The organism is Thermosynechococcus sp. PKX95 (assembly GCF_031583295.1).
Classification (GTDB): Bacteria; Cyanobacteriota; Cyanobacteriia; order Thermosynechococcales; family Thermosynechococcaceae; genus Thermosynechococcus.
Genome location: NZ_CP134171.1, coordinates 2,216,486 through 2,446,635 on the forward strand (window position 1 = coordinate 2,216,486; position 230,150 = coordinate 2,446,635).

At 53.6% G+C, this 230,150-nt stretch carries 216 protein-coding genes, 4 tRNA genes and 1 pseudogene (1 of these 221 cut by a window edge); 132 read left to right on the forward strand and 89 right to left on the reverse strand.

What is annotated here, in order from left to right:
* From RHH81_RS10875 to RHH81_RS10905, 7 genes are all read left to right on the forward strand, one after another.
* Window positions 1–503 carry the 3' portion of a hypothetical protein gene (locus RHH81_RS10875; RefSeq protein ID WP_310743052.1) on the forward strand. Its footprint begins 1,219 nt before the window's first position, so 503 of the gene's 1,722 nt are visible here — the last part of the coding sequence; its start codon lies off the left edge, out of view; it ends in the stop codon at window positions 501–503.
* 17 nt (window positions 504–520) lie between these two features.
* A complete protein-coding gene (locus RHH81_RS10880) occupies window positions 521–1,312 on the forward strand; it encodes a prepilin-type N-terminal cleavage/methylation domain-containing protein (RefSeq protein WP_310743053.1) in 792 nt (263 codons plus the stop codon).
* A complete protein-coding gene (locus RHH81_RS10885) occupies window positions 1,290–1,796 on the forward strand; it encodes a GspH/FimT family pseudopilin (RefSeq protein WP_310743054.1) in 507 nt (168 codons plus the stop codon). The genes RHH81_RS10880 and RHH81_RS10885 overlap by 23 nt, the downstream gene beginning before the upstream one ends.
* Before the next feature lie 12 nt (window positions 1,797–1,808).
* The gene (locus RHH81_RS10890; protein ID WP_206200187.1) at window positions 1,809–2,456 is read left to right on the forward strand and encodes a type II secretion system protein J; all 648 of its coding nucleotides are present in this window, start codon (window positions 1,809–1,811) and stop codon (window positions 2,454–2,456) included.
* 186 nt (window positions 2,457–2,642) lie between these two features.
* On the forward strand, window positions 2,643–3,149 hold the full coding sequence (locus RHH81_RS10895) for a DUF6790 family protein (protein WP_149819398.1): 507 nt from the start codon (window positions 2,643–2,645) through the stop codon (window positions 3,147–3,149).
* A gap of 120 nt (window positions 3,150–3,269) precedes the next feature.
* Window positions 3,270–6,572, forward strand: coding sequence for a carbamoyl-phosphate synthase large subunit (gene carB, locus RHH81_RS10900; protein WP_206200188.1), 3,303 nt, complete (start codon window positions 3,270–3,272; stop codon window positions 6,570–6,572).
* Window positions 6,566–6,799 carry a DUF370 domain-containing protein gene (locus tag RHH81_RS10905; protein ID WP_149819402.1) on the forward strand — a complete coding sequence of 78 codons (234 nt, stop codon included), beginning with the start codon at window positions 6,566–6,568 and terminating at the stop codon, window positions 6,797–6,799. Before carB ends, RHH81_RS10905 begins: the two co-directional genes overlap by 7 nt.
* A 14-nt stretch (window positions 6,800–6,813) precedes the next feature.
* Here the strand turns inward: RHH81_RS10905 and RHH81_RS10910 are convergent, their stop codons facing one another.
* The 5 genes from RHH81_RS10910 to RHH81_RS10930 form a co-directional block, all read right to left on the reverse strand.
* Window positions 6,814–7,305 carry a spore coat U domain-containing protein gene (locus RHH81_RS10910; protein WP_310453506.1) on the reverse strand — a complete coding sequence of 164 codons (492 nt, stop codon included), beginning with the start codon at window positions 7,303–7,305 and terminating at the stop codon, window positions 6,814–6,816.
* A complete protein-coding gene (locus RHH81_RS10915; RefSeq protein ID WP_310453507.1) occupies window positions 7,278–9,542 on the reverse strand; it encodes a fimbria/pilus outer membrane usher protein in 2,265 nt (754 codons plus the stop codon). Before RHH81_RS10915 ends, RHH81_RS10910 begins: the two co-directional genes overlap by 28 nt.
* Before the next feature lie 10 nt (window positions 9,543–9,552).
* A complete protein-coding gene (locus tag RHH81_RS10920) occupies window positions 9,553–10,323 on the reverse strand; it encodes a molecular chaperone (RefSeq protein ID WP_206200191.1) in 771 nt (256 codons plus the stop codon).
* Between the two features lies 1 nt (window position 10,324).
* Complete coding sequence (locus tag RHH81_RS10925; protein ID WP_206200192.1) at window positions 10,325–10,900, reverse strand: spore coat U domain-containing protein; 576 nt, start codon at window positions 10,898–10,900, stop codon at window positions 10,325–10,327.
* Window positions 10,901–11,082: 182 nt separating this feature from the next.
* Entirely contained in the window at window positions 11,083–11,622 is a 540-nt protein-coding gene (locus RHH81_RS10930; protein ID WP_206200193.1) for a spore coat U domain-containing protein, read from the reverse strand.
* 439 nt (window positions 11,623–12,061) lie between these two features.
* Here RHH81_RS10930 and RHH81_RS10935 point away from each other — a divergent pair, with 439 nt between their 5' ends.
* The 6 genes from RHH81_RS10935 to RHH81_RS10960 all read left to right on the forward strand — a co-directional run bounded on the left by RHH81_RS10935 (window position 12,062) and on the right by RHH81_RS10960 (window position 15,281).
* Entirely contained in the window at window positions 12,062–12,457 is a 396-nt protein-coding gene (locus RHH81_RS10935; RefSeq protein WP_310744295.1) for a hypothetical protein, read from the forward strand.
* A 116-nt stretch (window positions 12,458–12,573) separates the two neighbouring features.
* Complete coding sequence (locus RHH81_RS10940) at window positions 12,574–12,840, forward strand: IS630 transposase-related protein (RefSeq protein WP_399379001.1); 267 nt, start codon at window positions 12,574–12,576, stop codon at window positions 12,838–12,840.
* 362 nt (window positions 12,841–13,202) lie between these two features.
* A complete protein-coding gene (locus RHH81_RS10945) occupies window positions 13,203–14,213 on the forward strand; it encodes a sulfate/molybdate ABC transporter ATP-binding protein (protein ID WP_206200194.1) in 1,011 nt (336 codons plus the stop codon).
* 70 nt (window positions 14,214–14,283) lie between these two features.
* Window positions 14,284–14,355: transfer RNA gene (locus RHH81_RS10950), tRNA-Gln, on the forward strand.
* Between the two features lie 17 nt (window positions 14,356–14,372).
* Window positions 14,373–15,155, forward strand: coding sequence for an HAD family hydrolase (locus tag RHH81_RS10955; protein WP_302678313.1), 783 nt, complete (start codon window positions 14,373–14,375; stop codon window positions 15,153–15,155).
* A 54-nt stretch (window positions 15,156–15,209) separates the two neighbouring features.
* Window positions 15,210–15,281 (forward strand) — tRNA-Lys (locus RHH81_RS10960).
* Between the two features lie 6 nt (window positions 15,282–15,287).
* On the opposite strand, the gene RHH81_RS10965 is transcribed toward RHH81_RS10960, so the two are convergent.
* The 5 genes from RHH81_RS10965 to RHH81_RS10985 are packed head-to-tail and all read right to left on the reverse strand — an operon-like array spanning window position 15,288 to window position 19,500.
* Entirely contained in the window at window positions 15,288–16,133 is an 846-nt protein-coding gene (locus RHH81_RS10965) for a PspA/IM30 family protein (RefSeq protein ID WP_310743056.1), read from the reverse strand.
* A 51-nt stretch (window positions 16,134–16,184) separates the two neighbouring features.
* Window positions 16,185–16,964, reverse strand: a complete 780-nt coding sequence (fabI, locus tag RHH81_RS10970; RefSeq protein ID WP_206200197.1) for an enoyl-ACP reductase FabI — start codon at window positions 16,962–16,964, stop codon at window positions 16,185–16,187.
* Window positions 16,965–17,021: 57 nt separating this feature from the next.
* On the reverse strand, window positions 17,022–18,092 hold the full coding sequence (locus tag RHH81_RS10975; protein ID WP_206200198.1) for an aromatic ring-hydroxylating dioxygenase subunit alpha: 1,071 nt from the start codon (window positions 18,090–18,092) through the stop codon (window positions 17,022–17,024).
* Window positions 18,093–18,131: 39 nt separating this feature from the next.
* Complete coding sequence (locus RHH81_RS10980; RefSeq protein WP_255521456.1) at window positions 18,132–19,139, reverse strand: photosynthesis system II assembly factor Ycf48; 1,008 nt, start codon at window positions 19,137–19,139, stop codon at window positions 18,132–18,134.
* A 25-nt stretch (window positions 19,140–19,164) separates the two neighbouring features.
* Complete coding sequence (locus RHH81_RS10985; RefSeq protein ID WP_149819429.1) at window positions 19,165–19,500, reverse strand: rubredoxin; 336 nt, start codon at window positions 19,498–19,500, stop codon at window positions 19,165–19,167.
* Window positions 19,501–19,846: 346 nt separating this feature from the next.
* On the opposite strand from RHH81_RS10985, the gene sfsA reads away from it, so the two are divergent.
* Window positions 19,847–20,572, forward strand: coding sequence for a DNA/RNA nuclease SfsA (gene sfsA, locus RHH81_RS10990; protein WP_206200200.1), 726 nt, complete (start codon window positions 19,847–19,849; stop codon window positions 20,570–20,572).
* Here sfsA and RHH81_RS10995 read toward each other — a convergent pair.
* Together RHH81_RS10995 and RHH81_RS11000 are read right to left on the reverse strand one after the other, a co-directional pair.
* The gene (locus RHH81_RS10995) at window positions 20,569–20,922 is read right to left on the reverse strand and encodes a VOC family protein (protein WP_206200201.1); all 354 of its coding nucleotides are present in this window, start codon (window positions 20,920–20,922) and stop codon (window positions 20,569–20,571) included. The genes sfsA and RHH81_RS10995 overlap by 4 nt on opposite strands.
* Window positions 20,922–21,458, reverse strand: coding sequence for a phycobiliprotein lyase (locus tag RHH81_RS11000; RefSeq protein WP_206200202.1), 537 nt, complete (start codon window positions 21,456–21,458; stop codon window positions 20,922–20,924). Before RHH81_RS11000 ends, RHH81_RS10995 begins: the two co-directional genes overlap by 1 nt.
* Window positions 21,459–21,642: 184 nt before the next feature.
* Here RHH81_RS11000 and RHH81_RS11005 point away from each other — a divergent pair, with 184 nt between their 5' ends.
* From RHH81_RS11005 to RHH81_RS11015, 3 genes are read left to right on the forward strand one after another with little or no spacing between them, the layout of a single operon-like run.
* A complete protein-coding gene (locus tag RHH81_RS11005; RefSeq protein WP_286625093.1) occupies window positions 21,643–21,966 on the forward strand; it encodes a DUF2605 domain-containing protein in 324 nt (107 codons plus the stop codon).
* Between the two features lie 36 nt (window positions 21,967–22,002).
* Window positions 22,003–22,284, forward strand: a complete 282-nt coding sequence (locus RHH81_RS11010; protein ID WP_149819439.1) for a DUF2973 domain-containing protein — start codon at window positions 22,003–22,005, stop codon at window positions 22,282–22,284.
* Window positions 22,253–23,461, forward strand: a complete 1,209-nt coding sequence (locus RHH81_RS11015; RefSeq protein ID WP_225901573.1) for a GTPase family protein — start codon at window positions 22,253–22,255, stop codon at window positions 23,459–23,461. Before RHH81_RS11010 ends, RHH81_RS11015 begins: the two co-directional genes overlap by 32 nt.
* Here RHH81_RS11015 and RHH81_RS11020 read toward each other — a convergent pair.
* From RHH81_RS11020 to RHH81_RS11040, 5 genes are all read right to left on the reverse strand, one after another.
* The gene (locus RHH81_RS11020; protein WP_310743057.1) at window positions 23,458–25,734 is read right to left on the reverse strand and encodes a ComEC/Rec2 family competence protein; all 2,277 of its coding nucleotides are present in this window, start codon (window positions 25,732–25,734) and stop codon (window positions 23,458–23,460) included. The two genes, RHH81_RS11015 and RHH81_RS11020, sit on opposite strands and share 4 nt — an antisense overlap.
* Before the next feature lie 110 nt (window positions 25,735–25,844).
* Complete coding sequence (locus RHH81_RS11025; protein ID WP_206200206.1) at window positions 25,845–26,135, reverse strand: DUF1816 domain-containing protein; 291 nt, start codon at window positions 26,133–26,135, stop codon at window positions 25,845–25,847.
* Window positions 26,136–26,314: 179 nt separating this feature from the next.
* Complete coding sequence (rsmG, locus tag RHH81_RS11030) at window positions 26,315–26,995, reverse strand: 16S rRNA (guanine(527)-N(7))-methyltransferase RsmG (protein WP_255521457.1); 681 nt, start codon at window positions 26,993–26,995, stop codon at window positions 26,315–26,317.
* Window positions 26,982–27,290, reverse strand: a complete 309-nt coding sequence (locus tag RHH81_RS11035) for a hypothetical protein (protein WP_206200207.1) — start codon at window positions 27,288–27,290, stop codon at window positions 26,982–26,984. Before RHH81_RS11035 ends, rsmG begins: the two co-directional genes overlap by 14 nt.
* A 163-nt stretch (window positions 27,291–27,453) precedes the next feature.
* Window positions 27,454–29,205: an iron uptake porin gene (locus tag RHH81_RS11040; RefSeq protein WP_310743058.1), complete on the reverse strand. Its 1,752-nt coding sequence runs from the start codon at window positions 29,203–29,205 to the stop codon at window positions 27,454–27,456.
* Window positions 29,206–29,513: 308 nt separating this feature from the next.
* Between RHH81_RS11040 and radC the strand changes: the two genes are divergently transcribed.
* Entirely contained in the window at window positions 29,514–30,263 is a 750-nt protein-coding gene (radC, locus tag RHH81_RS11045; RefSeq protein WP_302677555.1) for a DNA repair protein RadC, read from the forward strand.
* A gap of 43 nt (window positions 30,264–30,306) precedes the next feature.
* Here radC and RHH81_RS11050 read toward each other — a convergent pair whose 3' ends face one another.
* Window positions 30,307–31,212, reverse strand: a complete 906-nt coding sequence (locus tag RHH81_RS11050) for a polyphosphate kinase 2 family protein (RefSeq protein WP_206200209.1) — start codon at window positions 31,210–31,212, stop codon at window positions 30,307–30,309.
* 203 nt (window positions 31,213–31,415) lie between these two features.
* Between RHH81_RS11050 and RHH81_RS11055 the strand changes: the two genes are divergently transcribed.
* Both RHH81_RS11055 and RHH81_RS11060 read left to right on the forward strand, forming a co-directional pair.
* On the forward strand, window positions 31,416–31,835 hold the full coding sequence (locus RHH81_RS11055) for a hypothetical protein (RefSeq protein ID WP_286625107.1): 420 nt from the start codon (window positions 31,416–31,418) through the stop codon (window positions 31,833–31,835).
* Window positions 31,836–31,848: 13 nt separating this feature from the next.
* On the forward strand, window positions 31,849–33,024 hold the full coding sequence (locus RHH81_RS11060; RefSeq protein WP_310438495.1) for a hypothetical protein: 1,176 nt from the start codon (window positions 31,849–31,851) through the stop codon (window positions 33,022–33,024).
* A 7-nt stretch (window positions 33,025–33,031) separates the two neighbouring features.
* Here RHH81_RS11060 and RHH81_RS11065 read toward each other — a convergent pair whose 3' ends face one another.
* The 7 genes from RHH81_RS11065 to RHH81_RS11095 all read right to left on the reverse strand — a co-directional run bounded on the left by RHH81_RS11065 (window position 33,032) and on the right by RHH81_RS11095 (window position 40,922).
* The gene (locus RHH81_RS11065) at window positions 33,032–33,613 is read right to left on the reverse strand and encodes a DUF1997 domain-containing protein (RefSeq protein ID WP_206200212.1); all 582 of its coding nucleotides are present in this window, start codon (window positions 33,611–33,613) and stop codon (window positions 33,032–33,034) included.
* Between the two features lie 72 nt (window positions 33,614–33,685).
* Entirely contained in the window at window positions 33,686–35,329 is a 1,644-nt protein-coding gene (locus RHH81_RS11070; RefSeq protein WP_302677552.1) for an iron ABC transporter permease, read from the reverse strand.
* Between the two features lie 53 nt (window positions 35,330–35,382).
* A complete protein-coding gene (gene nadC, locus RHH81_RS11075) occupies window positions 35,383–36,249 on the reverse strand; it encodes a carboxylating nicotinate-nucleotide diphosphorylase (protein WP_206200214.1) in 867 nt (288 codons plus the stop codon).
* Window positions 36,239–37,258: an anthranilate phosphoribosyltransferase gene (trpD, locus tag RHH81_RS11080; protein ID WP_302678320.1), complete on the reverse strand. Its 1,020-nt coding sequence runs from the start codon at window positions 37,256–37,258 to the stop codon at window positions 36,239–36,241. Before trpD ends, nadC begins: the two co-directional genes overlap by 11 nt.
* 38 nt (window positions 37,259–37,296) lie before the next feature.
* Window positions 37,297–37,650, reverse strand: a complete 354-nt coding sequence (locus RHH81_RS11085) for a hypothetical protein (RefSeq protein WP_310438496.1) — start codon at window positions 37,648–37,650, stop codon at window positions 37,297–37,299.
* A gap of 96 nt (window positions 37,651–37,746) precedes the next feature.
* Window positions 37,747–39,228 carry a cobyric acid synthase gene (locus RHH81_RS11090; RefSeq protein WP_310453527.1) on the reverse strand — a complete coding sequence of 494 codons (1,482 nt, stop codon included), beginning with the start codon at window positions 39,226–39,228 and terminating at the stop codon, window positions 37,747–37,749.
* 14 nt (window positions 39,229–39,242) lie between these two features.
* Complete coding sequence (locus RHH81_RS11095; protein ID WP_206200218.1) at window positions 39,243–40,922, reverse strand: alpha/beta hydrolase; 1,680 nt, start codon at window positions 40,920–40,922, stop codon at window positions 39,243–39,245.
* Window positions 40,923–41,292: 370 nt separating this feature from the next.
* Between RHH81_RS11095 and RHH81_RS11100 the strand changes: the two genes are divergently transcribed.
* A complete protein-coding gene (locus RHH81_RS11100; protein ID WP_206200219.1) occupies window positions 41,293–42,042 on the forward strand; it encodes a DUF928 domain-containing protein in 750 nt (249 codons plus the stop codon).
* On the opposite strand, the gene RHH81_RS11105 is transcribed toward RHH81_RS11100, so the two are convergent.
* The 3 genes from RHH81_RS11105 to RHH81_RS11115 form a co-directional block, all read right to left on the reverse strand.
* A complete protein-coding gene (locus RHH81_RS11105) occupies window positions 42,034–42,882 on the reverse strand; it encodes a fatty acid desaturase (protein ID WP_310453514.1) in 849 nt (282 codons plus the stop codon). The two genes, RHH81_RS11100 and RHH81_RS11105, sit on opposite strands and share 9 nt — an antisense overlap.
* A gap of 107 nt (window positions 42,883–42,989) precedes the next feature.
* Window positions 42,990–44,372: an oxygen-independent coproporphyrinogen III oxidase gene (gene hemN / locus RHH81_RS11110; RefSeq protein WP_302678321.1), complete on the reverse strand. Its 1,383-nt coding sequence runs from the start codon at window positions 44,370–44,372 to the stop codon at window positions 42,990–42,992.
* A gap of 38 nt (window positions 44,373–44,410) precedes the next feature.
* Entirely contained in the window at window positions 44,411–45,139 is a 729-nt protein-coding gene (locus RHH81_RS11115) for a biliverdin-producing heme oxygenase (RefSeq protein ID WP_310453515.1), read from the reverse strand.
* Window positions 45,140–45,413: 274 nt separating this feature from the next.
* On the opposite strand from RHH81_RS11115, the gene acsF reads away from it, so the two are divergent.
* The gene (acsF, locus tag RHH81_RS11120; RefSeq protein WP_302677543.1) at window positions 45,414–46,478 is read left to right on the forward strand and encodes a magnesium-protoporphyrin IX monomethyl ester (oxidative) cyclase; all 1,065 of its coding nucleotides are present in this window, start codon (window positions 45,414–45,416) and stop codon (window positions 46,476–46,478) included.
* 2 nt (window positions 46,479–46,480) lie between these two features.
* Here acsF and RHH81_RS11125 read toward each other — a convergent pair whose 3' ends face one another.
* Window positions 46,481–46,783: a DUF3181 family protein gene (locus RHH81_RS11125; RefSeq protein ID WP_206200224.1), complete on the reverse strand. Its 303-nt coding sequence runs from the start codon at window positions 46,781–46,783 to the stop codon at window positions 46,481–46,483.
* 328 nt (window positions 46,784–47,111) lie between these two features.
* On the opposite strand from RHH81_RS11125, the gene RHH81_RS11130 reads away from it, so the two are divergent.
* The 4 genes from RHH81_RS11130 (at window position 47,112) to RHH81_RS11145 (ending at window position 53,297) form a co-directional block, all read left to right on the forward strand.
* Entirely contained in the window at window positions 47,112–49,520 is a 2,409-nt protein-coding gene (locus RHH81_RS11130; RefSeq protein WP_310743059.1) for a dynamin family protein, read from the forward strand.
* A gap of 87 nt (window positions 49,521–49,607) precedes the next feature.
* On the forward strand, window positions 49,608–51,104 hold the full coding sequence (locus RHH81_RS11135; protein WP_310743060.1) for a dynamin family protein: 1,497 nt from the start codon (window positions 49,608–49,610) through the stop codon (window positions 51,102–51,104).
* Between the two features lie 160 nt (window positions 51,105–51,264).
* Entirely contained in the window at window positions 51,265–52,206 is a 942-nt protein-coding gene (locus RHH81_RS11140) for a diguanylate cyclase regulator RdcB family protein (RefSeq protein ID WP_302678327.1), read from the forward strand.
* A gap of 2 nt (window positions 52,207–52,208) precedes the next feature.
* Entirely contained in the window at window positions 52,209–53,297 is a 1,089-nt protein-coding gene (locus RHH81_RS11145; RefSeq protein WP_206200228.1) for a patatin-like phospholipase family protein, read from the forward strand.
* A 30-nt stretch (window positions 53,298–53,327) separates the two neighbouring features.
* On the opposite strand, the gene RHH81_RS11150 is transcribed toward RHH81_RS11145, so the two are convergent.
* Window positions 53,328–53,747: a photosystem I reaction center subunit II PsaD gene (locus tag RHH81_RS11150; RefSeq protein ID WP_149819488.1), complete on the reverse strand. Its 420-nt coding sequence runs from the start codon at window positions 53,745–53,747 to the stop codon at window positions 53,328–53,330.
* Window positions 53,748–54,127: 380 nt separating this feature from the next.
* Here RHH81_RS11150 and RHH81_RS11155 point away from each other — a divergent pair, with 380 nt between their 5' ends.
* Complete coding sequence (locus tag RHH81_RS11155; RefSeq protein WP_310438501.1) at window positions 54,128–54,763, forward strand: YqiA/YcfP family alpha/beta fold hydrolase; 636 nt, start codon at window positions 54,128–54,130, stop codon at window positions 54,761–54,763.
* On the opposite strand, the gene RHH81_RS11160 is transcribed toward RHH81_RS11155, so the two are convergent.
* Window positions 54,748–55,734, reverse strand: coding sequence for a methyltransferase domain-containing protein (locus tag RHH81_RS11160; RefSeq protein WP_310743061.1), 987 nt, complete (start codon window positions 55,732–55,734; stop codon window positions 54,748–54,750). The two genes, RHH81_RS11155 and RHH81_RS11160, sit on opposite strands and share 16 nt — an antisense overlap.
* A 232-nt stretch (window positions 55,735–55,966) precedes the next feature.
* On the opposite strand from RHH81_RS11160, the gene ribBA reads away from it, so the two are divergent.
* A complete protein-coding gene (ribBA, locus tag RHH81_RS11165) occupies window positions 55,967–57,610 on the forward strand; it encodes a bifunctional 3,4-dihydroxy-2-butanone-4-phosphate synthase/GTP cyclohydrolase II (protein WP_225901720.1) in 1,644 nt (547 codons plus the stop codon).
* Window positions 57,611–57,664: 54 nt separating this feature from the next.
* Here the strand turns inward: ribBA and RHH81_RS11170 are convergent, their stop codons facing one another.
* The 3 genes from RHH81_RS11170 to RHH81_RS11180 are packed head-to-tail and all read right to left on the reverse strand — an operon-like array spanning window position 57,665 to window position 59,786.
* A complete protein-coding gene (locus RHH81_RS11170) occupies window positions 57,665–58,243 on the reverse strand; it encodes a 4'-phosphopantetheinyl transferase superfamily protein (RefSeq protein ID WP_302678331.1) in 579 nt (192 codons plus the stop codon).
* 10 nt (window positions 58,244–58,253) lie between these two features.
* The gene (locus RHH81_RS11175; protein WP_225901575.1) at window positions 58,254–58,691 is read right to left on the reverse strand and encodes a hypothetical protein; all 438 of its coding nucleotides are present in this window, start codon (window positions 58,689–58,691) and stop codon (window positions 58,254–58,256) included.
* Between the two features lie 60 nt (window positions 58,692–58,751).
* Window positions 58,752–59,786: a Gfo/Idh/MocA family protein gene (locus RHH81_RS11180; protein ID WP_149819497.1), complete on the reverse strand. Its 1,035-nt coding sequence runs from the start codon at window positions 59,784–59,786 to the stop codon at window positions 58,752–58,754.
* A gap of 143 nt (window positions 59,787–59,929) precedes the next feature.
* Here RHH81_RS11180 and queC point away from each other — a divergent pair, with 143 nt between their 5' ends.
* From queC to RHH81_RS11205, 5 genes are all read left to right on the forward strand, one after another.
* Window positions 59,930–60,631, forward strand: a complete 702-nt coding sequence (gene queC / locus RHH81_RS11185; protein ID WP_206200233.1) for a 7-cyano-7-deazaguanine synthase QueC — start codon at window positions 59,930–59,932, stop codon at window positions 60,629–60,631.
* Between the two features lie 125 nt (window positions 60,632–60,756).
* Complete coding sequence (gene dnaK / locus RHH81_RS11190) at window positions 60,757–62,673, forward strand: molecular chaperone DnaK (protein ID WP_206200234.1); 1,917 nt, start codon at window positions 60,757–60,759, stop codon at window positions 62,671–62,673.
* Window positions 62,674–62,878: 205 nt separating this feature from the next.
* Window positions 62,879–63,043: a hypothetical protein gene (locus RHH81_RS11195; protein WP_011057571.1), complete on the forward strand. Its 165-nt coding sequence runs from the start codon at window positions 62,879–62,881 to the stop codon at window positions 63,041–63,043.
* 10 nt (window positions 63,044–63,053) lie between these two features.
* Entirely contained in the window at window positions 63,054–63,353 is a 300-nt protein-coding gene (locus tag RHH81_RS11200; protein ID WP_206200235.1) for a TMEM165/GDT1 family protein, read from the forward strand.
* A gap of 125 nt (window positions 63,354–63,478) precedes the next feature.
* On the forward strand, window positions 63,479–64,906 hold the full coding sequence (locus RHH81_RS11205; protein ID WP_206200236.1) for a mechanosensitive ion channel domain-containing protein: 1,428 nt from the start codon (window positions 63,479–63,481) through the stop codon (window positions 64,904–64,906).
* A gap of 5 nt (window positions 64,907–64,911) precedes the next feature.
* Here RHH81_RS11205 and RHH81_RS11210 read toward each other — a convergent pair whose 3' ends face one another.
* The 4 genes from RHH81_RS11210 to RHH81_RS11225 form a co-directional block, all read right to left on the reverse strand.
* Window positions 64,912–65,286: a YraN family protein gene (locus tag RHH81_RS11210; RefSeq protein WP_206200237.1), complete on the reverse strand. Its 375-nt coding sequence runs from the start codon at window positions 65,284–65,286 to the stop codon at window positions 64,912–64,914.
* 5 nt (window positions 65,287–65,291) lie between these two features.
* The gene (locus RHH81_RS11215) at window positions 65,292–66,572 is read right to left on the reverse strand and encodes a glutamyl-tRNA reductase (RefSeq protein WP_206200238.1); all 1,281 of its coding nucleotides are present in this window, start codon (window positions 66,570–66,572) and stop codon (window positions 65,292–65,294) included.
* Between the two features lie 103 nt (window positions 66,573–66,675).
* The gene (locus RHH81_RS11220; protein ID WP_310743062.1) at window positions 66,676–67,617 is read right to left on the reverse strand and encodes an Rpn family recombination-promoting nuclease/putative transposase; all 942 of its coding nucleotides are present in this window, start codon (window positions 67,615–67,617) and stop codon (window positions 66,676–66,678) included.
* Window positions 67,618–67,653: 36 nt separating this feature from the next.
* Window positions 67,654–68,955, reverse strand: a complete 1,302-nt coding sequence (locus tag RHH81_RS11225; protein ID WP_206200242.1) for a valine--pyruvate transaminase — start codon at window positions 68,953–68,955, stop codon at window positions 67,654–67,656.
* A gap of 145 nt (window positions 68,956–69,100) precedes the next feature.
* Between RHH81_RS11225 and RHH81_RS11230 the strand changes: the two genes are divergently transcribed.
* The 12 genes from RHH81_RS11230 (at window position 69,101) to uvrC (ending at window position 82,468) form a co-directional block, all read left to right on the forward strand.
* Complete coding sequence (locus RHH81_RS11230; protein ID WP_206200243.1) at window positions 69,101–70,387, forward strand: efflux RND transporter periplasmic adaptor subunit; 1,287 nt, start codon at window positions 69,101–69,103, stop codon at window positions 70,385–70,387.
* Between the two features lie 9 nt (window positions 70,388–70,396).
* A complete protein-coding gene (locus RHH81_RS11235) occupies window positions 70,397–70,816 on the forward strand; it encodes a VOC family protein (RefSeq protein WP_206201696.1) in 420 nt (139 codons plus the stop codon).
* A gap of 55 nt (window positions 70,817–70,871) precedes the next feature.
* The gene (locus tag RHH81_RS11240; RefSeq protein WP_206200244.1) at window positions 70,872–72,365 is read left to right on the forward strand and encodes a leucyl aminopeptidase; all 1,494 of its coding nucleotides are present in this window, start codon (window positions 70,872–70,874) and stop codon (window positions 72,363–72,365) included.
* Window positions 72,347–73,189, forward strand: coding sequence for a methyltransferase domain-containing protein (locus tag RHH81_RS11245; RefSeq protein ID WP_206200245.1), 843 nt, complete (start codon window positions 72,347–72,349; stop codon window positions 73,187–73,189). The genes RHH81_RS11240 and RHH81_RS11245 overlap by 19 nt, the downstream gene beginning before the upstream one ends.
* A 24-nt stretch (window positions 73,190–73,213) precedes the next feature.
* Window positions 73,214–73,948 (forward strand): 16S rRNA (uracil(1498)-N(3))-methyltransferase, encoded by a 735-nt coding sequence (locus RHH81_RS11250; RefSeq protein ID WP_206200246.1) that lies wholly within the window; start codon window positions 73,214–73,216, stop codon window positions 73,946–73,948.
* A gap of 56 nt (window positions 73,949–74,004) precedes the next feature.
* Window positions 74,005–74,409, forward strand: coding sequence for a 30S ribosomal protein S12 (gene rpsL / locus RHH81_RS11255; RefSeq protein ID WP_149819523.1), 405 nt, complete (start codon window positions 74,005–74,007; stop codon window positions 74,407–74,409).
* A 71-nt stretch (window positions 74,410–74,480) separates the two neighbouring features.
* Window positions 74,481–74,951 (forward strand): 30S ribosomal protein S7, encoded by a 471-nt coding sequence (gene rpsG / locus RHH81_RS11260; protein ID WP_149819525.1) that lies wholly within the window; start codon window positions 74,481–74,483, stop codon window positions 74,949–74,951.
* A gap of 74 nt (window positions 74,952–75,025) precedes the next feature.
* Window positions 75,026–77,101, forward strand: coding sequence for an elongation factor G (gene fusA / locus RHH81_RS11265; protein WP_206200247.1), 2,076 nt, complete (start codon window positions 75,026–75,028; stop codon window positions 77,099–77,101).
* A 17-nt stretch (window positions 77,102–77,118) separates the two neighbouring features.
* A complete protein-coding gene (tuf, locus tag RHH81_RS11270; protein WP_149819529.1) occupies window positions 77,119–78,348 on the forward strand; it encodes an elongation factor Tu in 1,230 nt (409 codons plus the stop codon).
* Between the two features lie 99 nt (window positions 78,349–78,447).
* Window positions 78,448–78,762 carry a 30S ribosomal protein S10 gene (gene rpsJ / locus RHH81_RS11275; RefSeq protein WP_149819531.1) on the forward strand — a complete coding sequence of 105 codons (315 nt, stop codon included), beginning with the start codon at window positions 78,448–78,450 and terminating at the stop codon, window positions 78,760–78,762.
* A gap of 30 nt (window positions 78,763–78,792) precedes the next feature.
* Entirely contained in the window at window positions 78,793–80,568 is a 1,776-nt protein-coding gene (locus RHH81_RS11280; protein ID WP_310743063.1) for a PDZ domain-containing protein, read from the forward strand.
* A 13-nt stretch (window positions 80,569–80,581) separates the two neighbouring features.
* On the forward strand, window positions 80,582–82,468 hold the full coding sequence (gene uvrC / locus RHH81_RS11285; RefSeq protein ID WP_310743064.1) for an excinuclease ABC subunit UvrC: 1,887 nt from the start codon (window positions 80,582–80,584) through the stop codon (window positions 82,466–82,468).
* 52 nt (window positions 82,469–82,520) lie between these two features.
* Here the strand turns inward: uvrC and RHH81_RS11290 are convergent.
* The 4 genes from RHH81_RS11290 to RHH81_RS11305 all read right to left on the reverse strand — a co-directional run bounded on the left by RHH81_RS11290 (window position 82,521) and on the right by RHH81_RS11305 (window position 84,737).
* Window positions 82,521–82,592: transfer RNA gene (locus RHH81_RS11290), tRNA-Gly, on the reverse strand.
* A 53-nt stretch (window positions 82,593–82,645) separates the two neighbouring features.
* A complete protein-coding gene (locus RHH81_RS11295; protein ID WP_181494899.1) occupies window positions 82,646–82,978 on the reverse strand; it encodes a P-II family nitrogen regulator in 333 nt (110 codons plus the stop codon).
* 40 nt (window positions 82,979–83,018) lie between these two features.
* Window positions 83,019–84,143 (reverse strand): sodium-dependent bicarbonate transport family permease, encoded by a 1,125-nt coding sequence (locus RHH81_RS11300; RefSeq protein ID WP_310743065.1) that lies wholly within the window; start codon window positions 84,141–84,143, stop codon window positions 83,019–83,021.
* A 261-nt stretch (window positions 84,144–84,404) separates the two neighbouring features.
* On the reverse strand, window positions 84,405–84,737 hold the full coding sequence (locus RHH81_RS11305; protein WP_315863381.1) for a YnfA family protein: 333 nt from the start codon (window positions 84,735–84,737) through the stop codon (window positions 84,405–84,407).
* 54 nt (window positions 84,738–84,791) lie between these two features.
* On the opposite strand from RHH81_RS11305, the gene RHH81_RS11310 reads away from it, so the two are divergent.
* The 5 genes from RHH81_RS11310 (at window position 84,792) to RHH81_RS11330 (ending at window position 89,692) form a co-directional block, all read left to right on the forward strand.
* Entirely contained in the window at window positions 84,792–85,781 is a 990-nt protein-coding gene (locus tag RHH81_RS11310; protein ID WP_310743067.1) for a succinate dehydrogenase/fumarate reductase iron-sulfur subunit, read from the forward strand.
* 57 nt (window positions 85,782–85,838) lie between these two features.
* Window positions 85,839–85,997 (forward strand): chlorophyll a/b-binding protein, encoded by a 159-nt coding sequence (locus tag RHH81_RS11315; RefSeq protein ID WP_206200252.1) that lies wholly within the window; start codon window positions 85,839–85,841, stop codon window positions 85,995–85,997.
* A gap of 3 nt (window positions 85,998–86,000) precedes the next feature.
* Window positions 86,001–87,074, forward strand: coding sequence for an ATP-binding cassette domain-containing protein (locus RHH81_RS11320; protein WP_310743068.1), 1,074 nt, complete (start codon window positions 86,001–86,003; stop codon window positions 87,072–87,074).
* A 94-nt stretch (window positions 87,075–87,168) separates the two neighbouring features.
* Complete coding sequence (sds, locus tag RHH81_RS11325) at window positions 87,169–88,140, forward strand: solanesyl diphosphate synthase (protein ID WP_011057594.1); 972 nt, start codon at window positions 87,169–87,171, stop codon at window positions 88,138–88,140.
* A gap of 190 nt (window positions 88,141–88,330) precedes the next feature.
* A complete protein-coding gene (locus RHH81_RS11330) occupies window positions 88,331–89,692 on the forward strand; it encodes an LCP family protein (RefSeq protein ID WP_206200255.1) in 1,362 nt (453 codons plus the stop codon).
* Here RHH81_RS11330 and RHH81_RS11335 read toward each other — a convergent pair.
* Entirely contained in the window at window positions 89,689–90,345 is a 657-nt protein-coding gene (locus RHH81_RS11335; protein WP_206200256.1) for an ATP-dependent Clp protease proteolytic subunit, read from the reverse strand. The two genes, RHH81_RS11330 and RHH81_RS11335, sit on opposite strands and share 4 nt — an antisense overlap.
* Window positions 90,346–90,451: 106 nt before the next feature.
* Between RHH81_RS11335 and RHH81_RS11340 the strand changes: the two genes are divergently transcribed.
* From RHH81_RS11340 to RHH81_RS11370, 7 genes are all read left to right on the forward strand, one after another.
* Window positions 90,452–91,291, forward strand: coding sequence for a prohibitin family protein (locus RHH81_RS11340; protein WP_206200257.1), 840 nt, complete (start codon window positions 90,452–90,454; stop codon window positions 91,289–91,291).
* Between the two features lie 133 nt (window positions 91,292–91,424).
* Window positions 91,425–92,777, forward strand: a complete 1,353-nt coding sequence (gene lysA, locus RHH81_RS11345; protein WP_206200258.1) for a diaminopimelate decarboxylase — start codon at window positions 91,425–91,427, stop codon at window positions 92,775–92,777.
* Between the two features lie 20 nt (window positions 92,778–92,797).
* Window positions 92,798–93,676, forward strand: a complete 879-nt coding sequence (gene cdaA, locus RHH81_RS11350; RefSeq protein WP_206200259.1) for a diadenylate cyclase CdaA — start codon at window positions 92,798–92,800, stop codon at window positions 93,674–93,676.
* Between the two features lie 22 nt (window positions 93,677–93,698).
* Window positions 93,699–94,448 carry a polyprenyl diphosphate synthase gene (gene uppS, locus RHH81_RS11355; RefSeq protein ID WP_310453608.1) on the forward strand — a complete coding sequence of 250 codons (750 nt, stop codon included), beginning with the start codon at window positions 93,699–93,701 and terminating at the stop codon, window positions 94,446–94,448.
* A gap of 58 nt (window positions 94,449–94,506) precedes the next feature.
* Window positions 94,507–95,169 carry a uracil phosphoribosyltransferase gene (upp, locus tag RHH81_RS11360; RefSeq protein WP_149819559.1) on the forward strand — a complete coding sequence of 221 codons (663 nt, stop codon included), beginning with the start codon at window positions 94,507–94,509 and terminating at the stop codon, window positions 95,167–95,169.
* Window positions 95,170–95,172: 3 nt separating this feature from the next.
* Window positions 95,173–96,078, forward strand: a complete 906-nt coding sequence (gene thrB / locus RHH81_RS11365; RefSeq protein ID WP_310743069.1) for a homoserine kinase — start codon at window positions 95,173–95,175, stop codon at window positions 96,076–96,078.
* Window positions 96,079–96,130: 52 nt separating this feature from the next.
* Window positions 96,131–97,201: a RuBisCO accumulation factor 1 gene (locus tag RHH81_RS11370; RefSeq protein WP_310453609.1), complete on the forward strand. Its 1,071-nt coding sequence runs from the start codon at window positions 96,131–96,133 to the stop codon at window positions 97,199–97,201.
* 7 nt (window positions 97,202–97,208) lie between these two features.
* Here RHH81_RS11370 and RHH81_RS11375 read toward each other — a convergent pair whose 3' ends face one another.
* Both RHH81_RS11375 and RHH81_RS11380 read right to left on the reverse strand, forming a co-directional pair.
* A complete protein-coding gene (locus RHH81_RS11375) occupies window positions 97,209–99,437 on the reverse strand; it encodes an AAA family ATPase (RefSeq protein ID WP_310743070.1) in 2,229 nt (742 codons plus the stop codon).
* Window positions 99,438–99,453: 16 nt separating this feature from the next.
* A complete protein-coding gene (locus RHH81_RS11380) occupies window positions 99,454–100,575 on the reverse strand; it encodes a polysaccharide biosynthesis/export family protein (protein WP_302678347.1) in 1,122 nt (373 codons plus the stop codon).
* Window positions 100,576–100,686: 111 nt separating this feature from the next.
* On the opposite strand from RHH81_RS11380, the gene RHH81_RS11385 reads away from it, so the two are divergent.
* Both RHH81_RS11385 and RHH81_RS11390 read left to right on the forward strand, forming a co-directional pair.
* Entirely contained in the window at window positions 100,687–101,409 is a 723-nt protein-coding gene (locus tag RHH81_RS11385) for an ABC transporter ATP-binding protein (protein ID WP_206200265.1), read from the forward strand.
* Between the two features lie 27 nt (window positions 101,410–101,436).
* Window positions 101,437–101,721 (forward strand): DUF427 domain-containing protein, encoded by a 285-nt coding sequence (locus RHH81_RS11390; protein WP_206200266.1) that lies wholly within the window; start codon window positions 101,437–101,439, stop codon window positions 101,719–101,721.
* Here the strand turns inward: RHH81_RS11390 and RHH81_RS11395 are convergent.
* Together RHH81_RS11395 and glmM are read right to left on the reverse strand one after the other, a co-directional pair.
* Complete coding sequence (locus RHH81_RS11395) at window positions 101,675–102,607, reverse strand: methylenetetrahydrofolate reductase (RefSeq protein ID WP_206200267.1); 933 nt, start codon at window positions 102,605–102,607, stop codon at window positions 101,675–101,677. The two genes, RHH81_RS11390 and RHH81_RS11395, sit on opposite strands and share 47 nt — an antisense overlap.
* A gap of 55 nt (window positions 102,608–102,662) precedes the next feature.
* Window positions 102,663–104,033, reverse strand: a complete 1,371-nt coding sequence (glmM, locus tag RHH81_RS11400; protein ID WP_206200268.1) for a phosphoglucosamine mutase — start codon at window positions 104,031–104,033, stop codon at window positions 102,663–102,665.
* A gap of 183 nt (window positions 104,034–104,216) precedes the next feature.
* On the opposite strand from glmM, the gene rfaE1 reads away from it, so the two are divergent.
* Window positions 104,217–105,239 (forward strand): D-glycero-beta-D-manno-heptose-7-phosphate kinase, encoded by a 1,023-nt coding sequence (gene rfaE1, locus RHH81_RS11405; protein ID WP_302677510.1) that lies wholly within the window; start codon window positions 104,217–104,219, stop codon window positions 105,237–105,239.
* On the opposite strand, the gene RHH81_RS11410 is transcribed toward rfaE1, so the two are convergent.
* Window positions 105,236–106,921 carry an N-acetylmuramoyl-L-alanine amidase gene (locus RHH81_RS11410; protein WP_310743071.1) on the reverse strand — a complete coding sequence of 562 codons (1,686 nt, stop codon included), beginning with the start codon at window positions 106,919–106,921 and terminating at the stop codon, window positions 105,236–105,238. The genes rfaE1 and RHH81_RS11410 overlap by 4 nt on opposite strands.
* Window positions 106,922–107,472: 551 nt before the next feature.
* Between RHH81_RS11410 and RHH81_RS11415 the strand changes: the two genes are divergently transcribed.
* Both RHH81_RS11415 and RHH81_RS11420 read left to right on the forward strand, forming a co-directional pair.
* Window positions 107,473–107,697, forward strand: coding sequence for a replication restart DNA helicase PriA (locus tag RHH81_RS11415; protein WP_149819579.1), 225 nt, complete (start codon window positions 107,473–107,475; stop codon window positions 107,695–107,697).
* A gap of 68 nt (window positions 107,698–107,765) precedes the next feature.
* A complete protein-coding gene (locus RHH81_RS11420; RefSeq protein WP_206200271.1) occupies window positions 107,766–108,044 on the forward strand; it encodes a hypothetical protein in 279 nt (92 codons plus the stop codon).
* Here RHH81_RS11420 and RHH81_RS11425 read toward each other — a convergent pair.
* Both RHH81_RS11425 and RHH81_RS11430 read right to left on the reverse strand, forming a co-directional pair.
* Window positions 108,041–109,243: an anion transporter gene (locus RHH81_RS11425; RefSeq protein WP_206200272.1), complete on the reverse strand. Its 1,203-nt coding sequence runs from the start codon at window positions 109,241–109,243 to the stop codon at window positions 108,041–108,043. The genes RHH81_RS11420 and RHH81_RS11425 overlap by 4 nt on opposite strands.
* On the reverse strand, window positions 109,244–109,417 hold the full coding sequence (locus RHH81_RS11430; RefSeq protein ID WP_206200273.1) for a hypothetical protein: 174 nt from the start codon (window positions 109,415–109,417) through the stop codon (window positions 109,244–109,246).
* Window positions 109,418–109,690: 273 nt separating this feature from the next.
* On the opposite strand from RHH81_RS11430, the gene RHH81_RS11435 reads away from it, so the two are divergent.
* Window positions 109,691–109,996 carry a DUF3155 domain-containing protein gene (locus RHH81_RS11435; RefSeq protein ID WP_149819587.1) on the forward strand — a complete coding sequence of 102 codons (306 nt, stop codon included), beginning with the start codon at window positions 109,691–109,693 and terminating at the stop codon, window positions 109,994–109,996.
* A gap of 245 nt (window positions 109,997–110,241) precedes the next feature.
* On the forward strand, window positions 110,242–111,087 hold the full coding sequence (locus RHH81_RS11440) for a transglutaminase family protein (RefSeq protein WP_206200274.1): 846 nt from the start codon (window positions 110,242–110,244) through the stop codon (window positions 111,085–111,087).
* Here the strand turns inward: RHH81_RS11440 and cax are convergent.
* Both cax and RHH81_RS11450 read right to left on the reverse strand, forming a co-directional pair.
* Complete coding sequence (cax, locus tag RHH81_RS11445) at window positions 111,084–112,151, reverse strand: calcium/proton exchanger (protein ID WP_206200275.1); 1,068 nt, start codon at window positions 112,149–112,151, stop codon at window positions 111,084–111,086. The two genes, RHH81_RS11440 and cax, sit on opposite strands and share 4 nt — an antisense overlap.
* 97 nt (window positions 112,152–112,248) lie before the next feature.
* Window positions 112,249–113,688, reverse strand: a complete 1,440-nt coding sequence (locus RHH81_RS11450) for a DUF3084 domain-containing protein (protein WP_206200276.1) — start codon at window positions 113,686–113,688, stop codon at window positions 112,249–112,251.
* 102 nt (window positions 113,689–113,790) lie between these two features.
* On the opposite strand from RHH81_RS11450, the gene xth reads away from it, so the two are divergent.
* Window positions 113,791–114,576, forward strand: coding sequence for an exodeoxyribonuclease III (xth, locus tag RHH81_RS11455; protein ID WP_310743072.1), 786 nt, complete (start codon window positions 113,791–113,793; stop codon window positions 114,574–114,576).
* Here xth and surE read toward each other — a convergent pair.
* On the reverse strand, window positions 114,562–115,365 hold the full coding sequence (gene surE, locus RHH81_RS11460) for a 5'/3'-nucleotidase SurE (protein ID WP_310743073.1): 804 nt from the start codon (window positions 115,363–115,365) through the stop codon (window positions 114,562–114,564). The two genes, xth and surE, sit on opposite strands and share 15 nt — an antisense overlap.
* A 173-nt stretch (window positions 115,366–115,538) precedes the next feature.
* Here surE and RHH81_RS11465 point away from each other — a divergent pair, with 173 nt between their 5' ends.
* The 11 genes from RHH81_RS11465 (at window position 115,539) to RHH81_RS11515 (ending at window position 127,998) form a co-directional block, all read left to right on the forward strand.
* Window positions 115,539–115,775, forward strand: a complete 237-nt coding sequence (locus RHH81_RS11465) for a hypothetical protein (protein WP_225901576.1) — start codon at window positions 115,539–115,541, stop codon at window positions 115,773–115,775.
* Between the two features lie 182 nt (window positions 115,776–115,957).
* Window positions 115,958–116,539, forward strand: a complete 582-nt coding sequence (locus RHH81_RS11470; protein WP_206200279.1) for a thioredoxin family protein — start codon at window positions 115,958–115,960, stop codon at window positions 116,537–116,539.
* Window positions 116,540–116,656: 117 nt separating this feature from the next.
* Entirely contained in the window at window positions 116,657–118,690 is a 2,034-nt protein-coding gene (locus tag RHH81_RS11475) for a BamA/TamA family outer membrane protein (protein ID WP_310743074.1), read from the forward strand.
* Window positions 118,691–118,701: 11 nt separating this feature from the next.
* Window positions 118,702–119,559 (forward strand): UDP-3-O-acyl-N-acetylglucosamine deacetylase, encoded by an 858-nt coding sequence (lpxC, locus tag RHH81_RS11480; protein WP_206200281.1) that lies wholly within the window; start codon window positions 118,702–118,704, stop codon window positions 119,557–119,559.
* Between the two features lie 62 nt (window positions 119,560–119,621).
* The gene (fabZ, locus tag RHH81_RS11485) at window positions 119,622–120,083 is read left to right on the forward strand and encodes a 3-hydroxyacyl-ACP dehydratase FabZ (protein WP_310744296.1); all 462 of its coding nucleotides are present in this window, start codon (window positions 119,622–119,624) and stop codon (window positions 120,081–120,083) included.
* A 12-nt stretch (window positions 120,084–120,095) separates the two neighbouring features.
* A complete protein-coding gene (gene lpxA / locus RHH81_RS11490; protein ID WP_315862932.1) occupies window positions 120,096–120,902 on the forward strand; it encodes an acyl-ACP--UDP-N-acetylglucosamine O-acyltransferase in 807 nt (268 codons plus the stop codon).
* Between the two features lie 27 nt (window positions 120,903–120,929).
* Window positions 120,930–121,391: a tRNA (cytidine(34)-2'-O)-methyltransferase gene (locus RHH81_RS11495; protein ID WP_149819613.1), complete on the forward strand. Its 462-nt coding sequence runs from the start codon at window positions 120,930–120,932 to the stop codon at window positions 121,389–121,391.
* On the forward strand, window positions 121,391–121,891 hold the full coding sequence (locus RHH81_RS11500) for a gamma-glutamylcyclotransferase family protein (protein ID WP_206200283.1): 501 nt from the start codon (window positions 121,391–121,393) through the stop codon (window positions 121,889–121,891). Before RHH81_RS11495 ends, RHH81_RS11500 begins: the two co-directional genes overlap by 1 nt.
* Window positions 121,888–123,141, forward strand: a complete 1,254-nt coding sequence (locus RHH81_RS11505; protein ID WP_310438555.1) for an HlyD family efflux transporter periplasmic adaptor subunit — start codon at window positions 121,888–121,890, stop codon at window positions 123,139–123,141. The genes RHH81_RS11500 and RHH81_RS11505 overlap by 4 nt, the downstream gene beginning before the upstream one ends.
* Window positions 123,142–123,144: 3 nt before the next feature.
* Window positions 123,145–125,352 (forward strand): glycosyltransferase, encoded by a 2,208-nt coding sequence (locus RHH81_RS11510; protein ID WP_310743075.1) that lies wholly within the window; start codon window positions 123,145–123,147, stop codon window positions 125,350–125,352.
* Window positions 125,353–125,754: 402 nt separating this feature from the next.
* Complete coding sequence (locus RHH81_RS11515) at window positions 125,755–127,998, forward strand: glycosyltransferase family 2 protein (RefSeq protein ID WP_310743076.1); 2,244 nt, start codon at window positions 125,755–125,757, stop codon at window positions 127,996–127,998.
* On the opposite strand, the gene RHH81_RS11520 is transcribed toward RHH81_RS11515, so the two are convergent.
* From RHH81_RS11520 to RHH81_RS11530, 3 genes are all read right to left on the reverse strand, one after another.
* The gene (locus RHH81_RS11520) at window positions 127,995–129,188 is read right to left on the reverse strand and encodes a hypothetical protein (RefSeq protein WP_310744297.1); all 1,194 of its coding nucleotides are present in this window, start codon (window positions 129,186–129,188) and stop codon (window positions 127,995–127,997) included. The genes RHH81_RS11515 and RHH81_RS11520 overlap by 4 nt on opposite strands.
* Window positions 129,189–129,466: 278 nt before the next feature.
* The gene (rdgB, locus tag RHH81_RS11525; RefSeq protein ID WP_310743077.1) at window positions 129,467–130,051 is read right to left on the reverse strand and encodes an RdgB/HAM1 family non-canonical purine NTP pyrophosphatase; all 585 of its coding nucleotides are present in this window, start codon (window positions 130,049–130,051) and stop codon (window positions 129,467–129,469) included.
* Between the two features lie 3 nt (window positions 130,052–130,054).
* Window positions 130,055–130,708, reverse strand: coding sequence for a TIGR02281 family clan AA aspartic protease (locus RHH81_RS11530; protein ID WP_206200289.1), 654 nt, complete (start codon window positions 130,706–130,708; stop codon window positions 130,055–130,057).
* A gap of 62 nt (window positions 130,709–130,770) precedes the next feature.
* Here RHH81_RS11530 and RHH81_RS11535 point away from each other — a divergent pair, with 62 nt between their 5' ends.
* Complete coding sequence (locus tag RHH81_RS11535) at window positions 130,771–131,352, forward strand: Uma2 family endonuclease (protein ID WP_206200290.1); 582 nt, start codon at window positions 130,771–130,773, stop codon at window positions 131,350–131,352.
* A gap of 1 nt (window position 131,353) precedes the next feature.
* On the opposite strand, the gene RHH81_RS11540 is transcribed toward RHH81_RS11535, so the two are convergent.
* The 8 genes from RHH81_RS11540 to speA form a co-directional block, all read right to left on the reverse strand.
* Window positions 131,354–131,758, reverse strand: a complete 405-nt coding sequence (locus RHH81_RS11540) for an NIL domain-containing protein (protein WP_206200291.1) — start codon at window positions 131,756–131,758, stop codon at window positions 131,354–131,356.
* A 1,130-nt stretch (window positions 131,759–132,888) separates the two neighbouring features.
* Entirely contained in the window at window positions 132,889–134,406 is a 1,518-nt protein-coding gene (locus tag RHH81_RS11545) for a CapA family protein (RefSeq protein WP_206200293.1), read from the reverse strand.
* Window positions 134,407–134,502: 96 nt separating this feature from the next.
* A complete protein-coding gene (locus tag RHH81_RS11550) occupies window positions 134,503–134,973 on the reverse strand; it encodes a CBS domain-containing protein (RefSeq protein WP_206200294.1) in 471 nt (156 codons plus the stop codon).
* 2 nt (window positions 134,974–134,975) lie between these two features.
* Window positions 134,976–135,407, reverse strand: a complete 432-nt coding sequence (gene aroH, locus RHH81_RS11555) for a chorismate mutase (RefSeq protein ID WP_149819637.1) — start codon at window positions 135,405–135,407, stop codon at window positions 134,976–134,978.
* A 30-nt stretch (window positions 135,408–135,437) separates the two neighbouring features.
* A complete protein-coding gene (gene sppA, locus RHH81_RS11560; protein WP_149819639.1) occupies window positions 135,438–136,262 on the reverse strand; it encodes a signal peptide peptidase SppA in 825 nt (274 codons plus the stop codon).
* 60 nt (window positions 136,263–136,322) lie between these two features.
* A complete protein-coding gene (locus tag RHH81_RS11565; RefSeq protein ID WP_310743078.1) occupies window positions 136,323–137,441 on the reverse strand; it encodes an S-layer homology domain-containing protein in 1,119 nt (372 codons plus the stop codon).
* Between the two features lie 49 nt (window positions 137,442–137,490).
* Window positions 137,491–137,877: a hypothetical protein gene (locus RHH81_RS11570; RefSeq protein ID WP_302678360.1), complete on the reverse strand. Its 387-nt coding sequence runs from the start codon at window positions 137,875–137,877 to the stop codon at window positions 137,491–137,493.
* An 8-nt stretch (window positions 137,878–137,885) separates the two neighbouring features.
* Window positions 137,886–139,799, reverse strand: coding sequence for a biosynthetic arginine decarboxylase (speA, locus tag RHH81_RS11575; protein ID WP_206201700.1), 1,914 nt, complete (start codon window positions 139,797–139,799; stop codon window positions 137,886–137,888).
* Between the two features lie 156 nt (window positions 139,800–139,955).
* Between speA and accC the strand changes: the two genes are divergently transcribed.
* From accC to RHH81_RS11605, 6 genes are all read left to right on the forward strand, one after another.
* Window positions 139,956–141,317: an acetyl-CoA carboxylase biotin carboxylase subunit gene (gene accC, locus RHH81_RS11580; RefSeq protein WP_206200298.1), complete on the forward strand. Its 1,362-nt coding sequence runs from the start codon at window positions 139,956–139,958 to the stop codon at window positions 141,315–141,317.
* Window positions 141,317–142,387: an undecaprenyldiphospho-muramoylpentapeptide beta-N-acetylglucosaminyltransferase gene (gene murG, locus RHH81_RS11585; protein ID WP_206200299.1), complete on the forward strand. Its 1,071-nt coding sequence runs from the start codon at window positions 141,317–141,319 to the stop codon at window positions 142,385–142,387. Before accC ends, murG begins: the two co-directional genes overlap by 1 nt.
* Window positions 142,388–142,397: 10 nt before the next feature.
* Window positions 142,398–142,892, forward strand: a complete 495-nt coding sequence (locus RHH81_RS11590; RefSeq protein WP_310743079.1) for a low molecular weight protein-tyrosine-phosphatase — start codon at window positions 142,398–142,400, stop codon at window positions 142,890–142,892.
* On the forward strand, window positions 142,892–143,917 hold the full coding sequence (gene purM / locus RHH81_RS11595; protein ID WP_310743080.1) for a phosphoribosylformylglycinamidine cyclo-ligase: 1,026 nt from the start codon (window positions 142,892–142,894) through the stop codon (window positions 143,915–143,917). The genes RHH81_RS11590 and purM overlap by 1 nt, the downstream gene beginning before the upstream one ends.
* A gap of 79 nt (window positions 143,918–143,996) precedes the next feature.
* Window positions 143,997–144,653 (forward strand): Uma2 family endonuclease, encoded by a 657-nt coding sequence (locus RHH81_RS11600; protein WP_302678363.1) that lies wholly within the window; start codon window positions 143,997–143,999, stop codon window positions 144,651–144,653.
* A 3-nt stretch (window positions 144,654–144,656) separates the two neighbouring features.
* Window positions 144,657–144,845 (forward strand): nucleotidyltransferase substrate binding protein, encoded by a 189-nt coding sequence (locus RHH81_RS11605; RefSeq protein WP_302678364.1) that lies wholly within the window; start codon window positions 144,657–144,659, stop codon window positions 144,843–144,845.
* A gap of 114 nt (window positions 144,846–144,959) precedes the next feature.
* Here the strand turns inward: RHH81_RS11605 and RHH81_RS11610 are convergent, their stop codons facing one another.
* On the reverse strand, window positions 144,960–146,027 hold the full coding sequence (locus RHH81_RS11610) for an AI-2E family transporter (RefSeq protein ID WP_310438563.1): 1,068 nt from the start codon (window positions 146,025–146,027) through the stop codon (window positions 144,960–144,962).
* Between the two features lie 175 nt (window positions 146,028–146,202).
* Between RHH81_RS11610 and RHH81_RS11615 the strand changes: the two genes are divergently transcribed.
* Both RHH81_RS11615 and RHH81_RS11620 read left to right on the forward strand, forming a co-directional pair.
* On the forward strand, window positions 146,203–146,883 hold the full coding sequence (locus RHH81_RS11615) for an NnrU family protein (protein ID WP_399379003.1): 681 nt from the start codon (window positions 146,203–146,205) through the stop codon (window positions 146,881–146,883).
* A gap of 73 nt (window positions 146,884–146,956) precedes the next feature.
* A complete protein-coding gene (locus RHH81_RS11620) occupies window positions 146,957–148,843 on the forward strand; it encodes a chloride channel protein (protein ID WP_310743082.1) in 1,887 nt (628 codons plus the stop codon).
* Here the strand turns inward: RHH81_RS11620 and cobA are convergent.
* From cobA to RHH81_RS11635, 3 genes are all read right to left on the reverse strand, one after another.
* Window positions 148,817–149,584 (reverse strand): uroporphyrinogen-III C-methyltransferase, encoded by a 768-nt coding sequence (gene cobA / locus RHH81_RS11625; protein ID WP_206200306.1) that lies wholly within the window; start codon window positions 149,582–149,584, stop codon window positions 148,817–148,819. The two genes, RHH81_RS11620 and cobA, sit on opposite strands and share 27 nt — an antisense overlap.
* Before the next feature lie 53 nt (window positions 149,585–149,637).
* On the reverse strand, window positions 149,638–150,279 hold the full coding sequence (locus tag RHH81_RS11630) for an L-threonylcarbamoyladenylate synthase (protein WP_310743083.1): 642 nt from the start codon (window positions 150,277–150,279) through the stop codon (window positions 149,638–149,640).
* A 103-nt stretch (window positions 150,280–150,382) separates the two neighbouring features.
* Window positions 150,383–150,823 (reverse strand): DUF29 domain-containing protein, encoded by a 441-nt coding sequence (locus RHH81_RS11635; protein ID WP_206200308.1) that lies wholly within the window; start codon window positions 150,821–150,823, stop codon window positions 150,383–150,385.
* Window positions 150,824–150,962: 139 nt separating this feature from the next.
* Between RHH81_RS11635 and RHH81_RS11640 the strand changes: the two genes are divergently transcribed.
* A complete protein-coding gene (locus RHH81_RS11640) occupies window positions 150,963–151,367 on the forward strand; it encodes a hypothetical protein (protein ID WP_149819669.1) in 405 nt (134 codons plus the stop codon).
* A gap of 296 nt (window positions 151,368–151,663) precedes the next feature.
* The gene (locus tag RHH81_RS11645) at window positions 151,664–152,914 is read left to right on the forward strand and encodes a hypothetical protein (RefSeq protein WP_302678368.1); all 1,251 of its coding nucleotides are present in this window, start codon (window positions 151,664–151,666) and stop codon (window positions 152,912–152,914) included.
* A gap of 6 nt (window positions 152,915–152,920) precedes the next feature.
* Here RHH81_RS11645 and RHH81_RS11650 read toward each other — a convergent pair whose 3' ends face one another.
* Window positions 152,921–154,324, reverse strand: a complete 1,404-nt coding sequence (locus RHH81_RS11650) for a BCD family MFS transporter (protein ID WP_206200310.1) — start codon at window positions 154,322–154,324, stop codon at window positions 152,921–152,923.
* 309 nt (window positions 154,325–154,633) lie between these two features.
* Between RHH81_RS11650 and RHH81_RS11655 the strand changes: the two genes are divergently transcribed.
* A complete protein-coding gene (locus RHH81_RS11655; RefSeq protein WP_206200311.1) occupies window positions 154,634–155,845 on the forward strand; it encodes an MFS transporter in 1,212 nt (403 codons plus the stop codon).
* A 78-nt stretch (window positions 155,846–155,923) separates the two neighbouring features.
* A complete protein-coding gene (locus RHH81_RS11660; RefSeq protein WP_206200312.1) occupies window positions 155,924–156,460 on the forward strand; it encodes a DUF2062 domain-containing protein in 537 nt (178 codons plus the stop codon).
* Here RHH81_RS11660 and RHH81_RS11665 read toward each other — a convergent pair.
* Together RHH81_RS11665 and RHH81_RS11670 are read right to left on the reverse strand one after the other, a co-directional pair.
* Window positions 156,420–157,151, reverse strand: coding sequence for a peptidylprolyl isomerase (locus tag RHH81_RS11665; RefSeq protein ID WP_206200313.1), 732 nt, complete (start codon window positions 157,149–157,151; stop codon window positions 156,420–156,422). The genes RHH81_RS11660 and RHH81_RS11665 overlap by 41 nt on opposite strands.
* 49 nt (window positions 157,152–157,200) lie before the next feature.
* On the reverse strand, window positions 157,201–158,115 hold the full coding sequence (locus RHH81_RS11670; RefSeq protein ID WP_225901580.1) for a cell division protein FtsQ/DivIB: 915 nt from the start codon (window positions 158,113–158,115) through the stop codon (window positions 157,201–157,203).
* A 127-nt stretch (window positions 158,116–158,242) separates the two neighbouring features.
* Here RHH81_RS11670 and RHH81_RS11675 point away from each other — a divergent pair, with 127 nt between their 5' ends.
* Both RHH81_RS11675 and hisB read left to right on the forward strand, forming a co-directional pair.
* The gene (locus RHH81_RS11675) at window positions 158,243–158,863 is read left to right on the forward strand and encodes a hypothetical protein (protein ID WP_206200315.1); all 621 of its coding nucleotides are present in this window, start codon (window positions 158,243–158,245) and stop codon (window positions 158,861–158,863) included.
* Window positions 158,864–158,869: 6 nt separating this feature from the next.
* Window positions 158,870–159,502: an imidazoleglycerol-phosphate dehydratase HisB gene (gene hisB, locus RHH81_RS11680; protein ID WP_302678370.1), complete on the forward strand. Its 633-nt coding sequence runs from the start codon at window positions 158,870–158,872 to the stop codon at window positions 159,500–159,502.
* Here the strand turns inward: hisB and RHH81_RS11685 are convergent.
* Window positions 159,499–160,326, reverse strand: a complete 828-nt coding sequence (locus tag RHH81_RS11685; protein ID WP_206200317.1) for a pentapeptide repeat-containing protein — start codon at window positions 160,324–160,326, stop codon at window positions 159,499–159,501. The genes hisB and RHH81_RS11685 overlap by 4 nt on opposite strands.
* A gap of 110 nt (window positions 160,327–160,436) precedes the next feature.
* On the opposite strand from RHH81_RS11685, the gene ftsH3 reads away from it, so the two are divergent.
* The 3 genes from ftsH3 (at window position 160,437) to menD (ending at window position 164,252) form a co-directional block, all read left to right on the forward strand.
* Window positions 160,437–162,275 (forward strand): ATP-dependent zinc metalloprotease FtsH3, encoded by a 1,839-nt coding sequence (gene ftsH3, locus RHH81_RS11690; RefSeq protein WP_206200318.1) that lies wholly within the window; start codon window positions 160,437–160,439, stop codon window positions 162,273–162,275.
* 55 nt (window positions 162,276–162,330) lie between these two features.
* Window positions 162,331–162,401, forward strand: a tRNA-Gly gene (locus RHH81_RS11695).
* 162 nt (window positions 162,402–162,563) lie between these two features.
* Window positions 162,564–164,252, forward strand: a complete 1,689-nt coding sequence (gene menD, locus RHH81_RS11700; protein WP_310743084.1) for a 2-succinyl-5-enolpyruvyl-6-hydroxy-3-cyclohexene-1-carboxylic-acid synthase — start codon at window positions 162,564–162,566, stop codon at window positions 164,250–164,252.
* An 11-nt stretch (window positions 164,253–164,263) separates the two neighbouring features.
* On the opposite strand, the gene RHH81_RS11705 is transcribed toward menD, so the two are convergent.
* Window positions 164,264–164,623 (reverse strand): hypothetical protein, encoded by a 360-nt coding sequence (locus tag RHH81_RS11705; RefSeq protein WP_206200320.1) that lies wholly within the window; start codon window positions 164,621–164,623, stop codon window positions 164,264–164,266.
* 437 nt (window positions 164,624–165,060) lie between these two features.
* On the opposite strand from RHH81_RS11705, the gene RHH81_RS11710 reads away from it, so the two are divergent.
* Window positions 165,061–167,823, forward strand: a complete 2,763-nt coding sequence (locus RHH81_RS11710; protein ID WP_310743085.1) for an SMC family ATPase — start codon at window positions 165,061–165,063, stop codon at window positions 167,821–167,823.
* Here the strand turns inward: RHH81_RS11710 and RHH81_RS11715 are convergent.
* Window positions 167,820–167,957, reverse strand: a complete 138-nt coding sequence (locus RHH81_RS11715) for a hypothetical protein (protein ID WP_024125599.1) — start codon at window positions 167,955–167,957, stop codon at window positions 167,820–167,822. The genes RHH81_RS11710 and RHH81_RS11715 overlap by 4 nt on opposite strands.
* Window positions 167,958–168,272: 315 nt before the next feature.
* On the opposite strand from RHH81_RS11715, the gene RHH81_RS11720 reads away from it, so the two are divergent.
* Complete coding sequence (locus tag RHH81_RS11720; RefSeq protein WP_310438568.1) at window positions 168,273–169,013, forward strand: FHA domain-containing protein; 741 nt, start codon at window positions 168,273–168,275, stop codon at window positions 169,011–169,013.
* 207 nt (window positions 169,014–169,220) lie between these two features.
* Entirely contained in the window at window positions 169,221–169,547 is a 327-nt protein-coding gene (locus tag RHH81_RS11725; RefSeq protein WP_206200323.1) for a 2Fe-2S iron-sulfur cluster-binding protein, read from the forward strand.
* 132 nt (window positions 169,548–169,679) lie between these two features.
* On the opposite strand, the gene glmS is transcribed toward RHH81_RS11725, so the two are convergent.
* Both glmS and RHH81_RS11735 read right to left on the reverse strand, forming a co-directional pair.
* Entirely contained in the window at window positions 169,680–171,560 is a 1,881-nt protein-coding gene (glmS, locus tag RHH81_RS11730; protein ID WP_302678373.1) for a glutamine--fructose-6-phosphate transaminase (isomerizing), read from the reverse strand.
* A 39-nt stretch (window positions 171,561–171,599) separates the two neighbouring features.
* Window positions 171,600–171,905, reverse strand: a complete 306-nt coding sequence (locus RHH81_RS11735) for a hypothetical protein (RefSeq protein WP_206200325.1) — start codon at window positions 171,903–171,905, stop codon at window positions 171,600–171,602.
* A 347-nt stretch (window positions 171,906–172,252) separates the two neighbouring features.
* On the opposite strand from RHH81_RS11735, the gene RHH81_RS11740 reads away from it, so the two are divergent.
* On the forward strand, window positions 172,253–173,746 hold the full coding sequence (locus tag RHH81_RS11740; protein WP_310743086.1) for a UDP-N-acetylmuramoyl-L-alanyl-D-glutamate--2,6-diaminopimelate ligase: 1,494 nt from the start codon (window positions 172,253–172,255) through the stop codon (window positions 173,744–173,746).
* Window positions 173,747–173,787: 41 nt separating this feature from the next.
* Complete coding sequence (locus RHH81_RS11745) at window positions 173,788–175,260, forward strand: helicase C-terminal domain-containing protein (RefSeq protein WP_310743087.1); 1,473 nt, start codon at window positions 173,788–173,790, stop codon at window positions 175,258–175,260.
* Here the strand turns inward: RHH81_RS11745 and larE are convergent.
* Entirely contained in the window at window positions 175,232–176,044 is an 813-nt protein-coding gene (larE, locus tag RHH81_RS11750) for an ATP-dependent sacrificial sulfur transferase LarE (RefSeq protein WP_206201702.1), read from the reverse strand. The genes RHH81_RS11745 and larE overlap by 29 nt on opposite strands.
* A 153-nt stretch (window positions 176,045–176,197) precedes the next feature.
* On the opposite strand from larE, the gene psb30 reads away from it, so the two are divergent.
* Window positions 176,198–176,338, forward strand: coding sequence for a photosystem II reaction center protein Ycf12/Psb30 (psb30, locus tag RHH81_RS11755; protein ID WP_149819710.1), 141 nt, complete (start codon window positions 176,198–176,200; stop codon window positions 176,336–176,338).
* Window positions 176,339–176,357: 19 nt separating this feature from the next.
* On the opposite strand, the gene recJ is transcribed toward psb30, so the two are convergent.
* Window positions 176,358–178,646, reverse strand: a complete 2,289-nt coding sequence (recJ, locus tag RHH81_RS11760; RefSeq protein ID WP_310743088.1) for a single-stranded-DNA-specific exonuclease RecJ — start codon at window positions 178,644–178,646, stop codon at window positions 176,358–176,360.
* A 136-nt stretch (window positions 178,647–178,782) separates the two neighbouring features.
* Here recJ and RHH81_RS11765 point away from each other — a divergent pair, with 136 nt between their 5' ends.
* Window positions 178,783–180,372, forward strand: coding sequence for an iron uptake porin (locus tag RHH81_RS11765; protein WP_206200328.1), 1,590 nt, complete (start codon window positions 178,783–178,785; stop codon window positions 180,370–180,372).
* On the opposite strand, the gene RHH81_RS11770 is transcribed toward RHH81_RS11765, so the two are convergent.
* Window positions 180,369–181,313 carry a GTP-binding protein gene (locus RHH81_RS11770; RefSeq protein ID WP_206200329.1) on the reverse strand — a complete coding sequence of 315 codons (945 nt, stop codon included), beginning with the start codon at window positions 181,311–181,313 and terminating at the stop codon, window positions 180,369–180,371. The genes RHH81_RS11765 and RHH81_RS11770 overlap by 4 nt on opposite strands.
* Before the next feature lie 109 nt (window positions 181,314–181,422).
* On the opposite strand from RHH81_RS11770, the gene RHH81_RS11775 reads away from it, so the two are divergent.
* Window positions 181,423–182,163: a DUF561 domain-containing protein gene (locus RHH81_RS11775; protein ID WP_206200330.1), complete on the forward strand. Its 741-nt coding sequence runs from the start codon at window positions 181,423–181,425 to the stop codon at window positions 182,161–182,163.
* Window positions 182,141–183,145: an RsmB/NOP family class I SAM-dependent RNA methyltransferase gene (locus RHH81_RS11780; protein WP_310743089.1), complete on the forward strand. Its 1,005-nt coding sequence runs from the start codon at window positions 182,141–182,143 to the stop codon at window positions 183,143–183,145. The genes RHH81_RS11775 and RHH81_RS11780 overlap by 23 nt, the downstream gene beginning before the upstream one ends.
* Here the strand turns inward: RHH81_RS11780 and RHH81_RS11785 are convergent.
* Window positions 183,049–184,176: a hypothetical protein gene (locus tag RHH81_RS11785; protein ID WP_310743090.1), complete on the reverse strand. Its 1,128-nt coding sequence runs from the start codon at window positions 184,174–184,176 to the stop codon at window positions 183,049–183,051. The two genes, RHH81_RS11780 and RHH81_RS11785, sit on opposite strands and share 97 nt — an antisense overlap.
* Before the next feature lie 38 nt (window positions 184,177–184,214).
* On the opposite strand from RHH81_RS11785, the gene glgP reads away from it, so the two are divergent.
* The 19 genes and pseudogenes from glgP to RHH81_RS11880 all read left to right on the forward strand — a co-directional run bounded on the left by glgP (window position 184,215) and on the right by RHH81_RS11880 (window position 207,855).
* A complete protein-coding gene (gene glgP / locus RHH81_RS11790; protein ID WP_310743091.1) occupies window positions 184,215–186,806 on the forward strand; it encodes an alpha-glucan family phosphorylase in 2,592 nt (863 codons plus the stop codon).
* Window positions 186,807–186,818: 12 nt separating this feature from the next.
* The gene (locus tag RHH81_RS11795; protein ID WP_206200334.1) at window positions 186,819–187,124 is read left to right on the forward strand and encodes a nucleotidyltransferase domain-containing protein; all 306 of its coding nucleotides are present in this window, start codon (window positions 186,819–186,821) and stop codon (window positions 187,122–187,124) included.
* The gene (locus RHH81_RS11800) at window positions 187,118–187,600 is read left to right on the forward strand and encodes a hypothetical protein (RefSeq protein WP_206200335.1); all 483 of its coding nucleotides are present in this window, start codon (window positions 187,118–187,120) and stop codon (window positions 187,598–187,600) included. The genes RHH81_RS11795 and RHH81_RS11800 overlap by 7 nt, the downstream gene beginning before the upstream one ends.
* Before the next feature lie 70 nt (window positions 187,601–187,670).
* Window positions 187,671–188,543 (forward strand): annotated as a pseudogene (locus tag RHH81_RS11805) (efflux RND transporter permease subunit); the annotation flags it as partial.
* A 98-nt stretch (window positions 188,544–188,641) separates the two neighbouring features.
* The gene (locus RHH81_RS11810; RefSeq protein ID WP_310744298.1) at window positions 188,642–188,800 is read left to right on the forward strand and encodes a hypothetical protein; all 159 of its coding nucleotides are present in this window, start codon (window positions 188,642–188,644) and stop codon (window positions 188,798–188,800) included.
* A complete protein-coding gene (locus RHH81_RS11815) occupies window positions 188,797–189,651 on the forward strand; it encodes a hypothetical protein (RefSeq protein WP_206200338.1) in 855 nt (284 codons plus the stop codon). The genes RHH81_RS11810 and RHH81_RS11815 overlap by 4 nt, the downstream gene beginning before the upstream one ends.
* Window positions 189,652–189,663: 12 nt before the next feature.
* Complete coding sequence (gene rppA, locus RHH81_RS11820) at window positions 189,664–190,350, forward strand: two-component system response regulator RppA (protein WP_149819732.1); 687 nt, start codon at window positions 189,664–189,666, stop codon at window positions 190,348–190,350.
* Entirely contained in the window at window positions 190,343–191,695 is a 1,353-nt protein-coding gene (gene rppB, locus RHH81_RS11825; protein WP_310743093.1) for a two-component system sensor histidine kinase RppB, read from the forward strand. The genes rppA and rppB overlap by 8 nt, the downstream gene beginning before the upstream one ends.
* A 52-nt stretch (window positions 191,696–191,747) precedes the next feature.
* Window positions 191,748–192,074: a hypothetical protein gene (locus RHH81_RS11830; protein WP_310743094.1), complete on the forward strand. Its 327-nt coding sequence runs from the start codon at window positions 191,748–191,750 to the stop codon at window positions 192,072–192,074.
* 69 nt (window positions 192,075–192,143) lie between these two features.
* On the forward strand, window positions 192,144–193,274 hold the full coding sequence (locus tag RHH81_RS11835; protein WP_310743095.1) for an efflux RND transporter periplasmic adaptor subunit: 1,131 nt from the start codon (window positions 192,144–192,146) through the stop codon (window positions 193,272–193,274).
* Window positions 193,275–193,398: 124 nt separating this feature from the next.
* Window positions 193,399–195,864 carry an ATP-binding cassette domain-containing protein gene (locus RHH81_RS11840; RefSeq protein WP_310743096.1) on the forward strand — a complete coding sequence of 822 codons (2,466 nt, stop codon included), beginning with the start codon at window positions 193,399–193,401 and terminating at the stop codon, window positions 195,862–195,864.
* A gap of 160 nt (window positions 195,865–196,024) precedes the next feature.
* Complete coding sequence (locus RHH81_RS11845; protein WP_206200341.1) at window positions 196,025–198,211, forward strand: amylo-alpha-1,6-glucosidase; 2,187 nt, start codon at window positions 196,025–196,027, stop codon at window positions 198,209–198,211.
* A 78-nt stretch (window positions 198,212–198,289) separates the two neighbouring features.
* Complete coding sequence (locus RHH81_RS11850) at window positions 198,290–201,007, forward strand: bifunctional acetate--CoA ligase family protein/GNAT family N-acetyltransferase (RefSeq protein ID WP_310743097.1); 2,718 nt, start codon at window positions 198,290–198,292, stop codon at window positions 201,005–201,007.
* Between the two features lie 72 nt (window positions 201,008–201,079).
* Window positions 201,080–202,216, forward strand: a complete 1,137-nt coding sequence (locus RHH81_RS11855; protein ID WP_302678390.1) for a 5-(carboxyamino)imidazole ribonucleotide synthase — start codon at window positions 201,080–201,082, stop codon at window positions 202,214–202,216.
* A gap of 12 nt (window positions 202,217–202,228) precedes the next feature.
* Window positions 202,229–203,764 carry a hypothetical protein gene (locus RHH81_RS11860; protein WP_310743098.1) on the forward strand — a complete coding sequence of 512 codons (1,536 nt, stop codon included), beginning with the start codon at window positions 202,229–202,231 and terminating at the stop codon, window positions 203,762–203,764.
* Between the two features lies 1 nt (window position 203,765).
* Window positions 203,766–204,059, forward strand: coding sequence for a DUF2103 domain-containing protein (locus RHH81_RS11865; RefSeq protein ID WP_206200345.1), 294 nt, complete (start codon window positions 203,766–203,768; stop codon window positions 204,057–204,059).
* A gap of 3 nt (window positions 204,060–204,062) precedes the next feature.
* Complete coding sequence (locus tag RHH81_RS11870) at window positions 204,063–205,070, forward strand: ABC transporter permease (protein ID WP_206200346.1); 1,008 nt, start codon at window positions 204,063–204,065, stop codon at window positions 205,068–205,070.
* Window positions 205,071–205,203: 133 nt separating this feature from the next.
* Window positions 205,204–205,566, forward strand: coding sequence for a single-stranded DNA-binding protein (locus RHH81_RS11875; protein WP_206200347.1), 363 nt, complete (start codon window positions 205,204–205,206; stop codon window positions 205,564–205,566).
* A 54-nt stretch (window positions 205,567–205,620) separates the two neighbouring features.
* Entirely contained in the window at window positions 205,621–207,855 is a 2,235-nt protein-coding gene (locus tag RHH81_RS11880) for a transglycosylase domain-containing protein (RefSeq protein ID WP_310743099.1), read from the forward strand.
* Here the strand turns inward: RHH81_RS11880 and RHH81_RS11885 are convergent.
* Window positions 207,852–208,922, reverse strand: coding sequence for an ABC transporter ATP-binding protein (locus RHH81_RS11885; protein ID WP_206200349.1), 1,071 nt, complete (start codon window positions 208,920–208,922; stop codon window positions 207,852–207,854). The two genes, RHH81_RS11880 and RHH81_RS11885, sit on opposite strands and share 4 nt — an antisense overlap.
* A gap of 267 nt (window positions 208,923–209,189) precedes the next feature.
* Window positions 209,190–209,657: a DUF4079 domain-containing protein gene (locus tag RHH81_RS11890; protein WP_206200350.1), complete on the reverse strand. Its 468-nt coding sequence runs from the start codon at window positions 209,655–209,657 to the stop codon at window positions 209,190–209,192.
* A gap of 251 nt (window positions 209,658–209,908) precedes the next feature.
* On the opposite strand from RHH81_RS11890, the gene RHH81_RS11895 reads away from it, so the two are divergent.
* Complete coding sequence (locus tag RHH81_RS11895) at window positions 209,909–210,844, forward strand: DUF1517 domain-containing protein (RefSeq protein ID WP_310453637.1); 936 nt, start codon at window positions 209,909–209,911, stop codon at window positions 210,842–210,844.
* 3 nt (window positions 210,845–210,847) lie between these two features.
* Here RHH81_RS11895 and RHH81_RS11900 read toward each other — a convergent pair whose 3' ends face one another.
* Window positions 210,848–211,831, reverse strand: coding sequence for a glucokinase (locus RHH81_RS11900; protein WP_206200352.1), 984 nt, complete (start codon window positions 211,829–211,831; stop codon window positions 210,848–210,850).
* A 13-nt stretch (window positions 211,832–211,844) separates the two neighbouring features.
* Window positions 211,845–212,576 (reverse strand): phosphoribosylaminoimidazolesuccinocarboxamide synthase, encoded by a 732-nt coding sequence (gene purC, locus RHH81_RS11905; RefSeq protein ID WP_302677432.1) that lies wholly within the window; start codon window positions 212,574–212,576, stop codon window positions 211,845–211,847.
* Window positions 212,577–212,716: 140 nt separating this feature from the next.
* Between purC and RHH81_RS11910 the strand changes: the two genes are divergently transcribed.
* Window positions 212,717–213,523: a helix-turn-helix domain-containing protein gene (locus tag RHH81_RS11910; protein WP_302677431.1), complete on the forward strand. Its 807-nt coding sequence runs from the start codon at window positions 212,717–212,719 to the stop codon at window positions 213,521–213,523.
* Window positions 213,524–213,533: 10 nt separating this feature from the next.
* The gene (locus RHH81_RS11915) at window positions 213,534–217,025 is read left to right on the forward strand and encodes an AAA-like domain-containing protein (protein ID WP_206200355.1); all 3,492 of its coding nucleotides are present in this window, start codon (window positions 213,534–213,536) and stop codon (window positions 217,023–217,025) included.
* On the opposite strand, the gene RHH81_RS11920 is transcribed toward RHH81_RS11915, so the two are convergent.
* Entirely contained in the window at window positions 217,022–217,342 is a 321-nt protein-coding gene (locus RHH81_RS11920; RefSeq protein WP_011057339.1) for an MgPME-cyclase complex family protein, read from the reverse strand. The genes RHH81_RS11915 and RHH81_RS11920 overlap by 4 nt on opposite strands.
* A 132-nt stretch (window positions 217,343–217,474) precedes the next feature.
* Here RHH81_RS11920 and RHH81_RS11925 point away from each other — a divergent pair, with 132 nt between their 5' ends.
* The 5 genes from RHH81_RS11925 to RHH81_RS11945 all read left to right on the forward strand — a co-directional run bounded on the left by RHH81_RS11925 (window position 217,475) and on the right by RHH81_RS11945 (window position 223,844).
* Window positions 217,475–218,392 (forward strand): Rpn family recombination-promoting nuclease/putative transposase, encoded by a 918-nt coding sequence (locus RHH81_RS11925; protein WP_206200356.1) that lies wholly within the window; start codon window positions 217,475–217,477, stop codon window positions 218,390–218,392.
* A gap of 3 nt (window positions 218,393–218,395) precedes the next feature.
* Window positions 218,396–219,277, forward strand: a complete 882-nt coding sequence (locus RHH81_RS11930) for an Rpn family recombination-promoting nuclease/putative transposase (protein ID WP_206200357.1) — start codon at window positions 218,396–218,398, stop codon at window positions 219,275–219,277.
* Between the two features lie 3 nt (window positions 219,278–219,280).
* Complete coding sequence (locus RHH81_RS11935; RefSeq protein WP_310743100.1) at window positions 219,281–220,222, forward strand: Rpn family recombination-promoting nuclease/putative transposase; 942 nt, start codon at window positions 219,281–219,283, stop codon at window positions 220,220–220,222.
* 129 nt (window positions 220,223–220,351) lie between these two features.
* Complete coding sequence (gene fabG / locus RHH81_RS11940; RefSeq protein ID WP_206200359.1) at window positions 220,352–221,089, forward strand: 3-oxoacyl-[acyl-carrier-protein] reductase; 738 nt, start codon at window positions 220,352–220,354, stop codon at window positions 221,087–221,089.
* Window positions 221,090–221,114: 25 nt separating this feature from the next.
* Entirely contained in the window at window positions 221,115–223,844 is a 2,730-nt protein-coding gene (locus RHH81_RS11945; RefSeq protein ID WP_310743101.1) for a valine--tRNA ligase, read from the forward strand.
* A gap of 133 nt (window positions 223,845–223,977) precedes the next feature.
* Here the strand turns inward: RHH81_RS11945 and RHH81_RS11950 are convergent, their stop codons facing one another.
* Genes RHH81_RS11950 through RHH81_RS11960 form a run of 3 tightly spaced genes read right to left on the reverse strand, consistent with a single transcriptional unit; the run spans window position 223,978 to window position 226,226 of the window.
* Window positions 223,978–224,334: a ribulose bisphosphate carboxylase small subunit gene (locus tag RHH81_RS11950; RefSeq protein ID WP_206200361.1), complete on the reverse strand. Its 357-nt coding sequence runs from the start codon at window positions 224,332–224,334 to the stop codon at window positions 223,978–223,980.
* 30 nt (window positions 224,335–224,364) lie between these two features.
* Window positions 224,365–224,745 (reverse strand): RuBisCO chaperone RbcX, encoded by a 381-nt coding sequence (gene rcbX / locus RHH81_RS11955; RefSeq protein ID WP_206200362.1) that lies wholly within the window; start codon window positions 224,743–224,745, stop codon window positions 224,365–224,367.
* 53 nt (window positions 224,746–224,798) lie between these two features.
* Window positions 224,799–226,226, reverse strand: a complete 1,428-nt coding sequence (locus RHH81_RS11960; RefSeq protein ID WP_149819787.1) for a form I ribulose bisphosphate carboxylase large subunit — start codon at window positions 226,224–226,226, stop codon at window positions 224,799–224,801.
* Between the two features lie 413 nt (window positions 226,227–226,639).
* Between RHH81_RS11960 and ylqF the strand changes: the two genes are divergently transcribed.
* Both ylqF and RHH81_RS11970 read left to right on the forward strand, forming a co-directional pair.
* Window positions 226,640–227,488 carry a ribosome biogenesis GTPase YlqF gene (gene ylqF / locus RHH81_RS11965; protein WP_310743102.1) on the forward strand — a complete coding sequence of 283 codons (849 nt, stop codon included), beginning with the start codon at window positions 226,640–226,642 and terminating at the stop codon, window positions 227,486–227,488.
* 28 nt (window positions 227,489–227,516) lie between these two features.
* Window positions 227,517–229,034 (forward strand): hypothetical protein, encoded by a 1,518-nt coding sequence (locus RHH81_RS11970; protein WP_206200364.1) that lies wholly within the window; start codon window positions 227,517–227,519, stop codon window positions 229,032–229,034.
* A gap of 13 nt (window positions 229,035–229,047) precedes the next feature.
* On the opposite strand, the gene bchI is transcribed toward RHH81_RS11970, so the two are convergent.
* Window positions 229,048–230,115: a magnesium chelatase ATPase subunit I gene (bchI, locus tag RHH81_RS11975; RefSeq protein WP_302678408.1), complete on the reverse strand. Its 1,068-nt coding sequence runs from the start codon at window positions 230,113–230,115 to the stop codon at window positions 229,048–229,050.
* Window positions 230,116–230,150 lie beyond the last annotated feature (35 nt).

Sequence of the window (230,150 nt, forward strand, 5' to 3'; positions counted from 1 at the left end):
TTAACCTCAGTGGTAACGAGAGGGTGACATTTAATACGACGAACTATGCCATTCGCCTCTACGTCAGTGGCAACATCTCCCTCAGTGGTAATGCAGGGATTGACAACACCTGTAGCCCCAATAGTTCCACCTGCGGTACCGACGCTAATATGGGACTTCCCAGTGGTGTCGGCACGCCCGATCGCCTACGCATCTATGGCAATCCCCCAGACCCAACCAATGCGATACCTGACCAAGAATTCACCCTTAGCGGTGGCTCCACAGTAGGAAGTGTCTTTGTTTATGCGCCTGATGCGAAGGTAGGCATCAATGGCGGCAGTCGCGAGCCAGATATCTTCGGTGCAGTTTGGGCAAAAACGTGGAATGGTTCTAGCTCCAACAATGCTGAAATCAGGGTGCCCGATCGCCTACCGGAAGCCTTGGGAGGCAACTATGCCAATGCTTCAATTGTTGTGGCACGCACCACCGAAGCGAGCAACTGGAACCGCCTAGCCCAGTACTAAATTCGGAGGTAATGTTGATGACTCGTAGTAAGTTCTATTTCCACTGGCTGGTGCAGCAACGTTCCCAAGGCTTTACCCTTGCGGAGGTCTTGGCTTCCATTCTGGTGATTAGCCTCTTTACCCTAGCGGCGATGCAGGCCATTGTTGTCGCTGCCTTTTTCCAAGCGGATGCCCGTAAATTTGCCGAGGCCAGTCACTGGATTCAAGATGATCTAGAAAATATCAAAATTGTTGCCTACGATCTCTGCCAAACCAAGTTTGCCCAACGCAAGCTGGCAGCACCCGCCCAAGGCAATGACACCACCTTAACACTGGCACTCATTCAATCGGGTGAAAGTGACTACGATCAAGCCATGCCCCCAGAGTATCGCACCGGGGGTGCCTGTCCAGTAACTTCACCCACGGATGGGTTTCGAGTGGGCGATCGCGTTCTCATTGGTTCGGACTCGGGCACACGCCGTATTGTCTCTATGTCAGCCAACACGATTACCTTGGACTCGCCAGTAGGGGGCTATCGGGGGGCGGGTACTCGTGTCTATGCCCGCTGTCGGATTCAAGCCGATGAAACCAATGGCATTGATGGTGGCTTTGGTGCCTACCTGCAAACCTTGATTCCGCCGATGAACAGCAGCAATAATAGTCGCCCCATTGTCAATGACACGTTTACGATGACGCGCACACCCACCACCCGTGCTGAGGCACCTTTCCAAACCCTAGAACTGGCCTATTCTGTGCGCAATAGTAACAACCGCGTCGTTGCTCAACTATCAACCGAGGTGGTGCCCAATGCGTTTTTCCGCTGTCCGTGAGCAGGGCATGACCCTGATTGAAATCCTGATTGTCCTGACGGTGGCAGCGATTTTAGCGGTGGCTGTCACGCCGAGCTTTCTCTATTGGCTAGAAACGCAGCGGGTCAACCAAGCTCTTGAAAGCTTAGAGGGGGCACTACGGGAAGCGCAGCGGGAGGCAATGCGGCGCAATCAAGCCTGTCGAGTGACGATTAACACAGGCACCAATCCCACTATCGCGGGGGATCCACCCCAATGTCTGCCCAATGGCTCCCGCCAACTGGAAAATGTAACCCTGCGTCGAGAAACGGGTGCTGCGTCTATACGGTTTGGCTTTCAGGGGCGCACCAGTAGTACAGGCACGATTGTGATTGCCTCCATAAGCCATCCAACCCTACAGCGCTGTTTGGTGGTGTCCTTGGGATTGGGGATTATGCGCACGGGCAATTACCTTGCAACGGACACCACGGGTGCAACTGCCGATAACTGTCAAGCACGCAACTAGAGGGGCACAGATATGCAGGGTTGGCGCAGAAGCGATCGCGGCTTTACATTGACGGAGTTACTGGTGGCGGCTGCCGTTGGCAGTATTGTTGTGGCCATGAGTGGTTGGGCAATGGTGGCTATCCTGCAAAACAATCGTCGTGTTGAAGAGCAGGCAATTACCCGCATGAACCTGAGCCGCGCCCTCGACTTTATCTCCGATGATATTCGCTCAGCCATTCGCATCTCAACCACGGCACCCCCAGATTGGGTCATTCCCAGTGGTGGCTACCAGTTGGTGATGTTTATAGAAAAACCAGCGGATAACCTAGAGGAACAGAACGACGGCACCCTCGCCAGTACGACCCGTGTGGCCTATTACACCCGTCCCAAGACGAGCAATGTGGTGTGGCGAGGCCCGATGATTCTCTATCGCCAAAAAATTGGTGACTCTACCCCCAATGCGTTGATTGATGGCATTGCCAACACGAGTCCCAACTGCACCAATAACTTGCCGGGCGCTGTTGACAGTGGCACCAACAAAGGAGGGTTTCGCGTCTTCGTTCAGCACAATCGCAATGTCAAGCTCTGCATTGCTGGTTTGGTGGAGTCAACGGGTACGGTTTACCAAGCAGAAACCCTTGCCGCCGTGCGATCCGGATCTGCGACCCCCACTCCCTAGCGGCAGCAGCATTCCTTGAGAGGTACTTTTGGGAACACTGATAGCTTCTCCTCTTCACTCGGATAGAATAGGCTCAAAACGGTGAAAGTTCCTAGGGAACGGGATGACCTCCCCTTTACTTTACGTACCCCCTGTTTGACAAAAGGGTCATCGTTTTTCTATTGCTGCTGTTATAGGGATGCAACCATGATTTGGCTTTTTTATAGTCTGATGACTATTCTTGGCATTGGTCTGCATTTGTGGCGACAGCCTCACCAGCGTACACGGGCAGGGATCATCCATGTCAGCTTGCTGTACCTACTGGTTATTTTTGTGGGAATTGGGGGGGTGATGAGTGCGTTGGTGCATACGTTTGATGCTGCAGCGACGGCTCGCAAAATTGGCTGGTTACCGGGGAGTCCTTTCCAATTTGAGGTCGCAATGGCGAATCTGGCCTTTGGGATTCTTGGCCTGCTCTGCATTTGGCAACGAGGATTGTTCTGGTCAGCAACAGGGATTGGTTTCTCGGTCTATGTGTTGGGATGTGCCTATGGCCACTACCAACAGATGTTGCTGGGAAATTTTGCCCCCTACAATGCTGGCTGGGGGATTTGGCTTTACGATGTTGGCGTACCGTCGTTGATCTTGACATTGCTGTGGGGTCGCAGTCGCTGGAATGTGTCCCACCCTCATAGGAATGTGAGTAAATCCTAACACCAATCGCCCTCAGAGCTGGTGACCTAGTGATTTTCAACTTAACAGAACAGGCGCGATCTCAAGGGGGAGTGTAGGATAGGGAAGGCGTGATTGAAATCCTTTGGCTGCGTTGTCCCTATGCCTCGTCGTACCGATATTTCAAAAATTCTCATTATTGGTTCGGGTCCGATTGTCATTGGTCAAGCCTGTGAATTTGACTATTCGGGAACCCAAGCCTGTAAGGCGTTGCGCGAGGAAGGGTACGAGGTGATCCTGATTAACTCCAACCCCGCCACCATCATGACGGATCCCGAGACCGCCGATCGCACGTACATTGAACCCCTCACCCCGGAAATGGTGGAAAAAGTCATTGCCGCTGAGCGCCCCGATGCCCTACTGCCGACCATGGGCGGACAAACGGCGCTGAACTTGGCGGTGGCTCTGTCAAAATCGGGGGTGCTGGATCGCTATGGCGTGGAGTTGATTGGTGCCAAATTACCCGCCATTGAAATGGCCGAGGATCGCAAGCTCTTTAAGGAGGCAATGCAGCGCATTGGGGTGGGGGTGTGTCCGTCGGGCTTGGCCAATACCCTCGAAGAGGCGCGGGCGATCGCCCAAGAGATTGGGGTTTATCCCCTGATTATTCGACCGGCCTTTACCTTGGGGGGCAGCGGTGGTGGCATTGCCTATAACCAAGAGGAATTTGAAGAGCTTGCTGCTGCTGGTCTGGAGGCTAGCCCGGTCTCGCAGATTCTCATTGAGCAGTCCCTGATTGGCTGGAAAGAATATGAGCTAGAAGTCATGCGGGATATGGCCGATAACGTGGTCATTATCTGCTCCATTGAGAACGTGGATCCCATGGGTATCCATACCGGGGACTCCATCACTGTCGCACCAGCGCAAACCCTGACGGATAAAGAGTATCAGCGGCTGCGGGATGCTGCCATCAAAATCATTCGGGAAATTGGCGTAGAAACGGGCGGATCAAACATTCAGTTTGCCGTTAACCCCGAAACAGGGGAAGTGATCGTGATTGAAATGAATCCCCGTGTCTCGCGCTCCTCAGCACTCGCTTCTAAGGCAACTGGCTTTCCCATTGCCAAAATGGCGGCGAAATTGGCTGTGGGCTACACGCTGCCGGAAATCCCCAACGACATTACCAAGAAAACCCCCGCTAGTTTTGAACCCACGATTGACTACGTGGTCACCAAAATTCCCCGCTTTGCCTTTGAGAAGTTTCCCGGCTCGCAGCCGGTGCTGACCACCCAAATGAAGTCCGTTGGTGAAGCCATGGCCATTGGCCGCACATTCCAAGAGTCCCTGCAAAAAGCCCTGCGATCGCTGGAAACCGGACGCGCCGGCTGGGGGTGCGATCGCCCCGAAAAACTCCCCAGCCTTGAACAACTGCGGGGGAAACTGCGCACACCCAATCCCGATCGCATCTTTGCCATTCGCCACGCCTTCCTCTTGGGGATGACCGTTGAAGAGGTTTATGAACTCACCGCCATTGATCCGTGGTTCCTGCGGCAGATGCAGGGACTGCTAGAAACGGAAAAATTCCTCAAGCGCAGCAAACTAGAGCAACTCACCGCTGATGATCTCTGGCGGGTCAAGCAGCAGGGCTTTAGTGATGCCCAAATTGCCTACGCCACCAAAACCACCGATGATCAGGTGCGGGCCTATCGCCAATCCCTCGGTGTTGTTCCCGTCTATAAAACCGTGGACACCTGTGCCGCCGAGTTTGAGGCCTACACCCCCTACTACTACTCCGCCTATGAGCGGCCGGTGGAGCAAATTAACCCCGATACCGGCGATGTTGAATTACTGCCCCCGCAATCGGAAGTGCTGCCCCCCCGCAAGCCGCGGGTAATGATTCTTGGCTCAGGGCCAAACCGCATTGGTCAAGGGATTGAATTTGATTACTGCTGCTGCCATGCTTCCTACGCGCTGCGGGCGGATGACTATGAAACAATCATGGTCAACTCCAATCCTGAAACGGTTTCCACGGATTACGACACCAGCGATCGCCTCTACTTTGAACCCCTGACGAAGGAAGATGTCCTCAACATTATTGAGGTGGAGCGCCCCGTCGGCATTATTATTCAGTTTGGCGGTCAAACGCCGCTGAAACTCGCCTTACCCCTCCAGCAGTACCTCGAAACCCATGGCGATCGCCTCGGAACGCAAATCTGGGGCACCTCGCCCGACTGCATTGATATTGCCGAAGACCGCGAACGCTTCGAGAAAATCTTGCGGGAGCTGAATATCCCCCAACCCCCCAATGGCACCGCTCGCAGTTACGCCGAAGCCCTGAGTATTGCCCAGCGCATTAGCTACCCCGTAGTGGTGCGCCCCAGTTATGTGCTCGGCGGTCGCGCCATGGAAATCGTCTATTCCGATGCCGAACTGGAACGCTATATGAACGAAGCCGTGCAGGTGGAGCCAGAGCGACCAATTCTCATTGATAAGTATCTGGAAAACGCCATTGAAGTGGATGTGGATGCCATTGCTGATGCCAGCGGTACCGTGGTGATTGGTGGGATTATGGAACACATCGAACAAGCCGGGATTCACTCTGGGGATTCTGCCTGTAGCTTGCCCACCCAATCCCTTTCTCCTACCGTGTTGGCGACCATTCGCAGGTGGAGTATTGCCCTCGCCAAGGCCCTCAAAGTGGTGGGGCTGATGAACCTACAACTGGCAGTACAAGGGGAGCAGGTCTATATTTTGGAGGCCAACCCGCGGGCATCCCGTACGGTGCCCTTTGTCTCCAAGGCGATCGGCATTCCCCTTGCTAAAATGGCTGCCCGCCTGATGTCAGGCAAAACGCTTGCAGAACTCAATTTCCTCGATGAGAAGATTCCCAACCATGTCGCTGTTAAGGAAGCGGTTCTGCCCTTTGAAAAATTTGCCGGTACGGATACGGTACTGGGGCCAGAGATGCGCTCTACGGGTGAAGTGATGGGGATTGACATGACCTTTGGTGCTGCCTATGCCAAGTCTCAACTGGCGGCCAATCAAAGGTTACCTTTGAAAGGAACTGTTTTTGTATCGATGAGCGATCGCGACAAGGCAGCGATTGTGCCCGTGGTGCAGGAGTTGCAGTCCCTCGGCTTTCGGATTATTGCCACCGAAGGAACCCGCAATGCTCTGCTTGAGGCGGGTCTGAGTAATATTGAACTCATCCTCAAGCTCCATGAAGGGCGTCCCCATGTCCTCGATGCGATTAAAAATGAGCAGATTCACCTGATTCTGAATACGCCCTCGGGTCAGGAAGCCCGTACCGATGCCCAATTGATTCGTCGCACCGCCCTTGCCTACAAGATTCCAATTGTGACGACGATCGCCGGTGCCAAGGCAACGGCTGCCGCCATTAAAACCCTGCAAACCTCAACCCTCAGGGTTCAAGCCCTTCAGGACTACCATCGGGTAGAATGCTAAACATTGGTTTTGGCAACTACGTCTCGCCGCAGCGACTCTTGGCGATCGTCAGCCCCGACTCTGCTCCCATCAAGCGCCTAATTCTCGAAGCACGGCAGCATCATCATCTCATTGATGCCACCCACGGACGGCGGACTCGTGCCGTACTGGTCTTGGATGGGGAGATTGTTGTCCTCTCGGCGCTGCATCCGGAAACCTTGGTGGCGCGACTCAACCCACCCCCCTAGACGCCTCTAAAACATCAAAAAATAATCGTCACCCGCAGTGAGTCGGTGTAGAGGCCGGGGGCAACCCACTGCTGGGCAGGAATGCGACCGTAGATCGTCAGTGTATTGAGGACATTGTTGCCGGGAATAAAAGGCCCCCGTTGCTGTGTGCCCCCTGTGCCATCGCCCCAAATGATACTGCGATTAGCATCAAGATAGAGGTTATAGTTCAGGCGATCGCTCCCACTGCTCATTTGTCGCGGTGTAAAACTATTGCTGCCCCCTTGGCTTAGTTGAACCGTTACGGGGCGGTTATTAAAGCTACCAGCCCCACCCCCCACACAGACAAATTGGACTTGACCAGTGGTATCTAGAGGAATGGGCGAAAAAGGATCATAGCTCCCAAAGTTCAAACCGGTCACACTTTGAAACTGACAACCCGTCCCCTGAGCCTGTGCGGCTGCCCAATACCCAAGGCAACTGAAGCCAGTGATGCATCCTATCGTGGCGAGTCGGGCAACGAACATGAGACTTCCCCTACATCAGTAAAGAGATCGTCACTGGGTGGCAGTGTCAGTTGGAACGTACAGCGCAGTTGCTCGTAGGTCACTTCAGCAGTGTAGGTTCCTGCTTCTAGGGTATCAAAGTAAAATTCTCCCCTTGGCGAGAGGGGCGATAGGATTGTTTCCTTGTTGCGTTCTAGGGTGAGTTGTCCCAAATTGGGAATGATTCGCTCACTGCCCCGCAAAATCACCACTCGTCCGACATAGTTGCGACTGGGGCGGACATCAAAGCGGGCGATCGCTCCCCCACGAAAAGGCGGTGCAATCAGTAGCTCGGTGCGGCCAATGGCAAAATCAATGGGAATATCCTGATCCTCGATCCGCAAGGCATTGCCGTAGTAGGGCAGCAAGTCTGGAATCAAAATTTTACCGCGACGATTCGTGCGACCAATTTCCTGATTGCTTAAGTAGGTGCGCACACCCCCCACATTGGGCACATCTACCAAAACAAAACTTCCCTGCACCGGTCGCGTGGCAAAAACTTCACCGCCAATTGTGACGAATCCCCCTTCCACCACCACTTGCGCCTGTCCTGTATCCCCTGCCTGCGCGTAGCCAATTTGGTAGCGGCTCCAAGGGGCATTGTAAGAAAATGTGCCACTGACAAAGACCCGCTCATTGGCCTGAAGCACCTGTCCCTGATAGCCATAGCCGACGCCCACCGGGAGCGATCGCGAGACGTTGAGGAAAGGAACCCCCTGATTTCCCTGTTGCAGCCAGCCAGTGTTAAGTGTCACTGCATTGTTCAGAAAGTAGTTAAACGTAACACTGATTTGGTTCACTGGCTGATCACTGCCAGAAAGGAAGCGCGAACCTTGCAGGTATAGACTGAGATTGCGGCGGAGTTGCACTTGAGCGAGAATCGTTGCCTGTTGCCGCACCACTTGATCGCGGGGATTGGTAAAAAAGTACTGACCACTGATTGTTACCCGCGACCCCAGATTCAGAGTGGCATTGGCAAAGCCCTCTAACTGCGGGCGATCGTCCCCCAAACCCAAGCCAGTATTGACATAGTTGCCACTGAGGAGGCGCACCCCACCACCAAAGGCCAGCCACCGCCCCGGATAGTTGTAGCCAACAGCAATCCCACTCCCCAATTTTCCCTCAGTGGTACTCACCGCCGCCGCCACATCCAGCGTGCCAATGGGAATCGCCGTACTCAGGTTCAAGCCCGCATTCAAAAGATCGCCATTGCCTTCTAGACGTGCCCCTAGGGTCAAGTTATTCAAAATGCCCTGCCGATAGGCCGCCAAAAATTGCACCTGATCTCCGTAGCTGAAATTCTCCGTGCCAAAATTTTCCCGCTCGGCACCGGCAGCCACAATAAACTCCGATAGCCCAGGGCGCAATAACGTAAACGACTGGACAAAATTACGGCTAAAGACCTGTTGATTGCCCTCAGCATCCTTTATCACAATTCGCAAGCGATTAAAGCCCCCAAAGGCGGGCAAATTTTTGAGAATAAACGGCCCCGGCGGTAACGTCACCTGTCGAATCAGCAAGTTATTCAGGTAAATTTCTGCGCTGCTGGGGGTGGTTACCTCACCCCGAAAGTCAAAGGCGGGTTGGCGAATCAGGTAAGGGCTAAGGCCAAAGTTGCGTTCCCAAACAATGCCCCCCCAAAGGCCACCCCCGCCCAACAGGTCACTGCTGATAAACGCATCCCCTAGGGTCAAAGTTGTGAGATGGCGCCGATGATCCAATCTAAAAGCGGTGAGTCCCCGTTGCAGGTTGCCATCGGCAGTCAACCCCAGCGTTGAGGTGAGGGCATTGCCACCAAAGCTAATCGCCACTTCACTGGCAGCCGTCAGTTGTTCAAAGTTATTCCAAAAAACACCATAGTTCAGGTAGGCACTTAAGGGTTGGCTATAGCGAATCCCCGGCGGTTCATTACTCGGTTTAAAGTCAATGACCGTTTGTGGCAGTTGGGCTGCTCCCACCTGTAACCGTAGCACTAAGTTGGCATCATCCCGCTGGAATGTCATCTGCGGTGCCAACGACTGCAAGGAGACGTGCTCAATGCCTTGGATGATTTCGCGGCGACCGCCAATCTCCCTCAGACCGGCATTCACTAGATCCTGCAAAGGGATGAGCACATCATCGCCACGCACCAAAACAATCACATCCCCCTTGGTAACGCGATTCACCTCAAGGGTATAAATGGCAGAGACTTCTGCTTGGGCAGAGACTGGAGCAGCCATCAGGAGGCTACTAAACGCAAACGCCGTTGGGAGTAGAAATTTCAGTTGTAAGGGAGGGGTTGGTGCCCACAGACTGTAATTTGACTTGGCGCACTTGGGCACAGTTGGTTTGTGGTAGAGGAATATTCCTAAAGGGGCGATCGCGATCGGCCAAAACATACACAGAATCTAGCGTCCGCTCGAAAACAACCGTCCCCCGCTCATTCAGCCCCTGTACGGTTATGCCAAGGGTTTGAATGTGAACATTACCACGATTGCGGAGTACAAAACTTAATTTGCCCCCTTCAACCCGACCATTCAAAATTTCGCCTTGGCGCTGGATATTGGCAGGTTGGACAAAAACGGGCAGGCTAAAGGTCTTGATAATGCGAATGGCAGCCCCTTGGGTTTCTGGCACATTGGCTGGGGGCAATTCTGTCACTAGGAGGCGATAGGTTTGCTCTTCAGTGGTTGCCGGTTGCCGTACCCCAACCCGTAAAGTCCGCTGTTCTCCTGGCGGTACCGACAGCAAGACAGGGAAAGCCACGACATTGCCATCGCTTTCCGTTAGCTCCTCTTGGCCATCGGCGGTTTGCTGCCAGCGGCGGACACTAATCTCAAAGTTAATCGGCACCTGCCCCGTATTGGTCAGGGTCAACAATGCCGTTCGCTGACGCGGTGAGAGAAACACCTGCACCGCATTCAGATAAAACTCCGAGGATTGTGCTCCCACCCTTGAAGCCATGCCAAGGGCAATGACTGTGGCCAGCAGGGCAAACCGCCACCCCAATAGAAAGCGCACGCTAGAACGAGACAGTGACTTGAACCGTATCAATATAGGCACCGGGTTTTAGCTGATCTAGAGTACCGGACGGTAAGTTATCTGCTGCGAGAATCCGACCGTAGATGGGGAAGTTTGCAGGAGATGCATTGGGTGCTGTGTACTCGACAGCATTACTGAGATCACAGCCCCAAACTTCACTTCTCGCAGCATCTTTGTATAATCCATAGGGAAGACGAGCATCCGCATTGGCCATCTGGCGCAGAGGAGCAGTACAAGAAGAGCTCGATGAAGCGTTGCTTCCTTCGTCCAGCTTAATAGTCGCTTGAGTCTTAGGTAAGCACTTGACACTCACTTCACCTTGGGCATCCAAGGGCGTTGTTGCGTGGGCACCCAATGGATCATAGGTACCAAAGTTGATATTTTGAGTACCCGTAATTTTGCAGGCTGGGTTGACGTTTGCTTGAATTTGGATATTTGTGGTTTGGGGCGAAGTTTGGGCTTTGGCAGCCTGTGCCATTAACAGAGGCAGTACGCCCCCCGCCGCAGTAAGAAATAGACCGAGAAAAATCCGTTTGAGCAGGAATGAGAAAGTCATCGTCAAACCCCCTTATGAGAACAGCAAAAAGTTTAGACCCCAATTTTTGATGTTACTCTAATACTGAATGTAGCAAACCTTTAGGGATAACTCGCGGTGAGCTTGCAACACATACTAGCAGTAACAATACTACAGCATCCCCCCCTTGCCTACCGTGATTTCACGGAGGTTTTATCTTTCCTTTAGAAAGAAACAATAATCTGAACCGTATCGATATAAGTACCCGGTGTCAGTTGATTCAGAGTCCCTAAAAGTGCAAGAGCTTGACCCGATGGGATGCGACCGTACACGATAATGTCTTTGACGCTAGCATTGGTCGCACTGTAGTCCACATCATTCAGGAAGTTACAGCCCCAAATGTCAAGAGGGGAGTAAGAACTATCCCGATACAAAAAATAAGGAAGGCGAGCGGAGCCAGAAGCCATACGCCGCAGCGGTACAAGACAACTGGACAAAGCAGCAGGATAACTCCCCTGATTCAGCCGAATGGTTGCTTGGGTGCCCGGTAAGCATTGCACACTCACCTGACCTTGGGCATCTAGCGCTTGGGTGTAGTGGGTACCGAGGGGATCATAGGTGCCAAAGTTAATATCCTGAACACCCTTAATCACACAGGCTGCCTTCACCGTCGCCTGAACGTTGATGTTACTGGTTTGAGGTGAAGTTTGAGCATGGGCGCGCTGAGCCGTTAGGAGTGGCAATAGACCACTGGCAGCAGTCAAAAATAAACTTATTGGGTAGAGCTTTAGCCTCAGAAAACAGGGGTGATGCATAAGACTCTTCTCCCAACAGTTCATCAGTATTTTAATTGCTAGAGTGAACCCTACAAATTGCTAATTATGAATTTGGAGAGCACTCAGTCATGACTTGTAGGCCAAGCTTACGCAAGCCTAATGTGAAGGTGTGCGGCGAATTCACAATTGCAGCCGTTAGAGGGACACTGTCAATCTTACACCACTTACAGGACTTATGAACAGAGAATTTTAACTACGCAACAAAAGTTAATCTAAAGATTGGCACCCCCAAGCGTCAGGATCATCGTTGATGGGATGCGATCGCCATCGAAGGCAGTCTCAAAAATATTTTTGTAATGTTGATTGACCCCATTTTACTTGAGTGTATGCTAGTGCCTAGGAAAATTTTGTAGCCCTTTGATTTGGAGTGATTGCTGTGTTGCCAGACTTGCCAAGTTTTGATGCTTTGCTTCAGAGTTTGCGTAATATTGACACCCTAACCGAGTGGGAAATGGCGGTTCTGGGCATTATTGTCATCGTGGTTGGCATTTCTCTAGGGAACTGGGTCTGGCCAAGGATTTTGCAGGGGCTATTTATTCTTCTGTATCTTGGTGTAACTGCTATTCCCCTATTTTTGGTGGCGAACGGTATTCTACACGAGTGGCAAGATGTGGTCTTTAGCTGCTTAGTTATCGGCTTTTTGGGGTCAATCCCGTTACTCCCCTTTTTTGCTATTTCCAGTATTCAGCGAAAAATAGATGGCCTCAAGCAACAGGTGAACACACCACCTGCATCAGCTCCTATTAATTTCGAAAGGGAGTGAGATATTTTCAAGAGGGATAGGCTATACTCAAAGCGTCATGAATCTTACTCAAGAACATGAGCTATAGCTTGGACTGACGAGAGCGGGTTGTCTCCTATATCCAGCAAGGTGGCAAAATCAGTGAAGCAACTCAAATCTTTCAGGTGAGCCGCGCCACTATCCATCGCTGGCTGAAGCGAGACGACTTAGCCCCCACAGTTGTCCCCCGTCGTCCTTGGAAGCTGGATTGGGCGGCCTTAGCAGCGGATGTTGCTGCCCATCCCGATGACCGTTTAATCGACCGTGCCCAGCGATTTGGCGTCCAAGTTTCCACCATTAGTTATGCCCTCGCCCAGATGGGCATCACCCGAAAAAAAACAGATACGTTACCAAGAAGGGTGTGAAGAAGAGCGACAAGCGTATCAACAGCAGCTCAACACATGGGTAGAGAGCCATGGGGAGGAAACGGTGGTGTCTATCGATGAGAGGGGGTATGCAGGGTCAAACAGTTCGATTGATGAGGTGATTCGCAAGTATTGTGCTGGATAATGTCTCATTCTTTATTGGAATAGCTATATGTTTTGAGCCTCAAGGGCAATCCACGGCACCTGTATTCTACTCAGTCTTGACGGTGGGGTAGAGCGGTTGGCACAGGTGGTGCGTTGCCATGCCATTGTCTGAGTATGCGTTTGCCCTGTGGGCAAAGACACAGGGCTTCAAAACTACGGTAATCTTATAGAGAAACTAGAGTATTGCTGGCAGTGCTATGGGCATCACTATTGAAAACGTTTCTAAGTCCTTTGGCTCCTTTCAAGCGGTCAAGCAGGTGGATTTGGATATTGCCAGTGGCTCTTTGGTGGCGCTGTTGGGGCCTTCGGGTTCTGGCAAATCAACCTTACTGCGGCTGATTGCGGGTTTAGAGATGCCCGACACTGGCCGGATTCTGCTCACGGGCAAGGACGCCACCTATCAAAGTGTCCAAGAGCGTAATATTGGCTTCGTCTTTCAGCACTATGCCCTTTTTAAGCACATGACTGTGCGCCAAAATATCGCCTTTGGCCTAGAGCTGCGCAAGGTGCCCCGTGCCAAGATCAAAGCTCGGGTTGAGGAGTTGCTCGAGTTGGTGCAGTTGGCTGGCTTGGGCGATCGCTACCCCTCTCAGCTCTCTGGCGGACAACGCCAGCGGGTGGCTCTTGCCCGTGCCCTTGCCGTAGAACCCAAGGTGCTATTGCTGGATGAACCCTTTGGTGCCCTCGATGCCAAGGTACGTAAGGAACTGCGAGCATGGCTACGCCACCTCCACGATGATGTCCATGTGACAACGGTCTTCGTGACCCATGACCAAGAGGAAGCCATGGAAGTGGCCGATCAAATCGTGGTCATGAACAAAGGTCAAGTGGAGCAGGTGGGTACCCCCGCGGAAATTTACGACCATCCCGCTAGCCCCTTTGTGATGAGCTTTATTGGCCCTGTGAACGTCGTGCGCTCCCGTGTTTTTCAGCCCACCGAAGACACAGCCCCCCACTGCGATATTTTTCTGCGCCCGCGCGACATCATTATTGAGACAAGTCCCAATGGTAACACCGTCCCAGCTCGCATTCACCGCATCATTCACTTGGGTTGGGAAATTCAGGTGGAACTGCGCCTAGACGATGGGCAGGAATTGATGGCACACCTATCGCGAGAGCGATTTGACGAGCTGCGCCTTGAACCCCAACAGCAGGTCTTTATTAAGCCACGGGAGGCAAAGTCCTTTCCCCTGTATTACAGCATTTAGGCACGAAAAAAAATCAGTCCATCCCTTGAACAAACCAAGCCAAACTTGCTATGCTAACAAAGCAACGCAATGGGGTGTCGCCAAGCGGTAAGGCAGCGGGTTTTGGTCCCGCCATTCGGGGGTTCGAATCCTCCCGCCCCAGTTAGGTTTTAGACAGCAATGTCACAAATATTACCCTCATTACTGGCCTTAGATTTTGATGGCGTCCTCTGCAATGGCCTGCGGGAATATTTTCAAACCAGTTGGCAGGTGTATCAGCAGGTGTGGCCTGAGCAGCCCCTTGCGCTTTCCCTAGAGGAACTAGAAAGGCAATTTGGTCAATTGCGCCCTGTGATTACGGTGGGTTGGGAAATGCCACTCCTGTTGCGAGCAATTGTTGAAGGCACCTCTACTCAAGAGATTCTCCAAAACTGGCCAAAGGTGCGCGATCGCCTACTTGCTACCTACCATCTCACTGCCACCGATTTGGGAGAACGAGTGGACGGCCTGCGCGATCGCTGGATTGCAACGGACTGGCAAAGCTGGCTAGCACTCCATGACTTTTATGACGGTGTCATAGCCGCTTTACAACGCTGGCAAGCCCAAGGTCAACCCCTCGCCATTGTCACCACCAAGGAGCAGCGCTTTGTTACCTATTTGCTGGAGCAAGCGGGCATTTCCTTTCCCCCAGAGGCGATCTATGGCAAAGAGCAACGGCAGCCAAAGCCTGTGATTCTTGAGGCGCTGCAGTCAACCTATGGCGCTCCCCTGTGGTTTGTTGAGGATCGCCTTGGGGCACTGTTACAGGTTGCGGCTACACCGGCGCTAGGGGAAACAGAACTCTTCTTGGCGACATGGGGCTATACCACTGCTGGCGATCGCGCCCAAGCCGAGGCACAACCGCGCATCCATCTCCTCAGCCGAGAACAATTTTGTGAATTTCCCCACTGGCTTTGCCCCTAACCCCTTGTCTTTCAAGGTGGTTTTCTCTATACTGGAAAAGCTGCGAAACAGCGTGGGTCGCTAGCTCAGCGGTAGAGCACTCGGCTTTTAACCGATTGGTCTTGGGTTCGAATCCCAGGCGACCCATTTGAGTTAACTATCCAGTAGGCGGCGGAGTTCTGCCATATCGTCATCAATAGATTTACTTTGAGAGGATGCACTGGGGCGTGGCGCGTCCTGCACTTCGGGGGTAGAGACGTTGATATTAATATTTAACTGACTGCTGCCACTGGAGGTCTGGGGGAGTGTCCCCGCAGAGGGGGCATCGGGCAATAAGCCCATTTGCCGCTTCATTTCTACCAGTTCAAATTCCACATCTTGTTTGTTGGCGCTGCTTTGGAGCGCTTGGAATTTACTTTCGAGAGTATCGCCACTCAGTTCAGCGATCGCTTGGGAGCGGGCTTCCATTTGCAGGACTTTATCTTCCATACGCTCAAATGCCGCCATCGCATTGGAGGTACCCACCTTGCTGACTGCTTGATGAATCTGCTCAGAGGCTTTGGCTGCCCGGACACGCGCTTTGAGCATTTCCTTCTTCGTTTTCGCCTCAGAAATTTTGCTTTCAAGGGCGGTCAAGTTGTCCTTAAGGGTTTTTACTTGGACTGCCATTTGATCCACTTGGGCTTTAAGGGCGGCAGCGGTATCTGCAGCAGTTTTCTTACGGTTCAAGGCTTCCAACGCGAGGGCTTCATCTCCTCTACTGAGGGCAAGACGTGCCCGCTCTTCCCACTGTTGGGAATCCTTAAGATTTTGGGCGTACTGCTGCTCTAGTCGTTTCTGAGCAGCAATGGCTTGAGCAACGGCTTGGCGCAACTTCACCAAGTCCTCGTTCATGTCAATAATTGTTTGCTCAAGGATTTTTTCTGGATCTTCAGCAGCACTGACAATGGCATTGAGATTAGAGCGAATCACCATGCCGACACGATCAAGTAAACCCATGCTTTGCCTCGTCAATAACTCGCTGACTCTACTCTAGCGCATGGCTTTTATTTACATGCCCATGATGCAGTAACCGGCGTCCACATAAAGAATTTGACCAGTGATGCCACTGGCTAGATCGCTGGCAAGAAAGGCTGCTGTGTTGCCCACCTCTGTTTGGGTCACCGTGCGCCGCAACGGAGCTGTGGCTTCCACATGGTGAATCATGTCGAGAATGCCCCCCACTGCTGAGGAAGCCAAGGTGCGAATTGGACCAGCGGAGATACCATTGACACGGATCTTCTGAGGCCCCAATTCTGCCGCGAGGTAGCGCACATTCATTTCTAGGGCTGCCTTGGCAATCCCCATGACATTGTAGTTCGGCACAACCCGTACACCCCCCAAATAAGTCAGGGTAATGATTGACCCGCCGTTGGTCATCAATGGTTTAGCGGCACGGCTGAGAGAGATCAGGGAGTAGGCACTGATGTCGAGAGCGAGATTAAAGCCTTCAAGGGAGACGGCGGAAAAGTCACCACTGAGATCTTCTTTTTGGGCAAAGGCCAAGCAATGAATCAAAATATCTAAGCCACCCCATGTGGATTGAATCGCCGCAAAGGTCTCGTCAATTTGTTGAGGTTGCTGCACATCTAGCGGCAGGAGCAACTTGGGGGCAAGGGGGGCTGTCAGTTCCTCGACCTTTTGCTTCAGCTTTCCCCGCTCGTCGGGAAGATACGTCACTGCCAGTTCAGCACCTGCTGCATGGAGCTGTTGGGCAATCCCCCAAGCAATGGAGCGATTATTGGCAATGCCGGTCACAAGGGCGCGTTTTCCCGATAGGTCTAGGAGCATAGGTACAGCCAGTGTGAAGGATCTAACCCTCTGATCGTACCAGAGGGGCTGCTGCCTTTAGCGCCAGCGTAGGACTTGGGTTTTCAAGGGGTTGACAAATTCCCGTCCCTCTTGGGTGGCTTTCTCGTACTCCCGCTTAAGCTGGTAATACCATTTAGCTTGGTAATCGGCCTCCTTGATAAGCGTCAACGGTGGCTTGTACTTTAGGCCTTCGCTTTGCTTGGCCACAATGCGCAAATCTTGGTTGAGAAATTCCCGCGCTAAGGGAGCCAGTAAGGGTTTCAGGGGGGCGAGCCATGGAAAGGTCCAGTAGTAGGTGGCGGTGAGTTCAGTCTCCTGATCGTTAATGGGGGTAAGGGTAATCAGAAAGCAAAAGGTGTGGCGATCGCTATAGTTGGTTTCGATGCGAATCCCCGGCAGCCGATAGATAATTTCCACCTCCGGGTGGCCGCCCAGAATATGGTGTGCCCACGACTTGCGCAGGAGGGGATGCCGCCGCATGGTAAAGCCATAGGGCGACGGATCAAAGGTTTTTGCCTTCTCAAAGAGCTTGCCCCGCTTACGCCACCACCACGCCCCATGGACAAAGGGCGCATGGGAGGGATCCATAAAGTTAATAAACACCTGATCCAGATGTCCCGGAAAGATGAATTTTTGCACCGCTTGGGGTTGGGTCTCGGCGCTAAATCCGGGCACAAGGGGAACCTCTAGAGTGGGTTCACTAACATTGCGCTCATTAGCCGGCAAAAAAATCCAAAGATTGCCCTGCACCTCGCGTACGGGATAACTCAACACACCAAAGTGCTTGAGATCCACATCACTATCACTGGTGAGGGAGGGAATCAGGGTACAGTGGCCGTGGGCATTGAAGCGCCAGCCGTGGTAGGGGCACTCCACCTCTTCCCCATCAAAGTGACCATAGTGCAGGGGAACGCCACGGTGAGGGCAGAGATTGCGCAGCGCAAAGGGCTTGCCTGAAGTGGTACGGCAGAAGAGAATAGGTTCCCCTAAAAGCACCTTGGCTTGGCAGCGACCCGGCTTGAGGTCAGCAGCTGGCAGGCCATAGTACCAGATATTGCGCAAGAAACTACCCGCATGGAGGGAGAATGAAGTGCTGCTGGAGTTCATAACCAGACTTTACCAGATGCTCGGCAGTTATTTTCTACGTTACGCCGAAGCAGCCGTCAAGTCAGTCACATACCGCAGCAAGATCCCCTTCTGGCCAATAATGAACCCTTGATCAGGACTAAAGAAGAGAATTTTATAAAAGTTGGAGGGGACTTTTTTCACATCCACATCCTGCTGCCACGTTTGGCCACCATCTTGGCTACAGAGCAGCACGCCGGCACCCCCTGCTAGCCATACTTCATTGGGTGTGCGATAGGCCAGATCAAGGAAGCCAACACTATTGCGACGCAGGGGACTCAGCAGTTCTCCCCAGTTTTCGGAATTGTCTGGATCAGAGAAGGCAATTTTACCGCCATTGACAATCATCCAGAGCCGACCATCCGGAGTAAAGCCCATATTGTGGACACGGCGCGAGGTCGTGCGGTTGTGGGGTTGCCAAGCGGTTTGTCCCGGCTGCCACGTGGAATAAAAGCTCCCCCGCGAGGAGACAGCCACATACTCACCAGAGGGCGAACGGTTGAGGTTGCGCATGACCCCAATGGCTTCTTGGACTAATGCTTGCCAGTTTTTGCCGCTGTCTTTGGTACGGTAAATGGCGCCTACATCGGTCATCATTTCCGCAGCGCCGCTGCCAAGGGCTTTCACGAAGCGAGGCGCACCCGGTAGTTTAGGATCGAGGGGAATTTGGTTCCAAGATTGGCCGCCATCGGTCGTGTGCAGCATAATCGGTGGCTCACCGACAATCCAACCCTCGTTCCCTTGGAAGCTAACGCTGTTGAAGCGATAGTCGGGATTATCTAACACCAGCGTACGGGGTTCCCACGTTTGGCCACCGTCGCGAGTTTCCATTAGTGTGGCATTGGCACCCACCAACCAACCGTGATTACGGTCAATAAAGCTCATATCGAGAATGGTTGAAGTGGTTGGTAGTTGGATGGCTTCCCAAGGGTTGTAGTCCAAGGCGGGGATGGCAAGGGCAGAGGTACTCAGGCTCACCCAGATACAAACGGTCACCAGTAGCCAATGCAGGAACTTGATTCCTTTCATTTTTTGCCAATAACTGTCAATTTGTTTAGCGAACATTATAGAAACTCAGTAGAAAAAGAACGGCAAGGGCAAGACCACCAAAAATGAGGATATTTTTTTGGCCGGGGGTGAGGCGATTCACACCCAAGCCGTAGTTCAGATTTTCCTTGAAGCCTGAGGGGGATCCCACAGGTCCAATGTTGCTAAATTGCTTTTTCGGAGCACTGCACACTGGACACCGCCAGTTCACGGGGAGATCAGCAAAGGCTGTCCCCGGCGGAATCGAGCGATTCTCGTCTCCCTTTGAGGGTTCATAGATGTAGCCGCAGGCACGGCACTCAAACCGATCTAAGGGCGCAACATCAGGGGTTTCGGCGGTCATACCTCAGAAATTTTTAAGATTTGCGACATACATCTTAATACTACGGGATTTAGGGGCGTTTCTTGTGATGAGGACAGGGGAGTTTTCAGGACAATACTGCGAAACTCTAAGACATGTAACGAAAGATCAGACCTTGGTAACATAAATATAAAGAAAAGATTAGGAAAGCCAGCCCTGCCAAGAAGTGATGCCATGATCAGGGTATTCAATTGAGGTCAGCCCATATAGACCTTAACCTTAAATCTCCTTTAATATTCCGTAGAATGCTGGCTTCCATATCACCAAGGGGGGCTGGCATTTTACTTTTGGGGATAAAATAGAGGCTTGCGCTTTCTATGGGTCGCCTGTGACTCCCACATTGTGTTGGCACTATCCACCGCTCCAAGCAGGAATTCTCTGTCGGCGCTATCAGCGATTTTTTGCGGAGATTGAGTTGACCTCTGGCGATCGCATCACAGCCCACTGCCCGAATACAGGGCCGATGACAGGAATCTGCCAAGTGGGTGCCCCCGTTCAAGTCTCCTACCATGCAGATCCCAAGCGCAAGCTGGCCTATACGTGGGAAATGATTTTCGTTGATGGCACGTGGGTGGGGGTAAATACGAGTTTGCCGAATCGGGTGATTGCTTCCGCATTGGCGGCAGGCATCCTACCGGAACTAGCTGGGTATGGCACTCAGCAGCGAGAGGTGGCCTATGGTCAAGAGCGCAGCCGCATTGACTTTTACTTGGCGGATCATCCCCAACAGCCCCCTGCCTATGTTGAGGTGAAAAATACCACTTGGGCGCAAGGGGGGTTAGCCCTGTTTCCTGATACGGTGACCATGCGAGGTCAAAAGCATCTGCGGGAACTGCAATGGCTACGGCAAACCCAACCTGACACTCGTGTGTGTATGGTCTACTTTATTAATCGCGGTGATTGCGATCGCTTTGCGCCGGGAGACAGTGCCGATCCCACCTATGGACAACTCTTACGCGCCGCCTACAACCAAGGGGTGGAAATTTTGCCCTATCGTTTTGCCATTGAGCCAACGGGCATTCAGTTTTTGGGAACGGCCAAGCTGGTACTCTAGGACACTTGACTGAGTTCAATCAGATTGCCATCAGGATCTGCGACAAAGATTGCGGCTCGTCCTGAGGCACTGCGCTGCAAGGGAATTTGGGCTGCCACTAGGCGTTGTTCGAGACTGGCTAAATCAGTTATGCCAAGGGCAAAGTGGGGGTTACGTCCCCACCGCTGATCTTGACAGCGATCGACCACCTGCTCTGCTGGGATGAGATGAATTTGCACCGTACCGATTTGATACCAGCGGCCGGGGAATTTCAGGGGGCGATCGACGGGGGTAAGACCTAGCAACCCTTCATAGAAGGCCGCAGCTCGCTGCAAATCCGTGACGTTAATAGCAACGTGGAGAAAGACCATCAGGAATTGGCGGGTTGCGTCACCCCTAGGCGGATTTCTGAGCAAAAGGAGGCCATGCTAAAGCCACCGAAGCGCTTGAGAATACTGGTGCGCAGGCGTAAATTGGGACTGGCAAACCAGAGTCGCTCCTCAGAGTACATGGTTTCGTATTCGGTAATCAGTGTCAGAGCACCATCACTGCCCATACTAAAGCGACCGGCCACAGGAGCTTTTTCGGCATAGCCCATTTCCCGCAGGAGCTTGCCTTCCATCCGTGACCCCTGATCCATGATCGGCACCAATACCGTCGAGCCTTCGTGCTTTTCGGTATCCCATTCCATTGTGCCGTCCCAACTGACCCGTGCACCGCACACTGCCCAAGCCGGATCCATGTCATATTGCTGACACAGGGCAATGACCGCAGGATCATCCACAGACAGTAATTCAATGGTTAACTGAGACTTGCCTGACTCAGTTTGCTTAAAGGCCAAGTGATGACTGGTACGTTGGGAAAACCAGCGGCCAGCACTTTGGGCAAAAAAGTCGCGGATGTCCATACCTGCGCACACTATGTAATGGGGACAAGATCAGTATTTTTGAGTCTTTTTTTAGGGTACACCGTCTCTTCGATTCCTTCCAAACGATCGCGCCGAGGAAAGATGCAGTCAAAGATTAACAATGTAACAATATGTAAACGAGTTTAAGATTTAAGATAGAAGTAGGTCGCCCTCATCAATCTCTATGCTGCACTCAAATTTACCTGAACCTCAACTGCTTAAGGTCTTGCTGGAGCCGCTACTCGAAGATTTTCAGTACTGGTTCACGCGATCGCGATCGCTCTTGCAGACAGAAGTGATTCCCTTCTTGAACGTGGCGGAACAGCAGGCACTCCTTGAACGGGTGGAGACGGCTCTCAACGATGTGATTGCTACCCAAAGCCTCTTTCGGGCAACGGACGGCCAAGTGGGGGTTGATACACAGGTACTGATGCAGTGGCATACGCTCTTGATGGAGTGCTGGCAGGTTGCCCACCACTATCGCTTATCCAAATCTTGTGACGCTTAAACCATTCTCGGCGCTTGGCTTGGAGGTGCTCTCTTCATGTTGCAGTTGATCTATATTGTTGCCTTTACGGTCTTGGCACTACTGGCCATGGCTAATCTGATTCGCAGTTTGTTGACCCTCGGCATTGAATCACAACGCCAATTTTCACCGCCACGGGTGACCCATCCCGAACTGTTAGATAGCGATGGCCATGTGATTGATGAGCCCCTGTTGGTGATGCGCTCTCTCAGTGTGGAGGATGCCCGTGCCCAACTGGATGCGATCTACCGCGAATCCCCCAGCTACGGTGACGACGCCCGTGGAGAAACCCAAGCCTAAATTCTTAGGCTCCTATGGGCAGTTCCTGAGTCGCTGGTTTCAGGTGGATGCAACGGCGCTGGCGGAGGTCTTGGCTAGGGCACGGCAGGAGTTACCGGCGACGGAGGTCTTGCTGATTGGCAAACCTCAATCGGGGAAAAGTTCGATTGTGCGGGCAATGACGGGTGCCGATGCCAGTATTGTCGGGGCGGGGTTTCGTCCCCATACGCGGCAAACACAGCGCTATGACTATCCCACAGCTGAACTGCCACTGCTCACCTTCACGGATACAGTGGGCTTGGGGGAAACGCCAGCGCAAACGGCTGAGGTGGTGGCGGAATTGGATCACCTGTTGCAGCAAAGTCAACGGGCACGAGTGATTATTTTGACGGTCAAGGTAACGGATTTTGCGGGCGATCGCCTGCACCAAGTGGCAAAGGCACTGAAGAAGGCTCATCCAGAGATTCCCTTTATTTTGGCCATTACCTGTCTGCACGAGCTGTATCCTCCCCAGCAAGAAAACCATCCCCCCTACCCGCCAGACACTCCTGAGGTTAACTTGGCGATCGCCGGCCTGAAGGAACGCTTTGCTGACATTAGCGATCGCGTCATTCCCCTTGACTTTACGTTGGAAGAAGACGGCTACACCCCTGTTTTTTATGGCTTTGAGGCCCTTGCTACAACCCTAGAGGCAGTGCTGCCCAAAGCAGAAGCCCAACTGCTCCGCGAGCTGATCGCCCAATCCCATCTCAGTGATCAACTAGCTCCCCTCTATCGTCAGGTGGGGCGGCGCTACATTGCCCCCTTTGCAGTGATGGCGGGAACCTTGGCGGCAGTGCCTTTGCCCTTTGCCACGATGCCAGTCCTTGTGGGGGTGCAGGTGGTGATGGTGGTGCTGCTGGGGCAATTGTACGGTCAGACCCTTTCGCCTTCCCAAGCCGCGGGCATCTTAACCACAATTGGTGGCGGATTTGTGGCGCGGTTGGTGGGGCAACAGTTGATTAAATTTATTCCAGGTTTGGGATCGGTGCTCTCTGCCTCTTGGGCGGCGGCCTATACTTGGGCCTTGGGGGAAGCCGCCTGTGTCTATTTTGGCGACGTGATGGGGGGCAAAACTCCCGATCCGCAGCGCATTCAGCAGGTACTCCAAGAAACATTGGCAACCGCACATTTACGCTTGCGCCAAAGCGAGTCCTAAATCAAGCCATCGTTTTGAGGGGCATTGGCCTTCAGGGAGCCATCGGCCTGCCAGCGCACTTCCCGGGCTTCTCCGACCACAAAATAGGGAATTTGTTTCTGCTTCAGGTAGGTGGCGATCGCCGGATCAAGGGCATTGCGACTGAGAATGACACTGCGTGGCTTGACAATCTCAAAGAGGCGTGGCGTCAATTTTCGCCCCCACCACCAGAGAACCTGCGGTGGCTCCACGGGCGTCACGGCCAGCCAATCGGTTTGCGCGGCATCGCGACTGGGATCACTGACAAAGAGCCACTGACTGTTGCCCATCTCCAAGGTCAAGATAGCCGGATCCGCCCGCAGGACAGTAATTTTCACCTGACCCAGTTGAACGGGTTGCCGCAGGGGAAGCGATTGATGGGGCACCTTGAGGGTGGCCAACATTTCCCGGTAGGCAGGATCACTCTTGGCCGTTGGCACATCCGTAAACTGGCGAATTGGGGTGATCCGATGAATGTCGCGCCAGCCCTGTTGTTGACGGTACTGGCGATCGCTGGCCACCGCCCAATCAATGCGGTTAATGCCCTCTTGAGCCAAGAAAGCCGTTAGCCCTTGGGAATCCCCCCCATTGATCACCACTGTCCCCGCTGGTTGCTGAATCACCAGTGTCGGCACCTGTGTATTGGCGAGAACCGTAGCTTGAAAGAGGGTGTTTTGGCGCAGAATAAAGGGCACGAGAACCAGAGTGACACCAAGGGTAAAGAGCAAAAACCAGCGGCGCCGCCAGCGAGGACTCAGCCACACAAGGACAATCAGGCCGTAGAGAACAACAACTTGCAGCCAACCCAGACTCCCAAGGGCGATCGTTGCCCCCGGCCACTGGCCAATGGTTTGAATCAGCCACAGGAGGAAAGCTGTGGGGTAGTAGAGGAGCCAAGCAAGCGCCGATCCCACAGGCGGAACGAGGAGGCCGACCATTGCACTGATGAAGCCGCCAACCGTCAAGAGAACCAGGGGCAGATGGGCAAGGACATTGGCCAGCAGACCATACACCGGGAAAATACCGAAGATTGCCAAAGAGAGGGGCAGTACCCAAAGGGTGGCCGCGAGGGGTACCGCGACAAGGTTGCGTAGGGGTGTTGGCAACCAATCGAGGCGATCGCTAATCGGTTGAGCACTGACAATGAGACCCAATGTGGCCAGAAAACTTAACTGAAAGCCAATGTCCTCAATCCACAGGGGATTGTAGATCAGCATGGCAGTGGCGATCGCCAGCAGGATCACGAGGGGTTGCCCCTTTTGACCATTCACCAAAGCCACTAACCCCGCCAAGCCCATCAACACAGCGCGAATTGCTGAGGGGGCAAACCCACTCAAACAGGCAAAGAGCACCAAGACCCCAGCCCCCAAACCATAGCGCCACTGCTGTGGCAAGGGACGGGTCAACGCCAAGACAACCGCCAACAAAATCGCCGTATGAAACCCCGAGGCCGCCAGAGCATGGGATAGCCCCACGCGCCGAAAGCTGTCGCGCACCTCAAAGGGAATGGCCACCGCGCGGTTTCCCAGCACCATTGCCGAGACCACCGCACCATAGCGATCGCCCAACCCTTGGGCATGGACTTGAATAATCCGCTGCCGCAGTGCCCACAACCCCCAAGGTGATCCCTGATCCAAAATCGTGACCTTGTTGCCTGCTAAGCCGGCAAAGGTGTGCTGTAACTGAAGCTGTCGCCGAAAGTTAAAGGCACGAAAAAACTCACTGCCCCCCCCACGAGGTAGATAGAGCCGCCCCGAAATCTGGATCCGTTGGCTGGGATGTAGCTTTGCCCCTGCCGCTGCTGGCAGTGTCACATAGAGGCGGCCACTGGCTCTCCCTTGCAGCACCCCACTTTGGGCCGGTACTGGACTGAGATTTTGATAACGCTCCACCCCTAGGAAAAAGCGTCGTCGCCCAGCGCGATTAGGCAGTGGTGTGGTTTCAACACGCCCCTCGACGAGCACCGTTGACGGTAGGTTCAACCCCTCAAGACGCGGCACTAAACCGCTAATGTCATTCACCCCCGGCTGGGGGGTGCGCAGCCACACATAGGCCATTGCCAAAAGGGCAACGAGGGTCGCGATCGCAAAACTTTGACTCGAAGGCAGGCGCAGCCAAACCTTACCGCCCCAGCGCCGCCCGCTGTAAAGCATCCCGCCTAGAGCCAAGACCCCCAGCCAGCCCCACTGAAAGAAACTGAAAACACACCCCGTAATAAAGGCGATCGCCCAGAGAATCGCATCCGCCTTAGTCATCTTGCTGAACATAGCCCTGTTGGGGTTGGCATCCAGTGGCGCTGTTTAGGAGAAAACTGAGAGAGTGCACTGCCCTCAAAGGGAGAGTTTTAGAACCAGTTTTCAGGTGACTATGTCGTGCCGACACTAAGGGGCACCCGCGTCTTTTTTTCGACCTCAATGGTCACCTTTTCAGGGCGGCAGCGCATCACCGTCACTTCCAAGCCCTCTGCTCCTTCAGCCCTCAGGTCGTCAATGTAGCCCTGCTTCTCCCTTTCTGCTTCAGCTTGGGTCAAAAAAGGGCCAAAGTAGTAGGTGCAGGGGGGTGTTTTCGTGTCTATCTTGACCCACCATGCCAGACCGATTCCATTGACGAGATCGGCGAGCCAGTTTGTAAAACCTGTATTATTATCGCTAAACATTGACGGTATTCCTCCGAAACTTGCCAAATTGCCCCAACCAATCAATTCAATACATCTGTTGGTTTGCTCTCTATTTGTGTATAACTGATCCCCCCCTAAATGTGTATGGCGAAAATTCCAAACCATCAATTGTCATATTTATTTACATCAAGAGTCCCCACGAGGACAAGATCACTCATTCAACCCTGACGCTGAAGGTAAACGCAGTGGCGCTGGGCATGGCTCAAGGGGGTGGTAAAGGCCTGAATCTCTAGGAGTTGACTACGGTATCGCGGCAGCAGGGTTCCTAGGGTTTGGGCATCCTCTTTGCTCCACTGACCCCGGTACAGGACTAAAATGCCCCCCAACCGTAATAGGGGCAAACCGTAGGCACAACAACGACGAAGGTTTCCCACGGCTCGCATGAGCGCCAAATCATAGCGGCGGCCATGGGTTTCCGCCCGTCCCCATTCAGGGTGAATGTTCGCTAAATCAACTGTTTGCGGTAGGGATTGCAAAAACTTGACTTTCTTTTGCGTCGCTTCAAGGAGGGTCACTGACCAATCGGGGCGGGCGATCGCCACCGGTACCCCCGGAAAACCACCGCCACTGCCAATATCAATGACCTGTTGAATCTTAGTTCCCCAAGGTGTTCCCCCAGTAGGCTGAAGCCATGGCAAAATCCCCCGCAACGAATCCCAGAGGTGCTTCTCCCAGAAATCAGGGACTGCCGTAATCCGCGTCAAGTTGATCCCTTGGTTGGCTGCGAGGATTGCCCCATAGAAGCGTTGGAACTGTTCCTGCTGTTGGGGTGTGGGTTGCCACTGGAGGGTCTCCTGCCAAGGGAATGGCTCAAGCAATAACGGACTAGGACTCGCCATCACCACCACTGGGCAACTCTTTCTTTGCTGTTAGCACCTCCCACGCCGCTTTGAGTCGCTCCTCAAAATCCTTGACATGGCTAGAGACGGTATCAGCATTCGACTTCAGCTCTGCGATCGCCGTTTCAAGGGCTTTTTGTACATCTGCTGGTAGGGCTTTGATTTGAGCGGCGGCAAACCGTTGCAGAGCAGCAAGGAGAGCTTTTGCCGCTTCGGTGACCTCTTCTGGACTGACGGCTTCTGTTTCAGGTTCGGGAGTCGGGGACTCTGGTGGCGAAACTTGTTCTTCGGACATAGGGCAATGCTCCCAAGTGAGTACTCAACAACCTTAGCAATTATTTTGTGCGCCCCAGAAAAGGGCTGTACCCCTACCTTAGCAGATGCCCTTTTAGAGTGCCCTAACCCCCTAAAGATTTAAAGTGAAACCCCGCCCCATTGGGCAGGGAAGATGCAAGGCATTAGAAGCTAAATGTCGTTCGCACAACCCCCAGAAGCAGCGGTGCGTTGTTACTGTTGCTGTTGGAATTGACCACGGCAATGAGGCCAGGTGTAATTGAAATATTCCGCGAGATCGGAATACGGTACAACCCCTCGATGTGGTAGGAGTTAAAGGTTGCGCCGGGGGCACCCGCCACATTACGAACGCTAATGGTTTGTGGGGGTTGGCCGACAATCAAACCCAGAACATCGCCCTTGCGCCAGATGTCCGGTACAGCAAAGGTGGCGGCCCAGTTTAAGACTTCTGCTTCTCGCCGTGGGCCTGTGAATCCTTGTACCTGATAGACATTGGAGTAGCCGACCCAGCCTGCAATGTTGAATTTTTGAATGGGGCGATAGGTAAACTGAAAGCCAAAGTTATCGGCTGCTGCATTGGCGTTATTGCCGATGGGGTTGGCAGCAGAGCCGACAAACCCACTGCTTCCTGTGCCGCCGGCAACACTAGTACCAAAGGAGCGCACATAGGTAAATCCCATGGCGAGGTTCTTCGCAGGTCGCCAGTCGAGTTGGGCCAAGGCGGCATAGGCACCGTCGAAGAGACCATTAGTATTTGGTGTATTTCGATTTGGATTAGCTGCGTTCGGTGCCTGATAGCTCAGATTTAGGGTTAGGCCAGTGCCCCGCTCTTTATTTTCAAGGAGGGTATAGCGCAGTGTTAAGCCAGCCCCGCCACCGAAGCGATAGAGGGGGTTAAAGCGACCAAACCGGCTAATGGCTCCCGTTTCACCGGACTGCAAGAGGGGGTTAAAGGTGAAGACATTCTTATCGAAGTTTCCTGCTGATGCATCAAAGGCAAGGAACAGGCGTTTGGTCAGAGGGGTGCGGTAGTAGAGGTCGTCGATTCGGAATTGCCCATCGGTGTTGGTGTCGTAGCCAAGACGCGCCATATTTGTGTTTGTAAGATTAGCACCGTCGTATCTGGGCATATTGGCCGCCTGAATGCGCACCCGCAGGACATCCTTGCCATAGAAGCTGGTGTCAAAGTTCAGCCGAGCGCGGTAGGTAGCAACGGGATTGTCTTCGATGGTGGGACCACGACCGGGAGCGGCAACGGCTCGGGTGCCCGTGAGGACATCGGACACATTGAAGATGACTGAAGCTCGTAGTTTAGTAGTGGTGGCAAATCGAGTCGCTTCAAGGTTAGCAACGCGGCCTTCCAGATTCGTCACCCGTCCCTTGATCACGGCTAATTCGCTACTAAACTCCTCCGCCAGCCGCTGAAGGGTGGCCAAATCTTCCTTGCTGGCAAAGCGATCGCTAATTACATCGAGGCAGGCATTCAAAGCGGCTGCCATTTCATAACGAGTAGCGGCACGATTGCCACGGAAGGTGCCATCGGGATAACCGGCAATACAGCCATATTTCTCCACCAGTGAGGCCAAGGCTTGATAGGCCCAGTCCGTGGGGCGCACATCCGAGAGTTGATTCACTGAGGTTACTTGCGGCATTGTCCGCTGCATTCCCAAAGACGGCGCGGGGGCAGGGAGTCGGGGAGCTTGAGCCTCTAAGTCCGCCACTGCTGGCACTTGTGCCACTTGCAAGGGTGATTTTACTGAATGAGTCACTTGTTGCAAGTCATCATCAAGAAATCTAGAGGCACTCACATCACTCGTATGGGGTGTGTCTTGCAACTGATTCGCAGCTAATGCCGCTGACATTCCCCAAGCAGGAGCCAAAGCTAGCCCCAGCCAGACCGCGATCGATCTCGCCATTATTCACTCCTCAATCATGATCAAAGTATCTGCAAGCCTCGATTTATAGGATATTCAAGGGCAATCGGGCGATCGCCCCAGCACTTCTGAACAGGCAACTCTCACCTGCCCCCTAGGAAAAGTTAGGAGTAGATTCGCAATACGTTCATTGAGGCTGAACAGAGAAAAGCAGTTTCTTTGCTTTCTTTAGCTTGAACTATTTGCAAATAAAAGTCAACTACTTCTTGCAAATTTCTCTAAATCAGTCCCAACGCTGCCACAAGCAAATCTTGATATGCTTTTTAGCAATTCCCTTGATCGCTGCTGTCATGTCCTACTCCCTCCGTGTTGCTGATCTGCCCGTCGGCGATCGCCCCCGTGAAAAGCTACTCAGCCAAGGTGCCCGCTATCTCAGTTCCGCAGAACTGTTGGCGATTTTACTGGGGACTGGTCAAGGGGCGGGCAAACTCTCAGCCGTGGGCTTAGGACAATTTATCCTCAAACAGTTGGGGGAGCGCAGTGGTAACAGTACCGATGCCGTGAGCCTTTTACGCGACATTACCCCAGAGGAATTGATGGCCATCCCTGGTGTTGGCCCCGCCAAAGCCACGACCATTCTGGCGGCTGTGGAGTTAGGGAAGCGGGTCTTTCAGTCGCGACCGGGGGAGCAAACGATCATTGACAATCCTGCCCTTGCCGCTGCTGTCCTTAGTACTGATCTCATGTGGCAACCGACGGAACGCTTTGCCGTTCTCTTGTTGGATGTGCGCCATCGCCTATTGGGGTCTCATGTGATTACGGTGGGAACCGCCACAGAAACCCTTGTCCATCCCCGCGAAGTTTTCCGTGAAGCGGTGCGTCGCAATGCGAGCCGCCTGATCATTGCCCACAACCATCCCTCAGGAAGTTTAGCCCCCAGTCAAGCGGATCTGGATTTGACAAAACAAATTCTGCAAGCGGGACAAATTATGGGCATTCCGGTGCTTGACCACTTAATTCTCGGCAATGGCGATTACCAAAGTCTGCGGGAAACAACCTCCCTATGGCAAGAGGTTCCCCAAGGGGATGGAGCTGCCTAAGGATGTTCCCAAGCTCCTCGATTTCGGGAGGCAGTGGCAGCCGTTATTCCTCGTCGTCAGGTTCGTTTTCCAGTAATGCCTTGGCTTCCAGTAACTGCTCTTTGTGGGCTTCACTAACAATTGGGTAGTGCAGGTTCAAACTCGCCAACTTTTGATAAATGAAGTGAGCCACCATGAGGCGGGCAAACCACTTGCGATTGGCGGGAATAATGTGCCACGGTGCCCATTCGGTACTGGTGTGGCGAAAGACATCGGCATAGGCGTCTCGATAGTCATCCCAGTGGGCGCGATCGCGCACGTCATCAATGGAAAATTTCCAGTTTTTTTCCGGGCGACTAATGCGCTCCAAAAAGCGTTTTTTCTGCTCTGCTTTGGAGATATTCAGGAAAAACTTGAGGATGAGAATACCATTGCGGGTTAAGTAACGTTCGTAGTGATTAATGTCCTCAAAGCGCTCTTTCCAGATGTGCTTGGTCTTGGTTTCGGGGGGAAGTTGTTGACGGTTCAGCAACTCTGGGTGCACCCGCACCACAAGAACTTCTTCGTAATAGGAGCGATTAAAAATACCAATACAGCCTCGCTCTGGCAATGCGCGGTTGGCGCGCCACAAAAAGTCATGATCCAACTCCTCGGCACTCGGTGCCTTAAAGCTATACACCTGACAGCCTTGGGGGTTAATGCCACTCATGACGTGTTTGATCGTGCTGTCTTTGCCCGCTGCATCCATCGCTTGGAAAATAATCAGCAGCGCATAGATATTCTGGGCATAGAGAACATCTTGGTAAGCGGCTAGCTTCTTAATGCCAGCGGCAAGGAGTTCTTGGGCTTCGACTTTGCTTTTGAGGCCAGCGGTATCCGCAGGATCATAGTCCTGCCAGTGAAATTTCCCCCCCACGGGAACAATGTAGCGATCGGGGTTAATTTGGTCGAGAAAATCTTGGGGAATCATGATCAGGAGGGGTTGCAGCAGAACTGTATCCTAGCCTACATTCTCTCATTGCAGAAAAATCGAAATATCCCCCTTTCGCGGCTATCTTTAACAAATTGTATAAGTCACAGGCAAAACAGAATTCTCTTTGTATGCTGTATCAGTAGGCGAGCGATCGCCCGCCATCGAATCATTTTCTGTCGTTTGCGTTTTGGACAGCCACCGTGGCTCCGATTAAACCTCACAAACTGGATCTCGATGCAAGTTACCCCTGTCCCTGTCGTCGCCAAGGGGAGTTGATGCCGATCGCCCTCACGGAAGCTTTTGGCTGTCGGCGCTGTCAGCAAATTTTTGTCGTCCGTCCCGATGGCTATTCGATTGAGCAGTTGGCCACCACCTATCCCTACAAACGCGCATGGTATTGGACAGGATTGCAGTGGAATCAGTTGCAGCGGGGCTTCTCAGAAAGCTATTGGTATTTTGCGATTGGCCTGAGCTTCTTTTTATTGATGCCTATTCTCCTCTGGCTGCCCTTACTTCTACAATTGTCCTTAAAACCTGAAGGGCTGCTATGGATTATTGCCTCCCTGCTAATTGCACTGATGCCCGCATTTTTAGTGTGGATTGCCCTCTCTCGTCGTTGAGCCACGTTCCGCTATGTTGCCCGAGCCGTTGAGGGGGGCGCGGGTCGCCAGTACACACCTCAGTCAAGCCAGCTATGCCCTGCGTCAGGAAGCTTTAGGGCAATTAATCACTGAGTTAGAAGCAGCAGAACCCCTCCTGTTGGAGCAAAATACGCTCGATCTTGAATCTAGCCGCGATTTAGCAGTGTCCCAGATTGTTCTTGGCTGGCTGCGGCTGACCCATGAGCGCCTCCACCGCATTCGGCAGTGGTTAGAGCACCTTTACCACGCGCCAGATCCGTGGCAGCAGCCGTTGCCAACGCGACCCGAGCGGTTTCAGTACGCCGTTCCCTTGGGGGTCGTGGCCTTGGTCTATGAAGGGCTACCCACTTTAAGTTTGATGCTGGCGGGCATGGCCCTCAAAACGGGAAATGCCCTTGTGCTCTGGAGTGGTGAAAGTAGCCGCTATACTGCTGGGGCGATCGCCAGTCTCATCGAGGCCGCCCTCAGTAAAACCAGTCTGCCCAAAGCCACCATTCAAACCCTCTCCCTGAGTCCAACCAGTTGGCTTGCGGATCCCGTCGCTGTTGATCTCGCCCTTGTCTATGGCCGCTCCCGCTTTGTGGCCGAGCAACGCGCTGCTGCTCGCTGTCCCTTGGTCTCTCTTTCCCTTGGGAATACCTATCTGGTTTGGGATGGTTCGGTGTCGCCAGAGAGTGTCCTCAACTGTATTCAGCACAGCCACCAAGCCAATCCCGATCGCGCCCTTGCCATTGAAAAGGTCATTGTGCTCGGTAATGTCAATCCCTCCCATCTGGCATTTGTGATCAATGAACTCACCCAAGCGGGCTACAAGCAGGGGGTGGATGAGCACTTACACCGCAACTATCCTGAAATTCCCCTCGTGGACGCCAGTGAGTGGCCACTCCCCTATCTGGATCGACGCTTGGCGTGGCACTACGAAGAGGATCTCACCGCCGCAGTGCATTGGATTCACCAGTATGGCAGCGCCGCCAGTGGGATTATTGCCAGCAGCTACGAAGACTGCCGTGCCTTTTATCAGCAGGTGCAAACTCCCCTTGTTTTTGTCAATCGTCCCCCCCAACTAGAGCGCTTGGATGCCTTGGCCATTGGTGCTGCTGCAAGGGGTTGCCAGCGGGGACTCTTTGGCCTTGGGCAATTACTCAGCACCAAGCAGGTCTATCTGTAGGGAAATTTTAGCTGGAACTGACAGGGACAGGCGTGAGCCAATCGCCACTGCCATTGGTTTCCACTTCCGTGAGCCAGCGTTGATAATCGGCGACAAGGTGTTGACTGAGGCGTTGTTTAATCGTTAACAGAACGCTCTTGAGTAAGCCATTGCCGGTGGCTTCGAGAATCGGGCGCGGTGTGAGATCCAAAGGCGGCGGAATATCCACGCCCACCTGCAAGTCAGCTAGACCAATCAAATCCGTGCCGTTTGCCGTTGCTTGGGGAGACAAATAGCCTTGGAGCGCAAGGTGAAAGCGGCGATTAATGTAGTCCACGCCGCGAATTTCACAGCCGAGGGAGCGCAATTGTAAAGAGCCATCGCTATTAGCATGGACAGCCAGATCCACCGTGGGCTGCAAGCTGACCATGAGAAAGTTAAGGGGACGCATCTTGAGGCGAAAGCGATCGCTACCCAAAAATTCCACCCGTGTTGGGTCAGTCAGGGCATACACCAGCCGCTGGGGTTGGCGCAGGTAGTGCTGCAGAAGGGCCGTGGGCGTTGCAATACTGAGGCGCACAGATTGGCTGGCCTTAAATTCTAAGTACATAGCACACCTAGCGAACGTTGTTTCTAATGTAACGAATTATTAAGAAGATTGGTAAACGGTAAACCGAACTCCCTAATCTGCCCAGCGGGTTTGCCGTCCCAGCCAAATGACCGGAATGAGACCGACGACCACCAAGGCCAAAGCACTTAAGGCGGCTTCGGGAAGTCGCTCATCAGAGGCAAAGCGGTAAACCTGTATGGCTAGGGTATCAAAGTTAAAGGGGCGAATCACCAATGTGGCCGGCAATTCCTTCATCACATCGACAAAGACCATCAGGGCAGCGGTAAAAAGGCCGGGCACCATCAGCGGCAAGTGAACCGTGCGCAGAATATTCCAGGGCGATCGCCCCAATGTCCGCGCCACCTCATCCAAGGACGGACGAATCTTCACTAGGCTGGCCTCCACACTGCCCAAGGAAACCGCCAAAAAGCGTACCAAGTAGGCATAGATCAGTGCGGTGATGGTGCCACTGAGAATCAAGCCCACTTCCACCCCCCACAGGTGCTCAGTGACATCATTAATGATGTTATCTAGCCACCCCAAGGGCATGAGAATCCCCACCGCAATCACCGTACCGGGAATGGCATAGCCCATCGCCGCAATCTGTGTTCCCCAACGCACCCAAACCGTTGGCAGCAAGCGATGCCCATAGGCCAAGAGCAGGGCAATGCCCACCGCCAAAACCGCAGAGAGGGTGGCCAAAATCAAGCTGTGGCTGGCGTGTTCTAAAAATTCACGGCTGAGGTGCAGTTGTTGGTAGCTGATGGCCAAGTAGAGGAGCAACCCGCCGGGGAGTAGAAGACCAAAGAACACCGGTAGGGCACAGGCCAGCCAAGCCAAAGCCGCTCGCCAGCCTTTGAGCACGTAGGGAATGGGGCGATCGCTCCCGCGATTGTAATAGCGTGCCTTGCCCCGAGACCATTTCTCCACGAGCAGCAGGGCAAAAACAATCACCACCAAAACAGCTGCCAACTGAGCTGAGGCCACGCGATTGCCCATGCCAAACCATGTGCGATAGATGCCTGTGGTAAAGGTATCCACGCCAAAGTACTGCACAGTACCAAAATCATTCAGGGTTTCCATGAGCGCTAGGCTGGTGCCGGCAGCAATGGCTGGCCGAGCAAGGGGCAACGCCACCGTCCAAAAACTGCGCCAAGGCCCACAGCCAAGGGAACGACTGGCCTCTAAGCTACAGGTGGCCTGCTCCAAAAAGGCTACCCGCGCCAAGAGAAAGACATAGGGATAGAGAACGAGGGTGAGCATGGCGATCGCCCCGCCAAGGGAGCGGATATTGGGAAACCAATAGTCACCGTAGCCCCAGCCCGTTAGTTCCCGTAGCCATGCCTGAATCGAACCTTCAAAGGCAAAAAACTCCGTATAGGTATAGGCCAAAACATAGGCGGGTGCTGCCAAGGGGGTTAACAGTAGCCATTGCCACCAGCGCACCCCCCAAAACTGACAGTTGGTGACCAGCCAAGCAGTACTGACACCAATGACAATCACCCCTGCTCCCACCCCCAACATTAGCCAGAGGGAGTTGAGTAAATAGTCGGGTAAAACGGTTGTGGCCAAATGATGCCAAGTGTCACCCGTATTCACAAAGAGTTGACTGAGAATGACCAAAATCGGTATCGCAATGACCACTGCAATCAGTGACACCACTAACTCCCAAGGTTTGAGCTGCACCAACTGCGGCATTCTCATGGATTTCAACATCGGGCAACCTCCCAAAATAGGTACTAACGTTGTGGGCAAGAGGTAGAGAGGACTCAAAGAATGGTCAAACTAAAGTCTAGCCAAGGGGATCGCGTGATTATCGCACTCGTAGAAATGTAGTCCACCCCTGTCAAGGCCACTGCTCGCAAGGTTTCTAGGGTGATATTGCCAGAGGCCTCAATTTTAGTGTGGGGGGCTGCGGCGCGGATCATCGCCACGGCTTGGGTCATCTCTGGAATCGGCATATTGTCAAGCATGATCACCTCTACCCCCAAGGAGAGGGCTTCGCGCACCTGCTCTAGGCTCTCAGTTTCCACCTCAATGGCCAAGGGAAAGGGACTGGATTGGCGGACTTGTTCAACCGCAGCCGTGATGCCCCCCGCTGCCACAATGTGGTTATCCTTAATCATAATTGCATCGTCAAGGCCAAAGCGATGGTTGACACCGCCCCCCACCGCCACTGCATATTTTTCTAACAGGCGCAGTCCGGGCGTTGTTTTGCGGGTATCGACGAGTTGCGTTGGCAAGTCAGCAATTTGCTGGGCGTAGGTACGGGTGAGGGTGGCAATGCCACTGAGGCGCATCAGGCAATTGAGAGCCAGCCGTTCACCTAGGAGTAAGGTTTCTAGGGGAGCTTCAATGCGAGCAACAATTGTCGGCGCCTCACAAAGGGTGCCCTCGGCCTGCTCGTAGGTAAACACTACTGCTGCTGTCAGGCGTTGGAACACCCGCTCCACAATGGGCAGACCGGCAATCACTCCCTGACTTTTGAGACGAATATGGGCTTTTCCTTGGCGATCTTGGAGATGCAGGGCTTGGGTGGTGCGATCGCCCCGCCCGATGTCCTCCTGTAACCATTGATCCAAGAGGGGATCTAGGACACACCACGGCGGCAAATAGGCAGACCCCCTAGGACTCATTGGAGAGCGTCACCAATGTCTGTAACTTGTCCCATGCGGCGCCACTGGCCAGAATCGCCTTTGCCCGATCCACCCCTTCCCACCAATCTTGAACGACTGCTGCCACGTAGAGAGCTAAGGCGGCATTGAGCGCCACCACATCCTGCTGAGCCGTTGTGCCTTTGCCCTGCAGAACTTGGGTAAGAATCTCGGCATTGGTCTGGACATCTCCTCCAGCCAGATCCCTCAGGGGGGCACTGGCGAGTCCCAAGGCTTGGGGATCAAGGACTTCTTGGCGCAGCGATTCCTCAGGGCTACTAAACATGACAAGATCGGTCATATTGCCGAGGGTGGCTTCATCCACTCCTTCGCGACCATAGAGGACAATCCCGCGTTGGCGTCCGAGACGTTGGAGGGCGCCGGCCATGGCTTCAAGATAGCGATCGCTAAAGACACCAATCACCTGCCCTGTGGGGTGGAGCGGATTCACCAAAGGACCGAGGAGATTAAAGACGGTGCGAATTTTCAGGGTACGGCGCAGGGGAGCCACGGCTTTCATGGCGGGATGCCAACCGGGGGCAAAGAGAAACGTAATCCCCACTTCCTTGAGCAAAAAGGCGGGATCGCTGTGAGCAAGATTGATCCCAAGGCACTCAAGGACATCCGCTGAACCGACGCGGCTAGAGACGGAACGATTGCCGTGCTTAGCCACTTTGACACCGGCTGCTGCGACAACAAAGGCAACCGCTGTGGAGATATTAAAGGTACCCGCGCGATCGCCCCCGGTGCCGCAGGTATCAATGAGGGGTTCGGCTAAATTTAGCGGTGCAGCGGCGGACTGCGCCAGCAATACCTTGGCCATACCCGTGAGTTCCTCAACCGTCAGCCCCTTGAACTGTAATGCCGTGAGAATGGCACCGGCGAGGGCATCGGGAATTTCTGCTGCCAGCCATCCTTGCATTAACTGGGTGGCCTGCTCTTGCGTCAGGGCTTGGCGATCGAGGAGTTGTTGGAGCAGGTCAGACCACATTGAACCTTAATTGAACCTTGGAGGAGACGAATCGAGGGTTAATTGAGTTGTTGCTGGCGCTGGCGTGCCTGCCAATAGTGCATCGGTAAGCAAAGCAGCGAAGAGGTGGTGAGCAAAAAGGCCAAGAGTGCGGTGATTTTGCACATTTGACCTAAATCAGTGCCTTCTAATGGTACAGCGATTTGCAGACCCCGCGCACCACAATAGACGAGCCAATAGACAAAGATCATGCGCCAGAGGGTTTCACCATAGGCCTCTTGGGGGGAAGACTCCCGCAGGGGACATTGTTTTTCCTCTTGATAAGCTGTGTACAAGAGCCAGCTTAAGCCACTCAGGGCGGCGATCGCTGAAACAATTAAGGTTCCCACTGACCAAGAAGCAGCCACTGTCATTGTCCTTTTGCACTCCCTATCATCAGCACATCGTTCCTCAGTCTAGGGGAGTCATTTGCAAGGGATGACAATTGCTAACAATTTGAAATTTTTACATCAACATAATTTACAAATGCTCTCTAGGTTCAGGTGAGCCATCACGGCTTCTGTAAGTTGATCCAGTACAACAGTCCGTTGCTCGGCATAGTGGGGAATGGCTGTGGGTAGGGGGGGTAATTGCCGGCGCGATCGCAACCCATTTAGCCAATGGCGACGCCAAGCACCATTTTCCAATAGCCCATGCAGGTAGGTGCCCCAAAGCGTGCCCGCCGTGTTAACAAGGCCGAGTTCTGAGGCAGAAAAAAGGGGCTGCCAACCGTTGAGATCGCCTGTGTATTCACTTTGGCCTTGGTGAATTTCATAGCCCACGATCGGCTCAGGACCGGGGAAATAAATGGATTGGGTTTGTTGTTGCTGGGTACATTTGCTTACCCCCAATTGCGTGTGCAGCGGCATGAGTCCCAGTCCTTTATAGGTGCCGGGGCAGCCCTCTAAGCCCAGAGGATCGCTGATGGTGGTACCCAAAATCTGCCACCCACCGCAAATACCGAGAATGGTTCCCCCTTGGGCAGCGTAGGCTTGTAGTTGCGCTGCCATCCCCGTTTGCTGTAGGACGTGGAGATCAGCAATCGTCGTTTTCGTCCCCGGCAGGATCACGGCATCGGGTTGCCCCAAGGGACGATGGGGGGGTAGAAACTCAAGGGAGACACTGGGTTCCGCCAGCAGGGGATCGACATCGGTGAAGTTGGCAATACGCGGTAGTCGAATGACTGTAATTTTCAAGTCTGCCCCTTGGCGTTGGGGACGCGGATCCCATAGATCAAGGGAATCTTCGGCAGCGTAGTGGCGCTCGAGCCAGGGAATCACCCCTAACACCGGTACTCCTGTGGTCTCCTCTAGCCATTGCACACCACTGTCAAGGAGCGATCGCTGGCCACGAAATTTATTAATGACAATCCCCTGAATGAGCGATCGCTCAGCAGGATCAAGAAGCATCAATGTCCCGACAATGTGGGCAAAGACGCCCCCCCGATCAATATCCGCCACAAGGATCGTCGGTGCCCCAAGATACGTCGCCACCCGCATATTGGTGAGATCGCGGTGCTTGAGATTAATTTCTGCGGGTGACCCTGCACCTTCACACACAATCCAGTCAAAGCGTTGTCGCAGATCCGCCAAGGCCTCGGTAATCGCCTGCCAACCCCGCTCAAAATAGTCCCGATAGTAGTCTGCTGCTTGGGTGACCCCCGCCACCTGCCCCTTGAGAATCACTTGGGAGGTCATGTTGCCTTGGGGCTTGAGGAGAATCGGGTTCATCGCCACTTCGGGTTCTATCCCTGCCGCCCAGGCCTGCATTGCTTGGGCATAGCCAATTTCACCGCCCTCACGGGTGACGTAAGCATTCAAGGCCATATTCTGTCCCTTAAAGGGAGTGACACGGTAGCCCTGCTGCGCCAGCCAACGACAAATCACCGCTGTGAGGAGAGATTTACCGGCATGGGAGCTGGTGCCCACCACCATCAGGGATTTAGCATTCATGGTCGAGTTGATCATTACTTCGCTGCCTGTGGGACCTTTTCCAACAGTTCCGGGGCTAGGGATTGAGTCAGGTTCAGGCCATGGGTGGGCGAACTCAAGGCCATTGCTGCGGCCGGTGTCAGCCATTGCCGTGCCTGTTCATCCCCTAGAAGGTGCAAGCGTAAAAAGGCTAAGCTTAATCCTCGCAGATAGGTGCGCGATCGCGGGGGCATGGCACCGACAAGGGACTGGGGCACAGGCAGCACCGGTTCATTTTGACCCGCCTCACCAATGGTTGAGAAATGGGTGGCATCGTCTATCAACACCAAGTAGCGATCGGGCGTCGTCAGCCATGTAAAGGGATAAATTTGCTCCTCGACCGCTGGGGCGATCGGATCGTCACTGGCAGCCACAAACATAACGGGAATTTTCAACTGCCTCAAGGATTCAGGACTAAAGACAGCACTGGTAATCGGGTTAACAGCAATCACCGCTTGCACACGGGGATCCTGTAGGGAATAGACCTTTGGTGGTAATGCTTGCGCTTGGCATTGGAGCAGCAGTGACACATTAAACGAGTCGAGAACACTTCTTGTGCAATGTCGCCGCAGTTGTTGAAAATCCAACGGTGCCCCCGCGAGGGCGAGAGCCGTGTAGCCGCCAAAGGACTGACCAATCATTGCCACCCGCTCCAAATCTAGCCGCCCTGCCCAAGGATAGAGTTGCTCAGGAAATGTCCCTAAACGATTGAGGACAAACGTGACATCGAGGGGGCGATCCAGAAATTCTTGAGCCGCCACCCTAGGAGTGACATGGCCTATGGCAAAGGACAGCAACTGACGGGTGGAGCTGCCCACATGCTCTAGGGCAATGACGGCAAACCCATGGGAGGCCAGATGTTGACACAAATAGCGATAACTGTAGCGATTGGCTCCCAATCCATGGGAAATGATGACCACTGAAACCCGCTGTCCCGCAGGAACGATGGGTAGATAGAGATCCGCTGCAATGGGGCGGGAATGTCCCGTCAACTGCAACCGCCGAGGCGATGCATCCACTGCTGTCCAAGGCATCTCTAGCCACCGCCAAGGCCCCGGTTGGGGCAGTGATTGCACACTGGCAGGAATAGATTCTGGCTGATTTGCGATCGCCTGTTGACGAACAACATCCAGAATTGTCTCTGTTTCGCGGATTGTATGCTGGAAGTTTTTGAGAATCGCGAGTCCTTCCTTGAGATCAAAGCGGATACTGGGGGAGGGGTAATGGCGCATCACACTCAACGCGGTCAGACCCTTGGGATCAGTGGCAGCGAGAATCAGGGCGGATCGCAGGGCACGGGCGTTTTCTTGGCGGCTTTGGGTTTCGAGAATTCGGCCCGCTTGCACCATCAATTCTTGACCAAGGGGGGAATACAGGAGTTGGGCAACAGCCACCGGCGAGAGGCGCAGCCGTTCTTGTAAGGCCAACCGCAATTGCTGCTGATGCACAGGCGGCAATAACCGTAAATAGCTGGCGAGTTCTGGGGAGGCTTGGCCAGTGGTAGCAAAGCGTTCTAAATCAGCAATGGGGAGCGATCGCTCGAAGGGGCCATAGCGAAAAATAATCCGTTCTGCTGCCGTTGCCGACAGCCCCCTTGATCCCACCAAAAAGATGCTGAGACCCGCCACAACACTGAAGGGGGGCAAGAGAAACCACTTAAGGGAGAGAGTGTTCACAGCGAGGAGTCACGCAACACCACTAGATCAAGAAATTTAGAAAAGTAGTGGGAACAGCGCTCAGCGCAAAAATTCTATAGGTACTTTCCAGTATAGAGATAGCCCTTTGCTAATATGCCTGCTGCTGACATCATGCCCGCGCCACTTTGGAACTGCTAGGGTGCTGTCCTCGTCTTGAAAACTACTCAGGTTGTGAGCCAGCGCAATACCAGTACGTGATGGACATCATCACCATCTCGTTGGCGCTATCACCCCGCAGCCCACACCCAACTCCTATGGTAGTAGTGTGGCAGGTAGGGAAATGACCAAAGATTAACGATAAGCCCCCCTAACACTTCCCGCTACCGCTTTTCATTAAGGATCTTGACCTATGAAACGCCCTATTTTCACGTCACTGCGATATTTCGTTCCTTGGAGCTTGGCCGTACTCATCCTCAATGCGGGTCTGAGTTGGGCGGGATTTACGCCCCCCAAAAACCTATCCCGGCCGGGGAATCGGGAGGGGGCAGCCACCCGCGGCGTCTGTAGAGTGCAAACAGCGGCGAACGAACCGGATTTAATCGCCCTAGTACCAGCAAGTAATATTGGTTTAACGGCAGTTAATCGCCCCACGTTTTACTGGTATTTACCCGCCAATAATTACCAAGCTCTTGAGTTTGCCCTCTTTCAGAACCTTGCCGACGGGACGCAGGTGCAAATTTACAAGCAGCAGTTTCCGATGGCCAATCGCCCGCGCCTAGACAGTATTACGTTGGCGGGTGACGTACCGCCCCTACAGGAGGGGGTGGACTACCGCTGGACGGTGAGTCTCATTTGCAATCCCCGAGATCCTGATCCATCACAGATTCGCTTTGTGGAAGGCTGGGTACGGCGGGTAACACTACCAAGGATCCCGAACAAGCAACTGCCCCAGGTCAGTCCTGTAGAACGCTATAACCTGCTGGCTAGCCATGGCCTGTGGTACGATGCCCTCGAGACATTGGTCAAACTGCGGCAGCAACAGCCAACTGACCCCAAGGTGAATGCCCTGTGGACAGAGTTAATGACCGCTGAGGAGGTTGGCCTCGATCGCCTGAGCAATTTGGCGATCGCCCACCGCAGCCGGCGCAATTTACGGTAACTTAGACAGGGCGGTGGAGGGGGGCAACTGTACCTTGGAGGCAAGCCCCAGTCCTTGGAGTGTGCGAATCACCCACCAAGTGGGATCCACTTCCCACCAGTACCAGCCGGCCTTGGCCACGTGGGGATAGGCATGGTGGTTATTGTGCCAACCTTCGCCGTAGGTGAGGAGGGCTGCCCACCAAAGATTGCGAGAGTTATCATCGGTCTCAAAGCGACGATAGCCCCACTTGTGGGTGGCGGAGTTAATCAACCACGTGCTGTGCCAGAGGAAGACCGCCCGCACAAACATCCCCCACAGCAGCCATGACCAACCCCCAAGGCCATAGAGGAGCAAAGCAAGGGGCACTTGCAGCAGCAAAAAGTAGCGATCCAGCCAGCGGTAAAAGGGATGCCGCACCAAGTCTGGGGCAAAGCGGGCATACTCCTCAGCCTCAAAAAATTGGTGATGGGGATAGACCAGCCAGAGCATATGGCTCCACCAAAAGCCCCGCCGCGCTGAGTAGGGATCTTTGACTTCATCTTCGGTGTGGGCATGGTGCAAGCGGTGACCGGCCACCCAAAAAATGGGACCTCCCTGCATGGCCAAGGCACCCAAAACAGCAATGATGTATTCCAACCACTGGGGCACTTGAAAACTGCGGTGACTCAGGAGGCGATGGTATCCCAAGCAAATGCCGATGCTGCCAAAGAGCCAGTGGAGAAAGATGGTGACCGCCAAGGCTGACCAAGAAAAAAAGAAGAGAGCAACCGCGGCCAAGACATGAACCGTCGTTAAAAAAAGCACAAAGGCCCAATTGAGGCGGGCAGTTTCAGGTTGGAGTTCTAGGGATGATGACATGGGCACTCCTCAACACCGTGTGCAGATTTAGACGCAAGTTGAAATCAAGTTGTAATCTAGAGAATCTGAGCCACCAAGACAATCCTCAGGGCAATCCTCGGCTGAGCCTAAATGGCCTTAGAAAATGTCTTACCAGATTTGTGTTGCAGGTAGGTATCAAAGACGGCAGCCACATTGCGGATGAGGAGTCGGCCTACGGGGGTGACCTCTAGGCGATCGCGCCCTAAATGAATCAGGCCATCGGCAGCCAAGTCTTGGAGTGCGGCCAACTCTGGAGCAAAGTAGGCATCAAAGTCCAGCTGGAACTGGCGAGCGATCGCCCCCTTGTCCAAGGTAAATTGGCACATCAGTGCCATGATGATGGTGCGGCGCAGCAGATCCTCAGGGCGCAGTTGAATCCCGCGTTCTGTAGCCAATTGCCCCGCCGCAATGTCACTAAAGTAGGTGGCTAGATGCTTCTGATTTTGGGCATAGGCCTCCTGCAACATGCTAATTGAGGTCAGACCAAAGCCAATCAAATCTGCAGGGGGCAGGATCGTATAGCCCTGAAAGTTGCGTTTGAGCGTTCCTGCTGCTTGGGCGATCGCCAGCTCATCCGTGGGCTTGGCAAAGTGATCCATGCCAATGTACTGATAACCTTGGCTAGTTAGCGTTTCAATGACCCGCTGCAAAATGGCCAGTTTGGTCGTGCCATCGGGTAGGGTAGCGGGGTCAATTCGCTTTTGGATGGGTTTCAAATTGGGAAGATAGGCAAAGTTAAAGACCGCAATGCGATCGGGGTCAAGGCGCACTGTTTTGGCAATCGTGGTTTCAAAAGATTGCACCGTTTGAAAAGGCAGGCCGTAGATCAGGTCAATGTTGACACTCTCAAACTCGGCAGCGCGGATCCACTCCATCACTTGAAAGAGCCACGCCTCCGGCTGCACCCGATTGACAGCCAGCTGAACTTGAGGATCAAAGTCTTGCACACCAAAGCTAATGCGGTTGAAGCCCAGATCGCGCAAGCGAAAGAGATACTCGCGGTCGATATAGCGGGGATTGACCTCAATGGAAATTTCGGCATCGTTGGCAAATTCAAAGTGGTGGGTGAGCGTCCGCCACAGGGATTCCACTTGGTCAATGGTGAGATAGTTGGGGGTACCGCCGCCCCAATGCATTTGAATCACTGGACGAGTGCGATCCAGCCGTGCCGCCACTTGGGCAATTTCCTCTGCTAAGGCATCCAAGTAGGTTTTGGCAATCGTTTGGCTTTGGGTGACGATGACATTGCAGCCGCAAAAATAGCAGGCGGTTTGGCAAAAGGGAATATGCACGTATAGGGACAGAGGCAGATGCCCTGCGTTACTCCGCAGCAGTTCCCGCTGGAAACAATGGCTATCAAAGTCAGCAGTAAACTCGGCAGCCGTGGGATAGCTGGTATAGCGGGGCAAGGGGCGATCGTATTTTTGCAGCAATGCCCCATCAAATTGAATTGGCTGAACCACACTCATGGATGTTTGCAAGCTCCTAACAAGATCAACAGTGGGCCTTAAACGGCAACAGCTTCAGGACGGGGTTGCTCCCGCCGACTCGGTTGGTTCTCAACAACGGACTGCCAGACCTGCTCGCCAACGGTGGCTTTTAGCTCCGACTCTAGGGCGTGCATGAGGTGGCAGTTGAGGGTAAAGGCAAAGTTGGCTTCCTTGACAATGCGGGCGATCGCGACCTCATCGAGGCTGAGGCTATCCAAGGTTTCCCGATACCGCTGCTTAAAGGCTTTCTTGTCTTCTGGGGTCGGCAGGGCTGGAAACTCGTAAAAGGCGGTGCCCTTGCCTTCGGGGAGCGCTAACTGGGAACGCACAATTTTACTCAGGGCTTGTCCCCCAGAGAGATCCCCCATATAGCGGGTGTAGGAATGGGCAATGAGCAACAGAGGATCACTTTGGGCGAGGTCATGAATGCGACTGAGGTAAACGCGAGTGGCTGTGAGGGGGGTAATCTGATCGCGCCAATTGTCGCCGTAGTAGAAGGCCAAGTCTTCGGCCAGTTGGCCACTGCGGTTGAGTTCGGGAAAATACATCGCCCGCAGGCGATCGCTCGTAGCACTGGCTAAGGCAGCTTCGAGGTCAGTGTACACAAAGTAGAGATTGGCCAAGAACTGGCGGAAGAGGCTCGGCGTAATCAACCCGCGGACAAAACATTTCATGAAGGCGGTGTGTTCGGCCAAGCTGTGAGCCTCAGCAGTTCCTTCCCGCAGCGCAAGGGAGAGCACGGTCATACCTGTAACTCCTGAAATCAGTTTTTAACAATCTTTTTTGAGATGAGTTCATCCTGCCAACGACGAATGGCCGTGGGCTGAACGGGGGCAGAAGGGCAAACTAAGGGTGAGTATTACTTTTTGACCATATGGCTGTCAAGCGAAACTTCAAAAAACATTACAAAACTGCCTACTTTTGCAAAATCGTCAAGACGGTTATTGACCGTCCTGAGGGATATAGTATAGTAAAACGGTATGACCTGCATAGGTTTAGTTCTATAGGAGTGAAAGGCTTATGGTGGCGATCGCCCCCAATCCCGATGCGAGTCAGAGCGTTAAAACTATTCGCGAAAACCTTTTAACCCCCCGCTTTTACACAACAGATTTTGAACAGGCAGCAAAACTTGACCTGAGTCGCCAGCAGGAACAACTCGAAGCAATGTTGGCGGAAATGCGGGCAGACTACAACCGCCATCACTTTGTCCGCGACGACGCCTTCAAAGGCACATGGGACACCTTGGATGCACAGACCCGCAAAGCCTTTATTGACTACCTCGAGCGCTCCTGTGTCTCTGAGTTTTCAGGGTTTTTGCTCTTTAAGGAACTCTCGCGCAAGCTGAAGAATCGCCACCCTCTCTTGGCGGAAATCTTTCACCTCATGGCACGGGATGAAGCGCGGCACGCAGGGTTTCTCAACAAGGCAATGATGGATTTTGGCCATGCCATGGACTTGGGCTATCTCTCTAAGGCGCGTACCTACACGTTTTTCCCCCTGCCATGGGTGCTCTACACCGTCTATCTATCGGAGAAAATTGGCTACTGGCGCTACATCATCATCTACCGTCACCTAGAAAAGCACCCCGAACATTCCTTCTATCCCCTGTTTAACTACTTTGAAAGTTGGTGCCAAGACGAAAACCGCCACGGCGATATTTTCAAGGCCTTGATCCACTCCCAACCTCAATTGATTCAAGGCTGGGGTGCCAAACTATGGATGCGCTTCTTCCTGCTGACGGTGTTTGCCACCCATACGCTGACGGTGCATGAGCGTGCCAAATTCTATGAAGCCCTTGGTCTTGATGCCACGGAATTCGATCGCGAGGTCATTGCCAAAACCAATGAAACGGCCGCTCGCACCTTCTCGGTGGTGCTCAATGTCGATCACCCTGACTTTTATCCGCGGCTGCAACGCTGTGTCGAAATCCATAAAAAACTCCAAGCCATTGAAGCCAGCAAGCAACCCAAGTGGCTGAAGGCCTTGCGGAAGCTTCCTCACCAGTTGGCGATCGCCGGCCACCTGTTGCGCCTGTATCTCTTGCCCCCCGTCAATGCCCAACAGGAATGGGGCACCGTGCACTAGGGCTAAAGCTCCTCTTGGCGAAAACGGTTGAGCAGTTCTACCAGCAGCTCTTGGTTGGCCTTGGGAATCAGGCGATCGAGGGAAAGGGACTGCTGACCCCCGCCAAGGGGAACTGAAACCTCCTGCAAGACACTCGTGACCTGCGCCGAATTAACCTCCCCCTGCTCTAGGAGGGGCAAAAAGGCTTCGGCGAGGGGGGCTGCCAGCTTTGCATCAGCGAGATACAGATGCCATTTGGCCACATCCATATAGATATCACGGCCAATTTCAGCCGCAAGACGTTCAATTAAGGGGGTACGACTCATTTAGATCACCGCTTTTTCATTCACTCTATTTGTACCAGTCAAGGGGGGCGATCGCTAAAACAGACCGATCATGGGATAGTAATCGGGAAAACACCTGTGGACAAGGATCAGGCTCACCCATAGAAGGCTAATCATTAATTTTTGTTAAGAACTAAAACCCTAACGGTCTTTTCCCTAAGTCCTGAATGCGCTCAAAGCAGCCAAAATCAATGTTTACAGGGAGCGTGTCCTTTTTCTTTTAGGAAAGAGCTGTAGATTACAACAGTTTTTATTCTTTGTGCTACCATAGGCTTCAGTCCTCTTTTAATTGCTCTTAATTGCTGATTGTATGGCTACGGCTATCCCCCCCGGCATTCCCCAAGACATTCAGCCAAGTGAGACCCTACTAGAAAACTTGCGCCAGGATGTCATTCATTTGCTGAAACAGACCGTTGGCATTGTTGAATGCTACAACAGCCTCCATAAAACAGCAGAGAGGGATTCATCTCAAGAAAAAACAGAATTTTCAGGTACAGCAGCGATTCGGCAAGCCCTCACCAACGTTGAGGAAATGGCTCTACGCATGTCCGTGGTCGCCCCCATGAAAGCTGGCAAATCCACGATTATCAATGCAATTGTCGGTCAACCGCTTTTGCCTGCCCGCAATACTGCCATGACCGCTACTGCAACGGAAATTGTTTTAGATACAAACTACCCTGAACCTGTTCTCTTTGTCCCCGAAGAAACCCTCACTTTATTCAAAGAGGCAGCGGCGAAAATCCGCCAAGAATACAATAGGAATCGTGACAACGTTAAAGCTAAGTTACAGAAATATCCTCATCTTGACACCACATTTGAAAACATTATCAGGAATGACGGCACTTTGTTCAAAGAAGAAACAACAGGTGTCGAAAGTGTGCGTGAAGCCCTGCAACTAATGAATGATTTGGTACGTTTAGCCAGCCAAATAGTTCCTGCCTACAACCCTGTAAAGCGGATGCGGGAGCTACCCCAGATCAGAGTAGCACCTTTTACCTCTGAAGGCGAGGCTATCAACACCGCTTTGGGCAACCTTGTCATTATTGACACTCCAGGTCCTAACGAAGCAGGCGAGAACTTAGAAATCAAGAATATTTTTGCTGAACAACTTGAGCGTAGTAGTCTCATTTTGGTTGTCCTAGACTTTACCCAGCTCAAGACCGAAGCGGCTAAAAGTGTTCAAGAAACCGTTCAGGCAATTGCTGAGATTCGTGGTGGAACTGAAAATATCTATGCCCTCGTAAACAAAGTTGATCAACGACGCAGAGGGGATATGACTCCTGCAGAAGTGCGGGAGTTTGTGCAGCAGGAATTTAGAATTCCTAGCTCTCATGTTTTCGAGGTATCTGCCCAACGAGCCTATTGTGCTGCTTGTTTCCTGAAGCAGCATGGCTTAGGAGAAGACTGGCGGACTCGAGATGAGGCCGGAGATTTGGCAAGAGAAATTCTTGGGGCTGAGTGGGAAAAAGAGTTAGAAGAGATTGATAAAGACGCGTTTACTAAGAAAGCTAGAGAGCAGTGGTATGAACGCTCAGGATTTTATCAGTTTTTCACTAAAGTGATTAGTGAACTCATTAAAACTGCTGCACCGAAAGTAATCAGGGAATCTCTAAACATCACTCACGGCTTTATTCATAAGCTTCTTGAAGACATTAATTTGCGAAAAAGAAGCTATCAAGCAACCCTAGGTACACTTGAGGATGAAATTAAGAAACTAAATCAAGATATTAAAGAAATTGAAAGTTCGGCTAATCTGTTGAATATTGTCGAGGAGTATCAAGAAAAAATTAAGAATCAGATTGCCAGTGAAGTCTTTAAATTGAAGAACAAGGCAAGAGCAGACGTTAGTCGTCTTTTTTCTCAAAAAGAGTATGAGCAGGCTGATGTTCTCAAAAAAGTAAAGCTTTTTCTCACAGACTTTGCACACAAATTAACCAACGACAAGTCTCGTGAGGATCATTTAAGGATTCCTTTTAGCTCAAGGCATGACGCTGAAGATTTTCAGGGAAAAATATTTAACCTAGTTTCACAAGAAGCAGAAAAGTTTTTTGGTGATACCCAGAAAAAGATTGAAAAATTTGTAGGAGAAAAAATCCTTGGATTAAAGAAAGAAATAGAGGAAGAAACTCAGCCTATCCTAGAAAAAGCAAGAGAACGACTCCAGATGACTTTTAATGTGCAATTAAGCCTTCCTGATTTTCAGGTTTCAAAGGCTAGTTTTGGCAATTCTGAACTTCGACCCGAAGCTTTAACTAGGACTGTCAACAAAGTTCGAAAAGTGAAAAAGAGATTTTGGTGGCACTGGTTTTGGCTAATTCCTAAGGAAGTGGATGAAATTTATACAGAGACTATTCAAGAATATGTAGTCTATCTCAATAAAGTCGTTGAGGAAATCAATCGACAAATAGACACCCAAGCGAATCAAATAGAACAAGAGGTTAATAATTATTTAGAAAAAGGTTTTAAAGTAGAAGCAGAACAATACATCGAGTATCTCAGTAGCTATCTCAAGGATTATCGAACAACCCTGATTGAGAGCCAAGAATATCAGAGAAAGTCTGCTGTTAAAAAAGAAGAAGTGATGAAGCAACTAGAGCAGCTCGAGGAGGATGCTCAAAAAGCGAAGTGTGATATTCCAATTTATTCGCGTCGAGTAGAGGAAGTTCTGGAAAATTATGGTTCTTCCTGCGATTCACCAGCAAATTCCTCTAATCAGTGATTAATTCAGCTTTCCTTACCGTACAGTGTCAACACTTTTTATCTTTTGTGCCAACCTAACCACCAGTACTCCCTGACTGCTGATAATATGGCCACGGCTATCCCCCCCGGCATTGCCCAAGACATTCAGCCAAGTGAAACTCTAGTAGAAGACTTGCGCCAAGATGTCATTCATTTGCTGAAACAAGCCGTTGACATTGTTGAACGCTACAACAACCTTCATAAAGCAACAGGCACAGAATTTTCAGGTACACTAGCGATTCGACAAGCCCTCGCCAATGTTGAGGAAATTGCCCTTCGCATGGCCGTGGTCGCTCCGATGAAAGCCGGCAAATCCACGATTATCAATGCAATTGTCGGTCAACCCCTCCTACCGGCTCGCAACACGGCAATGACGGCTACTGCAACAGAAATCATTTTAGACCCTAATATTGCTGAACCTATTCTGATGGTTCCCGAAGGGCTGGTCAGTTTATTTCGCGAGACTGCTGATCATATTCACTGGAAATGTCAAACAGATCGCACAGGCGTTGAGAAACTATTGCGCGAGCGATATCCTCATTTGACCCGCACACTAATCAACATTATTAGCAACCCCTTCCTATTCGAGCGACAGATAAAAGGCGTTGAAAATATCCGCACAGTCTTGCATCCCATGAATGACATCGTGCGTTTAGCGAGTGAACTTGTTCCCAACTGTAATGTCATAAAACGAATGCAGGAGTTGCCTCAAATTAGGGTCGCGCCCTTTACCCTTGAGGATCAGCCCATCAATACGACAGTGGGCAACCTTGTCATTATTGACACTCCAGGTCCTAACGAAGCAGGCGAGAACTTAGAAATCAAGAATATTTTTGCTGAACAACTTGAGCGTAGTAGTCTCATTTTGGTTGTCCTAGACTTTACCCAACTCAAGACTGAAGCGGCTAAAAGTGTTCAAGAAACCGTTCAGGCAATTGCTGAGATTCGTGGTGGAACTGAAAATATCTATGCCCTCGTAAACAAAGTTGATCAACGACGCAGAGGGGATATGACTCCTGCAGAAGTGCGGGAGTTTGTGCAGCAGGAATTTAGAATTCCTAGCTCTCATGTTTTCGAGGTATCTGCCCAACGAGCCTACTGTGCTGCTCGTTTCCTGAAGCAGCATGGCTTAGGAGAAGACTGGCGGACTCGACCTGAAGCCAAAGACTTGGCAAGAGAAATTCTTAGGGATGACTGGGAACAAAACTTAAAAGAGATTGACAAAGACGCGTTTACTAAGAAAGCTAGAAAGCAGTGGTATGAACGCTCAGGATTTTATCAGTTTTTCACTAAAGTGATTAGTGAACTCATTAAAATTGCTGCACCGAAAGTAATCAGGGAATCTCTAAACATCACTCACGGCTTTATTCATAAGCTTCTTGAAGACATTAATTTGCGAAAAAGAAGCTATCAAGCAACCCTAGGTATACTTGAGGTTGAAAAAGAAGTGATGAAGCAACTAGAGCAGCTCGAGGAGGATGCTCAAAAAGTGAAGTGTGATATTTCAATTTATTCGAGCCGAGTAGAGCAAGTTCTGATCAGCAGTATTGAAGGTGAATACTGAGTTGACAAATTATTAAATTTTATTGCAGATTCGACTTTCCTTACCCTACAGTGTCAACACTTTTTATCTTTTGTGCTAACCTAGCCCCCAGTACTCCCTGACTGCTGATGATGCCGATTTATTTAAGTCGATTAAAGTAATTTTTTGCGTTGTAGATTTTATGAATTACTTAGCCATTGAAGAGCGAATCCCTCTTGCCAATGATCAGCTACTGATTGATTTAGCTAACAGCATTCACACAAATCAGTCTTTGATAGCGTATCGCGCCAATCGAGGTTTTTTGGGTAGGTTACTGGATAGTTTAACAGGTCGCACTTACCAGCAAGATACCCTTCTTGCCCAAAACTTGACCCGAGGACAGGAAGCATTACTGAGCATTACCAATGAACTGATTGAAAAGCTGCAATTTACTGAGTATGCTCTTGTCACTACCCAACACTCCCTCCGAGAAACTCGTGAATGTCTTGTAGCTACGCAGCACTCTCTTCGAGAAACTCGTGAGGGGCTTAATCACAACACGCAGGCATTGAATAGTTTATTGAATAGTTTAATTGAGACCTGCGATCGCAAGTTTCAAGAGCAAGAGAAACGTATTGCTACCCTTGAACGGCGAGTGACGGCACGGGAAGATTTCGATCGCATTTTCTCTCTCTGGCGAAGTGGCCAAAGCTATCACGATCTCCCTTGGGCTATCCAAATCCTATTTTTAGCCCGCGAAATCTACAACAGTTCCATTGCCTACCTAGAACTTGAACAACAAGTCACTTATTATCGCGACCTACTGGTGAATGAAATTTTGGCGCACCAGCGGCACTACTTACCCAAGCATTTCTTCAGTACCGCAACGCTGCTAAAAGTAACTCGGCAAGCAACAGCACAAGAGGATACAGAGATCGTTTACGACATTCTGGCGAGTTGCCGCTATTCAGACTCCTATCCCTTGCTGCGCAATATGTCAACACTATACTGCCAACAGCAGCCTTCCTTTGTCCTTCAGCACCCTCCTTATACCCTAGATGCCAAAGAAGTCATTCAGCGGATTGTTCATGAAACTGCCGCTGCAACGTTGCATTCCCTCCAGTCTCTGAAATCCAAGGAGTGATTATGCTAAACACTGGTTCAAAAGTTGGTTTAGTCCTCACGGGTGGTGGTGCCAAAGGTGCTTACCAAGTGGGGGCACTGCGCTACCTCGCTGAACAGGGATTTGAACCGCACATTATTGCAGGTACCAGTATCGGTGCCCTCAATGGCGCCATCATTGCCAGCTATCCCCAGCAATTGGCTCGGGGTGTGAGCAAGCTCGAGGAGATTTGGCGTGAGATTGGTGCCGCCAATATCATCTCCGCCAACCCCAACTGGCTCAGCATTCTCATCAGCTATGGCATCCAATCTGCCTTACCTGAATTTGGGGGATGGATCAATACTTTTTTGACAGTGACGGGGATTCTCCCCAAATGCTATTCCTTCTTTGACCCGCGCCCGATCGAAGAACTTGTGCACTCCTATGTAAACTACAACCAACTGAAACGGGGTACGGAGCTTTGGGTAACGGTTTTTCCCTCATTGCAAATTCCGGGTCTGGGCTATAACCTGTTGATGACATTGATTGACATGTGTCGCGTTTGGACAGGCACAAAAGCTGAGTGGCTGCGGGCACAGGATATGGATGACCCAGAGACGTTATTGAACTTGCTGCTGGCGAGTGCGGCCGTTCCTTTGGCCTTTCCGCAGCGACAGGTCAATGGTCAAACCTATGTGGATGGGGCACTTCAGGATAATGTGCCCTTGGGAGCGTTGGCGCAGCGGGGCTGTACCCATGCCATTGTCATTCACCTTGAGGATGGGGTGCCCTGGAATCGTTATGACTTCCCTAATTTGACAATCATTGAGATTCGACCACAGACAGTGCTGAATACTTCAAACACGGTTGTACTGGGGAGTCTAGAAAGCTTGCTCGATTTCCGGAGCGATCGCATTGCCGCCCTGCAAGCACAAGGGTATGCCGATGCCAAGGCAGCCATTGAGCCGATCCTCACCCTTGCGCAGAACCTGAGAACCCTGCGCCAAACCCATGGGGAGTTAAAGGCTTCTACGGCAGCACTCTTGAATCCCGATGAGTTAAAAACCTCTACAGCAGCACTGCTCAATCACAACGTTACTTTAAAATCAATACCCCCCATGGTTGATCCATAGGGGGTCATCAGGAGATAGCTCAGCACCGACCTATGGATCGTAGGGCTTCTTGCCGGTGAACTTCAGTTGCGAAGGATTGGGATTTTGGCCAATGGAGCGGGGCACTGAGTTGACGGCTTCACGCCCTTGGTTCACCTTCTCAGGGAAAACACCATCCTTGGGATGGATCAACACCGTTTCACCATCGGGGAAAATGCGGTAGATTTTGTAGTCATTGATTTTGCGGGGACGCAGTTGCTGAGCGGCTAGGGCAAGGCACTGCTCCTTACGGGCAAGGTAAACAAGATTTTCCCCTTCACGCATAACCGCAGCCCCAGCCGTCGGCATTTCAAAAACCTGCTCTTTGGGGCTTGTCCAGGTGATGGCGTATTTCTCTTCGGTGTCCGCTGCGCTGAGGAGGCCGCCAGTGCTGCCACCATAGAGCGGGGGTTGCCCAGTGAGTGTTGTCATGCGTTCGATCCTCAATCTCTCACGTTTTCATTCTTAAGATCGGCCAGATACAACCCTTTTCTTGGATATGGGAACCATAAAGGGGATGCAATCCTCTCCCATAGGGGCTTTCGCAGTTTTGAGCGTTTGCCCTCCTTGCGAAAAGGGCTGTAGCCAGATTCAACGGCATCGTAGCATTGAAATCGCGGTGTTGATGCGAGTTGTGAGAAACTGTAACAGTTCCTTCAAAATAAGGAATTGTTGTTGAGCTGTTTGATCAGCATTCTGAATTATTTTCAATGATCACCCTTGAACAACCTATGGCTAAAGGGCTAATTTGTTAAGATTATTGACAAAGTGCGACAAAAATATGTCCGCTCCTCACAAGGGATTATTGAGCAATGCAATATCTCTACCTCCATGGATTTGCCTCGTCGCCGCGCTCAAGTAAAGCTCAGTATTTTCGCGATCGCTTTGCGGAACTCGGTCAACCGCTACTCATTCCTGATCTCAATCAGGGGGATTTTTTTCATTTGACCTTAAGTCGTCAAATTGACCAGGTAGAAGCGCTGCTCGCCCCAGAGGAACCCGTCACATTGATTGGCTCCAGTTTTGGTGGCCTGACGGCTGCTTGGCTAGCGCAAAAGCATTCCCAAGTGGTGCAACTGTTTCTGCTGGCACCTGCCTTTGAGTTTGCGATCCATTGGCTGCCGCGCTTGGGCGATCAATACCGCCGCTGGCAAGAAACGGGTGTGCTGGAGGTGTATCACTACACGCAAGAGCGCCTGCTCCCCCTTAGCTATGGCTTTGCCAAGGATTTACTGGAGTACGACGATCGCCAGCTGCAGCGGCCTGTGCCTACCCTCATTTTCCATGGTCTTCAGGATGAGGTGATTCCCATCGAAGCCAGTCGTCGCTACTGTGAAGGCCGCCCTTGGGTGAGTCGGGTGGAATTGGACAGTGATCACGCTCTCAAGGATGTACAGCCGGCCATTTGGGGCATGATGTATCCAATCATCTATCAGCAGTTAACTTGAGAGGCTGGGTCAAGGGAGACCGCAGGAACTTCTGCTCGCACAGCGCGAAACATGCCAAAGCGGCACAGTCCCATGCCAAAGGCAAGCCGCATCAACAGAAAGGTGGGTACTTCCCGCAAAGATTTTACTAGCCCCGGTAGGCCAAAGCGAATCAGCCCCTCTGGTCGCACAATTCCCTGCCAAATTGAATCTAGCCACGAGGGGAGCGTTTCCTGTGTCCAGTCAGCAGTGATCACCTCTCCAGCCACTAAACCCGTTGCGGCAAGGGCTTCGGCAAAGCCTTCAATACTGGCAAAGGCGGGGTGTGCCCATTGATCCAAGAGCTGCCGCATAATGAGCCGCTCCCAGAGGTTCAAGGGGTGCTGGCGATCGTCCCTTTGGTTCCAATCGGCAACCACAAGAATCCCCCCCGGCTTTAGGACACGGAGTAATTCCTTAGCAAACTGCTGTTTATCGGGCATGTGGGGGCCGGCCTCAGTTGACCAAACCACGTCAAAGCTGGCATCTGGAAATGACAAGGCTAGAGCGTCATCCACCTGAAACTGCACATTGAGATCCGCAGGAGTGAGTTCCCGCGCCCGCCGTACCTGTTCAGGGCTGATTGTAATTCCCGTCACGTGAAAGCCATAGTCACGCGCTAGCATACGACTGCTCCCGCCAATGCCACAGCCCACATCCAAAACCGTTGTCCCCGGCGGCAGGCGATCGAGACCCGCCCAGCGCACCATTTCATGGACAAAATCTGCCTTTGCTTGGCGAAAGTCCTTACAACGGGGGGGCGAACCATAGTGGCCAAGGTGAATATGCTCACCCCAGTAAAATTCAAGAATGCCGTCATTGGTCCAGTCGTCATAGGACTCGGCGACAGAGCGGGCAGACTCGTACTTGCGAGGAAACAGGAGATAAAGCGCTAACCCTAGGAGGACTAACGCGCCAACAATGATAACCAGTATGAGCAATAGATGAGACATGCAGCAGATTGGCTGGTGAAACCTTTCACTATGATGACGAGGTTTTTAGCATTTCCACAAGGGAAAGAGCCACAGATGGGTTTTCGTGGGAGATCGTACGCTGTTCAATACTATCTTGAAAAGTTGGTGCAATCCTACCTGCTAGTGCTGCGGGCACCCAATCCTCGTGAAAAAGGCTGTAACTTAATAATAAGGAGCCTTAAAAATTCTGGAAGGAACTGCCTTGGCGGATGTGCCTGTGTTTGACTCGATTGAATCTGCGTTGGATGCCCTGCGGCGGGGTGAAGTTATCGTCGTGGTGGATGATGAAAATCGTGAGAATGAGGGGGATCTCATTGGTGCCGCTGAGCGTGTGACCCCAGCCATGATTAACTTTATGGCGGTTCATGCCCGAGGATTGATTTGCCTCGCCATGGAGGGCGATCGCCTCGATGAATTGGATTTGCCCTTAATGGTAACAACAAATACCGATAGCAACCAAACTGCCTTTACGGTGAGTGTTGATGCCGGTGCCCGTTGGGGCGTGACCACAGGCATTTCCGCCGAAGACCGTGCCCGCACCATTCAAGCCCTCATTGACCCGACGACCCAGCCTCAAGATTTACGTCGCCCCGGCCATGTCTTTCCCCTGCGATCGCGCCCTGGGGGGGTTCTCAAGCGAGCCGGCCATACCGAAGCCGCCGTCGATCTGACACGGTTGGCAGGTCTCTACCCAGCGGGGGTCATCTGTGAGATTCAAAATCCCGACGGCACCATGTCGCGGCTGCCCCAACTCATTGAATATGCTCGCACCCACCAACTGAAGATTATTAGCATTGCCGACTTAATTAGCTATCGTCTCCAGCATGAGCGTTTTGTCCGCCGCGAAGCTGTGGCCAAGCTACCGACGGAGTTCGGTGAATTTCAAATCTATGGCTATCGCAATTCCCTCGATCAATCGGAGCACGTCGCCATTGTCAAAGGAGATCCTGCCACGTTTAGCGAGCAACCCGTGCTGGTGCGCGTTCATTCTGAATGTTTGACGGGCGATGCCCTCGGTTCACTGCGCTGCGATTGTCGGATGCAACTGCAAGCGGCTCTGAAAATGATTAACGCGGCAGGACGCGGTGTGGTGGTTTATCTGCGCCAAGAGGGTCGTGGCATTGGCCTAGTCAACAAGCTACGTGCCTATTCCCTGCAAGATTTGGGAATGGACACCGTGGAAGCTAATGAGCACCTCGGCTTCCCAGCGGATTTGCGTAACTATGGCGTTGGCGCCCAAATGCTCAATGACTTGGGAGTGAAGCAGATTCGCCTGATTACCAATAACCCCCGTAAAATTGCTGGCCTCAAGGGCTATGGCCTCGAAGTGGTGGATCGGGTGCCCCTGCTGATTGAAGCGACGCCCTACAACACCCCCTACTTGACGACTAAGGCGGAGAAACTGGGGCATCTACTGCTACAAACTTACCTGATCACAGTGGCCTTTCGCTGGCAGGAGTCGCAATTAGATGCGGGCGATCGCTATGAGCGGTTGGAAAAAATACGTCATCTGGCCGCAGGCGTCCATTTGCTAGTGCGCGAAGAAGCTCGGCCCGTTGCGCAGGCCATCTTTGGACATCCTGACCTGATTGTTCACTTTGGCTTTGACCAACCCCATGTGGCCGATCGCCAGTGGTATCAGCAGCCAGAACATCCCTATGTCTTGGCGGTGCAAACCCTGCTGCGGCAATTTTGCCAATGGCCAACCCTGAAGGGATTTGAGTTTCTCGTGGCCACCGGCAGCGATCCAATGCTCAACCTACCGATGGATCTCGATCGCCAAGCCTACACCCAACAGCCCCCCAGTGAGTGGCAACCTCATCTCATCTATTCATGGTCAGCAGTAGCAGGTTAAAGCGTCGATGAATATCTTGGAGCATCTACGCCGTTTTCAAGTGTGAACATTCATTTATCCCACTACTTCTGGCCAAAAAAAGACACACTGGAGCGGCGTTGGCGTTAGCACAACAACACTGGCAATGGCGCGATCGCCCACGGGGAAACTGACTGCCCAATGTTCTAAAGGCTGAGCCGCCGTCCGCTGCCATACCCCGATCCCCTGAGCCTTGAGCCACGCTTCATAGTATGTCCAAGCCTGTAGAAACGAGCGATCGCTCCCCTCTAATATCCTTTGTTGCAGAGCCGCCCCAAAAAACCGCCGACTAATGGCTGAACGCTGAGGACAGGGGCGCAATATTTCTACATCTACCCCTACAGCCGCCCGGCCACTCACGGCCAACACCGCTAAGTTACCACTATGGCTCCAGTTAAATTCCAAAGCATCCAAATAGGGCTTACCCCCAGCGGTACGCGGTAGAGGCTTCTCGCCAAGATTCGGCTGATAGCGTCGTAAATAGGCGCGCAGGGTAACCTCACGGGGCACATCAGGGGGAAGCGTTAACCACCAAAGATGCAGCGCATGGGAATACAAGGTGAGATTGTCGTGTGGCGCCTGCCATTGAGGGGCAACAATCGGGGGTAGGGGCAAATCCCACACATTAAAGACTGAGGCGTTTTTTTAGTGACAATAGGTGAGTGCGGGGATTAATGGGGCTACGGGGCAGCGGTAACTCAAAATTCGGCCAATTGGGCAGACTGGCACAGGGACAGTGTACAGGGGGTAACCCATGACAGGGTAGAGGCACAGGCATTTGGCAGCGGGCACAGGGGGTAATGTCCCAACAGTCGCTCAAGAGTTGCGTAATCGTCTCCGCCGTGTCCTCAAGAAAGCAGTCTCCTGCCTGACCAGAGATCACATAGACCCAGCAGGCCTCAAAGGCTTGACTGTAGCGATCGCCCTGAAGGACAGGTTGCGGCAGCACCGTATGCGCTCCGCCCCAAATACACAGTCGTTTGCCCAGCTGAAACCAGTAGGCGAGATAGGACTTCACCTTTGCTTGGGCTGCCAAAAAGGCACAACCTTCCAGATCCGTCATTGACACAACCCTCGCTGCTGTACTTACTACCCTAGCGCAAGGAAACGAGGGCGATGCGTGCTAACGAATCAGTGCCGCCAAGGAAGCATCCAACTGTCCCCAACTGTGGCCATCAAGGGCTAACTGCTCAATGAGACTGGCCAAGCGCAACGCTTTGAGTGCCTGCTCCCCACCCACCGAGGGAGGTTGACCACCACGAACACAGTTGACGAAGTGCTCCAACTCGGCATGGAGGGGTTCAATATTGCTCGTATAGACCTTCTCAATGAGACCGTCTTGGCGGTAGAGAACTTGGCCATGATCGGCACTGCACGATGCCGTGGTTTTGCGGTGAATAAGAATCTCGTTTTTTAGGAAATCTGCCTCCGTGAGGGAATTTTTGCAGTGGGCAGCAATGCGTCGTTGTTTGCGGTGGGTGACTTTACTGGCCGTGAGAGTGGCAATAATGCCGTTGGCAAAGCCCAATGTGGCGGTCACGTAGTCCAGATACCCAGAGTTGGCAGAGCGACTGCCGGCGGCCGTTAGGCGCACCACAGGGGAATTGGTGAGTTCCAATAGCAAGTCAATATCGTGGATCATTAAGTCGAGAACCACTGAGACATCATTAGCGCGATCGGAGTAGGGACTCATGCGATCGGCTTCAAGGGCAAGGATTTCCTCAGTGCGCAGAACTTTGCTCAGTTCTTGAAATGCAGGGTTAAAGCGCTCAATATGTCCGACTTGGAGGATGCACTGGCACTCCGCTGCTGCGTTGACGAGCGATTCTGCTTCGCTAATACTGGCGGCAATCGGTTTTTCCACCAAGACATGTACCCCGTGGCGCAAGCAGGTAATGCCCACTTCATGGTGGAGACGGGTGGGCACGGCAATACACACCGCCTCAACGTGGGGCAGTAAATCCACATAGTTTTCAAAAAATTTCACCCGATATTTGCTAGCGGTATCAATGCCCCGCTCCAGATTCACGTCAGAAATGCCCACAAGTTCGACATCTTTGAGTAAACTCAAAACACGGGTATGGTGCTGACCCATGTTGCCAACACCGATAACGCCAATGCGCAGTGGTTCGGGCTGGGGACGGACGGCAGAACTCATGTCTAGTTATTTCACTCCTCTACGCAACCGGGGAAAGGCTTGGTGTTGGCGATCGCCCGCCGTAAGTAGCAACTCACAGAATGAACATTTTCAGAAAGATGCTACCACAGCATTGCCAAATGTAAAGGTTTTGATAGACAGCTATGATGACGACACCAAAGGCCGTCGTGTTGCTCTCAGGGGGGTTAGACTCCAGCACGGTGTTATTTCGTGCCAAGGCACTGGGTTATGCTTGCTATGCCCTTTCCTTTGACTATGGGCAGCGCCATCGGCGGGAATTAGAAGCCGCGATCGCCATTGCCACCGCCGCCGGCGTGATTCAGCATCAAATGGTCTCCTTGAATTTGCAGTTGTGGGGCGGCTCTGCCTTGACTGATTTAACGATTGACTTGCCTCGCGATCGCGATCTGGCTACCATGAGCCAAGAGATTCCCATTACCTATGTCCCCGCCCGCAATACGATTTTCTTGAGTGTTGCCCTTGCCTATGCCGAAGCCCTAGGGGCGCAAACGGTTCATATTGGCGTCAATGCCCTCGATTACTCTGGCTATCCCGACTGTCGGCCTGATTATATTGCTGCAATGCAGGAGGTCTATCGCTTGGGTACCAAGCAGGGGCGTGAAGGCCAGCCCATTGAAATTGTCACCCCCCTCATTGAACTCCACAAAAAAGACATCATTCGTCTGGGGAATGAGTACGGCGTTCCTTGGGAAAAAACATGGTCCTGTTACAGCGATGGCCAACAGGCCTGTGGTCGCTGCGATGCCTGTCGATTGCGTTTAGCGGCCTTTGCCGAATTAGGGCTTGTGGATCCTTTGCCCTACGCGGCTGACCACCCTGTGTAGGTTCGGTAAATCCCCCTTTTGCAGAGAGCGGGAGCGATCGCACTATAGGAAGGAGAGAGGGTTAAGCCCAATATGGGTGCTGTGCCCCGCATCGAAGTTAGCCTGCAAAGGGAGTTTTCGTCGCTATGGCAAAAGTTGTCGGAATTGATCTGGGGACCACCAACTCCTGTGTGGCCGTCATGGAAGGGGGCAAGCCCACGGTTATTGCCAATGCTGAAGGGTTTCGGACAACGCCCTCCGTTGTTGCCTACACCAAAAATGGCGATCGCCTCGTGGGTCAAATTGCCAAACGGCAAGCAGTGATGAACCCCGAAAATACTTTCTATTCTGTGAAGCGCTTTATTGGCCGTCGCTTTGATGAGGTGACCCACGAAGCCACCGAGGTCTCCTACAAAGTTTTGAACGTCAATGGCAACGTCAAGCTGGATTGCCCCGCCCTTGGCAAACAGTTTGCCCCCGAAGAAATTTCTGCTCAAGTCCTGCGCAAACTAAAAGAGGATGCTAGCAAATACCTTGGCGAGGAAGTCACCCAAGCGGTGATTACTGTGCCCGCCTACTTCAACGACTCGCAGCGCCAAGCCACCAAAGACGCTGGCAAAATTGCCGGTCTTGAAGTGCTGCGGATCATCAACGAACCCACCGCCGCTTCCTTGGCCTATGGCCTAGATAAAAAAGCCAATGAAACCATCCTTGTCTTTGACCTTGGCGGTGGTACCTTTGACGTGTCCATCCTTGAAGTCGGTGATGGCGTTTTTGAAGTGCTCGCCACCTCCGGGGACACCCACCTTGGTGGTGACGACTTTGACAAGAAAATTGTGGACTACTTGGCTGAATCCTTCCGTGCCCAAGAAGGCATTGACCTGCGCAAAGACAAACAGGCGCTGCAACGGCTGACAGAAGCGGCAGAAAAAGCCAAGATTGAACTTTCCAGCGTCATGCAAACGGAAATTAACCTGCCCTTCATTACTGCAACGCAGGATGGGCCTAAGCACCTCGACATGACGCTCACCCGCGCCAAATTTGAGGAACTCTGCTCTGACCTCATTGACCGTTGTCGCGTACCCGTTGAGCAAGCCCTCAGGGATGCCAAACTCAGCAAAGATCAAATTGACGAAGTGGTACTGGTGGGTGGCTCTACCCGCATTCCCGCCATCCAAGAGCTGGTCAAACGGCTATTGGGCAAAGACCCCAACCAGACTGTGAACCCCGATGAAGTCGTGGCGGTGGGTGCCGCTATTCAAGCTGGGGTGCTGGCAGGGGAAGTGAAAGACATTCTTCTCCTTGATGTCACACCGCTGTCTTTGGGGGTGGAAACCCTTGGCGGCGTGATGACGAAAATTATTCCCCGCAACACCACGATCCCGACGAAAAAATCCGAGGTCTTCTCTACTGCGGTTGATGGTCAAACCAATGTGGAGATCCACGTCCTGCAAGGGGAGCGGGAAATGGCCGCCGATAACAAGAGCCTCGGCACCTTCCGTTTGGATGGCATTCCGCCGGCACCCCGCGGTGTGCCCCAAATCGAAGTCACGTTTGATATTGATGCCAACGGTATTCTCAACGTCACCGCTCGCGACAAAGGCACCGGCAAACAGCAGTCCATTAGCATCACCGGCGCCTCAACGCTGCCTAAGGATGAAGTAGAACGCATGGTGCGCGAAGCGGAAATGAATGCCGCTGCTGATAAAGCCAAACGCGAGAAAATCGAGACCAAAAACCAAGCGGAACAACTCTGCTACCAAGCGGAGAAACAACTATCCGAATTGGCTGACAAAGTCTCCACCAGCGATAAAGACCGCCTCACCGCCCTCATTGCTAACCTGCGCTCGGAAATCGGCACTGAAGCCGAGAAGAAACCCATTGAATCCATTAATTTTGAACGGGTGAAATCGCTGATGCAGGATCTGCAACAAACCCTCTACAGCGTCGGCTCCAGTGTTTATCAAAGTGCGCAGTCCAGTGATGGAACTGGCTCCAGCAGCAGCGGTAGCAGTGGTGGTGGTGACGAAGTGATTGACGCTGAGTTTTCGGAAACCAAGTAGTCCCTTAAATTCGCAACTTTCTGCCAGAACAAGACTCCTCCTCCCCCTAGGTGAAAGCTTAGGGGGTTTCTCATTTTTGTGAGGGGGTATAGTCACAGTTTTTTCGATCACAGGCTTCTTGTGCTAGGGGAAAAATTCCGATAGAATAAAGTTTCTGTCCTTAATTTTTGTTGAGTGCTGAGACCACCCCACCATTGAGGTAAGCATGGCCAAACGCCGCAATCCCAAGAAAGAAAAAGCTCTTCGTAACCAAGCCTATGCTCGCAAGTTTCGCAAGCGTTCTTCGGGTCGCTACAGCCGCCGCCTAAATACGGAGAATCGCCCAGAGACGAAAACCACCGAGACGGTTGAGGAAATGACGGACGCCTAGAGGGCAGTCGGTGATTAAGCGCGCGTTGCCATGGCGAGAGTTCGGGGTTGCGTTTTTAACCGTTTTTTTGGCTGAATTTGCCGATAAAACTCAAATTGCTGTATTTTTCATGGCTGCCCGCGCTGCCTCCCCTTGGTTGGTGTTTTTGGGAGCAGCTTTGGCCTTAGTAACCACTAGTTTGATTGGGGTATTGATTGGTCGCTGGCTATCACAGTACCTCTCGGAACAGCGATTACAAACGCTGACGGGTGGTAGTCTCTTGGCGATCGCCCTTTGGCTATTGTGGGATATGCTGCACCCAAGCCTTTGATGACCAAAATATCGCCACTTAATGGCGCGAGAAAGTTCCTTCAGTTGACGATCGCCCCCTGCTAAAGTGAGGGGGTTAGTTTAGGCACTGTCTAAGTTTGTGAACCCCTGAGGAGACTGTGGAGAATGCCATCCCAAGTCATTGAACTGTGGTCATCGTTCGTTAGTATTGCCGATGCACCGTTGTTTCGCCTTGGGCGGGAAACGATTTCCCTGCGTTGGCTGTTTCAAGTGGTGCTGTTGCTCATCCTCGTTGCCATTTTGGCGCGCTTTTTCAAGGGGGTGCTGAAAAATCAACTCCTACCCCGCCTTGGTTTGGATTTAGGCAACCGTGAGGCCATTTCCACTGTGATGAGTGGTGCCGGGGGAGCACTGGGCTACATTATTGTTTTGCAAGCAGTGGGGATTAATCTCGATTCCCTAGCGGTGATTATTGGTGGCTTGGGGGTGGGGATTGGTTTTGGTTTGCAGGATGTCACCCGCAATCTCATCAGTGGCCTGACGCTCCTGATTGAGCGCAAAGTGCGTGTCGGCGACTTTGTGGAAATTGAAAACATCAGCGGCTACGTTCAGGAAGTCTCGATGCGAGCCACGGTGATTCAAACCTTTAACGGTTCAAATGTGGTGGTGCCCAATACCTACCTTGCCGATAGTCCGGTGCTGAATTGGTACTACGAAACCCATCGCGGTCGTATTGATATTCCCATTGGGGTGGCCTATGGGACAGATCCAGTTTTGGTGACGGAAGTCTTGCTCAATATTGCGCATTCTGAACCAGATGTCCTCAGGGAGCCAGCCCCTCGGGTGATTTTCCGTGAATTTGGCGATTCTGCCCTTAAGTTTGAACTCTGGGTATGGACGGATGCCATTGAGCGGCGAGTGTTCATCAAGAGCAGTCTCAATTTCAAGATTGATTATTACTTTCGGCAGCATAATATCTCGATTCCTTTCCCGCAACGGGACATCTGGATCCGCAATGCGCCAGCGCTCTCTCCCCTCAGTGAGCCAGCCGAAACGGTAGGTATGCCCTTGGCACCGGCAACGCCCTCCTTAAAGTCGCTGCTTCAGCAGGTGAGCTATTTTCAGTGCATGAATGACTTGCAATTACGCTTTCTCATCGAATCGGGCTACCGCAAGCACTTGGCAGCGAAGGAAATTTTGTTCCGTGCTCAGGAGGCAATCAGTAACTTCTACATCGTATTGCAGGGGCAGATGGCGGCGGTCTATGAAGAGAATGGCGAACTCAAGCCGATGATGACGTTTAACCCGGGGGAGCACTTTGGCGAGCTACCACTGATGCTGGGGGTGGCCTGCCCAACAACGATGATGGCAATGACGGATACGGTCTTGTTTGTCCTACCACGGGAGGGATTTGAACAGTTGCTAAAAGAACATCCTTCCCTTGCTGATGATATTGCCGTGGCGATCGCCCGCCGTCAGGATGTGCTGGCGCAACATCAACAGGAGCTTCAGCAACTGAGTCGCCAAGAGGCGGATCAAAGTCGTCCGATTAACTGGATTCGCGATCGCCTGCAAAAACTGCTGAGTTGGTAAAGTGCTCAATCGGTGGCGTCCAGCGTAAATGCGTGCTCCAAGTATTGATGCAGCCGATAGGTACCTGCTTGGTATCGCACCAAGGCCACATCGAAGCGACAGGGATGATCCTGCCACTGGGGCTGACGTTCTAGGAAGGCTTGGGCGGCCAAAATGAGTTTGCGTTGCTTGCTAGGGGAAATCGCACCGAGGCCATCACAATCCCAGTTGCGGGAACGGCGGGTTTTCACTTCGACAAAGCGCACCACCCCCCGCGGATCACAGGCAACAATATCCAGCTCACCCCAAGGGCAAGACCAGTTCTGAGCCAAAATTTGACACTGCTGGGTTTGTAGCCACGCGACAACTACCGCTTCCCCGCGATCGCCCACGTGGCGCATAGGCCCTAGGCTTCAATGGGTTCGAGATTAAACAAGTCTTGGAGGGTCTGCATAGCGCGTTGACGACTTTCTAAATCCCGCTGTGATTGCAGTTGCACCGTTGGATCATGGAGAATCTTGTTAATAATTGTGCGCGTCATTGCTTCAATGACCCCTTGATGTTTCTCACCAAACTCACTGCCTAAGCGGGAGAGGGCTTTTTCCAGCTCTTGGGTACGGATCGCTTCCATTTTTTGGCGCAGACTGCGGATGGTGGGAATCGTTTCTAGGGCGTGCCACCAAGCCAAAAAGGTCTCTAATTCTTCCTCAAGGATACCCTCGGCCTCTTGAGCCAATTGGCGTCGCGCCTCTTGGTTTTGGGCGACGACTGCTTCGAGATCATCCACATTAAACAGTTGTACGGAGGCCAATTCCGTCACGTTGGCATGGACATTGCGGGGCACGGAAATATCAATGATTGATAGGGGGCGATCGCCCGTGAGCACCGACCCTAAATTCTCGCGATCCAAGAGGGGTTGTGTCGCTGCTGTACCCGTAAAGACCAAATCCATTGCTGCCACAATCGGCAGTAGATCTGTCATCGTAAAGAGTTCAAAGCGTACTTCGGGAAACTGCTGCGCCAGTTCCTGTGCCCGTTCCAAGGAGCGGTTGATAATGCTCATTTCTTTCACCCCTCGGGCAATCAGGTGTTGCACCACCAAGCGGGACATTTTGCCCGCACCGACAATGGCAATGCGGCAGTTCTGGAGATTTTGCAACCGCAGGTCGGCGAGTTCCACCGCCGCTGAGCTAATGGAGACCGCCCCCGTCCCAATGCTGGTTTCTGTGCGTACCCGTTTACCGGCCGCGATCGCCCCCGTAAAGAGGCGATTGAGAATAGACCCAATGGACTTGTACTGCTGCCCTAACTGATGACAGCGCTTCACTTGGGAGAGAATTTGCCCCTCGCCAATCACCAAGCTATCCAGACCCGAAGCCACCCGCATGAGGTGCATCACCGCATCCTGATGCAGCAGGATAAAGAGGTAGGGACGCAGTTGGGGCAGGGGAATATGACTCCACTCACTGAGAAACTGATGCACTTCCCGCACGCCCACCTCAGTGTCACTAGTAACAATGTAAATTTCTAAGCGGTTACAGGTGCTAAGGATGGTCGCTTCCTGAATATGGGCGTAGCCGCATAGATGTTGCAGTGCCCGCTCCCGCACATCCTCTGGCACACTCAATTTTTCGCGCACATCCACAGGGGCGGTTTTGTGACTCAAGCCAATGACAGCAATATTCATAGGAATCGGTTGACGTTCGGCTGCAACTCCATCAATTGTTGTATCAGGATTCTTGAGCCTCCTTCACGCTTGTTTGCAAGTCTTTACTAAAGGAGGATTCTCCCTAACCGAGATTCCTGAGCCAGTCCCTCAGGTCTTCCAGGGTCGCAAAGTCAAGGAGTGCCTCTGCCAAAGTCTCAATCTGGGTGGATGGGAGTTGGCGAATTGCTGCTTCAAGGTCAGCCGGTAAATCCCCAAACCGTCGCCTGAGGAAGCGCAAAACAACCAGTGCTTCTCCCTGCTGTAATCCCTGTTGCAATCCTTGTTGCAGTCCTTGTTGCAGTCCTTGTTGCAGTCCTTGCTGTAATCCTTGCTCCAATCCCTGCCGTAAGCCCCGTTGTAACCCTTCCTCTTGTGCCTCGGCATAGACCTCTTGGTAAAACCGTGTCCGCTTCAGCTCCTCCGTCGTAAACCCCAGCATGCGCAGCACCTCCTCCCGACTCAGCTTGGTGAACTTGTACAGCACAATGGTAGTGATTAACTCTATTATGGCTTCCAAGTTTGGCGCTCTTTCGGTCTGGCTGCGCTGGGCAAGTAATCGAGCGACTCTGGGCATCTCTGCCTCTGGTACCACCATCAACTGCATCAGGGCAAGGCTCAAGGGCAATTCCGCTGGTGACCCCAGTTCATTCAAATACACCCGCCGCAGGCGATCGCTCTTGACCAACACGTCATAGGGTTCAAAGGAAACTTGTTCGGCTTGGCGATGGGGATAAATGACCACCGCTTGCCAATCAGAGAAAGTTTGGCGGTACAGGCGCAGATAGAGAAAAATCTCAGCAAAGAGACGTTCGTAGAGGGTGTTATCGCGCTGAAACTGAACTTCACAGAAATAGACGGTTCCTGAGGGGTCAGGAGGCAGAAAGACGCCATCAATGCGAAAGGCCGTTTGCTTCAGCTCCACAGAGTCAAAGCGGTAGCCCTGGGGGGGATTGATTCCCAAAAGGTCAAACAGTGTCTGGGGCAGCTGGGCAAACAGTTGGTAAAAGAGGGAGTCACGGCGCATTGAGAAATGAGGAAGTACTCACCCATGAAGGAGGGCTTAAGCGAGGACATCAGAGTAGGAGCGGCTAGGGAACTCTTGATACACCTGTGTAATGGTGGCGGCTAGTCGTTGCATGCCAAGGGCAATTTCCTCATCACTGGCAGTGAGACTAATACGCAGGCACTCCTGTTTGTGGCGCCACGGCTCGGTCAAGCCGGGGAAAAAGGAGCTGCCGGGAACCACAATCACCCCTGCTCGCTTCAGGTGTTGATATAATTCCCAATCTGTCATGGGTAAATCCCGTAGCCATAGCCACGCGAAAATCGCCCCCTCACCGCGATGCAAAAACCAAGGAAGGTCGTTGGGCAAAGCAGTTCGTAGGGTTTCTTCGAGAACTGTCAACTTGCGCTGATAAAAGGGACGAATGACATTGACGGATACTTCGGCTAGGGCACCATTGGCAATGGCTAAGGCCGCGATCGCCTGACCGTAGCGCGAGGCATGAATACAGGCATTGGTTTGAAAGGCTTCGAGAACACTCAAAATCTCGCGATCGCCAATGGCAATCCCCACCCGCTCCCCCGGCAGTCCTGCTTTTGAGAGGCTGAGGCAGTGGACAATATTGCCGCCAAAAACGGGTGCTAGTTCCGTAAAGTTCAAGCTGGGATAGGGGGGGCCATAGGCAGCATCAATCAACACTGGAACGCCATAGGGGACAGCGAGATCAGCAATTTGCCGCACCTCGACATCCGTGAGCACATTTCCCGTCGGATTGCAGGGACGAGAGAAGATGACGCATCCAGTCGTCTCATCAATGTGGAGTTGTTGAAAGTCGGGACGATACTTAAAGGTGTGATCCGCTTCAAAAATCTCAAGGCGCGGACGATAGGCAACAACGGTATCAGGGGTAAAGCTGACGCCACCATAACCCGTATATTCTGGACTCAAGGGGAGAACGACTTTCTTTAATTCACCGTTGGCGCTAAAGCCCCCAAAAGCATTGGCAGCAAAGAAGTAGATGGCCTGACTGCCGGGGGTGACAAGGACATTGCGCTCCGTCAGGTTCAAACCATAGCGGCGATTAAAATCATCGACAACGGCAGCAATTAGCGGTTCATACCCTTGGCTTGTGCCGTAGCGGCAGACCACTTGGCCAAATTCTGGGCTGGCCATTAGCTCGTGGGTACAGTCGCGCCATAGTTGCTCCACCTCAGGGACAATGAGGGGATTACCTGCACTCAGGTTAATCAGGTCTTGACCGCGATTCAGGCGCAACGTCTCAATAATATCCTTCATAATTGCCCGAACTCCCGTCAGTTGGGACATTTGCTGGCCAATCTGGGAGAGTGCAGGATTCATAGGCAAAGGACATAGACAGTATTGGTTAGGATAGCATCTGCGCTTCTATTGAGGGACAGATGGAACCAATAGATACGGTCAATGCTGCTATTCGGTGGGTCACTGTAACATAACGTTAGAATAGGCCAAGAACTGTAAGGCATTCATGGCAGCGTTTATCCCCTTTGTTGGTAAACCTTCTTCCCCTTGGCGATCGCTCGTGATTGGGGTGATTGCTGCTGGTTTGATTGGCAGTGGTGGCCTACTGCTGTGGCGATCGCGCCAAACGCCCCTTGATCTCGATCGCTACACCGTACCCGTTCAAGACAGTCGCGATTTAGTCGCTCGCATTGCTGCCACGGGCAAAGTGGTGCCTGTGCAAACCGTCAATATCAGTCCAAAACGGGCAGGTCTTCTCGCCGAACTCTACGTCGAGCAGGGCGATCGGGTCAAGGCGGGTCAAATCATTGCCCGTATGGATAACCGCGATGAACAGGCGCAACTGGCTCAAGCCCAAGCCAACCTCGCCGATGCCATTGCCCGTCGCGATCGCGTGGTTGCCGGTAACCGTGCCGAGGAAATTGCCCAAGCCGAAGCCCAAGTGCGAGCAGCCGCCACCCGTGCTCAATTGGCAGAAGAACGCCTGAAACGCAATGAATTGCTCGCGGCTGAGGGTGCGATTCCCCGCGATACCCTTGATGAACTAAAGGCAAACCGGGATAGCGCGATCGCCAACCTGAATGAAGCTCAAAAGCGCCTGCAACTGTTACAGCGGGGTTCCCGCACTGAAGAGATCCGTCAAGCGGAAGCGGCCGTGGCTGCTGCCCAAGCCCAAGTCCAAGCCGCGCGTGCTGCCCTCGAAGATACAGTGATTCGCGCTCCTTTTACGGGGATTATTACCCAGAAGTACGCCAATCCGGGAGCCTTTGTGACACCCACCACCACCGCCTCTGCCACGACCTCTGCCACTTCCACCTCAATTGTGGCCATTGCCCAAGGCCTAGAAATTCTTGCCGAAGTCCCAGAAGTGGACATTGGCCAAGTGCTTGTGGGGCAACCTGTTGAAATCCGTGCCGATGCCTATCCGGGGGAAACCTTTGAAGGACGAGTACGCTTAGTGGCACCCGAAGCCGTGGTGGAGCAAAATGTCACCTTCTTTCAAGTGCGGGTCTCCCTTGTTACTGGGTTGCAGAAGCTGCGTTCTGGGATGAATGTGGACTTAGATTTTCTGGGACAAAAAATTAACAACGCTCTGCTGGTGCCGACGGTGGCCATTGCCGTTGAGCGCGGTCAAACGGGTGTTTATGTTGTGGGTGAAGACAATCAGCCAAAATTCCGCCCCGTCACCATTGGCAGTAGCTGGCAAGATCAAACGCAAATTATCAGCGGCCTGAGGGCGGGTGAGCGGGTCTTTATTGATTTTCCGGAACGGCTGCGGCCAAAACAGGAGTAGTCTATGGGCTTGCACCACGTTTCCATCCGCACCGCCAATATTCAGCGGGCGATCGCCTTCTATGAATGCCTAGGCTTCACGATGGATGTCCGCTTTACCACGGGCTATACCCTTGCCTGTTGGCTCAAGGGCTGGCACACCCGCCTTGAACTTCTGCAAGTCCCTGAACCCCACCCTGCTGCTGACCCTTTTCACGATGAGCACTATGTTGGCTACTACCATCTTTCCTTTGATCTCAGTGACCATCCTGACCCCCTTGAAACATGGCTCAATCAGGTGGCGCAAACGTTGAAGGCACAGAATTTACCCTTTGAGCTACTGCTGAAGCCCACTCAGCAAGTGATTGGGTCGCACCTCTATCACGTCGCCTTTATGCGTGACTGCGATGGCTTGCCCCTTGAATTTTTGCAGTGTCTGGGTTCCTGCTGAGGCCTAAACCCCGATAAAATAAGGGGGTTGAGAGATTTTTGGGTCGTAGATAGGCATGCAACTGCAAACAATTACTACAGTCATTCCCGACTGGTCGGGGGACTTACTGGCGATCGCCGTCTTTCAAACGGAAGGCACCCTCACCCTCACCGACCCCTACACGACCCTTGATCAACGCCTCAACGGTCTATTGCAGGAACTGATCAACGAAGGGGAATTTCAAGGCAAGTCCGGTACCTCCCTTCTGATGCGCCTATTGCCCAACTTCCCCATTAAAAAGCTTCTCCTTGTGGGCTTGGGGAATCGCGATGACTTTAACCTAGAGACCCTGCGCCGCACTGCTGCGACCATTGCCCGTACGGCTCGCCGTGAACGTGCAAAAACATTAGGCATGGCACTGCCCCATGAGACTTTAGAGGCGGCGGATGCTGCCCAAGCCATTGCCGAAGGAGTTCTCCTTGCCCTCCACAGTGATGTGCGTTTTAAGTCGGATCCCGAAGCTCGTAAACTCCTGCCCTATCCAGAATCCGTCAGCCTGTTGGGTTTAGGGGAGCAAGCAGCGGCCTTGACCCGTGCCCAGCAGATTTGTGATGGGGTGATTTTGGCGCGCGAACTCGTGAATGCCCCGGCCAACGAAGTGACGCCTGTCACCCTTGCGGAAACGGCTCAGCAATTGGCGGCTACCTACGGCCTCACGGCAAAAATTTTGGAGCGCGATGAGTGTGCCGCCTTGGGTATGGGTGCCTTTTTGGGAGTGGCCCAGGCATCTGATCTACCGCCGAAATTTATTCACCTCACCTACACTCCCGCCGGAAATGTCCAGAAGAAAATTGCCCTCATTGGCAAGGGGTTAACCTTTGATTCCGGTGGCCTCAACCTCAAGACCCAAGGAGGCATTGAAACCATGAAAATGGACATGGGGGGAGCCGCAGCCGTTTTGGGAACCGCCAAGGTCATCGGTCAACTCAAACCCGCTGGCATTGAAGTTCACTTTATTATTGCTGCCACTGAAAACATGATCAGTGGCCGTGCCCTGCATCCGGGGGATATTCTCACCGCCTCCAACGGTAAGACCATCGAGGTCAACAACACCGATGCTGAAGGCCGCCTCACCCTTGCCGATGCCCTGGTCTATGCCGAAAAACTAGGCGTAGATGCCATTGTTGATTTGGCAACGCTGACCGGTGCCTGTATTGTTGCCTTAGGGGATAATATTGCCGGTCTTTGGAGCAACAATTCAGAATTGGCGCAAGCTCTGCAAAAGGCCAGCGATCGCTCCGGTGAAAAATTCTGGCAAATGCCCCTTGAAAATAAATACTTTGAGGGTATGAAGTCCCAAGTGGCCGATATGAAAAACACCGGTCCGCGATCGGCCGGATCAATTACCGCCGCCCTATTCCTTCAGCAATTTGTTGATCACACCCCTTGGGCACACCTTGACATTGCTGGCCCTGTCTGGACAGAAAAAGAGGATGGCTACAATAATCCCTGTGGGACAGGCTACCCTGTGCGCACATTGGTGGAGTGGCTATGCAGTCTCAGTCCCTAAAACTAGTTAATGTTGGTTGTGGTCAAACTTTCCATCCAGAGTGGCTTAACTTTGATATGGCACCAGCGGTGGCGGGCGTAAAACGCTGGGATATTCGCCGAGGTTTACCTTTTAAGGAAGAAGAAGTCGATGCTGTTTACTCTTCCCACGTTCTCGAGCACCTGAGTTGCCAAGAAGCAGAAAACTTTCTACGCGATGCCTATAGAGTATTGAAGCCGAATGGTGTTCTGCGGATAGTAGTTCCCGACTTAGAGCAAACCACTCGTGCCTACTTAGCTGAACTCGATGCGTTACGAGATGGCAGGCAAACAGAACCTGCCAACTATGAATGGCTTAAATTAGAGCTTTTAGATCAACTCGTTCGCCATCACAGGGGTGGCGCAATGGCGACCTATCTCCTAAATCCAAATATTCCCAATCCTGACTTTGTCCGATCTCGCATTGGCCAAGAAGCTGAAGATTTCTTCAAGGTAGTTCAACAACCGCAAACAGCTAAGAGCTTTCTCAAAAAAATACTGAGACCACTGCGTCATCCCCGTGAGTTACTCGCGAAAATTTTAGTTTGGCCAATTCTTGGAAAACGAGGAGTGGATGCCCTTAGTGTGGGGCTGTTTCGCTTAAGTGGTGAAGCGCATCTGTGGATGTACGATGGCTACTCTCTCAAACTCTTGGTTGAAGCTTGTGGTTTTCACGACTGTCGTGTAGTCTCTGCTTTTGAGAGTTGCATTCCAGACTTTTCCCGTTACAACTTAGATGTGGTTGATGGCCAAGTGCGCAAACCCGACTCTCTGTTTATGGAAGCTACTAAGCCTGTCAGTGCTTAAAGAGTTTGACGAGACTCTCATTACATGCGATCGCCCCAGCGGTTAGTCGTCTCACCCTCACAAATCCAAGACCGACAGGTGTGGCTCACTCCTGAGCAAGTCCACTATCTCCGCCATGTCCTGCGCTTAAAAGATAACGATGTCATCTCGATTTTGGATGGCCAAGGACAGCGATGGCGGGGCACGCTTGGTGTGAATGGGCAGACTGTCGAATTATTGGAAGCTGAAAAGCAAGAGACGGAGCTCAGTGTAGAAATTATTCTCTGTCTAGCTCTACTGAAGGTGGCAAACTTTGAGCAAGTGCTGCAACAGGCAACGGAATTGGGGGTCAAGCGTATTATTCCGATTCAAACAGCGCGATCGCTCCTGCAACCCAGTGCCAATAAATACCAGCGTTGGCAGCGCATTCTCCAAGAGGCCGCCGAGCAAAGTGAGCGTCTTTATGTCCCCACCCTCAGTGATCCCCTCTCCGTTGCCGAAATGGTCAGCCTCACCCCCAAGGGCTACATTGCCAGTTTGAATGCCTCACAGCTCCTGTGGGACTGCTTGCCCCAAATGAATCTATCTCAGCCAATTTATCTGGCGATCGGACCCGAGGGGGGATGGACAGCCTCAGAAGTGGAGCAAGTTTTGGCCGCTGGTTGGCAAGCATTTTCCTTGGGGCGGCGTACCCTGAGAGCCGTCACCGCCGCGATCGCCAGCCTGACCTTAGTGAGCCATTACACTGAGAGGCACTGCGCAACGGCACAACAGCATTGACAACGCCACGGCTACCTCGATACACTAGAAGTTCGGTGAAATTAACGTAAGCAGCAATGCCCACCATCCAGCAACTGATCCGCCAAGAGCGGGAACTGTTGAAAAAGAAAACAAAATCTCCTGCCCTCAAAAGCTGCCCCCAACGGCGTGGGGTATGCACACGGGTTTATACCACAACCCCCAAAAAGCCCAATTCTGCCCTGCGCAAAGTGGCACGGGTACGTCTCACCTCTGGCTTTGAGGTCACCGCCTATATTCCGGGAATTGGCCACAACTTGCAGGAGCACTCTGTAGTCATGATTCGCGGCGGTCGGGTTAAAGATTTGCCCGGTGTGCGCTACCACATTATCCGTGGCACGTTGGATACCGCTGGCGTCAAAGACCGTAAACAAGGTCGCTCCAAGTATGGTGCCAAGCGTCCCAAACCCGGTGAGGCTGCTGCTACCGGCAAGAAGAAATAATTTCCGTTCTCCTATCTCCTTGAGTCCACCCTTGAAATCTTGAACTTCACTAGAGCAAACAGTAAACACCTATGTCTCGTCGCACTCGCGCTCAAAAACGGCCTACTGCCCCTGATCCCGTCTATAACAACGTGCTGGTGAATATGTTAATCCAGCGGATTATGCTCAATGGCAAAAAATCCCTTGCCAGCCGCATTGTCTATGACGCGATGAAAACCGTACAGGAGCGCACCGGCGAGGATGCTCTGCAAATTTTTGAGCGTGCAGTAAAAAATGCAACGCCCCTAGTGGAAGTGAAAGCCCGCCGTGTGGGGGGTGCCACCTACCAAGTGCCGATGGAAGTTCGTCCCGATCGCGGCGTCGCCTTGGCTTTGCGCTGGTTAGTGCAATTTTCCCGCAAACGAGCCGGTCGTTCGATGTCCGCCAAGCTGGCCAATGAATTGATGGATGCCGCCAACGAAACCGGCAGCACCATTCGTAAACGGGAAGAAACCCACAAAATGGCAGAAGCCAACAAGGCCTTTGCCCACTATCGCTACTAAACCGTCACACGGTTCAAGAGTTGGATACAATTATTTAAGAATTCTAACGTAATGCAACAAACAAGGAGGTAGCTGTGGCACGGACGACCCCGCTAGAGCGAGTGCGAAACATCGGGATTGCCGCTCACATTGATGCGGGTAAAACAACCACAACTGAACGTATTCTTTTCTATTCCGGTGTGGTGCACAAAATTGGCGAAGTGCACGAGGGTACCACGGTTACCGACTGGATGGAACAGGAGCGGGAGCGGGGCATCACCATTACAGCCGCCGCCATCAGCACCTCTTGGAAAGACCACCAGATCAATATTATTGACACTCCCGGCCACGTGGACTTCACGATTGAGGTGGAGCGCTCCATGCGGGTTCTCGATGGGGTGATTGCGGTATTCTGCTCCGTCGGTGGTGTGCAACCCCAGTCAGAAACCGTGTGGCGGCAAGCCGATCGCTACAGCGTCCCGCGCATCGTCTTTGTCAACAAGATGGATCGCACTGGGGCAAACTTCTACAAAGTCTATGACCAGATTCGCGATCGCCTGCGGGCAAATGCTGTGCCGATTCAGTTGCCCATTGGTGCTGAAGATCAGTTCAAAGGCATCGTTGATCTGGTGCGGATGCGCGCCAAAATCTACAAAGACGACCTTGGCAAGGAAATCGAAGACACTGAAATTCCTGCCGAGATGACTGAACTGGCGGAAGCGTATCGCACCAAGCTCATCGAGGCAGTTGCCGAAACCGATGATGCCCTCATGGAAAAATACTTTGAGGGGGAAGAACTCACAGAAGAGGAAATCCGCGCCGCCCTACGCAAAGGGACGATCGCTGGCACCATTGTGCCGATGCTCTGTGGCTCCGCCTTCAAAAATAAAGGCGTGCAATTGCTCCTTGATGCCGTGGTGGACTATCTGCCAGCGCCCATTGACATTCCAGCGATTAAAGGTCATCTGCCCGATGGCACAGAGGTAGAGCGGGCTGCCGACGATGATCAACCCCTAGCGGCATTAGCCTTCAAAATCATGTCGGATCCCTATGGCCGCCTCACCTTCGTGCGCGTTTATTCTGGTGTTCTCAAAAAAGGCAGCTATGTCCTCAATGCCACTAAGGGCAAGAAAGAGCGCATTTCTCGTTTGATTGTGCTCAAAGCCGATGAGCGGATTGAAGTAGATGAACTGCGAGCCGGCGATTTAGGAGCTGCCTTGGGTCTGAAGGAAACCTTCACGGGGGATACCCTCTGCGATGAAAGCTCGCCCGTGATTCTTGAATCGCTGTACATTCCAGAGCCAGTGATTTCCGTGGCTGTGGAACCCAAAACCAAGCAGGACATGGAAAAACTCTCCAAAGCCCTGCAAGCCCTCTCTGAGGAAGACCCCACCTTCCGCGTCAGCGTTGATCCTGAAACCAACCAAACCGTAATTGCGGGGATGGGGGAACTGCACCTCGAGATCCTTGTGGATCGGATGCAGCGGGAGTTCAAAGTGGAAGCCAATATTGGCCAACCCCAAGTGGCCTACCGCGAAACGATTCGCAAACCCGTCCGTGCCGAAGGCAAGTTTATCCGTCAAAGTGGCGGTAAAGGCCAGTATGGTCACGTTGTGATTGAAGTAGAGCCTGCCGAACCCGGTACTGGGTTTGAATTTGTCTCCAAAATTGTTGGTGGTGTCGTTCCCAAAGAGTACATTCCACCCGCTGAGCAGGGGATGAAGGAAGCCTGTGAATCGGGGATTTTGGCAGGGTACCCAGTGATTGACCTCAAGGTCACATTAGTGGATGGCTCCTACCACGAGGTTGACTCCTCAGAGATGGCCTTCAAAATTGCTGGCTCCATGGCCATTAAAGAGGCAGTAATGAAAGCCAATCCGGTGCTGCTGGAGCCAATGATGAAGGTCGAGGTCGAGGTTCCAGAAGAATTCCTTGGGACAGTGATGGGAGACCTCATTTCCCGTCGCGGTCAAATTGAGGGACAAACCGTGGAAAATGGCATTGCCAAAGTGACGGCAAAAGTCCCTCTCGAACGGATGTTTGGTTATGCCACTGACATTCGCTCGAATACCCAAGGTCGGGGAATTTTCTCGATGGAATTTAGCCATTACGAGGAAGTCCCCCGTAATGTGGCTGAGGCGATCATTGCCAAAAATAAAGGGAACGCATAGTCTATACGAGGAACAACATGGCACGCGCTAAATTTGAACGAACCAAACCCCACGTTAACATCGGTACGATTGGTCACGTTGACCACGGTAAAACCACACTGACCGCAGCCATCACCATGACATTGGCTGCCCAAGGGAAAGCCCAGGCTCGCAAATACGATGAAATTGATGCTGCCCCTGAGGAAAAAGCCCGTGGGATTACCATCAACACGGCTCACGTGGAGTATGAGACTGAAAAACGTCACTATGCCCACGTGGATTGCCCCGGCCACGCTGACTATGTGAAAAACATGATCACGGGTGCCGCCCAAATGGACGGTGCTATTCTCGTGGTGGCCGCTACTGATGGTGCGATGCCCCAAACCAAAGAGCACATTCTCTTGGCTCGTCAGGTGGGGGTGCCCAGCATTGTTGTCTTCCTGAACAAAGTGGACATGGTGGACGACGAAGAACTGCTGGAGCTGGTGGAACTGGAACTGCGGGAACTCCTCAGCGAATATGAATTCCCCGGTGACGAAGTGCCCATCATCCGTGGTTCCGGTCTAAAAGCCCTTGAAGCCATGACCGCCAACCCGAAAACCCAACGCGGTGAAAATGAGTGGGTCGATAAAATCTACGAGCTAATGGATGCCGTGGATAACTACATTCCTACCCCTGAGCGGGATGTGGATAAGCCCTTCTTGATGGCTGTAGAAGACGTGTTCTCCATCACCGGTCGGGGTACCGTGGCCACGGGTCGGATTGAGCGGGGTCGCATTAAGCTCAACGAAACCGTTGAACTCGTGGGTCTGCGGGAAACTCGCACAACGACGGTCACCGGTATTGAAATGTTCAAGAAGAGCCTCGAAGAGGGGATTGCCGGTGACAACGCTGGTTTGCTCCTGCGCGGTCTGAAAAAAGAGGATGTGGAACGGGGAATGGTGATTGCCAAACCCGGCTCCATTACGCCCCACACCCAATTTGAGGGTGAAGTGTACGTGCTCACTGAAAAAGAGGGTGGCCGTAAAACCCCCTTCTTTGCTGGTTACCGTCCGCAGTTCTATGTGCGTACCACCGATGTGACCGGTACGATTACCTCCTTCACCGCTGATGATGGTAGCGCCGCTGAAATGGTGATGCCTGGTGACCGCATCAAAATGACCGTGGAACTGATCCAGCCCATTGCCATTGAGCAGGGGATGCGCTTTGCCATCCGTGAAGGTGGCCGGACGATTGGTGCGGGTGTTGTCTCCAAAATCCTGAAGTAGTTGATCTTATGGCCGCTAGCCTTTCTGTGGTGTTGGCGGCCTTTTTTGTCTGAATTTTGTCGGATTGTCTCTGAACCTTGACAAGTAAGGAAGATTCCTATGGCTGCTCTACAACAGAAAATTCGTATTCGCCTTAAGGCCTTTGATCATCGCTTGCTCGATACTTCCTGCGATCGCATTGTCGATACTGCAAAAAGAACCGGCGCTTCCCCCGTTGGCCCAATTCCCCTACCCACTCGCCGTCGAATTTACTGCGTTCTGCGATCGCCCCACGTGGACAAGGACTCACGGGAGCATTTTGAAACCCGTACCCACCGTCGCATACTCGACATTTACCAACCTTCACCGAAAACGATTGATGCCCTGATGAAGTTGGACTTGCCGGCGGGCGTAGATATTGAAGTGAAATTGTAAGCGTCGCCAAAGTTCACTACACTGAGGGGTATGACGCATACGATCATTCATCCTTCCCCCTCTGAGTCTTCTCTTCAGCCCCCTGCCATGGCCTACAGAATCAACTGCCAGCAGGGGCACACTCATCTTTTATGGGTAACGCTGCGGCTAACGGCACCGCAAACCGATGTTCTTGATCTGCACTTACCGGTGTGGACGCCGGGTTCCTACCTTGTGCGCGAATATGCGCGGCATCTTCAGGACTTTACGGTAACGGCCGCTGACGACACTCCTCTTGAGTGGTGGAAGTGTTGTAAAAATCAGTGGCAGGTGGCTTGCACCCCCGGTCAAGAACTGGAAGTGCGCTATGCCATCTATGCCCATGAACTCTCGGTACGCACAAACCACTTTGATAGCAGCCATGCCTACTTCAATCCGGCAGCGGTCTGCCTCTATGTGCCAGAATATCGCGATCAGCCCCTAACAGTAACGATTGTGGCACCGCCGGACTGGCGGGTGACGACTCCGCTTGAACCCTTTGGCGAGGATGGCTTCACCTTTTGGGCAGCAAATTACGATCTGCTGGTGGATAGCCCCTTTGAGGTGGGTACCCACCCTGTTTATGCCTTTGAGGTGGACGGTAAACCCCATGAATTGGCGGTGTGGGGCAAGGGCAATTTTGAGCCGCAGCGGGCGATCGCCGATATGCAGCGGATCATTGCCACCGAGGCAAGTCTCTTTGGCGGCCTGCCCTACGATCGCTATGTCTTTATTTTGCACCTTACCCACAAGGGCTACGGCGGTCTGGAGCATCTCAATAGCTGCTCGTTGATCTTCCATCGCTTTGGCTTTCAGCAAGCGGAGCAGTATCGCCGCTTCCTCTGTTTAGTGGCCCATGAGTTTTTCCACCTCTGGAATGTCAAGCGGATTCGACCCCAAGCCTTCGAGGTCTTTGACTACGACAGTGAGAATTACACCACCAGCCTTTGGTTTGCAGAGGGAGTGACCAGTTATTTCGATCAACTGATTCCCCTATGGGCAGAATGCTTTGATGCAGAGGCCTATCTTAAACTACTGAGCGAAAGCCTCAATCGCTACCTACATACCCCCGGTCGTTGGGTGCAATCCCTGAGTGCTGCTAGTTTTGATGCTTGGATTAAGCTCTATCGCCCCGACGAAAATAGCATCAATTCGCAGATGTCCTACTACCTCAAAGGGGAGTTGGTGGCACTGTTGCTGGATTTGCGGATTCGCCTTAATTTTAATCACCAGCGATCGCTCCTCGATGTCCTGCGGCGGTTGTGGCAGCAGTATTGCGAGACAGGTCAGGGCTATACCCCCGATGAGCTGTGGGAAACGATTGAAACCGTTGCCGATGAAAACTTGGCGGCATGGCACGAGCAGTTCATTGAGGGAACCGTAGAACTCCCCCTTCAGGAGTGGTTGGGCAAAGTCGGGCTGGAACTAGTTCCCCAAGACGCGCTTCCCTATACGGGACTTCAGTTCAAGCAGGAACACGGCGCTCTGCAAATCAAGGCAGTGCTGCGGAACTCCCCGGCTGAACAGGCAGGCTTGGTGGCTGGGGATGAAATCATTGCCCTCAATGGGTGGCGCGTCAAGGCGGAGGACTGGTCAGAGCGATTGCGGGAATACCCAGTGGGAGAGACGATTCACTTGACATGGTTCCATGATCAGCAATTGTACTCAGGAACATTGATGTTGGGAGACCCTCAGCCCCGCTATCAGGTGCAGTGCCGTGCCGATGCCACGCCGAGTCAGCGGGCACATTTGGAGGCTTGGTTAGGAGCCACAGCGGCAAAGCTCTAGGGGAGGTGGCAGCATGCTTCAGCCCTTGATTCAGGATCGCGATCGCTTGGAACAGATCTTGCGGCAACTGCCCTTGACTCCCGGCGTTTATTTTTTCAAGGACAAGACGGATCAAATTCTCTACATTGGCAAGTCCAAACGCCTGCGATCGCGGGTGCGCTCCTATTTTCGTGAGCCAGCCCAACTGGGGCCGCGCCTTGAATTAATGGTCTATCAGGTGGCGGACATTGAATTCATCGTCACCGATACGGAAGCCGAGGCCCTTGCCCTCGAAGCCAATTTAATCAAGCAGCATCAGCCCCACTTCAACGTTCTCCTCAAGGATGACAAGAAATATCCCTACGTCTGTATTACGTGGTCAGAACCCTACCCCCGCATTTTCATTACCCGCAAACGCCAATTGGGTAATGTCGGCGATACTCGCAGTGATTCCCCCAAGGATCGCTACTATGGCCCCTATGTCGATAGCTTTCGCCTGCGCCAAACCCTTGCCCTTGTGAAGCGGCTTTTTCCGCTGCGGCAACGTCCCCGCCCCCTCTTTAAGGATCGCCCCTGTCTGAACTATGACATTGGCCGCTGTCCGGGGGTCTGCCAAGGGCTGATTTCACCGCAGGAGTATCGGCAAACGCTGCACAAGGTGGCCATGATCTTTCAGGGACGCACAGGGGAACTCGTGGCACAGCTCCAAGCACAAATGGCGCAAGCGGCGGCGGATCTGAATTTTGAACTGGCGGCACGACTACGGGATCAAATTCGTGGCCTTGAGCATTTAGGAGTGGATCAAAAGGTGTCCTTGCCGGACGATACGGTGTCACGGGATGCCATTGCCCTTGCCCTCGGCGATCGCCATGCTGCCATTCAACTCTTTCAAATTCGTGCGGGTCGCTTGGTGGGACGTTTGGCTTTTGTTGCCGATGCTCAAAGTGGCAGTGTGGGCACGATTTTGCAACGGGTGCTTGAAGAACACTATGCCCAAGTGGATGATGTAGAAATTCCCAGTGAAATTTTGCTGCAACATCCCCTCCCCGAGGCGGATCTGCTGCGCACATACCTGAGCGAAAAGAAAGGCCGCGCCGTCACCCTCACTGTCCCCCAACGCCAAGCAAAAGCCGAACTGATTGCCATGGTGCAGCGAAATGCCGAACTGGAACTCGCACGCATTCAACAGGCCAGCGATCGCACCCAAACGGCTCTTGAAGATTTAGCCCAACTCCTTGGCCTTGACACCCTGCCCCACCGCATTGAGGGCTACGACATTTCCCACATTCAAGGGTCTGACGCCGTGGCCTCACGGGTTGTCTTTATTGATGGCTTGCCCGCCAAGCAGCACTATCGCCACTACAACATCCGCAACCCTGAAGTAAAACTTGGCCACTCCGACGACTTTGCCAGTCTTGCTGAGATTCTCCGCCGCCGCTTTGCCCCCTACCTTGAGGGCAAGGGTGACCCTCCAGAGGCTGATGACTGGCCAGATATTGTCCTTATTGATGGCGGCAAGGGGCAACTGTCCGCCGTGGTTCAGGTGTTGGAGCCACTCCTAGACGATCTCACCCTTCTCAGCTTGGCCAAACAGCGGGAGGAGATTTTCCTACCCCACCACCGCCAGCCTCTGCCGACCGATCCAGAGCAACCGGGGGTGCAATTGCTACGCCGCGTCCGCGATGAGGCTCACCGCTTTGCCCTGAACTTCCACCGTCAAAAACGCGCCCAACGCCAACGGCGATCGCACCTCGACCAAATTCCCGGCTTGGGCTATCAACGCCAAAAGGAACTCCTCGCCACCTTTCGTTCCATTGACTACATCCGCATGGCCACGCCCGAACAGTTGGCGCAGGTACATGGGGTCGGCCCCCGTCTAGCGGAAAAAATTTACCGCTATTTTCATGCTGATACCGATTAGCAAAGAGCTAAGTGCTTTTCAAAAAAAGAGGGCGATCGCTTGCTATTTCAAAAGCGGGTAACGCGATTCGAACGCGCGACATCAACCTTGGCAAGGTTGCGCTCTACCACTGAGCTATACCCGCAACAGATTCTTAGCTTAGAAAATTAGGGGGCGTCTTGTCAAGCCCCAGAAATTTCAGCAACCCTCAGGACCACAAAAGCTGTGGGCGTACAACACTTCGGCATCGTAGATGTAAGCAATGCCTGCATAGTCGTTGAAAAACTCGACTGCCACCCGATCCACAATTTTTTCGGCCATTTCCCGTGTCTGGGTGAGTACCTCAAACTTGATATTGGCTTGGGTATCGGAAACGCTGGGTTGACCAGAGGAGCGCACATTGCGACTCCCTTTGCCGCCGGTTTCCATCACGGTGTAGCCAGTCGCCCCGGCCTCATCAATGATTTGGGCAATTTTTTTCAAGAGAATCTTCTCGGTCACAATCACGAGCTTCTTTGCTGGCTTGGCCATTCTGAGTTCCTCCTTGAGTGAAATTGGCGCGTTTGGGTCACTAGCTGCCGCCCATGATTGCTTGGGCAAGGCCAAGGTAAAGCGGAATTCCTAGGCCGATGGCAATGGGAGTCCCGATCGCGGTGGAAGCACCAATATAGGCGGAAGGGTTAGCGGAGGGAATCCCTGCCCGTAATGTTGGCGGCCCAGAAATATCGGAACTAGAGCAGGCAATCACGGCTAGAATCACCACACCCCCAAGGCTAAAGCCAGTGACATAGTGGGCAATCATTCCCAAACCAAAGGCAATCAGGCCATGAACGAGGGGCGCCACCACGGCATAGACCACATACCATTGAGCAACTTTACGCAACTCACCCAAGCGTGACCAAGCCTCCATCCCCATAACGAGCATCAACACCGAGAGTAAACCGCGAAACAGAGGGTTGTAAAAACTCTCATAGACACTGTCGGGACGGGTAAAGATGCCCAAAGCAACACCCAGCAGCAGTGCCGAAAGGGCTGCTCCTTGCAGACTTTCTTTGACAATCGGCCAGATTCTGACTCGTTTGCTTTGTTGACTGCGGTACTCACTGGCACTGCTGGGGTACTCACTCGTGCTCCCAGCATAACCTGTGGCGCTCCTTGCACCCGCATAGGCACCAACGGCACTGAGGGAAGCCGGCGCCTTTTTCTCCTGTTTTTTCTTGAGGTAAATGCTGGCAACGACAATGGCTGTCACCAGAGCCGGAATATCCATGAACGGATACAGTGCGGGTGCCCAAGGTTCATAGCTAATTTTCTGCGCCTCCAGAGCCGTTAGCGCTGCTGCCATGGTCGAACCACTCACAGCCCCAAATAAACCTGCGGTAGCGATCGCGTCCACGGTTTTGACCTTCGGAAGCTTTGCTAAGGTATAACGGCCAATAAATACAATGAGAATCCCCATCGCCACAGCAAAGAGTGCTGGCAAGAGCATCTCCTGTAGGTTGGAACTGCGAATCGCAATCCCACCGCTGAGGCCGACTTTCATTAGCAACATAAAAATAATGAACTTATAGATGGCATCGGGAATCTGAAGTTGACTGCCCAGCGCTGCAATGACCATGCCCCCCAGCAAGAAGCCAAGGGTAGGCGACTGTAATTGCTTGACAAAATCTTGCAAAAACTGACCGAGAAAATCCACAGTACTATTCCTCCTTAATTATCAGGGGCTATCCATGGGGCTGTAGATGTTGAAGTTGATAGAAGACTATTTGGGCGATCGCCACCCCTGCATCCGTCGGTCAACGGCGCAAATATAGTCTTTTATCTATTCAAGCTTTTTGATTTGCTTGCCTTACTCTATAGTAAATTCTTCAGCAACACACACATTTAATAAACATTACTTTCAAATAGATTAAATAAGCCCAGCTTATAGAGTGACCTTGGGGCGATCGCGACGCTGTCAATGGCTTCTTGGCGCGTACATGATAATCAGCGTTCCTAGGAGGGCAACCCCAGCACCGAGCAAATCAAACTTATCGGGGCGCACCTTATCAATTCCCCAACCCCAAAACAGAGCCACCAGCAGGAAAATGCCACTATAGGCAGCCTGAACACGACCGAAATGCGCAGGTTGCAGCGTCGGTACCATGCCATACATAAAAAGGACGATCGCCCCCGCTAAGGCATACCCAATGCTTTTATGCTCCCGTAGCCACAGCCAGACAAGATAGGCTCCCCCCAGCTCTAGGAGGCCTGTGATCAGAAAGTAAAGTAGGGATTTTGCAACTTTCATCATCGCCGCAGTGCTTGCTATACACTGGAAACTACACTGGGCTGACGCCAGCATATGACAATTCAGTTGACGATTCGTCGCCAAGCACCCAACAAGAGCGCCTATTGGCAAACCTTTGAACTAGAGATTGATCCTTCCCTCACCATTCTTGATGCCCTCATTCAAATCAAGGGATACCACGACGGTAGCCTCAGCTTTCGCAAGAATTGTCGAAACACCATCTGCGGCAGTTGCGCGATGACCATTAATGGTCGTTCTGCCCTTGCCTGTCAACAAAGTATTCGCGCCGAGTTGGCCAATAGTCCTGTGCCCAACCAAATTGCGATCGCTCCCTTGGGGAATTTGCCTGTCCTCAAAGACCTTGTCGTGGACATGAGCGATTTTTGGCAAAAACTTTCAGCCGTTAATCCTTACGTGAGTACAGCGGCACGGCAAGTGCCTGAGCGGGAGTTTCTGCAATCCCCCAGCGATCGCGCCAAACTCAATGCCTCTGGCAACTGTATTCTCTGTGGTGCCTGCTACGGTGCCTGTAATGCGGTGGAAGTGAATCCCGACTTTGTTGGCCCCCATGCCCTTGCCAAAGCAGCTCGCCTTGTGGCTGATACCCGCGATAGCGAAACTGACCAACGCCTAGACCAATACAACACTACCACCAGTGGCGTGTGGGGCTGTACCCGTTGTTTTAATTGCAACACCGTGTGTCCCGTGGGCGTACAACCCCTCGATCGCATTAGTGAGATCAAGCAGGCCATTTTAGCCCGCTCAACAGGGGCAAGCCGCAATGAAGAGCGACCCCTCCGCCATCGGCAAGTGCTCTTGAAACTGGTGAAAGAAGGCGGCTGGGTGGATGAGCGACAATTTGGCCTCCAAGTAGTGGGCAATCGTTTTCGAGATCTCAAGGGTGTGGCAAGCCTTGCCCCCTTGGGCTGGCGGTTATTGCGACGGGGTAAGTTTCCGCTGCGATTTGCAAAGTCTGCTGGTCAAGCCCAAATTAAGGCAGTGATCACCGCCCTACAGCAGAAACAGCCGTCTTCTAAAATGTGAGTACAAAGTGAAGGCTCTATGCCAAGCTAAAGAAGTTGTTTTGCATACCTAAACACCATGAGTGAACCAACACCTGATGATTTGACCCCGCAATTTGGTTGGTCGCGCTATGCGGAGCTGATCAATGGCCGCTTTGCCATGGTTGGCTTTATTGCCCTGCTGGTGCTGGAGTGGGTCACTGGCCAAGATTTCTTTACGTGGGTGGGCTGGCGATAGGTTGTGGCGGCAACACTGCGCTTAGAGGGAGTCACGCGGCGATTTGCTCCAGGAGTGGGAATTGGTCCACTCTCTCTAACTGTGCCCGCAGGGGCGCTTTGGGTGATTGTCGGGCCTTCGGGTTGTGGTAAATCTACCCTGTTGCGGCTTATTGCTGGTCTAGAGCAGCCCACCAGTGGGGAGATCTCCATTGGCGATACCTGTGTCAATGGCCTGAGTGGGCGCGATCGCGATGTGGCAATGGTCTTTCAGAACTATGCCCTCTATCCCCACATGACCGTGGCCGAAAACCTTGGCTTTGGTCTGAAAATGCGCGGTGTTGATCCGGCCACACGGCAGCAACGGATTCTTCAAGTGGCTAAGCTACTGGGGATTGAGTCCCTGCTGCAGCGCAAACCGCGTCAACTCTCCGGTGGTCAGCAACAGCGGGTGGCCTTGGGAAGGGCCTTGGCGCGATCGCCCCAAGTGTTTCTCCTCGATGAACCCCTCTCCAACCTTGATGCCCAATTGCGGGAACAAACCCGTGCTGAACTGAAACAATTACATCAACAACTGGGCATTACCACCCTCTATGTCACCCATGATCAAGTGGAGGCCATGACCCTTGGCGATCGCATTGTGGTACTGGATCGCGGTCAAATCCAGCAAATTGGCACCCCTGCTGATCTCTACGACAAACCCGCCAATACCATGGTGGCGCGATTTTTGGGCACCCCGCCGATGAATTTACTGCCCGCTCGCTGGGATGGCAGCCGCCTGTGGCTAGCGCAGCAGCCCTTGCCCTGTCCAGACACCCCCCATTGGCCGCTAAAAAGTGAACAACCCCTCACCGTGGGCATTCGCCCAGAGCATTTGTCCATCAGTGAGAAGGGCTTAAGGGCGATCGCCACCCTCGTTGAACCCCTAGGCCGCGAAGCCATTGTCCGCTGTCGCCTCATGGATAGTTCCCAAGAACTGCTGTGGTTAGCCCCTAATCACCAAATCCCTCAAATGGGTGACCCTCTCCAGTTGCAGGCTCGTCATCTTTATCTGTTTGACCCTACGAGCGGGGTGGCTCTCAATTTTGAGCCTAGCTGAAAATTCATCGGAACCCTTACCCAAGATTGGAGGGTTCGCTTAGAATACAACTAGGATTCTGTAAAATTTCGTAACTTCTGCGGCCAGCCCGTCCATGACTTCGGTAACCTCTCTTTTTTCACCTGTCGAAGCGGATCTCTGTGTACTAACGGAGAACCTGAAGGCACTGATTGGAGCACAACACGCCGTACTCTCTGCTGCCGCCGAACATCTTTTTGCTGCCAGTGGAAAGCGCATTCGACCCGCCATTGTCTTTTTGGTGTCGCGAGCCACGCTGCCCGATCAGGGGATTACTCCCCGGCACTGCCGCTTGGCAGAAATTACGGAAATGATTCATACCGCCAGTCTCTTTCACGATGATGTGGTGGATCAAGCGCAACTACGGCGCGGTGTGCCCACGGTCAACAGTGTTTTTGGCAATCGGGTGGCCATTCAAGCAGGAGACTTTCTCTTTGCCCAAGCCTCTTGGTACTTAGCGGATTTGGATAACCTGCAAGTGGTGAAGCTCCTCTCCCAAGTGATCAAAGACTTTGCTGAAGGGGAAATTCGCCAAGGCTTTAACCGCTTTGACACCAGCATTACCCTAGACGACTATCTACTGAAAACCTACTACAAGACGGCTTCCCTCATTGCCAACAGTGCCAAGGCGGCAGCGGTTCTCAGTGAAGCGCCGCCAGAAACCATCGAGGCCATGTACACCTACGGCAAAAATTTGGGTCTAGCCTTTCAAATCGTCGATGACATCCTTGACTTCACCCGCTCCACCGCAGAACTAGGGAAACCCGCTGGCTCAGATCTGCGGGATGGCAACCTAACTGCACCGGTTCTCTTTGCCCTACCCAAAGCGCCCTACTTGCATACCCTCATTGAGCGAGAGTTTAGTGAAGAAGGGGATTTGGAAACCGCCCTCAACCTAGTGCGCCAAAGTGGTGCCATTGAAGACGCCCGCAATTTAGCCAAGGAATATGCCCAAGCGGCTCTACCGGCGCTTGAAGTGCTGCCTCCGTCGGAACCGCGTCAGGCCCTCAGCCAGTTGACCGATTATGTCCTTGAGCGGCTCTATTAAGCTGCCAGCGGCAAAATTTCCAATGCCCAGCGCATAAATTTCAGGAACTGGGCGAAAAACAGAAACAAGACTTCCATGAGGGAGTCCAATAGGTATAAGTGCGGGATCAGTAATCAATCCCCTACACTAAAGACAGGGATTGCGTCCACCCGACTAGCCCACGATTGGTTTTTATTTCGGGAGTGAGTTTGTGGCAAGAGGCGTTCAACAGCGTAAATCGGTGAGTTCTACTGTGGGTGGTCGGGGAAGGCAAAAAGTATCTCAAAAAAGCAAGGGTCAGCGATCGCGCCCTTCGCCATGGCGTACCCTAGGCTGGATTGCTGCCTTTAGTGGTGTGTCCTTGGTTTCTGCCTTTGCGGGCATGACATTTGTTTTGATGTCACCCTTTCAGGGCACGAACCATCGTGGCCAACGGGATCCCTCTTGGCTGGAAATGATGACACGGGGGTTCCAGTATGGCATGAGTCGGCCAGTGAACCTCTTGGTACTGGGGGTGGATAATGTCTTGGATGCCCCTGAAGGTTCTCCGAAACGGTTCCGTGGTCGCACGGATACGATGCTGCTGGCGCGGTTTAACCCTGAAAATGGCACGATTACGGTCTTGAGTATTCCCCGTGATACCCGTGTGGAAATTCCCGGACATGGCATCGACAAAATTAATGCGGCCAATGTTTATGGAGAGGTCGATCTAACGGTGCGGGTGGTCAGCGAAATCCTCAACTATACCCCCATTGATCGCTACATTCGCATTGATACAGATGCATTTCGAGAATTGGTGGATCTGGTGGGCGGTGTCGAGGTCAACGTGCCCAAGCGGATGGTTTATACCGATCACACCCAAAAACTTTACATTGATCTTCAACCGGGGCTGCAAACCCTGAACGGGGAGCAAGCAGAGGGCTTTGTTCGCTTTCGTTACGATGAACTGGGGGATATTGGTCGTGCCCAGCGGCAGCAAATGCTGATCAAGGCGCTGCAAAAGAAACTGGCCAATCCCGTCATGCTGACCCAGGTGCCGAAAATCTACAGCGTCCTGCAAAAATATGTGGATACGGATTTAACCTTTGCCGAACTGATGGCGATCGCCCAATTTAGTTTGCGCATTGAGCCAGACAACCTGCGTTTGATTCTGCTGCCGGGACGCTTTAGTGGTGATAGCTATGAGGTCAGCTACTGGCTTCCTGACTATGACCGCATTGATCGGGTGGTTGCTGAGCACTTTAGCGATCGCCCCTCAAAGCTGGTTGACCATACGTGGCGTGAAACAGGGACGCTACGCATTGCGCTGCAAAATGCCTCCGGTAGCAGTGACGCTGCCCAAGACATGGCGGATTTCCTCGCCCACCACGGCTATACCAATGTGATCATCAGTGAAGAGTGGTATCAGCAAACCCCCGAAACAGAGATTGTGGCACAGCAAGGGGATATTGGGGCTGCGCAAATGATTCGTTCTGTCCTTGGCATGGGGCGAGTATCCGCCAACTCCACGGGGGTGCTGTCTTCGGATATTACGATTCGCATTGGCCGCGACTGGGCAGCCGTCTTGCACTAGGTGAGAGTGGCGGGCAGTTTCTTGGTCATCGCTTCGGGTTCGAGGATGCGGTCAATAATGCCGTATTCCTTGGCCATTTGCGGCGTCATATAAAGCAGCCGATCCATATCGCGGGTAATGCGTTCGGGGGGTTGACCAGTATTTTGCGCCAAAATTTCCACCATCATTGCCTTATTGGCCAGAACCTCCTTGGCACGAATTTGAATATCGGTGGCCTGTCCTTGGGCATAGCTCTTGGTTTGGTGCAGAACAATCGTGGCGTGGGGTAAACTGGCTCGATACCCCTTTGTCCCTGCTGAGAGCAACATGGCGGCCATCCCCATCGCTTGACCAATGCAGATCGTATGCACAGGGGGCTTAATGTAGCGCATGGTGTCGCAGATGGCAAAGGCTTCTGTTTCAAAGCCAATGGGTTCGCCATCGTAGCGGGAGGTTCCCGTCGAGTTAATGTAAATGCGGATGGGTTTTTCGGGATCGTCGTATTGCAGATAGAGCAGTTCCGCAATGATCAGTTCCGTAACCGCTGGCACCAAAGGCATGCCGAGATAGACGATCCGCTCCTTCAACAGCAGTGAAGGGAGATCGGGGGGTGGGGTGCGATAGTAGGCATCACCATAGTAGGCCGCTTGGGCAGCAGTAAGGGGCAACCGCATAGGACGCTCAGCAAATGACAGACTATCTGTACTCTAGCAAGGAATTGCCTTCCGGATCGGCGGGAAGCACCGCCTATAATCAAAGCAGAAATTCAATTCTTGGGTCATGAATCAACTCCTCAGTTCGCGGCTCACCTCCTCAGTGGTGGCGATCGCCATTGTCTTGCTGGTTGTCCTTTTGAATGCCGTGGTGATTATTAATCCTGGCCAAGCAGGGGTGCTGAGTATTTTGGGTAAAGCTCAGGATACTCCCCTCCTCGAGGGCATCCACTGGAAACCGCCGTTTATTGCCAGTGTGGATGTCTATGACGTAACTGTACAGAAGTTTGAAGTGCCAGCGGAAAGTGCCACCAAAGATTTGCAGGACATTACCGCCAGTTTTGCCATCAACTTTCGCCTAGACCCCATGGCCATCGTGGATGTGCGCCGCACCCAAGGAACCTTGGAAAATATCGTGGCCAAAATCATTGCTCCCCAGACCCAAGAGGCCTTCAAAATTGCTGCTGCCCGTCGCACGGCGGAGGAGGCTATTACCAAGCGGGATGAACTTAAGGAGGATTTTGATCATGCCCTTGGCGATCGCCTAGCCAAGTACCACATTCTCGTACTGGATACCAGTGTCGTTAACCTTGACTTTTCGGAGGAATTTTCCAAGGCCGTCGAGGATAAGCAAATTGCTGAGCAGCGGGCACAACGGGCGGTCTATATCGCCCAAGAGGCGGCTCAACAGGCGCAAGCGGAAATTAACCGTGCCCAAGGGAAAGCGGAAGCCCAACGCCTCCTTGCCGAAACCCTCAAAGCTCCGGGTGGCCAGTTAGTGCTGCAAAAGGAAGCGATCGAAGCATGGCGTGAAGGCGGTGCCCAAGTGCCCCAAGTGATTGTGATCAACGGCCAAGAAGGGCTACCCCCCTTTTTCCTCAATTGGACAGGGACAGCAGCAAAATAGCTGAGGGACGGTTCGATGAACTACAGGTTCAGCAGAGACTCAACAGATGAAGAGAGCGATCGCCCAAATCCCCCTAGAATTAAGAATAGCGATTTGTTCTTTATATTCCCCTAATTTCTGCCGATACTGACCCATGATCTCCACCCCGCTTGCTGCCAATCAACAAATTTTACCCCTGACTGCGCAAACCAATGCCCGAGGCCATCTCACCATTGGTGGGTGTGATGTGGTGGAGTTAGTGGCTCAGTTTGGCTCTCCCCTCTACATCCTTGATGAGTTCACCTTTCGCACCGCCTGCCGTCAATACCAAGACACCCTCCAGCAGACCTACGGTGGTGAATTTTTGGTGCTCTACGCTTCAAAGGCTTGGAACTGCTTGGCCACCTGTGCCCTTGCCCACAGTGAAGGCTTGGGGATTGATGTGGCCTCCGGGGGTGAACTCTACACTGCCTTGAGTGCCGGCGTCCCCGCCAGCCACATTTACTTCCACGGTAATAACAAGTCCCCCCAAGAACTCCTCTATGCTCTTGAGGTCAATTGCACGATTGTTGCCGATAACTGGCTAGAACTAGAGCGCCTTGCTGCCTACGTTGAGGAGCATGATCTCTCGACCCCACCGCGCGTCATGTTGCGGTTGACACCGGGGATTGAATGCCACACCCACGAATATATCCGCACTGGACATCTAGACAGCAAATTTGGCTTTGACCCGCAACAGTTTCCAGAGTTGCTTCAGTTTGCTAAGGCGCATCCCGAACTGGACTGGGTCGGACTCCACGCCCACATTGGCTCACAGATTTTTGAGGAACAACCCCATTTAGACCTCTGTGATGTCCTTGTGGATTGGCTGGCTCAAGCCCGTGAAGCGATGCTACCCATGCGCGAACTGAATGTGGGGGGTGGTCTTGGCATTCGCTACATCGAGTCCGATAACCCGCCGGCGATCGCCCACTGGACAAAGGCCATTAGTCATCAACTGAGCCAAGCCTGTCAGCAACGCCATCTTCCCTTACCCAAACTCATCTGTGAGCCGGGTCGCTCCATCGTTGGACCTGCGGCAGTGACGGCCTACACGGTGGGCAGCCGTAAGGTGATTCCTGAGCTACGCACCTATATCGCTGTCGATGGGGGGATGTCCGATAATCCACGACCGATTACCTATCAGGCGCAATATACAGCCCTGTGTGCCAATCGCATGACCACTGCCGCCACAGAAACCGTGCGTGTTGCCGGTAAGCACTGCGAATCGGGCGATATTCTGCTGCCCCAAGTCACCCTACCCCCCCTGCAAGCCAATGATATTTTAGTGGTGGCCAGTACGGGTGCCTACAACTACAGCATGGCCTCCAACTACAATCGTGTGCCCCGGCCGGCGGCGGTGGTGGTCTGTGAGGGGGAAGCCAACCTGATCCTGCAACGGGAAACCTACGCTGATTTGGTGGCCCATGATGTCTTGCCCCTGCGATTGAGCACCCCCGCCCCCTAGGAGGTGACGAGCACGATGGGATGATAAGCCTCCTAGGTAACTTGTCGTGGCTGCTGCTGTCCTCGCAGACACTGGCCAAGGTGCGAACAGTCGTGGATGTGGTTTTGGTCTTGACCCTAACCTACGCTATTTTGCGGGTTGTGGCCGAGCGGCGAACCCTCTGGATGATACGGGGCTTTATCTTCCTCCTTTTGGCAACCTCCCTCAGTCGTGCCATTGAGCTACAGTTTTTGAGCTTTGTGCTGCACAACTTAGTGATTGGCTCTGCGGTGGCCTTAGCCGTTATTCTGCAATCGGAAATTCGCATTTTTCTGGAACAGTTGGGACGAGGACAGTTTTTCGGCTTTATGCAGCCCGTGGCCGAGTCGAGCCTGACCAATGATGCCGTTGATTTGATTGTGACGGCCGTGAAGGGATTATCTCAAGATCGTACGGGGGCACTCATTCTGCTGGAAACCCATACAAAGCTCAGCCCCCAAGATTTTACCCATGCAGGGATCGCCCTCAATGCCCGCCTTTCACCGGAACTCATTACCTCAATTTTTCAGGTGAGTTCCCCCCTGCACGATGGCGCAATTTGGGTGCGGGGGGCTGAAGTGATTGCGGCAAAGTTGATCCTGCCCCTCTCGGATCGCACGGGGCCTTGGCAGTTGGGCACTCGCCATCGCGCCGCCCTAGGGATTACCGAACGCATTAGCCACTGTGTCTGTGTAGTGGTCTCTGAGGAAACGGGGTCAATTTCCCTTGCCTTTAAGGGGGAGCTTCAACGTCCCCTCACAAGCAGTAAACTAGGGGAATTGTTGCGGCAATATGTGCAGGATCAAGGGACGGCAACTTCACAACCCCGTCAACGTCGGCACAGCTTAAAATTTTGGAAGACTGTATGGCCACTGCGCTAATTTCCGCCAATAGGATGTGTCCATGATGCTACAGCCCCATTCACTCATTGAGTTACCCGAAGATCTAGATCGCGATCGCCTACCTCGCCATGTGGCGGTGATTATGGATGGTAATGGCCGCTGGGCAAAGCAGCGCAATTTACCGCGAATTATGGGACACCAACGCGGGGTGGACACCCTCAAGGATCTGCTGCGCTGTTGCAAAGATTGGGGCATTGAAGCCCTGACCGCCTACGCCTTCTCCACAGAAAACTGGGGGCGCCCCCTGCCGGAGGTGGATTTTCTGATGACCCTCTTTGAGCGAGTGTTGCGGCGGGAGCTGGCGGAAATGGTTGCCGAGGGCGTGCAAATTCACTTTGTGGGTGACTTGGCGTGTTTGCCGAACTCCCTACAAGCGGAAATTGAGCGAGCGATGACCGCTACGGCCAATAACCAAAAAATTAAATTTGTGGTGGCAACCAACTATGGTGGGCGACGGGAAATTATCCACGCTTGCCGTTCGATTGCAGCCCAAGTGAAAGCGGGACGCCTTGACCCCGCCGATATTGATGAGGTACTCTTTGAACGCCATTTGTACACGGGCGGCCTACCGGATCCCGATTTGTTGATTCGCACCAGTGGCGAGATGCGCGTCAGTAACTTTTTGCTGTGGCAGGTGGCCTATTCAGAAATTTACGTCACCAAGACCCTCTGGCCGGATTTTGACCGCGCTGCTTTCCATGAGGCGCTCCGGGATTACCAACAGCGACAGCGGCGATTTGGCCGTGTCTAAAAGGGACGATTTCAGTGGAGAATAGGAAAGCTCGCCGGGTACGTATTGGAGCGATACTGTGACCCCCCAATTGCGCATTTATGTCCCCCCTCATCCCCTCATTCAACATTGGCTAACGGTGGCTCGCGATCGCAACACGCCCACCCCTCTGTTTCGCGTAGCCATGACAGAACTAGGTCGCTGGTTGGCCTATGAGGCGGCGCGGGAATGGTTGCCAACGGTGGAAACAGTGGTTGAAACGCCCCTTGCCCCCTGTGCAGCGCTGGTGGTGAATCCGCAAGTACCCGTCGTGGTGGTACCCATTCTGCGGGCGGGTTTGGCCTTGCTCGACGGTGCCCAAGGGGTCTTACCGACAGCAAAGACGTACCACTTAGGGATTGTGCGGGATGAGGCCACCCTTGAACCCAGTTGCTATCTCAATAAGTTGCCCCCGCAGTTTGACCCGCAAACCCGTGTCCTGATTAGTGAGCCGATGCTGGCGACGGGAGGTTCAATCATGACAGCAATGCAGGAACTGGTGCAGCGGGGGATTGACCCAGCCTTGGTGCGAATCATTTCCGTGGTCACTGCGCCGCCAGCTTTGCAGAAACTCGGTGCCCATTTTCCCGCAGTGCAAGTCTATGCAGCCACGATTGATGAGACAGTGAATGAGCAGGGCTTTATTGTGCCTGGCTTAGGGGATGCGGGGGATCGCGCCTTTGGTACCGGGGAGGAAGTGTAACCGATGATGACAGTGGTGACTGTGCCAGCAACAACGGCTAATTTGGGTCCGGGGTTTGATTGCTTAGGAGCCGCTCTGACCCTCACCAATACGTTCACCTTTTCCTTGAGCGATCGCCCCCATGTCAATGTGCGGGGCACTGAGGCAGCCGGTGTCAGCAGTAGCTCCGACAATTTGGTCTATCGTGCCTACCACCGTCTCTATCAATATCTAGGGCGTGAAGCCCCACCTGTGTATTTAGAGATTGATCTGGGGGTTCCCCTCGCACGGGGCCTCGGCAGTTCAGCAACCGCAATTATTGGCGGCTTAGTAGGGGCCAATCGGCTGGCGGGCTTTCCCCTCAGTCATACCGAGGTTCTGGAATTGGCCATTGAAATGGAAGGCCACCCCGATAATGTGGTGCCGGCCTTGCTAGGGGGCTGTCGTCTTGCTGTCCAAGGGAGTGCAGGGGGATGGCATTGGCTAGAGATTCCTTGGGATCAGGATGTGGTGCCGATTGTGGCGATTCCAGACTTTGAGCTAGCCACGGAAACAGCGCGGCAAGTGCTGCCCCCCCACTGTACCTACGGTGATGCAGTTTTTAATATCAGTCACCTTGGTGCTCTGCTGCGGGGTTTGGAAACGGGTCAACGGGAGTGGCTGCAACTGGCCTTGGGCGATCGCCTGCATCAACCCTACCGCCAAAGTCTGATCAAAGGCTATACCGACCTCCACAGGGCGGCTCTTGAGGCGGGTGCCCACGGTTTGGTCATTAGTGGCGCAGGACCCACGCTTTTAGCCCTCGGGGATCCCGTTACCGCTTCCGCCATTGCCACTGCCCTCAAGAAGACTTGGGCAAAGTTTGATGTGCAGGCACGGGTGGAGGTGCTGGCCATTCAACGCCAAGGGACAACGGTGCGCGATCGCTAGGCAATCTTAGGCAATTGTATAGCATGCTTCCCTGTCAATAGGAGGTGATTAAATGAGTCAAGAACAGGATGCCCTGACAACGGAAGTGCTGCAACGCCTACGCCGCAAGGAGGGCACTTGGCAGGATTGGGGAGCCGGATGCCAGCAACTGCAAAAACAAGGGCTATCTCCCCAAGCGATTTTTGAGGCCACGGGCATTGAACCCATCCACCAAAATCAACTGATCATTGCCCTGCAAGTGAGTCAGAGCCTGCGCGAGGCGCCGGAAGCGGTGCGTGCCTATTTTCAAACGCGGGGCAGCGATCTGCTCTATGAACTGCGGGTGTTGTCAGGGAGCGATCGCCTTGCAGCAGCCACACTCATTGTTGAGAAACAACTGGATGTCACTGCGGTTCATGAGGTCTGCCGTGCCCTCAAGGCCGTGAGCTATCAAAAGGATGAGAGTGCAGGTTTTGGTGAGAGTGTGGGCGATCGCATTGGTCGCTACTATTGGCAACTGGCGCGGCAGCAACGCGATTTAGCCCAGCGATCGCGCCTCATTGCCCAAGGCTTTCGCTTTGTTGAATCCGCCACAGGTCGCCAAGCGCTTGAAAAACTGCTGACGGACTTTACCGTGGTTCCCGCTGCTAGCCAACCCCGACTCCCCCTTTACCGCTTGGATTCCGCTGAAGACCTGCCCTACCTCGTTCCGGTCGCAGGAACAGCCCCGCTCGCTGCTGCAGCCTTTAATCAAGTGCCCCAGTTAACTTCTACAGGCGCCTTGCAATTAGTCGCTGTTCCTCAACCCATGACCCTCGTGGCTCTCCCCAGTTGGCAGGTTCTCCTGAATGCTGTTGACCCAGTCGCGGTGCTTTGGCCAGTGGCAGACCTACCCGCAGAATTACCGCCTACGCCTGAGGGACTCCCCATTGAACAAGTGCTCCTGATAGTGGATCGTGGTCTTCCAGAATGGGATCGCGATCGCTATCTGTTGATTGCACCTGCGGCCAGCGATCCTGTCCAACTGGCTTGGTTTCCTGAACCCCCTACAGCGCCAATTCTTGGCCAACTCCTGCTCGTCTTACGCCCCCCCCAAGTACTGGATGAGAGTATCAACAAGGAACTTTGGTTCTTTGAGGAATAGCTTAACCTTAGGCGAGATTCACCACAACGCCCAGAGCGCTACCACGCCCCAAACTGTAATCTGCCAAGGCTAGTCGCACAGGCTGCTGGGGTGCCTTCAGATTCACTACCACAAGGGTCTGATCCACCAGTCCCGACCAGAGTTTGGCATCAGCAAAGTTGGCCAAGGGGGGTGTATCCACAATCACCAGATCAAAATAGTTTTTCAGGTGAGCCATGAACTGTTTGAGCGTGTCTTGGCTGAGGAGCCGCATCGGCTGTTGCCGCAACTCACCAGCGGTTAAAATTGCCAGACCGCGCCGCGCCTGAGCAACGCTATACCAGTGCCGCCGATGAATTAACCAATCCGCCAAGCCCTGTTCATTCGTCAGGCCGAGATAGCGGTGAATCTGGGGTCGCCGTAAATCCCCATCAATCAGCAGAACCCGCTGCCCCGTGCCTGCGGCAGCAAGGGCAAGATGCAGAGCAACGGTGGTGCGCCCATCAGTGGGTAGGGCTGAAATCACGGCTAACGAATGCCCCAAACCCACGGCCTGGAGGTTGGCAAACACATGGTGAAAGGTTTCCTGAAACTTCACCCATTCCCCGACAAAGGGTAGGACTTGAGTCACCTGCCACAGCCCTGAATTGCCCTTCACCGCGCGCTCTAAGCGGAGATTGGTTTGGGGGGTTGCCTTGGGAATTTTGCCAAGGAGGGGCAAGCCGAGGGCATCTTCCACTTGGGCTGGACTGACAAACGTATTGGCGGCTGCATCTGCAACATAAGTAGCCAGAACCCCCAACACAAGGCTGGCGATCGCCCCTAGCACCAACAGCAGTAAGCGCGGGAAGGTGGGTTGGACAGCGGGATTCTCTAAATCCGTCAACACCTGCCACGCAAAGTGATTCTGCGCCAGTTGTAGTTGCACTGCCTGTCGGGCTTGATTGAGCATCTCAAGGGAGAGGTTGGCCGTCCGAATCCGATGTTCAAGGCGATCAATGGCGGGGAGTTGGCTACTCAGTTGTTGTAATTGTTGGGCAACCGCCGCTTGGGGGGCTGCAAGCTCAGCATCATAGCGCCGCTGGTTTTCGTATTCAATCCACGCCGTAATGTAGTTGGTAATCAGCGTTTGTGACACTGTTCCCTGAAAGCCTAGAGCCGTGGGGTTGTCCACTTGATATTGCTCACCAATCACTTGGCGGGCGATCGCCTGCAATTGCTCCACCAAAACTCGCCGCTGTTCCTCAAGAGCTTGGATAACGGGTGTCCCTTCCCGAAAAATGGCTAGATTCTTGGCAATTTCTTGATCCAGTTCTTGAATGCGTGCCAGTTGTTGCTGATAAGCAGGGGAGGTACTTAAGTTCGCTGCTGCTAGGGCTTCTGCGGGCGTCATCTTGAGTTGTTCTTGAAACCCTTGAAAACGACCGTAGGCTTCCACGGCCTTCAGGCGAGCCGCTTGGCGCAGGCTATGGATTTGGCGATACTGTTCTGTTAAAAAGCGCAGTTGTTCTGAGGGTTGCAGGCTCGTGCCTTGGGGTTGGCTGGCTTGGAGTTGCTGCTGGAGTTGCTCTAATTCTGTAAGGTGCTGATTGATGTCTTTGTCCAGTTGCTCTAGGGTGCGATTGAGTTGTTCTTGGCGATCGCGCTGACTGTAGTCAACAAACGCCTCTGCCACGGCCTTTAATACTGCGGTCACGATTTCTGGCTGGCGATCGCGATAGACCACTTCTAGTACTTTTGTTTGGGTCGGCAGTTGCTCTGTGGCGGAACTAACCACTGGTCGAATTTCCAGATGCTCAGCTAAGACCCGCGTGGTCAAATGAGGATACTGCTGTTGTAGTTTCTGGGCAATGGGAGCTAGTACTTTGTCACTTTCTAGAACGAGAATCTGCGACCCCACATCCACTGGAGGGGGTGTGGTTGGCGGCGGGGAGGGGAGGGTACTGGCAATGCCATCACGGGGGGTCAGGGTTGGCGCAGGCTGTGGTTCCTTCACTGGTTCCATCAGAAGGCGAAAATAGGCCTCGTACATTTCGGGTTGCCAGAAAACATACCCCCCCATGACCAAGAATGAGAGTAAAACCGTTCCTGACAGTAGTCGCCACCGTCGCCGACAGCGATCGCTAAAAGCTTGCAGCCCACCCTTTTGAGAACTCTTTCTGGTGCTGAACCGTGATGGATTTCGCTGGCGATCGCCCGCAGGACGCGCTTCGCGATCAACGACCCGTAAATTGGGTATCTTTTGTGGGAGCGACATCAGTAGTACGCCATTCTTAATTCAATAGATTGATGATAATCCCTAAGGTTCCTAAGGCGCCGATAGGCCGCAGGGCATTCCCAATCGTATCCCCCACCTGCGTCAGCGCTGACCGTTCCACCACAATCACATCCCCCTGTTGCAACACAGGATTATTGTTGGCATTGGGTTGAGCCGCCAAGCTAAAGGGAATCCGTCGCCGACTGACCGTACCATCGCGATTCAGCCGCACCAGCGTCACCCTAGACATATTGGCACGTTGCACATTGAATCCGCCAGCCGCCCCAATTCCCTGAGTGAGCGTGGCATTCGCTGGCACTTCCACCAAGCCCGGTCGCAATACTTCGCCCACAACCTGCACCCGAATCACCTGTGGCGAAAACGTCGCAGAGGCCACCCGTACCGCTTCAGCCGCATTCACTTCCTTCGCCTTGGGCACCACAATCACATCATCACTGCGCAGCGTGATATCTTGGTTCGCATCCCCCGACTGAATCATCTCCCAAAGATTAATTCTGGTTACGGCTGTTTGGCCATTCCCCAGTTGGCGGCGTATCTCAATGTTGCGAATATCGGCCTCTTGGGTAATTCCACCGCTTTGAGCAAGGACTTGGCTCAGGCGAGGCCATGTTAAGCCACCGGAAAGGCCGATACCGGGGGCAGAAGCTGATACAGAAGTAAAAGGAACAACATAGGAGCCTGGACGGCTCACCTCACCTGCCACTAAAATCTTCATGGGGCGCGGCGTCTGCAATGTAACCGTTACTGCTGGAAAGCGCATGACTTTACTATAGGCGTTCAGAATCACCTGCTCCGCTTGGGGGAGAGTTAAGCCACCCACCATGACGCGCCCTGCCAAAGGTAGGGTGACTGAGCCATCGAGATTAACAGTGAATTGTCGTTGATTAGTAACTGTTGGTGGCAGGTTGACCACTTCAATGAAAAGCACATCCCCTGCACCCAGGAGATAGTCCTGAAGGGGGTTAATGCTGGTAAAACTATAGGAGCTTGGGCTGACGGGCATGGGTTGAGCAGTGGCCGAGCGGGGTACCATCAGTGTTGCCCCAAGGGTGAATCCACTGGCGATCGCCAGCGTGATGACGGTGTTGTGTAGCCTTGGTAATGATTTGCACCCCATGGTTCATTCTCCTCACTCACTTGTTTGTTCTACCATACGCCATCTATTCGCCACCAAGGTTATGAAAAAAGGCTTTAGAATGAGTGCAAATGGCCTTGTCACCTCATTGTAATGCTGGACCCGCCGCTCATTTGCCTAGAACAGATTTCTAAAGTGTATGGCCAAGGGGAAACGGAAGTTCACGCCCTTAGGGAGGTGAATCTCAACATTCAGCGGGGAGAGTACTGTGCAATTATGGGGGCTTCGGGGTCAGGGAAGTCCACAATGATGAATATTATTGGCTGTTTAGATCGCCCGACCTCTGGCCGCTACTTTCTCGACGGCCAAGATGTGGCACACCTCAGTGATGATGAACTCGCCCATATTCGCAATGCCAAGATTGGTTTTGTCTTTCAACAGTTTTACTTGCTGGGGCAGCTAACGGCACTGGAAAATGTGATGCTACCCATGGTCTATGCCCAAGTTCCCCCCAAGGAACGGCGCGATCGCGCGATCGCTGCATTGGAACAGGTGGGGTTGGGTCACCGCCTTGAGAATCGTCCCAATCAACTCTCGGGAGGACAGCAACAACGGGTGGCGATCGCCCGCGCCATTGTCAATCAGCCGCTACTCCTGCTCGCCGATGAACCTACCGGTGCCCTTGATAGCCACACCACGGCGGAAATTCTTGCTATCTTTGGGCAACTCAATGCGGCCGGCATGACGGTAATTATGGTGACCCATGAACCCGATGTGGCGGCTGTCACGCACCGCATTATTCAGTTTCGTGACGGTCAAATTCGTTCCGATCGCCCCAATGTGCCTAGCCCGCTGACGGCACCTGCTTTATCTTAAGAAGGGGAACGACTGAGAAAAAAAGCAATGGCAAAAGCAGTTTGGAAAGGCGCAACCTTGGCCGAGAGCGATCGCTATGAAGTGGTCGAAGGCAATGTTTATTTTCCGCCAGAGGCACTCAATCCGGCCTATTTTCAGCCCAGCGATACCCACACCGTTTGTGGTTGGAAAGGCACAGCCAGCTACTACCACGTTGTTGTCAATGGTCAGGTGAACCGTGATGCGGCATGGTACTACCCCGATCCCAAGCCGGCGGCTGCCAATATCAAGGGCTATGTGGCGTTTTGGCGCGGGGTGCAGGTGACGCGCTAAGGGGAGCAATTCCCGCTCGGTTGAGAATTTCGGGAATCAAATCCTCACGGCGCACCGCCATTAAGTGCACCCCCTGGCAGAGTTCCCGCGCCTGTTGTACCTGCTCGGCAGCAATAGTTATCCCTTCATCGAGGGGATCAGCGGCAGCGGCAAGGCGATCAATAAGGTGCTGGGGAATCAGTGCACCGGGCACAGCGCGATTGATAAACAGGGCATTTTTGGCCGACTTGAGGAGAAAAATTCCAGCAAGAATGGGTCGCCCACAGCCCGCCGCAATCTGATCCATAAACTTGGCTAGCCGCTCAAAGTCAGTAATTAACTGCGTTTGGAAAAATTGAGCACCCGCTGCCAATTTGCGTTCAAACCGTTGTTGCAGTCCTGACCAACTGGCAGACTGAGGATCAACCGCTGCCCCGGCAAAAAATTGCGTCGCTCCATCGGCTAGGGGGCGATCCTCGCTATCCACCCCTTGATTCAGTTGGCCAATGACGCGCAATAGCCGCACAGACTCCAAATCAAAGACGGGTTTGGCTTGGGGATGATCGCCTGCTTTGACGGGGTCGCCCGTGAGTGCCAAAATATTGCGTAAACCAAGGGCGGCAATGCCCATGAGATCCGCTTGCAGGGCAATGCGGTTGCGATCGCGACAGGCGATCTGGCAAATGGGTTCAAACCCCTGCTGTTGCAACAAATAGGCGGCTGCCCAAGAACTCATGCGCAACACAGCGCGACTGCCATCGGTGACATTGACCGCATGAACCCGCCCCTTGAGATGGGCTGCTTGGCGCAACATCGTACTGGCATCCCTACCCTTAGGGGGGCAAACCTCTGCGGTGATGAGAAACTCACCCTGCTCACAGGCAGCTTGAAAACGCGAGACTGACAAGGAAATGGCTAGAGCGCGACTAGGCAATTATCATACAAGCTAGTGACGCCTGTTCCTAGGCCGCTAAATAAGCAGTCACCGTCTGCACCAAGGTCTCTGTCCAATAATCAGCAACACTTTGCTGCTCGGCTTCCACCATGACGCGGATAACGGGTTCTGTCCCAGAGGCACGTACCAAGACTCGCCCGCGATCGCCCATATCCAGTTGCGCTTTGGTAATCATCTGTTGCAAAGGCTCACATTCTTGCCAGTGGAGTCGTCGCTGTCGATCGTCAACACGGACATTGCGAAGAATTTGCGGGTAGGCGGTAAAACTTTGGTCTCGCAGTTGTGCCAAGGATAGACGGGAATCCTGAACTAGGGTCGCTAAATGAACCGCTGTGAGCAAGCCATCCCCCCCCACACCATAGTGACGGCAGAGGATGTGTCCCGACTGTTCTCCCCCCAGCATGGCACCGTGGCGCAGCATCTCTGCATGGACGTATTGATCGCCCACAGCAGCCCGCACCAGTTGTCCACCCCGCGCTTGCCAAGCTCGCTCAAAACCGAGATTCGACATCACAGTGGCGACAATCAAATCCTTGGGGAGTTGTGCCTGCGACTGAAGCCGTTGTCCCCAGAAGTAGAGAATGTGATCGCCATCAACCACTCGTCCTTGACTATCCACCGCCAGCACGCGATCGGCATCGCCATCAAAGGCAAACCCCATAGCGGCACGGGTTTCACGGACAGCCTGTTGTAATGGTTCTAAATGGGTGGAACCGCAGTTGACATTAATGCGATCGCCATCGGCGCGATCGTGGAGAGCAATCACCTCAGCCCCTAGGGCATGGAACACCGTCGGTGCCACCGCCACCGCAGATCCCCAAGCCAAATCTAACACCACCCGCAGTCTCCGCAGCGGTTGACGATCCTCAAGGGGCGCTTGCACCGCATGGCGATAGCGCTGAAGCAATTCGGGACGATGATGCAAATGCCCCCAGTGCTCCGTATGGGGCAAGGATAGGCCAGCATTTAGGTGGGCTTCAATTTCTTTTTGCAGATCAGGGCTGAGCTTGCTGCCATCGCTGCCAAAAATTTTAATGCCGTTATCGGCGGGGGGATTGTGACTGGCGGAAATCATGGCGCCACCGATGGCTTCTGTGGTGGCCGTTAGGTAGGCAATACAGGGGGTCGGGCACAGACCCACATTCCACACTTCAAAACCAGCGGCGGTTAAGCCGGCGGCCAAGGCTGTGGCCAACATATCACTGGAGTTGCGGGAATCTTGACCAATGATAAAGGGGCGCTGGGGTGCATCCGTCCTTTGTCGCAGCACTTCTCCCACCCAATATCCCAAGCTCAAGGCCAAGTTGGGGGTTAGCAACTCCCCCGCCCGTCCACGAATGCCATCGGTTCCGAACCGAATCGGCTGCTGCCCAGTCATGGTTGATTCCTCACGCCACACCAATACTCACTATTTTCTAGTCGATCCCCTTGGCTATGCAGGAGACGATTCTTAACATTTATTTACCCTTTTTGGACTATATCATCTCTGTGAACCTTGCCCTGCGCATGGGTGTCCCCCCACAGGAGTATTCTGGATCAGCGGGAATTGAGGCAAAGCCAAATGTTACCACCCGACCTGCGCCAGCAATTGCAATCGTCCCAAGGGCGACTCCTACACCTTTTGGAGTCCTTTTCCTCAGCACGGGTACTGGTGGTGGGGGATCTCACCCTCGATGAATTTCTCACGGGTCAGGTGGAGCGTCTCTCGCGGGAAGCCCCCGTTCTGATTTTGCGCCATGAGTTTACCCGCCAAGTGCCCGGCGGCGGTGCCAATGCCATCTACAATTTGGCCAAGTTGGGTGCTCAGGTGCAGGCGGTTGGTCTGGTGGGTGTAGATCCGCAGGGGGAGGCGCTTTGTAGCATTTTTCAAGGGGCAGGGATTGATACGCGGGGCATCTTTAAGGATGGCGATCGCCCCACCGTGACGAAAACCCGTATTTCTGGCCATGCTCGCCAGTCGGTGACGCAGCAAATTGTGCGCGTGGATCGCAAGTCCGATGATCTGCCTGCCCCAGCCCTTCAGGAGGCGCTAGCGGCCTTTATTCGTCAGCAGGTGGGGACTGCCGATGCCGTGGTTTGCTCCGACTATGGCGATGGTGTCTTTACACCCCCTGTGATTGCGGCTGCCCTAGAGCATGAGCGCACGATTGTTGATACCCAACGGGATTTAGCTCGCTATCGCGGTGCTTTCCTATTTACGCCAAACCTGCCAGAAGCAGAGGCAGCGGTGGGCTACCCAATTCGCACAGAGGCCGAGGTACTGCGAGCTGGGGAAGACCTGCTGGAGTTGACGGCGGCTAAATATATGCTGATTACGCGGGGGGATGCTGGTATGAGTCTCTTTAGTCGCGAGGCGGCGCCCTACCATTTACCCGCCTTTAACCGTACGGATGTCTTTGATGTCACTGGCGCAGGCGATACCGTTGTTGCTGCTTTAACCCTTGCCCTTGTGGCGGGTGCCAGTCTTTGGGAGGCGGCAGTTTTAGGCAATTTGGCCGCCAGTATTGTCGTACGTCAGTTTGGCACAGCCACCACATCCACTGCCGAGATGGCGGCAGCCCTTCACCATTTGCTGGAAGATTAATCCCGCGTCGCCTGCTGTAACCACTCCAGAATGCCTTGGGCAAGGGTGCGGGCAAGCTCAGCTTGGGCTTGGGGGTTAACAATCCACTCAAACTCCTCTGGGTGAATCATAAAGCCCAGTTCCAGCAGCACCGCAGGGGCAATTGTCGGACGAGTCAGGGCAAGGTTATTCCAAAACACACCGTACTGCTGCCGCCGCAGTCGCTGACTGAGATACCCCTCTAGGAAAACGGCAAGGTCATGGCTTTGGGGATGATACCAAAAGGCGCCAATCCCTTGGGTATTACGGGCATCGCCAGCATCGGGGAGAGCATTGTAGTGCAAGCTGAGGGCAAGGGTGGGTTGGGCTGATTCAATGGCGAGAAGGCGATCGGGCAAGTCCAGATCAATATCCTCTGTGCGCGTCAAAATGACTGTTGCCCCAAGGCGTTCTAGCTCGGGTGCCAGTTTTTGGGCCAGTGCCAATGTGACGACCTTCTCTGGCGTACCATCTGGGCCGCGTGCTCCCAAGTCCTCAGGCCCGCCATGGCCGGGATCAAGGAGAATTTTAATCCCCCGCAGGGGTTGTGTCCCCCGTTGGAGTTGGGGTGGATGACGCAGTTGCAGCACCAGCCGATTGCCTTCATAGGCCACACGATAGCCCCACTGTTGGCGATGATGCAGCGTCAAACGATACTCCACCCGCTCTTGATCAAGGGGGTACCAGTCAAGGCGCTGGATGACGGGATCGGCATCGAGGCGAATGATGTCGGTTTGGGGAATCGTGTTGTGGAGCGTTAGGGTGAACTGGCGATCGCCCTGCTGAATCGAAATCGGTACGGGCACATCCAAAGGAAAGCTGATTTCTGTCCAACCCGCAAGCTGACGGCTGGTTATACTGCGGATAGTGGCGGTGGTCGGCAGAGCACTGGAGAGGAGCCGCACTTCATTGGCGCGGATCCAACCCCCATAGTCCAAATGCAGCCAATCCCCCGTTTGTCCGCGTACCCGTGCGCGTGTTCCCACTGGCAGTGGCGTCAGCCGGGAATAATCAGTGCTAGGACCAGTGCGGGCTACCCCCCCAAGGGAACGGGTGACTTCCACAACTGGTAATTGCGTTGGCTCAGCCACACGAATGCGGGCACCGGGTTGGCGTTGGTTTCCTAATTGCCATTGAATCGGGCCATAGTCGCCCACTTCGGTGAGCTGGAGGCAATTGCGATAGAGAGAAGGGCGAGCAGTAACCACCTCCGCTTGATGAATCAGCGCAGCCAGATTAGAGGGCAGTTGCACTTGGGGCGGTAGGGGTTCTAGGGGCAGAATGCGCTGACCCACTTGGACTTGCACGGCGCGATCGCTGGGGGCAGCAGCGGTAAAGCAAACAATTTCATTGGCTAGGCGCACTAAATCGGCTGTTGGCTCTAGGGGTTGTAGGGTGGTCGGTACTTGGGGCACCGTGCGAGTGATGGCAAAGTCAAGGCGTTGATCCCCTGCTTGCAGGGTGATGTGATTCAATCCGGGTTGCAGGGGAAGACTGGGGGCAAAGTGTCCCGCTGGCGAGCGATCGCCAACGACCTGCCCATTGAGGGTAACGACAACTTGCGGCGGTGCTGTACCAATAAAGAAAATCCGGGGTGCGCTTGTAGTGTGCTCTCGCGGCGGATAAACCACCTGCAGAGAACCCTGTGCTACTGCTGAGGTCATTGAGCCAACGAAACATCCACTTAATAGACCAAGGCTGAACCACTTCACTGGCTACCCCCATGCACTCAACTTCTTAATATTTTCTTCAGATTATTACTATTGAGTTGTCAATGATCAGAGTTACAGACCATTACATTAAGTAAACATCGCTGAATAGAAATGCAAGTAAGGTAGATGCCTTTCTTTTCCAAAGCAGGGAGGGCGTAAAGAGAATGTAATACTTTTCGAGGGCAGTTTTGCCTAGCTTGATCTTCTTCAATCTTTGTGAAAAGGGCTGTAATAAAGGTCAATCACCTCTCAGAAAAGCGAAGCAAGTTTCTCTAAGGCCATTTGTAGAATTCCTTGATCCCCGTCGAATTAGCATATTTTTTAACATTGGGATCATTGCCATCGCTAGAAAATCCATCCATAATAAAAAGTGTCCTCTCATAAACTCCCTTAATGTTGCGCAATACTATTTGTTGAGTTTTGTTGTTTTGAAACGCAGATTTGCGCAACGCCTTTTATCACAAGTTCCTACACGCCAAAAAGAACTTAAGGATTATTTAACTATGGTTACCATGCAAACGATTCACTGTCCTCACTGTGGTAAATTAGCCCTTCGCCAACGCTATGGCTCCGTGAGTCACACCCAGTGTCCCCACTGTGATTACGTCCTAACGATGTGCGATCGCACAGGACGGGTGCTAGAGGCCTACACACCTGAAATTACCCATGTGGGTCAGTATGGCGCCAACCTCACCTGCACCATAGAGCGAACACGGGCACTGTGCTAGCAAGAATTCATTAGAAGAATCTAAAGATTGATGAGGAAAATCCTGAGAGTTGTTAAGATAGTTTACATATGGCTATCTTACTTCTACTGGTACTGGCATTGGTGCTGTGGTCGGTGCGACTCCTCCACGGTGCCTACCGCCTCCGGGATTTTTCCTTACTGCTGGCCAGTGGCCTCGTGGCCATCTCAGCGGGAGGCGTGATTTTTGTCTATAGCCTGATGAATGGCTGTGTCGGCTATCTCAGTCAAGGGCAGCCCATTCCTGAATCCGATGCGCCTGTCATTCTGTCTGATGTGGCCTACTTTGAGAGTGCCTCTGGAGCAACGACCCCAACCTTTAGCCCCTAGGTCTGACTCACGATCCAAACGTAGGCGATCGCCAGCGTCAACACTGTGAGCGGTGCACCAAAGCGCAAGTGCTGCCAAAAGGAAAACCGCTGTCCTGAGCTAGCAGCGGCCTCAACTGTAATTAAATTAGCCACAGCACCAAAAAGCGTAAGATTGCCCGCGAGGGTACTTGTGGCTGCCAGTAGGTACCAGAGTTGATCGGCACCTTTGGGGATAAACTGTGCGAGCAGCAGCACCGTGGGCACGTTAGAAATTAAATTTGACAGCAGTGCTGTAATCACCACGAGGGGCAAGGGCTGATTCACCCAAGGGCGCAAAACGGCTAATAAATCAAAGTTTTGAATACAGCGGGTAAGAATAAACAGACCCGCAAACAGAACCAATAGTGACCAATCCACCTGAGCAAGGATGCGCTCTGGCTTCACCCGACGGGTGACCAGTAAAGCTGCTGCCGCCAAAAGAGAGGATTCTGCCAAGGGAAAGCCGAGCAGAAAGGCCAAAAACATCAGCCCAGAGACAATCAGTGTCTTGTGGAGTAACCCTTTTTGCACCTGCACCGGTTGGAGCGTAGCCAATGTACAGGGTTGGCGCGATCGCACCTCCGGATAGAGCCACCCCAACCAAGCCACTTGCAGCCCTAACCCCAGCACTGCGACGGGAACCATCACTTGGGCAAACGGCAGATATCCTAACTCGGAAAACGATCCCACGAGGATATTTTGGGGATTGCCGCTGAGGGTGGCCACAGAACCGATATTGGTTGCGGCGGCGATCGCCAGCAGATAGGGCACTGGATTTAAGCCCAAGACATGGGTAATGCGCAGGGTTAAAGGCGTCGTCACAAGGGCAAGGGTGTCGTTGAGAAAGACCGCCGACAACATTCCTGTAGCTACAGTGAGAAACACCAGTAGCCCCAAGGGACTGCCACTAAAGCGCACCACCGTCACCATCGCTATTTGAAAAAAGCCGCTCAAGCCCAGATAAGCATTGACAATCATCATGCTCAACAGAAACACAATGGTCTGGGGATCAATGGCTTGCCATGCAGTGGGTAGATCAATCGCCCCTAAGGCAATCAAAAGAGCCGCACTCACAAGGGCGATCGTTGCGCGATTCATACATAGCCCCGGCACCCCCCCAAGGGCTAAGGCACTGTAGCTGAGGGCAAGGATCAGAAGTTGCAGGAGAGACCGCAGCACCTACTGTTGGGTTTGAATTTTCTTGGCCTCTAGGGCATCGAGCAATTCCCCAAGCGCTGCCATGTCATCACCGTCATATTCCCGCTTCCACAACAGTTGGGAAATTTGGTTTTCAATGGCTGAGGTTAACACTTGGGTTTCGAGCACCCGTTGCACTAAGCGTTGGCTCATCATAGGGGTTCAGCAGCTTAGACAGTCGTTCTCTAGGGTAGCCCATTGGCTGTGGGGCAAATGGAAGGAACCACTTTCTCAAGTGGCACAATTTGCTATAGTGGGGTCACTGGGATCAGCAAAGCGTTGATCCTAAGCTGGGGATCGTTGTCCCGTCAATAAATCGTGTTTCGATAAATTAAGGAAAGTTGAAATTCTAGGATACACCAGATATACTAAAGGGCGACTTTTGTAAACTCAATAACAGTTCTTTGAAGGCAAAGGAGGTAAGGCAACTTGGCCAGAAGACGGAAGCGGAAGAGCCGGCGGCGTCTCGAAGGACGCAAAATCCTTGAGTGCGTACCTCAATATAGCATCGAAAGTGGCGAAGATAAACCTGTGACAGCGGCACGAAAATTTATTCAAGCCAAGGGGATCACCCCACCCGCTTTACTTCTTGTTAAGCGGAATGAGCACACCACCGATCGCTACTTCTGGGCAGAAAAGGGCTTGTTTGGTGCGCAGTACGTTGAAGAAAACCACTTTTTATTCCCTAGCCTAAGGGAACTGGCAGAAGAGAAAATGGCAGCCACGACTCGTTAGGCTGTTTTTTTTACAAACATCTGTTTTATTGAGGAGTCAGGATCTGTTCTTGACTCTTTTTGCTTTGGTAGTGAGAGGATCTAGGGTGTGGTCTAAAGATTTGATCTTTTTACGCCATTTACTTATGGCAATTTGGAAACTGTCCCCTACAATAGAAATAGCGGAGACGCACGTTTCCGTTCACTCCTCACACCACACCCCGCCTGGACAGTTATTGGTTCGGGCGGCTTCCTTTTAGATATGAAATGGAATACCGCATTTATCATCAAACTAGCTACACCTACAGCGCCCCTGTTGCCCTTGCCCCCCATGATTTACGCTTGATCCCGCGTAGTGATGGCCACCAACGCCTGCGATCGCTCTCCCTCCAAATTTTACCAACTCCCCAAGGCCAAAGTACTGTCCTCGATGTCCATGGCAATCACATTCAACGCTACTGGTGGTCACCACAGCCCACCACCTCCCTGATGATTCAGGTCACCTCTGAAGTAGAAACCTATTGCGACAACCCCTTTAACTATCTGCTTGACTCGTGGGCAGTCACCCTCCCTTTTAACTATCCGCAGCGACTGGCAACTAGCTTGCATCCCTATCTATCACCGTCAGTGGATCCTGTTGCCTATGAATTGGCTTGGCAAATTTTAGCCAGTGGCGATGGCAGTGTCCTCACATTTCTCAGTGACCTCAATAACAAAATTTACCGTACCTGTCAGCACCAAATTCGTGAAACCGGTGCCCCTTGGCCCCCCTGTGTGACTTGGGCAAAACAAATGGGTTCCTGTCGCGATACAGCCGTCTTGTTTATCCATGCCTGTCGGGCTGTGGGCTTAGCGGCGCGGTTTGTCAGTGGCTATCAGGAAGGAGACTTGGATAATCCTGAACGGCACCTCCATGCTTGGGTAGAAGTGTATTTGCCGGGGGCAGGCTGGCGCGGCTATGATCCCACCCACGGCCTAGCGGTGAGCGATCGCCACATTGCCCTTGTGGCTGCCGCTGATCCGACGGATGCTGCCCCCATTCAAGGTACCCTGCGGGGACAAGGGGTGACCTCAACCATGACCTATCAACTACAGATTCAGCGCCTCTCCTAGGTATGGAAGAAAAAGGCGGTGCCGAGAATCCCATAGGTGGCCAACAGCAGCGCCCCCTCCAGCCAGTTGGAGCGGCCATCTAGGCTAATCACATTAGCAATCACGACCGCAATAATCACCGTCACCACTTCAAAAAGACTAAAGTTTAAATCCATCGGCTGACCAATAAACTGGCCAATCAGCACCAGCACAGGTGCCACCAAGAGCGCCACCAAGAGGGATGAACCCAAGGCGATGGACACGGACAAATCCATATTGTTTTTCAGGGCAACCCCCACCGCAGTCACATATTCCGCTGCACCGCCCACCAACGGCAAGAGGATGACCCCAGTAAATAGGGGCGTTAGACCCAAGCCCTCCGTTGCTGCTTCAACTGCGCCGACAAAAATTTCTGACTCAAAGGCTACGCCAATCGTGGCAATCATTAGAACCGTGATCCACAGGGGCAGGTTCGGCTTTTCATGGTGCCCCGCTTCGTCCCCCAGTTCCACCTGACTGACATCGTAAAGATAGCTGTGGGTTTTCAAAGAAAAGAGTAACGTTAGTCCATAGACCAGAATCAGAATGATGGCGGCCACCACTGACATTTTGGAAATTGCGGTTGGCGGCACACTGCTGGAGGTGTAAATGACCATTGCCGGTAGGAGAATCGCGGCGATCGCCACCGTCATTGAGGAAGCATTCACCCGTGCCACCACTGGGGCAAAGGATTGCTCCTTGTAGCGAATGCCCCCCAGCAGCATGGATAACCCCATCACCAGCAAAAGGTTCGCCATCAGGGTGCCCGTAATACTGGCTTTGACAATATCCACTAAGCCCGCTCGCAGCGCCACAATAGCAATAATCAGTTCCGTTGCATTGCCAAAGAGGGCATTCAAGAGGCCACCTATGGTTGGTCCTGTGGCAAGTGCCACCTCCTCTGTTGCGGTGCTCAACCAAATCGCCAAGGGCACGATCGCCAGTGCTGCCAAAATAAAGACGGTGAGGGCACCCCATGCCAGTTTTTCAGCGGCAATAGAGAGGGGAATAAACACCAAAAAACCAATCGAAACCAGTCGCTTCATGGGGGCACCCCTTACATGGTGAACGGAGAAAAATCTCCTCTATCCTAGCCTGCGGTTTGATGAATCCAGCCCAATTCGCGGGAAATGATGCTGATGCCTAACCACTGCGCAGGATCACCCGCTGATTTTGGCGGGCGACAAGGGAAAGGGTGAGAGGGCCAGCGGTATAAACAGAGGTGGGGGTAACTGCACTAATATCAATCGTCCCTTGGTGATCTTTGAGGTCGAGGACAAATTTCACCAGTTCAATTTGGCGAAAGGAGCCAACACTGCCAGTCACAGGATCGGGGAGGACACCCGAGGCGATCGCCCGCTGATTACTGACCGTAAACAACTGATCCAAGCGTTGCAAAATTTGCTCATCGGTCATCTGGCTCGGATCCAAGGAAATGGTAGCTAGATTCTCACCCTCGCGGAAAACCTCCTGATTGCGCGCCACTTGGGGCACCACAAGAATATTACTTTCCCCCTGTAGATAATTGGCCGCAGCTAAAATGCGCACCACATAGGGCTGGCCATCACTAATTTGGCTGCGCAGCCGGTTCACGTCTTCGGTGGTAATTTGAATCACCTGATCCGTCGGTTTGAGGTTCTGGGGACGATTCAGGACAATGGCATTGCGTCGCGCCTCCCGCAGGAGCTCTTCAATAACTTGGGTGGCCTGAGCCGGATCCTTGACATGTTGAATCACCGCAGAGGCCAAGACTTGCCCCGTGCGAATGGCGATCGTCCCCCGCCGTAGTCCCAACAACAGGATGCTCACGTTTTCCTCAAGGCGTTGGCGACTGGCCTCAAGGGCAGCAATTTCCTGCTGAAGCGTGCGCTGTTGATTGCGTAACACCTGCTGCTGCTGATTGGCAACGGCCAGTTGATCCTGAATACGATCAATCTCTGCTTGGAGACGATCCTTTTGACCTTCCACCTCGGCAAGGCGCTGTTGAGCCGTGCGAATGGCAGTTTCTAGGGCTGCTTTTTGGCTAGCCACATCCTCGAGGCGGCCTTGGATGGCTTGTCGCTCCCGTTGCAAACGCTGAATTTCTTGCCGCAGGCGTGCCCCTTGGGCTTCAAAGTTTTCGAGGTCTTTTTGGGCTTGGGTGTAGCGGTCTTGAAGTTGCTTGAGTTCTGCTTCTGTGAGGGTTTGACGATTGACGGCCTGCTCTAGGACTTGGTTGGTTTGACTAAGGCGTTGGCGAATGTTGGCCAGTTCAATTTGGGATTGTGCCAGTTCCGCCTCAATTTCATCCTTTTGGGCACGGGTTTCGGCGAGTTCTTGTTCAGCCGCCGCTTGTTGACGGCGAATCGTATCAATGCGCAGCACGCCATCGCGCAATTCACGGCTGAGGGCAAAGAGGATGGCAAGGGTGGAGGCAGAAATTAAACTCCCTGTGAGAATGGTAATCAGGACAGCTGTCTGTCGAGGCCGCAAATTAAACCAGCTCAATCGGGCTTTGCCCACTTTTGAGCCAAGGCGATCGCCCACCGTCGCGATCGCGCCCCCAAGAATAATCACGGCCAAGACCAGAACATACCCAGCCATATTTCGGGTACTGCTGCCACTCCCCAACTATACTTTCTACAGTATGTGCCGATGCTGCCCCCTATAACGGTTTGGGCAAATCACTTTGACCGAAATCAACCGATGCCAAAAATTGCTACTTGGAACGTCAACTCAATTCGCACTCGCCTTGACCATGTGTGCCACTGGTTAGACACCACTGGAGTGGACTATCTCTGTCTTCAAGAGACCAAAGTCACAGATGCTGAGTTCCCGCGTCAGCCCTTTCTGGATCGTGGGTATCAAGTTTATTGTAGTGGCCAAAAGGCCTACAACGGGGTGGCCATTCTCAGTCGTCAGCCTCTTGCGGGTGTAGAAGCAGGCTTTGCCCCCCAATTACCCAGTCACAGTGAGTTGGATACGCAAAAACGACTGATTCGCGCCCAATTAGCCCCTGATGTCACCTTGGTAAATGTCTATATTCCCAACGGCGGAGAGTACGACAGTGAGAAATACCACTATAAGCTGCACTGGTTAAAAACCCTCCATGTCTATCTCGAGCAGCTCACTGCCCAAGGAGAGGTGATTCTCTGTGGTGATTTTAATATTGCCCCAGAAGATAAAGACCTTTTTGATGCCAGCGATCGCGCCACAAAAGTGGGAGCCACCGATGCCGAACGCAACCTTTTAGCGGCCATTCGCGACCTTGGCTTCCACGATGCCTTTCGCCACTTTACCGAGGAGCCTGGGCACTACTCTTGGTGGGATTATCGGGCGGGTGCCTTTCGCCGCAATCATGGCTGGCGTATTGATCACCTCTACCTTACCCCCGCTGTCAAAGCCCGGGCCTGCAACTGTCACATTGATATTGCCCCGCGGCGCTTACCCAAGCCCAGTGATCATGCACCCGTGATCCTAGAGATTGAATAGAGGCTGTACAGTGGGTTGGCGCAGCCACTCGGTTAAACTCTGCACCCCTTGACCGTAGGTGAGATCAAAGGTCAACGGCGTAATACTAATCAGATTTTGGGCAATGGCTTCCACATCCGTGGGGGCTTGATTGGGGTCTTGGGGATATTCTTCAACCACTTCACCAGCGAGCCAGTAGTAGGTTTTGCCGCGAGGGTCAATGCGCTTCTGGAACAGGTCATGGTAGCGCCGAATCCCCTGTCGTGTAATGACAACGCCAGCAATTTCACTGGCAGGCAGCGCCGGTACATTCACATTGAGGAGCATCTTTGGGGGCAGGGGGGCGGTTTCCAGCGCCTTGAGGAGACGACTGGCAAAGTCAGCGGCTGGCTGAAAGTCATGAACTGTGAAACTGGTGAGGCTAATGGCAATACTGGGAATTCCCTCAATCACCCCCTCCATGGCAGCAGACACCGTGCCGGAGTAAAGAATATCCGTGCCGAGGTTGGAGCCTTGGTTAATCCCAGAAACAACAAAATCTGGGGTTTCCTCTAGGAGGGCACCAAGGGCGAGTTTGACACAGTCAGAGGGGGTACCGGAGCAGGCCCACGCCTTAATACTGGGGTGAAAGCGATCGCTAACGACTTCGGCGCGAATCGGATCAAAGACCGTGAGGCTATGCCCTGTAGCAGAGCGTTCGCGATCCGGACACACAACCACGACTTCATGGCCAGCGATCGCCAGCGTATCTGCTAACGCCCGAATACCGGGGGCAAAGACCCCATCATCATTAGCAATGAGTAACCGCATTTCCTGCCCCCTGAATCGTGAAGTATTGGCAAAACATTACAGTTGATTGCAAATCGCAACACCCTCCCTGAGAAATGTTAACCTCTAAAAGGGTTAAGTGACGCACCCCACCCTGCCGAACAGTTTGAACGCACCATTCCTGACATGACCGCTTTTGGGGATTGACAGGATCTATGGAACGCCTACTGAACTATCAGTTGAAGGAGAACACTGTGTCTGTGCATCAAAGTCATCCGCTACTCCGCGAAGACCTCAGCGAATACGTTGCCCATTTGCAACTGCACATGGCACTCCAAGCGCGCAATTTGGTGCCTGCCCTGAAACACACCAGCGACAGCCGCGAGCAACTTCTCCATCAAACCCAAGCCACCTTTGAGAAGCACGTCTCCCGTCAAAGCTATATTGGCTAAAGCAATTTTTCTCTGTGCTCAAAAATTAAAACCGATGATATCTAAGCAGGAGTGATCTTGCTGCTTTTTGCGTTCGTTGGGGGAGTTGCTCCTCTCACCACTTTGAGGAACGATCGCAACAGAGTACACTAGGGACGATATTGCTATTTGTAACACTCTTGCCAGCGTTCTCAGGAGGTTTTATGGCGCGGACAGAGTCCACGATGCTTGCCCTTGGTACTGTTGCTCCCGATTTTCAGCTGCCCGATGTGGTGAGTGGGCAAACGATTTCCCTCAGTAGCTTTGCCGATAAGAAAGCCCTACTGGTGATGTTTATTTGTCGCCACTGCCCCTACGTAAAACACGTCCAAGAGGAACTGGCGAAGCTGGGGCGCGACTACAAAGACACAGACTTAGGGATTGTTGCCATTAGTGCCAATGACGCTGCCAACTATCCCGATGATGCCCCAGAGTCCCTGAAGGCGATGGCCACTGAACTAGGGTTTACATTTCCGCTTTGCTACGACGAGAGCCAAGAAACGGCCAAGGCTTACACGGCAGCCTGTACACCGGACTTTTTCCTGTTTGATGGCGATCGCAAGCTTGTGTATCGTGGACAGCTCGATGATAGCCGCCCCCAGAATGGCTTACCGGTGACTGGGAAAGACTTGCGTGCAGCCATTGATGCCGTGTTAGCTGGTCAAACCCCCAGCGAAGATCAAAAACCGAGTCTCGGCTGTAATATCAAGTGGAAAGCGGGGAATGAGCCCGCCTATTATGGCTAAGGGTCAAGGGCAAACAGGGGGGCACTTTTGTTGCCACTTCTGAGTCATTAACCTACTGTTATAGGAATGCCAATGGGTTTGGCTGTGTTGACGCGATTTGTTTTTTAGGTGTGAGCAGTGAATAACCAACTTTTTTCGCCAGTGCGAATGCAGCCAATGGGGGCTGCCCTGAAAACGGTAGCAGTGGCAATGGCAACCGTGGCGATCGCCCTCGGTTCTTTGCATCCCAGTCGTGGCCAAGAAGCCCCGCCGCCTGAAAACCAACCTGCGGAAACTCCAGCATCCCCAACGCCACCAGCGGCAGAGCCTGTGCCTGAAAGCCCTCCCGCAGCAACCCCAGCACCGCCCACCCCGCTACCTGTGAGCCAGCCCCCCGCTGATGAACCTCAAGTTCTCATTGCCGAAGTGGTGGTTGAAGGCGCCACACCCGAACTTGAGCAATTGGTGTATCAAGTCATTCGCACTCGCCCTGGCAGTACCACCACCCGCACGCAACTACAAGAGGATACCAACGCCATCTTTGCCACGGGCTTTTTTGCTGATGTCAATGCCGTCCCCAGCGATACTCCCCTCGGTGTGCGGATTACCTTTGTCGTGCGCCCCTATCCAGTACTGCGAGCCGTTCAAGTAGCGGGCAACCAAGTGCTCACCCCAGAAAAAGTCAACGAGATTTTTGCACCGCAAATTGGTCGCACGCTCAATCTAAGAGAGCTACAGTCTGGCATTGAGCAAATCAACCGGTTCTATAGGGACAATGGCTATATCTTGGGGCAGGTGGTTGGTACACCCCAAGTCGATCCCGATGGGGTTGTGACATTGCAGGTGGCTGAGGGTGTGGTTGAACAGGTCACCTACCGCTTCCTGAATAAAGAAGGAGAGCCGACAAAACAGCGTACCCGTGACTTTGTGATCAGCCGTGAAATGGACACCCAGCCCGGCGTGGTTCTCAACCAAAATACCGTGCAAGCAGATTTGCGACGCCTTTTTGAATTGGGACTCTTTGAGGATGTGCAAGTTGCCCTTGAACCCGGTCAAGATCCCCGCAAGGTTAACTTGATTTTGAATATCAAAGAGCGCAATACGGGCAGTATTTCTGCTGGGGCGGGCTATAGTTCCGCTGCGGGGCTATTTGGCACAGTGGCATTCCAACAAAACAACCTCTTTGGTCGCAACTGGAAATTTGGTGTTGAAGCCCAAGGGGGGACGGAAGGGGAGTTTCTCTTTGACATTAACTTTACCGATCCTTGGATTAAGGGGGATCCCTATCGCACCTCCTACACCGTGAGTGCCTTTAACCGCCTGACAGTGCCCACCACCTTCACCAATGGCCCAATTGATGTTCGCTTGCCCAATGGTGACTTTCCGCGGATTAACCGCTTGGGGAGTGCCGTTTTCTTTACGCGACCCTTTACGAAGGATCGGGATCAGATACGCACCGCTTGGACCGGTTCCTTGGGGCTGCAATATCAGCGGGTTACCTCCCTAGACAGTGGTTTTAGCCGCTTTAATACGGATGCTTCAGGCAACTGCTTAACCTTTCCAGACAATGGTGTTTGCCGTGGTTTTAATGACCTGTTTACGGTGCAGGCGGCAATTCTGCGAGACCTGCGCAATGATCCGCTGCGGCCAACGAGTGGTCAGGTGATTCGCTTAGGGGTGGATCAGTCAATCCCTGTGGGGGCAGGCAACATCTTAATGAACCGGGTGCGCGGCAGTTATAGCTTTTATATCCCCGTGAAGTTTCTGCGCATTGAGGGGCCACAAACCCTTGCCTTCAATATCCAAGCGGGCAACATTTTTGGCGATTTGCCCCCCTATGAATCCTTTACAATTGGCGGCGCTAATTCGGTGCGCGGTTGGGAAGAGGGGGCAATCGGCTCCGGGCGCGCCTTTGTGCAAGGAACAATAGAGTATCGGTTCCCCATTTTTAATATTGTTGGTGGCGCCCTCTTTGTGGATGGAGCCAGTTTGCTCGGTACCCAACGCAGCGTACCCGGTCAGCCGGGGATTGTGCGCGGTAAACCCGGAGAGGGGCTAGGCTACGGGGCAGGGCTGCGGGTGAATACCCCCCTAGGCAATATCCGCATTGACTTTGGCTGGAACAATGAAGGGGGCAGTGCCTTCAGCTTTGGCATTGGCGAGCGCTTCTAGGAGAAATACCCATGGTAACGACCTCTGTACCAACGGCACCGACTGCAACTGCACAGCAAACTCTTGGAAAGGCTGCCCAATGGTCAGGGGTAGGTTTGCATTCTGGTCAATCAGTTGAAGTGACCTTGAAACCCTCACCCGCCAACACGGGGCGACAGTTTGTGCGCCTTGATCTGGAGAGACAGCCCGTGATTCCTGCTCAGATTGATGCGGTTCAATCCACTCAGTTGGCAACGGAGTTGGTCGCCAATGGCGCCAGTGTGCGCACGGTTGAACATCTCTTGGCAGCGCTGGCGATCGCTGGTATTGATAATGTCACGATTGAGATCACAGGCTCTGAGGTGCCGGTGCTCGATGGCTCGGCGCAACCTTGGTTAGAAGGCATTCAAAGGGTCGGTGTTGTCCCTCAGGAGATTCCTCGGCCAGCAGTCATCTTGAAGGAACCTGTCACCATTTACGAAGGAGCAGCCTTTGTCAGTGCCATTCCTGCTCCTGAGCTACGCCTCACCTATGGCATTGACTTCCCCTATGCGGCGATTGGTCGCCAGTGGTGTAGCTTTACCCCTTCAGAACTAGCGGTGGCCGTTGCCCCTGCCCGTACCTTTGGTTTTGCCGAACAAGTGGAGTATCTGCGCAGCCAAGGCCTGATTCAGGGGGGCAGTTTAGAGAATGCTCTGGTGTGCAGTGCCAGTGGTTGGGTCAACCCGCCGTTACGCTTTGCCGATGAACCCGTTCGCCACAAATTACTCGATCTTTGGGGAGATTTAGCCCTCCTAGGGACACCCCCCATCGCGCATTATGTCGCCTATCGGGCGAGTCATCATCTGCATACCCAATTGGCACGGGCGATCGCCCAACAGATGGTTTAGTCGGCAACCATTCTCCCCTATGATTTGTGTATATCTTTGATGTGAAGCTGACCCCTATCCCTATGCCAACGTTGACTGACTCCCCACCCACCACTGTGCTGACGGTAACGGATCTCCAGCAATTGCTCCCCCATCGCTATCCCTTTCTGCTGGTGGATCGCATCATTGACTATGTTCCAGAAAAGTATGCCGTGGGGCTGAAAAACGTCACGATCAACGAACCCTTTTTCCAAGGGCACTTTCCCGGTCGCCCAATTATGCCGGGGGTGCTCATTGTGGAAGCCCTTGCCCAAGTGGGAGGGGTTGTCCTGATGCAGATGAATTGGGCAAAGGATAAGCTCTCTGTGTTTGCGGGCATTGATAAGGTGCGCTTTCGCCGTCCCGTCCTCCCCGGCGATCAGTTAATCCTGCGGGCCGAGCTTCTTGTTGTCAAGCAGCAGCGCATCGGCAAAATGCAAGGACGGGCTGAGTTGAATGGTCAATTGGTCTGTGAGGGCGAGATGATGTTCTCGCTGGTGGACTAGTCACAATCAATGATGCAAACACTGATCCATCCTACTGCTGTCATTCATCCCAGTGCCGAGCTACATCCCACAGTTCGGGTCGGCCCCTATGCCGTGATTGGCGAACAGGTGCGCGTTGGTGCCCATACCGAAATTGGTGCCCACGTGATTATTGAAGGGCCAACGGAGGTGGGGGTAGGTAATCGTATCTTTCCGGGAGCGATCATCGGCACGGCTTCTCAGGATCAAAAATATACGGGTGCCAATAGTGCCCTACGTATTGGGGATTACAACACCATTCGCGAGTTCGTGACGATCAACCGTGCCAACGGCGAAGGGGATGCCACAATTATTGGTAACCACAATCTGTTGCTGGCCTATGTCCATGTGGCCCATGATTGTGTGATTGAGGATCAGGTGGTGATTACAAATGCGGCCTCGATCGCGGGCCATGTTTGCATTGAATCAAAGGCTCGCATTGGCGGTATGGTGGGCATTCATCAGTTTGTCCATATTGGCCGCTTGGCAATGGTGGGAGCCATGGCACGGGTAGATCGGGATGTGCCCCCCTATATGCTGGTGGAAGGTCATCCCGCACGGGTTCGTGCCCTCAATCAAGTGGGGCTGCAAAGAGCGGGGGTGACGGAGGCAGAAATGCGCAACCTCAAGGAAGCCTTTCGGATTCTCTATCGGCGGGACTTGCCCCTTGCCCAAGCGATCGCCCAATTAGCAACCCTGCCCCCTTCTGAGTATTTAGAGCATCTACAGCGCTTTTTAACCTATGCCCGCGAAGAGGGACGGCGCGGCTTAACCCCCAGTGGCCGGGCGACAACGGATTAAGTCTCTAGTTGCCACTGACTCAACGCCATGCCTGCTGTGGTGCTTGTCCATCCCCAAATTCCCCCGAATACAGGCAATATTGCCCGCACCTGTGCTGCCACCCACACACCGCTGCATCTGATTGAACCCTTGGGCTTTGAACTCAGCGATCGCTACCTCAAGCGAGCTGGTCTTGATTACTGGCCCTATGTCACCTTGCACTGCCACCCCGACTGGCCGACGTTCCTCAAAACTACCCATAGCGGGGGTCGTCTGATTGCCTTTGAGCCTTCAGCCCAACAGATTTACTGGGACTTTAGCTTTGCTGAGAGTGATTGGCTGATCTTTGGCAGCGAACCCGATGGCATCCCCGCCGAAGTCTTAGCGACCTGTGACGCCTTTTTGAAAATTCCCATGTGGCAGCCGGCGGTGCGCAGTTTGAATCTCTCGGCTTCGGTGGCGATCGCCCTCATGGAAGTTTACCGCCAACTCTATTCCTCAACTGCTTGATGACCGAATCACTCCCCCTTGATGATTCCCATATTTTAGACAACGGCTGTATCTGGTACTTTGCCTACGGCAGCAACCTCTGTACCGCCCAAAAAAAACGTCGCATCGGTACCGTCCCCACTGCTGAAGTTGCTGAACTGCGGGGCTATCGCCTTGTGTTCAATAAACGCAGTAATGATGGCACTGGCAAAGCAAATGTTGTCCCTGATCCTCACCGTTCTGTTTGGGGTGTGATTTATCGCTGCACAGAAGCAGACATTGAACGCTTAGATTTTTACGAAGGTGTTAAGTGGGGACATTACCGCCATGAATTTGTTAGAGTCATAACGTCCACGGGTCAGGCGATAACAGCTCTGACTTATGTGGCAGGGGAGGATTTTATTGATGAAACCCTGTGGCCTTCAGCCGACTATTTAGAGACAATTCTCCAAGGGGCAAAGGAGCATGGGTTTCCTGTTGAGTATGTTGCTGAGCTGTGGCAGTGGAAAAACCGAATATGAATACCTCATCATCTTCCAGTGCAGTTGCCACCAAACCCCCACAAACTGAGAAACGGCGCCGCATTTTTCGGATAGTGCGGATTGGCTTGGGGGTGACGCTCATTGGCTTAGCGGTCTATCTCCTCTGGTGGCGACAGCGCAATGTGGTCAGTCGTGTCGGCTACCTCAATGGCACAGTGATTACCCTCTATGCCACGATCCCCGGCACCCTAACCCTAAAAGACTTGCGCCCTGGCGAACGCCTGAATGCCGGTACGGAAATTGGTACCATCCGCAACGATCGCAATCCCCAACTGGAAACCGATCGCCAAAATCTAGAAACTCGACTCAATGTCGCCCTTTCCCAGCAGCAGGGACTGCAACAGAAACGCAACAGCCGTATGGCTCTGATTTCTCAACTCGATCGCTATCAGCAGAGTCAGCAAACCCTTGAAGTTCGCTTTGCCCAAGAGGCAGTGCAGCGTACCCTAGGGGAACTGCGCCAAGCCCAAGAAGCTCTGGCCATTGCCCGCATTGAAGCCGATCGCTATACCAGCTTAGTGGAAACAGGGGCTGTGGCGCGCCAACTCGCCGATGAAGCCGTTTCCCGTGCCAAGCAAGCAGCGAAATTTGTTGAGAGTAAACAGGCCGAACTGCGCCGCCAACAAACAGCCCTACAAGCGGCTCGCCAAGGACTGCAACTCGATGCATCACGCACCTTTAGTTTTCCCCAGATCCGTTTGATTGATTTGCAAGTTGAACTGGTCGATATTGAGGTTGAACGCTTGGCAGTGGCCACAACGATTGCCGAGCTACGCCGTGAAATTGCCAATATCAAACAGCAACTCTCCCTGCAACGCCTTGCCCCCGTGACAGTACCGACGACCGCAGTGGTTTGGTCAGTGATCCACAAAACAGGGGATTTGGGTATTCCCCTGACCGCAGGGGATCCGATCGTTAAAATTCTCGACTGTAGCGATGTTTGGGCAACGGGCTTGGTGGCGGAGCGGGATAATCCTCGCCTGCAGGTGGGTCAGGAAGCAACAGTGCGCTTATTGGATGGGAGCGATCGCCGGCTAACGGGGATTGTCCGTGCCATTCGCGGCGGGCCAGGTAAAGTCGAAGTGGGTGAAAATGTGGCTGTGCCCCCCCCCGATCTAGTGCGCAATGAACTGGCGGTTGATGTTCAACTCTACAACCTACCAGAGGACTTAACCGCTGAGCGTTTCTGTGGTGTGGGCCAAAGTGTCGAAGTGGTGTTTAGAAGCTAAATCATGCGCCTCAAGTCGTTGCAAGCCGATGGCTGGCTCTTGCTCTTAGGCATTCTCGCCCTCCTAGGGGTACTGCTGTGGCAAGTGAACTGGCGAGATTTACTACCGAATCTTGTCGGTTTTTGGCATGGGGGACAAGCCATCATGCGCCCCCAAGGAACCACACTTGAGGCTTTACTGCTGCCGGCGTTTGTCTGGTTGGCAATCACGTTTCTCCTAAAGGAACTCTCCCCTAAACCGACCTTCTGGTCACGGCTGATTGTCAGTGTGGGTCTTGCCCTATTGGGGATTCGCTATGAACTCTGGCGCCTGTTGAATAGCCTCAACTTGGATGATCCCCTCAATGGCACGATCTCCGTCGTTCTCTTTTTGGCAGAATTGCTGACAGTTCTCAATAGTGTAGCCTTTTTCTTTCACTGTATTTTCTCCATTGACCGCACACCCGCAGCCGATCGCCTCAGTCAAGCAGTGATTCGCGGTGAGTATTTGCCTTGGGTGGATGTGATCTTACCGACCTACAACGAAGGGGTGGATATTTTGCGGCGTTCAGTCATTGCCTGCCAAGCCATGGACTACCCCCACAAGCGCATCTACTTGCTGGACGATACCCGACGGCCGGCGGTACGTGCCCTAGCTGCAGAACTGGGCTGTGAATATCGCGATCGCCCCGACAACCGCCATGCCAAAGCTGGCAACATTAACCATGCACTGCCCACACTCACGGGGGAGTTGATTGCCGTCTTTGATGCCGACTTTGTGCCGAGTCGCAACTTTCTCACCCGCACCGTGGGTTTTTTCCAGGATGCGAAAACGGCAATGGTACAGACCCCCCAACACTTTTTCAATGAGGATCCAGTGACTGTGAATCTAGGGCTAGAGGGGATTCTCAACAACGAGCAGACGCTGTTTTTCCGCTTTATTCAGCCCAGCCGCGATTACTGGGACTCTGTGGTGTGCTGTGGCACCTGTTTTGTGATTCGCCGCCGTGCCCTCGATGAAATTGGTGGCATTCCCACAGACAGTATCACCGAAGACTACATGACAACCATTAAGCTGCAAAGCCTTGGCTATCGCGTCAAATACCTCAATGAAGCCTTGGCGGCGGGGATGTCGCCGGAGACGATTAGTGCCTACATTAACCAACGCTTGCGCTGGGGGCAGGGCACACTGCAAATGCTCTTTTTGGGGGGCAACTTTTTCACTGCCCCTAATCTGCGGTTAACGCAGCGCCTCTCCCATTCCTTGAGTATCATCTACTGGTTTCTTTCCATTCCGCGGGTGATCTTTCTTTTGGCACCGTTGGCCTTTTTGCTCTTTGGTATTGCTCCCTTGCGAGCAACGGTGAACGAGATTCTTTACTTTTACTTTCCCTACTATCTGGGGAATATCATGGCGTTTTCTTGGCTGACTGAGGGTCGCCGCTCCGCTTTTTGGTCGGATGTCTATGAAACAATTATTGCCTTTCCCATGGCCATCACGGTGATTCGCACCCTCATCAATCCGCGGGGCAAAACGTTTAAGGTAACGCCCAAGGGGATTGTGGATCCCCACCGCATCAATGTTAATTGGCCACTCATTCGCCCCCTGCTGGTGATTGCCCTTTTGACGATTGGGGGCTTGATTTGGCGCAGCTCTTCCCTTCAAGAGACGAATGTCAATCCCGATAGTTTGGCGGTGAACATGGTCTGGTCAATCTATAATTTGTCACTTTTGTTGGTGTGTATGCTGGTGGCCATTGATGTACCGCAGCGCCGTTTTACCCGCTTCCTGCGGACTGAACCCTGCGAACTCATTGTTGGGGGCGATCGCTATGTCGGGCAAACTGTGGATATTTCTGAAGAGGGCGCCCGCTTACAAATCCGCCACTGTGACACTTGTCAGGAAAACCATGCTTCACCGCAGGGATTACGAACCTACAGTGCCCAATTTCGCCTCTTGCCTCCTAGCGAACTCGCAGATCTATGGCTCTCGGCAGAGCTGCGCTGGCACGATCAGGAGCGCCTGATTCAACTTCAGCAGGGGGCGAGCAGCAACCCTGTCGAAATGCGCATTCGCTTTGTGGATCTATCCTTGGCAGAGCACCGTCGTCTCATCCCCTACCTCTACTGCCAACCGGGACAATGGGATGAAATTCGTGTGCCTGAAATTAAGACCGCTTGGGCAATGATTCAAAGCGTCTTTCGCCTGCATCCCCTTGCGGAAAGTCGCTAGCCCATTGTTGAATTTTTGCTTTAATTTTTCGGTATAGGCTTAGTTTTGCTAAAGCATTGGGTACACTAGAGGTAAGTTCCCTAAATGGATTAGCACCATGGTGAAAAATTACATCTGTCCCATTCTTGCCAAGCCAAACTGGCCATATTTGTTAGCCTACGAATTCGCTGCAATTATTCTAGGCAGTCGGAAATTTTGCTGATAATTAGTCTTGCATGTAGAAGCATTGTTATTCATCAAATCAATTAACACGACTGCTACATCCAAGATTCATTGATCAAAGCATTGAAAATAGTTGAAATCTAAAGAGTTGCTCACCCGATCGTAATTTTGAGGTCGTGGCGTTGTTCAACTCTGAGTGAGTACAGGATGTAGAGCTTCATCCCAACTGACTGTGTTCCCATGAAGCTACTTGAAACTAACAACCTATCCCCTAGGGTTTCTCAGCCATCGAGGCCGCCTACACCACAGGCACCTGCGCGATCGCGACGTATTAGCCCTGATCTGTGGCTTTTACTGTTGGGCAGTGGCACATTTCTGGCCGTCCTGCTGAGTCAACTGGATTGGCAAAACTTTCTACCCAACTTAGTCGGTCTTTGGCACGAGGGGAAAGCGCTGCTGCGGGCTGACGGCACGACGCTTCAAGCACTCCTATTGCCCACACTAGTCTGGATTGCCATTACGTTCTTCCTGAAGGAGATTTCCCCCAAGCCCAATTTTTGGTCGCGTTTTATTGTGGGTTTGGGGCTGACCCTGTTGGCACTGCGGTATATCCTCTGGCGTTTTTTTAACAGCCTCAACCTAGATGATCCCCTCAATGGCACGATTTCGATTCTGTTATTTATCGCTGAACTACTGACCCTAACAAATACCATTTGCTTTTTTGCCCTGTGTATCTTTTCCAAAGACCGCAGCCCTGAGGCCGATCGCCTAAGCCAAGCCGTGATTCGGGGGGAGTATTTGCCTTGGGTGGATGTGATTCTGCCCACCTACAACGAAGGGGTGGACATTTTGCGGCGTTCAGTCATTGCCTGCCAAGCCATGGACTATCCCCACAAGCGCATCTACTTGCTGGACGATACCCGACGGCCGGCGGTGCGTGCCCTAGCTGCAGAACTGGGCTGTGAATATCGCGATCGCCCCGACAACCGCCATGCCAAAGCTGGCAACATTAACCATGCACTGCCCACGCTCACGGGGGAGTTGATTGCCGTCTTTGATGCCGACTTTGTGCCGAGTCGCAACTTTCTCACCCGCACGGTGGGTTTTTTCCAAGATGCGAAAACGGCAATGGTACAGACCCCCCAACACTTTTTCAATGAGGATCCAGTGACTGTGAATCTAGGGCTAGAGGGGATTCTCAACAACGAGCAGACGCTGTTTTTCCGCTTCATTCAGCCCAGCCGCGATTTCTTTAACGCCGTTGTGTGTTGTGGCACCTGTTTTGTGATTCGCCGCCGTGCCCTCGATGAAATTGGCGGTATCCCCACCGACAGTATCACCGAAGATTACCTCACCTCGCTCTATTTGCAGGGGCGTGGTTATCAGATCAAGTATCTGAATGAAGCCCTCTCAGCAGGAATGTCACCAGAAACCATCAGCGCCTATATTAACCAGCGATTGCGGTGGGGACAAGGTACCCTGCAAATACTGTTTCTCAAGGACAACTTTTTTACCATTCCTAACCTCAACTTCCTGCAGCGTTTTTACCATAGCCTTGGCGTGCTCTATTGGCTGCTCTCGATTCCCCGCGTTATTTTTTTGCTGGCGCCCTTGGCCTTTTTACTGTTTGGGCTGGCGCCGCTGCGCGCCACAATTAACGAGGTAGTGTACTTTTACTGTCCCTACTATTTGGGCAATATCATGGCCTTTTCTTGGCTTACCGAAGGCCGCCGCTCCGCCTTTTGGTCCGATGTTTATGAAACCATCATTGCCTTTCCCATGGCTATCACAGTGATCCGCACCCTGATCAGTCCTAGGGGCAAAACCTTCAAAGTCACGCCTAAGGGGATTGTGGATCCCCATCGCATCAATGTTAATTGGCCAGTCATTCGTCCCTTGTTAATCATTGCCGCTCTGATGATGTTTGGTCTCATTTGGCGGAGTTCGCCTTTGCAAGAGACGCTGGTCAATCCCGATAGTTTGGCCATTAACATGGTCTGGTCTAGCTACAACTTTCTCTTGATTTTGGTCTGTGCTCTGGTGGCCATTGATGTGCCGCAGCGACGACATCCGCGGTTCCTGCGTTCTGAACCCTGTGAACTCATCGTTGGGAACAACTGCTATGGCGGACAAACGGTTGACCTGTCTGAGGAGGGGGCACGAATACGCCTCAATAGGTTGCCGGCGGAGTTGTTAGATGACCCCCGAGGCGAACTGCACTTTCTGGCGCCGAGCCCTTTGGTCTACTTGCGCTTACCGATCCAACTGCGGTGGTCAAGAATGGTTGCGTTAGGAAAAAACGCCACGGCTCTAGAGATTGGTGTGCAGTTTCTTCCCTTTTCTTTGCCAAAGCAACGTCGCTTTATTCGTTATCTTTACTGTCAACCCGGCCAATGGGATGAAGTTCGTGTGCCTGAGATTAAAACCGCTTGGGCAATGATTCAAAGTGTCCTTCGCCTGCATCCCCTCGCCGAGAGCCGCTAACCATTGAGAAGGGTGAGGAGATTTTGAATCGCCATACTGGTAGCGCGAATGGCTGCATGGATATTGGCGTTTTTTGGCTCCACTTGTAGCAGATAGGCCAAGCTGGATTGGAGATACGTCAGCGCCATCTGAATGTTGGGATCAATGTGCTGGTAGGTTTGGGGCGGGTAGGGCTGACCATAACTGGGATGGGCATAGCCAACGGAGTGCTCGTAGTTGGCCGCTGGATACCCTTGGGAATAGTCATAGTTGGGGTGGGGATAGCCCACAGAATGCTCGTAGTTGGCCGCTGGATACCCTTGGGAATAGTCGTAGTTGGGGTGGGGATAGCCCACGGAATGCTCGTAGTTGGCCGCTGGATACCCTTGGAAGTAGTCATAGTTGGGGTGAGAATAGCCGACGGCGTGCTCGTAGTTGGCCGCTGGATGGTCTTGGGTGGCTTCAACCGGTTGTGCAGGCTCAGAGGGGGTTGAAACTGTTGCTGCAACTGCAGGTACTGGTGGCGCTGACGGCAAAATGACGGCGTGATCTTCTTCCTTCTCCGGTTCGCCAGCAGGGGAGGCAATTGGCGTTGATGGGGTGCCACTGGCCTTGGCAGCCATAATTTCCGTAGCCTCAAGGATTTGGGTGGGGGCGCTGTCAATGTCTCCCATGCGTTCTCCCCGTTTGTAGGCACTGATCTGACTGGGACTCTCGGCGGTGTCTTTTTCCTCTTTTTTTAGCCATACCAGAAAGTCAGAGGCACTGTAGGTGGCTTCCCCGCCCAAGGTACGAATGGCAACAAAGCCATTGGCCGCATTGACGCTTTGAATGGGATACCAAGTGCCCCGATAGAGAATCATCGCATCCATCCCAAGGGAGTTACCCCCTGTCAGAGCGCCGCGTCGCTTACCCCGTGCCCAGCGGTCTTTCCACAGCACTCCCGCTTCGGTGTATTGGATCACATAGCCTTCGGGAACGGTGCGATGTTCGTAACGTAAACATCCGGGGGTTTGAGCCACGCCGACTTGGAAGATCTCATAGTCTACCATTACCTCTTGAATCAGAGGCCGATAGGGGGAGGCATCTCGTACTTCAATGGCAAGGGTGGGGGCATCTGTTTTCACCCGAGCAACAATGCCATCTTTGTAGGAAATCAACTGAACTTCATCAAAGGTGGTTTCGACGCGCAGGTGCCGATTCGAGAGCATTCGCGAATTTTTCTGAATCAAGTCTTTAATAAATTGGTCTATTAATTCGCGATCGCCCATAGTTTTTGCTTTGAATCACGGCAAGAAGACTGCCACTGGGCCTAAGGGACGTGCCCCCTTCCTTTCATTATATTCCCTATGAACTTCTTTCAATGAAGGGCATTGCTGAATGCAACTTTGCGACGCTAGACCCGTTCTTGCATAGGAGCCACAGGTTGGTTGAGGAACACTATTGGCGTCAGTGTAGGACAAAAAGCTTGCTGCCAACAACCGTGAATCTACGGATGAAAGGTTTGCAAATACTCCCGCAGCCGCTGCAATGCCTGACCCCGATGACTGACCTGTTGCTTTTCAGTGGGACTCATCTCGGCAAAGGTACGCTGCTGACTGGGCACCCAAAAGATAGGATCGTAGCCAAACCCCCCCCGACCGCGGGGCGCCGTTAAAATCTCGCCTGCACACCGTCCTTCGGTCGTAACGGCAATCGTGCCATCGGGACGCGCGAGGGCAATGACACAAATAAATTCAGCGGCGCGATCGCTGACACCGGCCATTTCCCGTAATAGACGCTCAATACGCTCAGCATCCGTCGCACCGTAGCGAGCCGAGTAGATCCCCGGTGCCCCCTCAAGGGCATGAACGGCTAGCCCCGAGTCGTCGGCGATCGCCCACGTTCCCAGCTCCTGAGCAGCAGTGGTGGCCTTCAAACAGGCGTTGCCCACAAAGGAATCCGCAGTTTCAGCAATCTCAAGCGTGGCTGGCAGGGGCAGCAACTCCCCAATCCATGGCTGTAACCAGCCTTGAAACTCTCTGACTTTACCGACATTGTGACTGGCTAAGACCGCTTGGGCGAGAATGGGCATTGCCTAAGGACGACGCTGCAACTGAATATGATCTTGCCGCAAACTGACATCAAAGTGCTGGAGAAAATCCTGCCCCAATAGGCCAATGGTCATTTCAGGCCCAGCGACAGCAACGGGCACTTGCTTCCGATGAAAACCGCCGACGCTGATGGATTGGACATAGACCACTGGCAGCACCACTTGACCATTCGCGGTATGAAACAGGCGATTATCCACCACTTGAGCGGGGGTAATGCCTAAAGCGCGTGCCATCGATCGCGTAATCACTGTCATACTGGCGCCTGAATCCACTAGCATCTCAAACCGTAACCGTTGATTAAACATCACTGGGATAACGGGAATTCCTCCCTGCCGCCGCAGAATCGGTACGATGCCACTGGGCTGGGTGATCACTGTTGCCATGGGCGGAGCAGGGGTTCGGGGAAGTTGTTGCAGCCGCACCAATTCTTGACGATAGCTAGTAAGGGCTGGCGCCTGTTGGGGATGGGCACGAATGACCTGATCGAGAATTTGCACCGCTGTTGCCCAGTCTTGGCTGGCGATCGCCCGATAAAAACTTTCTGGCAGTGCCACCACAGGCACCCCCTTGGCCGGGGCAATCAGGAGCATCATCCCCGCCAGCGTTGCCAGTGCCCAATATCCGTGTTGTTGGGTCATAATTTTCTTCGTACCCTAGGATCAATAGTAGCGAGATAAGCGTTGGCTATTCTAGGCTGCCAATGAGCACGCAACCTTCGCCACAACTGAGTCCTGAAGACTATCTGCAACGGGAAACCCAAAGTGGGGTCAAGCACGAATACATCAACGGTCAGATCTACGCAATGGCAGGGGCAAGCGATGCCCATGTCACCTTAGCCTTAAATTTGGCAACTCTGCTACGACCAACGGTGCGCCAACGGGGCTGTCGTCTCTACATTTCAGATATGAAAGTGCGTCTGGAGCAGCGAAATTGCTTTTACTATCCGGATCTTTTTGTTACCTGCGATCCACGGGATCGGCAAACCTCTCTCTATAAATCTTTTCCTTGCTTGGTGATTGAGGTGCTCTCTCCTTCAACAGAGGCCTTTGATCGCGGCGATAAGTTCCTTGACTATCAAAGCCTTGAGACGCTAGAGGAATACGTGCTGGTCAATACTCGTCAGCAGCGGCTAGAGACCTTTCGTCGCAGTACCTCGGGCTTATGGGTTTGGCAGGCCTATTCCCCGCCACAAAATTCGGTTGAACTCAAGAGCATCGCTTGGCAAGGCCACTTGTCTGATATCTATCAAGACGTGACCCTTGAGGAGGAGTTGAGGAGTTGAATTAAAAGTTGGTGTGAATCGCCTCCATCGGACACGCGGTCACACATTGCTCACAGACAATGCAACGGGAGCGGGTAAATTGGAGTTGAAACGTCTCTGGATGCAGCGTCAGCGCCTGAGTGGGGCATACCCCCGTACAGAGGCCACAGTGGACACAGGCCTGCTCATCAATCACAATTTCACGGCTGGCAAGGGAAACCTCAATATTCTGTTGCCGCAACCATTCTAGGGCGGCCTCCATTTGATCAATGTCCCCAGCCAACTCTAGAACCAGTTTGCCCACTTGGTTAGGTGCCACTTGGGCGCGAATGATATTGGCAGCAATGTTAAAGTCCTTGGCTAGGCGATAGGTGACGGGCATTTGAATCGTCCGTCGAGGGAATGTCAATGTGACTCGCTTTTTCACTGGTTGAAGCTTTGCATCGCAGTACAGCCCTTTCCACAAGTATCGCACACTCGCAACGCTGTGAAAGTTAGTGCACAGCCCTTTTCATAGGAATTGAAAATGAAAAACCACTAAATTTTGTTTACTAGTCTATAAACCTAAAAGCCATCTCCAAGGTGAAATTGTTACCCTGCTAGATAGGGATGAGATAGAGAATTTTTGTCAAAATTTAATAAATTATTAAAAATGAACATCGCAAAGAAAAACGAATCTCAAATCAAGCTAGAAGGTTCATCCGTTGCTGATGAAATGGCTCTTTTATGGATGCTTGCTGGCTTGATAATCATCTTCTTAAAATTATACTTTTCTCCCATCCTTTCAGTACAGTTGAGTTGTCAGCGCACTGAAACGAAAGATATGACCGCCACTGCCCAGTGCTGAGTTAAAGAATATTGGTTTTGGGGATTGTATAAACGAAATGAAATGTTAGTTGAATACGTCTCAGGGAGTAACATTGAAATCAAAGAGGAAATAGTTCGACGTGGTCACCGACGGAAATATTGCGCTTCTTGGAGCCTAGAGGATCATGGGGGTTCCTCTGTTGGTGGATGGGGTGGGGGAGATTGTGGTGCGATGAAAGCGGCACAAGACTGATTATCAAGATTCCTGTAGTCTAATCGAGAAACCTAGACGTATACCTATAGAAACCGTGATTGGTTACCGAGTGCAATTATATCTATTTTGACTTTGCCTTTGACGGTTAACTTCTTAGCAGTCTCTTATCAGCGATTCTACTATCCTCGTATGTCAGAGTTGTTGAAATATAAGGAAACATTAATCATTGATCGGTCTACAAGAAAGATTATATGGGAGAATCCGAAAACCAAATTTCGCAGAGAATATGACTTTCCCGATATAGAGGCAATGATTGTCCAAAAATATGTCGAAGTGATACAAGGCAGGCATGACCGTTCTTGGGAACAGAATCATTTCAAGATTTACTTCACTCTTAATGTGCCGGGGCCTCCTCGCAGAGTGCCTCTTTATCAAGGATGTAACGATGCCATAGCCGAATCCCTTATTACACAAATTCCTAAGTTTCTACCGGTCAAAATTGAGCACCAACAGTTGTCTCACCGACCAGAGGAAGACTAGGATTGGGAATCGGTGCTGACAATTTCACCGAGGCGTTCAATCTGCAAGGGAGTGTTGGGAAAGTCGGCTTGGGTTAAACGGCGAATCAGTTGCACACTGGCAAAGTTTTGATCAATGTGGGGAATCCCCTTGGCATCGAGGCGTACAGGAATGACTTTACCTTGAAGGAAGCGGCCAGAACCGTCGAGTTCAACATCTAGGATTAAGGACTTGCCAAGGGTGCCGTGACTGCTCAGGGTCTGATAGCCGACAAAGTTCCCTAGGGAATAGGCAATGAGGCGGCCTTTATACAATTCAAGGGCACGGGGGACATGGGGGCCATGACCTAAGATTAAATCGGCACCGTTATCAATCATGGTGCGGGCAAACTGAACCACATTGCCGCGGTCTTCGCCATAAAAGTACTCGGTGCGATCGCGGGTGTGAATTTGATCGCTGCCTTCGGCGCCACCATGGAAACTAACAACCACAATATCAGCGTTTTGCTTGGCCTTCTGTACAAGAGCGGCACCGGCCTTGAGGTCTTGAATGCGATTTTGGCCGTAGTAGGTGGCAAAGCCAATAAATGCGGTTTTCAGGCCATTGACTTCGAGGTAGGTAATTTGATTGAGATCACCAATGGCGGTCATGCCAGCGGCGTTGATGTGGCGAATCGTATCGCGAAATCCCTGCTCATGAAAGTCGTAGCTGTGGTTGTTGGCAATGTTGAGGACATTGAAACCAGCTTGGCGCAACACCTGTGCATAGCTGGGCGGTGAGCGAAAGGCAAAACTACGACCACTACTGGTGTTTTTGAAGGGATGGGGATGATCGGTGAGGGTACTTTCATAATTGCCAAAGAGGAGATCTGCCCCCTGAAGATAGGGTTTCACTTGGGCAAAGAGCTTTTGTGGATCCGCAGGCAAGCGGTTACTCGGAAAATTGGTGCCAAGGACAATATCGCCAACGGCCTTAATCCGCAGCCGGCGATCGCTCGGGGCGGGTGGGGGGGGCACAAGGGGAACGTCGGGTTCAGGGGTTGTAATGGCTGGACTGGGTTCCGCACTCGGCGGGGCATCGACACTGAGTTGATTTTGCAGGGTAAGGGCAACGGCACTCGTGCCCGCGATCGCCAGTAAACTGAGGGCAAAAGCACTGACCGCTTGATGGGATGGCGTGGTGGCAGGTGTTGTTGGATTTGAGCTTGCCTGCACAGACGGCGCCGCTGGTAAGGTCTCCTGTAAGTCAACGGTCTGTGTCCATTCTGGCCATTCTTCGCCAAGGAGCCGAGCATGGAGCCGTACACGTAGAACGCCTTGGGGCGCCAATTGCTTGAGGCCTCGGCAAACAAACTGAACGCAGACTTGGGGAGGGAGCGATCGCGCCGCTTCAAACATAATTTGTAAACAGTCACCCCGTCGCCGAACGAGGGCACGCACTCCCTTGGCCTGAAGCGTGCGGTTCATCAAATGGGCAATGGCCTCTGCTTGACCCTGCCGTGCCTGCTGCCAAATCAAATCAAGGGAAGCGGTCATGATCAAAGAACCCTCAGGCGATCGCGAGCGAACCTGTGGTTATTCTATGGGAAGTCACCAATCTTGAAAGTTAGTGTCAGGCCAATTTGACAAACGTCACGCAGAAGTTTCTTGGGTATGCAGGGCGCGCAACAGATCATGACGGCTAATAATGCCGACCAATTCTCCTTGGGCATTCAAGACCGGCAGGCGACTAATGTGGTGATTCACCATGAGGCGAGCCGCTTCGGCAATGGGGGCATCCACCCCAATGGTGTGGGGGTTAGGGGTCATCACATCCTGCACCTGTTGGCCAAGGGTTTTCTTGAGGTGTTGATGAAAGGATTCTGGAGACTCAAAGTAAATGATGCTGCCGAGGAACGTAATGTACAACGGTGGCTCGAGAGGCGCTTCGCGCACGATCAGGTCAGCTTCAGACACCAAGCCCACCAATTTGCCCTTATCATCCACCACGGGGAGGCCGCGCACCTGTTTTTCTTCCATCAGGCGAACTGCCTCAGAAATCGGGGCATCGGCACGAATGGTAAAGGGGTTGGGGGTCATGTAGTCACGGACAAGAGCGGTCATAGTTAACCTAGGGAATGAGAGGACAGATGGAGGGGATGGTAGTCGCCGTGCATTGCCAGATCGGGACGGAGGCTCTGGGCATGGCGCAGGTAGGCATGGTAAATCGGTTGATCGGGGTTGGGGGTGTTGAAGTAAATCAAGCAGCGGATACAGCGGGGTAAGCCTCCCTCCACATGCATTTGTTGAACATCGAGGAGAGGAATGTTGCGCCAATGGGGACATTCCCGGGCGATCGCCGCCGGAAAGATTTGATCGAGGTCACGGGTCACAGAGAAGGTCACACTAATCACTTCCGAGAAATCGAGGGCATTGCGCCGCTCAATCTCGCCGAGGAGTTCCAAAACCGCCTCACGGATTGCTGGAATTGAATTTTCAGTGGCGGTAGTTGCTCCACGAATTGCTCGGACGCGCCAGCCCACAGTGTGCTCCTCCATCAAGATATCCGCAAGGGTACTGTATCCAGCTTAGGGGCGATAGAGCCATAGGGGAAGTCCATTGGTGGCCATTTCAAATTCCAACCAGTCGAGACCCGCTTGCCACGGAAAGGGGAATCGTTCCTGCTGACGCGGAAACAGCCGAGCCAAGGGCGACTTGGGTTCTTCAATGGTTTGCACCTTGGTTTTGTCGGGGTCAAGTCCTGCCAATTCCGCCAGCCAGCGACGGGCATCCTCCTCGGTTCCCAAGCGATCCACCAGTCCGAGAGCAAGGGCCTGTTCACCGGTAAAGACACGGCCATCGGCAAAACTGCGTACCGTTTCCACATCGAGGTTACGGCCTTCGGCCACGGTTTGGACAAATTGGTGATAGCTGGTGTCAATGAGGTCTTGGAGAATGCGGATTTCTTCCTCAGTGAGGTCGCGATCGAAAGCAAGAATGTCCTTGTAGGGGCCAGACTTGATCACCTTGAATGAGACCCCCACCTTGTCGAGGAGCCGTTGCAAATTGTTGCCCCGCAGGATGACGCCAATACTGCCCGTAATGGTGCCGGGGTTGGCCATGATGTGCTGTGCCCCCATACCGATATAGACCCCGCCAGAGGCAGAGATATTGCCAAAACTGGCAACGATTTTCATTTTCGACTGCAAACGCTTGAGGGCCGCATAGATTTCTTGGGAATCCCCCACGGTTCCGCCGGGACTGTCAATGCGCACCAGTAGTGCCGGATAGCCCCGTTCTTCAATGGTTTTCAGGGCTTTGAGGACACGACGGCGAGTACCCCCAGCGATCGCCCCCGTAATTTCGAGGCGGGCAATTTGACGATGGTAACCACGGGATAAGGGCCAAGGCATAGGCAGCAATCAGTTCAGCAAATCGTAACAATTGACTCGGATTTCTAATCTAGCAAGGTTCTAGGAGGCAGAGGGCGGTGCTTGCTTCACCATCGCTGCTGAGAGTCCCTCGGTCCCGTTGCCGATATACCACAGGGCTGCTGCGGCTTCGGCGTGGGTGACGGGTTTTTGGGGCTGGAGCAAGAGGGTTTCTCCCCAAACGCGGCGAATGTTTGAGAGATCCCCCGCGAGATAGTCAGCGGCCACGGCATTGATGGCGGGGGGAGCAATCCGTTGACTGTCCTTGAAGCCCCATGTTTGCTGAATGCGGTCAATCGTGCTGGGACTGAGCCGCCCCTGTTGATCGAGGGGCACTTTCCACTGCAACAGCGTTTCGCGAGTAAGGGGAGCATTGGGGCGAAAGAGGGTACTAGTATCGCCGGTGAGGGGGCTGGGCAAAAATCCTGCCATCGCCAGTCCCTGAATATAGGGAAAGTCGGGATGATCACGGGGCACATCTTGGAAAATGGGTGTGTCGTTGCGGCTGCCCAAGCGGATTTGGCGTGCGGGGCGATCGGCATAAAAGCGGTTGTAGGTGGTCACCAACCAACGCACAAACTGAGCACGACTGATGGGGGTATTGGGTTGCAGGCGATCGCCCGTGGTGCTGAGAACCCCCAGTTCTGCCAAGTCACGAATGGCCGGCTGTAGGGGGGCAGGGGCGTCCTCTAGATCAGCGAACGTTTGGGGGGAGGAATGGGTGGGCTGGGGAGACGGTGTGGCCGTGGTGCTATTGACGGGTGTGTAGGCCACGGTGAAGGTTGTCAGGTTATTTTCTGGCACCGTGTTGATGGTGACGCTCACTTCCAGTTCAGCACTGCGCCCCTTGAGGGTGATCGTATTGTCGGCTACCTGTTGCTCCACCAGTTGCCAGCCCGACTGTTGAAATTGTTGGCTATAGAATTGCTGGATGGCGATCGCCGGCGCGGGTGCTTGCCAGCGGGTTTCCGTCGTCTGGGGTGACCCCGCTTGGGGCTGATTGGCTACAAGCATCGCATTAGGAAACCGTAAATTCTCTGGTAGCGTTGTCGTCGGTTCTGGCGTGGGTGCCTTCCCTGCCCATTGATCAGCATTGGGGTCAGCAGCAAACCAACTTTGTAGCCCACTGCCCTCACAACTGCTGAGAAGCAGGGCACTCAAGAATAAGATCCATCCCAATTGGCGCGATCGCTTCAACGTTCTTCGACCCTCAGCTTGCTACCGTTTCACTCAGCACTGATTTCAACCGCCATAGAAGGAAAGTCTGCCCCAACTCTAGAGGCAGCGGTGTCACCCCCTCAATACAGGACTGTACCCAGCCCTCTCCCCACGACCATTCTTGCCAGCCCTCAATGGCCTGCCGCAGTACCAATACCAGTCGCTCTGCTGTGAGTAGTTCCACGCGATGTTCCAGTTTTAACCACAGGAATTCACTGGTGAAGGTATCCCCCACTTGCAGGCGATCGCCCGTCGTCTGAACCTGTAGGGGCCACAACCACTGCCGTAACTGTGCTGGCTGCGTCAAATACTCCCGCAGTTGGTCTGCGGTGGCCGGCACCTCAATGCGCAAATGGCTTGACTGAAATGTTCCCAGCATCGCTTTCCCTAAGAGGATAGATACGTGTAGCTGCGCAAACTCCGCTCATAGTTTTCTAGCAGGTGCTGCGCTTCTGCCAATGTAATTTGCTGTTCTGCCAGCGCTGCCTCAGTGCGACGGCGAATTTTTTCTAACAGGGCATCCCCTTGGTACTGCACATAACCGAGGACTTCTTGCATTGTATCGCCCCGCACTAGGTGCTCAATTTCATAACCCTTGGGAGTTAGACGGATATGGACGGCATTCGTATCCCCAAAAAGATTGTGGAGATTGCCCATGATTTCCTGATAGGCACCGTTGAGAAAGAGACCAAGGTAGTAGGGTTCCCTTGGGCGAAAGGGATGCAGTTCCAAGACCGATTTCACATCCCGCAGGTCAATAAATTGGTCAATTTTGCCGTCGCTGTCGCAGGTCAGATCTGCAAGGATGCCCCGTTCTGTGGGTTCTTCATCGAGGCGGTGGATTGGCATGATTGGAAACAGTTGATCGATCGCCCAGCTATCAGGCACCGACTGAAACACCGACAGATTGATGTAGTAAATCGAAGCCATGATTTTCTCAAGATCTTCGAGATCGTCGGGCACATATTCCTGCTGGCGAGCAATGCCGAGGATTTTGGCACAACAGGCCCAAAAGAGACTTTCTGCCCGTGCCCGCTCTGGCAAACTCAAGTAGCCAAAGTTAAAGAGACTGATGGCCTCCCCCTTGAATTGCAGGGCGTCGTTGTAGGCCTCTTGGTAGTTGTTCTCATCAATCGTTTGGTAGGTGTCGTAGAGGTTGCGGATAATCAGGTGCTCGTCCTCCGTGGCCGGTTCGGGGGTAATTTTGGGCACTTCACTGACCCCCAAGACATTGAAAATCAATACCGATTGATGGGAGGCAATGGCGCGGCCACTCTCACTGATGAGGATAGGATCGGGAATGCCTCGCTGCCGACAGGCGTCCTTAATGCCGGCCACGACATCACTGGCGTAGTTTTGCATGCTGTAGTTTTTCGAGGCATGGAAATTGGTTTTGGAGCCGTCGTAATCCACCCCTAAGCCACCGCCCACATCAAGGTATTGCATATTGGCACCGAGGCGCACCAGTTCACCATAAATTTGCCCCGCCTCACGAATCGCATCCTTAATGACGCTAATGGCAGAAATTTGCGAGCCAATGTGAAAGTGCAACAGTTGCAGGGAATTGAGCATCCCCGCTTCTCGCAGTTGTTCGACTGCCGTTAAAATCTCTGGCACGGTGAGACCAAACTTGGCGCGATCGCCCGCAGAAGTGCCCCAGCGCCCCACCCCTTGGGTACTGAGTTTTGCCCGCACGCCCACAATGGGTTCAATGCCCAAAGCCTGACTGACAGCAATCACTTCCGCGACTTCTTCGGGCTGTTCAAGGACAATGATCGGGGTGTGGCCAAGGCGACGCGCCAGAATAGCCGTTTCAATGTAGCCGCGATCCTTATAGCCATTGCAGATTAGCAGTGCCCCCGGTGTATTGAGCATGGCCAAGGCAATCAGCAATTCCGGTTTTGATCCTGCCTCTAGGCCAAACTGATGGGACTGGCCAAAGCGCACGAGGGCTTCAATGATGTGGCGTTGTTGATTGCACTTAACGGGAAAGACCCCCTTGTAGGCTCCCTGATAGCCATAGCGGGCAATGGCGCGGGCAAAGCAAGCATTCAGTCGCTCAATGCGATCCTCAAGGATATCGGAAAACCGCAGTAGCAGGGGGAGGCCAATGTTGCGCTGTTGGAGCGCCTGCACCAATTCATAGAGATCCAATGACCCACCGCGATCGCCCTTGGGAGAAACGGTGACATGACCCGCCGCATTAATCCCAAAGTAGGGTTCGCCCCAGCCCTGAATGCGGTAGAGCTGCTCGCTGTCCTCAATTGTCCAATTACTGGTTTTCGTAACGGTCAAGGCCATCGTGGGTGACACAGCAGCCATAGTGCGCTCCCAAATAAAACCCTGCTGATCCTAACTTGTTTTTGCCAGTGGCACCAATGCAATTGCCGTCGCCTTTTCGGAAGCGTTCGGCTGGCATGGTAGCATTAGGGATCGCTTCCCCTACCGTTGACCGCCATGGCCTTTACGAAAATTTTGATTGCCAATCGTGGCGAAATTGCACTGCGGATTCTGCGTACCTGTGAGGAATTGGGCATTGCAACGGTTGCCGTCTATTCCACCGTAGATCGCCATGCCCTGCATGTGCAATTGGCCGATGAGGCGGTGTGCATTGGCGAAGCCCCCAGTAGCCGCAGCTATCTCAATATTCCCAACATTATTGCTGCTGCCCTCACCCGCCATGTCTCGGCGATTCACCCGGGCTATGGCTTTTTGGCGGAAAATGCCCGCTTTGCCGAGATCTGCGCCGACCACAAAATTACCTTTATTGGGCCGAGTCCCGCTGCCATGCGTGCTATGGGGGATAAATCCACCGCCAAAGCGACGATGCAACAGGTGGGGGTGCCGACAATTCCCGGCAGTGATGGACTGGTGCAAGATGAGGAAACTGCTCGGGCGATCGCCCGCAAAATTGGCTATCCCCTGATGATTAAAGCCACGGCTGGGGGGGGTGGCCGGGGGATGCGCTTGGTGCGCTCTGCTGAAGATTTAGGACGGGCCCTCAGTGCCGCCCAAGGGGAAGCGGAAGCCGCCTTTGGCAATGCCGGCGTCTATCTGGAGCGATTTATTGAAAATCCCCGCCACATTGAGTTCCAGATTCTGGCGGATAGCTATGGCAATGTCATTCACCTTGGGGAGCGCGATTGCTCTGTACAGCGGCGTCATCAAAAGCTCCTTGAGGAAGCGCCTAGCCCTGCCCTCACCCCCGAACTGCGTGCCAAGATGGGAGCTGCTGCTGTCACTGCCGCTAAAGCCATTAACTACGTCGGTGCCGGCACCATTGAATTTCTCCTCGACGGCCAAGACAACTTTTACTTCATGGAAATGAATACTCGCATTCAGGTGGAGCACACCGTCACAGAAATGATTACGGGGCTGGATCTGATTGCGGAGCAAATTCGCATTGCCCAAGGGGAACCCCTCAGCTTGACCCAAGAACAGGTGCTGTTGCGGGGACATGCCATTGAATGCCGCATCAATGCCGAGGATCCGGAGCGCAATTTCCGTCCCCATCCCGGTCGTATTAGTGGTTACTTGCCCCCCGGTGGCCCTGGGGTGCGCATGGACTCCCATGTTTATACCGACTATGAAATCCCCCCTTACTATGATTCGCTGATCGGTAAATTGGTGGTGTGGGGGAGCGATCGCCCCGCTGCCATTGCCCGCATGAAGCGTGCCCTAAGAGAATGTGCGATTATGGGGGTGCCGACCACCATTCCCTTTCATCAGCAGGTGATGGACACGCCAGAGTTTCGCAGCGGTATTGTCTATACCAACTTTGTCGATAAGCTCATGACCACATTGGGCTGGAATGTTTAATGCTTGGGCCAAAGAAACTACTGATTGCAGCGAGTGGTACTGGCGGGCATCTCTTTCCCGCACTAGCAGTAGCAGAAGAGTTACCTGAATATAACATCCATTGGTTGGGGGTGCGCGATCGCCTTGAACAGAAATTAATTCCGCCCCATTACCCCCTGCATACGATCAACTTCGCTGGTGTCCAAGGCAAGACCCCTTGGGCAAGGCTGCGCCCCCTCTGGCAATTTTGGGGAGCTTTTTGGCAAACGCGCCAGTTGTTAAAACAGGGACACTTCCAAGGGGTGTTTACCACCGGTGGCTACATTGCAGCGCCAGCTATTTTAGCAGCTCGCAGTTTGGGGCGTGTCGCCCTGCTCCATGAATCCAACGCCCTACCGGGCAAAGTCACCCGCTGGCTGGCGCCTTGGTGTACGCTGGTTGCCTTGGGTACTCCCGCGAGTTTAGCCTACCTCAAATCCAAACGGCTGAACCTACGGGTCACGGGCACCCCGGTGCGTCCCGATATTCTCCATCCCGGCGACTTGGAGTTGCCGATTCCCAAGGAGGTACCCCTGATTCTAGTGATGGGGGGGAGTCAAGGGGCAGTGGCCATCAATCGCCTTGTACGGGAAACGGTTCACCGCTGGCTCGAGGCGGGGGCTTGGGTGGTGCATCTCACGGGCAACAATGATCCCGATGCCCAAAGTGTTCAGCATCCCCACTATCTCGTCTTTCCCTTCTTTGAACCCATGGGATCCCTGCTGCACCGCGCGGATATCGTCATTAGTCGAGCTGGCGCCAGTGCCTTGGCGGAACTAACCCTCACAGGAACCCCAGCGCTGTTGATTCCCTATCCCTATGCGGCTGAAGATCACCAAACGGTGAATGCTGAAGTGCTGGTGAGTGCCGGCGCTGCTGAAATGATCCCGCAGTCGGCATTGACGGGCGATCGCCTCGGGCAGATCATTTTAGAATGGCTAGGGCAGCCGCAAAAATTACAAGCCATGGCCGAGAATGCCCGCCAATTGGCGATGCCCAACAGCAGTCAGCAGGTCGCTGATCTCATCCGTACGTTGATTCCCGCCCCCTAGGAAATGTCCTATGCCCATCCGTCTTCTTTTTGTTTGTCTTGGTAATATCTGTCGCTCCCCTGCCGCCGAAGGGATCATGCAAGATCTGATCAAAAAGGCAGGTTTAGAGTATGAGATTCAGTGTGACTCTGCCGGCACCAGCAACTTTCACGTTGGCGATCCACCGGATGCCCGCATGGTAATGACGGCACGGCAACGGGGACTGCACTTGACCCATCGAGCACGCCAATTTCATGCCGCCGACCTTGAGGAATTTGATCTGATTTTGGCGATGGATCGGGAAAACTACTATGATATCTTGCGCCTTGACCCCGAAGGGAAATACCGCGATAAAGTGCGGTTAATGTGTGATTTTTGCCGTCACCACGACGCGAGGGAAGTGCCCGACCCCTACTACGGTGGCCGTCAGGGGTTTGAGAAGGTGTTGGATCTGCTCACCGATGCCTGTGAAGGCCTCCTAGAGTATCTCAAGGCTCACTACCCCCAACTACAGGAGCAGCATTGATGGACTACCGCAGTGCCGGTGTAGATGTGGCCGCTGGCCGTGCCTTTGTCGAGCAGATTCGCCCCTTGGTGCAGCGCACCCAACGACCGGAAGTAGTGGGACGACTGGGAGGCTTTGCTGGGCTATGTCAAATTCCCAAGGGCTATCGTCAACCCCTTTTGGTGTCGGGAACTGATGGAGTGGGCACGAAGCTAAAACTGGCTCAAGCCCTCGATCGCCACGATACGGTTGGCATTGATCTGGTGGCCATGTGCGTCAACGATGTCCTCACCTGTGGTGCTGAGCCGCTCTTTTTCTTGGACTACATTGCCTGTGGTCGTCTGGCGCCAGAGATGATGACCGCTGTGGTGGCGGGTATTGCCCAAGGGTGTGAAGCGGCGGGTTGTGCCCTCTTGGGGGGGGAGACAGCGGAAATGCCGGGATTCTATGCCGAAGGGGTCTATGACCTTGCGGGGTTCTGTGTTGGTGTCGTTGAGCAGGATCAGGTGCTGGATGGCACGCAGGTGCAGGTGGGGGATGTGGTCTTGGGATTGGCCAGTTCTGGGCTGCACAGCAATGGCTTTAGTTTGTTGCGTAAAATTGTTAGCGATCGCCAGCTCAGTTGGCAGGATACCCCCCTTGGCTCCACCCCCCTTGGCGAGCTGTGCTTAGAACCGACGCGCCTCTATGTCCAACCCATTCGTGCTGCTTTGGCGCAAGGGATTCCCATCCACGGCATGGCTCACATCACCGGCGGTGGTCTGCCGGAAAATTTGCCCCGCTGCTTGGGTCAAGGGCAATCCGCACAACTGGATCCTCAGGCTTGGCCAATTCCGCCACTCTTCCACTGGCTAGGGGAAATGGGAGGGGTCAGTTTGGGCGAACTTTTCAACACTTTCAATATGGGGATTGGGTACACCGTGGTTTTACCGCCGTCAGCGGTTGCAGCGGCGCAGGCCTGCTTTGCCGAGTGGGGGGTTGAGAGTTGGCCAATTGGCACCGTTGTTGCGGGCACCAGTGAGGTACTGGGATTACCTCCTGCTTAGTTGATGCGCATGTACCATTCACCATTTCGCTGACGCCTAGAATAAAGGTGCTGGCTGCTATCACGGACGGTTGCGAAAAATGACGGCTCCTCTCCTCACCCTTGAAAGTGGCGATCGCCTGACCCGCGAGGAATTTGAATACCGCTATGAGCACTCTCCCCACATCAAAAAAGCGGAACTCATCAATGGAGTCGTGTTTGTGGCCTCCCCAATTAGAGTAAGAAAGCACGCTCAACCTCACGGACACATGGTTGTGTGGCTGGGTACCTATGCGACACTGATGCCCAGTTTGATGATGTGTGACAATGCTACTGTACGGCTGGATGACAGCAATGAAGTGCAACCTGATGTGCTATTGCGCCTCGAAGAATCGGCGGGGGGACAATCACGCATTAGTGCCGATGACTACATCGAAGGGGCACCGGAGTTAGTGATTGAAATTGCCTCTAGCAGTGCCGCCTACGATCTCCACGACAAGAAAGACCTCTATTGCCGTTTTGGCGTCAAGGAATATCTGGTGTGGGTGGTCTCAGAACAGGCCTTCTACTGGTATCACCGCGAGCAGGGGAGCTACGTTCAGCAACAGCCCGATCGCGAGGGAGTGCTGCGTAGTCAGGAATTTGCCGGCCTCTGGCTGAACTTGCCGGCCCTTTTACAAGGGGATATGAAAAAGGTGATGCTCACATTGCAACAGGGGTTGTCAACAAGAAGTGATCACCCCCTCAGTGAAGGATAGATCATGGAACGCTGGCAGTGGCGACTCAAGAGTTATAAAAAAGCGTTTCAGAGGCTTCAGGAAGGGGTGGAACTGTGCCGTACTCGCCCCTTGAGCAATATAGAAAAGCAGGGAGTGATTCAAGGATTTGAGTACACGTTTGAACTGGCGTGGAACTTGCTCAGGGACTATAGCTATTCCAATCAAGAATGAGATATTATCCAGCACAATAACTGTGAATGCGTCAGGACACCTTTGTAAAGGTCAGCGTCAAGGCAAAACGTTTGAGAGCAGGATGGGACGATGACTATCTCGCTCATCTCCTTGCTACTGCCTGAGTATGCGTTTGCCCTGCGAGGATTTCGGATCAGCCTCACTGCTTGCCTGTAAGGCTTTGAGATCTAGCAAACTGACGATCGTCCCCGTCATCGGAATGGCAAGGAAAATACCGACAATTCCTGCGACTGTTGCCCCTACTAGGAGGGAAAAAAATAAAACCACTGGATTCAGGTTGACGGTGTTGCGCATGACACGGGGCATGAGAATATTTTCTTCCACCTGTTGCAGCAGAATACAGCTAATCAGCACTTGTACACTCAGGGCAATACTCTTGGGCAGCAGGATCAAGCAGATGAGGGAAATGCCCATCGTTGAGCCAATCCCTGGAATGAGATCCAAGCCACCGGCGATCGCCCCAAGGGCAAGGGCATAGGGGGCACGTAACACCAGCAAGACAAGGAATGTGGCGGTACCAAAGAAGAGAGAGAGAAGCAAACGGCCACTAAAGAAGCCCAAAAAGTTCCGCTCTAAGGCTTGGGGCACGCGATCGCGCCACGGATCAGGCAAAAAACTCAGTAGGTACTGCCATAGCCGCTCCCCCTCCAGCAGCATAAAGAAGGTAATCACAGCCAGAATAATGCCGCTGAGCAACAGCGCAAAGACAGACTGCAACTTGCCAAAACCAAACTGCAGACCCGCAAGGGCAAAGTTGCGTAATTCTGACTCCAGTTGCTGGAAATTGATGTCTAGATTCCATCGCGCCAGAAACTGCTGCATCCTCTCAAGGGAGTCAATCCACAGATCAATTTGGCTGGGCAAATTGGTGATCAAGTCCTGCAACTGGCCAATGATCGCCAACCCAAGGGTAATCCCCAAGCCGATTAGAATTGCCAATGTCCCGAGAAACACAATGGTAACCGCCAAACCATGGGGCAAGTAACGCTTGAGCCAGCCCACGGGATAGTTGAGTAAAAACGCCAGAATGGCTGCAAAAAGAAACATCAGTAAGACGTAGGCAAAGTAGTGCAAAAGTTGCACGCCAATCCAGCCAAGAGCAAAGAGCAGCAGCAGGCGCAGTAGACGGTGGTTTTCGAGGCGATCGAGCCAATTGAACATAGATTGATGTCAGATGCCCTCAACGCCTTGACTATAGCTCATAGGCTGCGTTTTGCGGCTCAGTTACATTACTTTACAAAGCGTCTGACCCTTTGGGATCATGGGATGGGGTTTTAATCGTACGGAGTAGATCGGCGTGGATCAGCACAGTTGGCAAACCAGTTCGCAGTGGATCATGGTGGGGTTATTGCTCTTGTTTGCGATCGCCCACAGTGGATTGGCAAGCTTACGTCCTTGGGCAGAAAAGCGCGTCGGTGCCCGCCTTTATCGCATTTTTTTTGCCTTAGTGAGTCTACCCTTAGCGACAATCTTGATTCTCTACTTTTTGGCCCATCGCTACGATGGCGTGCAACTGTGGCAACTCCAAGGGGTACCGGGGATGGGGGCGCTCGTGTGGGGGCTATCGGCGATCTCGTTTCTCTTTCTTTATCCGGCCACATTTAACTTGCTAGAGATTGCCGCTGTACAAAAGCCAGAAGTGCACCTCTACGAAACGGGCATTATTCGCATTACCCGCCACCCGCAGTTATGGGGACAGGTGATCTGGTGTGTGGCGCATACGCTGTGGTTGGGCACGTCCTTTACACTGCTGACCTCCCTTGGGCTGATTGCCCATCACTGCTTTGGAGTTTGGCATGGCGATCGCCGCTGGTACGCACGGCATGGAGAAGCGTTTACTGCCCTGAAAGCCCGCACCTCAATCATTCCCTTCAAAGCCATTTGGCAGGGCAAGCAACAACTGATGTGGCAAGAATTTTTGCGCCCCGCCTATGGGGGAGTAGCCATCTTTGTCGGTTTGCTGTGGTGGCTACATCCTTACTTTTATCATGTCACGCCGCAAATTTTGCCCTTTTAGCTTCTCCATTGGAAATTCCGCATAATTGAAGATGGAGCTATTTTAAGCAACTTTTTCTCACCGCTTTGCAACAGTGTCCTCCCCATCCTCCCCTCCTTCTCTGACTGCTGAATCTCGCCTCACTCGACTTTTCAATCAATTACAACCGCCCCCGGAAACCGTCGTACTGGTCTTGGCAGTACTCATTGGCGGCAGTGCCGGGCTAAGTGTGCTGCTGTTTCGTTACCTGATTGAGACAATTCATCACATGGCCCTTGAAGACTTGATGGGGCTTATTGGTCGATGGGGCGCTTGGACACTGGCCTGTGTTCCGGCCTTGGGGGGCTTGCTGGTGGGGATCATCCGCTGGTTTGTCCAAGAGTTTAGTCCCAACCTGATGTCATTGATGGGTGCTGTAGAAGCAGGCAAGGAAATTCCCTTCATTCGCCCCATTGCCAAAACCCTTGCGGCGGCGATTTCCCTTGGTACAGGTGCGTCCCTTGGTCCAGAAGGCCCCAGTGTGGAAGTGGGTGCCAACATCGGCATTCTCTTGGGTCAAGCGCTGAAGGTTTCCCGAGAACGGCAAAAGTTGCTCCTCGGTGCAGGGGCGGCGGCAGGGTTGGCAGCAGGCTTCAATGCCCCGATCGCTGGCGTGTTCTTTGCCCTAGAGGTGGTATTGGGCACCACGTTTGAAACAACGGCTGTGAGTGTGGTGCTTTTGGCTGCTGTGATTTCTGCCCTGATTACCCAAATTGGCTTGGGGGCACAACCCGCCTTTGATTTGCCCACCTATGAGGTGCGCAGTTCCCTTGAGTTGCCCTTGTATTTGGGCTTAGGACTGTTGGCCTACGGCGTTGCCATTGTCTATACCCAGTTACTTCAGTGGCTCCCCCAAGTCTTTCAGGGGAAGATTCCACCCATGCAGTTTTTAGGTCGTATTCCCCTAGCGCTGCGTCCCCTAGTGGGTGGCCTCTGCGTTGGCCTTGTGGCTCTGCATTTACCGCAAGTGCTGGGCATTGGCTATGAAACGGTGGAAGCAATTCTCAGGGACGTGAACCTCTCCCTTGGTTTGTTGTTGGTATTGCTGCTAGCCAAAATGGTACTGACAGCAGTGAGTCTTGGCAGTGGCTTGGTGGGGGGCATCTTTGCACCAGCCCTATTTCTGGGGGCTTCTCTAGGAGCTGCCTACGGTAAGGTGTTGCCGATCCTGCTACCCATGTTTGCCAACAGTATTGCTGCACCAGCAGCCTATGCCACAGTGGGAATGGCAACTGTCCTCGCGGCAAGTGTCAATGCTCCCTTAACAGCTATTTTGCTGCTGTTTGAAATGACGCGGGACTACCGCATTATTTTGCCCTTGATGGCAGCGGTGGGCTTAAGTGTCTGGTTGGTGAATAGTTTGAGTGTTCAAAAACGGGGCGAACTGCCCGCATTGGCACCCAGCGCTCAGACCCAGAAGGAGGAGCAGGAGGAAAGTCCCCCCAATCTTTCTGTGGCGGAAGCCATGCAAGCGGAGGTGCTGTTTCTGAGCGAAGCAATGCCTGTGGTTGAAGCTGGCTTACAACTAATCGAAAAAAAAGCCTACTGCGCCTTTGTGACCGATAATCAGCAGGACTTGATGGGGTTGATCACCCTTGGGGATATTAATCGGGTGCTGACCCGTTGGGAAACTGATCAGGAAACAACGGCCTATCAAACGCAAACGGTGGGGAGTGTCTGTACGCGGGAGCTATTGCTTGCCTACGGTGATGAACCCCTGAAGGACGCCCTCGATCGCATGGGGGCGCGGGATTTGAGGCAGTTACCCGTGGTGGATCGCAACAATCCGCAACGGGTTTTGGGACTGCTCACCAGAGAGAATATCCGCCTTGCCTATTCTCTGGATCAAACGCGACGTAAGCTTTTGCCCTATTTGGAGCAGGCGATGCTGTCGCTGCCCCTAGAACCCGCTGTTTCAGATCTGGTGGAGACCTCCCATTAGCTGGCAGCGCAGGTGAATGACCTCACCAATCACAATCAAGACAGGCGTTTGAATCTGTGCCTCGTCATAGGTGGCGATCGCTCGCTCTAGGGTTGTCACCACCACCCGTTGCTGCGGTGTTGTCCCTGATTCAATAAAGGCCAAGGGCGTCTGGGGCGATCGCCCCCCTGCCAGGAGTTGCGGCACAATTTCCCGCAGATGATGGAGTCCCATGTAAATCACAATCGTATCCACCGCCGTAGCCAGAGCCGACCAATTTACACGCGGTTGATAGCGACCAGCAGCCTCATGGCCCGTGACAAAAACCACCGAAGAACTAAAATCCCGATGGGTGAGGGGAATGTGCGCATAGGCAGGTGCAGCCACCCCACTGGTGACCCCCGGCACCACTTCGACAGTAATGCCAGCCTCGACAAGGGCAAGACACTCTTCACCCCCTCGGCCAAAGACAAAGGGATCACCCCCCTTGAGGCGCACAATCACCGCATGGCGCTGAGCCAAGTCAATCAACAGGCGGCAAATCTCCGCTTGGGAGAGGGTATGGTTGCCCCGCCGCTTGCCCACATGAATTTTTTCCGCTTCGGGGTTGATCAAGTTAAGAATTTCGGGGCTAATCAGCGCATCGTAGAGCACCACATCCGCCCACTCCAGTAGCGTCTTGGCACGCACCGTCAGTAGCCCCACATCGCCGGGACCTGCGCCCACTAAATATACTTTGCCAATTAATTGCGATGAACTCATTCTTGAATCAAACCTTGTATAACGGTTTCTATCTGCTGAAAAGCTGGAGTGGCTCACTCAACAGTCACCAGTTCTGCTGGCAGCGCTTCCCACCCTTGTCCCTTGCGTACCAGTAGCGGGGGGTCAACGGTGAGATCAAGGATACTCGACATTTGCTGTCCGGGGGGTTCGCCGGTATCAATCATTAAATCCACCCGTTTGTCAAAGGCATCGAAGAGATCTGCGGTATTCACGTAATACGTCTCGTCGTCGGGCAGTCGTGCTGAGGTGGAAATAATCGGATTCCCCAAGGCGGTCAATAGCGCTTGGCTCACAACGTGGTCAGGTACGCGAATCCCTGTGGTTTTGCGTTTGGGATTTTGGACAAGGCGGGGCACCAGTTTGGTAGCGGGGAGCAAAAAGGTGTAGGGGCCTGGGATCAGGCGACGCATGAGGCGATAAGCAGCATCGCTGACATAGGCATACTGGGCAATGTTGGAGAGGGAAGAGCACAAAAAAGTGACGGGTTTATCGTTGGAGAGTTGCTTGAGTTGGCGTACCCGTTGCACCGCTCCTTTGTGGTTCATGTCGCAGCCAATGGCATAGACGGTATCCGTGGGGTAGAGCATGACTGCCCCTTCCTTGAGAGCCTCAACAATTTGGGCGATCGTGCGGGGCTGGGGGTTAACCGGATGAAGCTCAAAAATCGCTGCCATTCAAAGATCCGCAAGGGCACTGCCGCTATAACGTAGTTTTAGTTTAACGGCAATAGCACGGGCGAATGCACCTCATCTAATGCACCTCATCTAGTGTTTTGAGCTAAGTGTCCGTTTCGGGGAGCCAATTCTGGGTCAAAACCCTCTCTAGGGGATAAGGGCAGGTTTCAGGAAAGGTGCTCAGCGGTAAACCCGTTTGCTCTGCTGCTTGGCGGCGAGCGCGTTCATAGTTTATGGCAAGTTGGCTGGCCGGATAATCCCGCAAGCTCGGACTATCAGCTATGGTCAGCTCAATTTGAGTGCGGGCATCCGTGATCGAATCCAACCAACTATCGGATCGGCGCTGGGGTTGATATTGCCACTTTAAGAGGTGTAGCAGCAGACGAGTTAACTGGCTATTGATGGCGCGCCGTTCACTTTTGCCCAAGTCCTCTACCTCAGCAATGAGATGGGGCAGATCCAACTCTTGCCATCGTCCTTCTCGCAATAATGCCACTGTTTCTGCAATCCACGCACTGTAATCTTGGTCGTACTGCTGCTTCATTGTTCCTAGATAAGGCGTGCCAGCATGATTCTTAGATGCAATTTTCAGAATAGCGGAACTACAAGACGGTACTCGCGGTCTTTAGCTCTAGCACTATGTGGAGTACAGTACACTAGATTCGGTTAGTGGATGGTTCTCAATGAAAAACTCCTTGCGCTATCTCCTGTTTGGCTTGGGTGTGGGGCTGGCGATCGCCCTTGTGCCCCGTTTACCTGTTTTGCACTCTCCCGATATGGTCATGGCGCAGGGAACCAGTCAGACCATTTCCCCCCAAGGGCTGGCGAACCACCTCAAGAAAATCAATGCCAAGATGTACGGTGCCTACTGGTGTCCCGCTTGCATGAAGCAAAAAGAACTCTTTGGCAGCGCTTTCAAAAGTATCAACTATATTGAGTGCGATGCCCGCGGTACCAATGGCCAGCCAGAACTGTGCAAGCAGGCCAATATCCGTGCCTACCCCACATGGGAAATCAACGGTAAACGCTATGAGGGGGTCTATCCCCTAGAGGGTCTAGCTCAGCTTTCGGGGTATCAGGGGCGCTAATGCTCGCGAAGCCTAAAAACTCTTTATGAGGAGAGAACTTGGCACCAATTTTTATCGTCGGTTGTCAATTGATTGTCTTGTTGTTTATCATCAAAAAGTAGTAGGGCGTTTGCGCTAGTCAGCGATCAAAGGTACCTAAGTCATTCTTGTGATTAGGATCACGGGAAAAACGTGCTTTCGATCACCAGTTAACGATATGTTGCCTTCTATGATGCAGGTATGTTAGACCCTCTCAATTGTGCCCCTGAATTCCAGCACGGTCGGTAGCGGCGTGGCTTAGGAGCGCATTATCCCCTATGAATACTTGGATAAAGACAAACGACTACCAACTGATTTATGAACACTTGCTGGAATGCGTGCAGCACGAGAGTCCACAGCAAGTCATTGAGCGGTTTCGTGCCCTTTTTCTCATGGGCTATACCTATCCCGATCGCCAGATTCAAGAAGTGATGGATCGGATTGTGACGGGGGCACGGGTGGCAGATAATTTTCGTCCCTTTATGAACCGCTGCTGCCACATTTTGATTAACCGCTGGCAGTCGCGTCCTTTGCTCCAAGGGGCAGTTCCCGAATTTCTGGCTATGCTGCAAACGCCTGTGGCGATGCCGGCGGGGGGTCTGAGCCGGGCACCGATTGTGCGTAAGCTGCGGCTGCTCCTCAAGGATTATTTAGAGAGTGAAGCCTTTCAGAAGCTCCAGCGCATGGTGCAATTTCTGCAAGAAGATGCCCAAGACGTTTCACAGATTCAGCAAAATAGCGATCGCCCCCTTGCCACCTTAATTCGCCGCTATCCCTATCTCTATAACCACTGCTTGGTGGGCGATGACACGACACCCGAAGACCTGCGCTACATTCAAGACTTTCAGCAAAAGGCCACTCAGCAGTTTGAAATGAACCTGAGTCAATACCTCACGAGTGAGTTTCGCCGTGCTCAGGGGCATAACAATATCCCACTGGTGAAAAATCCCACGTTGCTCTCTGCTGAGGAAGTCAGAACCTCGATTCAACATTTTGTCGGTAAGGTGGATGGCCGCCACACCTATCGCGACTTGGCCAGTCAATTTGGACAGCGGCTGCAACGCCTGAAATCCACCCGCGACTTTCGGGATGCCTTCTTCCACTACTTGACGGACACCACAGCGGATGTGGGGCGGGGTCGCTTTCGCCAGCGCTTTTACCAGTATTTGGAAACGCTGCCCCTCTTTCAGCAGCCACAACCTCTGAATGAATTTACGATTGTGCGCACCTGTAGCCAGACCCTCAACTACTTAGTGGTGGATAGCGCCCAAAATCCTAACCATCTGGTTTTTGTTGACTTGCTCAATACCATCGGCACGGCGGCAACGATTGGCTTATTGCTCAAGGTTGTGCTCCTCAGCAAGAAAGTAAAACCCTACCTTGAAAAACGCTTTGCGATCCTGTTTAACCACTATCAGTCCTTTAGTCGCGGCAAGGTACGCTGGCTGGTGAATTGCCTAGAGCATTTTAATATCGCCCATGTCACCCACTTTGGTAAGTTGGATTTTTCCTTCTTTGCCCGCTGGTAGGTGACTCTATTCCAAGTCCTCAGCCAAGACCTTGGCGATCGCCACCTGAGATTGTTGGCGAAATTGACTGACATCCACTCGTTTCAGAAGCAAGACAGCGGCCAGCATTCCCAGCATCGGCAGACAAAAGACAAATCCATAGGCGAGGATCGGCACGCCAAACAGTTGACGCCCAATATCAAGGGCCGTTCCGCCGACAACAGTCGCTGATCCCCGGGCAATGGCCTGCGCTAAGCCCCAAGCGCCAATAAATGTCCCCGCTGTTTCCGCCGCCGTTAAGTCCAGCATGAGACTGAGGGCACCCGTTGTTGTCACCCCAGCGGCAATGCCAAAGAGAAAGAGTTGCAACTGAAAGAGCCACACCTGCTGCGTGACGCCTGAGATGATCAAGAGCAAGAACATCAAGGCCACCCCCCAACAGCCATAGGTGGTGGTGCGGATCTTGCCGAGGCGGGGCACAATCAAAAATCCGGTGAAACTTAGACCCACAAGGGTACCCATGCCCCAGTAGGCATTCAAGCGGGTGGTTTCGGCGATCGTCATGCCAAAAACTTCACCGCCAAAGGGTTCCAGAATCGGTTCTTGAATAAATAAACTCAGGGTCATCAGGACAAGGAAGAGAAAAAAGCGCCACGTTTGGGAGTTGGCCGTGAGAATTTTCAGGGCGCGACCAAGGGTAATGTTTTCCGGATTGTCACAGGCACGGCTGCGCACATGGTAGCGGGAATACTTGGCCTCAACTCCCCAGGTGCTGGCGATCGCGAGGGCAAAGACCACCGTCAAAACCACCAAAAAGAGGCGATTAACACTTTGTTGTAGCAGTTCAATGGGGGGGTCTAGCTCCAACTGCCGCAGCAGCACACTACTGAGAATGGCACCCGCCACAATGCCCACGGTCAACATGGACCAGACAATGCCCACCAATTTGCCCCGATCTTCCTCTTCGGAGACATCCACGAGCAGGGCAGCAAAGGGGGTCGAGCTACTACTGACACAAATGCCATAGGCGGCAAAGAGCAATCCCAATAGGCCAATCCACCCTTGGGTGATGAGACTCCAGCCCGCTTGATCTAAACTCTGCCCCACCTGCCAGATCACTTGAACAATCGCGTAGGTGACCAACGTAAAGGCCAAAGCCCCACCCCAGACATACCCCGTGCGATGATAGCCGCCAATGGGATGGGCATCGGAGAGCTGACCAAACCACACGCGCACCGGTGAGACAAATTGATGCATGGCGATCGTCAGCGTCACCAATGTGGCCGGCACCGCCAGTTCTTTAATCAGGATGCGGTTGAGCACCCCCAACACCAGAATCGACATCATCCCCAGTGCCATCTGAAACAGACCCAAGCGAAACATGACCCACAGGGGCAGCGGCGGGGGTGCAGCGGCAGAACGAGTGGCCATACCTCACTCAACTCACATCACTGATAGAAGATGATAAATGATTTTCAGGGCAAATTTAGATTGCCATCAAGAAGGAAATCGTCAATGATACAACTAGGGCAATCAGTGTCAAAAAGAGCGATCGCTTCAAAGATTCCGTATAAGCAGACATGGGTTGCATCACCTCATCTGTAGGATGTTTTGGACGGTGTCCAATCGATGGGAAAAGGGCTGTATTGTGTTAAGTTGTAGTCTTTTATTGTACTGCCTTTTTCTGGGGGTCAAAACCGTACAGGGCAGGCATCCATCAGTTGAGGACGTATCACATCAATGGGGATCAACCTACGCTCACCATTATTCATTGTTTTACTCACAATTGTCATCGACCGTTTGGGTGAGAGTCTGATTTTCCCCATTTTGCCCTTCCTCGTGGAGCGATTTAACTTTGATGCGTTGAGCTTGACGCTGTTATTTTCTGCCTTTGCTGCTGCCCAATTCATTGCTGCTCCCCTTTTGGGTGCCCTCTCGGATCATTGGGGACGTCGCCCGGTGTTGCTGATTTGCATTGCCGGTACGGCCCTGTCCTACATTCTCTTTGCTGTGGCGACGGTTCCTTGGCTGCTCTTTGTCTCGCGGATTATTGATGGTCTCACGGGGGGCGTGGTTTCAACGGCTCAGGCCTATATTGCTGACACCTCTGCTCCAGCAGATCGGGCTAAGAACTTTGGTTTAACGGGGGCAGCCTTTGGCATTGGCTTCATTTTTGGGCCGGCCATTGGCGGCAGTCTAGCAGCCATTGATCTCAAGTTGCCGATTTGGTTTGCAGCGGGCTTGGCACTGGTGAATGTCATCTTGGCCTATTTCATCTTGCCAGAGTCATTGCCCGCAGCCCAGCGATCGCCCCTGACCCTAAAGAGCTTTGCCTTGCAGCAACAGTGGTTGGAGCTATTCAATCAACGCACCCTCCAAGCCTTACTCATGGCCTTCTTTATTTTCAACTTTGCCTTTGCTGGCTTTACCAGTATCTTCGTCCTCTTCTTGAAGCGGCAATTGAGTTGGGGACCTGCCCAAGCGGGGATCATTTTTGTGATTATTGGCGTGGTGAGTACGATTGTGCAGGCGGGCTTGATTCGCTCATTGATTCCTCGCTTTGGTGAGCAGCGCTTGAGCTTGGGGGGATTGCTCCTAGTGGCCTTGGCCTTGTTGGGGATTGCGGCGGTGCCCAGTGCGGGCGGCTTTAGTGCGCCCTTGCTTTATGGGTGTGTGGTGGGTTTGGCCTTTGGCGTGGGAATCATGTTGCCCTCGCTGCGAGGGGTGATCTCCAATCGGGTGCGAGATCAAGATCAGGGGAAAATTATTGGCGCTAGCCAATCACTCCAAAGTGTGGCGGGGATTGCTGGACCGGCATGGGCAGGGTGGGTCTTCGATCGCTGGGGTGGGGTGGCGCCCGCTTGGCAAAGCAGTGTGATGATGGCGATCGCCCTTGGCTTTTTGGCGCTGGGATTGGGCAAGCCCAAGGATGCGACCCCTAGCACTCTCTAAGCAAAATATGTCAAACTGCTAAGCAAAGACCTTTATTCGCCCATTTTTTCAACCTTTGAACCCTCTCGACGCTCACCTATGATGCGGTTGTCTTTTCCTCAGCCTTCTCGACAGCCCCGTTGGCTCCATGCTTGGCGACGATCGCTCCGCTATCACTATTTGCGCTTGATGCGCTCCCACAGTAGCACTGAGAGTATTGCCCGTGGCCTTGGGGCAGGGGTCTTTGCTGGCATGCTGCCCCTGTTTGGGGGGCAAATACTTATTGCCGTCACGGTGGCCCTCCTTGTGCGCGGCAACAAGCCCTTGGCTGCCCTTGCCACTTGGGTGAGCAACCCCTTCACCTATGTCCCCCTGTTTTGGTTTAACTTTCAGGTGGGTTGGTGGCTGATGGGGCAGCCTGCCCTATCTTTTGGTGAGTGGCAATCTTGGGAAAAGCTCCTCGAACAGGGGGGGCAAATGGCAACGATTCTGATTTTTGGCAGTGTTTGGGTGGGCGTGGTTGCCGGACTCCTCACCTACGCCCTGTGTTTGCGACTGCTACCCACCCTGCGACAACGCTTTCGGCGGCGTTCTGCTATGGCTGCTGTAAATTTTCTAAACCGGCCACAACCTTAGCGGATTGCAGGCGATCGCCCTGTTGGATCCTGTCCACCACGTCCATACCATCGGTGACATAGCCAAAGACGGCATAATTGCCATCCAGAAAATCCAGTTGATCAAGGGCAATATAAAACTGGGCTGAGGCCGAATCGGGGAGTTGCGATCGCGCCATGGCCACCGCACCGCGCGTATGATTGAGAACGGGTGAGACTTTGCCCGCTTGGCTATAGGTGGGGGTGTCACTGCCCTGACCGAGAATTTCTAGGGGAATGTAGCGGGGGCGATTGGTCGCGGGGTCAATGAATGAACCCGTGCCGTAGAGTTGCGGCGACACACTGGGGTCTTTGCTCTGGGGATCCCCGCCTTGAACCACAAAGGGTCGGGGTTCACGAACCACACGGTGAAAAATCGTGCCATCATAGACTCCCCGCTGCACTAAATCCACAAAATTGCCAGCGGTAATCGGGGCAGCATCCCCCTTCACTTGAATCGTAATCGGGCGATCGTTGACTGTCAGTACAACCGTTGCATCGCCATTGAGTCGAGGTAAATTGGCCATAGGGGTTGGGCTTTGTGCTCCTGGAATTGAACTGGTGTCAGCCACTGAGGAGAGTGACGCGCAACTCACCAGCAGAAGCACACCGAGCACCATCACCAACTGTGGCAGAAATCGGGGCAATCTTGTGCCGAACTTCAGGGGTTTCATTGACCAGCCACTCCAAGCTAACCGTTCTATTATGCCGTGCCCTTGCGCCCTAATGACTGCGGGGAAGGGGTTGCTGTGTTGGTTGTTGCCGCAGTTGCACTAAGGGTTCATCGGGGTTCACCAAGTCAATAAAGACCATTTGGCGGGGATCCAAGTACTGAGGTAACTGCTTGAGGCTGGCTAGGGCACTGAGTTGTTTCTTCAATGTGGGACTATGCCACTGCACCACCCCAAGATGAACCGGCGCGAGGGGGGTTTGGACAATTAGATTCTGTTCATTGCGCCAATCTAAACCCGTAATCGGTAAATCCTGCTGCTGGAGAATCTGGTGAATTTGCTGCCACTGCTGCTGGCGATCGCGATCGATGGCCATTGTCTGCGGGCGCGGTGCATCCTTAACGGGTACAAAATACCCCTGCAATTGGAGTGTGGGCATTGGCTTCACGGCACTGGCTTGATAGCTACTCAGGGGGGCAACAAATCCGAGGCCATCCACCAACCAGCGACTGGCAGGCCCTTGCAGCTGCCCGGTTGCACTCATTACCCAGCATTGATTGCAGGTGGCGACTGCGACAGGCTTGCGTTCTTGGACTTCGACAATCAGTGTCGGCGGAAAGAGTTGGCGGGCGATCGTCACCCGTTGCAGAGGCAGCGTCGTTTCTAGGGCATGAATGATCTCCTGTGGCCGCAAACGCAGCAGTGACTCCGGATACTCAAGGGGCAATTGTGCCTGCAACGCTTCCGTTTTCAGCAGTTGATTGCCGCGAATCACCACTTGCTCCGGGCGGCGGATAACCCAGTCCGGCAGCGTCAGTCCCCAAACCAGTCCCCCTGTTAAGGTCAAGAGGACACTGGTACGCCAAAGCCCTGCCAGTTGCCGCCAGCGGCGTTTACTTTGCAATTGGCGGCGCCGTTCCCGAATGGCATCATGAGCCGTTGTCCCCTGAGGGGTGGGATTTACCATGGCCACGGCCTCAGTCTTGAGGAAAATTGGAACTTAGGATCCTGCACGGGCTGTCATTACTTGGTGGTAAGATACGCGATGTTGATTGTCCGCTTGACTGCCTCTATCTTAGTAAAGGCTTCGCACCATGCCCCTGAATACATTTGCTCACTGCTCAAGATCATCGCTGCTCCTCGGGGTGTTACTACTGGGGGTACTCCCGCGGGCGGTGTTTGCTCAGAATCAATCTTCTAGCCCCAATGTCCAGATTGTGAATCCCACACCCCCACCCAGCTCTTCAATCTATACCCTTGAGGGGGGCAAGCGCTTGATGGATGAGGCTGCCGCCGCAGTCAATAGCCAAAATTATGCCGTCGCCGCTCGCAAGCTCTTAGAAGCCCGTACGGTGATGAACCAACTCTCGAACTTTTACCAGTCCCTCAACTCTAGCTTTTTGGGGATTGATACTGCGGCTGCCGATAGCAACCGTCGCCGTGCCCTAGAAGCAGCACAACTGCGCGATCAAGCGACTTTTCAACTGGCTTTGGTCTATCGCGCTAATAACCAACCTGAGCTTGCCGTGCCCCTTTTGGTAGAAATTATCCGCAGCCAAAACCCCACCCGTGAACTGGGACAAAAGGCCTATCAGCAATTGCTAGAATTAGGTTTTGTGGATGTGCCCTTTCCGCGTACGGGGGCAATTCCTTCCGGAACGCCTGCGGCGAGTCCACCGCCAGCCACCTCTGCCAATCCCCAACCGCGTCAGTAACGCTTCATGAACGACTCTCTCCTCAGTAATGGCCACGCGCCTCGGTTGCGCCAAGCCACGGTCGATCGCCAGACGAAAGAAACCAAGGTTCACGTTGAACTCACCCTTGATGGCAATGGTCGAGCGGACAATCACACGGGGATTCCCTTTCTCGATCACATGCTGGATCAGCTTTGCTCCCACGGCCTTGTGGATTTGCGGGTGCAGGCCACAGGCGACACCCATATTGACGACCACCACACCAATGAGGATGTGGGCATTACCTTGGGGATGGCACTCGATCAAGCCTTGGGCGATCGCCGGGGGATTCATCGTTTTGGTCACTTTGTGGCTCCCCTTGATGAAAGTTTGGTGGAAGTTGCCCTAGACTTCTCGGGGCGTCCCCACCTTAGCTATGGGTTGCAGATTCCCACGCAGCGGGTGGGCACCTATGATACGCAACTGGTGCGGGAGTTTTTCGTTGCTTTGGTGAACCATAGCCGCATGACGCTGCATATTCGCCAATTGGATGGCATTAACTCCCACCACATTATTGAAGCGACATTCAAAGCCTTTGCCCGTGCCCTACGCATGGCGATCGCCATTGACCCGCGCCGCAGTCAGCACATTCCCAGTTCTAAGGGGGTGATCCAAGCTTAGGTGTGGACGTGCCCATCGGGCATAATCGCTCCCGTGAGGCGTGCCCCGGTCAGTTTCACTAGGAGGCGATTGCCTTGGCTCATCTTTGCTCCCCGTAAATCGGCACCCCGCAGATCAGCCCCACTCAAGTCAGCACCAATGAGATTAGCCTCTTGCAGGTCGGCATAGCTGAGATCTGCTTGCAGCAAATTGGCGCGAAAGAGATTGGCGTGGCGCAGGTTAGCACGGTGGAGAATCACGCGGTGCAAAAAGGCATCACTGAGATCGGCATAGCTGAGATTGGCATGGCTGAGATTGCGCCCCTCAAAGTCCTTTTCGCTCAGGTTGGCTCCCTGTAAATTCACCCCCGACATATCCTTGTGGGGAGGCGTCGTGCGGGGTGGTTCTGGGGGCGGGGGCGCGGCTGTGCGTTGGCGCTGATAGGTGCCGTAGGTGTGGTTGTGGTGTTGGCTATAGGTCTGGTGCGTCGTTTGCTGCGGCTCACGGGGCGCATGATAGCTGCGATAGGTGTAGGGATTGGATTGATAGCGTGGGGGTGGCGGCGAGGAACGATAGGTTTGCCGCTGGCTAGCAGTCCGCTGGGAGGTTTGGCTGCCGTGTCGGGCAATATGCTGCCGCAGTTGATCCCGCGCTTCATTAAACTGCTTAATTTTCTCTTGTGCCTTCTCGATTAGCCGTGTGTTGTCCTTCGGGATGCGATCGGGATGCCAAATAAACACCAAATCCCGATAAGCTCGGTTCACTTCCTCGAGGGTTGCCCCCGGCTCCAACTCCAGTACCCGGTAGCAGGTGTCTAAATCGAGCATTTTCTGACGGCTTATCATGGATATTGATGATCTTAACCACGGGACTGCTCACCTAGGGTTGCGAAAGAATGCGTTAGTATGAACTTATGTAAAGACTTTTCACTTTTCCTAGCGGAGGATGGCGATCGGTGAATAAACAATGGCGAAACGCAGGTTTATACGTTCTTCTTGCAATCGTGGTGCTGGCCTTGGCCACTGCCTTCTTTGATCGCCAACCCACGACCAAACAGACATGGCCCTACAGTGAGTTCATCCAACAGGTCGAAAATCAGCAAATCACCAAAGTCAGTATTACCCCTGACCGCTCGCAAGCGCAAGCGATTACCCAAGATGGCACGCGGGTGCTGGTCAATCTTCCCAATGACCCTGAACTCCTTGACATTCTCACAACTAACAATGTGGACATCGCCGTCTTGCCCCAAAGCAACGATGGCTTCTGGTTCCGCGCCCTGAGCAGCTTACTGGTTCCCATTGGTTTGCTGGTACTGCTCTTTTTCCTGTTGCGGCGTGCCCAAGCAGGTCCTGGCAACCAAGCGATGAACTTTGGTAAGTCACGGGCACGGGTACAGATGGAACCCCAAACCCAAGTGACCTTTAATGATGTGGCTGGCATTGATCAGGCCAAGCTGGAACTGGGTGAAGTGGTGGAATTCCTCAAGTACGCCGATCGCTTTACCGAAGTGGGCGCCAAAATTCCCAAGGGGGTTCTCCTTGTCGGGCCTCCCGGAACGGGTAAAACCCTGCTTGCGCGGGCAGTGGCTGGTGAAGCGGGCGTTCCCTTCTTCTCAATTTCCGGTTCTGAGTTTGTGGAAATGTTCGTTGGGGTGGGTGCCTCACGGGTGCGCGACCTCTTTGAACAAGCCAAAGCCAATGCCCCTTGTATTGTCTTCATTGATGAGATTGATGCCGTCGGTCGCCAGCGCGGTGCTGGTCTGGGGGGGGGCAATGATGAACGGGAGCAAACCCTCAACCAACTGCTGACGGAAATGGATGGCTTTGAGGGGAATACGGGCATCATTATTATTGCTGCAACGAACCGTCCGGATGTTTTGGATGCAGCACTATTGCGTCCGGGGCGTTTTGACCGTCAAGTGGTGGTGGATCGTCCGGATTACAAAGGTCGCCTCGATATTCTCAAGGTTCATGCCCGTGGCAAAACCCTCGCTAAGGATGTGGATCTCGATAAAATTGCCCGCCGTACCCCTGGCTTTACCGGTGCGGATCTCTCGAACCTACTCAATGAAGCGGCCATTCTGGCGGCTCGCCGCAACCTGACTGAAATCTCCATGGATGAGATTAACGATGCCATCGATCGCGTCCTCGCTGGGCCTGAGAAAAAAGACCGTGTCATGAGCGATCGCCGCAAGAAGTTAGTCGCCTACCATGAGGCGGGTCATGCCCTTGTCGGTGCCCTGATGCCCGACTACGATCCCGTTCAAAAAGTGAGCATCATTCCCCGGGGGCGGGCAGGTGGTCTGACTTGGTTTACTCCCAACGAGGATCAGATGGATTCGGGTCTCTATAGCCGTGCCTACCTGCAAAACCAAATGGCCGTTGCCCTTGGGGGTCGCATTGCTGAAGAAATTGTCTTTGGTGAAGAGGAGGTGACAACCGGTGCCTCAAACGACCTGCAACAGGTGGCACGGGTGGCTCGCCAAATGGTTACCCGCTTTGGCATGAGCGATCGCCTAGGACCTGTGGCCTTGGGACGGCAAACCGGGAATGTCTTCCTTGGCCGCGACATTATGGCAGAACGGGACTTCTCCGAGGAAACGGCTGCCACCATTGATGACGAAGTGCGCAATCTCGTCGAGCAAGCCTATCGTCGTGCCAAAGAGGTCTTGGTGAACAACCGCCACGTCCTTGACCAAATTGCCCAAGTGCTGATTGAAAAAGAAACAATCGATGCGGAGGAACTCCAAAGCATCTTGGATCGCAACGATGTGAAGATGGCAACGATTCCCTAGGCTTGCCCTTTGCGATCGCCCAAAGGGTCGTGCTAATGTAGTATTCCTTGGGACTGCGGGCATGGTTTAATGGTAAAACCCTAGCCTTCCAAGCTAGAGACGCGGGTTCGATTCCCGCTGCCCGCTTAACACTCAACTCCTTGAAGAACCTGCATTTTGGCGTATTGCAAAGACTCTGGGATGCTCTTTCAAAGTCTCAAAATAGGCTCAAACTGGATTTAGCACCCTATTCTATTGGTGGCCTATGGCTCAGCCACTTCGGCTAGGATAGCGCTTCTGGATTGATGAATGATTCTCACTGAAAATCTCAATGTCCTCTGGGCGAGCGTCCTCTTTGAAACCCTCTATCGCTTAGGACTGCGGACAGTCGTTCTCTCGCCGGGATCACGTTCGGGACCATTGGCGATCGCGGCTGCTGCCCATCCCCATCTTGAGGCCCTGCCGATTCTTGACGAACGCTCGGCAGCTTTTTTTGCCCTTGGCCTTGTCCAACAGCAGGGACGACCCGTTGCCCTTGTCTGCACTTCAGGTACTGCTGCGGCCAATTTCTATCCCGCGATTATTGAAGCAAGCCTTAGTCATTTACCGTTAATTGTGCTGACCGCCGATCGCCCCCCCGAATTGCGCTTTTGCCAAGCGGGACAAGCCATTGATCAGGTGCATCTCTATGGTCATGCCGTACGTCACTATCGCGAACTAAGTCTGCCGGAACTTGCTTTGCTGCCCTACCTGCGGCAAACCCTCTGCCATAGCTGGCAAACTGCCCTCTGGCCAGATCCGGGGCCAGTCCATTTGAATATTCCTCTACGGGATCCCCTTGACCTGCGCTCTGAGGCCAATTTTCATGGGGCACTTCCTGAAAACTTCTTTGATCAGGTGCAGCCCTTTGTGCCGCCTCGGGTTGTCACCGCTCTCCCTTGGCAAACATGGCAACAGATGCAGCGGGGGTTGATTATTGCGGGACCCAGTCATGGGGTGGAGCCTTTGGCGGAAGCGGACGCGATTGATCGCCTGAGTCGGTTTCTGCAGTGGCCAGTGCTTGCCGATGCCCTCTCCTACGCACGGGGACTGCCCCACGGCATTACCCATTACGATCTGCTGCTGCGAAATGGCCACCTACGGGAATCCTTGCGTCCTGAAGCAGTGATTCAACTAGGGCCGCTACCCACCAGTAAAGCCCTGCGGGAATGGCTCAGTGCCTGCGATCCCCTGATCTGGTGCCTTGACCCCACGGGTGATAACAACAATCCCCTCCATGGCCGCTGTCAAACGCTGGCGATCGCCCCCCAAGATCTGGACTGCCCCCCCGACCCCCTGCCCCCCAACCCCTACCTCAAGGACTGGCAAGACCACGATCAACGAGTACATGAGCAACTGAAGCGAACCTTGGAGGCCATTGATTGGTTCTGTGAGGCCAAGCTGATTTACCATCTGCCGCAGTGGTTGCCATCGCAAACGGCGATTTTTGTGGCCAGTAGTATGCCCGTGCGCGATGTTGAGAGTGTTTGGCGGGCGAGCGATCGCCACCATCGTTTTTACTTTAATCGAGGCGCCAACGGCATTGATGGCACATTATCTAGTGCCCTTGGGGTTGCCCATCGCGGTCAGCCCACCCTCTTGATCACGGGGGATTTGGCCTGCTTGCACGATACCAATGGCTGGCTGATCACGCCCCAGTTTCAAGGGTGTCTAACCGTACTGCTGATCAATAACAACGGCGGTGGTATTTTTGAGCATCTACCGATTCGGCGGTTTGATCCACCCTTTGAGAGCTTTTTTGCCACCCCCCAAGCGGTCAATTTTGCCCAGCTTGCAGCGGCCTACGGCATTCCCTATCACTGCTTACAAGACTGGGCGGATGTGAAAACCCAACTTTCCCTTGCCCCTTGGCCAAAGGTACGACTTTTGGAATTTAAGAGCGATCGCCAGCAAAATGCCCAATGGCGCCAGCAGGTACTGGCTCACCTCACAATTTAACTTGCGGTACCTCAGTGGCTATGGATGTGGTGGGAGAGCAACTGCTCCTCTAGCGCCGCAATCTGATTGTAGGCCGCCGTGAGTTGTGCCGTCAGCCGTTGAATTTGCACCTCTGGACTCAGGGGGCGATCGCCACTGAGGTTGCGTGTTTGGCTATAGTCATCATCCACCAGAATATCCTTGTGTTCTGGAGTACTCACCAAAGGACGCGGTTTGGGCAGAGGATTCTGCTCAGTAGGGGTTACGGGCAGAGGCTTGAGCCGCCCCTCCTCTAGGGCCTTAGAAACCTTTTGGTTGAGTTGTTCAACGATCTGGTAGAGGGCATCAATTTTGTTACTCAGAACCAGAATCTGTTTATGTAATAAATCCACAGGTCAAATCCTCTCGTGGTGGAATGCTGTAGTTGTCAACTCAACTGCCTCTAGGGAAAATAGCGGTGCGAGGCATCACCAACCCTAGGCACTAGAAATACACTTGATAGAGTAGGCATTTCCCCAAGCGTAGGATGCCTAGCGTCAGGAGCATCGAGTGCGGAGACCAAGCTTGCCGAGAAACAAGGGTATTACTATAGATCCAGCCTAGGGAAAGTCACTGGCTAATGGCAACTTTTTCAAAAAGACTTAAGACCAAGTAAACTTTTGTAAAAGTATGGATTGTTTTATCAATGCAGAACACCTGCCGACAAGCAATATTCTTCAGGAACTTCACACTTGGCTGAGCGAGGGTAGCTAGCTTCTGGTCTCTCACTTGTTGTTTGATATGGGTTGATCAACGTTCTATCAACTGCCCTAGCCTTTGGAGACAGACGGTGGAAATTCAGCGACTAACCCTAAAAAATTTTAAGACCCACCGCGATCGCACGTTTGAGTTTCTGCCCGGTGTGAATGTCATCTGTGGCGAGAATGGTGCGGGCAAAACCAGTATTTTTGAAGCCATTGCTTGGGTTCTCTTTGATGCCACCTCGGGCTATGGCAGTGGCTTTAATAAGGCGATTATTCGCAAGGGTGCTAAACGCGCCGAAGCCACAGTTCAGTTTATCTCGGCAGCAGATGGTCGCTCCTATGTGGTACGGCGCAATACGCAAATGGGGTACGCGATTTATGACCCCCAAGTGGGAGACCTCGGTCTTTCGTTGCGTGAAGATGTGCAGGTGTGGTTGCAGGAGCACCTTGGTATCCGCAGTGCCTTTCCGCTTCGGGATCTCTTTGAGCAGATCATTGGCATTCCCCAAGGGATGATCACGGCGGATTTTCTCAAGCCACCCGCCCAGCGGCGGCAAGTTTTTGAACCGATTTTGCAAGTCAGTGACTATCGCCAAGCCTTTGACAATGCCCTTGCCCTCGTGAATTTTTCCCAAGAGCGGGTGGTGTCCCTAGAGCGGCAGTTGGCTGTGCAAAAGCAGGAACTGGCCACGCGATCGCAATATGAACAACAGGCAACCGCCTTGGCAGCGGAGCTAGAGCGCGATCGCCAGCAGTGCGAGGAATTACACCAACAATGTCAGGCCTTAGCCACCGAAAAACAGCAATACGAAGCTGCCGTTGAAACGCTGAACCGTCTTGCGCAAACCTGTCAGCGCCTCGAAGCCCAACTGCGTCAGCAGGAGGAACTCTGTCGCGATCGCCAGCGCCAGTTGGCCGCAGCTCGCAATAGCCAAGCCCAGTGCCAGCAACTGCAATCCGACTATGATCGCTATCGGCAGCAAGAGAGCCGCTACCAAGAACTTGAGCAGCAACTACGGGGACGAGCTGCCCTTGAGCAGAACATTCGCAAGCTAGAGCAGCAGCAACAAAAGCTGGCCACCCAATTAGCTAGTATTGAAAGCCAACGCCAAGCGATCGCCACCATTGCTAGTCAACTTGCTGCCCTTGAACCCCAAATTGCTGCTGCCGACGCCCTCGATGCCGAAATTGCCCCCCTTGAGGCGCGCTACCAGCAAGCCCAGCAGGCGGATCAAGAACTGCGCCACCTCAAGCAACAAGCGGCAACGTTGCAAGCCCGCCTTGAGGAAATGGCGCAACAGGTGCAAGCCCTAGAGCAACAGCGTCCCATAGCCGCCACCTTGAGCGCTAAACAGGCAGAACGGGAGCGACTCCAAGCCCAACTCAGCCACGCCACCGCCGCCCATGCCTTTGCTGCTACCCTCGATCCCATTCTCAAGAGAGCGCAAACCCAAGCCACGGAAACGGATCCCCTTGTAGCGGCGGCGATCGCCGAACTCACTGCCGCTCAGCAATTTGCTCTAGTTCGCCCTGCCATTGAACAGGGGCTAACGGCACTCCAACAGCTGCAGGAGAACTACCGTTGGCTTTTGGATCAACTCACGGCACTGCGACAAACCCTCACAGATCCTGCCGCTATTCCTGCCCTCAACCAAACGTTAAAACAGTTAGAAACTGACATTGCCCGTGCTGCCGCCGCAGAACGATCCCTCTTGCAAGCCCAAGCCCTTGAGGAGGAACGCAGCCGTTTGGCAGCAGAGCTTAAGCAGTTGAGCGATCGCCAGCAAACCGTAGAACCCCTAAGCAAAGAACTCACTGATTTAGAACGCCGCTTGAACGAGTTACGGGAAGAACGCGCCAACCTTGGCCAACCCCATGCCCAGCGCCAACTGTTACTGGAGCAGCAGGCAGCAGCCCCCCAACTGGAAGCCGACTACGCACGTTTGGGTACCGAACAGGCCACCCTACAAGCTCGCCTCACCCCCCTTTATGAGGAACGCCAACACTATGCCACCCTTGAGGAACAGCGGCAACAGCTTAGCGATGAGCTAGCTAGACTACGTCCCAGCTATGATACCTATCTCCAACACCAGCAGCAGGCCGCCCAAGTAGAAAGCTATGAAGCGGCCCTGAAAACAGCTATGCAAGCCGCCCATGATTTAAAAGCTGCCCTTGCCAAAGCCCAAGCAGAGTACGACGCCCAAGAGCAGCGGGTGGATTTAGCCGCTCTGGAAGCCGTGCGCGATCGCTACGAAAACCTACACCGCGAGTATCAACGGCTCCTTGGTGCGATTCCTGAAAAAGAAAAGCAGTACCAAAGCTGCCTTGCCACCCTCAAGCATCTTGATGAAGTCGCCACCGAACAGGAAAAGACACTGCAAAAGCTCGTAGCGGCACAAAAACACCACTCTCTGATTGAGACGGCTCGCGAGATTTTCAAAAAGAGTGGCCCCCGCGTTAGTGAAGCCTATCTGCACACCGTTTCCAGCGAAGCCGATCGCCTGCTGCGCGAACTTCTCAACCGTCCCGATGTGGCGCTCCAGTGGACATCGGACTATGAGATTCAGGTGAATGAAGGCGGCTACTGGCGACCCTTCAAAAGCCTCTCCGGCGGTGAGCAAATGTGTGCGGCTCTTGCGGTGCGCTTAGCCCTGCTGCGGGTACTGGTCAACACCGACATTGCCTTCTTTGATGAACCGACCACCAATATGGATCAGGTGCGCCGCCAACAACTGGCCGAGAGCCTAAGCAATCTCAGAAGTTTTCATCAACTTTTTGTGATTAGCCACGATGCAACCTTTGAAGCCCTCACCGAGCACACGATCCATCTGGAGCGATCGCTCCCTTAGGCGTAGGCCGTGTGGAGTGCCCACCAAATGAGTGCCGCAATAAAGCCAAGAATCAAAACGGCAGAAATCGCGATCATCGCTGGGCTGTCGGCACCATCAAACTTCATAATGCCGCGATTAAAATCCGTGGCCATAGGAATAAACTCCAAGCACCATTGAATCCACAGTAACCAAATTAATTTTAGGCTGCTCTTCTGGCAGCGGGGTTAAGGATAACGATTTATTACAATTTATAGCGCTCTCTAAAAACCCTCTTAAATGTGATCAATATCACAGCCATCTCAAGTGAGACAGGCAAAGGTAGAAGTAAGCACATAGCCTAGATTAGGTGTTGAAGTGTCACGTTTTGTAACGTTGCTCCTGCCCTAACTCAAGATGAAGGGGGGAGGATTCAGATTTGCAGAGGGGATGATTTCTTGAGGGCTGTTGAAATACGGGGGATAGAGGTAATGAATAGCCTGCAACAGGAACGTCACGTTTTAATTTTGAATACCGTGGGTGGCCGGCGGGCGATCGCCCTTGAGGCAGCGGCCTACTCCCTTGGGCGCGATGAGAGTAATGCCATTGTTATTGACTTTGAAACGGTTTCTCGCCAGCACGCTATTCTCCTGCGGGTACCTGTCCCCGGTACCACCAGCTACCGCTATCGTTTGGTGGATGGCAATGCCAATGGTAAACCGAGCACCAACGGCACTTTTGTCAATGGCAAGCGCATCAGTAGCCATGAATTGCAGCACGGCGATGTGATTCTCTTTGGTCGTAAAGCCAAGGCTTCCTATCTCATGCTCTCGATGGCGGATACCGAGTTCAGCCAATATCTGCAATCCATTGCCTTCCAAAGCATTAAATCCGATCTGCGGGGTGCCAAGGAAACCCTTGTGGGTATGGAGCTAAGTGGCGAACTGCGGCGAACCCCGAGCCGTGAATTGGTGGCAGCGGCAGCCACGCAGTTACATCCTGAAGCCGAATCCGCAAAAGAGACCTTGGCCAGTGAGAGCGACAGGGAGCCGCAGGGGAACAACAAAGAAACCGTCCATGAAAAAGAGAGCCAAGGCTCAAAAACCAGCCTCGTGGGTCTAGGGGCGATCGCCCTTGTGGTTGTTGCCATTATCGCAGGAGCCGTCTGGCGATCGGGCTTCTCCCCCAGTCAACCGCAGGGTACACCACCTGCCACTCAAAACCGCAACTAGCTCAACCCAGATCCTGCATTGCTTTGATAAATAGTTTCAAAGTATAAACAATTCCGTATAACAGTCGTTCCCCTGAGTGCCTTTGCTAAAATGAAAGCAATATGGAATGCGTTCTACAACTGCCTGTGGGGTTGCGATCGCTCTAAAGTCATGAGTTAAGCGGACAAACAGACAGACATTTCAAAAGCCAGTTTTAGGAGAGCTTAAATGACAAAGCGGGATCATAGCAAAGTTTATAGTGTCACACTGGTCAATGAAGCAAGAGGCTTGAATAAAACCATTCGTGTTCATGCCGACGAGTATATTCTTGATGCTGCCGAAGCCCAGGGCATTGCTTTGCCCTACTCCTGCCGCGCCGGTGCCTGCGTCAACTGTGCTGGTCGGATCATCAAAGGGACGGTGGATCAGTCGGATCACTCCTTTTTAAAGCCCAAGGAGTTGGATGCTGGATTTGTGCTGCTGTGTGCGGCCTATCCCACATCCGATTGCGTGATCTCAACCCACGAAGAAGATAACTTACTGAACTTGACTTAATCTTCTTTTAGTTAATTTCGTCATTATTATCGCTCAAAAATTAAGTACCCCCTAGGAGCAGAACCACAAGTTTTTCTATGTGGTCTTTTATCTTTTATTAGTTATTGGCATTGCCGTCGGTGTAATACAAGGTTATTCAACGGTTACTGACTTGGCGAGGTTGCGGGGTTGATCGACATCTAAGCCACGGCGGGCAGCAATGTGATACGCCAACAGTTGCAGGGGGATCACCGTCAGGATGGGGGAGAGAAGCTCATCGACCTCGGGTACAGGTAAAAGGTTATCGAAGGTGTGCTGGGCTTCGACCCCGTCGAGGGGGGTGACACCAATGAGGCGGGCATCGCGGGCACGGGCTTCTTGGGCATTGGAGAGGACTTTCTCAAAGACACTGCCGGGCATGGCGATCGTGACCACCGGTACTTTGGCATCGAGGAGGGCGATCGGGCCATGTTTCATCTCACCCGCAGGATACCCCTCGGCATGGATATAGCTAATTTCCTTGAGTTTGAGGGCACCTTCGAGGGCAATGGGAAAGTTGATGCCGCGTCCCAAAAAGATAAAGTCTTGGGTCTCGGAAAAGTCATGGGAGAGAGCTTCAATATAGCGTTCTTGGCTTTCTAAAATTTGCTCCATCTGGGCAGGCAATTGGCGCAAGCCAGTGACGAGTTCCGCCAAGCGGGAGCGATCGCAAGACTGCCGCTGCCATGTCAATTCTAGGGTCAGCAGATAGAAGGCCATCAACTGGGCAACGAATGTTTTTGTGGCGGCTACGCCAATTTCAATACCGGCACGGGTATCAATAATGTGGGGCACCAGATGCCCAAGACTACTTTCTGGGCGATTGGTAATCCCCAGCAAACGAGGTTGGAGAGCGCCCGCGAGTCCTTGGCGGCGTTTTAGCTCCATCTCTAGAGCGGCAAGGGTATCGGCTGTTTCCCCAGACTGGGTGACACCAATGGTCAGGGTATGGGGTAGCAGGGGCGGCGGCGCGTAGCGAAACTCTGAGGCATATTGCACACTGGTGGGAATCTGGGCGATTTGCTCAAGAAGATATTTGCCCACAAGGCTGGCGTGCCAACTGGTGCCACAGGCAACAATTTGAATGTGCTGCAGATTTTCGAGGAGGCTGGGGTCTAGGTGCAATTGCACCGGGCTAAAGGAACTGTTCTCATCCCAATCGGCTCGCAAATAGTCCTCTAAACAGGTGCGCACCACCCCCGGCTGCTCATAGATTTCCTTGAGCATGTAGTGCTTAAAGCCCTGCTTTTCCACCATGACGGGGTTCCAGTTGAGGGTGCGAGGGGTTTTGCGTAGGCGATGTCCCGCAAAGTCATAGACTTCAACCCCTGTGGGCGTCAACCGAGCCAGTTCGCCATTTTCCAGCGGCAATACAGCACGGGTATAGGGAATGATCGCTGGGGTATCGGAGGCGCAGAAGAATTCCCCTTGGCCAAAACCAATCACAAGAGGAGCTTGCTGCCGGGCCACGATCAATTCATCGGGATAATCTGCACAGATAACGGCGATCGCAAACGCCCCTTCCAATTGATGCACAGCTTGACGCACCGCTTCTAGGAGGCCATTGGCGGTGGGGGTCTCAGGCAACGCTTCGGCAATCAGGTGGGGAATGACTTCTGTATCGGTTTCGGAGCGGAAAATGTGCCCCCGCGCTTGGAGTTGCTCCCGCAGTTCACGGTAGTTTTCAATGATGCCATTTTGCACCACGGCTAGGCGATCGCGGCTGTCGCGATGGGGGTGGGCATTGTGTTCCTCTGGTTTACCGTGGGTCGCCCAACGGGTGTGGCCAATGCCAACATGGGCAACAATGTCGAGCTGTTCAACTTTTTCGGCTAAGTTGTGGAGTTTGCCCTTGGCGCGGACACAGAGGAGTTCGCCCTCATTGAGTGTGGCAATGCCAGCGGAATCATAGCCCCGATATTCCAGCTTTTGCAGCCCCTGAAGCAGGACTTGGGTTGCTCGCTGTGGGCCAATATAACCAACAATGCCACACATAATTGATAGACCTCGTAAGCTGAGAGAAACAGGAGTGCTCTAACGACGGCTGGCAAATTGCGGCAGTTCCACCTGTGACCGTTTGAGGGGGAGTCGCGAACGGGAGGCAAAGCGTTCTTTGGTGAATTCGGCTTGCCACGGTTGAATGCCAATGGGTTGAATCGAACGCGGATGGGAAACTGCTGGCATGGTGATCGCGTCTAAGGGTTTCGAGGCGGTTCTGGAGGGAACCTGAACGCGGTAAACTGTCCTGTGCCAAGAGGTTTCAATCTGGCGGCGAGAATTGGCGATCGCTTGCCATTCTTGATCATCCATGTTCCACTCTGTTTTGTGCCACTCACTCATCACCCAACACCCACACCTTAATGACATGTTATTATTCGGATTTTTATGAACTAGATTATCGGAATTTTAACAAAAGGCAAGCTTTGGGCAAAAATTGTCACAGGATGCTAGGGGGACAGCCTGTAACTCCCGTCACCTGCTGTGTTGAGCAATTACGCCAATCCGCTAGGGTTCATGCGCTTTCAGTGCAACTCAAGACACTTCACAAACTGGTACGTGCCTAGGCTTCATCTCCTCTCGTAGAATTCCTCATCCATACAGTGGGGTCGTTCATTTCCGTATCTTTCACCGGCGAGTGCCGTAGTGCCACAATACCCTAAACGGCCTATCACTGGAGATGCACAGCCATGAACCTACGGGAACTCCTAACGGCGGCAGAGATTACGCCGAGTTTTGAGCATCCTGCCCTCGATCAAGAGGTGAAGTCCCTGAGTACGAATTCTTGGGAGTGTCAGCGTGGCTCGTTGTTTATTGGCATGCCTGGCACGCGGGTGAATGGGGGCAATTTTTGGCCAAGTGCCTTGGCAGCGGGGGCGATCGCGGCTGTGGTGTCTCCGCAAGCCAAACCCCGTGAGGGAGATGCCTGTGTGATTGTGGCGCCCGATATTGAGCGTGCCTGTGGTCGGCTCGCGGCTGCTTTTTATCATTACCCCAGCCAGCATCTCAGCCTGCTAGGGGTTACGGGTACCAACGGCAAAACAACCACCACCCACTTGGTGGAACATCTCCTCAACAGTGTGGGCTATCCAACGGCACTCTTGGGAACGCTCTACAGTCGCTGGCCGGGACACTGTGAGATTGCCAGTCATACCACGCCCTTTGCGGTGACTCTTCAGGAACAATTAGCGGCAGCAGTCGCAGCGGGCTGTCGGTTTGGGGTGATGGAGGTGAGTTCCCATGCCTTGGCGCAGGATCGGGTGTGGGGCTGTCAGTTTGAGGTGGCGGCTTTTACCAACTTGACCCAAGATCATCTGGATTATCACCGCGATCTGGAGGACTATTTTGCCGCTAAGACCAAGCTCTTTACTGCTGACTATCTCAAGGGTCGAGCAATTCTCAATGGCGATGATCCCTTTGGCCAGCGACTGGCTCAACAGTTGCCGCGCGATCGCTACTGGACCTATGGCCTCAGCGAGAATGCTGATTTTCGGGCTGAGCATCTCACCTATCGTGTCAATGGCGTGACGGGCACGGTTCATACCCCTATCGGTAGCGGCACCCTAGACTCGCCGTTGGTGGGACAGTTTAATGTGGCCAATGTGCTGGCCGCGATCGCCATGGGGGCAGCGGTAGGACTCCCCCTAGAATCGATGCTGAAGGCGATTCGTGATTTTGCGGGGGTACCGGGGCGGATGGAGCAGGTGCGCATTAGCCCAGACCAAGAGATTACGGTTCTTGTGGATTATGCCCATACCCCCGATAGCCTTGAGAACTTGTTAAAAGCTGCCCGTCCCTTTATTCCCGGTAAGCTAATCTGTGTCTTTGGCTGTGGGGGCGATCGCGATCGTACCAAGCGTCCCCAGATGGGAGCCATTGCCGCTCGCCTTGCGGATCAAGTGGTGGTGACATCCGATAACCCGCGCACCGAGGATCCCCGCCGCATTCTTGATGACATCCTTGCTGGTATCCCACCGCAAACGCCGCTGATCGTTGAGGCCGATCGCCGTCAAGCGATTCTGCAAGCCATTCTGAGGGCAGCGCCGGGTGATGGCGTGATCATTGCTGGCAAAGGTCATGAGGACTACCAAATTCTGGGCACTGAAAAAGTCCACTTCGACGATCGCGAGGAAGCCCGTACTGCCCTCGAACAGCGACGCAAACAACAACTGAATCAAGGCTAACGTGCCACAATAGGGGATTGTTGTTCCACAGCGAGCAGATTGTGATTGAGGCAGAGGTTCACCGCCAATTACGGGCATTTTTACGCAGCAGTGGCGATCGCCGGTGGCCTCACCATCTCACCTTGGCGCGGCTGGTTGCCCGTGCCCTACGGCTGCAGCGGGGGTGTTTACTTCAAGTCACTCAGCGGGCAGTGTTGCACCATCGCTATGGCCTGAGTTATCTGCTGCCGCTGCTGTTGTATCCTGAACCGGCCCTGCTCGTCGTCCCCCAAGAGCGACTGACACGACTACTGCACCAAGAAATTCCTGAACTCCTCACCTTCCTTGCGGTTGCGAAACCGATTCAGCATAGCCCGTACCCGCAGCCAGCCTTTGAGGGGGTGCTTGTAATGAGCCTCGAGGACTGGTGTCGCCACGCCACCGCCCATCCCAACGTTGTCACGATCATTGATGGCATTGAAGCCTTACCCCAAATTGCCCAGCAGCAGATGACCTGCACCATTACCACCAGCGATTGGGAGCACCTGAAACTCGCGATTCCCAGCGCTGTTGGTGCGATTCGCCAAGTCTATGCCCAGTTGGTGCAGCACCTCTTTCAGCGGCCTCAGAATCCCTACGGCGACTATCTGCTCACCCCTACAGAACAGCAACCGCTCCTTGAACTCCTGCATCAATGGCCGCAGGCGCTGCCTCCCCAATGGTCGCAATTGCGGGACTACCTCAACCGCAGTGACACGGTGATTTGGGGACGGCGCCACCCCACGGTGGGGTACTTCAGCCTCCAAGGACACCCCCTCAGTTTCCGCGCCTATTTTAAGGAGCTTTGGTCGCAAGCGCCTTTTGTCCTCATCGGCAGCGGCCCCGATACAGACTCCCCTCTAGCCTATGTGCAGCAGGAACTAGGGATTCCGCCCCAAACGACGATTAAATTTGCCAGCGATCGCCACAGTGAAGCGATTACCCTTGCGATCTCCGAAGACTTACCTCTCCCCAACACCCCGGAATTTGCCCCAGCCGTCCTGCGGCGTCTCTACGATCTTATTGGCACGATTGGCCATCGGCGGGCGGTGATCCTTGTGAGTGATGTGCCGCTGCGGGAACAGTTGGCCACCCAATTGGCTGCCCTCTACGGTTCACGGGTACAGGTGGAGACGCCAACCCTTGATACGAACACGATTTTAGTGACGGGGGAAGCCTTTTGGCTGCGTCATGGGGCGCAGTTGCCTTGCCCGGCGCTGTTTGTCTTGACCACACTGCCCTTGCCCTCGCCGGAAAAAGCGGTGGTAAGTGCCCGCATTGAATGGCACAAGCAGCAAAAACAGGATTGGTTTCGCCAGTATCTCTTGCCAGAGTGCTTGACGATATTGGATCGCGCCCTTGCCCCTGTGCGTCAGGATGAAACGCTGGTGGCGATTTTGGATCGGCGGCTCACGGAGCGCAGCTATGGCCGGGAAATTCTCCAGAGTCTCAGTCCCTACAACCGCGTTAGCGATCGCGCCCAATCACCGCGTTGAGTTTGCCACTGCGAAAGCCCTCCAGATCCAAGGTGACATAGGTAAAGCCAAGGGACTGAAAGTGGTTCACCAGCTTCTCCAGATCCATCATCGTCACAAAGTGGGCAATCTGCGCTTGGGGCACCTCAATGCGCGCCGTATCGCCATGACTGCGGACGCGGCACAGTTCCCAGCCCTGCTTGCGCAGGTAGTATTCGGCATGGCCCACCCGTTGCAGCTTGGCAAGGGTAATTTCCTCACCGTAGGGAAAGCGCGAACTCAGGCAGGGTTGAGCAGGTTTATTCCACCACGGCAGACCCAAGGATTTGGCAATTTCGCGCACCTCTAGCTTGGTAATCCCCACCTCGGCAAGGGGCGATCGCACCCCCCGCTCTTTGGCCGCAGCAATGCCGGGGCGATAGTCTTGGAGGTCATCAGCATTTACACCATCGAGAATGTAGTCATAGCCCCACGCCTGTGCCAGTTCCCGCAGGCGATCGTGGAGTTCACTTTTGCAGAAATAACAGCGATTCACCGGGTTCGTGGCGTAGTTGGGATTGTCCAGTTCATGGGTTTCAATGAGTTCATGGCGAATGCCGATGGCCGCCGCCTGAATGCGGGCATCCTCTAGATCCGCTGGAAAGAGCGAGGGGGACACCGCCGTGACTGCCACCGCGCGATCGCCCAAGACATCCTGAGCAACTTTGGCCACAAGCGTACTATCAATGCCGCCAGAGTAGGCAATCAAGGCTTGATCGAGTTCGCCAATGAGATCCCGTAAGGCCGCTAGTTTGTCCACGCCCATCACCGACCAATGTTCCGAGAATTCTGCTCCTACAGTGTAGCTTAGGGATAGACGCAGCAAGCTCAAGCGCCCATTAAGCAAATGCTGCGAGTGCTCCCCCCTGCTCTACAATAAAATCACGAACTGATAACCGCTGATTGCTCGGGAGAACCTATGGGAATTTTCAATGGCATTATTGAGTTTCTTAGCAATATCAACTTTGAAGTGATTGCCCAACTGACCATGATTGCCATGATTGGCATTGCAGGGCCGGCAATTATCTTCCTACTGGCTGTGCGGCGCGGCAATTTGTAGGCCATTGTTTTGCCAAGAATTAGGAAGTCTCCCACCTTTGCGCTAGCCGTGCCAAATCCTTAGCTTGCAGCTGATACCAGCGTTGCAATCGTGTTAGTTCTGCGGTAATGCTCAGGGTGGGAGCAAATCCTTCACAGCCATAGCCCAAATGGCGCAGGATCGCTACAAGCGTACAGGGAGCAATCCAATAGGTTTGACTCAAGGCTAAAAGATTCACCTTAGTCTGTTCTTTGAGGTCATTTTGAATTGAGAGGATGAGGGTTGTCAGCGGAGCGATCGCCGGTCGTTGGCACCCTACATAGACCATTTCTGGTTGGGCAATGGCCAAGAGCCAACGCAAGTGGGTGGCAGAGGGCGGCAGTGACCAGAGAATGAGGGTGCGACAGCGATCGCGGGGGCGATCGTAGTGAATGGCTGCTGTGGTTAAGTTCGGGGGAACCTCAGGGCGGCCATAGCCATAGAGCAAGACATTGTCCCGCAACTGCGGCAGGAGCGTTGTCAAAGGCGGTAGGGGTTGCCAATGGGGAAGCGGGTGACTGGGCGGATTAGGGACGTACCACGCCAGTGAGGGTTTGACGCCCTTGAGTTCCAGTTCCAACTGGGTTTCGCCATTCCAAGTGTGGGCTGTGAGGTGATAGGCAATATCGACCGTGGTGGGCAACGGAAAAAATTGTCCCCAGCGCCAAGCCTTAGCGGTCATCTGCCGCCCATTCTGCTCTAGGGTGAGTTGCAGATGTTCCCGCTGCTGACCCATGGGTGCTTGTTCGAGAATCTTGACCCCGCGACTACAGAAAATTGGCTGCGGATTCTCACTGCCAAAGGGTTGCAGTTGCTCCACTTGGGCGTAAAAGTCCCACGTCAGCTGCTCAAAGGAGACTTCGGCGTCAAGGGTAACAAGGGGACGCAGATCCTCTGGTTTGAGACAGGTTTGGGCAAAGGCTCGCAGGCGATCGCGCCAAGTCGCTAAATGCTCTGCCCGTAGGCTAAACCCCCCGGCTGCCCTATGACCGCCATATTTCAAGAGCAGATCCTTGGTCGCTTCAAGGGCCTCAAAGACATGGAATTCGGGAATACTGCGAATTGAGCCGCGAATGGTTGTCTCATCTTCATAGGTGCCAATAAACACCGGTACGCCGTAGCGCTCCACGAGCCGCGAGGCAACAATGCCAATGACCCCATGGTGCCAGTCGGGCTGGACGATCACTAAGACCCACTCCTGTTGGGGATCAAAGCCCGTCTCTTCAAGGTGGGCGATCGCCTGTCTCTCAATCTCAGCACAGAGTTCCTGACGGCGACGGTTGGTTTCCTCACACAGGGCTGCCAGTTCCTGAGCACGCTGCGGATCCTCGGTGGTCAGCAGGTCAATCACCACTTGGGGATCACCAATGCGGCCAATGGCATTGATGCGTGGTCCCAGCCGAAACCCTACCGCTGTGGGCTTGAGGGCGGTATTCTGGGCTGGCAAACAACCCGCCATCTGCATCAGCGCTTGCACCCCCACAAGAGAAGAGGTGGGAATTGTTTGTAACCCCTGCTTGACCCAGCGGCGATTCACCCCCATCAAGGGCGCCAAATCCGCGATCGTGCCAAGGGTACACAGTTCCCGCAAAGGCCGCACCAGTTCGCGCCAGTTGCCCAGTCGCTGTGCTAGGGACAGAGCAAGGATATAGGCCATCCCCACCCCAGCGAGGGTATGGTAAGGGGATGTTGGCGGCACCAGTTTCGGATTGAGAATGGCATGGGCAGGGGGCAGTTGCTCCGGCACATCGTGGTGATCCGTCACGATCACCGTCAGTTCCAGTTCCCGTGCCTTGAGAATGGGCTGGTGGGCAGCAATGCCGTTGTCCACGGTGAGAATCAGTTTCACACCGCGCTCGTAGCAGTCTTGAACAATCCGCTCATTAATGCCGTAGCCTTCCTGCATGCGGGAGGGAATTTCATAGTCAATGTCAGCTCCCAAATGGCGCAGCGCACGCAATAGAAGGGCAGTGCTGGTCATGCCATCAGCATCGTAATCGCCACAAATGGTCATTTTGTCACCGCGGGCGATCGCCTGCTGCAGGAGTTCCACTGCCAGATCAAGGTCGGGAAAGACCGTTTGCGGTGGCGGTAGCGCTAGAGTTTCCGGCTCGAGAAAGGCCTGTACCGCTTCTGGAGTCGTCAGACCCCGCCGCAGATAAATTTCCGCTAGTGATGCGGGGCAACCCAAGGCCTGCCTCAAGGCGTCACAAGACTCGAGATCAATGGGTGGCAAGAGCCAACGTTGCTGGGGAAGGGCACCCATAATGCGGCGGGGGGAGATAGGCAAAGCGATAACCCCAATGCTAACTTGAGCGTGGCTTCGGTTGACAGACCGAAAAAATAGAATAATAATCGTTACCATTCTCATTTAGCCTTGGTGAATTCCCGAGGCCGTGTCTTGGTGTGAGGTAAGGAGGTCAGTGATGGAAAAATCCCTAACAACGGTTATGGTGGCTGCCATTCACCTTGCACTACTCAGTCCAGCTGCTGTTGCTGAACCTAGGATGCCCGCTCCCGCCAGCATCGGACAGGTGACCTCTGTCTCCCAACTGTCTGACGTGCGCCCCACCGATTGGGCCTATCAAGCCCTTGCGTCCCTTGTGGAAAAGTACGGCTGTATTGCTGGCTATCCCGATGGCACCTTTCGGGGCAACCGTGCCCTGACGCGGTTTGAAATGGCGGCTGCTTTGAATGCCTGCTTGGATGTGATTAGCGATCGCTTTGCCACCAAGGAAGATTTAGCCACCTTGCAACGGCTTAGGGAGGAGTTTGCCGCCGAACTGGCCACCCTACGCGGACGGGTGGACAACCTCGAAGCCCGTACTGCTACTCTGGAGGCCACGCAATTTTCAACAACCACCAAGCTCTCTGTGGATGCCGTGATGGCCTTTCAAGCCGGTGGCAATACTCGCCAAGTCGTTGACCCCATCTCTGGGAATACGTTCACTGGGGGCAGCTACAATCCGACGGTGATTAGCAAGGTGGAGATTAACCTCAATACCAGTTTTCGCGGTACGGATTTACTGACCACGACCCTCGAAGTGGGTAACAACGGGTTAGATACGTTTGGGGCAACGGGGATTGGTACTGACGGCTTGATTGCCGGTGGCGCTGCCGATTACAGTGGCGTTGGCGCAAATGTGGAATTATCTCGACTGTTCTATAGCTTCAAGCCCACAAAAGATTTGACCATCGGCGTTGGGCCGCAATTTTATCCCAGTGATATTGTGGATACCAATAGCTACGCCAACGATTCTTTCACGGATTTTAGTTCCAATTTCTTTATCAACAACCCGCTGATTGTGCCCTACGCCGTCAATGATCCCGGTGGGGCGGGTGTCAGTATTGAATGGAATCCGGGAGGCGGATTCTTCACACTGCGCGGTGTTTATGTGGCCGCTGCAGCGGGAGCACCGACGGGTATCCCTACGGGAGGAGGTCTTTTTGGCGATCCCTATCAGGGAACCGTGGAACTGGAGTTTGCCCGTGCCTTTGGTGCCAATGAACGGAACAACTTTGCGGTGCGCCTGCAATATACCAACTCCTCAACCCTGAATATTTCCCAGAATGCCGGCGGTGTCAATGTGGAACTCACCCTCGGTAAGTTTGGCCTCTTTGGCCGCTATGCTTACTCCGATATGAAACTCTATGGCGATGGAGCAACGATTAATGGCTTGGGGCCATTTACTGTGGATCCGGGGGTCTTTGTCATTCCCGCTGGTGGCCAAGTGAAAACCACCGCGCAAACATGGATGGCGGGTTTGGCCTATCGGGACTTGTTGGCGGAAGGATCATTGCTAGCAGCGGCGGTGGGTCAGCCCTTTATTAACTCGTTGGCATCAGCACCCGGGATCAATGATGCTACCCAAACCAACTATGAACTCTTTTTCCGCTATCCCCTCAGCGACAATATCTCAATTACGCCTGTGTTTATGGCAATCACCAATGCCAACAATAGCGCCACCAATAGCCCCATTTTCCAAGGGTTGATCCGCACCACGTTTAGCTTCTAAATCAGACACGCCCTAAAGGCTTGGCGGAGCTGGTGCTCATCAAGGTTACGGCCAATAAAGATGAGTTCATTGCGCTGATGGCCAAGGGGGCGATCGAGGGGACGACCATCAAAGAGCATATGCACCCCCTGAAAAACAAAGGGCTGGGGCTGCTCCGCGAGGTGCAAAATCCCCTTCATGCGGAAAATATCGGGGCCTTGGGTTTGCAGCAACTGGCTCAGCCACGTTTGCAGCTTAGCGCCATCCAATTTGCCCTCAGCAACAATGGCCACAGAACCCACAGATTCATCGTGTTCATGGTGATCTTCGCCAAGAAAGTCTGGGTCGAGTTCGAGGGCCCGCTCAAGGTCAAAGCCCCCCACATCGAGGATGTGCTCCATGGGGATGGCGGCCTGCTGGGTGCAATACACTTTGGCCAAGGGGTTCATGGCATGAATGCGATCGCGCAACTGGGCGAGGTCTGCTTCGCTTACTAAGTCCGTTTTATTGAGCAAAATCACATCGGCAAAGGCAATTTGCTCTTGGGCTTCGTCCGCTTGCCAGTGGTAGTGAATGTGCTTGGCATCCACCACGGTAATCACGGCATCTAGGTGAGTTTGGCTGCGGATGTCCTCATCCATGAAGAAGGTTTGAATGACGGGTGCGGGATCGGCAAGCCCCGTGGTTTCAATAACAAGGTGATCAAACTTGTGCCGCCGCTTCATCAGGTTGCCAATGATACGGATCAAGTCGCCGCGCACCGTACAGCAAATGCAGCCATTATTCATCTCGAAAATTTCTTCATCGGTATTGACCACCAGTTGATGATCAATGCCCACTTCGCCAAACTCGTTGACAATCACAGCGACCTTCTTGCCGTGTTCGTGGGTGAGAATGCGATTGAGGAGTGTGGTTTTACCGGCACCCAAGTAGCCAGTGAGCACTGTAACGGGAACGGTCATAGGCTGGACAACAGCTAGAGACTCTTTGAGCCTATCAAATATCCGTTACAGTCGTTGTGAAAAGGGCTGTAGGATAAAAAAATGCACAACTACGGAAAGTTTCAAGTCTATGCTGCATCCGCGTTTAGCCGCTGCCTTTGAGCAGCGTTCTGTTCTCAAGATTATTAGTGGCCTCAACAATTTTGATCGCGATCGCGTGCGGGCGGTGGTGACTGCTGCCGATCAAGGGGGTGCCACTTTTGTGGATATTGCTGCCGATCCTGAGCTGGTGCGCCTTGCCAAGGAACTGACGACACTGCCGGTCTGTGTGTCTGCGGTGGAGCCATTACAACTGCTAAATGCCGTTGCTGCTGGTGCCGATCTGGTGGAAATCGGCAACTACGATAGCTTCTACGCCCAAGGGCGGGTGTTTAGCGCTGAGGAAGTGCTGGTATTGACGCGCCAAACTCGCGAGTTGCTGCCCCAAATCATGCTGTCGGTCACAGTGCCCCACACGCTACCCTTGGATCAACAGGTTGCCCTCGCTGAGGCCTTGGTGGCCGCCGGCGCCGATGTCATTCAAACCGAAGGGGGAACCAGTAGCCAACCCCACCACAGTGGCACGTTGGGTCTCATTGAAAAAGCAGCCCCGACATTGGCGGCAACCTACGAAATTTCCCGCGCCGTTGCGGTGCCGGTGCTGTGTGCTTCGGGGCTTTCGACAGTGACGATTCCCTTGGCGATCGCTGCTGGGGCTGCGGGTGTCGGGGTCGGCTCTGCCGTTAACCAACTCAATAGTGAAGTGGCCATGGTGGCCAGTGTGCGTGCCCTCGCCGAAGCAGTCAAAGGTGCCATCGCCCTCCACCGCTAAGCCTGTGGTGAAGCTCTCCCGATTGGCTGTGGCCTGTGCTAACCGTCTCTTTGAGACTGCCAGCGATCGGGAGCGTTTTTTAGAGGCTCTCACCACTCCCCCGCCCTACCCTGCCACGGTGCTGTGGTGTCGCGAGCCAGCGTCTCCCTTACCCTTTGAGCCATTGCCGCCACTTTCTTGGCAGCCCCCTTGGGTGAGTCGCTTTGCCCCCGGCAGCCGTACCGGTCAACACCCTCTCCATGAGGCCGGGGCTTATTATTGCTTGGATAGCTCATCGGTGTTTGCGGCGGTTCCGCTGCTGACGCTGCCCCAAGAGCCGTCATTGGTGATTGATGTGTGTGCGGCGCCCGGCGGCAAGAGCCTCTTTGCGTGGCGATCGCTGCAACCCCGCTACCTCATCTGTAATGAAACCATTGGCAAACGGGTGGGGATGCTGATTAGCAATCTCAAACGCTGTCGAGTGCATCCAGTGGGCGTCACCGCTTGGGATAGTGAAGTGCTGGCTGCTGAGTTCCAAGGCGCTGCTGATGTGGTGATTGTGGATGCTCCCTGCTCTGGGCAATCGCTGCTGGCCAAGGGGCAAAAAGCTGAAGGGTGTTTCCATCCATTGACGATTCGCCACAATCAACGGCGGCAAAAACGCATTCTCGCAACTGCAACAGCCTTGGTGCGCCCGGGGGGATGGTTGCTCTATAGCACCTGCACCTTTAGTCAGGATGAAAATGAGGATGTGGCGGCTTGGCTGATGGCAAGGCTTCCGCAGTGGGTTCCTCAACCTGTGGCGGCACTAGCGGCCTATCAATCCCATCTAGCAGCCTTTCCCTGCTATCGGCTGTGGCCCCACCAAGGGGAAGGAGCGGGCGCCTTTACGATCCTCTGGCAGCATCAGGGGTCTGGGGAAGCCAATCCTTTACCGCAATTGGCTGAAGGTTGCGCCTTGGGCGATCGCTGGCGCTGGCAATCGAATTCCCAACCGGCATAGGTAATGGCAGCAACGGCATTTTGATCTAAACACCGCCCGAAAATGCGACTACCGGCGATCGCGTCCTGACCCATTAAGGTAGCTCCCAGCAGTTGTCCTTGGCGGTTGATCACCACTTGACCCAAGCTCTGACCCTCGGAACTAAACTGCTGAATCTCCCACAGTTGAACGGGTTCCCTGAGGCGTTGCTGGGCTTGCCGCGCATTCCAACCGACGCGGGCAATGGGAACAGGTAGGGCAATCCACCACGGTTGACGGTAGTAATCAAGGGGCAGGGATTTTCGCTGTAAAATCTGGCGGGCGATCGCAAAGGCTTCAAAGTAGGTCAGGGAGGGCAAATGGTACCCCCGCTGCCAACCGCCACAGGCATAGACTTGGGGATGACTGGTGCGCCCCTGGGAATTGATCCGCAGCCACCCTTGAGCATCTCGCTGGAGGCGGTGCAGGTTCAAAGGAGTTGGATCGGGGGCTTTGCGCCTTCCCAGTGGGGGAACCCCTAGACCGAGGCCACTCAGGGCAGCATGCAGGCGATCGTTGAACCACGCATCTTCTGTGGCCACAAGCGGCAGACCTTGTCCATCGGCATCAGGGGCTTTGCCAGACCAGTGGTGCCAACAGGCCAGCTCAATCCTGCTGAGGGCGTCCATATCCTGAGCATCCATTGCCGCAGGCGCATCAAGGAGGAAATAGCCTCGCGCATAGAGGCGATCGCCCCCCACCTGAAAATGACAGCGGGGCTGCCAGACAAATTCCCCCGCCCCTGTGATCACATCGACCCCCACCAATTCCAAGACCCTAGGGGCATAGCGGCGCTGTCCGTGGCTGAGGTGGGCTTGAAAGTGCTGCCACTGCTGAGTATCCAATCTTTGAGGGGGAAACTGCGACAGCCACCAGCGTTGCCACTGCCATTGCCACTGCGCATCAGCGGCTGGGATCACTAGGCCAATCCGCCCCAAGGCCGCACACCGATAGGCAATGTCCAATGCCAAAGGACTCGCCGCCACAATCAGCAAATCATACTCAAAGCGCATAGGAAATTAAGATAGAAACGACGACACTGGCAGCTCCTATGAAGCCCATCCGCACGTTTAACGTTCGTCCTCACTTGCCGCAACGTTTGGAACCCCTGCGGGAACTGGCCTACAACCTCTACTGGACGTGGAACACGGAGGCGATCGCCCTCTTTCGCCGTCTCGACCCAGAACTGTGGGAGCAAACCAACCACAATCCCGTCGCCCTGTTGGGACGTATTCGCCAAGATCGCCTCTTGGATGCGGCGGCCGACAACGGCTTTTTGGCACAGATGGAGCGGGTGATCAGCCAATTTCAAGAATATGCCCAGCCTGTGCAGACGTGGTACCAGCAAACGCGCACGGACGCGCCTCCCGGCGAGTGTATTGCCTATTTTTCCCTTGAATTTGGCTTGACAGAGTGCCTGCCGATCTATTCTGGGGGGTTGGGGGTGTTGGCAGGGGATCACCTCAAATCTGCTAGTGACTTGGGACTCCCTTTGGTGGGGGTGGGGCTGCTCTATCAAAAGGGCTACTTTTCGCAGTACCTCAGTGCCGATGGCTGGCAGCAGGAACGCTATCCCAGCAATGATTTTTATACCCTGCCCCTGAAACTCGTCACGACTCCCCAAGGCCAAGAACTCCGCATCCGGGTTGATTACCCCAATCGGGACGTGCAAGCACGGATCTGGCAAGTTCAGGTGGGTCGGGTTCCCCTTTATCTTTTAGACACAAACCTGCCAGAAAACAGCGCCTACGATCAGCAGATCACCGATTACCTCTATGGCGGCGATATGGATCTGCGCATCCATCAGGAGATGCTCCTAGGCATTGGGGGAGTACGCCTGCTCCACAGCTTGGGGTTGCGGCCAACGGTCTATCACATGAATGAGGGGCACTCGGCCTTTTTGTCCCTAGAGCGGATTCGTCAACTGATCACCGAAGAGCAGCTTACCTACGATGAAGCCTTGCAGGTGGTCAAGGCCAGCCAACTCTTTACCACCCATACCCCCGTGCCTGCGGGGATTGATCTGTTTCCTGCCGATAAGGTGACGTACTATGTCGGCCACTATGCGGAGGCCTTTAACCTTTCGCAGCAGGAGTTTCTCTCCCTTGGCCGTGTGAATCCGGGGGCTTTTCAAGAACCCTTTAGTATGGCGAACCTAGCCATTCATACCGCCAGTTTTGTCAATGGGGTGAGCGCGCTCCACGGTGAAGTCTCCCGCCAGATGTTCCAAGGCCTGTGGCCCAATCTGCCGCCGACGGAGGTGCCGATTACCTCGATTACCAATGGCGTCCATGCTCGCAGTCGCGTTTCTGAACCATTGCAATACCTGCTGGATATTTACCTTGGGCCGCAGTGGTCTGATGCGCCCTTGGCGGATCCCCTCTGGTCGCGGGTCAGCAGTATTCCCGATGAGGAGTTGTGGCGTATCCATGAGATTTGCCGCTATCAGTTGGTGATGTTTGTGCGATCGCGCCTACAACGGATGCTTGAAGAGCAGGGCGCCTCTAGTGCTGAATTGACGCAAGCGGCAGAAGTGCTGGATCCGACCGCCTTGACTATTGGCTTTGCCCGTCGCTTTGCTACCTATAAACGCGCCACTCTCTTTTTGCGGGATGTGGAACGGCTGCGGCGAATTTTATTGGGATCAGTACCGGTGAAAACGGAGGTGAAGCAGCGGCGGCCGATTGTCCAGTTTGTGATTGCGGGCAAGGCGCACCCCAAGGATAACCCCGGCAAAGAACTGATTCAGGAAATTATTCACTTTACGCGCCAAGAGGGCATGGCCAACCACATTACCTTTATCCCGGATTACGATATGCACGTGGCAAAAATGATGGTGGCAGGCTGTGATGTTTGGCTGAATACCCCTTTGCGGCCTCAGGAGGCCTCCGGCACCAGCGGCATGAAGGCGGCCATGAATGGCTTACCCAATCTGAGTACCTTGGACGGTTGGTGGGACGAGGCGGACTATGTGAAAACGGGTTGGGCGATTGGCCACGGCGAAACCTATGACGATCGCCACTATCAAGATCTGGTGGAAGCCAATGCGCTCTATGAACGGTTGGAGCGGGATGTCATTCCCCTGTTTTACGATCGCGATGAAAATGGGGTGCCGCGCGGCTGGGTGCAAAAAATGAAGGCAGCCCTTGCTCTCAATACGCCTCAGTTTAACACCGCGCGAATGGTGCGCGAGTATGCCCATCGGGGCTATTTCCCCGCCAGCGATCGCTACTTTACTCTCAAGGAAAATAACTATGCTGCAGCCAAGGAACTGGCACGCTGGAAAGCCCATATCTTTGAACACTGGTACTCAATTCAGATCATCAGTGTTGAAACCTCGGCTGAGCACAACCTCGAAGTCAATGAAATAGTTGAAGTCAAAGCTGTGATTGCCCTCGGTGCGCTCTCCCCCAATGACGTACAGGTGATTTTGTTCCAAGGGCGGGTGAATGACGCCGGTACCCTAGAGGAGGCTTGTCCTACCCTGATGACGTTTGTGGGTACCACCCCTGAAGGCTATAGCCTGTACACCGCCGAGATGAGCTACGACACGAGTGGCCACCAAGGCATTGCCCTCCAACTGCTACCGCGCCACGTCTATCTGAGTCATCCCTATGAAATGGGACTGGTCTTGTGGGCTTAGGAGAGAATCAGGTTGCGATTAACGGATCAGCAAGTGCAGCAAATTTGCCAGATAGTGGCGGCGCTGGTGGGTAGCGAGGCTGAGGTGTGGTTGTTTGGTTCGCGGGTGGACGATCGCCTGAAGGGCGGCGATGTGGATTTATTGATCCGGCTGTCTCACCCCGTTGAGAATCCTGCCCTTGTCAGTGCTCGACTCAGTGCCAAAATCAGCCGCGCCATGGCAGGTCGTAAAGTGGATATTCTCCTCTGGGCACCCAATCTCCAGCGGCAGCCGATTCACGATTGGGCCCAACAAACGGGAGTTCGCCTTCAATGTTGAGTCCTCAACTTCAGGAACGCCTACATCACCTCTGCCAACTGGTGGAGCGAGAAGTGGCACACCTACAGGTGACGGATCAACGCCTCTTTCAGGAGCCATTTACGGCACGGCGGGCAGCACAATTGGAGGAGGATATTGACCTAGCGGAGCGGGTGGATGCTTTTGTGGCACGTTTTGGTCGCCTTCAAGATACCCTAGGGAGCAAGCTGTTGCCCGCCTATCTGAGTGCCTTTGGCGAACCAGTGGCAACTTTTTTGGAAAACCTTGACCGTGCTGAGCGACTCGGCCTTGTGCCTGATGCAGACGCTTGGTTTACTATGCGGCAACTGCGCAATCAAATGGTTCACGACTACATTCGAGATGCAGCCATTTTAGCCACGAGTTTGCAAGCTGCCCACGAGTTTGTTCCTGTCCTGATTGAAACTGCAACTCGGTTTTGCCAACGAATAAAGCACAAATCGTTCGGCAACTCCTAGCTTTTCATCTTTATTTCATGTTTATTTCATGTGCCTTTGCCAAAATCAGCCTTAGTAACACACTGTGGTAATGCTGAATCGAATTCTTTGGTGGTCAATTGTCCAACGTTGGTTGGTGGTGCTCGGGGCAATCGCCCTGACGATTTTCGGTATTTTTCAACTGCGGCAAATGCCCCTTGATATACTGCCAGAGTTTGCGCCCCCCCAAGTGGAAATTCAAACGGAGGCACCGGGCCTAGCACCAGAGGAAGTGGAATCGCTGATTACGCTGCCCATTGAAAGTGTCGTCAATGGTACGGCAGGGGTCGAAACTGTGCGCTCTGCATCGTCTCTTGGCTTATCTGTTGTCAAGGTAGTTTTTAGTTGGCAAACGAATATCTATCAAGCACGGCAACTGATTACCGAGCGGTTGCAGGAGGTGCGCGATCGCCTACCACCTAATGCCTCACCCCAAATTTCACCGATTACCTCCCTGATTGCCACGATTTTGATGTATGCCCTTGCCCCCAAGGTGCCCACTGCCCCAGATGCCACCTCCCTCATGGAACTGCGACAGCTTGTGGATCAAAAGGTGGTGAATCGCCTCTTGGCAGTGCCGGGGGTGTCCCAAGTGATTGCCTATGGTGGAGATGTGCCCCAGTATCAGGTGCTGGTTGATCCTGATCGCCTCGCCGCACAACAGGTCTCCTTGCAGGACGTGGTGGCGGGGGTGAGTGGCGCCAATGAAAATGCAGCGGGTGGGGTCATTGTCACTCCCGATCAGGAGTTAATTGTGCGGGGCATTGGTCGGGCAACATCAGTCGCTGATTTAGCGGTGGCGTTGGTGGCGCACCGCAATGGCCAACCAATTCGCGTGCAGAATGTGGCAACAGTCACGAAAGGGCCTGCCTTAGCGCGGGGAGATGGCAGTGTTAATGGACAGCGAGCAATTATCCTTATATTGACTTCTATATCCAAGAGGGGGAAGACCATATTCCCGTGGGTACTGCTACCGTTACTGCTGATATTGAAACGCCAACGGGCGATCGGGTCACTCTACCGATGACCTATACCCCTAGGGACAAACACTACACCGCACGGCTAGCCAATCCCGTGGCAGGAGACTATCGTATTGTTCTCCTTAGCACCATCAATGGTCAACCCATTAACAGTCGTTTTCGCTTTCGTTATGAACCCAATCAGGGAGGAAAACAAGAATGATGCTACCACGCTTTATCCAACCCACCCTCTTGGGACTGGCCATGCTCTTGAGTGGGGCGATCGCCACCCTTGGGATTGCCCAGCAACGGCAAATGCCTATGCTTCATGACCACCATCACCTGCACCACAGTCCCAACCATGAGCACGCAGACGGCTCTGCTACGACCCATATGGAACTGCTGAATGCGCCCGCACCTACGCCTCAACAACCAACCACCTTTACGTTGGCGATTCGCACCCACACTGGTGAAGCAGTGACGCAGTTTGAGCGTTTTCAAGAGGCGCTAATGCACCTGATCATCGTCAGTGATGATTTTCAAGTGTTTCAGCACCTGCATCCCCGCTATCTGGGTGAAGGTCAGTTTCAAGTCACAACCACATTGCCCCAAGGGGGAGGCTACACCCTCATTGCCGATTATAAACCCGCTGGCGCTGACGAAACGGTGGCGATGATCCCGATCGCGGCTGAAGGAACGCCGCCCGCATCGAGTACGCCAACCTCTCAAACCACCCAAGTGATTGGCACAACGGCAGTCGAACTAAAACTCCCTCAACCCCTCAAGGCTGGATCAGCGGTGGAAGTGGCCTTTCGCCTACGGGATGCTGCCACCCAGCAACCCCTTAGGGATCTGCGCCCCTACCTTGGCGAAGCAGGGCATCTGGTGATTTTGCGAGACACGACTCCCCTCGAACCTGCTGATTATCTCCATGCCCATGCCGTGGATCATCAACCTAAGGAGGTGATCCGTTTTATGACCCAGTTTCCTGTGCCCGGACGTTACAAGCTCTGGGGACAGTTCCAGCGGGGTGAGCAAATTGTTACTGCTCCCTTTTGGGTGACGGTGAATTAGGGGATTGCACGGATGAAGGTGTTGCTGCTTGAAGATGAACCGGATTTAGGAGCCGCCATTCAGCGGGTGTTGCAACGGGAAGGCTATGTGGTGGACTGGGCGCAGGAGGGGGAACTGGTTTGGGCCTACGTTGAGCAGTTGCAGGTGGACTACAGTGTTGCGATTTTGGATTGGATGGTTCCTCGGCTGTCGGGGTTGGAGGTTTGTCAGCGACTGCGTATCCACCACTACACGGTGCCCATTTTGTTGCTGACGGCACGGGATGGCCTCAGCGATCGCGTTCAGGGATTAGATGCGGGGGCAGATGACTATTTGATTAAGCCCTTTGCAATGGCTGAGTTGCTGGCGCGGCTGCGGGCTTTACTGCGGCGATCGCCCCAATTCCAACCCCAGCAATTGTGTCAAGGGGCATTAACGTTAGACTATGGTACCTTCACCCTGAGAAATAGGGCGGGTACTGAGGTGCAGTTAACCGCTAAGGAATTCCAGACCTTGGAATACCTCATGAAACGCCCCCAGCGGATTCTCAGTAGCGACCAACTGATGATGCAGCTTTGGGAAGTGGGCAGTGAACCCAGTAGTAATGTAGTGGCAGCACAAATTCGCCTGCTGCGCCGCAAACTCGCCCTCCTTGGTCAAGAGCACTGCATTGAAACCGTCCATGGGTTAGGCTATCGCTTTGTTGTCGATCATGGTTGATCATAAGCTCTTCCGCCACAGCCGCAGTCGTCTTGCCCTCTGGTATGCCCTCACCATGAGCGCTATTCTCAACGGCATGGGCTGGGGAATGTACGCCATCATCAGCCATTTTCAGGCACAAACCCTCCGGCAGGAGATGGCCTCCGTTGCTGGCACTCTTCACGATCAGTTGGAGGCAAAGCTCACTCACGCAGGTCAGTTTAATACCACTGTGCTGGCAACACTGCCGGGGCTATGTCGCGCGACTCAACCCTGTGCCCATCCCCCCCTTGATCCTCAGCGGCATGTGTTGGGTCTGAGTCAACAATCCCGCTACTATTTGGTGTTTTGGAGCGGGCAGGGTCAGCCCATCGGCTACCTAGGCGTGCCTCCCTTTGTGGAGTTTCCGCCCCAAGACTGGCAAATTATGGTGGCGACGGATGGCCAACGCTATCAACAGCACCGCGTTTTCCTAAAAACGGTGACGGGTGCACCTTGGGGGTATTTTGTCCTTGGGCGATCGCTCCAATTGGAGGATCAGCGATTGACGATGCTGCGCTGGTTACTGTTGACTGGACTGCCTTTGGGCATGACACTCATTGGTTTTGCCGGTTGGCACTTAGCAGGGCGAGCGATGGTTCCCATTTACCAAAGCTATGTGCGCATGGAGCAGTTTACCGCTGATGCGGCTCACGAACTGCGCACTCCCGTTGCCGCCATTCGCGCCACTTTGGAGGCCTTGGCGACGGATCCAGATCCTGCCCCAGAGGTCGTGGCACAAACCTTGAATGCTCTCCAGCGCCAGAGCCATCGCCTTACGGATTTGGTGCAGGATTTGCTGTTGTTGTCGCGGCTGGATCAAACTGAGAGATTGCCAATGGCAGAACGCTGCTGTCTGACCGAACTCATTAGTGAGGTGGTGAATGAACTTGTGGTCTTGGCGATCGCCGGCGGCATTGATCTCCATTGGCAGGAAGGCATGGCTCCCCAACTTTACGTGTGGGGGATTCCCAGTCAACTGAGCCGCGTCATTCGCAATCTGCTGCAAAATGCACTCCAATATACACCCGCAGGCGGGCAGGTAGAGGTAACGCTACACCAACAGCACCAAGAGGCGGTATTCACCGTCACTGACTCTGGTATCGGTATCGTAGCAGCGGATCAGGAGAAGATTTTTGACCGCTTCTATCGCGTTGCTAGAGATCGCGGGCGGCAACAGGGCGGAGCAGGGTTGGGATTGGCAATCGCCCAAGCAATTCTCCATCACCATCGCGGACGGATTCAGGTTAAGAGCGACTTGGGTCAAGGCAGTACGTTTACCGTATATTTGCCACTATCAACAAAAACCGACCCTCAATTTCATTAACATTTCATCGGCTGCCGTCAAAATAAGTCATGGCTCGCTTTGAGGCGCAGAAATGTTGAAGTGGTTGCGATCGCCCCTTGTTTTTTTGGTACTGTTGTTGCCCCCTGCAGCCTACAGTCATGCTGGGCATGGAAACGAGTTTCACGCCCCCACAGCGGGGACTGGGCCGACGGCAGTCGAGGTGGACGCGACTACCCAAGAGCAATTGGGGCTGCGGTTAGAAACGGTGCAACCCCGTCCGCTGGCTGCCATTTTAGAGGTGACGGGTGAACTGGTGGCGTTGCCCAATCAGCAGGCCGTAGTAACCATGCCCGTACGCGGTACCCTACTGCGGTTGCTGGTGCAGCCGGGCGATCGGGTTCGTGTCGGCCAGCCCTGAGCCATTCTGGCTAGCCCTGAACTGGCGGAACTGCGAACCAGTGCTTTGGATCGCCAAAGTGAAGCCCTCATGAGTGTACGGGCGGCGGAAGCAGATCTGCGCTTTGCCCAGCAAAATTTCCAACAACAGCAACGGATTGCCGCTGCTACCTTCCGCGAAGCGCAAGTCAAAGTCCAAGCGGCGCAAGAACGCTTTGATCGCGAACTATTGAATGCCGGTGCCATTGCCCGGCGAGCTTTTTTAGCCACAGAAGAGGAGTTAGCAGCCGCCCAAGCCCAACTTGCCCAAGCCCAAAGTCAACTCCCCCCTGCTGAAGCCTATGCCCAACTGCAACGCGCCCAAGCCCAAGTGGCGGTAGCTCGCGATCGGCTACACCTCAGTCAACAGACCTACCGCACCCGCCTGCAACAATTGGGCACAACCGCCAATGCCGATGGCAGTGTCACGATCACAGCTCCCATTGCTGGTACGGTGGTAGAGCAAAGGATTACTCCCGGCGAGGCCAGTGAAGATGCTGGTAAACCCCTCCTCAAAATTGTCAATGGCGATCGCCTCCAAGTTGTTGCTTACCTTACAGAAGCACAGCGAGCACAGGTGGCTGTGGGTCAAGCTCTAAATATCACTGTTGCAGGACTTCCCAATCGTGTTTTCCGCAGTCGTATTGAACTCATTGATAGTGTCGTTGATCCCGCCACGCAGCAAGTTGCGGTACGCGCCAGCTTGGCTAATTCCAGCCAAAAACTCAAATCTAGTAGCTTTGCGACTGTCCAAATTTTTGACGATCGCCAAACCCGCAATGCCGTGATGATTCCCCAGTCCGCGATCGTGGAGCCAGTCGATCAGCCCCCCCTTGTGTTTGTGCAGAATGGTACTGCCTTTGAAGCTGTCGAAGTGACCCTTGGCCAGCGAGTTGGCGATCAGGTAGAAGTGATTAGCGGTCTTTATGGGGGCGATCGTATTGTTACCCAAGGTACGATGCAACTCTATGCCCAATCTCTGTGGGGGGATACCTCAACCGCTACTTCAGACACAAAACCGGAAACAGACTCTCCACCGTGGATTTGGTTGGGGGCGGCTGTTGGGGCGATCGCTCTATTTGGGGCAGGTCTAGGTTGGCAAGCCTATCGAACACAACGGCTGAATTCCGCAGCGCATACCGAACCCTCTCAATCTTCTACCCCCACGAAGGTCAACCCTTAGAAATCGCAAAATGCCACTCGATCTTCTCCATTCTGAGGGGTTTGTGTGTCACGAGGACAGGGTGTCTGCCAAACTAGGCAAGATATTAGTTAGAGTTTTGAACACCTTGAACAGGCAGATAGTGATGCGATCGCCCCCCCCAAAAACGGTTGTTGATCTCCCCACCGTCACCCTCACCCTCGAAAGTCAGGGGAAAATGTTGACCTATTCCCTGACCCAACCGGAGCATCGCCTTGGACGCGATTACCAATGGGCGGATTTAGTAGTGCCCGATGAGCCGCTCTGGTCAGTGATTTCCAACCGCCATGCCGTTTTTAAGCAACAGGGGGCAACCTACTACCTTTGGGATGGAGATGGCCATCAACGCCGCAGCACCAATGGCACGTTCTACAACCGACGCCGCATCGGCATTGAAGAGGGCTTTGCCCTTGGGGAAACCCTACGCTTAGAAATTGGCCAAGACCCGAAAAACAAAGTGCAATTGCTGGTGCAGATCCAGTTTTCGGGCACGGCGAGTCCACCTCCTTTGCCCCAGCAGCGCCGCCTTGTCCTCAAAGCCCTCAAGGAATGGCCGCTGACTTTAGGGCGCGAAACCAGCAACAGCTATCAGCATTGGCAATTGGCTGCCCCCACGGTCTCCCTACGCCATGCCAGTATTGATCGCACGGGTGCGGGTCTCTATATTTTGCGAGATTTGGGCAGTACCAATGGCACCTATGTCAATGATCAATTGCTGAGGGAACCCTACACGCTGCGCAATGGCGATCAAATTCGCATTGGCCCCTTTGTCCTGCTCTACCGCCACGAGACCTTGGAGATTACGGATCAGGGCAGCCACATTCGCATTGATGCTTGGGGATTGGAACGATGGGTGAAAACGGCTGCCGGCGATCGCTCCCTCTTGCAAGAGGTCTCCTTTGTGGCGGAGCCGACGCAGCTTGTGGGTATTGTCGGTGGCAGTGGTACGGGGAAATCCACCCTCTTGAAAGTGTTGATGGGGCTGGCTCCCCTTCAGGCAGGACAGGTGCTACTCAATGGTCTCGATCTGCATCGCAATCTTGCCACCTACCGTCACCAAATTGGTTATGTACCCCAAGATGATATTGTCCACGCCCGCCTCACGGTCGCCGAAGTCCTGAACTATGCGGCGCAACTGCGCTTACCAGCGGATACCGATGCCCAAAACCGCAAAGCCGCCATTCAGCGAGTTCTTGAACAGGTGCAGTTAACGGGAACTGAAGATCAACTGGTGGCGAGTCTCAGTGGCGGTCAGCGCAAGCGGGTGAGTATTGCCGTTGAGCTATTGGCCAACCCCAAGCTCTTTTTCCTTGACGAACCCACCTCGGGTCTGGATCCGGGGCTAGACTTTTTGTTGATGCAGTTGCTGCGGCAATTGGCAGATGAAGAACGCACGATTGTCTTGGTGACCCATGCTACGAGTCATGTGCATTTGTGCGATCGCCTGCTGGTTCTAGGCTCGGGTGGGCGTCTTTGCTATTTTGGCCCTAGCGATCGCGCTTGTGAATTCTTTAGCGCTGATCGCCCCCTGAATTCCGTGGCTGAAATCTATGCCCTCTTGACTCCCGAAAATAGTGCCGAATGGAGTCAAAAATTTCGCCAATCCACGGACTATCAACGCTACCTTGCCAGCCACCTCAACATGGGGCACCACTATGAGAGCACCAGTGTTTTGGGGGGCGAAAACCGTGCCAGTGCCGAATCCCCTCCCCAACAGCCAGCACCCCCTCACCTCTATCAATGGCGGGTGTTGTGTCAACGCCAGTGGCAACTCCTGTGGCGCGATCGCCTCAGCCTTGTCTTGAATCTGATCAGCGTCCCCATTGCCCTGCTGCTCACCCGCTTTGCTATTGATCGCTCCCCCTTTGTCCCCCAAGATCCCCCCGGCCTGCTGCAAGCGGCTCAAGCCCTGCGCATTCTCTTTGTCTTTACCTGTGCCTGTCTTTGGGTGGGACTCTCCGGCTGGGCGCAAGCTTTGATTACAGAGGTGGCCATCTACCGCCGCGAACGTCTTGCCAATCTCAGTCTCTGGGCTTACATGGCAGCCAAACTCACCCTTGGTAAGGGGATGGCTTTGGTACAAACACTGCTCATTACCCTTGTGGCACTGTTGGCCTTTGGTCTGCCGCAGGGTGCCCTCCTCCCTTGGCCGGTGGGGTTTGGCATCACCACCTTCCTGACCCTGGTGGCCAGTCTCGGCTTGGGACTCCTGATCTCTGCAGCTGTAAATAACAGTGAGCAGGCCAGCAAGATTTTACCGCCGTTGCTGTTGCCCCAAATTATCTTTGCTGGCGTCCTCTTTAAGCTCACAGGGATTGCAACGGCTCTCTCTTGGCTGACGATTGGCCGTTGGACAATGGGTGCCTATGGTGCCTTGATTGACGTGAATGGCATGGTACCGCCGCCCCTCGATTTTGGCCTTTTTGAACCACCGCCTCAGCCCTTTGATCCAACACCTGTCTATGCTCCCACTTGGGGTAATCTGCTGCTAAATTGGGGACTGCTGATCCTCCACAGCCTCATTTACACGGGCGTGGCCACCTATTTGCAATGGCGCAAAGCGCCACCTTAAGGCCATCGGGGGTTGATCTTCCAACCAGAGGCAGGGTTCAACCGCATATTGACTCATTACAATTGTGCATATTTACTTATTGCAATTATGGCTGTCCTGCGAGATGATCTAACAAATGACCCAAAATTGTTCCTATTGAACATAGACTGCTGCCGCACCCATGGAGAGCGATGTTGTTTCCCTGTATGGGCGCGATTATATCCCCATTGTCGCCCCGCCCCCGCCGGCTACTAAAATTCGAACTCACCCGAAAACGGTTCCGGTGCTCAAGGACGACGATGTGCTGCTCATTTGTGATGAGTTGGGCAATATCTGTAATGACGAGCAGCAAACGGCTATTACAGGTTTATTTTGTCAGGATACCCGCTTCCTCAGTCAGGCGGAATTGCGCGTGGGGGGCGATCGCCCGATTCTGCTGAGTTTTCATTGTACAGGTAGCCATGCGCTCAAGGTGGTGTGCACCAATCCCAAGCAACCTTCTCTGCCCGCGGAGGCCTTAGCAATTGAACGATTCCTAGTGGTGCGGGGTGCCCTCTTTGAAACGATTCTCATCACCAATCATCAGGCGCAGCCGGCCAGCGTGGAGATTCGTTTAACCTTTGCGGCAGACTTTCAAGATTTATTTGAAATTCGCCAATACGGCGGTGGTCGCCCACAGCGGGGAAAAACGCTGCAACCCGTCAGTTGTGAATTGCGCCACACCAAAGGACGGGCGGATCTGTGCTTTGCCTACCAGGGGCTTGATGGCGCCCTTATGGAAACCCAAGTGCAGTTCTTGGGCACCCCTCCGGATCGTCTTGATGACACCACCGCCCTCTGGCGTCTCAAGCTAGAACCCCAAGGCTACCACAGCATTCACTATTGCATCCGCCCCTTTACCAATGGGGCACCCACAGCCCATGTCCCTGTGCCTTCATCCCTAGCGGCTGCCGATCAAGCGGCTCAACAGGAGCGGCAACAGTGGTGGTCAGACTGCACGGAAATTGTCACCTCAAATCCGCAGTGGAATCGCATCCTACGGCGGGGGATGGCAGATCTCTATATGCTCTTGCAGTCCTTTGGCCATGGCAAGGTGCTGACGGCTGGCATTCCTTGGTTTGCCACCCTGTTTGGCCGTGACTCGATCATCTCAGCCATGCAGACACTGATCCTGAATCCAGCGATCGCCCGTGATACGCTGCGCACCCTTGCCCATTACCAAGGGAAACAGGTCTGTCCTGAGCGCGATGAGCAGCCGGGGAAAATTCTCCATGAACTGCGCTTTGGCGAGATGGCGCGCAACCGCGAGATTCCCCATACCCCCTACTATGGTACGGTGGATGCCACCCCCCTGTGGCTGATGCTCTATGCCGACTACTACGCATGGACGGGCGATCGCACCACGGTCGAGGCGCTCTGGCCCCATGCCCTTGCGGCAATGAACTGGGTGGATCAACAAATGGCCGCCACGGGCTACCTCACCTACGATCGCCAAGCAGCCAAAGGCATTGACAACCAAGGCTGGAAAGATTCTGGCAATTGTATCGTCAACCGTCGCGGTCAACTGGCTCACAGTCCCATTGCCCTCTGTGAAGTTCAAGGCTACGTCTATGCCGCCAAAACCCGTCTGAGTGCCCTCGCTCGAGACTTTGGCTATGGCGAGTGGGGCGATCGCTGGCGGCAGCAAGCAACGGATCTCAAAGCTCGCTTTAACCGCGACTTTTGGCTTGAACCGGAGGGATTTTATGCCCTAGCCCTCGATGGCGAGGGTCGCCCCGTTGATAGCCTCACGTCCAATGCAGGTCAGTGCTTGATGACAGGAATCTGTGACCCCGAAAAAGCCCAACGGGTCGGACAACGTCTGCGGCTGCCGGATCTATTCAATGGTTGGGGCATTCGTACCCTCAGCAGCACCTCCCCTGCCTACAATCCCATTGGCTATCACTTGGGGTCGGTCTGGCCCCACGATACGGGTCTGATTGCCTTGGGGCTGCGCGCCATTGGTGATAGTGACTTTGCCCTGACCTTAGTGGATACCCTTTTTGATATGGCCTGTCGGCAGCCAGATTTGCGCCCACCAGAACTTTTCTGTGGCTTCGATCGCCAGACCTATCCCCAACCGGTGCAATATCCCGTAGCCTGCTCTCCCCAAGCTTGGGCAACGGGCAGTCTGTTTCAATTCATTCAGATCATGGCTTGGCCGCTGGTGGATGTGCCCCAAGGCAAGTTTTTGGTGCATCAGCCCCTGTTGCCCAACAGTATCGAGGAACTCCACCTCCGTAATTTGCGGGTCGGTGACACTCGCTTTCACCTGCGGCTTTGGCGCACGGGCGAGAAGGGCTGTGACTGGGAAGTACAGCCGGCGTAACGAATCGTAACTCGGAACGATCGCCCTCGCTAGAGTAGAGGTGGCTCAGTTCCCAACCTCTGTAACGCAAGCAACAGCATGACCCGAACCACCGCCTACGACATTTGGCGCGCCGGTCATCAACCCCTGCGCCCCCTCTTTGCCCCCAAAAGTGTTGCTGTCATCGGTGCCAGTGAAAAAGAAGGCAGTGTTGGCCGCACCCTTCTCTGGAATCTGATTCAAACCCCCTTTGGCGGAACGGTTTTTCCCGTCAACCCGCGCCGCAGTTCGGTGTTGGGCATCAAGGCCTATGCCCGTGTGACGGCGATCCCCGAAGCGGTTGATCTCGCAGTCATTGCCACCCCTGCGGCTACAGTACCAGCGGTGGTTGCCGAGTGTGCAGCAGCGGGTGTGAAGGGGGCAATTATTGTCTCGGCGGGATTTCGGGAAGTGGGGGCGGCGGGTCTTGCCCTCGAAGAAGAGATTTTAACCATCGCCCATCAGGCGCGGATGCGCATTATTGGTCCCAATTGTCTGGGAATAATGTGTCCGCCCACGGGGCTGAATGCTACCTTTGCCGCGACAATGGCGCGATCGGGTCATGTCGGCTTTCTCAGTCAAAGTGGCGCCCTGTGCACTTCGATTTTGGACTGGAGTTTGCAGGAGAATGTCGGCTTTAGTGCTTTTGTTTCCATTGGCACGATGCTGGATGTGGGCTGGGGCGACCTCATTTACTACCTAGGCGATGATCCGCAAACCCGCTGCATTGTTATTTACATGGAATCTCTGGGGGATGCGCGATCGTTCCTCTCCGCCGCGCGGGAAGTGGCCTATGTCAAGCCGATTATTGTCATCAAAGCAGGACGTACTGCCGCCGCCGCTCAGGCCGCCGCTTCCCATACCGGGGCATTGATGGGATCCGATGCAGTGGTGGATGCGGCCCTAGAACGCTGTGGGGTGCTGCGGGTGGAAACCATTGAAGATTTGTTTGACATGGCAGAGGTCTTAGACAAGCAATCGCGCCCCAAAGGCCCCCATCTGACGATTCTCACCAATGCCGGTGGACCTGGGGTCTTGGCCACTGATGCCCTGATTCGGGCGGGTGGTAAACTCAGTCCCCTCTCTGGGGATACCCTACAGGCACTGAATCAAGTGCTCCCCCCCGCTTGGAGCCACGGTAACCCCGTGGATATTTTGGGGGATGCCACTGCGGATCGCTATCTCAAAGCTCTGCAATACTGTGAAACTGATGCCAACAGTGATGGCCTACTGGTGGTGCTGACGCCCCAAGCTATGACCGATCCGCTGGCGATCGCCCAAGATCTCGCTACCTATGCCAAAAACCGTCCCAGTGGTGCCAAGCCGATTCTGGCCAGTTGGATGGGGGGCACAACGGTCAAAGGGGGAGAAGCGATTCTCAATCAGGCGGGCATTCCCACCTATGCCTATGCCGATACCGCTGCCCGCATCTTTAGTTATATGTGGCGCTATAGCGATCACTTGCAGGCGCTTTACCAAACCCCCTCGCTGCCCCTAACCACCACCCCCCCGGATCGGAATGCTGTCAGTCAACTCTTTGAGCACGTGCGCAGTGAGGGGCGTACCCTATTGACGGAGTGGGAAGCCAAGGCGGTTCTTGCTGCCTACGGCCTACCGGTGGTGGAAACCTGTATTGCCCGCAGTGAAGCAGAGGCAGTGGCTGCTGCCGATCGCCTAGGGTATCCTGTAGTTCTCAAGCTCTATTCACCCACAATTACCCACAAAACGGATGTCGGGGGTGTTGCCCTCAATCTTCCCGATGCGGCTGCGGTCATTACCGCCTACCAACAGATTGAGAAAAATGTCACCACTGCTGCTGGCGCGGATCATTTTGCTGGTGTCACCGTGCAGCCGATGATCCCATGGAAGGGGTTTGAACTCATTTTGGGCAGTTCCACCGATGCTCAGTTTGGGCCGGTGATTCTCTTTGGTACGGGGGGACAGTTGGTGGAAGTCCTCGAAGACACCGCGATCGCCCTTCCCCCCCTGAACACCACCTTGGCACGCCGTCTGATTCAGCAAACGAAAATCTCCCGTGCCTTTGCCGGCGTGCGGGGCTGGCCAGCCGTCAACCTTGCCCTATTAGAAGATCTGCTGGTGCGCTTTAGCCTGCTGGTGGTGGAGCAGCCGTGGATTAAGGAAATTGACATCAACCCCCTCTTGGTGGCACCCCCGGATCGCCTGATGGCCTTGGATGCCCGCATTGTGCTCCACAAAGAGGAAAGCACCTTTGTCAAGCCTGCGATTCGTCCCTATCCCACCCAATACGTGAGTCCTTGGCAGTTGCGCGATGGTACCCCAGTGCTGATTCGACCGATTCGGCCAGAGGATGAACCCCTAATGCGGCAGTACCATGCCACCCTCTCGGAGCAGAGTGTCTATTTGCGCTATTTCCACCTGATGAAGTTGTCGCAGCGGGTTGCCCACGATCGCCTAGTGCGCATCTGTTTTGTGGACTACGATCGCGAGATGGCTCTGGTGGTGGAGCATCAAGGCGCCAGTGAACCGCAAATTATTGGTGCGGCTCGCCTCAGTAAGGATCACTTTAGCAATACAGCCGAGTTTTCGATGTTGATTAGCGATCGCTGGCAGCGGCAAGGCCTTGGCACTGAATTACTACACCGCTTGATTCAAATTGGCCGCGATGAAGGGCTAAGTGCCATCCACGCCTATGTTCTCAAGGATAACGAGGGGATGATGCGTATTTGCCGCAAATTGAACTTTGAGTTTGCTGCGGGTGATGATCCCAGCGTTTGGTTTGTGCAGCTTGCCCTCTAGGGGATACAAAGCATAGAACCCTAGGATCATTGGTGTAGGACAATAGGTTCCGTTGAGTCGATTAGAGGAAGCGTGAACAAAGTAACCAAGATTGGGGTGATTGGTGGTGGTCAGTTGGCTTGGATGTTGGGGCTGGCGGCCAAGGAAATGGGACTCTCGCTGTGGGTACAAACGTCTGCGGCAACGGATCCAGCCGTCGCGGTTGCTGCGGGGGTCTGCTATGGGGCGATCGCCGATGTGGCAACGACAGCGCAACTGGCTAAGCAGGTTGATGTGATTACCTTTGAGAATGAGTTTGTCGATCTCGAGGGGTTGCAGCGCCTTGAACAGCAGGGGATTTGTTTTTATCCCCGCCTTGCCTCCTTGGCTCCCCTCTTGAACAAGTACCAGCAGCGCCACTTTTTGCAACAACTGGGGATTCCTGTACCCGCCTTTGGCTATTTGGGCGATCGCCCGCCCAGCATTCCCTGTGTGATTAAAGCCTGTCGCCACGGCTATGACGGCCAAGGCACATTTGTCATCTCCGATGAGCAGGCATGGCAGCAGTTTCAGCAGCGTTGGCCAGAAATTCCGCCCCAAGGGTTTTTGGTGGAAGCCTTTGTGCCCTATGTCAAAGAACTGGCGATCATGGCAGCGCGATCGCCCCAAGGAGACATTGCCCTATACCCCGTGGTGGAAACGCAGCAGGTGGCTGCCATCTGTCGCTGGGTGATTGCCCCTGCCCCGGTTGACCCCCAAGTGAGTGAGCAAATTCAGCAGATTGCCCGCCAAATCCTAACGGCACTTGATGCTGTGGGTATTTTTGGCATTGAGTTTTTCCTCACAGCCACGGGTGAGGTACTCGTGAATGAAATTGCGCCCCGCACCCACAATTCTGGGCATTACACCATTGATGCCTGCGTCACGAGTCAATTTCAGCAGCACTTGCGCGCCATTAGTGGCCAGTCCTTGGGCAGTCCCGCCATGCAGGTACCGGCAGCGGTGATGGTAAATCTCTTGGGCTTAGCCGAACCGCAGGTTGACTATGGGGCAAAATGTCAGGTCTTGGCGGCTCTCCCCCACGCGAACCTTCACTGGTATGGTAAAAGTCAAACCTACGCGGGTCGCAAGTTGGGTCATCTTACAGTGCTGTTGGCAGAACCAGCGGCAGCCCTACCCATGATCCAGCACATTGAAGCCCTCTGGTATAGTACGCCTGTTGCTGTGTGACCGTTCCTGCTAATGCGTTCTCACTCCTTCCCTCAGCCCCTTGATCGCGCTGCTTTGAGTGTGTTCCTTGTGGTGCTGGTGCTGACCCTTTTGCTGTTGTGGGGGGGCGATCGCACCCAGGCCCAAGTGCGGGACTTTACGTGGCAAGACCGCGATGTGGGCGCCGACGATCGCGCCTTTATCCTCGCCTTTAATCGGCTGATGGATTGGTCATCGGTGGCGGCGCATCTCAAGATTGAGCCACCCCTTGAGGGCAAGGCCAGTTGGTCGGGGCGTCGTTTTGCCTACACGCTGACACAGCCGATTCCCTACGGTCAAACCTTCAAAGTCTCCCTCGAGGATGCCGTTTCTGTGCCCCAAGGGAAACCGATCAAACCCTTTCAGGGGCAGTTTCGTAGTCGTGATCGCGTGCTGGTCTATCTTGGCTCCGGGGTTGAAGAGGGGCGCCTCATCCTCTATAACCTGACGCTGCAACGGAAGATATTCCTTACACCTGCCAATCTACGGGTGTTTGACTTTCAGCCCTATCCTGCTGGCGATCGCATTCTCTTTAGTGCCGGTCAGCGCGGCGAGCAAATGGGTTTTGACCCCCAACTGTACACCGTGACTACCGGGCTATACTTCAATGCCCCTGAAACCCCCCGCCGGCAACCTCGACCCGTGGGCGAAATTTCCCTGATCCTTGACAATAGCGAGTATCAAAACCTGCGCTTTCAGTTGGCCAATGATGGCAGCAAAATCGTGGTTCAGCGGGTAAATCGTCTCCAGCCTGCGGATAGCTCCCTGTGGCTCCTCGATGAAAATTTTCAGCCTCGGCGGCTCAACCAAGCGGCTGCCGGTGATTTTCGCATTGCCCCCGACAACCAGCATTTAATCATTGCCCAAGGGCAGGGGTTAGCGATTGTGCCCCTAGAAGCCGGCAATGGTGAGAGTGACTTTGACTTTTTGCCCCAGTATGGCATGGTGCTGGACTTTAGCCGCGATGGCCGGCAAGTGGCAGCGGTGAAGTTTAACCCCAATTTCTCGCGATCGCTCTATGTGGTGGACATCTTTGGCGAGCATAGGGAACTGCTAACCATCAATGGCTCAATCATTGCCGGCCAATTTGACCCCAAGGGGGAATTTCTCTATGCCATCCTCACCCGCATTGAAGGGGAAGGCCATTACCGCGAAGTTCCCTATCTTGCCCTCTTTGATCTGAAAACCAAGGAACTGTTCAAGCTCAAAGATTTTGACCCGCAGCAGGAACTCTACCTCAGCTTGGCACCCGATGGCCGTACATTGGCCATTGACGCTGTTGAGGGACGGGAAATGCCCGATGTGGTGGATAATAGCGATCTGTATAGCGAGACTGCCCCTGTCAACCCCAGTCCCAGTGATCTGGCAGAACTGCCCACTGACCCCCAAGCACCCCCCCCGCCACCGCGTCAACTTCCCCCCCAACAACATCAAATTTGGCTTTTCCCCCTAGAATTAAATCAAGATAAAATTGTCGTTGGGATGCCAGAACCTTTGGCACCCGGCTTGCACGCACGGTGGTTACCCTAACATGGCAGCAGGAACGGGTCGGGTCGTCCTCAATCACTCCACTCACATTGAAGGTCTCATTCCCGTCTTGGAAAAATTGGCCAAGGTGGCAGGCATTAGTACCCTCACGCCCGGTGTCATTGCTTCCGTCAAAGGGAAATCCCCCCATCTGCATCTACGGGTGTCGGTGCCCATCAAAGGTGGGTTTAAGGTGATTGCGCGGCGAGGCAAAACGGTGCAGGAGGTGTTTGTCATTACCCAACTGAGTGAAGCAGAACTCAAGGCTGCTATTGATGCCGTGCTGGCTTCCAAATGATCCATGCTCAAATCCATTGGCCAACGCTTTGAACCCCTTGGGAATGACACCAGCCGCCTTGTTCTCAAACGCTTGGGAGAAGCGATCATCACGCTGCTGTTGGCCTCGGCGTTGAGTTTTGCCATTATGCAGTTGGCACCGGGCAACTATCTGGACAATCTCAAGGCGGATCCCCAAATTTCTTTGGAACGCTTGCAGGAATTGGAGCGGCAATTTGGTCTTGACAAGTCGCCCGTGGAGCAATACTTGCACTGGCTGTGGCAGATGATTCGCTATGGCAACTTTGGCACTAGTTTTGTCTACCAGCGATCGGTGGCCTCCCTATTGTGGGAGCGGGTACCCGCCACCCTCCTGTTGTCCGTAAGTTCCATTCTGCTCACCTGGGGATTAGCCATTCCCTTAGGTATTTGGGCAGCGGTGACGCAAGATCGTTGGAGCGATCGCCTGCTGCGGGTCATTAGCTACATTGGCCAAGGCTTTCCCAGTTTTATTACGGCTCTGTTGCTCCTGTTTCTGGCGCAAAGTACGCCTTTGTTTCCCGTAGGGGGCATGACCAGTTTGTTTTACGACGACCTCCCTTGGTGGGGCAAAGTTCTGGATATTGCTTGGCACCTGATTTTACCGACTATCGCCCTCACCCTCAGCAGTTTTGCGGGTTTACAACGGTTGATGCGGGGTAATTTACTAGATGTGCTGCGGCAAAACTACATTCAAACGGCACGAGCCAAGGGACTCCCAGAATCGCGGGTGATCTACGTCCATGCCCTACGCAATGCGGTGAACCCCCTCATTACCCTGTTGGGTTTTGAATTTGCCAGCCTCCTCAGTGGTGCTTTTATTGCCGAGTTTTTCTTTAACTGGCCGGGTCTGGGGCGCTTAATTTTACAGGCGGTAACTGCCCAAGATATTTACGTGGTCATGGCCAGCCTGATGATGGGGGCAGTGATGCTGATTATTGGCAACCTCCTTGCAGATTTACTCCTGAAATGGGCTGATCCCCGCATTCGGTAACCCCGCAGAACCCAATTTTTACAAAAATCTATAGAGAGGCAACAGCTGAGCAAGGCGCTGGCTGGGCTTTGAGGCAGTAGCACCAATGGAACCATGTACAATGGGGCAAAGAGCAGTTTGAGGCTAGTCAGCCATGGGTCTAAACGTGGTTCATCTAGTGGGTCGTGTCGGCAGTGATCCCGACGTTCGCTATTTTGAGTCGGGGAGTGTGAAGTGTCGGCTGACCTTAGCCGTGAATCGCCCCACCAAGGAGGATCAGCCCGATTGGTTTAACTTGGAAATTTGGGGAAAAACCGCTCAGGTGGCTGCTGATTATGTGCGCAAAGGAACGCTGTTGGGTATCAAGGGCAGTCTCAAGTTCGATCGCTGGCAAGACCGCAACACGGGGGCCGATCGCTCCTCGCCGGTCATTTTAGTTGACCGAATGGATATTCTCAGTTCCAAGCGGGATACGGATCCCAGTGCCGTGCCAGCGGGCTATGTGCCAGAAATGTAGGGATACAATTAGGTTGCCAGTGCGTCCAATATCATTGTCCCTATAGCTGCTGCCATGCCCAATCCTGCCCGCGATCTTTGGCAGTCCATGACTCAAACCGTCACCCAAGCGGTACAGACGGTACACTCTCGCTTTGATTGGCAACAGGTCTCCCTGCGGGAAAATGCCCGCACGCCCGAACTATGGGTGGAGTTCAAAGGTCAACGCCAAGTCTTTCCCTTGGTGGGCGATCGCTACATTCTTGGCCGCAGTCAGAGCCGCGCCGATATTATTGTCGATGCCGAAATTGTCAGTGGCACCCATGCCCGCCTCAAACGCCTCACCCCCACAGGGGTCTTTCAAATTCAGGATTTGGACTCCACCAATGGCCTCTATCGCCAACGCAAGCGACTGCAAACGGCTGAGCTACACCATGGCGATGTGATCACCCTTGGACCACCGGAGGTGAAAGGCGCCGTTACCCTCCACTTCCACAATCCGCCCCCGCTATGGGTTGCGGTTCTCACCTACAGCATTTGGGGAATTATGGGCATCAGTGCCCTTGGGATTGGCTTGCTGAGTGTGGAAGCCAACAAAGTGGCGGTGCGTCCCCTGCCACCCCTTGAGCAAGGCCCGATTATTCTCCTTGATCGCCAAGGGGAACTGATCAATCCAGTCGAAGATCGCCCCCACCGCGAACTCAAACGGCTCAATGAGTTTTCCCCTTACTTAGTCCATGGGGTCTTGGCCTCTGAGGATGTGCGCTACTACTGGCACTTTGGTGTTGATCCTCTGGGCATGGCGCGAGCGGTAGTTACCAACCTATTAACCCGCCAAACACGCGAAGGAGCAAGTACCCTATCCCAGCAGTTGGCACGTACACTCTTTCGTTCCCATGTGGGGATGGATGAGAGCCTCGGCCGCAAGTGGCGCGAAATGGCGGTTGCCCTCAAGTTGGAATTTTTCTACAGCAAAGATGAGTTGCTCTTGGCCTACCTCAACCGTGTCTATCTGGGTATGGGCAATCGTGGCTTTGAGGATGCGGCGCAATTCTACTTTGATAAGCCTGCCAAAGACTTGACACTCAATGAGGCCGCCACCCTAGTGGGGATTCTGCCGGCACCGAACCGCTTTAACCCGGTGCGCGACTACGATGCGGCGGTGGATTATCGCAATCGGGTCATTTTGCGCATGGTGCAGCAGGGCTACATCAGCAAAGAAGAGGGCGATCGCGCCCGTCGCTCCCGCATTGAAATTAGCCCAAAGGCGCGAGAATGGCTCAGCACCCAGCGCTTTCCCTACTACACCGACCATGTCTATCAAGAACTGGCTCAACTCCTTGGCGATGAACTCGCCCAAGAGGGCAACCTGATTGTGGAGACAGGCCTAGACCCCCGCTGGCAAGAACTGGCCGAAACCAGTCTGCGCAATTTTATCACCAGCACTGGCAGCGCCTATGGGGTTCATCAGGGGGGACTGATTACCCTGCGGCCGAGGGATGGTCTGATTCTTGCCCTCGTGGGTGGCGTGGATTACCAAAAAAGCCAGTTTAACCGTGCCACCCTTGCCCTGCGTCAACCGGGCTCCACATTCAAGGTGTTTGTCTATACCGAAGCCCTCCTGCAAGGCCATAGGGCTGGTGAAACCTTTTCCTGCGCGCCCGTCTTCTGGCAGGGGCAACAGTTCGAGGGCTGCCGTGGGGGGGGTGGTGCCATGGATTTAGCCACCGCCTTAGCCCTTTCGGAAAATCCGATTGCTTTACGTCTTGCCCAAGCCGTTGGTTTGGAGGCCACCATTCAATTGGCCAGAGCAATGGGGATTACGACGCCTCTGCAAGCGGTGCCCGGCCTTGTTCTCGGTCAAAGTGAGACGACCCTCCTTGAAATGAGTGGTGCCTTTGCCGTAATCGCCAATGAAGGACAGCGCATTCCCCCCCATGCCATTGTTTCGGTGCGCGATGGCGGTGATTGTAAAAGTACAAACGACTGGCAGACCTGTCGCCTGATCTATGCCGCGAGTGATGAAAGGCCTCAACGGGTGCTCGATCCAGCGATCGCCAATGAAATGACGCATTTGCTGACAGCTGTTGTCAGCCGGGGAACGGGTCGTGCCGCTGCCATTGGTCGTCCAGTCGCTGGCAAAACCGGCACTACCAATGATGGTCGCGATCTTTGGTTTATTGGCTATGTGCCCACTGCCGATGTTCTCACCGGAATTTGGCTGGGCAATGATGATAATAGTCCCAGCCAAGGCAGTAGTGGGTTGGCTGCTGCTCTTTGGGGCGAATATATGGGGCGTGCCCTAAATTAGAGTTCCTTGGGAAAGAAACGCACCGCTTGCGCGGCCACTTTCACAGGGGTACCAACGGGTAAATTCACAGCAAGGGGCTGGCGGGCATGGAAATCTTGACCGGAGGGCAGTTGAATGCAGTAGCGATACTCGCGACCAAGGAACTGGCGATCGCGAATCACAAAGCAGCTGGTTGCCGCAGTGTCTGGCTGCAATTGCACATCCTCTTCCCGAATCATCACCTCCCCTTCCCGCTTGGGGAGTGCTTCCGGCAGGGGAAACACGCCAACATCCGTGAGCACTTGAGAACCTTCAGCACAGGCGGGCAAAAAGTTGGCTTGGCTAATAAACCCAGCCACAAATCGCGAGGCCGGGCAGCAATAAATCTCCTCCGGTGTGCCCACCTGTTCAATTTTTCCTTTGCCCATAACGGCTAAGCGATCCGACAGACTCAGGGCTTCCTCCTGATCATGGGTCACAAAAATTGCCGTTGTCCCTGTGCCCTTGAGAATTCGGCGTAACTCTTCCCGCAGTTGCAGCCGCACTTGGGCATCCAGATTACTCAGGGGTTCATCCAGAAGAATCACCGCTGGTTGGGGGGCGATCGCCCGCGCCAAGGCAACTCGTTGCTGTTGGCCACCCGACAATTCATGGGGATAGCGCTTTTTCAGATCCGCCAGCTGCACTAGAGCCAAAACTGCTGCCACCCGCTCCTGAATTTGCTGCTTGCTCAGGCCTTGTTGTTGCAAACCAAAGGCAATATTCTCCGCCACCGTCAAATGGGGAAACAGGGCAAAGTCCTGAAAGACCATGCCCAAAGACCGTTGCTCAGGGGGCACAAAGACATTGGCCGCGGCCACACAGCGATCGCCTACCCTAATTTCCCCGGCATCGGGCGTGTCCAGACCCGCAATTAAGCGCAGTAAGGTTGTCTTGCCACAGCCTGAGGGTCCTAATAGACCCAGAATTTCCCCCTCCTGAACCCAGAGGCTGACATCGCGAATCGCAGCAAAGCGGCCAAAGGATTTATGTAAGTGCTCAACTTGGACGGCTGTTTGAAGCGTTGGCATTAGGGGAAGTGTGGTCATGATCACCCAGAAAGCGAACTGTCTGCAATCAGTAAAGCGAAGGAGCACCCACTGCATTAGGAATTATTTGCAGTACAGCCCTTTTCTAAAATATCGAGTACGTCAGGTAAGTGAAATGCTCACCCACACGTGCTTTCGCAGTGCTAAGCATATTCATCCCTGTGAAAAGGGCTGTAACTAGTGCTCCTCATATTCTGGCACAAAAGTCCTCGCTTGTTGCAGAGATTTTGCAATTGCTATGCTCGCTGCCTAGGTTGCCATCCGCATCTAACTAGCATTGAGAATGCGTTGCACAATTTGCAGACCCGTCACCGCCTGCCAACCAAAGAGGATCACCAGAAACAGGTTGAGGGTCATGTGCAGGGCTCGAGCCGTCTCACTGCCCTTTTGCATAAAGGGAACTAAGCTAGCGGAAAGGGCAATCAGAGCCGTCATGGTCAGACCCACAATCAAGTGGGGCCCGACAAAGAGCTTGCCATTATTGATATAGGTCACAGCCATACCGCCAATCGTGCCCATCACCATTAGGGCGAGTAAGATGGCGCCAACTTGGTGGTGTTTGACGTTCACCTTGGCTTGGATCAGCGCTTTCTTTTCCTCGCCACTGAGGGAGCGCAGGCGACGGGTTTGAATCCCTAAATACATGGCATAAAGTGTGAGCGCAAAAAGAATCCACATCAGCACCGGGTGGGCAAAGGTAATCACCGGCTTAAGAGGCTCAGGAATTTCAATCATTGTTTTCGTGAACAGAACTCGGCAGGCAAAGCATTCATCGAAAGTTTGCTTTTCATATCGTAATACAGCCCTTTTCTAAAATATGGCCTACACCAAGGGGGCGCGAGGCTTCCGTAATTTTGACTGCTGCCAGCGTGTTCCATCCCCGCGAAAAGGGCTGTAGGGTTTACCCATCTGTTCTAAAGATGACAAAACGTTAGACTGAGAGCAGGACCTCTCCTTCGGTGTGTCAATCCTTGGGAACACGATTTATGATGAAAACTTTTTGGCAACGTCTCAAATCTGTCACCGCCATTGTGGCAGTGGGGGTATTGATTGCCCATCTTATCCTTGATAGTGGTGCCGCATGGGCCGCCCGCAGTGGTGGACGTGTCGGAGGTGGCTCCTTTAGTCGTCCGGCGCCCACCCGTTCCTACGGTGCCCCCCGCAGTGATTACGGCGGCTATGCTCAGCCCGTTCCAGTCTATGGCGGTGGTTTTGGCTTTCCCTTCCTGATTCCCTTCTTTGGTTTTGGCGGTGGCTTTGGCGGCCTATTCACGATCATTATGATTGGTGTGCTGGCCAATATCTTGATCTCCACCTTCCGCAACTTCCGCAATAGCAGTGATGAGTCAGAAATCTACCAAGACAACCCCGTGGTCTCGCTACATACGCTGCAGGTGGGACTCCTCGCCCAAGCTCGCGAACTCCAAGAGGAACTCAATCAACTAGCCCTCACTGCCGATACCGCAACGCCCGAAGGTCTCACCAAAGTGCTTCAAGAGGCAACCCTTGCCCTGCTGCGCCATCCCCAATATTGGGTCTATGCCCATGCCAGTAGCCAAGAAACCAAGCTGTTGCAAGCAGAAACCGCCTTTAACCAACTGGCGCTTGCGGAGCGCAGTAAGCTGAGCGCTGAAACCCTCTCCAACTACCGCCGTGACATTAAGCAAACAGCGATCGCCCCCATTGTCAGCAATGATGTGGGTGAATATATTGTTGTAACTTTGGTGGTGGCTGCCACGGGTCGCTTGAAACTGCCCGCAGTCAATAATGACCTAGAGCTACGGCAAGCGCTGCAACAGTTGGGAGGCATTGGTAGCGATCGCCTACTGGCGGTCGAATTGCTCTGGCAACCCCAAGCCATTGGTGACACCCTCACTGCCGATGAGTTGCTAATGGCCTATCCACAACTGAAGCACCTCTAACCCCTAGGCCCCCTGAGCGGCTAAATGTACCGCGCCCCGCAATCCCACCTCTGGATTCGTAATCACTGCAACGTACAACTGCTCCATCAGGGGGCGAAATCGTCCCTTACTCACAAACCCTTGGCGAAACGTGCCATCGGTCATTTTCGGCAGAATTTTGGGGGCAATCCCTCCGGCAATCAGCACCCCCCCCAAGGGCAAACTTTTCAGGGCAAGGTTGCCAGCCTCTGCCCCATAGGCATCCACAAACATCCGTAAGGCTTCTGCACACAGAGGATCCCCCTCAAGGCCGTATTGACTGATCACGGCGGCGCGATCCTCCACCTCTGCCATGGCTGCTGCAACCACTGCTGATTCGGGAGCAAAGTGGACACTCTTGAGATACTCGTAAATTGCCACTAGCCCCGCGCCAGAAACCACCCGTTCCACAGAAACTCGCTCGTAGGTTTGCCACAAATAGCGCAATAGACCCATTTCCTGTTCATTGCGGGGTGGAAAGTCGGTGTGGCCACCCTCTAGGGGCATCACTTGGTAGCGATCGCCCTGCCAAATCATCAGTGCTTCCCCCAAGCCAGTACCCGCTCCCAATAGGGCAATAGGCGCTTGGGGACGCCGCGGCCGCTCCTGAAGGACAACAAAATCCGTCGGCGGTAATACTAATGCACCATAGGCTACGGCTGCAAAATCATTCAGCAGCGTCACGCAAGGGATCTGCAATGCCGTTTCTAATTCGGCACCACTGACCCGCCAGCCCAAATTGGTGACCTGAGCCACTTGGTCAATCACAGGCCCCGGAATCCCCAGACAAGCCCGCTGTGGATGGGCAGGACTCTCCTTGAGGAACGTTTGCAAAAGAGTTGTCAAGTCAGGGAAATCGCGGCTGGCGTATTTCGCCCTGTGAAGCAAATGCCAATCACTGCCCACCACATCCCATAACTCGATGAGAGTTTTTGTGCCACCCACATCGGCGCCAAGTACAACGGTCATTGCCCACCCCTTGCTAACTCACGCTATGGGCTAACACTCGCTGCATCACGAGGGCGTAGGCATCCTCAATGGCGCCCAAATCTTGGCGAAAACGATCTTTATCGAGAATGCGCTTTTTAGGATCACTTTCATCTTGATTCCAGAGGCGGCAACTGTCGGGACTAATTTCATCCGCTAAAAGAATCTCCCCCGTCGGACTGCGGCCAAACTCCAGCTTAAAGTCCACCAAGGTAATGCCACACTCCGCAAAAAAGCGACTGAGATGGGTATTGACGGCCAAGGCCATTTCCTTGATCGTTGCAACTTCCTCATCTGTAGCAATCTGCAATAGGCGCAGGCGATCGCCTGTAAGGAGCGGGTCACCAAGATCATCATTCTTGAGGTAAAACTCCACCAAGGGGGGATTGAGTTCTAATCCCAAGGGCAATCCCGTCTGCCGACAAAGGCTTCCCGCTGCCCGATTGCGCACCACCACCTCAAGGGGAATAATCTCTACTCGCCGAATGTGCATCTTGTTTGGCGCCACTTGAGCAATAAAATGGTTGGGGATGCCCTGAGCCGCCAGATACTGAAACAAATGGCTGGCGATCGCGCAGTTCATCACTCCCTTGTTTTGGATCGAGCCACGCTTCTGGGCATTAAAGGCGGTGGCCTCATCCTTGAACTCCGCCAGCAAGATGTCTGGATCCGCTGTGGCATAAATAATCTTTGCCTTGCCTTCGTACAAGGGAGAGAACTGAGTCATAAAAAGAGGTGCGTCTAAAAGCCAGATCTAGCCTAGCAAAGGCAGTCCCCCAATCCACAGCAGCTTGCTATAGGATAATCCCAATGGCTAAACCCCTCTTCGGCAAATTGGCATAGACTGACGGCAGGAGATAGATAGCGATGCCTCACTTCAGTAATCAACAGGCAGAAAAACTGGCAGAAATTGGTGCCTTCCTCCGCGAAAAGCGAGGGGAAGTGGGTCTAAGTCTTGAGGAGGTGGCCGCCAAAACGTTGGTGCGCCAGTCAATCCTTGCAGCCATTGAAAATGCCAACCTTGAGGAGTTGCCCGAACCCGTCTATACCCAAGGATTTATTCGCCGTTTTGCCGATGCCCTTGGCCTTGATGGCAAAAGTATTGCCGCCAATTTTCCAACAGTGGCTGACCCTGTGGAGCGCCCCGATAAACCCAGTCTTCCCAGGGGCGATATAGGTTGGCAGTTGCGCCCAATTCACCTCTACCTAATGTACTTTGCCCTCGTGGCAGCAGCAGTGGCTGGGTTGGCCTATCTCTTTCGTCCTCAAGCCCAAAGCATCACCGATTTAGCCCCCGCACCGACCCCTACCGCGTCCCCCAGTCCCACACCCACCCCCACAGCAGCGGCAACACCGACGCCCAGCCCCACGACCCCTGAAACGGTTGAGGTCAAGTTGTCCCTCTCCGATGCCTCGTGGCTCGAGGTGGAAGCCGATGGTCGAGTTGTCTATGCTGGTATTTTGGAGTCGGGAACAGAGCGCAGTTGGCAAGCCAAGGAGCGTTTAATTGTCCGCACGGGGAATGCTGGCGCTGTCAAGGTGAGTGTCAATAATGGTCCGTCCCAACCGATGGGGCAACTGGGAGAAGTGACAGAAAAAGAATTTCTTGCTAGTCAGGCCACTTCAGAGAGGGCAACCACGTCAACAGCACCGGAGCGTACCGTTTCCAACTAGGTCACCCTCAATGGATGCAGCAACCACCTATCAAGTGGGGGGCAGTTTACCGACCACATCGGCAGTCTATGTCCGACGGCAAGCGGATGCGGATCTGTTGGCTGCCCTGACCGCTGGTGAGTTTTGCTATATTCTCAATTCGCGGCAAATGGGCAAATCCAGCTTGCGGGTGCAAGTAACACAGCAATTGATCACAATGGGGTACCGCTGTGCTGCCCTCGACATTACCAAAATTGGCAGCCAAAATATTCAACCCGAGCAGTGGTATGCCAGCTTTGTGGGTGCCCTCATTCAGGGATTTCAGTTAACTGATGTGGTCTCCTTGCGCGCTTGGTGGCGCGATCGCCAGCTGGTGTCACCCATTCAGCGCCTCAGTGATTTCGTAGAAACAGTGCTGCTTGCCCACACCCGTGAACCCCTTGTCATTTTTATTGATGAAATTGATAGTTTGTTGAGTCTGCCCTTTTCCACCGATGATTTTTTTGCTTGGATCCGCGCTTGTTACAACCAACGGGCAGATTATCCCGAATATCAGCGCTTAACCTTTGCTCTCTTTGGCGTGGCCACCCCCGATCAACTGATTCAAGATAAGCAACGCACCCCCTTTAACATTGGTTGTGCCATTGATTTACAGGGATTTACCCTTGCGGAAGCCACCCCCCTACTCAAGGGCATTGCCCATCTTAGCGACAACCCCGATCAACTCTTGGCGGAAATTCTCAATTGGACGGGTGGCCAACCCTTCTTGACCCAAAAACTCTGTCGCCTGCTGCAACACCACGGGTCATTTATGCCGGCGTCAACCCTCTCCCATGAGTTAGCCCAGTTTGTCCAAGAGCATATCCTTCAGGATTGGGAGCGGCAAGATGAACCCGAACACCTCAAGACCATTCGCAATCGCTTGCTGGCCGATGAACAGCGCATCGGTCGTCTCTTGGGTCTCTATCAGCGGGTTTTAGAAACGGGGGGTATTCCCCTTGATGGCAGTAGTGAGCAGCGAGCCCTCGCTCTAACGGGATTGGTGTGCCAGCGCCAAGGCAAATTGCAGGTGTTTAACCCCATCTATGCCCAAGTTTTTGATGCCCAGTGGGTTGAGCAACAGTTGGCACAACTGCGCCCCTACAGTGAGGAGTTCCAAGCATGGCTGCGCTCTGGGGGCAGTGATAGCTCCCGTCTCCTGCGGGGACAAGCCCTTGAGGAAGCGTTGATCTGGGCCAGTGGCAAAAGCCTCAGTGATCTGGATTATCAGTATCTTTCTGCCAGTCAGGAGGCCAACCAGAAAGCGATTCAAGACACGTTACTGCTCGAGCGCCAAGAAAAGGAGACGATCAGTGCTGCCAACCGCATTCTCGAGGCAGCTCGCCAAAAAGCCAGTCGTCTGACCCGCCGCGCCCTCATGGCTCTTGGTATTGTTTCTGTGATTTCTCTGGGGGTAGCGGCAATTTTGGCAAAAACCTATGCAGATCTACAAGCCTCCCAAGAAAGTCTAGCCCTTGAGCAAACCAGTAATGATCTTCTGGAACAGTTTCAAGCCCAAGAGTTACCCGCCCTTTTAGCAGGTATTGAGGCAGGACGCCACTTAAAACGACTGGTGGGCGATCGCCCCCTGAGTCAATACCCTACGACGCGCCCCCTCTTTGTGCTTAATTTTCTCCTCGATCACATTCAAGCCCGCAACCAATGGCAGAGTGACAATACCCCCCTGATGGCGGCCTTTTTGACGGCTGATGGTCAGCAGTTCAGCATTAGTGAAAGCGGCGTTGTCGAATTTTGGCGAGTGAACGGCGAGCGACTGAGTGCCCAGTCTTTGGAGATTGGCAATGTCAAACTGGCACGGATCAGCCCTAGGGGCGATCGCGTGGGTCTGCTCAATAATAAGGGCGAAATTTCCCTGTGGCGTGTCGAACTGCAAAAACTTATCTTTGAACGGCGTTTGCCTGCCTTACCGATCAATAACTTTCGCTTTAGTCCAGAGGGGCAGGAGTTGGCGGCCACCACAACTACAGGGGATATGCTGCGTTGGAGCCTTGAAGGGGAATTACTGGCCACTATTCCCACCCCTAGCCAGAGTATCAATAGCTTGAGTTATGCCATCAGGGGCGATCGCTTGGCCACTGCCGATGAAGAAGGCTGGATTCGGGTTTGGTCTCGTCAGGGGGAACTGCTCCAAGCATGGCAAGTCCAAGCCGATCTTCCCGTTCCCCAAACCAGTTTGACCTATCTCAGCAATGGCCAACTGGCGACGGTAGGCAAAGATGGCACCCTCCGCCTTTGGAACACCAAGGGGCAACAAATCAATCAATGGCGTGTCAGTGCAGCCCCAGTGTATTTTGTGGGTACGTCTCCTGTGGGCTATCGTCTATTGACCCTGAGCACAGATAACACGATGCGTCTGTGGCAGCCAACGGGTGAACTGATTGCTGAGTTGGGGAGTCATGAACGCCTGATCAATACCGTCAGCTTTAATCCAACGGGGTCAGTGCTCCTCAGTAGCGATCGCGGGGGGCAAATGACGCTGTGGTACCTCGATCATCACCGCACGGAACACTGGTTTGCCGATCAAGAAAGTATTTGGACAGTGGCCTTAGATCCCCAAGCAGCCACAGTGGTCACGGGGGGCAAAGATGGTCGCGTCAAGTACTGGCAACGGGATGGCACGCTCCTTGCCACAACCCCAGTTCTCGATCCTCAAGGCATCAACCAAGTGCTCTTTAGTCCCAGCGGCCAACGGGTAGCGATCGCCACCAAAGGGGGAAAATTAGTGATCTGGAACCTTGCGGATCGCTCCCAGCAAATCTGGCAACTGCCCATCGAGGCTACCCTCTACACCGTGTCCATAGATCCCCAACGACGGTACTTAGCCGCAGGCGATGAAAAAGGCACCATTTATCTTGTTGACCTCCAGCGGCCAGAGAACATTCAAAAGCGCAAAAGTGAAGGGGAAATTTGGAGCCTCAGCTTCCATCCGACACTCCCCCTGCTGGCGAGTACGGGGTCTGCGGGCACAATTGAGGTCTGGAATTTTGAGGGCGATCGCCTTGCCTATCGCCTGAACCCTGATGCAGGATGGCTGGCCAGTCTTGAATTTAGTGCCAACGGCCAATTTCTAGCGGCGGCTGGCGAAAGTGGCTCCGTCTATTTGTGGTCAATTCACGGCAAGAATGCCCCCAGCAACCCCCGTGTGTTTCGTGCTCACCAGCGCAGTATTGTCAGTCTCGGTCTTAGCCCCGATGGTGAAATGATTGCCACCGCCTCCCCCGATCGCAGTGTGCGGGTTTGGAACCAAAGAGGCCAGCTCATTACACTGATTGATCGTATTTCTGCCATTCCCTACAGCGTTGATGTGAGTGGCCAAGACGAACTTTATGTGGCGATTGGTACCGAGGATGACGAGGTCTTGATTAGCCCGCTGGCCACCCTAGGACAGTTATTAACCAGCGCCTGTGACTGGCTCAAGGACTACCGTCAACAAAATCCCGATGTTGCTCAAGCCTGTCCCTAAACGCTTGCAAGGGAAGCAAGGGGATTCGGAACCTCCTCGCTGGTGAATTGCCCCATCAGCACATACTCCAAGCGCAGCTTCAGCCACTGAATAAATTGCTGGTTGGTGGAGATAATGGCTGCGGCGGGCTGTGGACAACGCGCCTTCTGTTCAGCAAACTGGGGCTGCTCTAAAAACGCCGGCTCGGGCACCAGCCAAAAATCAATCTCTTTGCCTTGCTCCCGATAGTGACGCTGTCGCTCGCGAAACACTTCCTCAAGGGGTTCTTCCTCAGTCAAAAACTTTTTGCTTGCGAGAATGTAATAGTACGTCGCCATAGGGATCTATGCAAAACCACAACATATTCTATACAGTCCTCAGCTTAGCATAGGGGGAACCCCTGCCTCCATAACACTCTAGTTCTGAAGTTTTCTGAGGTTTCTGGTCGGAGCGATCGCTCTTCCTAGCCCATGCACCGCGACTCCCTCTTTTACCAACTGTTTGCCCAGCTGCCCCAAACCCTCTTTGACCTCTTGGGCAGAGACACACCGCAGGGGTATCGTTTTGAATCCGTGGAACTCAAGCAAACGGCCTTTCGCATTGATGGCGTCTTCGTGCCCCCCGACCCCTCGGGAATAGTCTATTTTTGTGAAGTGCAGTTTCAGCGGGACAACACCTTCTACGAACGATTCTTTGCGGAAATCTTTCTCTATCTGCGGCTGTATCGTCAAACCTTCTCTGATTGGCAAGCGGTGGTTATTTATCCCAATCGCCAAGCAGAACAAGAGTGTTTTGAGCCGTATCAATTGTTAGTGAATAGCGATCGCCTGCGTCGGGTCTATTTGAATGAACTCGGTTCACTTGAGGCGTTGCCATTGAGCCTAGCCCTGATGCAGCTCACCGTGTTACCCGAAGCAGAAATGCCGACAGCAGCACGGTTGCTGGCAGAGCGCACTCGCACAGAGGCAGTGCCAAGGCCAGAAGCCATAATGGAGTTAATCACAACCATTGTGCTCTACAAGTTCACCAAGCTGAGTCGCGAGGAGGTACTGCGCATGCTGGGGTTTACCACTGAAGAACTAAAGCGGACGCGATTTTATCAAGAAGTGTATGCTGAGGCACGAGAGGAAGGGCGACAAGAGGGGCGACAAGAGGGGCGACAAGAGGGGCGACAAGAGGGACGAGAAGAAGGACGGCAAGAAGGATTGCAGCAAGGAGAAGCAGCCGTTGTCCTACGGCAGTTAAGGCGGCGGTTTGGTAGTGTGCCCAATGACCTTGAAGAACGGATTCGTCAGCTCTCTCCCGATCAAATCGAAGCGTTGGCAGAAGCACTCCTAGACTTCACTGGTCTAGAGGAAGTGTTTGCGTGGCTAAATCGCTCTTCCTAGCCCATGCACCGCGACTCCCTCTTTTACCAACTGTTTGCCCAGCTGCCCCAAACCCTCTTTGACCTTTTGGGCATAGACACCCCTCAGGGGTATCGTTTTGACTCCGTGGAACTCAAGCAAACGGCCTTTCGCATTGATGGCGTCTTCGTGCCCCCCGACCCCTCGGGAATAGTCTATTTTTGTGAAGTGCAGTTTCAGCGGGACAACACCTTCTACGAACGATTCTTTGCGGAAATCTTTCTCTATCTGCGGCTGTATCGTCAAACCTTCTCTGATTGGCAAGCGGTGGTTATTTATCCCAATCGCCAAGCTGAACAAGAGTGTTTTGAGCCGTATCAATTGTTAGTGAATAGCGATCGCCTGCGTCGGGTCTATTTGAATGAACTTGGTTCACTTGAGGCGTTGCCATTGAGCCTAGCCCTGATGCAGCTCACCGTGTTACCCGAAGCAGAAATGCCGACAGCAGCACGGTTGCTGGCAGAGCGCACTCGCACAGAGGCAGTGCCAAGGCCAGAAGTCATAATGGAGTTAATCACAACCATTGTGCTCTACAAGTTCACCAAGCTGAGTCGCGAGGAGGTGCTGCGCATGCTGGGGTTTACCACTGAAGAACTAAAGCGGACGCGATTTTATCAAGAAGTGTATGCTGAGGCACGAGAGGAAGGGCGACAAGAGGGGCGACAAGAGGGGCGACAAGAAGGATTGCAGCAAGGAGAAGCAGCCGTTGTCCTACGGCAGTTAAGGCGGCGGTTTGGTAGTGTGCCCAATGACCTTGAAGAAGGGATTCGTCAGCTCTCTCCCGATCAAATCGAAGCGTTGGCAGAAGCACTTCTAGACTTCACTGACCTAGAGGAAGTGTTTGCGTGGCTAAATCGCTCTTCCTAGCCCATGCACCGCGACTCCTTGTTTTACCAACTGTTTGCCCAGCTGCCCCAGACCCTCTTTGACCTCTTGGGCAGAGACACTCCTCAGGGGTATCGTTTTGACTCAGTCGAGTTGAAGCAAACCGCCTTTCGCATTGATGGCGTCTTCGTGCCCCCTGACCCCTCGGGAATAGTCTATTTTTGTGAAGTGCAGTTTCAGCGGGACACTACCTTCTACGAACGATTCTTTGCTGAAATCTTTCTCTACTTGCGGCTGTATCGTCAAACCTTCTCTGATTGGCAAGCGGTGGTTATTTATCCCAATCGCCAAGCAGAACAAGAGTGTTTTGAGCCGTATCAATTGTTAGTGAATAGCGATCGCCTGCGTCGGGTCTATTTGAATGAACTCGGTTCACTTGAGGCGTTGCCATTGAGCCTAGCCCTGATGCAGCTCACCGTGTTACCCGAAGCAGAAATGCCGACAGCAGCACGGTTGCTGGCAGAGCGCACTCGCACAGAGGCAGTGCCAAGGCCAGAAGTCATAATGGAGTTAATCACAACCATTGTGCTCTACAAGTTCACCAAGCTGAGTCGCGAGGAGGTGCTGCGCATGCTGGGGTTTACCACTGAAGAACTAAAGCGGACGCGATTTTATCAAGAGGTTTATGCTGAGGCACGAGAGGATGGATTACAGCAAGGATTACAACAAGGACTACAGCAAGGACTACAGCAAGGACTACAGCAAGGACTACAGCAGGGATTGCAACAAGGATTGCAACAAGGACTACAGCAAGGAGAAGCAGCCGTTGTCCTGCGGCAGTTAAGGCGGCGGTTTGGCAGTGTGCCCAATGACCTTGAAGAACGGATTCGTCAGCTCTCTCCCGATCAAATCGAAGCGTTGGCAGAAGCACTTCTAGACTTCACTGACCTAGAGGCAGTGTCTGATTGGCTCGATCACTCCGCCTAAGAATACTGCCTCGCGTGTTGATCTATTTGGGTTGACATGCCCTAGACCCAAGAGGGGTAACATCGGCTGTTAAAATTTGTGATGGACTATCCATACGTGCAGCATTTTTGCCCTTAGGAGAGAACTGATTTGAGCGAAGCAGCCGTTGCCATTGTCACTGGTGCCTCACGGGGAATTGGTCGGGCGATCGCCCTCGAACTGGCGAAAGAAGGAGCCACGGTAGTGGTTAACTACGCCCGTTCTGCTGAAGCTGCCCTTGAAGTGGTGCAAATGATTGAACAGCAAGGGGGAACAGCGATCGCGATTGCTGCCGATGTATCTATCCCTGAGCAGGTCGATACCCTTGTGGCCAAAACGGTGGACACCTATGGCCGCGTCGATGTGCTGGTCAACAATGCCGGCATTACCCGCGACACGCTGCTGCTGCGCATGAGCCTCGAGGATTGGCAGGCGGTGATTAACCTGAACCTGACGGGGGTCTTCCTGTGTACCCGTGCGGTGAGTAAACTGATGCTCAAGCAAAAGCGGGGACGAATTATCAACATTGCTTCGGTAGCCGGGCAAATGGGCAACCCTGGCCAAGCCAACTACAGTGCTGCCAAAGCAGGCGTGATTGGGTTTAGCAAAACTGTGGCCAAAGAACTCGCCAGTCGGGGCATTACCGTGAATGCCGTTGCCCCCGGTTTTATTGCCACTGAGATGACCGCTGGACTCAAGGCAGAGGACATTCTTAAATTCATTCCCCTAGGGCGGTATGGCGAACCCACAGAGGTGGCAGGGATGGTGCGCTTTTTGGCCTTGGATCCGGCAGCCGCCTACATTACGGGGCAAGTCTTCAATGTGGATGGTGGTATGGTGATGGCCTAGGCGCCTTGGAGTAGTGCAGCAACCCATGACCGACGCGATTACCCTCCCCAGTCAATACGATCCCAAGCAAACCGAGGCCAAATGGCAACAGCTTTGGGAAAGCAGTGGTGTCTTTCACGCCGATCCCAACCACCCTGGCAAGCCCTATTGCATTGTCATTCCGCCTCCGAATGTCACCGGCAGTTTGCACATGGGTCACGCCTTTGAGCACGCCCTGATTGATGTGCTGATTCGCTATCACCGCATGATTGGTCGCAACGTCCTCTGGCTGCCGGGGACAGACCATGCCAGTATTGCTGTTAGCACGATTTTGGATCAACAGTTGCACGCGGAGGGCACCAACCGCTTTGCCTTGGGACGAGAGGCCTATCTGCAGCGGGCTTGGGCGTGGAAGGAGTCATCGGGCAATACGATTGTCGGCCAAATTCGTCGCTTGGGACTGTCGGTCGATTGGTCGCGCGAACGCTTCACCATGGACGAGGGGTTGTCGCGGGCGGTGCTGACCGCCTTTAATCGCCTCTATGAAGCAGGGCTGATCTATCGCGGTAAGTATTTGGTGAACTGGTGCCCCGCCAGTCAATCGGCAGTCTCGGATTTAGAAGTGGAAAACCGTGAAGTACAGGGGCATCTCTGGCATTTTCGCTATCCGCTGACGGATGGCTCAGGATATTTGGAGGTGGCGACGACCCGGCCAGAAACGATGCTGGGAGATACAGCGGTGGCGGTTCACCCTGAGGACGATCGCTATCGCCATTTGATTGGCAAAACGCTGCGGCTTCCCCTGATGAATCGGGAAATTCCCATTATTGGCGATCCCTTAGTAGATCCGACCTTTGGCACCGGCTGTGTGAAAGTCACCCCAGCCCACGATCCCAATGATTTTGTCATGGGGCAACGCCATCACCTACCCATGATTAACCTGATGAATAAGGATGGCACCCTCAATGAGAATGCTGGCGAGTTTGCAGGTCTGGATCGCTTTGTGGCGCGTAAACAGGTGGTGGCTCGCCTAGAGGCAGAGGGCTTTTTGGTACGGGTGGAGGACTATAAACACACCGTTCCCTATAGCGATCGCGGCAAAGTCCCCATTGAACCGCTCCTCTCTACTCAATGGTTTGTGAAAATTCGTCCCCTCGCGGATGCTACCCTCAAGGCACTGGATAAAAAGCACTCCCCCCGCTTTATCCCCGATCGCTGGGCAAAGGTCTATCGCGATTGGCTGGTGAACTTACGGGATTGGTGTATTTCACGGCAACTGTGGTGGGGGCATCAAATTCCCGCTTGGTATGTGGTCAGTGAAACCGAAGGCAAAGTGCGCGATGACACGCCCTTTGTGGTGGCCATGGATGAGGCCGCTGCCCGCGCCAAGGCGATCGCCCAATTTGGCAAGGAGATTCAGCTCCAGCAGGATCAGGACGTACTGGATACGTGGTTTTCCTCTGGTCTATGGCCCTTTTCTACCCTCGGCTGGCCCGATGATACGCCAGACTATCGCTGCTATTACCCCAACACCACCCTTGTGACCGGGTTTGACATCATCTTTTTCTGGGTGGCGCGGATGACTATGATGGGGCAGTACTTCACGGGTAAAATCCCCTTCCGCGATGTCTATATCCACGGCTTGGTGCGGGATGAAAACAACAAGAAAATGTCCAAGTCTGCCAACAATGGCATTGACCCGCTGATCTTAATTGAAAAATACGGTACTGATGCGCTGCGCTATAGCTTGGTCAAGGAAGTGGTGGGCGCCGGTCAGGATATTCGCTTGGCCTACAACCGCAAAACCGATGAATCGGCAACCGTCGAGGCGGCTCGCAACTTTGCCAACAAGCTCTGGAATGCCTCTCGCTTTGTGTTGCTGAATCTAGAGGGACAAACCCCCAGCCAGTTGGGGACACCACAGCGGCGGGACTTGGCGGCCAGCGATCGTTGGATTCTCAGTCGCTACCACACGGCCATTCAAACCACCCGCGAACGCATTGAAAGCTATGGCCTTGGGGAGGCGGCTAAGGGACTCTACGAATTCATCTGGGGGGATTTTTGCGACTGGTACATTGAACTGGTGAAACCCCGTTTGCAAGGGGAAAACACCAAAGCTAAGCGCACGGCGCAACAGGTGCTAGCCACGGTTCTCGATGGTATCCTGAAGCTGCTCCATCCTTTCATGCCCCACATCACCGAGGAAATTTGGCACACGCTGCATCAGGTGGGAGACAGTGAAGTTTTAGCGGTACAACCCTACCCGAAAGTGAATCGCCGCGCCATTGACCCTGACCTTGAAGCCCAATTTAGCCTTTTGATTGAAACCATCCGCACCCTTCGCAATCTGCGGGCAGAGGCAGGGATTAAGCCGGGATTGTATATTACGGCCTTGATTGAGGCCAGTGCTGAGGAAGCACCGATCTTTGAGGCTGGGGCGGCAGATATTCAACACCTAGCGCGCCTTGAGTCGCTAACCATTGGCACCGGCCTGCAAATTCCGCAGCAGGTGTTTAGTGGTGTGGTTGGCAAAAGCGAGGTGCTCATTCCCCTAGCGGGGGTCGTGGATGTGGCGGCCTTGGTGGCCAAACTCCAGCAGGAGGGCGATCGCCTGACCAAAGACATTCAATCTTTAACGGCTCGCCTCAACAACCCCAATTTTGTTAACAAAGCCCAACCAGAGGTGGTGGCTACGGCTCAGGCGCAACTGACCGCTGCCCAACAGCAACTCGCGATTATTCAGCGCCGACTCCAGTCGCTAAGTGCCGATGCCTAAACCCAACCCTGATCAGTAGAAAACAGCACCGCAAGCAGTTGAAGCCTACTTGTGTGATCGCTCGCCTCATTAACGTGCAATAAAAAATAGGGGGGTGTTTCCCCCCCTAAAATGGACTGAGAAAATCTCAGCCTCAATAGCGATAGCCGCCGTAGCCGCTGTTGGCCTGATTGGGCTTGTAGACAATAAAGCCCATCACTTGGCACTGCTTGATATTGTCAAAGGCCACCACCCGGATAAAGCAGTTAGGATACTCCGAGCGGCACTGCTGCACCTCGTTGAGCACCTCTTGGGCATTGGTGCAGTTAAACAGGGGCAGCTTCCACATCGTCCAGTAGTGAATCTCAGCATCAGAGGTTTCGTTGAACTCTACGCAGGGGTGGTAACCCTGATCAATCGCGTACTGGATTTGCCGCATAATTTGGGCATCACTGAGGGGAGGCAGGTAGGAGAAAGTTTCGTAACGACGCTCTTTGGGCAGTGTTTTCATAGGTTCCTCAATTGGTTCACAGTCAACAAATTATTCAGGAGTTTCTGGATGGCTGCTCTCAACATTGGCTTCCGACACTTGGGTCATCCGCTCCAGTTGTTGACAGCGTTGTTGCAAGTTGGCCTGCTGGATGCCCGCACGTAACATTTCTGGTAGATAGTCCGCCACCATTTCCGCGAGATGTTCACGTACCGTGAGGATGCGAAAACCGAGATCGGGCTGTTCGCGAAAGAGGGCTTCCAAGTAGCGTTCGCCATCTTGGACACTTTCTTGACTCGTGAACTGGTGTAGCCAGAGCGATCGCGGTGGATCGGTTTCGGCCAGTTGCCCAATCACGGTTCGCACGGCCTGATAGGTGAGATAACTCATCAGGGTTTTGGTGGTTTGCTTCGCAATGTGCTTGACATCCATAGACCTACGGGGAAATCGTTGCCGTAGCTCCGATTGAACCCCAACTGCACCACCTAGATCGTGTCTTGCGCTTCAAACTCGAACTTGATTTCTTTCCAGAGTTCGCAGGCAGCAGCCAGTTCTGGACTCCAGCGAGCGGCTTCGCGGATGATGTCGCTGCCTTCGCGCATCAGGTCACGACCTTCGTTGCGGGCTTGGATGCAGGCTTCAAGGGCGACCCGGTTCGCAGTTGCCCCCGGTGCATTCCCCCAAGGGTGACCAAGTGTGCCGCCCCCAAATTGCAGCACAGAATCATCACCAAAAATGTCCACCAGTGCGGGCATGTGCCAGACGTGAATGCCACCAGAAGCCACCGCCATCACTCCTGGCATCGAGGCCCAGTCTTGGGTGAAGTAAATGCCACGAGAGCGATCCTGCTCAATGTAGTTTTCCCGCAACAGATCGATAAAACCAAGGGTGATGGCTTTATCCCCTTCCAGCTTACCGACAACGGTACCGGTGTGGATGTGGTCACCACCAGACATCCGCAAGCACTTGGCCAAGACCCGGAAGTGGATGCCGTGGTTTTTCTGACGGTCAATCACAGCGTGCATAGCGCGGTGAATGTGCAGTAGCATGCCATTGTCACGGCACCATTTGGCCAAGGTAGTGTTGGCAGTGAACCCCGCGGTCAGGAAGTCATGCATGATGATGGGCATTTCCAGTTCTTTGGCAAACTCTGCCCGCTTCAGCATTTCCTCGCAAGTGGGAGCGGTTACGTTGAGATAGTGGCCTTTGATTTCGCCAGTTTCGGCCTGGGCTTTGTGAATGGCATCGGCAACGAAGAGGAAGCGATCGCGCCAGCGTTGGAAGGGCTGGGAGTTGATGTTTTCGTCATCTTTGGTGAAGTCCAGACCACCGCGCAGACATTCATAAACGGCACGGCCATAGTTTTTCGCCGACAGACCTAGTTTCGGCTTGATCGTGCAGCCCAAGAGGGGACGACCATATTTATTCAATTTGTCGCGCTCCACTTGAATCCCGTGGGGTGGCCCTTGGAAGGTTTTCAGGTAAGCCACCGGAATCCGCAGGTCTTCTAGACGCAGCGCTTTGAGGGCTTTGAAACCAAACACGTTCCCCACAATGGAGGTCAGCATGTTGGTGACGGATCCTTCTTCAAAGAGATCCAGCGGGTAGGCAATGTAGGCGATGAACTGATTATCTTCACCCGGCAGGGGTTCGATGTCGTAGCAGCGACCTTTGTAGCGATCCAAGTCGGTCAGCAGGTCGGTCCACACGGTGGTCCATGTCCCTGTCGAGGATTCTGCGGCAACGGCGGCGGCAGCTTCCTCAAAGGGCACGCCCGGCTGCGGGGTCACACGAAAGGCCGCTAGAATATCAGTGTCTTTGGGAGTGTAATCAGGGGTGTAATAGGTCAGGCGGTAGTCTTTTACCCCTGCCTGATACCCAGCTTTCTGGGATTTGGATTGCGTATAGGCCATAGACGTTTTTCCTCTTTAACAGTTACTGTGCCGAATAGAGCAATCTCTACGGGCAACCTTTGCAATGGGTAGTGTGAACGCTACGATTCCCCCAAAATGGGGCAAAATTGAGCAATGCAAAACTCAGCGAGATGATGCAACCATCCGCAAGCCTGTGATATCGTCGTAGGTCTTATGCTTAAGCATCAGCTTAGTTGATACCCAATGCAATAACTTTTGCTTTGGAGATTCTTAATTATTCTATAGGTTTGGGTTATCAATCTTTAGAGTTGTTTATAGGTTTCTAATCAGAGGCGCACAACTATAGTACTCTGTCTATTCAAAAACGATTGAGGATTATCTGAAATCAATTGAATGGCGTTCATGGGGGGCGATCGCTCTATTGTTTTTGCAAAAAAGGGGGTGGAATTTCTATGAGTCCGATCATTCAATGGTATCCCGGCCACATTGCTAAGGCAGAACGCGCCCTTAAGGAACAACTGAAACAGGTGGATGTGATCTTAGAAGTGCGGGATGCACGGATTCCCCTTGCCAGTTACCATCCCCAAATTCGTCAGTGGGCCAGTGGCAAACAATGCCTCTTGGTGCTCAATGGCATGGACAGGATTAGCGATCGCGATCGCCAGCAGTGGCTGACATGGTTTGAGACCCAAGGAGAAACCGTCTTTTTCACCAATGCGCAGCGGGGGGAAGGGATTCGCCAACTCCAACAGGCGGTGGTGCGGGCAGGGGCTGCCATGAATCAACGCCGTCAACAGCGGGGCATGCAAGTAAGAGCCGTACGGGCTGTGGTTCTGGGGTTTCCCAATGTGGGCAAGTCAGCACTGATTAATCGCCTTTTGCAGCAGCGGGTGGTCGAGAGTGCCGCTCGGCCGGGGGTAACCCGGCAACTGCGCTGGGTACGTTTGTCTCCCACCTTGGAACTTTTGGATGCGCCGGGGGTGTTGCCTATGAACTTCAAGAATCAAGAGGCGGCGGTGAAACTGGCCATTTGCGATGACATTGGCCAAGCTGCCTATGATCCTTGTCGGGTGGCGCCGATTCTTGTTGAGCTACTGCACCAGTTGGGACAGGCCGATCGCCTCAGCGATCGCTATGGTCTAGCCGTCACCGACACGGGTGAAACCTATCTTCATGATCTCGCCAGTCGCCGCTACCATGGGGACTTAGAACGGGCGGCTCGTCAACTTTTGCAAGACTATCGCCGAGGGTACTTGGGGGCGATCGCCCTTGAGCGTCCCCCTTTGCAAGATAATATGTAAGTATTTCTGCAATTTTAATTGCTGTGCCATGAAAACACTGATGATTACTGTGGGCAACCGACAGGTGGGCTGGCGGTGCAAAGACGGTATTGTGCGCAATTTTGGAGCTGATGGTGATCCTGCCCGTAAGGGGAATGCGCCACCTCACCTGAGTGAGTTGTACGAGGAATTTGGCATCCAACGGGGTTTTCATGATCCTGAGGCAAAGCACCGCCACAACGTGCGCTATTTAAGTGAAATCGTTTATCGGCATTGTCAAGCTAAGAATGACTTTTCACCCGTGGTTTTGCTGCTGGATGAGCAAATCTTGGCAGCACACTATGCCACGCCAACGGAACCTGCGGAGGTGATTCTCTGGGGAACAGATCAGCCAGAGTCGGTCGGCTGGCAATTTTACGCCATGGATACTTGCTGGTTGGCGCAGTTGATGGCAGGGGCGATTCGGCAGCGCTATCCCCACCTCAACGTCACGGTTTGGAACTGTCCGGTTGATGTGAATCAGAGGCAAGCCCTGTGGGACTTCACGGAAAAGCAGTTAGAGCAATATATTAAGCGTCTGCCAGAGAACGCGGCTGGCAATTGGCAGTTGCAAATTCAAACAAAGGGGTCTGTCCCTCAAATGGCAGATGCTTTGAACATGATTGCGGCAGTTCTCATGCGTCAGTATCCCGTTAGGAAAATTATCCCGACAGAGCCAAAACCGTTCTTTGATCCAAGCAATCAGTCTGCTCGCAGTGCTGAATTTCTTGAAGAGGTGTCTTTAGGTGAGGTCTTTTGGCCACTGGAACGCCAGCGGATTGCCACAGCATGGAAACGGGGCGACTTTACGGCTGCAAAGGCACTCCTTGAAGCCCATCGCGATCGCCATAAAGCGCTCTATCAGTTGGCCGATCGCCTTGCCTTAGCAACAAACTGGAGTATTCAAGATTTTCTCAAGGGAATTCAGGGGGAACGCTGGCTGGATCAAAAGCCTACGAAAGCAGTGACTCACAAAGCTCAACGGCAGCAGTGGCGCGAGGCGACGGTCAATCGTTGTCCCAATAGTGAAACGGCCACCAGCAAGTTCTTGAAAATTTGGGAATTTGAGCTATTGATTGATCTGAGCTTGCAGCAGGCGAACTATACCCTCGCCTTTATGCAATTTGCCCAGATGCTTGAACGGCTCCTGTTTTGGCGATGCGAACAGGAAGATTGGCGCACTCAGGGGCACTTAGGTGAGGAATTTTTGCAGGAGGGCAACTATCGTGATCCGACATTGGGGGTGCTGTGGCGAGCCTGGGCAAAAGCGGAGCAGCGATCGCCCGCTGATGACCTTGTTAAAAAGCTGGGGACGGTCAATGAATATCGCAATGGCGTTGTTCACCGCAATCGAGCGATCGGCCGTAAAGAGTTGACTCAGTTGGCCGGTGTTTCCCCAGAGACATCCCCAGCAGAAATTCATCAAGGGCTGTTAAATGTCCTTTGCCAAGTTCTCAATCAAGAACAAATGCCAGAAAAAGGGGTGGCGCGATCGCTCTACGAGTGGGGACTAGAGCAACTGAAGTAATCCCAATCCCAGCCTAAGCAGCAATCTCCACGCCAAAGACCTCTTGGAAGACTTTGCCCACCTTGTAGCCGGAGTCAATTGACTCAAGGGGATCCTTGCGCAGACGGTGCCGCAGACACAGGACAATCACTCGTGAAATATCCTCGACGGTAACATCCGTGCGTCCCTCAAAGGCGGCCAAGGCCTTGGCAGCGCGGTTGGTGACAATGTCTCCCCGCAGGCCATCCACATCTAGCTCGGCACAGACTTGGGAAATTTTCACCCGCAGTTCGTAGTCAATTGTGACACTCGGCAAGAGGGCTTGGGCAGCAACCAGCTTGGCTTGCAGCGCTTCCTGTTGAGCTTGGTATTTGGCCAAAAAGGCTTCGGGGTTTTGATCAAATTGCGATCGCTGCTCAACAATTTCTACCCGCAGGGTGGCATCCTTAACGGTGCGAATCTCGGCGTGCATGCCAAAGCGATCCAGCAGTTGCGGTCGCAGTTCCCCTTCTTCGGGGTTACCAGAGCCAACTAAGACAAACCGTGCTGGGTGACGAATTGAAATACCTTCGCGCTCAACGGTATTCCAGCCGGAGGCAGCGGCATCCAGCAGCACATCCACCAAATGGTCGTCGAGCAGGTTCACCTCATCCACATAGAGAATGCCGCGGTTAGCCCTCGCCAAAAGACCCGGTTCAAACGCTTTCACCCCCTCCGCAAGGGCTTTTTCAATATCAATGGTGCCGCAAACCCGATCCTCAGTTGCCCCCAAGGGCAGATCCACCATCGGCACTTTTTTCTTAATGGTGTGAAGGGGTTCACCCGCCGCCACCGCCACCTTCACTGCGTCGCTCATGAGATCGGGATCGTTAGGATGACTGTTGAAGGGGTCATCGGCCACCACTTCGATTTCCGGCAGCAGATCCGCGAGGGCGCGAATGGTGGTTGATTTGCCCGTGCCGCGATCGCCCATAATCATCACCCCACCAATTTTGGGGTCAATGACATTGAGCAACAATGACAGTTTCATTTCGTCCTGACCGACAATTGCCGTAAATGGAAAAACAGGCCGACGAGGGACAGCAGTCGCAGTCACAGGCATCACATCGCAAAAACAGCATTGATTATTGTGCCACA

Coding starts and splice junctions, on each gene's coding strand:
- RHH81_RS11600 (WP_302678363.1), top strand. CDS start 143,997: ATGACGGCTCCTCTCCTCACCCTTGAAAGTGGCGATCGCCTGACCCGC.
- RHH81_RS11870 (WP_206200346.1), top strand. CDS start 204,063: ATGCTCAAATCCATTGGCCAACGCTTTGAACCCCTTGGGAATGACACC.
- purC (WP_302677432.1), bottom strand. CDS start 212,576: ATGACTCAGTTCTCTCCCTTGTACGAAGGCAAGGCAAAGATTATTTAT.
- hemN (WP_302678321.1), bottom strand. CDS start 44,372: ATGAGTGTGGTTCAGCCAATTCAATTTGATGGGGCATTGCTGCAAAAA.
- RHH81_RS10910 (WP_310453506.1), bottom strand. CDS start 7,305: ATGTTCGTTGCCCGACTCGCCACGATAGGATGCATCACTGGCTTCAGT.
- hisB (WP_302678370.1), top strand. CDS start 158,870: ATGAACGACTCTCTCCTCAGTAATGGCCACGCGCCTCGGTTGCGCCAA.
- RHH81_RS11315 (WP_206200252.1), top strand. CDS start 85,839: ATGAGTGAACCAACACCTGATGATTTGACCCCGCAATTTGGTTGGTCG.
- RHH81_RS10975 (WP_206200198.1), bottom strand. CDS start 18,092: ATGAACTCCAGCAGCACTTCATTCTCCCTCCATGCGGGTAGTTTCTTG.
- menD (WP_310743084.1), top strand. CDS start 162,564: ATGATTCTCACTGAAAATCTCAATGTCCTCTGGGCGAGCGTCCTCTTT.
- RHH81_RS11885 (WP_206200349.1), bottom strand. CDS start 208,922: ATGACCACACTTCCCCTAATGCCAACGCTTCAAACAGCCGTCCAAGTT.
- RHH81_RS11860 (WP_310743098.1), top strand. CDS start 202,229: ATGCGTTCTCACTCCTTCCCTCAGCCCCTTGATCGCGCTGCTTTGAGT.
- RHH81_RS11385 (WP_206200265.1), top strand. CDS start 100,687: ATGCTGGACCCGCCGCTCATTTGCCTAGAACAGATTTCTAAAGTGTAT.
- cobA (WP_206200306.1), bottom strand. CDS start 149,584: ATGAGTTCATCGCAATTAATTGGCAAAGTATATTTAGTGGGCGCAGGT.
- radC (WP_302677555.1), top strand. CDS start 29,514: ATGTCCTACTCCCTCCGTGTTGCTGATCTGCCCGTCGGCGATCGCCCC.
- RHH81_RS11865 (WP_206200345.1), top strand. CDS start 203,766: ATGGCAGCAGGAACGGGTCGGGTCGTCCTCAATCACTCCACTCACATT.
- RHH81_RS11050 (WP_206200209.1), bottom strand. CDS start 31,212: ATGATTCCCCAAGATTTTCTCGACCAAATTAACCCCGATCGCTACATT.
- RHH81_RS11245 (WP_206200245.1), top strand. CDS start 72,347: ATGCAGTCTCAGTCCCTAAAACTAGTTAATGTTGGTTGTGGTCAAACT.
- uppS (WP_310453608.1), top strand. CDS start 93,699: ATGATGCTACAGCCCCATTCACTCATTGAGTTACCCGAAGATCTAGAT.
- RHH81_RS11340 (WP_206200257.1), top strand. CDS start 90,452: ATGAATCAACTCCTCAGTTCGCGGCTCACCTCCTCAGTGGTGGCGATC.
- RHH81_RS11100 (WP_206200219.1), top strand. CDS start 41,293: ATGAAACGCCCTATTTTCACGTCACTGCGATATTTCGTTCCTTGGAGC.
- tuf (WP_149819529.1), top strand. CDS start 77,119: ATGGCACGCGCTAAATTTGAACGAACCAAACCCCACGTTAACATCGGT.
- RHH81_RS11605 (WP_302678364.1), top strand. CDS start 144,657: ATGGAACGCTGGCAGTGGCGACTCAAGAGTTATAAAAAAGCGTTTCAG.
- RHH81_RS11105 (WP_310453514.1), bottom strand. CDS start 42,882: ATGTCATCATCCCTAGAACTCCAACCTGAAACTGCCCGCCTCAATTGG.
- rdgB (WP_310743077.1), bottom strand. CDS start 130,051: ATGCCCATTCTCGCCCAAGCGGTCTTAGCCAGTCACAATGTCGGTAAA.
- acsF (WP_302677543.1), top strand. CDS start 45,414: ATGGTGGCGATCGCCCCCAATCCCGATGCGAGTCAGAGCGTTAAAACT.
- RHH81_RS11370 (WP_310453609.1), top strand. CDS start 96,131: ATGAGTCAAGAACAGGATGCCCTGACAACGGAAGTGCTGCAACGCCTA.
- RHH81_RS11115 (WP_310453515.1), bottom strand. CDS start 45,139: ATGACCGTGCTCTCCCTTGCGCTGCGGGAAGGAACTGCTGAGGCTCAC.
- RHH81_RS11770 (WP_206200329.1), bottom strand. CDS start 181,313: ATGACCGTTCCCGTTACAGTGCTCACTGGCTACTTGGGTGCCGGTAAA.
- larE (WP_206201702.1), bottom strand. CDS start 176,044: ATGGGCGTGGACAAACTAGCGGCCTTACGGGATCTCATTGGCGAACTC.
- trpD (WP_302678320.1), bottom strand. CDS start 37,258: ATGTGGTCTGACCTGCTCCAACAACTCCTCGATCGCCAAGCCCTGACG.
- RHH81_RS10890 (WP_206200187.1), top strand. CDS start 1,809: ATGCAGGGTTGGCGCAGAAGCGATCGCGGCTTTACATTGACGGAGTTA.
- RHH81_RS11550 (WP_206200294.1), bottom strand. CDS start 134,973: ATGACCGCTCTTGTCCGTGACTACATGACCCCCAACCCCTTTACCATT.
- rpsL (WP_149819523.1), top strand. CDS start 74,005: ATGCCCACCATCCAGCAACTGATCCGCCAAGAGCGGGAACTGTTGAAA.
- rcbX (WP_206200362.1), bottom strand. CDS start 224,745: ATGGATGTCAAGCACATTGCGAAGCAAACCACCAAAACCCTGATGAGT.
- bchI (WP_302678408.1), bottom strand. CDS start 230,115: ATGCCTGTGACTGCGACTGCTGTCCCTCGTCGGCCTGTTTTTCCATTT.
- RHH81_RS11810 (WP_310744298.1), top strand. CDS start 188,642: ATGACCTATACCCCTAGGGACAAACACTACACCGCACGGCTAGCCAAT.
- RHH81_RS11430 (WP_206200273.1), bottom strand. CDS start 109,417: ATGATGAGCCAACGCTTAGTGCAACGGGTGCTCGAAACCCAAGTGTTA.
- RHH81_RS11180 (WP_149819497.1), bottom strand. CDS start 59,786: ATGAGTTCTGCCGTCCGTCCCCAGCCCGAACCACTGCGCATTGGCGTT.
- RHH81_RS10885 (WP_310743054.1), top strand. CDS start 1,290: ATGCGTTTTTCCGCTGTCCGTGAGCAGGGCATGACCCTGATTGAAATC.
- rpsG (WP_149819525.1), top strand. CDS start 74,481: ATGTCTCGTCGCACTCGCGCTCAAAAACGGCCTACTGCCCCTGATCCC.
- RHH81_RS11420 (WP_206200271.1), top strand. CDS start 107,766: ATGGCTATCTTACTTCTACTGGTACTGGCATTGGTGCTGTGGTCGGTG.
- fabZ (WP_310744296.1), top strand. CDS start 119,622: ATGCCAACGTTGACTGACTCCCCACCCACCACTGTGCTGACGGTAACG.
- RHH81_RS11645 (WP_302678368.1), top strand. CDS start 151,664: ATGAATACTTGGATAAAGACAAACGACTACCAACTGATTTATGAACAC.
- nadC (WP_206200214.1), bottom strand. CDS start 36,249: ATGAGTCCTAGGGGGTCTGCCTATTTGCCGCCGTGGTGTGTCCTAGAT.
- RHH81_RS11450 (WP_206200276.1), bottom strand. CDS start 113,688: ATGGCTGGGTATGTTCTGGTCTTGGCCGTGATTATTCTTGGGGGCGCG.
- RHH81_RS11545 (WP_206200293.1), bottom strand. CDS start 134,406: ATGACCGCTTCCCTTGATTTGATTTGGCAGCAGGCACGGCAGGGTCAA.
- uvrC (WP_310743064.1), top strand. CDS start 80,582: ATGCTTCAGCCCTTGATTCAGGATCGCGATCGCTTGGAACAGATCTTG.
- RHH81_RS11925 (WP_206200356.1), top strand. CDS start 217,475: ATGCACCGCGACTCCCTCTTTTACCAACTGTTTGCCCAGCTGCCCCAA.
- RHH81_RS11970 (WP_206200364.1), top strand. CDS start 227,517: ATGAAAACACTGATGATTACTGTGGGCAACCGACAGGTGGGCTGGCGG.
- RHH81_RS11845 (WP_206200341.1), top strand. CDS start 196,025: ATGGAGAGCGATGTTGTTTCCCTGTATGGGCGCGATTATATCCCCATT.
- RHH81_RS11160 (WP_310743061.1), bottom strand. CDS start 55,734: ATGTCTCATCTATTGCTCATACTGGTTATCATTGTTGGCGCGTTAGTC.
- RHH81_RS11085 (WP_310438496.1), bottom strand. CDS start 37,650: ATGACAGTGGCTGCTTCTTGGTCAGTGGGAACCTTAATTGTTTCAGCG.
- RHH81_RS11210 (WP_206200237.1), bottom strand. CDS start 65,286: ATGCGCCACGTGGGCGATCGCGGGGAAGCGGTAGTTGTCGCGTGGCTA.
- RHH81_RS11960 (WP_149819787.1), bottom strand. CDS start 226,226: ATGGCCTATACGCAATCCAAATCCCAGAAAGCTGGGTATCAGGCAGGG.
- RHH81_RS11740 (WP_310743086.1), top strand. CDS start 172,253: ATGAACCTACGGGAACTCCTAACGGCGGCAGAGATTACGCCGAGTTTT.
- RHH81_RS11090 (WP_310453527.1), bottom strand. CDS start 39,228: ATGAATGCTAAATCCCTGATGGTGGTGGGCACCAGCTCCCATGCCGGT.
- RHH81_RS11280 (WP_310743063.1), top strand. CDS start 78,793: ATGACGCATACGATCATTCATCCTTCCCCCTCTGAGTCTTCTCTTCAG.
- RHH81_RS11935 (WP_310743100.1), top strand. CDS start 219,281: ATGCACCGCGACTCCTTGTTTTACCAACTGTTTGCCCAGCTGCCCCAG.
- RHH81_RS11335 (WP_206200256.1), bottom strand. CDS start 90,345: ATGCGGTTGCCCCTTACTGCTGCCCAAGCGGCCTACTATGGTGATGCC.
- RHH81_RS11060 (WP_310438495.1), top strand. CDS start 31,849: ATGTTGCCCGAGCCGTTGAGGGGGGCGCGGGTCGCCAGTACACACCTC.
- RHH81_RS11530 (WP_206200289.1), bottom strand. CDS start 130,708: ATGACCCAACAACACGGATATTGGGCACTGGCAACGCTGGCGGGGATG.
- glmM (WP_206200268.1), bottom strand. CDS start 104,033: ATGACTGGGCAGCAGCCGATTCGGTTCGGAACCGATGGCATTCGTGGA.
- RHH81_RS10980 (WP_255521456.1), bottom strand. CDS start 19,139: ATGAAAGGAATCAAGTTCCTGCATTGGCTACTGGTGACCGTTTGTATC.
- RHH81_RS11800 (WP_206200335.1), top strand. CDS start 187,118: ATGTTGAGTCCTCAACTTCAGGAACGCCTACATCACCTCTGCCAACTG.
- RHH81_RS11950 (WP_206200361.1), bottom strand. CDS start 224,334: ATGAAAACACTGCCCAAAGAGCGTCGTTACGAAACTTTCTCCTACCTG.
- xth (WP_310743072.1), top strand. CDS start 113,791: ATGCCAAAAATTGCTACTTGGAACGTCAACTCAATTCGCACTCGCCTT.
- glgP (WP_310743091.1), top strand. CDS start 184,215: ATGAAGCCCATCCGCACGTTTAACGTTCGTCCTCACTTGCCGCAACGT.
- purM (WP_310743080.1), top strand. CDS start 142,892: ATGGACTACCGCAGTGCCGGTGTAGATGTGGCCGCTGGCCGTGCCTTT.
- RHH81_RS11215 (WP_206200238.1), bottom strand. CDS start 66,572: ATGAATATTGCTGTCATTGGCTTGAGTCACAAAACCGCCCCTGTGGAT.
- accC (WP_206200298.1), top strand. CDS start 139,956: ATGGCCTTTACGAAAATTTTGATTGCCAATCGTGGCGAAATTGCACTG.
- RHH81_RS11785 (WP_310743090.1), bottom strand. CDS start 184,176: ATGCGCTTTGAGTATGATTTGCTGATTGTGGCGGCGAGTCCTTTGGCA.
- RHH81_RS10995 (WP_206200201.1), bottom strand. CDS start 20,922: ATGGTCTTTCTCCACGTTGCTATTAACGTCACGGATTTGCAGCGAGCT.
- RHH81_RS11155 (WP_310438501.1), top strand. CDS start 54,128: ATGCAATATCTCTACCTCCATGGATTTGCCTCGTCGCCGCGCTCAAGT.
- RHH81_RS11685 (WP_206200317.1), bottom strand. CDS start 160,326: ATGATAAGCCGTCAGAAAATGCTCGATTTAGACACCTGCTACCGGGTA.
- RHH81_RS11655 (WP_206200311.1), top strand. CDS start 154,634: ATGGGGATCAACCTACGCTCACCATTATTCATTGTTTTACTCACAATT.
- RHH81_RS11775 (WP_206200330.1), top strand. CDS start 181,423: ATGCTGCATCCGCGTTTAGCCGCTGCCTTTGAGCAGCGTTCTGTTCTC.
- fabI (WP_206200197.1), bottom strand. CDS start 16,964: ATGCTCCTAGACCTATCGGGAAAACGCGCCCTTGTGACCGGCATTGCC.
- RHH81_RS11835 (WP_310743095.1), top strand. CDS start 192,144: ATGAGTGTACGGGCGGCGGAAGCAGATCTGCGCTTTGCCCAGCAAAAT.
- RHH81_RS11570 (WP_302678360.1), bottom strand. CDS start 137,877: ATGCTGGGAACATTTCAGTCAAGCCATTTGCGCATTGAGGTGCCGGCC.
- RHH81_RS10985 (WP_149819429.1), bottom strand. CDS start 19,500: ATGACCGCCGAAACCCCTGATGTTGCGCCCTTAGATCGGTTTGAGTGC.
- RHH81_RS11140 (WP_302678327.1), top strand. CDS start 51,265: ATGAATTACTTAGCCATTGAAGAGCGAATCCCTCTTGCCAATGATCAG.
- murG (WP_206200299.1), top strand. CDS start 141,317: ATGCTTGGGCCAAAGAAACTACTGATTGCAGCGAGTGGTACTGGCGGG.
- dnaK (WP_206200234.1), top strand. CDS start 60,757: ATGGCAAAAGTTGTCGGAATTGATCTGGGGACCACCAACTCCTGTGTG.
- RHH81_RS11850 (WP_310743097.1), top strand. CDS start 198,290: ATGACCCGAACCACCGCCTACGACATTTGGCGCGCCGGTCATCAACCC.
- lpxA (WP_315862932.1), top strand. CDS start 120,096: ATGCAAACACTGATCCATCCTACTGCTGTCATTCATCCCAGTGCCGAG.
- RHH81_RS11630 (WP_310743083.1), bottom strand. CDS start 150,279: ATGGCAGCGATTTTTGAGCTTCATCCGGTTAACCCCCAGCCCCGCACG.
- glmS (WP_302678373.1), bottom strand. CDS start 171,560: ATGTGTGGCATTGTTGGTTATATTGGCCCACAGCGAGCAACCCAAGTC.
- RHH81_RS11715 (WP_024125599.1), bottom strand. CDS start 167,957: ATGGCCACGGATTTTAATCGCGGCATTATGAAGTTTGATGGTGCCGAC.
- RHH81_RS11010 (WP_149819439.1), top strand. CDS start 22,003: ATGTTGCAGTTGATCTATATTGTTGCCTTTACGGTCTTGGCACTACTG.
- RHH81_RS11515 (WP_310743076.1), top strand. CDS start 125,755: ATGAAGCTACTTGAAACTAACAACCTATCCCCTAGGGTTTCTCAGCCA.
- RHH81_RS11510 (WP_310743075.1), top strand. CDS start 123,145: ATGCGCCTCAAGTCGTTGCAAGCCGATGGCTGGCTCTTGCTCTTAGGC.
- RHH81_RS11205 (WP_206200236.1), top strand. CDS start 63,479: ATGCCATCCCAAGTCATTGAACTGTGGTCATCGTTCGTTAGTATTGCC.
- sds (WP_011057594.1), top strand. CDS start 87,169: ATGACTTCGGTAACCTCTCTTTTTTCACCTGTCGAAGCGGATCTCTGT.
- surE (WP_310743073.1), bottom strand. CDS start 115,365: ATGCGGTTACTCATTGCTAATGATGATGGGGTCTTTGCCCCCGGTATT.
- RHH81_RS11665 (WP_206200313.1), bottom strand. CDS start 157,151: ATGAAACCCCTGAAGTTCGGCACAAGATTGCCCCGATTTCTGCCACAG.
- RHH81_RS11500 (WP_206200283.1), top strand. CDS start 121,391: ATGACCGAATCACTCCCCCTTGATGATTCCCATATTTTAGACAACGGC.
- RHH81_RS11415 (WP_149819579.1), top strand. CDS start 107,473: ATGGTTACCATGCAAACGATTCACTGTCCTCACTGTGGTAAATTAGCC.
- RHH81_RS11040 (WP_310743058.1), bottom strand. CDS start 29,205: ATGGCGAGATCGATCGCGGTCTGGCTGGGGCTAGCTTTGGCTCCTGCT.
- RHH81_RS11900 (WP_206200352.1), bottom strand. CDS start 211,831: ATGACCGTTGTACTTGGCGCCGATGTGGGTGGCACAAAAACTCTCATC.
- RHH81_RS11125 (WP_206200224.1), bottom strand. CDS start 46,783: ATGAGTCGTACCCCCTTAATTGAACGTCTTGCGGCTGAAATTGGCCGT.
- RHH81_RS11150 (WP_149819488.1), bottom strand. CDS start 53,747: ATGACAACACTCACTGGGCAACCCCCGCTCTATGGTGGCAGCACTGGC.
- lysA (WP_206200258.1), top strand. CDS start 91,425: ATGATCTCCACCCCGCTTGCTGCCAATCAACAAATTTTACCCCTGACT.
- RHH81_RS11065 (WP_206200212.1), bottom strand. CDS start 33,613: ATGTACTTAGAATTTAAGGCCAGCCAATCTGTGCGCCTCAGTATTGCA.
- rppB (WP_310743093.1), top strand. CDS start 190,343: ATGGTTGATCATAAGCTCTTCCGCCACAGCCGCAGTCGTCTTGCCCTC.
- RHH81_RS11020 (WP_310743057.1), bottom strand. CDS start 25,734: ATGACTAAGGCGGATGCGATTCTCTGGGCGATCGCCTTTATTACGGGG.
- RHH81_RS11130 (WP_310743059.1), top strand. CDS start 47,112: ATGGCTACGGCTATCCCCCCCGGCATTCCCCAAGACATTCAGCCAAGT.
- RHH81_RS10915 (WP_310453507.1), bottom strand. CDS start 9,542: ATGGCTGCTCCAGTCTCTGCCCAAGCAGAAGTCTCTGCCATTTATACC.
- RHH81_RS11815 (WP_206200338.1), top strand. CDS start 188,797: ATGATGCTACCACGCTTTATCCAACCCACCCTCTTGGGACTGGCCATG.
- RHH81_RS10945 (WP_206200194.1), top strand. CDS start 13,203: ATGGGCATCACTATTGAAAACGTTTCTAAGTCCTTTGGCTCCTTTCAA.
- lpxC (WP_206200281.1), top strand. CDS start 118,702: ATGGTAACGACCTCTGTACCAACGGCACCGACTGCAACTGCACAGCAA.
- aroH (WP_149819637.1), bottom strand. CDS start 135,407: ATGGAGGAGCACACTGTGGGCTGGCGCGTCCGAGCAATTCGTGGAGCA.
- cax (WP_206200275.1), bottom strand. CDS start 112,151: ATGAAGCGACTGGTTTCGATTGGTTTTTTGGTGTTTATTCCCCTCTCT.
- rpsJ (WP_149819531.1), top strand. CDS start 78,448: ATGGCTGCTCTACAACAGAAAATTCGTATTCGCCTTAAGGCCTTTGAT.
- ylqF (WP_310743102.1), top strand. CDS start 226,640: ATGAGTCCGATCATTCAATGGTATCCCGGCCACATTGCTAAGGCAGAA.
- RHH81_RS11025 (WP_206200206.1), bottom strand. CDS start 26,135: ATGTTTAGCGATAATAATACAGGTTTTACAAACTGGCTCGCCGATCTC.
- RHH81_RS11735 (WP_206200325.1), bottom strand. CDS start 171,905: ATGAGTGAGTGGCACAAAACAGAGTGGAACATGGATGATCAAGAATGG.
- RHH81_RS11005 (WP_286625093.1), top strand. CDS start 21,643: ATGCTGCACTCAAATTTACCTGAACCTCAACTGCTTAAGGTCTTGCTG.
- psb30 (WP_149819710.1), top strand. CDS start 176,198: ATGGGAATTTTCAATGGCATTATTGAGTTTCTTAGCAATATCAACTTT.
- RHH81_RS10895 (WP_149819398.1), top strand. CDS start 2,643: ATGATTTGGCTTTTTTATAGTCTGATGACTATTCTTGGCATTGGTCTG.
- RHH81_RS11650 (WP_206200310.1), bottom strand. CDS start 154,324: ATGGCCACTCGTTCTGCCGCTGCACCCCCGCCGCTGCCCCTGTGGGTC.
- RHH81_RS11675 (WP_206200315.1), top strand. CDS start 158,243: ATGCCCCTGAATACATTTGCTCACTGCTCAAGATCATCGCTGCTCCTC.
- RHH81_RS11945 (WP_310743101.1), top strand. CDS start 221,115: ATGACCGACGCGATTACCCTCCCCAGTCAATACGATCCCAAGCAAACC.
- RHH81_RS11615 (WP_399379003.1), top strand. CDS start 146,203: ATGGTGGGGTTATTGCTCTTGTTTGCGATCGCCCACAGTGGATTGGCA.
- rsmG (WP_255521457.1), bottom strand. CDS start 26,995: ATGGCGAGTCCTAGTCCGTTATTGCTTGAGCCATTCCCTTGGCAGGAG.
- RHH81_RS11875 (WP_206200347.1), top strand. CDS start 205,204: ATGGGTCTAAACGTGGTTCATCTAGTGGGTCGTGTCGGCAGTGATCCC.
- RHH81_RS10905 (WP_149819402.1), top strand. CDS start 6,566: ATGCTAAACATTGGTTTTGGCAACTACGTCTCGCCGCAGCGACTCTTG.
- RHH81_RS11920 (WP_011057339.1), bottom strand. CDS start 217,342: ATGGCGACGTACTATTACATTCTCGCAAGCAAAAAGTTTTTGACTGAG.
- RHH81_RS11880 (WP_310743099.1), top strand. CDS start 205,621: ATGCCCAATCCTGCCCGCGATCTTTGGCAGTCCATGACTCAAACCGTC.
- rppA (WP_149819732.1), top strand. CDS start 189,664: ATGAAGGTGTTGCTGCTTGAAGATGAACCGGATTTAGGAGCCGCCATT.
- sppA (WP_149819639.1), bottom strand. CDS start 136,262: ATGCCTTGGCCCTTATCCCGTGGTTACCATCGTCAAATTGCCCGCCTC.
- RHH81_RS11440 (WP_206200274.1), top strand. CDS start 110,242: ATGGAATACCGCATTTATCATCAAACTAGCTACACCTACAGCGCCCCT.
- queC (WP_206200233.1), top strand. CDS start 59,930: ATGATGACGACACCAAAGGCCGTCGTGTTGCTCTCAGGGGGGTTAGAC.
- RHH81_RS11035 (WP_206200207.1), bottom strand. CDS start 27,290: ATGTCCGAAGAACAAGTTTCGCCACCAGAGTCCCCGACTCCCGAACCT.
- thrB (WP_310743069.1), top strand. CDS start 95,173: ATGATGACAGTGGTGACTGTGCCAGCAACAACGGCTAATTTGGGTCCG.
- RHH81_RS11250 (WP_206200246.1), top strand. CDS start 73,214: ATGCGATCGCCCCAGCGGTTAGTCGTCTCACCCTCACAAATCCAAGAC.
- RHH81_RS10925 (WP_206200192.1), bottom strand. CDS start 10,900: ATGACTTTCTCATTCCTGCTCAAACGGATTTTTCTCGGTCTATTTCTT.
- RHH81_RS11470 (WP_206200279.1), top strand. CDS start 115,958: ATGGCGCGGACAGAGTCCACGATGCTTGCCCTTGGTACTGTTGCTCCC.
- RHH81_RS11495 (WP_149819613.1), top strand. CDS start 120,930: ATGCCTGCTGTGGTGCTTGTCCATCCCCAAATTCCCCCGAATACAGGC.
- speA (WP_206201700.1), bottom strand. CDS start 139,799: ATGGCCTTGACCGTTACGAAAACCAGTAATTGGACAATTGAGGACAGC.
- RHH81_RS11000 (WP_206200202.1), bottom strand. CDS start 21,458: ATGGACATCCGCGACTTTTTTGCCCAAAGTGCTGGCCGCTGGTTTTCC.
- rfaE1 (WP_302677510.1), top strand. CDS start 104,217: ATGTTACCACCCGACCTGCGCCAGCAATTGCAATCGTCCCAAGGGCGA.
- RHH81_RS11915 (WP_206200355.1), top strand. CDS start 213,534: ATGGATGCAGCAACCACCTATCAAGTGGGGGGCAGTTTACCGACCACA.
- RHH81_RS11640 (WP_149819669.1), top strand. CDS start 150,963: ATGAAAAACTCCTTGCGCTATCTCCTGTTTGGCTTGGGTGTGGGGCTG.
- RHH81_RS11535 (WP_206200290.1), top strand. CDS start 130,771: ATGAGCACGCAACCTTCGCCACAACTGAGTCCTGAAGACTATCTGCAA.
- RHH81_RS11195 (WP_011057571.1), top strand. CDS start 62,879: ATGGCCAAACGCCGCAATCCCAAGAAAGAAAAAGCTCTTCGTAACCAA.
- carB (WP_206200188.1), top strand. CDS start 3,270: ATGCCTCGTCGTACCGATATTTCAAAAATTCTCATTATTGGTTCGGGT.
- RHH81_RS11225 (WP_206200242.1), bottom strand. CDS start 68,955: ATGAATCCTGCACTCTCCCAGATTGGCCAGCAAATGTCCCAACTGACG.
- RHH81_RS11305 (WP_315863381.1), bottom strand. CDS start 84,737: ATGAAAGTTGCAAAATCCCTACTTTACTTTCTGATCACAGGCCTCCTA.
- RHH81_RS10880 (WP_310743053.1), top strand. CDS start 521: ATGACTCGTAGTAAGTTCTATTTCCACTGGCTGGTGCAGCAACGTTCC.
- RHH81_RS10955 (WP_302678313.1), top strand. CDS start 14,373: ATGTCACAAATATTACCCTCATTACTGGCCTTAGATTTTGATGGCGTC.
- RHH81_RS11220 (WP_310743062.1), bottom strand. CDS start 67,617: ATGCGCCGTGACTCCCTCTTTTACCAACTGTTTGCCCAGCTGCCCCAG.
- RHH81_RS11505 (WP_310438555.1), top strand. CDS start 121,888: ATGAATACCTCATCATCTTCCAGTGCAGTTGCCACCAAACCCCCACAA.
- RHH81_RS11765 (WP_206200328.1), top strand. CDS start 178,783: ATGGAAAAATCCCTAACAACGGTTATGGTGGCTGCCATTCACCTTGCA.
- RHH81_RS11390 (WP_206200266.1), top strand. CDS start 101,437: ATGGCAAAAGCAGTTTGGAAAGGCGCAACCTTGGCCGAGAGCGATCGC.
- RHH81_RS11890 (WP_206200350.1), bottom strand. CDS start 209,657: ATGATTGAAATTCCTGAGCCTCTTAAGCCGGTGATTACCTTTGCCCAC.
- RHH81_RS11725 (WP_206200323.1), top strand. CDS start 169,221: ATGACAAAGCGGGATCATAGCAAAGTTTATAGTGTCACACTGGTCAAT.
- RHH81_RS11175 (WP_225901575.1), bottom strand. CDS start 58,691: ATGACGGATCTGGAAGGTTGTGCCTTTTTGGCAGCCCAAGCAAAGGTG.
- cdaA (WP_206200259.1), top strand. CDS start 92,798: ATGATAAGCCTCCTAGGTAACTTGTCGTGGCTGCTGCTGTCCTCGCAG.
- RHH81_RS11295 (WP_181494899.1), bottom strand. CDS start 82,978: ATGGCCAAGCCAGCAAAGAAGCTCGTGATTGTGACCGAGAAGATTCTC.
- RHH81_RS11070 (WP_302677552.1), bottom strand. CDS start 35,329: ATGTTGAAATCCATGAGAATGCCGCAGTTGGTGCAGCTCAAACCTTGG.
- RHH81_RS11230 (WP_206200243.1), top strand. CDS start 69,101: ATGGCAGCGTTTATCCCCTTTGTTGGTAAACCTTCTTCCCCTTGGCGA.
- RHH81_RS11910 (WP_302677431.1), top strand. CDS start 212,717: ATGCCTCACTTCAGTAATCAACAGGCAGAAAAACTGGCAGAAATTGGT.
- RHH81_RS11310 (WP_310743067.1), top strand. CDS start 84,792: ATGACAATTCAGTTGACGATTCGTCGCCAAGCACCCAACAAGAGCGCC.
- RHH81_RS11240 (WP_206200244.1), top strand. CDS start 70,872: ATGCAACTGCAAACAATTACTACAGTCATTCCCGACTGGTCGGGGGAC.
- RHH81_RS11930 (WP_206200357.1), top strand. CDS start 218,396: ATGCACCGCGACTCCCTCTTTTACCAACTGTTTGCCCAGCTGCCCCAA.
- RHH81_RS11660 (WP_206200312.1), top strand. CDS start 155,924: ATGATGCGGTTGTCTTTTCCTCAGCCTTCTCGACAGCCCCGTTGGCTC.
- RHH81_RS11720 (WP_310438568.1), top strand. CDS start 168,273: ATGAATAGCCTGCAACAGGAACGTCACGTTTTAATTTTGAATACCGTG.
- RHH81_RS11830 (WP_310743094.1), top strand. CDS start 191,748: ATGTTGAAGTGGTTGCGATCGCCCCTTGTTTTTTTGGTACTGTTGTTG.
- RHH81_RS11895 (WP_310453637.1), top strand. CDS start 209,909: ATGATGAAAACTTTTTGGCAACGTCTCAAATCTGTCACCGCCATTGTG.
- RHH81_RS11135 (WP_310743060.1), top strand. CDS start 49,608: ATGGCCACGGCTATCCCCCCCGGCATTGCCCAAGACATTCAGCCAAGT.
- RHH81_RS11610 (WP_310438563.1), bottom strand. CDS start 146,027: ATGTTCAATTGGCTCGATCGCCTCGAAAACCACCGTCTACTGCGCCTG.
- RHH81_RS11145 (WP_206200228.1), top strand. CDS start 52,209: ATGCTAAACACTGGTTCAAAAGTTGGTTTAGTCCTCACGGGTGGTGGT.
- RHH81_RS11840 (WP_310743096.1), top strand. CDS start 193,399: ATGCGATCGCCCCCCCCAAAAACGGTTGTTGATCTCCCCACCGTCACC.
- RHH81_RS11670 (WP_225901580.1), bottom strand. CDS start 158,115: ATGGTAAATCCCACCCCTCAGGGGACAACGGCTCATGATGCCATTCGG.
- RHH81_RS11590 (WP_310743079.1), top strand. CDS start 142,398: ATGCCCATCCGTCTTCTTTTTGTTTGTCTTGGTAATATCTGTCGCTCC.
- RHH81_RS11380 (WP_302678347.1), bottom strand. CDS start 100,575: ATGGGGTGCAAATCATTACCAAGGCTACACAACACCGTCATCACGCTG.
- RHH81_RS11410 (WP_310743071.1), bottom strand. CDS start 106,921: ATGACCTCAGCAGTAGCACAGGGTTCTCTGCAGGTGGTTTATCCGCCG.
- RHH81_RS11375 (WP_310743070.1), bottom strand. CDS start 99,437: ATGTCGCTCCCACAAAAGATACCCAATTTACGGGTCGTTGATCGCGAA.
- RHH81_RS11465 (WP_225901576.1), top strand. CDS start 115,539: ATGGAACGCCTACTGAACTATCAGTTGAAGGAGAACACTGTGTCTGTG.
- RHH81_RS10965 (WP_310743056.1), bottom strand. CDS start 16,133: ATGGGTTTACTTGATCGTGTCGGCATGGTGATTCGCTCTAATCTCAAT.
- RHH81_RS11635 (WP_206200308.1), bottom strand. CDS start 150,823: ATGAAGCAGCAGTACGACCAAGATTACAGTGCGTGGATTGCAGAAACA.
- RHH81_RS11520 (WP_310744297.1), bottom strand. CDS start 129,188: ATGCTCTCGAATCGGCACCTGCGCGTCGAAACCACCTTTGATGAAGTT.